The organism is Marinobacter sp. es.042, from assembly GCF_900188315.1.
Classification (GTDB): domain Bacteria; phylum Pseudomonadota; class Gammaproteobacteria; order Pseudomonadales; family Oleiphilaceae; genus Marinobacter.
The window spans coordinates 3,380,470-3,611,155 of the sequence record NZ_LT897781.1 but is presented as its reverse complement, the minus strand read 5'-3'; the positions used below and the strand labels follow the sequence as shown (position 1 = coordinate 3,611,155).

The following is a 230,686-nucleotide window of genomic DNA, read 5'->3' as shown; positions in this document are numbered from 1 at the left end:
GCAACCTACGATTCCCTTTTTTCATCGCTCGGCCTTGAGCAATGGTGCTCGGAAGGCAAAAGCAGCGGCCCCATGTCGATGGCCGATCTGCTGAATAAAACCAAGGGAGAGAGCGCCGAACCGGCCTCGATATGGGAACTCCCCTTCCCATCCATGGATGCACTCAACGAATCCTGCGCCGCTTTCCCCCAGTCCCGGGAGCTCACCAAAGGCCTGGAACAGGGATTTCTAGCAATAAAAGACAGCCTGAGTCTGGTTCTCGATCCATTAACCCAGCCTCTCAGCTGGTTCCTGGACGGGGCACTTTATGCCATGCTGAACACGCCCTGGTGGATCGTGATTCCATTGTTATTGGCGGTTGTTTACGTGGTCACCAAATCCTGGAAACTGATGCTGTTCGTAGGCGGCAGCATCGTGCTACTGGCCTTCATCGACCATTACGATTACGCCATGCAAACGCTGGCGATCATTTTTGTATGTGCCTTTATCTGTGTGTTGCTCGGTGTCCCCATAGGCATCGCCATGGCACGCAGCAATTCGTTGCAGCGCATGATCATACCGGTGCTGGACATGCTGCAGACGCTGCCACCTTTTGTGTACCTGATCCCGCTTATCTTCCTTTTCAGTGTTACCGAATCAAAGCTGTACGGTATCGCCATCATCCTCTACGCGATTGTTCCTGTGATCCGGCTGACGAACCTGGGCATCCGGCTGGTAGACAAGGACGTGATTGAGGCCGCAGACGCCTTTGGCATGACGCCCCGACAGAAACTCTACAAGGTGCAGATCCCGTTGGCGCTGCCCAACATCATGGCAGGGGTCAACCAGACCATCATGATGAGTCTTGCCATGGTTGTCATCGCATCCCTGGTTTCCGCGCCCGGGCTTGGCGTTCTGGTTCTGCGGGGCATCCGTAATCTGGAACTGGGTGTTGGCCTGGTATCCGGCCTTGGCATCGTGATCCTGGCGGTTATTCTCGACCGGGTAACCAAGGCGTCCCTGGCACGAATTAACGTCTCCCAGAAGCAGTGAGGAAAGCCCCCATGGCAAAAGACATCAAGATTTCGATCCGGAACCTTTACAAGATCTTCGGCCCGACCCCGGATGTTGCCCTGGAGTATGTTCGCAAGGGCATGGGCAAAGCCGATCTGCTGGAGCAGCAGCGACACGTCCTCGGTCTGCGTGATATCAACGTGGACATGCACGATGGCGAGATCACGGTCATCATGGGACTCTCCGGCTCCGGAAAATCCACACTCATCCGGCACCTGAACCGACTGATCGATCCCACGGCCGGCGAAATCCGTGTCGATGGCGAAGACATCATGAGCTACAACGAAGAGCAGCTGCGAAAGCTTCGCCGCGAGCGGATGTCGATGGTATTCCAGAAGTTTGCCCTGCTACCCCACAAAACCGTGCTCGAGAACGCCGGCATGGCCAAGGACATTCGCGGCTATACGACATCGGACTTTGAGGCCGATGCCCGAAAATGGCTCGCGCGGGTTGGTCTGGAAGGTAACGAATACCAGTATCCGCACCAGCTGTCCGGTGGCATGCAGCAGCGGGTGGGCATCGCCCGAGCCCTGGTGTCCGACGCCCCGATCATGTTGATGGACGAAGCCTTCTCGGCACTGGATCCGCTGATTCGGTCCGATATGCAGGACCTGTTGCTGGAGCTTCAGGAAGAACTGCAGAAAACCATCGTGTTCATCACCCATGATCTTGATGAGGCCCTGAAACTGGCCGACCACCTGGTCATCCTGAAAGACGGCGAAGTAGTGCAGCAGGGAGATCCCCAGGAAATCCTGCTCAATCCCGGCGATCCCTACATCGTCGACTTCATCAGCGATATCAATCGGGCACGGGTGCTGAGGGTACGATCGGTCATGAGTCCGCCTGATGACGGTGACACCGAATTTGCCGGCGATATTACAGAAAAGGACAACCTTGAGTCGGTACTGCTGAAATCCGATGGTGACATGTCCCTGAACTTCCGGGTGGTCCGGGACGGTCAGCATGTAGGCACTCTTCACATGAAAGACTTGGCGAAGGCATTGGTTCCTACCGCCGCATCGACCGAAAGGAACAAAAACGCGGCCTAGGCCCCTGTTGGCCATTACAAACCCCCGACTAGGGTCTATGCTTCAGGGAAAGCCGACGATTTCGGCATTCCGGTTCTATTACCATGGCAAAACCCCTGGTTCTTTCCATCGCGCTCTTTCTTGCCGCCTGCTCGCAGCCAGAGGATCCCCCACCGCTGGCTCCTGAAACAGCGGCAAAGGCAACGAAGACCGCTCCCGCTGCGCCGGCTCCCACAGAGCCGCGCCAGAGCGTCGTCATTGCCGCTGACCCCTGGTGTCCTCACAATTGTGAAGCCGGCTCCGAGTACGAAGGCTATATGATAGATATTGCCAGGGAGGCGTTCGGCCTCGCCGGTATCGATGTCGAGTACGTGAACATGAGCTGGGCACGGGCCCTGCAACAGGCCCGGGACGGGTATATTGATGCGGTTGTCGGAGCCCTTCCGGGGGATGCGCCGGACTTCGTGTTTCCGGACGCCGCTACTGGTTACTCGACGATCGCGCTTTATACCCACCCTGGCAACAACTGGCAGTACGCTGGCATCGACTCGCTCAGCCAATTCACGCTGCTGGCGATCAACGGCTACGCTTACTCACCGGAACTGGACTGCTATATCGAGAAGTACCAGGACGATCCGGAGCGGGTCTGGGTGCTGTCCGGGCCGGCACCACTGAGCCGGGCAATCGAACTCCTGCACCAGCAGCGCTCTGACGTATTCCCGGAAGACCGCTATGTGATGCAGTGGCAACTGGAGCGGGACGGCAACACGGAAAACCTGAGAATGGCAGCGGTGATCCATGAGTCGCCAATCTACGTTGCATTTTCACCGGTCGGCCGTGATTCCGCCCAGCTCGCAGCGCTCCTGTCAGAGGGAGCGAGAGCCCTGCAAAGCAGTGGGCGGGTGGCTGAGATCCTGACGCGCTATGGGCTGTCGTGGTCAGACTGAAACGCCCGGATCGACTCACCGCCCGGTGTCGACAGCAGCAGTTGGCCCTGCTGCCCAATCCGCACTGAATTCATCTGATCCAGCAGGCTCAGAAACCGCTCTTCCTGATTCATGAGCGCGGGCGCACAGGCCATCCGTGTTGATGCCAGTGGGCCGATAGCCATGCCCTCACCCCTGAGTTCATAGGCACCTGTGTATCGGTTGCAAGACGCCCTGCCCGCGATCCGATTGCCCTCAAGAAACTCGATCGTGATCCGGGACCGATCAATGATGCCTGCGCCCGCAAGATCCTCAACAACCCAGATTGCGCCCCGGAACAGACGTTGGCGATCACCACCACACCCCCTGAACTCATCATCACCGACCTGCAGGCGCACCTGCGCGGGATATTGAGCCCCGGACATGCTGTCGTCACAGAGCTGACGGGCGACTGTCAGGGTAATGGGGAGATCTGCCAGCGTCGCCACAAATGTCCGCCCATGCCGGTTGGCTGTTTTGACTTCAACCGGTACTCGACGGGTTCCCTGTTCCTCGAAAGGCCGTGTTATCAAGAGCTCACCTCCTTCGAGCGTCGCGTGCCAGAAAGGCTCATTCCCCCGCGCCTCAAACGGCATCTCCAGATCGCCTGGCTGCAAACACTCCGGATAGGTTTGCCCCTTCACTGTCAGGGTCGCTTTTTCACCCTTGCTCCAGAACCGCGTCTGGTCGTCGCCGGGGGCTACGTACAATGCGCCCGAGGCACTTACCTCCGGCTTGAGCAGAATACGTCGATCCAGATAGTCGATGCTGATCAGATCGCTGTCGTCGGTGCCGGAGACGGCAATATCGAGTTGCCCGCAAGCATAGCTCGCGGAAACCGGCTGACTGGTTTTGGATAGAGAGGAGCAGGCGGAGATGGCAAGGCTCGCCGCAGTGACGACGGACAACATCAAAACTCGTCGTGAGTGCATGGTCAGTTCCCTTGTGAGCGTCTTTTCGACCTACAGTTTAGAACCCAACGACCGATGAGGCCACCATGGGCATCTGATGGGACTTCTTATACCGCCCCACCGGCAGTATGCTAGAACGCTGAACCAAGGAGAGACCCCATGGCACTGAAACTTTACCAATTTGCCATTTCCCACTACTGCGAAAAAGTACGCTGGGCCCTGGACTACAAGGGGCTCAACTACGAAACGGTGAACCTGCTGCCGGGACAACATGTGAAAACCATCCGGAAACTGACCGGTGAAGCCTCCTCTGTACCGGTGCTGGACCATGACGGCCACGTGGTTCAGGGCTCAGCCGCCATTCTGGATTACCTGGACCAGACGTTTCCAGAGCACCCGCTGACACCGGCAGACCCGGACGTTCGTGAGCAGGCGCTGGCCTGGGAGCGCCGGCTTGACGAGGAAGCGGGGCCGGCTATCCGCTGCTATTCCTACCACCACTTCCTGCAGCGCCCCAAAATTGTGGTGCCCATGCTGGCCGCAGGAACACCTTTCTATAACCGGATACTGCTCAGCCTTGCTTTCAGCCGGGTTGATGAAGTCATGCGTCAGTGGATGAAGATCAACGAAAAAACCTCTGAAAAGTCCCGCCAGGTCATGGAGGAGTTGCTCACCGAGCTGGCTGCCATCTACGCCGAAAGGCCTTTCCTGGCTGGCGACCAGTTTTCGCGCGCAGACCTGACGGCAGCCGCCCTGTTTGCACCCATGTTCCAGCCAGCACAGTATCCGGTGCCATGGCCGAAAACTGCGCGAATTCCCAAAGACATCAAACATTGGCTGGACCAGTGGCAGCCACAGATCCGGGCTCTGGAAAAAGTGTACGAAGACAACCGTCGGCCAGGCTGAGTACCGGATTGTCGGAATCCGTTAGCCAATCTGGCGTGAACCGACATTCCGGTTTCCGGGTTACGTGCCAGAATAAACGGACTTGATGAGGAAACCGGCAGAAACCCGATGGCTTTGACCGATATGATACTGGCCGTACTGGAAGACAGTGGCCTGCTTTCTCTCTGGGCGATGGCTGCGCCGTGGCTGGCGCTGGATGAACGCCAACTGATCTTTGTGATTGCAACACCGGTTTTTGTGGGCGTTACCCTGTGGGAATACCTGAAGATTCGCCACGATCCGCAGCTGATGGATACCCGTGAGGCGGTCAGAAACTTTGCCCTTGGCGCCGGCTACCAGGTGACCGAACTGCTCTTCGCCGGCCTCATTGCCTTCCCTGTCTATGCCCTGTGCTACCACTACCGACTGTTTGATCTGGAATTGAACGGATTCACCGTGCTGCTGGCTTTTCTGGGCGTGGACTTCTGTTTCTACTGGATGCACAGGGCCAGTCACAGGGTGCGCTGGTTCTGGGCGGCCCATGTGGTTCACCATTCCTCAGAGCGGATGAACTTCTCCACTGCCATGCGCCAGAATGCCACCAACATTTTCAACGGCATGTGGGTGTTCTACCTGCCCCTGGCACTGCTGGGACTCAATCCTGTCTGGATCGGCGTAGCCTATGCCCTGTCGCTGGTCTACCAGTTCTTTATTCACACCACACTGGTCGGGAAGCTGCCCGGCTGGATCGAACTGGTTTTCAACACGCCCAGCCATCACCGCGTTCATCATGGCCGAAATCCCGGCTACATCGACCGTAATTACGGCGGCACGCTGATAGTGTGGGATCGGCTTTTCGGCACGTTTGTCGATGAAAATGCCCAGGATCCGCCCGAATACGGCATCACCCGGCCTGTTCGCTCCAATAACCTGATTGTGCTCTGGACCCACGAATACGTGGACCTGTTCCGCGACATGGCACAGCCCGGCGGATTATTGTCTCGCCTTACCCATCTATGGAAACCGCCGGAGTGGCAACGCCAGGCCACAGCAAAAAACAACAAGGAAGTGGGCCATGACACAGAACGAACATCCCCTGACGCTGAACGCTGGTGATGGCCACGAGATAACCGGGAGGGTCTTTATCCCGGCGGCACCGACCGCCAGTCTTATTATCAGCCATGGTATGGCCGAACACGGCGACCGTTACCAACCAATGGCGCGCTGGCTCGGCGAAAACGGCATAGCCGTTATCACCTACCACCACCGGGGGCATGGTCCCAGTTGCCCTTCCGAGAACCTCGGGCACTATTCCGACCGGGATGGCTGGGCCAGAGTGGTTGCCGACCTGCACCAGGTGGTTGAACACACCCGTTCACGACTCCCAGGGCTGCCAGTTAATCTGCTGGGCCACAGCATGGGTTCCTTTATCGCCCAGGCCTACGCCCAGATCCATGGCGACAACCTGGACACCCTGATCCTCAGCGCCACCAACCGCATTGACCGGGGCCAGCTCCTCGCATCCAGATCCCTGATCGGACTGATCCGTCTGGTGCGCGGCAAACGATACCGCAGCCAGCTGGTGGCAAAAATGACCTTTGGAAAGTTCAATCGAACGTTTCGCCCGAACCGCACGGACGCCGACTGGCTGAGCCGGGATCCGTTGCAAGTGGACCGTTATATTGCCGATCCGCTGTGCGGTTTCGAGTGCACCGTTGGCCTCTGGTGGGATTTTATTGGTGGTATGCTGCGGCTTTCGCCGGCTGCCTACCGAAAAGATCTGCCTGTGCACCTGTTTTCCGGAACCGCAGATGCGGTCGGTGAAATGGGACGCGGCGTGCGTCGGCATTTCCAGGCAATCCGCGAAGCAGGCGCAGAAAACGTTACCCTGCGATTGTTTGAAGGCGGACGTCATGAGATGCTCAACGAGACCAACCGGGAGGAGGTCTGGGATTACTTTCGGTCTCTGTGCCTGACCTCTGAATCACGGTTGGAGCGAGCGCATCCGGTGATGTCGCCACAGACTCTTGCCATCAATGAATGAACTGATAAGGACGTTGCATGGGTTATCCTCGAGGCCGCAGGATGTTCCGTACCCTGTTACTACTGCTGCTTTCTGGCTACGCAATCACCGGAGCTGTGGCGGGCGAGGTCAGTATCGGCGTCGCCGCCAACTTTACTGACACCACCCGGGAACTGGCCAAGCAGTTTGAAGCTGAAACCGGTCATACGGTCTCCGCCAGCTACGGTTCCACAGGCAAGCTGTACGCTCAAATCAGAAACGGCGCCCCCTTCGACGTCTTCATGGCGGCAGATGTTCAAAGACCAGCACTGATCGAGGAAGAACAGGCAGGCATTGCCGGCACCCGCTTCACCTACGCTCGTGGCAAACTCGCACTATGGAGCCCTGCGGCCGGGGCCTTTGAAAATGCCGAAAGCTATCTTGCCCAACAGCCGTTTTCGAGGCTGGCCATTGCCAACCCGAAGACCGCTCCCTATGGCCTTGCCGCGCAACAGGTTCTGCAGCACCTGAATCAATGGGAGGTCCTGCAGCCGAAACTGGTCCGCGGGGACTCCATCGCCCAGACCTTTCAGTTTGTAGTCAGCCGCAACGCCCAGGCCGGTTTTGTAGCCCTGTCCCAGGTCCAGGCCTGGAAAAAAGACGAAGGCACACTATGGAAGGTACCCCAGGCCTATTACCAGCCCATTGACCAACAGGCTATCCTGCTGAACAACGGTGCGGACAAAGCAGCGGCGACGGCCTGGATGGATTTCCTGAAGTCGGACACCGCCATCACCATTATCCAGAGCTACGGGTACGACACGGCCAACTGATGCTTGAAACCTACTGGGACCCGGTCTGGCTAACGCTCAAGCTGGCCACGACGACAACCCTGCTTCTCCTGCTTATCGGCACCCCTATTGCGTGGTGGCTGGCCCGAACACGCCACTGGCTTAGACAGCCAATCGCGGCCATTGTGGCGCTGCCCCTGGTTCTGCCCCCCACCGTGCTGGGCTTTTATCTGCTGCTGGTCATGGGGCCGGAGGGCTGGGTGGGTCAGATGACCCAGTCGCTGGGTATCGGCCTGCTGCCATTTACCTTCGAGGGTCTGGTGGTGGCCTCAATAATCTATTCCCTTCCCTTTACCGTGCAGCCACTGCAAAACGCATTCGAAGCAGTCGGCGAGGGCTTCATGGAAGTCGCTTCCACGCTGCGCGCAGCGCCCTGGGACCGGTTTTTGTTCGTCGCTGTTCCCCTGGCCAGGAATGGTTTCCTGACAGCCGCCGTGCTGACTTTTGCCCATACCATTGGCGAGTTCGGCGTGATCCTGATGATCGGTGGCAACATCCCGGGTGAAACCAAGGTGCTGTCTGTCGCCATCTACGACCATGTGGAATCGCTGGAGTATACCGAGGCCCACTGGCTGTCCGCCGGCATGGTGGTATTCTCCTTCGTGGTCCTGGTGACCCTCTACGCGCTGAACGGCAAAGCCCGCTCTGGAGCGCTCAGATGAACGCCTCCAACACCATTCGTGCCCGCTTCCAGTGCACATTCCCCGATTTTGGCCTCGACGTAGACCTCACCTTGCCAGGCACGGGCATCACTGGCCTGTTCGGCCATTCAGGCTGTGGCAAAACCACGTTGCTGAGGTGCATGGCTGGCCTGCAAAGTGCCCCCGGCACCATGACCGTTCTTGGCGAACCCTGGCAAACCGAGACGTTCATTCGACCCGTCCACAAGCGGTCTCTGGCCTATGTGTTCCAGGAGACCCACCTGTTCCCTCATCTGAACGTGCGCAAAAACCTGGAATTCGGGTACCGGCGCATACCGGCCGGCGATCGACAAATCGGATTCGACGATGCCGTGCGTTGGCTTGGTCTGGAGTCACACCTGAACCGCATGCCGGTAGGTCTCTCTGGCGGTGAACGCCAGCGGGTGGCCATCGCACGGGCCCTGCTGACCAGTCCACGGCTGTTACTGATGGATGAGCCGTTGTCCGCTCTCGACCTCAACAGCAAGCAGGAAATCCTTCCCTATCTCGAACGGCTGCACGATACACTGGCAATTCCGATTATCTATGTATCCCATTCAACCGAAGAAGTTGCCCGTTTGGCGGATCATATTGTGATGCTGGAGGCAGGTCGTGTGGTGGCACAGGGGCCACTTCGGGAAACACTGGCTGGCATCGATAACCCTTTCCGCATCCAGGACGACGCCGGCGCCTTGCTCGAAGGCCGGATTATCGATCTTGACGACGACTGGCACCTGGCACTGTTCCGGTTCGATGGCGGCCAGCTCTGGCTACGATGTGACCATCGGGTAAGGCCGGGAGACCGGGTTAGGGTAAGAGTACTGGCACGGGATGTCAGCCTGGCCCTGACCGAGCATTCCGATCAGAGTATCCAGAACCTGGTGCCTGCCGTTATCGACCAGATTGACCCCGATGTGGCGCCTGGCATCAGCCTGGTGCGGCTTCTGGCCGGACCGACGCCACTCCTGTCCAGACTGACCTCCCGTGCAATCGCCCAGCTCGGTCTTGAGCCGGGCATGAACGTCTGGATGCAGATCAAATCGGTTGATGTAATAGCGTAGCACCCTGGGTACCGCTACTGGCTGCGCAACGCAAAAGGCCGCTGTTGGAAGCGGCCTTATCGAAAAAAGCGTGATTGGTAAGACTCAGCGGGTGCCGTAGACCACCATGGTCTTGCCCTTGACTCTGACCAGTCCCTGATCTTCCAGAGTTTTCAGTACCCGGCCGACCATCTCCCGGGAACAGCCAACAATACGGCCAATTTCCTGTCGGGTGATCTTGATCTGCATGCCATCCGGGTGGGTCATGGCATCCGGTTCCTTGCAGAGATCCAGAAGGGTGCGGGCGACCCGACCGGTCACATCCAGGAACGCGAGATCACCCACCTTGCGCGTGGTCTGGCGGAGGCGGGAAGCCATCTGTTCGCCAATGAAATACAGAACCCTGGGATCCTGCTGGGCAATCTCACGGAATTTGGTGTAGCTGATCTCCGCCACTTCGCACTCGGTCTTGGCCTTTACCCAGGCGCTGCGGGAATCCATGTTGTCGAACAGTCCCATTTCACCGAAAAAGTCACCGGCGTTCAGGTAAGCCATGATCATCTCGCGACCGTCGTCGTCTTCAATGATAACCGTCACCGAGCCTTTGACGATGTAAAACAGGGAATCGCTCTTGTCCCCGGCATAGATAATCGTGCTCTTGGCTGGGTAACGGCGGCGATGGCACTGCGAAAGGAAATAGTCGAGATGCTTGGTTTTCTGCTCAACCGGCTTGACGATAGTGGCCATAATGCGAGTCGTGCCTCCTCAGATACTGGCGGGTCCCAATGTTTGTTATGCACCCGGCTTTCCTTGCGGGTTCGTTCTTTTTTACTGCAAAACTGCGCAACTTATAACAAGAAGGTCTGTTGCGGGCAACCGGAAAGAGTATACAACATGTATCCGGGATCGGCCTGCCTGGCGAAGCCGGTTGTGCTAGCATCCGGCCACAGGTCATCTTTATCGGGGCCATCACAACAGTTGGTCCCGCGTCATCACAACGGAGAGTCGTCCCATGAAAGCAACCGTAGACTGGACCGGCAACGCCAGTTTCAAAGCCACCAGCGGCAGTGGCCACAGCGTCCAGCTTGATGGCCCGCCAGACCACGGCGGTGAGAACCTGGGCCCGCGCCCCATGGAAATGCTGCTGATGGGGCTCGGAGGCTGTTCGGCGTTCGATGTCATGAGCATCCTGAAGAAAAGCCGCCAGGACGTGACCGCCTGCCACGCCGAGCTCGAAGCAGAGCGGGCCGACGCGGTTCCGGCGGTGTTTACACGCATTCACCTGCACTTCGTGGTAACCGGAAACAGCCTGAAAGACAATCTGGTCAAGCGGGCCGTGAGCCTGTCGGCAGAAAAGTACTGCTCCGCGTCTATCATGCTTGAGAAGGCCGGCGTCGAGATCAGTCACAGCTATGAGGTTCACCAGGCGTCATAACCCGAGTGAGAGATCTCGCCAGGGCCGCTCATGGACCGATTCCCCGGGCCGGATGCAGGGGAAATCACGAATGCTAAAATGTCATTGCGAATACTATTCAACGTCACTTGCGGTGTGCATAATACGCACCCTCTCCGCCGGTCTGCGCAAAAGGTGAACAACCCGGTCAGTAGTCGGTGGCGGCCTCGGCAGAGCTCAGCAATGCGGCTCTGCAGTCATTCATCTCCACGATCCGGAGGGGCTGAGCATGGAATCAAAACTCCAGCTGCATGGTTTCAACAACCTGACCAAATCCCTGAGCTTTAACATCTACGACATCTGTTATGCGCAGACCGAAGAACAACGCAAGGCCTATATTGACTACATCGACGAGATGTACAACGCCGAGCGCCTGACCCAGATTCTGACCGACGTCGTCAAGATTATCGGCGCGAATGTTCTTAACATCGCGCGTCAGGACTACGAGCCCCATGGCGCATCTGTCACCATGCTGATCGCCGAGCACGAGCTCACCGATGGCCTAGAGCCCGACAACGAAGAGTCTCCCGGACCGCTGCCGGATACTATCGTGGCCCACCTGGACAAGAGTCACGTCACGGTGCACACCTACCCGGAAAGCCATCCCCACGATGGCGTGAGCACCTTCCGGGCTGACATCGACGTATCCACCTGTGGCCTGATCTCACCGCTCAAAGTGCTGAACTACCTGATCCACAGCTTTGATTCTGATGTCGTTACCGTGGACTACCGGGTTCGCGGCTTTACCCGTGATGTGGACGGCACCAAGCACTACATTGATCACGACATCAATTCGATCCAGAACTACCTGACCGAAGATACCCAGAACGCGTATCAGATGATCGATGTGAACGTGTACCAAGAAAACCTGTTCCACACCAAGATGATGCTGAAGAACTTCAACCTCGATAACTATGTGTTCGGGGTGAACGCCGGTGATCTTGATCCCGCCGAAGCCCAGTCCATTGAGGACCGTCTGCGTCGGGAAATGCTGGAAATCTTCTATTCCCGCAACGTCGAATGATCACCTCCCGTGGCGCCTCGCCCGGGGCGTCACGGGTCCTTCAGTTTTTTTGATGTCACCCGCCAGATTTCTGCGTTTTATTCTCTCCTCCTATCCCGTTTAAATAGACTCAACAGCTATGAGAGGAGGACCCCATGACATTGCGCTCCCTGAAACAGATTATACCCGCCCTGGAAACGTCCGACGGCGCCGGCGTGCGCATCAAGCGTTCCATTGGCCAGCAACAGAACATTCGCCTGGATCCGTTCCTGATGCTGGACGAGTTCGGTTCCGCGGAGGCTGCCGACTATATCGCGGGCTTCCCCTCGCACCCCCATCGGGGGTTCGAAACCGTGACTTATATGATCGAGGGGCACATGCTGCATGAAGATCATCTCGGAAACCGGGGCGACCTTCGCAACGGCGGTGTGCAATGGATGACCGCCGGTCGCGGCATCATCCATTCGGAGATGCCCCAGCAGGAAGAAGGCGTGATGCGCGGTTTTCAGCTCTGGCTGAACCTGCCGGCGGCGGAAAAAATGACGAAGGCAGGCTACCGGGACATCCAGCCGGAAGATATTCCAGAGCTTGCTTTCAACGGTGGCAAACTGAAGCTCATTGCTGGCTCATTACAGATTGATGGCCAGGCCCAGGAAGGGGCGATGTCCGGTCGCACCACCCAGCCGATCTACGCTGACATTCACCTGGCATCCGACGGGAGTCTGAAACTGCCCCTTCCGGAAGGCCACAACGCCATGCTCTATCTTTACGAGGGTAGCGCGAGCCTGGGAGAAAGCTCGCTGCAGCGAAGCGCCGCTAACGTTCTTTCCGACGACGGTGACCAGATCGAACTCCATGCCGGGGAAGCCGGTGCGCGATTGCTGCTGATTGCCGGCAAACCGATTGGCGAGCCGGTTGTCCAGTACGGTCCGTTTGTGATGAATACCCGCGAGGAGATCGAGCAGACACTCCGGGATTACCGGGATGGACGCCTGACGGCCTGACGCCTCAGGCAAACGGCTTTCTTGCCATCAGCCGCTGCACCATCGGCCTGACAATCAGGTCCATGGCCAGCGGCATTTTTGTGCCCGGAACCACCAGGGTATCGTGTCGCGACAGGCTGCTGCCCGCAATCACCTGCAGCAGATAGGGAAAGTCCACCTCTGACTGGTCCCTGAACCGGATCACCAGCATGCTTTCGTCCTCAGTGGGGACTTCCCGGACGACAAAGGGGTTGGAAGTATCGACCAGGGGAATGCGCTGGAAATTGATGTGGGTGTGGGAGAACTGGGGCACGATGTCGTGCACATAGTCATCCATGCGGTTAATGATGGTTTCCACCACCGCCTCCTGGCTGTAGCCCCGCTTGTGCGTGTCCCGGTGGATCTTCTGGATCCATTCAAGATTGACAATCGGAACCACACCGATCAGCAGGTCCACATACTGGGCAATATTGCAGGTTTCGCTGACCACACCCCCATGAAGCCCCTCGTAGAACAGCAAATCGGTATCTGCGGGCAAAGGCCCCCAGGGCGTGAAGGTGCCGGGCTTATACCCGGCTTCAACCAGCCTGCGATCCTCATCGTGAACGTATTGACGATACCGGCCGTTGCCGGTGTGGCCGTAGTCGTAGAACAGCGCTTCCAGCTTGTCGATGTGATTGGCGGCCAGAGCAAAGTGGTTACGCTCACCGAACTGGCCCTTGGCCGCAAGCCTGGCCATCTGTTCACGGTTGTAGCGGTGGAAACTGTCACCACTGACCATTGCGGCGTTCAGCCCCTCACTGGCAAACATCCGGCTGAAAATCTGGCCGGTGGTCGTGGTGCCCGCTCCGGACGAACCGGTAACCGCGATGATGGGATGACGTTTTGACATAGAGGCAGGTTGCCGGAATCAGGTGAGGCTGTCGAGCAGACGGGGTTTTTCCACCACGAAGCCCTGAGCATAGTCGACACCCAGCTGTCGGAGCATGTCCAGAACGTCTCGGGATTCAACCTGCGAGGCAATCACTTCCCGGTTCATGTAGTGGGCCATGTCCACCATTGAGCGCACCATTGCCCGATCGGTCTCGCTGGTCGACAGCTGGCCGGTAAAGGAGCTGTCGATCTTGATCAGGTCTACCGGTAACGAACGCATGAACTCGAACGAACTGGGGCCACTGCCAAAGTTGCCGAGACAGAACCGGCAGCCAAGTTCTTTCATCTCAATGATGAAGTCTGCCACTGACTGGACGTCGTTGATCGCCGAGGCCTCGGTAATCTCGAACCACAGCCGCTCGATAGGCGCGTCTTTCTCACTCAGCTTTTCGTAGATGAACTCCAGCAGCGACTGGTCATTCATGGAATAGCCGGACAGGTTGATGCAGACGCCGCCGAAATGCCTCGGGTCTGGCGCCTGCTCCCTGAGCCAGTCCAGCATGTGACCAACAACCCAGCGATCCACGGCCTGCATACGGTCATAACGCTCGGCCATGCGCACGAAGTCCCGACCGGTAATGAGGTTGCCTTCGTCATCGTACATGCTGATCAGCACCTCATACTGCGCGGCCATGGAGGACTTGGCATGCAGAGGGATGATCTTCTGGCAGCGCAGCAGCATGCGCTCCTCGTTCAGGTCGCTGAGGCTGGCAACCTTGGCGGCAATCTGCTCCTGACGGGCATGGTCATCGGCATCCAGGGCGTACTCCGAAACCTTCCCGTGGCCCTGCTGGCGGGACGTAGCAAGCGCCTGTTCCGACGCCCGCAACCAGCGTTCAGCACTGACCAGGGCCGGCAACGTGGGGACTACACCGACGCTGGCAGAGAGCCGGTAGTCGCGACCACCAAAACTGAACTCGGCGGCCTCCACTGCCCGGATGAGATCTTTTGCCGCGTCGCCGGCACTCTCGGACGGCACCAGCATGGCAAACTCATTGCCTGCCAGCCTGGCCACGGGCATGCCATCACCGACGTGGCTGCGCAGGATATCGGCAACCCGTTTCAGGGTCTCATCACCGGCCTGGTAGCCGGCAGTGTCGTTCAGCAGGCGGAACCTGCGGAGATCCAGACGTACCAGGGAGCGCTCGTCCTCCCGACGGGCCAACTGCTGATCGAGCATGCGTTCGAATTCCCGACGCCCGAGAAGGCCGGTCAATTCGTCGTGAGTGGAGGCCCAGGACAACTGGTCATAGACCTTGCGGACCATGCGATCGATACTCTCGTCCACCAGGGGCCGTTCATACTGGCTATCAGGCACGATGATGCCTTTTCGCATCTGCCGGGCCAGGGCCTCCAGCTCCAATTCCACCACTCGCATGCCCTGGTGATTCACAAAGACAAAGCGGCTGAAACCGCGGGCCACCCAGACCAGACGAATGTACTGGGGTTCGTCCGGTTTTTCCTGGTCGCGAAGCCAGTCGCCGGTTCGCAATTTCTGCGCCCGGTTGATCCAGCGCTGAAGACTTCGTTGCTCCCGGTCGGACAGTTTTCTGGCATCCGGTTGCTCCGGCTTTGCCACTGGCACTTCAACCAGTTCGGGGCTCTTCTGCGGACTGCGAACCAGAAACTGTTTGAGCTCGTCCCGGATTTGCGAAGAAGGCATGTGGTTACTGGAAATAGAGGCCAGGCCATCCTGAATCACCCGCAGCAGCTCGGGCAGATTAATCGAGCTGTTCGGATCATCAGCGAAGGATAGGAGCGAATCGATAACGGCCTGGTAATCATGCCACAGCTGGCTGTCAGGCCCCTGCCGGATCCAGGTCAGCGAAAGCAGATCCCGCCAGCCACCATCCAACAGGCTTATCACCGCCTTTGGCACCTTGCGCCCACCCAGTTTGTTGTCCAGCACATCGGCCACAGCCTTTTTTGACTCGGCTACCTTCTGGGCTCCCTCCGCGGCCGCTGTCACTCGCTCGACATTCCTGCGATAGACAAGATTCTGGCGATCAATCAGGCTGTCCAGCTCCTGGAGCGTTTGCTCGAATACCCCGGTGTCCTGCTCGAAGTCCGTCGTAATGCGCTCTACCAGCTCATCCACGCGACGCTGAACCACCGGATTGATGCGCCCGCCCTTTACCCCTAGCTGGGCCAGACGGTTCATCACCCCGCGCACCGGGCTATCCTGATCGTCAAAGAACGCGGGGTCCCTCATGACAACTTTGAGAACGGGCACTTCCAGCTGCCGCATGCGCTGCTGGGCATACTCGCTGAGCTTCGGGCTTTCCACCACCGATTTGAAAAACCGGTCGACCACATCGACCGTTTCCTGCTGTTGTTCATCCAGCCGGTTATCACCGCTTGCCTTTACTTTCTCTACCACCCGCTCCTTCAGGGGTGCCAGCTCCTCGCCAGTATCCACGGGCTGAGATTGCAGCTGCTGGAGTTCTCGCTGGAATTCTCCGGACGACAGAGGCCTGGCGTTCGGCTGGAACGGCAAAGGTTCCGGATCGCCCCGGGCCACACGGCTCGCGCTCAGGGTATTCAACAGGTTACGCACCGTGGCGAACGCAGTCTGGGCCGCCTGGGCATAACCCCGAAACTCGCCCCCCAGCATGCCGGCTCTGCGACGAGACTGGGGCTGACCGGCGTCTTCGGCACCCGCCTTTGGCTTTGACTCTGCAGCAGCACTCTCCTCGGTAACCGGCTCGGGCTCCGCGGGCTCTTGTTGTGTCTCCGGCTTTGCCCCGGCCTGCTCACTCAGATACTTGCTGAGATCCAGGTCCGGCAGAACACCGTGACGAATCAGAATATCGTTGAGTTCTTTGTACAGGGGTCCCAGCTGCTGCAAAACGGTCTGTTCAAAGACCCGAAGACAGACTTTCTCCACCTCCCGGGTTGCCTTGAGCTGGCTGAGGCCATTATGGAAGGCTTCGCAGACCATGGAGGGCCCGAGGGGGTTGTGGTGTCCCGTGGCGTTGGCGATGCCAAGTTTGTCCAGGCGAAGCTTGAGCTGCAGCAGGTCTCCCCGATACTGGGTATCCGCCTTGGTCACCATCACCCGTATCGTCAACCAGTCCTCGAATTCACCCTTGTCGACCACGGACAGCTCGGACCCCGGAAACCCCTTGGGGGCGGGCTTCAGTGGCGATTCCAGGCTGCGCGCCATCTGATGCCAGACGACCCGTTGCCGGGCCTGAATCTGGCCCGAGGCATCCATGTATTCATTGGCCTGCTGATCATTTGCGGCTCTCCGAGCCGCCAGCTTGAGACCCTCCACCATTTGCACAAAACAGGCGTCCATCAATGGCTCGATAAACTGGATCACCGCCTTGGCGGTCTGGTGCAGGACAAACTGTACGCGGTCACTGGGCGCGCGGAGCGAGGAGCGATCCTGACTGCGTGAGCCCCCGCATTGCTGCAGCATGGCATCCACAGCTACCGGGTTGGGCCTGCTGAAATTGACCCCCATGGCACCATCGATGCGACGGACAATACTGACATGAAGCTCGTGGCGGCGCGCGCCATCCAGACCCCGAAAACGTATCACCAGTTCTGGGGGTATGCCGGAAGCAAACGCCCGATCCAGCTTCTTCGAGGTTTCACCCGAATAGCGGACGAACAGACCCTCCGCACAGAAATCGGCGATCTGACACGGCCAGGCTTCACCGGTTCCCAGATCAATCTGGGCGGCAAGCTTGATTGGTTGGCGGGGGCTGCTACGACGTTCTCTTGGATCCATGAACTACCTGATATCTCGCAAAGCCGGAACGATCACCGAACACAGCGCCCGGTACCGACTCACGTCCCTGAAACGATGGCGGATGCCACCGGCTGCTAATATAGAGACCATGATTGTACTATAGCGGCCTGGCCCCCACAGGCAAACCAATCCACTATAACATCCTGACCCATGAAACAGCTTAGTCAGATCTATCTACTTTTGCTACTGGTAACAATGCTTAACGGCTGTTCGACCATTGGCTACTATTCGCAAGCTGTCAGTGGCCATCTCTCCCTGATGATGTCGGCGGAACCGGTCGACGACATCCTCTCCGACACCACAACGCCGATGGATCTTCGGGGAAAACTCACGGTAGCGCAACAGGCCCGGGAGTTCGCCGGTCAACGACTGGCCCTGCCGGTGGGAGGAGCCTTCAGCGACTACGTGGATCTCGACAGACCCTGGGTAGTGGTGAACCTGGTGGCGGTGCCGGAGTTCTCCCTGGAACCGCACCGTTGGTGCTATCCGGTGCTCGGCTGTCAGGCCTACCGGGGATACTACAGCCTGGCGGATGCGCGTGCCGAGGAGTCGCAATTTCGCAACAAGGACTTCGACACGTTTATTGGCGGCGTAACAGCCTACTCCACCCTCGGCTGGTTCGATGACCCCCTGCACACCGGCTTTACCCGACTGACGGAGGATCGCATGGTCGCCCTGATGTTCCATGAACTGGCACACCGGGTGGTCTACATCGCCGATGACACGGCATTTAACGAAAGCTTTGCCACAGCGGTGGAGCTGGAAGGGCTCAGGCTCTGGCTATCGGAACAGGGCAAACCAGGCCAGTTCGAGGAGGCACTGGACCGCCTGGCTCGCCGAAACCAGACGCTCTCCCTGGTCGAAGACTTCAGTGCCCGGCTGGACGTTCTTTATGCTCAGCAGAGCAGCTTGCCAGACCAGCAACTGCGGAATCGCAAGGCGGCTATTTACCAAGAGCTGGCTCTTGCCTATCAGGAACTTTCCGCAGAGTGGTCCGAGCCGGGCCCGTTCGGACCGGTACCAGTCAGCCTGAACAATGCCAACCTGGCGCTGTTTCGTCAGTACAACCAGCACGTACCGGCGTTCCGCCAAATGCTTCGGAATGCAGACTACGACTTTGCGGACTTTTACATGGCCGTCGAGACGCTGTCAGAGCAACCGGAATCCCAGAGGTCTGAACATCTGGCCGCCCTTTCAGAGCGGTTTGAAGAACACCTTTGAGTTCCGCTGGGCGTTATAGGCAGCCAGCTTCGGCCCGGGCAGGGCCTGCACGGTCGAAGGCTGGAAGCCCCGCTCCCGGAACCAGTGCTCCGTCTGGGTGGTGAGCACAAACAGCTTCTGGATACCCTGCCCCCGGGCCAGCTTCTCCACCATTGCCAGAATCTCATCACCCCGCCCGGCCCGGCGATAGGTCGGGTCTACCGCGAAGCAGGACAACTCGCCGGCGCCTTCTTCAGGGTAGCTGTACAGAGCGGCACAGCCCACGATAGTGCCGTCGCGCTCCGCCACAACAAAGCGGTCAATCTCGGTTTCCAGCATCTCCCGGGAGCGGCGAACCAGAATGCCCTGCTCCTCCAGCGGCTGGATCAGCTCCAGAATCCCGCCGATGTCCTCGACCCGGGCCTGGCGAAACTGCTCGTAGTGATCGCCGCTGACCAACGTGCCGGCGCCATCCCGTGTGAAGAGCTCCTTCAGCAGGGCGCCGTCATCCACATAGCTGATAATGTGGGCGCGACGTACACCCTTCACACAGGCATCACAGGCAGCTCGCAGCAAGTCGGCATCGTGACCGGTCACCGCACCGGCCGCCAGACGCTCGGACGCCTGGCGCGCCGACAGCTCCCGGATCAAAGTGCCGTCCTCTTCCTGCAACCCGGGATCATCAATAAACACCATCAGCTTCTCGGCCTGAAGAGCCGCCGCTACCTGGCTGCCAACATCCTCGTAGGAGAGGTTAAAGGCGTCTCCCGTCGGCGAATAACCCATAGGCGGCAACAGGACAATGTGACCGAGCTCCAGCAGCTTCTCGATGCCGGCCACATCCACCCGGCGCACTTTTCCAGTGTGGCCAAAATCAACGCCGTCCAGCACGCCAACGGGCTTGGCAGCCACATAATTGCCGCCACTCACCCGGATACGGGCATTGTGCATCGGCGAATTCACCAAACCCATGGAAAGGTGGCTCTCCAGGTAGGCACGCAGGCCACCGACGGCTTCCATCACCATGCTCAGGTGCTCTTGCGGTGTAATCCGAAGACCTTTCGAAAACGACGATTCGATTCCGGCCGCATCCAGCCGCGTCTGGATTTGCGGGCGGGCACCAAAGGCAACGACCAGCCGCACACCAAGACTGCTCAGCAGCGCGATGTCATGGATGATGTTGATGAAATTCCCGTGTTCAATCGCATCCCCCGGAATGGTCAGCACCACCGTACGCCCGCGGTGGGCGTTGATGTAGGGGGATGAATGGCGGAATCCATGCAGCCAGTCGTTTGATTTCAAACCTTTCTCCTGGTTTCTCGTTACCTTCTAACGGCAGGTAGTTTATCTTGAGGAGTTTGCCGAGTCCTGTCGAGGAGGGTGAACCAAAACACGCCCGTAAATACGTCCCTGTAGGGCTCGGTCGCGCCATCCCTGGCGCTCCACGGTTTTGGCACACCCTCCCCGCCAGGACTCTCCGCAGGCGTTGGAAGTGCCTGCGCCACACTCAGAGACAAAACTGTCGGATCAGCCCTCGCAGTACCTTAACGGTTGGATCAAGCTGGGACAGCTCGATAAATTCATCGGGCTGGTGCGCCTGATCGATGGATCCGGGGCCCATGACCAGGGTTTCCAGGCCGAGCTTCTGCAACCAGGGCGCTTCCGTGGCGAAAGCAACAGCGTGGGCGGTATGGCCCGTCAGTTTCTCGCAGGCTTTGACCAGAGCGGCATCGGCCGGAGTTTCGAACGGTGGCACGCCATCAAAGAGCGGCTCGAATTCCAGGGACAGTTCCCGCCGTTCCGCGATCGGCTGCACCTTGCTCAAGATGATCTGGCGCAGGGTTTCCATATTCATGCCCGGCAAGGGGCGCAGATCAAAGTGCAGTTCGCACTGGGCACAGATACGGTTTGGATTGTCGCCGCCGTGGATGCAGCCAAGGTTCAGGGTCGGAAACTGCACTTCGAAGTTCGGGTTACGATACTTTTCCTGCCATCCTGAGCGGAGCGCCAGCAACTCGGTGAGCGCTTCGTGCATCCCCTCCATGGCGTTGCGACCGAGAGCCGGGTTGGAAGAGTGGCCGGACTGGCCCTCGAATTTCAGGCGCTCCATCATGATGCCCTTGTGCATGCGTACCGGTTTCAGGCTGGTTGGCTCGCCGATGACCGCGTAGCGGGCCTTGGGCTTGCCAGCTTCGGCCAGGGCCCGGGCGCCGTCCATGGAGCTCTCTTCGTCGGCGGTGGCCAGTATGATCAGGGGCTGCTTGAGATCTTCGTCCACAAAGGCCCTGGCTGCTTCAATGGCCAGCGGGAAAAAGCCTTTCATGTCGCAGGTACCCAGCCCGTACCAGCGATTGTCCCGCTCGGTCAGGGTAAAGGGGTCGCTCTGCCAGCGTTTGTCATCAAAGGGCACCGTATCGGTATGGCCGGACAACACAAGACCGCCCGGGCCGCTGCCAAGGGTTCCGATCAGGTTGAACTTTCCGGGCATGCCGGGCACTTCCAGAATTTCCACGGCAAACCCGAGGGCTTCGAGCCATTCTGCCAGGGTTCGCACCACGGGCTCGTTACTATGATCCCATTGTGCCGACGCGCTGCTGATTGAGGGCAGAGATATCAGGCGGGCAAGCATGTCACGAATACCCGGCACCACTGCGGATTTGCTATCGGACTGCGACATAGTTTCCTCTCAGATTCCCATTGGAATCATTGTGCACGGCCACGCCGCCAGACTTCAAAGTTGGTAATCGCCCGGATCAACATCGGGTAGGCGACTTCACCGCCAGCGATAACCCGGGCCACCTCCAGCTCGCGTTCGCTGACGCTCACCAGACGACCCTCTACAACATTGTCATTTGAGAGGGTTACACGAACCTGCCGGTCAATCCATTGTTCAGCGGTTTCAAGACTCGCCGGATACCAGGTTTCGATCTCAGGATCCTCACGTGGCACCACCGGCTCGACGGCCACGTCCGGTGTTTCCTGAACAACCGGCTCAGCCTCGGCCAGATAGACGTCCGGCACGCCTGCACCGTTGTAACGGACGGGCCAGCTCATGCCCGCAGCCTCGTTTTCAGCCGTTCTCACGGGCACCCCGAGCAGTGGCTGAGCCGGCTGCACATTTACCGTGAGCTCACCGCCCTCCAGCAGCCACTGCCGGTACAACGCTTTCAGCTGGTCACTGGCGGCCAGGCCCCGGGCCTCAAGCCCGGCAGACAGCGCCTGCACTGCGCGCCCGGCCCATTCTCCGGTTTCGATACCGGCTTCGCGGGCGCAATAGGCGGCGATGCGACGCATCAGGCCACCATCACGCAAGGTCAGCGTCATCGGCTCGGCGCCACCGGCAACGGTCAGCTCGGCATCCTGGATCCGGATTCGAGCATCACGCCAGTCCAGCTCCAGACTGCCGGTGCTGACGGTATTCAACTCGGCATGGAGATGGCCCGGAGTCTGTCGCACGAAGCCATCCCCGGCGAGCGCTGTGATGCCCATGCGGATCAGATCACCGCTACCCAGCTGTTGGCGCGGATCTGGCGCGCAGGAAAGCGCAAACAAGGCCGGATCGCCCTCGCTGTTGGCGCCTTCTGCGGTGACCCAGTTACGAAGCATGGTCGGGTCCAGGGTCAGGCCAAGGCCGTCGAGTCGCAAGGTCCATTGTTCCGGCATGCCAGCCGGGTCGAACAGGACAGACAGCAAACTGACGGGTGAGCCGGTATCAAGCTCCACCCTCGCCATGTCCAGAGGCTGGGTGAGCTCGAAATCCTGCCAGCTGGCGTCCTTGAGAACCAACCGGCCCTCGACACCGGAACTGATGCTGCCCCTATGCAGAACACCGTGGGGCTCCAGCGCCTGTCTCGCATCGGCCATGCGCTGATCCGCCAGCCACCAGACCCCCGCCTTGAATGCGGCAAAGCCGACCAGAACCAGTATTACCAGCGTCGCAAGCAGGCGCTTCATCCGGAGACTCCTTGTCGGGTGCCGTCAGTTACGGGAAATCAGGGTGCCGACACCCTCATCAGTGAAGATCTCCAACAGACACGCATGCGCGACCCTGCCGTCGATAATATGGGACGTGCGCACGCCGTTTTCGACGGCACTCAGTGCACACCGGATCTTGGGGAGCATGCCACCATGAATGGTGCCGTCCTCGATGAGATCATTGACCTGCTTGGCCGTGAGCCCGGTAAGCACCTTGTCTTCCTTGCTCTTCAGGCCGGAGACGTTGGTCAGCAGCATCAGCTTCTCGGCCTTCATGGCTTCGGCCACCTTGCCCGCCACCAGATCCGCATTGATGTTGTAGGAGGCGCCATCCGGTCCCACGCCAATCGGTGCAATCACGGGAATCAGGTTGCTGCGGGTAAGCATGTCAATCACATCCACATTGACACTGGCCACCTCGCCCACGTGGCCGATGTCAATAATCTCCGGGCGTTCCAGTTCGGGAGAGCGGTCGACGACCTCCAGCTTGCGAGCCCGGATCAGGTTGGCATCTTTCCCCGTGAGCCCAACGGCCATGCCACCGTGGGAATTAATCAGGGACACGATTTCCTTGTTCACCTGACCACCAAGCACCATCTCCACCACGTCCATGGTTTCGGAGTCGGTAACCCGCATACCATTGACGAAACGGGACTGTATATTGAGGCGTTCCAGCAGTTCGCCAATCTGGGGGCCGCCGCCGTGCACGACGATCGGATTGATACCCACCAGCTTCATCAGCACCACATCGCGGGCGAAACTGCTTTTCAGGTCTTCGTTCTCCATGGCGTTACCGCCATATTTGATGACCACTGTCTTGCCGGTAAATCTCTGAATATAAGGCAGACCCCGGCTCAGTACCGAGGCCACCTGCATTGCTGTTTCACGATCCAGCGCCATGTTTTTGCCTTGTTGATCCTGTATTGAAACTTGCCTGCGAAACTCGGTGACTGCGAATCAGAAATCCGCCACCAGATCCGGCGCAGCCTTCTGCAGCTGGTCGCGGAACACAGACTTGATACGCTCCAGTGCCTCGTCGGTCTCCGCTTCAAAGCGTAAGACCAGCATTGGTGTGGTGTTTGATGCCCGGCACAGCCCCCAGCCGTCGGCGTAGTCCACCCGGATGCCGTCGATGGTGCTGATACTGCCGTCACCGAAATCCCCGGACTCGCCGAGGCGTTTGATAATGTCGAACTTGGAACTTTCCGTCACTTCGACGTTCAGCTCTGGCGTACTGATGTCATCCGGGAAATCCTCGAAGACCTCATCGCTGTGACGATCCTCAATGCCCAGAATTTCCAGCAGGCGGGCCGCGGAATACAGACCGTCATCAAACCCGTACCAGCGCTCGCCAAAGAAGATATGACCACTCATTTCCCCAGCCAGCAAGGCGCCAGTCTCTTTCATTTTTGCCTTCATCAGGGAATGACCGGTTTTCCACATGATCGGTCGGCCACCGGCTTCTGAAATCACTCCGGCCAGCCTGCGGCTGCATTTCACATCGTAGAGGACATCGGCCCCCGGATTCCGTGAAACCACATCCCGGGCGAACAGCATCATCAACCGGTCCGGCCAGATAATCTTGCCAGAATTGGTCACCACGCCAAGACGGTCACCATCGCCGTCGAAGGCCAAACCGATGTCGGCCCCTTCCGATTCAACCCGGGCAATCAGATCCGCCAGATTCGCCGGCTTACCTGGGTCGGGATGGTGATTCGGGAAGTCACCGTCCACCTCGCAGTAGAGCGGAATCACTTCGCAGCCCAGTTCCTCGATCAGCATGGGCGCCAGCTCACCGGCAATGCCATTGCCGGCATCAACGACCACCTTGAGCGGTGCCGCTACCGCAATATCGCCAACAATCCGGTCCAGGTAGGCACGGCGCACATCCTCGGTGCTCTGGCTGCCCCGACCGCTGGCAAAATCTCCGGTCTGGATGCGCTGATACAGTTTCTGGATGGCCTCACCTGAAAGGGTTTCACCACCCAACATGATTTTCAGGCCGTTGTAGTTGGCCGGGTTGTGACTGCCGGTCACCATAACGCCAGAGCCAGTCTGGAGTTCGTGGGTGGCAAAATAGAGGACCGGTGTGGGCACCGCACCCACGTGAATCACGTTGCACCCGGCTGCCATGACACCGCGCGCCAGGGCATCGGCCAGATCCGGGCTGGAATGGCGGCCGTCATAACCAATGCAAAGGCTGTCGACACCGCGCTCCCGGGCCTCCGAACCGATGGCCCGACCGATGACTTCAACGCCCTCGGCGGTCAGGGTTTCGCCGACAATGCCTCGAATGTCATAGGCCCGGAAAATATCCTGAGAAAGCTCCACCTGAGGCAGGGTCACCTCTTCTACGTCCGGAGTGTCACCGGACCCGAACAGGGTATCATCGCCGCTGCCGAAGCCGAGAACGTCCTCATCGCCATCAAGCATGTCGATATCGGGCATGTCCTTGTCCTGGAACAGAGGCTCATCGCCGCCCTTGGCGGCACCACCGCCAGACTTTCCGGAACCGGCCGGCCTGGGTTTGGCGGTTGCGCCAGCCTTGGCAACCCGTTTATCAACCACCTGGGACAAGCGGTAGAGCACCTCACCGGTTGAAGCCACCATATCCCAACGGAAGGTCGGCAGTTTTACCCGCTCTCCGCCGAACACCTTGTGGGCCCACTGGATCAGGGCCGTCACGTCCTGACGCAAGCCCTTCTGAGCCCCGCCCAGCAGTACCCAGACGATGATCGCAGCGATCAACGCGGGCACGCCGACCAGAAGGGCGATCATCACCGTATCAACCGGCGCTGCAGACGATTTGGCAGGGGTATAGGCTACGGTCCAGTCCGGATTGGAAAGCCGGCGGGATTCGGCGTTTCCGGAGCCGCTACCGTTACTGACCACGGTGCGGGATGAACCGGACACGGTCTGCACCAGCGCAAGCTGACCACCGAGGCTGGAGTTGACCACTTGCAGCAACGGCTGGATCTGGCCGGAGTCGAAGATAATCAGCAGGCTGCCGATGACCGCATTGCTGGTCGGGTTTCGAACCGGGGTTGCCATCTGGACAAACCACCGGTTATCCCTTGGGAACGCATCCGGAAACAGCCGCTGGCCGGTTTCAGCGCGCCGGGCCAGCTCAAGCCCCGAGAAGCCCAGCAGGCCCTCACTGTTGGAGGTGCGTGGAATGTCACGGTAGGGAAACAGATGAACCGCCTCAATGCCGGGTAGTGAATCCGCCAGCTGCACCTCGGTTGCCGGAATCTCGTTCCGGCTGTTCAGGGCCTGAATGACATGGGGCTGCGTCGCCAGACCATTGACGCTTTTCTGGACCTGGTCAAAATATTGGTTCAGTCGCAGCGCAGCGGCATCCGCCTCCAGGACTTTCAATGACTCGAAGCGCTCCTTTGCCGACGGCTGAACTACCAGAAAATGAAGCAAGGCAACAGCAATCACCCCCGCAAGCACCACGACCAGCGATTGGTTCACCGCCACGGAATTGAGTCTCTTCAGTTTTGGTCCCGAAGAACTGGTTTTTTCCTTCTTCACCGCCTTCTTCGCCGGCTTTTCATCAACGGACGCGTCGGCATCTTTCTTTTTACCCAGCTTCATAGTCCATCCTGCAGTTGTAATTTTATCGTCCTGGACAAGCAGTTATCCGCAAAGTATAGACGCCGGCACAATGTTCTGCGTGGCCGGCTTCCCGGTCACCGGGTGCCGGTGGAGCCAAAGCCGCCGTCACCGCGGGCGCTGGCGTCGAATTCCGAAACCACCTCAAAATCAGCCTGAACAACGGGTACCAGCACCAATTGTGCCAGACGCTCCCCCACATCCACGGTAAAGCTGGTGCGCCCCCGGTTCCAGCAGGACACCATTAACTCGCCCTGGTAATCCGAATCGATCAAACCCACCAGGTTGCCAAGCACAATACCGTGCTTGTGGCCGAGCCCGCTTCGGGGCAGGATCATGGCCGCCAGCGATGGATCGGCAATGTGGATCGAAAATCCTGTCCTGATCAGTTGGGTATCGCCCGGCTCGAGGGTCAGCGGCTCGTCCAGGCAGGCCCGAAGGTCAAGGCCTGCAGAGCCCTCGGTGGCATACTCGGGAAAGGGAATCTGGCTGCCAATGCGATCATCCAGAATGCGTACCTGAAGATTTTTCCTGCTCATGAGGGGTCCTGTCGATTGTAGTGCAGGTGCGCTGCGCTGAGTCAGCGGGCGGCCTGACCAAGATGTTCACCTATCATCGCCACAAGCTGTCGGGCAATGTTCGTTTTGCTGTCGGGACCGATCGACGTCTGGCCGCCCGGCCAGAATACGGTCACCGCATTGTTGTCGCTGTTAAAGCCCAGCCCGGGCGCAGACACATCGTTGGCCACGATCATGTTCAGCTTCTTGCGTTGCATTTTTTCGGTGGCGTAGCTCGCCACATCGGTGGTTTCGGCCGCGAAACCTACGGTAAAAGGCGAATCGTCGCGGCCTGCTATGGTAGCCAGGGTGTCGGGATTGCGCACCAGCGAGAGCGCCATGGCGTCACTGGACTTCTTGATCTTGTCTCCGGCACAGGTTTCCGGCCGGTAATCCGCAACCGCAGCTGTCGCAATAAACAGGTCACAGCCCTCATCCACTGCGCTTGAAGCTTCCTGCAACATGTCCTCGGCCGTTAACACCGGACGAACCTCGACACCGATAGGCGCAGAAAGCGCTACCGGACCACTGACCAGAATCACCCGGGCACCTGCCTTCTGCGCCTCGCTGGCCAGGGCATAACCCATTTTCCCGGAGCTGTGATTGCTTATATAGCGCACCGGGTCGATAGGCTCTCGGGTCGGGCCTGCAGTAATCACGACCGTCTTGCCAGCGAGCACGCCTGTGCGACCGTGATCGACAAGCGCAACAATGTCCTCCGGCTCCAACATTCTCCCTGGCCCGGTATCACCACAGGCCTGCGCTCCCTGAGCCGGCCCCCATAATTCGATCTGGGGATCCTCTTCAAGAAGCCGGATATTTCTCTGGGTACGGCCATTGCTCCACATTGCCTGATTCATCGCAGGCACCACCGCAATGGACACCTCTGTTGCACAACAGACGGTGGTTAAAAGGTCGTCAGCCATACCCTGGGCAAGGCGGGCAATAAAATCGGCCGACGCCGGCGCAACGACTACCTGATCAGCCCACTTGGCCAGTTCAATATGCCCCATACCAGCTTCCGCCTCAGGGTCCAGCAAGGACGTCCTCACGGGCTCGCCACTGAGGGCCTGGAAGGTCAGTGGTGCCACGAACGCTTCCGCCCCGCGGGTCATGACCACCCGCACCTCATGGCCCGCTTTCTTGAGCTGGCGAACCAGTTCGGCGCTTTTATAGGCAGCGATACCACCGGTTACTCCCAGGAGGATTCGTCTGGCGGCCATAAGGGCTCCGTTTCCGCATAAAATGAAAGGCTTATAAGATAGCATGCTCAGGCCGCAGCGACAGCCTGCCAGAGCCGGCATACGTTTACCGATTGTTAGTTTTTAAAGTAACCTTTGTAACCCTGAGATGCCCGTCGCGGTGCAGGAAGCACGAGGGCAGGAGACAACCAATGCAAGGAAGCCACGATGTCAGACCCCGCCTGGCCCACGGACGAACGTCCAAGGGAACGCCTGCTCGCCCACGGCGCGCAAACCCTCTCCGACGCCGAACTGCTCGCGATTTTTCTACGCACCGGCACCACCGGCATGCCGGTCATGGCACTGGCACGCTACCTGATTGAGGAATTTTCCGGGCTGCGGGGGCTGCTGACCGCCTCCCAACGTCAGTTCTGTAATGTCAAAGGCCTGGGAACAGCAAAATATGCCCAGGTGCAGGCAGCCATGGAAATGGCCCGGCGGGTCATGGACGAACCATTGCGTCAGGGGGACCCCCTGCGGTCGCCCGAAGATACCCGCCGGTTCCTCACCAGTCGACTCGGCACGTACCCGCACGAGGTTTTCGCAGGCCTGTTTCTGGACAATCGCCATCGCGTCATCCAATACCGTGAGTTGTTCCGGGGCACCATCGATGGCGCGGCCGTCTATCCGCGGGAAGTGGTGCGACAGGCTCTGGAGGACAATGCAGCAGCGGTGATTTTCGCTCACAACCACCCGTCGGGCGTCGCTGAACCGAGCCAGGCCGACATTTCCCTGACCCGCCGTTTGAAAGAGGCCCTCGGACTGGTGGATATCAGGGTTCTTGACCATATGGTTGTTGGCCATGGTGAGGTAGTATCTCTCGCTGAACGGGGTCTGCTGTGAAGCCCGATGGTTAACCGTGCACGTCGATGCCGGAAAACTGGCCAAATTCCCAACAATTTTTTGCGTTGGGGGGCGAGTTCTGGTATAAAAGCGTCCCTTTCTGGCGGCGTCTGGCGAGCAGCGTTCAGTTTAGAGGCGCGAATGGGGGCGTAATGGCTCCTTAGCAACCAGAGACGCATTAAAAACGAATTCGTATTATTGAGACCATTGCTCAGGTCGGAGGCAAGTATGTCCAGAGTTTGTCAGGTTACCGGTAAGCGTCCGGTATCCGGTAACAACGTATCCCACGCGATGAACCACACTCGTCGTCGTTTTCTGCCGAATCTGCAGAACCATCGTTTCTGGGTTGAGTCCGAGAAGCGTTTCGTGAAGCTGCGCGTATCCACCAAGGGCATGCGCATCATCGACAAAAAAGGCATTGACGCTGTGCTGGCCGATCTTCGTGCCCGCGGCGAGAAATTTTAAGGAGCCGCATCATGCGCGAGAAAATCAAGCTGGTTTCATCAGCAGGTACCGGTCACTTCTACACGACCAAGAAGAACAAGCGTAACACTCCGGAAAAAATCGAGATCAAAAAGTACGATCCGGTTGTCCGCAAGCACGTTGCGTACAAGGAAGCCAAGATCAAGTAATTCCTGATCCGGCGTTTACAAAAAAGCCCGGCCAATGCGCCGGGCTTTTTTGTGGGTCTATGCCTCTCAAAACTTCTCCAGATAGCCCTCAGGTAACGCAACATCCATGGCAATAGGCAGGTGATCCGACATCGGGTAGCTCACCACTTCCGAACGCCGGATCTGCAGTGAAGGGCTCACGAGAATATGATCCAGGGCTTTCTCTGGCCGCCAGCTCGGAAAACTGTGGGCAGTGTCTGGCAATGGCACCAGATCGGTTTCCCTGAGGGGCGTCTGGGTAAGCAGCTGTTCGGCATGGGCGTTCATGTCCCCCATCAGAACCACATGCCGGTAGTCGGCAATCAGTTCCCGGATGTAGCCCAGCTGGCGTTGCTGAGCCGTCTTGCTAAGGGAAAGATGCATCAGCACCAGCACCAGTGGATCATGTTCGGTTCCGTACCGGGCGATGATAGCGCCCCGGCCCGGAATCAGGCCTGGCAACTTGTGTTCGGTAACGTCCAGAGGCCGGTACCGGCTCAGCAGGCCATTGCTGTGCTGGGCGATCTGACCGAGATTCCGGTTCAGTTGCTGGTACCAGTAGGGAATGCCGGCCGCTTCGGCAAGATATTGCACCTGGTTGATATAGCCGCTGCGCAGACTGCCCCCATCACACTCCTGAAGAGCCACCACGTCGTACCCGCGCAGCAGGGAAGCAATCCGGTCCAGATTTTCGATACGGTTACGGTGAGGCAGTATGTGCTGCCAGCTTCGCGTGAGGTAATGACGATAGGACGAGGTGTTGATTCCCACCTGGATGTTAAAGGTGAGCAGACGAATATGTCGTTGCGGCTCGAACTCGGGAACATGCTCGGTCCCGGAGCAGGCACCCCTCGGCCCGCCGGCCGGCTTCAGGATGCCATTCAACTGCTTTCTTATATGCTTGTACATAGTGGCGGTCTCAACCAGCCGGCTGCTTTTTGTACCTGCTTCAGGCTTCCTGGAGCGCTTTACTCCACCTCGCCGCGCTCCTTGGCGACAAGGTAGTCCACAACCTCCAGAACAGCCTCATGGCTACCGGCCATGGATGCACTGATAGTGTACTTGCCATTCACCAGCATAGTCGGCGTACCGGTAATCCGCGCACCGCGGATTTTCGACTGGGCCTTTTGCATGCGGGCGTTCACACCAAAGCTTTTATAGGTGCTCACAAACTCATCCGGATCAACTCCATATTCCGCGACGAAATCGGCAAGCGCTTCCGGTGTATTCAGCGGACGACGCTCGCCGGCAAGCGCATCAAACAGGGCATCGTGCACCTTGTCCAGATCCCCCATGGACTCAAGCGCATAAAAGGCGTAGGCGTGCGGCTCCCAATTCCTTCCCAGTGCCGCAGGAATTTTTACGTAATTGACGTAATCAGGAGCGCTTGCCGCCCACGCCTCAACAAGGGGTTTGAAGTTGTAACAGTGGGGGCAGCCATACCAAAAGACTTCCGCTACCTCGATACCGGAATCGCTGTCGGTTCTTACCGGGTTTTCCAACCGGTTGTAATGGACCCCTTCTTTCCAATCTGCGGCGTTGGCCAGGCCGGTAAAAGACAGCGCCAAAATAAGCAGGAAGGCCGTTCTGAAGGATCGAAACATGAAAAATCTCCGATTATCTCTAAGTCGTTTTGGGAGGATTATGACCCAGCGTACCCGAAAAGTTCCACCGGTCGGCAGTTACAGAAACGAAAGGCAACAAAAAAACCCCGCACAGGGCGGGGTTTTCGACACAGTCCGGCAGCTTCAGTTCAGGCCGGAAATGTAGCTGGAGACCGCTTCGATTTCGGCGTCGGTCAGCTTCGAAGCCACGTCCATCATGATCGATGCGTTCACACCGCTCTGACGCTCACCATCGCGATAGGCTTTCAACTGCTTGATCAGGTACTCCGCGTTCTGGCCGCCGAGAGCCGGGTAGCCGGCCGGCTCGTTGCCAACACCTTGTGGGTTATGACAGCCGGCACAGGAGGGGACGCCGGTTGCCATGTTACCGCCGCGGTACAGAGCAGCACCCTGATCCACCAGATCCGGGTCAGCCTGGCCAACGACCATTTCCTTACTGTTGAAATACGCCGCCAGATCCTGCAGATCCTGATCATCCATGTTATCCAGAATGCCGGTCATTTCCGCGATATTCCGCTCTTTGTCCTTGATCAACACCAGCTGGCGATACAGATATTTTTCACCAAGACCGGACAGCTTGGGATAAGAACCCATAATGGGCTTCGCACCATTCTGGCCGTGACAACCGGCACATACCGCTGCGTTCTGTTCGCCTGCTTGAGGATCTCCAGCCCCGTGCGCCATCGCTGTGAGGCCAACACCGAGAACTACTCCTGCGATCAGTTTTTTCATGCTCGCTCCGCTTCTCTCATCTTTTAAAGGTATTCTTCGCTACGCAGCCGGCAGGCACTGACCAGTCAGGCTCAAAACCGGGGCTGACAGCGGTCGCGCACAGCGCGCCGCCCGGAATTGGTGTAGCATTATACATTAATCCCTGATAACTGAAATCCAAAGGAAAGCCAACCGCTGTGGACCCTGATCTGACTCAAAAAAGCCTCTCATTTAACAGCGCCCGATTCCTCATCAGCGCTTCCCGTCTGGACGAGTGCCCGCCCGATTTCGGAGCGGAGGTTGCCTTCGCCGGCCGATCCAATGCCGGAAAGTCCAGCGCACTGAACGCGATCACCGCTAATGGCAAGCTGGCGCGAACCAGTAAAACTCCGGGGCGCACCCGACTGATCAACTTCTTCTCTCTGAACCGCGAGAATTGCCGAATGGTCGACCTGCCCGGATACGGCTATGCCAAAGTATCCAGGGACATGAAAGACGATTGGCAAAAGCACCTGGGCCACTACCTGAATGACCGGCGCTGTTTACGCGGCCTGGTTCTGGTGATGGACATTCGCCACCCACTGACCGATTTCGACCAAATGATGGTGGAATGGTGCGAACATAACAACCTGCCGCTGATGATTCTGGCCACCAAAGCAGACAAATTGAAATACGGCCAGGCCAAGACCGCCATGCTGGGCATTGCCAAGAACCTGAAATCGTATTCCTGCGTCGAACATCTGATCATGTTCTCTGCCACATCAAAACGGGGCGTGGACGAGTGCCGAGAGGCCTTGATCGAGTGGCTGGAGGGCGATGCTGGAGAAGCAGAGACAACGGCTTGAAGGCATAAAAAAACCGGCCTGCCAGAAAGCAGACCGGTGAAACGTCAGGGTTTGCGACGTGCTAAAACCTGAGATCGCACTCAGGAGACGCAAGGAATGTCCGAATTCCCGACGTCACTCCATATGACTGTAGTGTTCGACAAAAGTTCCAGAATAGATCGTTTTTTGACCACATTTTCGGGTTTCACTTACAAACCCCGGTGCCGGTGTCGCCCAGTTCATGAAGCGACGGCCGGTATTTTTCTCTCAGCGCCATAACACGCTCGCGATACGCCGAGGTGAGATAGGGAATTTCCAGGGTGAGCACCTGGTAGATGCCCTGCTTCAGCTCCGTGAGCGTCAGGCAGGCGGACGCCTCGGCCGCATGTGCTGTCTTCAGGAAAGCCATCCAGTTGGTTATCACCAGCCACACGTTCAGCGACATGGCCGATCGGAGATCCTCTTCCTGGGGTTCAATAATGCCCGCATCCGCCAGCTTCTCGAAGATACGACTGATGGACGCCAGACAGCGGTTGGTGAAATCCCGATAGTCCTGGCGCAACCTCTGATCACTATCGAGAAGGTATTCCAGATCCCGGTGGAAGAACCGATAACTCCAGAGACCGTCGAAGACCGACTCCAGGTAGAAGGTCATGTCGTCCAGGGTCATCGCCCGGTCTTCCGGAATATCCAGGTAGAAATCCACCAGTTTTTCGTATTCCAGAAAGATCTCGTAAATGATGTCCGACTTGTTGCGGAAGTGGTAATACAGGTTGCCCGGCGAGATGGCCAGGTGCGCCGCAATATGGTTGGTCGTGACGTTGCGCTCGCCACGTTCGTTGAAAAGCTCCAGGCTGGAGAGCAGAATTTTGTCTCTTGTCTTCATAGACCCGTCGGCGTTTGTTGTTGTGTCGCTCACAGATGGCCCGATTCGCCACCCGCCTCCGCTTGACTCACTAGAGTATATACTCTAATAATACCCCCAGACGCAAATTGAGTATTTTTTCGCCAGCCTTTCAATATCTGGAATAACAGGTCGCCGACGGACTCTGATCGGCACCAATGAGGAGAAAGCATCATGGGAGCCACTGTCGTCCAGCTCACCGAGAGCAAGAAACAGATCCAGCACACCCACCGCGTGTTTGAGGATCAGAAAAAGGCGTTCCGCAACAATCCGATGCCCTCCCTGGCCGAGCGGCAGGAGAACCTGAAACGCCTCAAGCGGGTTCTGCTCAACAACCAGGACCGGCTTCTGGATGCCATCGACCGGGATTTCAGCTGCCGCTCGAAGGACGAATCCCTGATTGCCGAGGTCATGCCGTCAATCCAGGGCATCAACTACACCCTGAAAAGCCTCAGCGGCTGGATGAAGCCGTCCAGGCGCCACGTCTCCGTGCTGTTCCAGCCCGCCAGCAACAAGGTCCACTTCCAGCCCAAGGGTGTGGTTGGCGTGATCGTGCCCTGGAACTACCCTCTGTACCTGGCGGTGGGCCCACTGGTCGCATCCCTGGCAGCGGGCAACCGCACCATGATCAAGATGTCGGAGTACACGCCACACACCTCGGCCCTGTTCAAGGAGCTGATCGAAGCCAGCTTCCCGGAGGACCTGGTCTCGGTAATTAATGGTGAGGCCGACGTAGCTGCGGACTTCTCGTCACGTCCGTTTGATCATCTGCTGTTCACAGGCTCCACGTCGGTGGGCAAGCTGGTCATGAAGGCCGCAGCGGAAAACCTGACACCGGTCACCCTGGAGCTGGGAGGCAAATCCCCGGCGGTGGTCTCTCCGGATGTGCCCATGGAAGACGCGGCCCAAAGAATCGCCTTTGGCAAGGCTTTCAATGCCGGCCAGACCTGCGTGGCGCCCGATTACGTCCTTTGCCCCGCTGACCGGGTGCAGTCGTTTGTCGACGAGTTTCGTGCCCGTTTTTCCGAGATGTATCCCAGCCTGCGGGACAATGACGATTTCACTGCCATCATCAATGAGCGGCAGTACGATCGACTGCAAGGCTACCTTGAGGACGCCCGGGAGAAAGGCGCCGAACTGGTGGAGATCAACCCTGCCCGTGAGAATCTGAAGGACGGCACCCGAAAGCTGCCCCTGACGCTGGTACTGAACACCACGCCGGATATGAAGGTAATGCAGGATGAGATCTTCGGTCCGATTCTGCCGATCGTCAGTTACGGCAGCCTGGATGAAGCCATTCATTACATCAATGATCGTCCGCGGCCTCTGGCGCTGTATTTCTTCGGATACGACAAGACCCAGCAGCAGCATGTGGTGGATAACACCCACTCTGGAGGCATGTGCATCAACGATTCCCTGATGCACGTAGCCCAGGATGATCTGCCGTTCGGTGGCATCGGCGATTCCGGCATGGGGCACTATCACGGCCGCGAGGGGTTCCTGACCTTTTCCCATCACCGGGCCATTTTCACCAAGCAGAAATTCAACAGCGGCAAGTTTGTCTATGCGCCCCACGGAACGACTGCGCACAAATTGGTTTACAAGTTCTTTATCCGCTGAGAACTCGGAGTCTGTCGCGGGCTGGTAGCCCCTTCCAAAACACGCCGTGAATACGTCCGTGTAGGCTTGAGCAAAACATCCCTGTTTTGCACAGTTTTGGAAGGGGCTACCAGCCCGCGACGATTCAGCATTTTCCCCGCTATCCAAAAACAATAACGAGAACACACCCATGCAGAAACAGATCCCTGATCCGTCAGGACACCCTCAATTTGCCGATCTGAACCGCCGAAGCTTTCTGAAAACCGGACTGGGCGGCGCCCTGTTTCTGAGCACCGTAACTGTCACCGCTGGGCTAAGCGGATGCGCCACGCAGCCGGCGGGTCGGCTGAGTGCCGTTGGCACCCGGATGGATGCCAGCTACCAGTTCCGGTTCTTGACCGCAGACGACATTGCATTATTTGAAGCCCTGCTGCCCGCCATGATTGGGCCGGGCTTGCCGGAGCAGCCTCAAGCCAGAAACGCAGCGATTGCCGGAACCATCGAACGAATTGATGCCGGTATCCACAAATTCGGTCCGGCCAACCAGAAGGAACTGCGGCAACTGTTTGATCTGCTGAACTTCGGGCTCACCCGGGTGACCGTTGCCCGGGTCTGGTCCAGCTGGCCGAATGTGACCACGGAGGAAGCGGACGCGTTTCTGGAGCGCTGGCGCACCAGCCGTATCGGACTTTTCAATAATGGCTACATTGCGCTGACCAAGATCAGCAACGTGGCATTTTATGGCTATCGCGATTTCTGGCATCTGTCCGGCTATCCCGGACCACCGCAATACGCGGTCGACGCATTGCCACAATTCCAAAACGCCTGATTGCCAGCTGATCTGACGGAGCACAAGCATGTCATTGACCGATCGTATTGCCCGGGGCCTGGAATCAGGCTGGAACGTCACCGATAGCGCCCTTCTGAGGCAAAACCTGACCGCAGAAGCGGATGTTGTTGTTATCGGAACCGGCGCCGGTGGCGGTACCACCGCCGAGATTCTGGCCCGCAGCGGGTTGTCCGTGATACTCGTGGAGGAGGGCCGGCTTTACTATCAGAAAGACTTCAAGATGGACGAGCAGACCTCCTATGCCAACCTTTACCAGGAAGGCATGAGCCGGGTAACCCGGGACGGGGCAATCGCCATTTTGCAGGGCCGCTGCGTGGGCGGTTCCACCACGGTAAACTGGACTTCCAGTTTCCGGACACCGCCGCCCACGCTCGATTACTGGGCCGAGCAGTTTGGCCTGGACGAACTCCGGCCGGACGCCATGGCGCCCTGGTTCGATGGCCGGGAAGAACGCCATTCCATGGCGCCGTGGCAGGTCGACCCGAACGTCAACAACGACATCTTGCGCCAGGGCTGCGAGAAACTGGGCTACAGCTGGCAGATCATTCCCCGCAATGTGAAAGGCTGCTGGAACCTGGGCTATTGCGGCGTCGGCTGCCCGACCAACGCCAAACAAGGCGCCCTGATGACCACCATTCCGGGGGCGCTCGATAACAACGCCCGGCTATTCCACAGCCTGCGCGCCGACCGCCTGGTCATGAACCAGGACCAGATCGACCATCTGGAAGCCTCTGCGTTTGCCGATGATGGCGTCACTCCAACCGGCATCAAGGTCAATCTCAAAGCCAGACACTTCGTGGTCGCCGCCAGCGCCATCGGCAGCCCCGGCCTGCTGCTGCGCTCAGATATCCCGGACCCGCACCAGCGGATCGGCAAGCGTTCGTTCATCCATCCTGTCAACGCCACCGTCGCCCAGATGCCTCAGCGCGTCGACCCATTCTATGGCGCGCCCCAGTCCATCTACTCTGACGAATTCAACTTCCGCAACGGCGTCGACGGCCCGGTTGGCTACAAACTCGAGGTGCCACCACTGCACCCGGGCATGTCCAGCGGCGTCATACCCGGCCACGGCGAAACCCAAATCAACAACATGGCCGGCCTGCCCCACATGCAGTCCGTCATCGCCCTGCTCCGGGACGGCTTCCACCCCGAAAGCCCCGGCGGCACCGTCTCCCTCCGCGACGACGGCAGCCCGGTACTGGACTACCCCGTCAGCGACTACCTCTGGAAGGGCATCCGCGAAGCCTTCCACACCATGGCCGAAATCCAGTTCGCCGCCGGTGCCGAAAAAGTCCGCCTGATGCACCTGGATTCCGACTGGTACACCAACTGGACCGACGCCAAAGCCGCCATCGACCAACTCCCCATGGCACCCCACCGCGTCCGCCTGTTCACCGCCCATCAGATGGGCGGCTGCGCCATGGGCAGCAATCCGCAAAACTCGGTCGTCAACGGCTTTGGTGAACACCACCACGTTGGTAACCTCAGCGTCCACGATGCTTCGATCTTCCCGACCAGCATCGGGGCAAATCCGCAGCTGTCGGTGTATGCCCTGGCGGCACGCAACAGTACTCGGTTAGCGCAAAAACTCTCGCAAACTGCCAGTTAGCAGTGCCCGCTGATAAAGGCCCGGTTCCCGTCGGGGATGCTTACGCGGGACTAGACAGGCTGGCTGGAAGGGCTTGTCCGGGAATGTGAGAAGCCATGGATGGCTTCGCTCAAGCGCACAGGGATGTGCTCGTAGCGTTTCCCGGACAAGCCCTTCCAGTCGGCCCCAGCACATAGCCGACATGCACTGCCTGAAGCCCCGGACGCCTACAGAGTCTCCGAAAATGCTGCTATCCTAGGCGCTTACAAAGAAAGGAGCTGCGCATGTCCAAAGTCATCTACCCGGGCACCTTCGATCCCATCACCAACGGCCACACCGACCTGATCGAACGGGCCGGCCGAATGTTTGATGAAATCGTTGTTGCCATTGCCTACAACCCCAAGAAACAGCCACTTCTCGACCTCGAAGAACGCTGCGAACTGGTCCGCCAGGCAACCGCGCACCTCCCCAATGTCACCGTCACCGGCTTCAGCAACCTGCTCGCCGACTTTGTCCGTGAACAGGGCGCCACCGTGATCCTTCGCGGCCTCCGGGCGGTGTCCGATTTCGAGTACGAATTCCAGCTGGCCGACATGAACCGCCGGCTCGCGCCGGAAGTCGAGAGCGTTTTCCTGACGCCGGCCAACCACCTGTCTTACATCTCCTCCACGCTGATCCGGGAAATTGCATCCCTGGGTGGCGATGTCTCGGAGTTTGTTGATCCGGCGGTAGAAGCTGCCCTGAAAAAGAAGTTCAGCTGACCCTGAAATTACGAAAAAAGCCCCGACCAGCGGGGCTTTTTTATGGCAATGAACCAGCGGCGTCAAAGCAACGGCGGCAAAGGAATTTCCACACCGTTCACGTCCAGCACAAGATCTTTCATACTGGCATCAAGCACCAGCAGGTCGCCTTGCTCTACCAGCAGCCCCTGCTTGATCAGCGGTGCCAGCTGTAACCGGAATTCCGGGTATTCCTCCGCGAGTGCGACGGGCAGACTGAGATCCATTTCGCCGGTCAACTGCTGCATCACCATCAGCATTTCGGCTTTCTGATCCGCCGTCAGCTCCGGATGGGCGATTCGGGCGCTGCCTTCAATCACACCCTCCGGGGTGGTCACGGTCAGCTCTGGAAAACCAACCGAGAACCCGGCTGCTGCCAAATCCCGAACGGCGGCATTCACCTGCTGCATGGCGGCCATCTGCTGCTCAAACTGCTGGGGACCGCCGGAGGCCTGAGTGATAGCCAGCGCCTGCATGGATGAAAGGCTCTCGGTCAGGTTGCTCCAGGCCGCCACATCCAGCCCCGACAATGCGAACACCAATCTCTGGGGACCATAACGCTCATCGGCCGTTGAAACGCCAGCGACCTCGAACGTCATTCGTGAATCCAGGCGTTCACCATCGTTGACCGGCTCGCTGCTGCTACGAACCGAAATCTCCTGAAGCGTGAACGGGGCTTCCGCTGCCGGCGTCACAGCAACCGATTCCACCGCAATCTCGCCGGAGCCGGTCCAGACCTCACCGGTCAGATGGCTCATGGTTTGCTCCAGGCGGAAGTCGCTGACCTGAATATCCAGGTCCGGACCGGACAGGGTTACTCCCGGCCAGACCATCAAGGCATCGGCCTGAGAACCGGCGTCACTGATCTCAATTCGTGCCAGACCGCCACTTGAGGCCAGGGTCTCCCCGGTATCCGGGTCCGTCAGGGTCATCTGGGGCGCTTCGAGTTCAAGAACAGCAGTACCCCAGAGACGGGTTTCCAGGGTCAGCCTCGGCTCCTCACCGGAGAACCAGTCGGTATCACCGGCGGCCCAGCCATCCTCAGGCTGGAAATCCATCAGGCTGCCGGTCACGCCATGGGTCACATTCGCCCGATAGGCAAGCCTTTGGGATTCACCGGTTTCCGGATTGATCAGGTTCACCGAACCGCTGAAACGGGCTCCGAGAATACCCCTCTCATAGTTATCCGTTTCCATGCGAAGGAAGGGTTGTGCATCGTTCACCTCCGCTGTTGCCTGGTGCCACTGCTGCTCAGTTACGTATCCCACGACCCAGGGCAGGCCGCCAGCTACAGCCAGCACACCAGCGCCGGCAATCATCCATTTGGCGTTCAAACACTTTCTCCAGTTCGGGAATCAGGTTTTTCCGGTCAGCCGTTCAAGCAACACCAATTGTGAGGCAAGGCGCTCTTCACCTTCTGCAGGCTGGTTTTGAATATAACTGCCGTCCGGTTGCAGTACCCAGGACTGGCAATTGTCGGCCAGGTAAGTATCCAGATCTTCTCTGACCCGGGCGGCGAGATCAGGATCGTCCAGAGGGAAAGCGGTTTCCACCCGGCTGAGCAGGTTCCGTTCCATACCATCGGCACTGGAGCAATACACATCCGGGCGGCCATTGTTGCCAAAATAGTAAACACGGGTGTGCTCCAGGAAACGGCCAATAATCGACCTCACCCGAATATTCTCCGAGAGGCCCGGCACTTCCGGGCGCAGACAACAGATGCCGCGGATGATCAGATCGATTTTCACACCGGCCTGTGAGGCCCGATAAAGCGCCTTGATCAGTTGGATCTCCGTCAATGCGTTGAACTTGAAGATGATTCGGCCCTTGTCCCCATAACCGGCTTCCCGATCAATCAGGCTCAGGAGTCGCTGATGCAGGGTGAAGGGCGAATGGAAAAGCTTCTTGATCTTCAGGGCCTTGCCCATTCCGGTAAGCTGCTGGAACAGCTTGTTGACGTCGTCGCTGATGGACTCATCGCAGGTCATGAAGCTGTAGTCGGTATACAGACGGGCGTTACCGGCATGGTAGTTTCCGGTGCCCAGGTGCACATAACGGCGCAGCCGTCCCTCCTCACGCCTCACAATCAGAATCATCTTGGCGTGAGTCTTATAGCCAACCACGCCGTATACCACGATCACGCCCGCTTCCTGCAGCCGACTGGCCAGCTCGAGGTTTTCGGCCTCACTGAACCGCGCCCGCAACTCGATAACCGCGGTAACCTCCTTTCCGCGACGGGCCGCATCCGCCAACGCCTCGACAATCTCCGAGTCTGCCCCCGTCCGGTATAGGGTCTGGCGAATCGCAAGAACCTGAGGGTCCTTGGCGGCCTGACGCAGCAGATCAACGACCGGGCTGAAATTTTCGTAAGGGTGCAACAGGAGAATCGGGCGCTTGCGAATGGCATCAAACATCGATTCCTTGCTGCGGATCTGCTTGGGAATCGACGGCGAAAAACCGGAATAGTTGAGGTCCGGCCTGTCCACCAGCCCACCGACAGCCATCAATCGGGTCAGGTTCACCGGGCCATGGACCTGATAAAGATCGCGCTCGGTCAGACCGAATTCCTTCAGCAGGAACTGAACCAGCTCTTCCGGGCAGTTATCGGCAACCTCAAGGCGCACGCCGTCGCCAAACCGCCGGCTGAGCAGCTCACCACGCAGGGCCGAAGCCAGATCTTCCAGGTCATCTTCGAGCTCAAGGTCGGCGTTGCGGGTCAGCCGGAACTGATAGCAGCCTTTCACCTCCATGCCGGGGAAGAGCTCGTCGGCATGGGCGTGGATCATGGACGACAGGAACACCAGATTCTCGCCACCGTTGCAGACGTCATCAGGCAACCGGACCAGACGCGGCAGCGAACGCGGAGCCGGAACAATCGCCATACCGGTTTCCCTGCCGAAGGCATCCTTGCCATCCAGTTCAACAATGAAATTCAGGCTTTTGTTGACCAGTCTCGGAAAGGGGTGTGACGGATCCAGCCCGATGGGGCTGACCACCGGCAGGATCTCCTCTTCAAAATAGGTGCGGACCCACTCCGCCTGCTCTGGCGTCCACTCCCGACGACGGACAAAATGAATGTTCTCCTGTTCCATCTCGGGAATCAGGACATTATTGAGTATGTCGTACTGCTCGCGAATATACTCGTGAGCAACACGGCTGATTTCCGCCAGTGCCTGGTCCGGCATCATGCCATCGGCACCAACGGTCTCACGGCCGTATTTCATCTGCTGCCGTAGACCGGCGACGCGGATCTCGAAGAATTCGTCCATGTTGCTGCTGAAGATGCAGCAGAAAATCAGACGGTTGATCAACGGGTGCGTCGTATCCAGAGCCTGCTTGAGCACGCGGTAATTAAACTGGAGCTGGCTCAGTTCCCGGTTGAAGTAGTTCTCATTGGCATCCAGATTGACCTCCTCACCAACCGGGGGCACGTCGACCGGCGCAGGCACACTCCGTTCATCCCCTGCTTTCTGTTTCTTCGCCGTATCCGTTGTCATGATTCCTTTATTCCATCGTGTTCGCCACTGCTGGCGATGACTTGTTTGGCTTATCTGTCCTGACGATCCCGCAATAGCCGGGCTGCACGCACGGCAAAATAGGTCAGGATTCCGTCAGCCCCGGCTCTGCGCATGGCCATCAGGCTCTCCATCATTACCGCATCGCCGTCCAGCCAGCCGTTCTGGGCCGCAGCCATATGCATGGCGTATTCGCCGCTGACCTGATAGACAAATGTCGGTACCCGAAATTCCGTCTTTACCCGGTGGACGATATCAAGATACGGCATGCCGGGCTTGATCATCACCATATCCGCGCCTTCGGCCAGGTCCATCGCGACCTCATGCAATGCCTCATTGCCATTGGCCGGATCCATCTGATAGGTCGCCTTGTTGCCCTTACCAAGATTGGCCGCCGAGCCCACCGCGTCCCGGAAAGGGCCGTAATAACTTGATGCGTACTTGGCAGAATAGGCCAGGATCCGCGTGTTCACATGGCCGCCGTTTTCCAGGGCTTCTCGAATGGCTCCAATCCGGCCATCCATCATGTCAGACGGTGCCACCACATCAGCACCGGCGTCGGCATGGGAGAGCGCCTGATTGACCAATGCCTCGACCGTCACGTCATTGAGAACATAACCGTCGTTATCGATGATCCCGTCCTGGCCATGGGTGGTGAACGGGTCCAGCGCCACGTCTGTAATCACTCCAAGTTCCGGGTGGGCCGACTTGAGGGCGCGAACCGCTCTCTGCGCCAGGCCATCGGAATCCCAGGCCCCGGAGCCGGAGAGATTTTTCTTCTCGGCCGGAACCACCGGAAACAGGGCTATTGCAGGGATGCCCAATTCCACCAGCTCCGCAGCCTGTTCAACCAGAAGATCAATGCTCAGGCGCTCCACTCCCGGCATTGAGGGCACCTGTTCCCGCTGGCCCTCACCCTCCAGAACGAAAACCGGATAGATCAGGTTGTCCGGCGTGAGCTGGTTTTCCCGAACCAGGCGACGCGAGAAATCGCTGGCCCGGTTACGGCGTAAGCGGGTGGCAGGAAAAGTACGGGGAGTCGGAATCGGCACTGACAACCTCCTGAATGGCTGAACAAAAAGTCTGATGGACCGTCTCGGCATCCGCCGGGCGCCCTTTGCTCCATCATACACGGCCGGCGCCACTGGTTGCAGACTCCCTCGGCAGGATAAGGTAATTACATGACAGGCGGATTACCGGATCGAATCCAGCGCCTCGGCACGAACCCGTTCAGTCTCATCGAAATGGCTGACCCTGAGGCGCTCCAGCGCCTGTTGACGTTCCGGCTCGGCAAGCCCGGAAGACAATAGCCGGTCCCGCTCCTGTGAATAGACTTGCCAGCGGCGGTCCCAGCTCTTTTGTTCCTCCTCAAGGCGGGCCAGCCTGTCCGCCGCGGCTTCCCCAAAGGCCTCCTGACGCCACGCATCGAGTGCACGGGGATCATCCGCCAGCTCCCGGCGCACCTGTTCATAGTCTGCAAACCGGCGGGTCTCCTCCCTGGCCTTGCGGAGCGGCTCCGGCAAGGCAGACTCGGCCTGGCGAAGAGCCTCTGCTTTCTGCTCATCGGTCAGGCTGTCATTGCTTGCGATCCTGAGTTTTTCGATCTGGAAGCGGTCGACTGCCTCGTCGTCAGCAAAGAAAGCGGCGGCGGTATCGGCATCAAGCCAGGTCCGCCGCAGTGCCTGGATCTCTGCCATCCTTCGCTGCATCTCACCCGCGCCAAGCCCGGACACCTCACCATAGCTTTGTTCCAGCTCAGAAACCGCAAGCTTGTATTCCAGGTAGTTTCCAAGGGTTACCAGGGCCTGGGATCTCGCCGGCTCTTCCAGGCCCGACAGAGCCGCTTCAATGCGCGCCACCAACGCTTGCAGCGATTCCTCTCCCAGGGCTGACAGGAAATACTCGAACAACTGTCGCAGATGCGGGGTCGGGACAAGATTGCCGAGCCTGTCCGTTTGGGCCCAACCATCCGGGACCGAGGTGCCTGCCAGCGAGGCCGGCAACTGCTCGGGAATACGGACCGTGGAAGCCTTGTTTATCAGATCGGAGGGCGCAGAAGCGGCCGCCTCCTTCTTGATTGGTTTCAGAGACTCACTTACCGGCGCCGATACGACCGGCTCACCCTCGGCAGCCGGATCTGCCGTCATCAGCCAGAAGCTGGCAACAGCTGCTATGATCATTAGCAAAACAAGGAAAAATTGGATTCGCGGCTTCATTACCACACAGGAGTCCGGGTTACGGGTGACTGGCGATTTGCCCGGGCTAACGGCGCAAAACGATAATAAACGAGGATAAACGACGCTGACAGGTCATACCGAGACAGGGATCAAAAACGGAGCCGGGGCGAAGCGCCCCGGACTGCCGTCTGAACGTTCAGAGGGAGCGGTTGTTAAAACCCACTTCCACCTTGCGAGGCGTATCAGAACGGAAAGAGGTATCTACTTCCTGGATCCTTCCGCCCTGGCTCAGGAACGCTTCGATGTCTGCCTGCAACTGTGCGCGAACGCGGGCACGGCCGGCGATGGAATGGTTGTCGTTACTGTCGCTGGTCCAGCTTCCGGACTGCTCCAGATTGCTTTCGTCGAATTCACTCATGATCTTTTCTCCATCAACGAAAACAGATGGTCGAGTGCTGCGACCCCGCAGGGAACCTCACTCCGTATCGACGAACGACCGCCTGCGGCTTCGTCTTGGCGTCTTTATAATCTGCTTTTCGTGACCACGCTATTTATTGGCAACGACTTTTTTGTAACTTTTTGTTACTTACAACAAACGATTGAATTACATGCGGAAATTTTATATTCGTCTGTAGATCGAAAAATTGACATAAAGAATGAATAGTGATTCACTACTTGTAGGGAGCCCGAATGGCCTATCGAGAAACGGAAAAAATGCGCCAGCGCAAGGCGGAGGCGCGCAAACGGATTGTGGACTGCACCTATCAGTGCGTGGCCGAAGGCGGTTTTCGAAGCGCGCGGGTTACCCGGATCGCCGGGCTGGCCGGCGTTGCCACAGGAACTATCTACCGGCATTTCGAATCCAGAGAGGACCTGTTCGCCGAGATTTTCCGGCTGGCAACCCAGCGGGAAGTCGACAAGGTCGCCGAAGCTCTGGCCTCCGATGGCAACGCCGCTGAGCGGCTTGAGCGGGCACTCAGACAATTTGCCGAGCGGGCACTGAAAGGCCCGCAAATGGCCTGGTCACTGATCGCCGAGCCGGTGGACCCGAAAGTAGAAGAAGAACGACTGGCATACCGCAAGGCGTACGCCAACCTGTTCGAAAAAGCGATCCGCGAAGGCATTGAAGAAGAATGCATCCCGGATCAGGACGCGCGCCAAAGCAGCACCTGCCTGGTGGGCGCCATAGCGGAAAGTCTGGTTGGCCCCCTGTCACCGACACAGACCAGCCAGGCCACCAGCACAACAGAAGACAACAATGACCCGCTGGTCAATTCCATCATCTGCTTTTGTATGCAGGGGTTGACCGGCACCAGGAGGTAGCTATGAACGCGCGGCAGCCCCGGCCAGAGACGCCATCAAACGACCAGGAAGATCGCTACCTGGCCAGCACCCACGAGGTCTTCAACCAGCCACCGGCGCTGGAGAACTACAACCTGTTCGAACAGGACATTGCCCTGCAGGAAGCCGCCCTCCGGGAGGGCGCCGGCAACGCTGCCGAGGACCTCAAGGCATTCGGAGCCCTGGCCGGGGCCGCGGAGACCATTGACCTGGGGTTCCGTGCCAACGCCAACAAGCCGGTGTTCAACACCCACGATCGGCATGGCCATCGCATTGATGAGGTGGACTTCCATCCGGCCTATCACGAGCTGATGCGCATCGCCTTCGACAATGGCCTGCACAGCAGCCCCTGGAGCCATCCAGGCCAGGGCGCAAATGTTGCCCGCGCTGCCAAGTACTACATGCACTCCCAGGTGGAAGCCGCCCACTGCTGCCCTGTAACCATGACCTTTGCCGCTATTCCGTCCATTCGCAAACAGCCGGAACTGGCGGCCGACTGGGAAGCCAGGATCCTGGCCGACAGCTACGATCCCCGCAACCTGCCGGACAGCCAGAAAAGCTCTGTGACCATCGGCATGGCCATGACTGAGAAACAGGGTGGCAGTGACGTTCGTGCCAACAGCACCAGGGCCTATCCGATCGGCGCTCAAGGTCCCGGCCAGGCCTATGAGCTGGTGGGTCACAAATGGTTTGTCTCTGCGCCCATGTGCGATGCCTTTCTGGTACTGGCTCAGACGCAGGCAGGACTGTCCTGCTTCCTGATGCCCCGCTGGCGCCCGGACGGCACCAAGAATCCCTGGCAGGTCCAGCGCCTCAAGAACAAAATGGGCAACGTTGCCAATGCCTCCAGCGAAGCCGAACTGCGTGGCGCCCTTGCCTGGATGGTTGGCGAGGAAGGCCGCGGCGTGCCCACCATCATTGAAATGGTGGCCATGACCCGCTTCGACTGCATGATCGGCAGCTCCGCCGGCATGCGTCAGGCCATCGCCCAGGCCAGCCACCACTGCCGTCACCGCAGCGCCTTCGGTGCCCGCCTGATCGATCAGCCTCTGATGCAGAATGTCCTGGCCGACCTGGCCCTGGAAAGCGAAGCGGCACTGGCCTATACCATGCGCATTGCCCGCGCCCTGGATAACCAGGACCAGGAACATGAACGGCTGCTGGCCCGCCTGGCGACACCAGTCGGCAAATACTGGATCTGCAAACGCACCCCGAACCATGCCTATGAGGCCATGGAATGCATCGGCGGCAGCGGCGTGATGGAAGACTGCATCATGCCCCGACTGTTCCGGGAATCGCCCGTCAACGCCATCTGGGAAGGCAGCGGCAACGTTCAGTGCCTGGACACCCTGCGCGCCCTGCAAAAAGAACCTGAAACCCTCGACGCCTTCTTCAAGGAAGCCGCTGAAGCCAAAGGCGCCGATCGCCGCTTCGACCAGTTCCTGGCGCAGCTGCAACACGACTTCGCCGACATCAGCGATTTCCAGTACCGCGCCCGCAACCTGGTCGATCGCATGGCCCTGGCCCTGCAGGGCTCCCTGCTGCTCCGTCACTCGGATGCCGCCGTCGCCGACGCCTTCTGCGCCTCGAGACTCGAGTCCAGTGGCGGCATGAACTACGGCAACCTGCCCTCGGGCACCGATCCGGCAGCCATTATCAAACGGGCAACGCCTGTAGTAGGCTAGACATAGCGTCTGCCGAGCCACGAAAACCTCGCCCCGCGGACGCAAACTGAACTGTTCGCGAACCGGCGGGGGGCATACTCTCCAAAACTGTGCGGAGCCATGGATGGCGGAGCCCAAGCGCCACATGGGTGACGCTGAGTGCTTATGAAGCGGAGCTTCATGCGAGAGCGGAACGACTGCAATCTGTGATTGCAGGCTGGACCCCGAAGGGGTGCCGCAAGGAGCGTGTTTTGGAGAGTCTGCCCTCGCCGGTTCCAGCACCAAAGCCGGAACACCCATGTCTGAAGCTCTAAGAAAACTCCTGCGGGAAGGCCAAAAGCCCCAGCAGCCGGTTATCACGCCCCACGTGGGCGTACTGACCCTGCACTTCCAGCTCTACGGCTGCGACGACCTCAAAGCCAAACGCAAAGTCTTCACCGCCCTGAAGGCCGTCTGGGGTAAAGAACCCGACCTCGCCGTCGCCGAAACCGCCGACCAGGAGGCTCTCGACTGCGCCACCTGGACCATCGCAGCCCTGGGCACCTCCTCACAGCAGATTACCCAGCGTCTGGACCAGATCGAAAAAGCCATCGAAGAACGCGTGGATGCTGCCATACTGGATGTACACCGGGAAATACTCTGACCGTATAACCCCGAGGGGCCGCGTGTGGCGTAACCTGTCGCCAGGCCGTATACTACGCCCCCTCAGGGATGCCAGTGCGCCTGCCAGCGGCAGGCGACCAGACATTAATGCCGGACAGCAATGCCGGCCGTATCCGCAGGGCATCCGGAACCGGCCCTTCGGATGACCACTGATTGTGAGTGGCGCCTATGACCGGAAAGAAAAAATCCGCCCAGGCCTCGGTAGAGGCCATGTATCGCGTATTCACGGTGCCCGAGGCGCCGGAATCGACGCTGAGCCGGATTGACCAGAACATCTCCCGCAATCTCGCAGGCTTTCTGCAGGAGCACATTGTTGCGGTAGAACGGGACCTCTCGGATGTGGAGAAAGACTTCTCCGACTACAGCATTCCCGAGAAGCCCGTCTTTGTGTCTGAACAGGCCCAGTTCCTGCTCGACAAACTGGTGGCCAACTCCGTTCACACCGCCTCTCCAGCCTTTATCGGGCACATGACCTCAGCGCTGCCGTATTTCATGCTGCCGCTGTCGAAAATCATGATTGCCCTGAACCAGAACCTGGTCAAAACCGAAACCTCCAAGGCGTTTACCCCCATGGAGCGCCAGGTGCTGGGCATGATTCACCGGCTGGTATACCAGGAAGACGGCGCCTTCTACCGCAAATGGATGCACGACCCACGTTACGCCCTGGGTGCCATGTGCTCTGGCGGCACAGTCGCCAACCTCACCGCCCTGTGGGTCGCCCGCAACCGGGCCTTCCCGGCCGAGGGCAGCTTCCGCGGACTGCACCAGGAAGGCCTGTTCCGGGCTCTGAAATACTACGGCTACGAAGGCGCTGCCATCGTCGTCTCGCGCCGCGGCCACTATTCCCTGCGCAAAGCCGCCGACGTACTCGGCCTGGGCCGGGAATCCCTGATCCCCGTGGATACCGACGACGAAAACCGCATCAACACCGATGCCCTTCGGGACAAGTGTCTGGAACTGCAGCGCCAGAAGATCAAGGTCATGGCCATCTGCGGCGTGGCCGGCACCACCGAAACCGGCAACATCGACCCCCTGGACGCCATGGCCGACATCGCCCGGGAATTCGGCGCCCACTTCCACGTGGACGCCGCCTGGGGTGGGCCGACCCTGTTCTCGCGCACCTACAAACACCTGTTGCGCGGTATCGAGAAGGCCGATTCCGTCACTTTCGACGCCCACAAACAGCTCTACGTACCCATGGGCGTGGGCCTGGTGGTATTCCGCGACCCGAGCCTCGCCAGCGCGGTGGAACACCACGCCCAGTACATCATCCGTAAAGGCTCCCGAGACCTCGGTAGCACAACCCTGGAAGGCTCACGGCCCGGCATGTCCATGCTGATCCACTCCGGCCTGAAAATCCTGGCCCGGGAAGGCTACGAGATCCTGATCGACCAGGGCATCGACAAGGCCAACACATTCGCAGACATGATCGAGGCTGAATCGGATTTCGAACTGGTTACGAGACCGGAACTGAACATCCTGACCTACCGCTACTGCCCGGAAAACGTCCAGGAAGCCCTGGCCTGCGCCGACCCGCTGCAGGCGGAAAAGCTCAACACCTGCCTGAACCGGATCACCAAGTTCATCCAGAAAACCCAACGGGAACGGGGCAAGGCATTCGTGTCACGTACCCGACTGGAGCCGGCCCGTTACTACAACTTCCCGTGCATCGTGTTCCGGGTGGTACTAGCCAACCCTCTGACCACCAAAGAAATCCTGGCGGATATCCTTTCGGAACAGAGAGAGTTATCACGGGATGAGGGTATAGAGGATGAGATCAGCATCCTGCACCAGATGGCGGATGCGGTATTGAAGCAGGCGACGCCGAACGCGAGACAGGCCTGAAGAGTCCAAAAGACTTAGCCATGGCGATTTTAGGCCACAACCATGGCTCAGGTGAGCTGGGCGGGGGATGGTTCAAAAACTGTGCGGAGCCAGGGATGGCGGAGCCAAGCGTACAGGGACGTATTCACAGCGTGTTTTTGAACTATCCCCCGCCCGGCTCGCTTCTCCCAAGCCTGCAGACAAGGCCTTAGTACAGGGCCTCTTCATCATCCAGAACATCATGGATGATATCCAGGAACATCTTATCCGCCTCACTCCAGTTCTCGGGAATCCGGATATTGGTGCTGGCACTGATTTCCTGCGCAATCAGCTCCTCGGCATTCGGCTGGCCCCGGTGCTTGCGAGCAATCTCCATGGACTTGACGGCAATGGTCGGGTCGCTCAAAACCTTCTTGATGAAGGTCCTCAGCTCATTAATCATCTTCGCCTGACGGCCTTCAACGGATGAACTCATACTTCACTCCACGGACAAATAGGCTTGAGGGGTGGAACACCCCTTTTTACAGATAGTATGACCAAACTCGGTTTATACAACCAGCCCGGTCAGATCAACAAGCCCCGCAGGGTGAAGAACAGAATCGCAGCCATAATGGCCGATGCCGGTACGGTGATGATCCAGGCCGCGGCAATACGCACCAGATGTGAACGCTTCACCAATTCTTCCCGGTAGATCTTTTTCAGGCGTTTGCGCTCGGACTTGGACAGAGGAACCTGCTTTTTCTTCTTGGCCCGCTTGAGCAGGTTCTCCATCTCCTCAACCGACGCATTGCGGAAATCATCCAGGAACGGCCTGAGACGCTCCTGCTCGGCAGGATCATGGTGCTCCATGATCTTGTGCAGCTGGGTTGCGTAGTTGGACTTCAGGTACTCCCGGAGAAAGCCAACGCCGAACACGCCACCAATCGCGATATGGGTGGAGCTGACAGGCAGGCCAAGCTGAGACGCAAGGATCACCGTGAGCGCTGCCGAAAGCGCGATGCAGAACGCCCGAGTCTTATCCAGCTCGGTGATTTCACTGCCAACGGTCTTGATCAGGCGTGGCCCAAACAACATCAGGCCAACGGCCAGACCCAGGGCACCCACCATCATCACCCACAGGGGAATGCTCGCTGACATGACCACCGAATCAGCCGAGAGGGCATCGTTAATCGCAGCCAGCGGACCAATGGCGTTAGCCACGTCGTTGGCGCCATGAGCGAAGCTCAGCAGCGCCGCGGCAAAGATCAGCGGCCAGGTGAACAGGGTGTTTACCCCGGCGGAGCTGTTTTCCATGGTCGAGGCCATGCGACCCACCAGGGTACGCATGACAAAGAACACCACGGCGGCGGCAGCGAGGCCGATCAGAGTCGCTTCCATAAAATCGACTTTGACGATTTTCTTGACGCCTTTGATCATCAGATAGGTGCCGAAAGCCCAGGCCATAATTGCGACCAACCAGGGCACGAACGTGCGGGCCGCCGGAATGACCTCCTTGCGATAAAGCACGGTCTTCTTGATCGCGAACAGGAACAGGGCCGCCAGCGCACCACCAAGAACCGGGGAAATCACCCAACTGGCAGCAATCTTGGCCATCACCGCCCAGTCAGCGATACCCCAGCCGCCGGCAGCGATACCCGCGCCGAGAACACCCCCAACGATGGAGTGCGTCGTGGAAACCGGGGCTCCCATCCAGGTGGCCAGGTTCAACCAGAGCGCACCCGCCAGCAAGGCTGCGGTCATCAACCAGACAAAAGCCCGGCCTTCTTCAAGGCTCGAGGGATCGATGATACCGCCCTTGATGGTGGAAACCACGTCACCGCCGGCAATGATTGCGCCGCTTGCTTCAAAAATGGCGGCAATCACCACGGCCGCACCCAGGGACAGGGCCCCGGAACCAACAGCAGGCCCAACGTTGTTGGCAACGTCATTCGCGCCGATATTGATCGCCATGTAACCGCCAATAACCGCAGCGGCCATCAGCAGCATATTGTTAGGCATTCCCTGACTGAAAGATCCGACAGTCAGCCACACGCCAAGCAGGAAAAGCAGGCTAATGCCGACCCTGTATCGTTCCGTGGTAGGACTGGTGAGAAGGGTATCCAGGAATCCGCTCGAACGGGCCATAACAGATCAGGTCTCGTTTAGTCTGTGAGGATTAGAGGCGAACGCTGTCGCGCGGCAACTATAATTTTTTTGACATGAAAATGAAATAAAACGGTCACAATTCACACAGACTAAACACATCACAGACGGGAGTGCAAAAACGCACTAAATTGACTCATAAATCCGAAAAGAAGCGTTAAAATTACAAAAACAGCAAAATAAGGTTCCCATGCCCCATTCACCTTCCTCCGGGCAGCTTGCTGCCGGCGAACGGGAAGACGCTCAGGTCTCGCGTCTGCTTACCTGGCTCTCGGTAACCGCCATCGCTTTTCTTGTGGGCATCGGTATCAAAGCCTGGTTCGCCGGGCACTCGACCCATGCCTGGGTACTCTGGTTCTTCATCGGTCTGATTGCGCTGAACATGCTGTACTTCGCCAGCACCGGAAACCGTGCCCGCCAGAAAGCGGGGATGATCGTGATTGTGGGGCTGCTTTTCACCTACCTGATCGCCTCAGGCGGCGAGAGCAACACCGGACCACTCTGGTTTTATGTCTTTCCACCGTTGCTGTTCTACCTGACCGATCTGAAAACCGGTACGGCGGTTCTGCTGTTCTGCTACCTCGTGGCCGTCGTGGTGTTCCAGTTTCCCGGCCTTCCTCTGGTCTCCGCGGAATACAGCATGGATTTCAAGATCCGTTTTTTCGCAGCCCTGACCTTCGAATCCATTTTCTGTTTCGTGCTTGAAGCCAGCCGCCTGAAGGCACGCAATGAACTTCTCACCCTCGCCGAAACCCATGAGCATGCAGCACGAACAGACGAACTCACCGGGCTGGCCAACCGGCGCGACATGCAGAATCGTCTGGCGATGGAGTTTTCCCGTTACCAGCGTTCCGGCCACCACTTCTCCATTGCCCTGATCGATCTGGACCTGTTTAAACAGATTAACGACCAGTTTGGCCACGATGCCGGTGATGACGTCCTGCGCGAGTTCGCCGGACTGATCAGAACGGTGATCCGGCAGGCGGATGTCGCTGCCCGCTGGGGTGGTGAGGAGTTTCTGGTGTTATTGCCGGACACCTCCCTGCTGCAGGCACTGACTCTGGCAGAGCGGTTGCGTTCGAATGTGTCCAGGCATCCATTCCAGTTCAGGGATCAGGCATTACCGGTCACCATCAGCGCCGGCGTCTGCTCCATTGCCAAGGCCCGTTCACTGGACGATCTGCTCAAGCAGGCCGACCTGCATCTCTACAATGCCAAGGAATCCGGCCGCAATCGGATAGCACCTCGGGTCCGAAGCCAGGAAACCGAATCTTCGCCTTCGCCGTCTCCTTGAGGCGGCAAAGCACTCCCGCTATTATCGTGCGGCACCGAGAGACCGTATGGTCATTCCTGAGCGACGAATGGATAAACTATGACATCAATCAGAATCCTGGTGGGCAGCGTCTATGGTGGCGCGCTCCTGACAGCCAGAACTCTCAAGAAAGAGCTTGAGGGGGAAGGCCACCACGTGACCGTGTTGGAAAACCCGGTACTGGATGACATCACGTCGAACAACGATGCGCTACTCGTATGCACATCGACAACCGGACAGGGCGAGCTTCCGGCCAATCTGCTGCCCTTCTACCTGGACCTGCGGGATCAGCTGCCCCAACAACCGGGTCGGCCGTTTGGCATTATCGTTCTCGGAGACAGCTCCTACGGAGATACTTTCTGTGGCGCCGGCGACCTCATGGAGGAAGCGCTCTACGAGACCTCCGCACGTAAGGTCGGAGACACGCTCAGGATTGATGCCCTGGAAACCATGGAGCCTGAAGCCGATGCACTGCCCTGGGTCCGATCATGGCTCGAGCAGGTGTGAGCCCCGGCTACAAAAATTTGCCAAACAGGGCCTGCCGGTGACTTGAGCCGCCAAAGGCGACACGCCATACTCCTTTGGAAAACGACAATCAAAACGGTACGACGTGGCATCCACTTTCTGGCTTCGTTTACTGATAACGCTGCTGCTGTTATCGGGTCTGTCCGCCCCATCCCTCGGGGCTGGAGTTTCCTATGTTCCGCAGATCGAGTATCTGCGCGCCGCCCCGGATAACAACCTGACGGCCGGTGAAGCCATGGCCTCAGACGCTTGGCAAACCCTCGAGGAAGAAAGTCCGAATTTTGGCTACATCCGTGATACCGTCTGGCTCCGGTTTCCGGTATCCGATCCGGCGAGCATCAACCTCCTCGAGGTTCGCTACTCACAGTTGGACAAACTCACTTTCCACCTGCTTGAAAACGACCGAATCGCGCGGCGCTTCGAGACCGGAGATCACCTACCGTTCGAGCAACGTCCGATATTGCACCGGCATTTCCTGTTCCCCTTCGAACAAAGCATCGCCAGCGAGTATGAAATTTTGCTGGAGGTCCGCACCGAGGGTGCAATGCAGATTCCGATCAGACTATGGAATGCCCAGGCGTTCTTCGAGCATTCCTCCACCGAAGACCAGATGCATTCGCTCTATTACGGCATTCTAATCACAGTCATTTTTTTCAATCTGTTTATCTTCGCCGCTCTGCGGGAGACGGTATACCTGCTCTACGTGCTCTCAACTCTGGGCTATCTGGTGTTGATCGCCAGTCTGAACGGCACCACGTTCCAGTTTCTTTGGCCGAACAGCCCGGATCTGCAGAATCAGATAATGTTGCTGGCGGTGCCTTTCTCTTTGCTTTTCACTCTGGTGTTCTCCCGTTCGTTTTTGAAACTCCAGTACACAGGCCCCTACCTGAACCGGCTCGTGCTGCTCATGATCTCAGTGAATGCAGTGGTGGCCTTGATGACCTTCTTCGTGGATTACAGCACGGGTAGTCGGCTCACGGTGGCCCTGGCAATACCCAGTTGCCTGCTGCTCACTGTTCTGGGGCCGGTTCAATGGTGGAAGGGCAACCCACAGGCCGGTTATTACACGGTGGCATGGGCAGCACTCACACTGGGCAGCGCAATAACGGCAGCCAACAAATATGGCCTGTTGCCCAACAACTTCGTGACCACATACGGCATGCAGATAGGATCGGCATTGGAAGCCATCTTGCTTACGCTGGCTCTCGCAGCCAGGCTTTACCAGGAACGGCAGGACAAGGTCGAAGCCAGAGAAGCGGAACTGAAGGCCCTGGCGGCAAGGCGGTCGGCGGAGCTGAAGCTGATGGATCATGCACTGCATAATCCCCTCACCGGTCTTCCGAACCGTGGCAGCCTGGAGATGATGCTGAATGACCTGATGCTGCGCAGCCCGGAGCGGCGTTATGGCGTTGCCATCATCCACCTGAACAACCTGCAGTCGGTCACCAAGACGCTCGGCCACCGGAACAGCGACCGGATTCTGGAGCTGGCATCCAAACACTACAATGCTGTTGCGCGGGAGCTTCCGGGAGCCATACCTGTCGAACAAAGTGACCACCGCAATTTCTACCTGGCGTCACTGGATCCGCAAACATTTGCATTTATTGTCGATGCTGATGCCACAGGCTCTGTGCCAAGGGCCATTCTCAAAGCCCTCGAAGGCATCCGCTACCCGGTCGACTATCTGGGCATGCAGATTCCCCTGGACCCCAGGCTTGGGGTGGCAATCTTCCCGGAGCACGGAACGGACGCCAACACCCTGATACGGCGGGCGGTAATCGCAGAAGGATCGGATTCTGCTCGGGAGCGGGGCATTGCCTATTACAAATCCAAGAAAGACTCTTACAGCGCTGACCGGCTGACCTTGGTCTCGGAACTCCGACACGCCCTCAATACCAATGAGTTGGCGCTGTTCATGCAACCCAAGCAGAGCCTGAAAACAGGGTGTATCGTTGGGATTGAAGTTCTCATACGCTGGCCTGGCCGGTCAAAACCGATCCGCGCCGATGAGATTGTCACCCTTGCAGAACAGAGCGGGCTGATCAAACCGCTGACCCGATGGGTACTTGAGCAATCACTGAACCTGCGCTCGCGATTGTTGGAGCGCGGCTGGCCCCTGAACATATCCATCAATATTTCGCCCAACAACCTGCGCGAACCGGATTTTCCCATTTTTGTGCAACGCCTGATGAACAGCTACCACAGCCACCAGGGCGCAATCATTTTTGAAGTAACGGAAACGTCCATGATGCAGGACCCGGCCAACTCCCTCCGGGCGCTGAACTCACTCAGTGCGACCGGAATCCCGGTGTCGATTGATGACTTCGGGTCCGGCTATTCCTCGCTCTCTTACATCAAGCAGCTACCTGCGAGCGAGGTCAAGATTGATCGTTCACTGGTCACCGAACTGACCACCGAGGCGGAAGACCGGGTGATTGTCCAGACCACCATCGAGATGTGTCACAGCCTTGGCTATCAGGTGGTGGCAGAAGGTGTCGAGGATGACGTCACAGCGAAGCTGCTCAGGGACATGGGGTGCGACATGATTCAGGGATACCTGCTGACACCGCCACTGCCCTTCGACGAAATGATGGAATGGCTGGATCAGAATCACCAGCAGCCGGACCAGCGCAAATTGGGATAACCCGCTAGGTCCTCTGCCGAATCAGCGCTTCCTGGGTAGTGGATGCCACCAACACACCGTCCCGGTTGAAGAAATTGCCCCGATTGAACCCACGTCCGGCCGAGGCGCTCGGGCTGTCCTTGTCATACAACAGCCATTCGTCCATGCGGAAATCCCGGTGGAACCAGATCGAGTGATCAAGGCTGGCCACCTGCAGCCCCTTGCTCATGAATGTCAGACCGTGCGGGTTCAGGGAAGTCCCGAGGAACTGGAAATCCGATGCGTAAGTGAGCAGGCAACGGTGAAGCACGGGATCGTCCGGCAGATGCCCCTGGGCCCGGAACCAGCTCTGCTTGTGGGGCGGTCGCTTCTCTGGTTTCAGGGGATTGACCGGGTTCACCGGGCGGATCTCGATCGGGCGGTCTCGGGTCAGAATTGGCCGCATTTTTTCCGGCACCTGGGGCGCCAGCAGCTCGCCCCATTCCTGTTCTGAGCGGAGCGTTTCCGGCTCCGGCGCATCCGGCATGGTCAACTGATGCTCGAATCCTTCCTCGGCTACCTGGAACGACATGGAACCGGTCAGGATTTCCTTGCCGTCCTGGCGGGCAATCACCCGACGTACCGAGAAACTGCCACCATCACGGACCCGCTGGACCTCGTAGTCGATAGGCATGTCCTGATTGCCGGGGCGCAAAAAGTAGGCATGGAGGGAGTGGCAAAGGCGACCTTCAACGGTTCGGCTGGCCGCCATCAGCGCCTGGCCAAGAACCTGCCCGCCAAACACGTTGGGAAAGCCCAGATCCTCGCTGTCCCCCTGGAAATGGTCGTCACCGATGGGCGAGAGATCCAGCAACTCCACCAGTTTCTTGGTTACCTCAAGCATGCCTGCTCCTGTGATTTCGTTAGCACACGAAGGAGTTTTCTACCGCAAGCGGCGAGATTTCGCAATCAAAAGCCGTCGCTGGCTGAAAGAAAACAGCCCCGGGATAACGGGGCTGTGGAATGGGAGCGGGTACATCACCCGTGTATCGGTGGCACTTCCTTAGACAGGGCCTGCTTCTCCATGGCAAAGCTTCCGGTTACCGCAAACCCCAGTACATCGCCCCCGGCGCTCTTGAACAGCGCCTTGACGCTGGTGCCATCCTGCTCAACTTCCCAGTTGCCCTCGGCTTCCGACGGTGGTGGACAGACGGCGGTCGGGCAGCAGGGCGTCTTGATCATCACCGGCATGGTGCCATAGCTCACTTCGGTGCGCTCACCGAGCAAGGTTTTTGCAAGCGCCCGGGAACAGGCCATCAGCGGCAGGACATAAAGCAGCACGTGGCCGTCAACTTCGGCGCAATCACCGAGTGCGTAGACATCCGGCGCGGAAGTCTCGAGCGCGCGATTCACTATGATGCCCCTGGCCGTCTCCAGCCCGGCAGCCCGGGCCAGATCGGTCCTCGGGCGCAGGCCCACAGCGGAAATTACCAGATCAGCGTCCAGAGTCTCACCATTGGCCAGGGTCAGACGGACCCCGTCACCCCTGCGGTCGATCCGATCAACCACGGTTCCGAGATGAAACCCGACCCCCAGATTCTCGAGCTCCTGCTGGACAGCATGGGCGGCCGCCTCCGGCAGCAGCCCCGGCATTACCTCCTCGGAGGGGGCAATCACGTCAACCTCGTAACCTCCGTTTCGAAGGTCGTTGGCGAATTCACAGCCAATCAGACCGGCGCCCATGATCGCCACCCGTTTGCCGTCACCCAGGGCTTCCCGGAAGGCGCGGTAATCCATCAGGTCATTGATCGAAAACACATGCTCCTGGCCATCACCGTCGAGGCTGAGCCGGATCACGTCGGCGCCCCAGGCCAGGACCAGCTTGCTGTAAGCAAGTCGCTCATCACCGAGAATCAGTTCGTGGGCGTCGGTATCGATGCCGGTGACCGTGGCGAATGTCCGGATCCGGACATTCAACTGCCCCGCCATGGCGTCGGTCCCGCCCTGGGCCAGCCCATCGGCGTCCTTGCCCTTGGTGAAGCCGGTGGACAACATTGGCTTGGAGTAGCTGATGCCATCGTCGGCGGTCAGCAGCAGGAGAGGTGTTTCCTTGTCCTGCTTCCGGATTTCCCGCGCCAGGGAATAGCCGGACAACCCGGTACCGACAATGATGATGGGGGCCTGTTCAGTCATAACCGCGTTCCTGTATTTAACTCACCCTTGCGGGTTTCACCTGCCGTACCGGGTAATATCAACCGATCTCGATCATTTCAAAATCTTCCTTGCCGACACCGCAATCCGGGCAGACCCAATCTTCCGGTACGTCTTCCCACTTGGTGCCTGGCTCAATGCCGTCCTCGGGCCAGCCTTCGGCTTCATCGTAAATCAGACCACAAACCACACACTGCCACTTCTTCATAAATTTTCTCCCAATATCATCCGGGCGCAATAATAATTGTCAGACAATATTACACGCAAGTGTTTTGTTCAGTTAACAGATACGAACGACTGTCGAATCAGGCCATCATACCCATCGTCCCGGCATTGACCAATGCCAATGCCGACGGTTCGCCCAGGGGTTTTCTGCCAATAGCCACAATTACAGATCTGACAACCGGGGCGGCCCCTCCCTTCTGTCTGCCCTCTCCGGTATAATCGCCCGTTTTACGACAGGACCGACCGATATGACCGATACCGTCGCCGAAATGAACCAGGTAATGGCCGAAGCCGACTGCCTGGTCGATGAACAGCAGGTACAGACTGCAATCGACAACCTGGCCGACGATATTACCGCGCGCCTGAAAGACCGTAACCCCCTGTTGCTCTGTGTGATGAACGGCGGGCTGATCCTTACCGGACAACTGCTACCCCGGCTCCGGTTTCCGGTCCAGGCCGAATACCTTCATGCCACCCGCTACCGTCAGGAAACCACCGGCGGTATTCTCGAGTGGAAACTGCAGCCCGAAGCCAATATGAACGGCCGCACCATCCTGATTGTCGATGACATCCTGGATGAGGGAACCACCCTGTGCGCCATCGCCGACTACTGCCGGGCTCACGGTGCCAGCGAGGTACTGACGGCCGTTCTGGTCGACAAGCAACATGACCGGAAAGCCCGTCCGGATCTGAAGGCGGACTTCACCGGCCTGGAAGTGGAAGACCGCTTCCTGTTCGGTTACGGCATGGACTACAAGGGCTACTGGCGCAATGCCCCCGGCATCTATGCAGTCAAGGGTCTCTGACATCGACAGTCCACTGACCATACCCCCGACGGACTGGTACCAATCGCTGACGGCCGCAGGCCTTCGCAACCCGGATGTTCACGGGCCTGCCCGATATTGGCTGCAGGTAGAGGGCTCGTTTACACGGGCCCTGCAGAAAGAGTGCGGCCATTCCTTTCACGTCGAGGTCCGCCGGGAGGGCTTTGCAGCGCCCACGCAGGAAGAAGCCCGGCGTCTGCGCATTCCCCACCGCCAATACGCCTGGATACGGGAGGTCAGCCTCTGTGGCGACAACCAGCCCTGGGTATTGGCCAGGACGGTCATTCCCCTGAACTGCCTGGAGGGTGAGGGGCGCCGGCTGCTTCATCTTGGCAACCGGCCTTTGGGCGCCTATCTGTTCACCAGCCCCCACTGGAAACGGGGCCCGCTGGAAACCGGCCTCTGCAAACCGGTCACCCAAGGCCAGCCGTCGTTGGCCCGGCGCTCCCTGTTCAGCGGCCATAACAGCTCCCTGCTCGTTGGTGAGTACCTGCTGCCCGCCCTGTTTCAGCGGAACACGCTTTAACCGGCCTCCTGCGACTGGCTATAATCCCAGCACTCATTAAACTCGAAGAACATCAGACGGACGCGCACCATGCTGCCTGACGCTGTGCCAGAACCTATCCAGCGCCGGTTGGCCGACTACGCCAGCCTGCTCAGAATCGACCGCCCGATCGGAACCCTGCTACTGCTGTGGCCGACCTACTGGGCCCTGTGGCTGGCCGGCGACGGCAGCCCCGCATTGGCGAATGTCATCGTTTTCACCCTGGGTGTGTTCTTCATGCGGGCGGCCGGCTGCGCCATCAACGATTTCGCTGACCGTGACTGGGACAAGCACGTCAAACGCACCAAGGACCGGCCACTGACCGCCGGCCGTGTCAAACCCTGGGAAGCGGTCGCGCTGTTCGCTGGTCTGTGCCTGGTTTCCTTCCTGATGGTGGTTCTATTCACCAATCCGCTGACCCTGTATCTGTCCTTCGGCGGTGCCCTGCTGGCGTTTATTTACCCGTTCATGAAGCGTTACACCCATTTGCCGCAGCTGTTTCTGGGCGCGGCCTTCTCCTGGGCCATTCCCATGGCGTGGGCGGCGGAGGCCGGCGAACTGAGCCAGCTCACCTGGCTGCTGTTCACCGCCAACGTGCTATGGACCGTTGCCTACGACACCCTGTATGCCATGGTGGATCGGGATGACGATCTGAAAGTAGGCATCAAGTCCACCGCCATCCTGTTCGGAGAAGCCGACAAGGCAATCATTGGCATGCTGCAGGCCATGGTGGTACTGATCCTGATCATGGTGGGCCATCGTGCTGAACTGGGCACGTTCTATTACCTGGGGGTTGTCGCCATGGCCTGCCTCTTCGTGTACCACCAATATCTGGCTCGGGAACGGGAACGAGATGGCTGTTTCAAGGCCTTTCTCAATAACAACTGGGCCGGTTTCGCAGTTTTCGCAGGTCTGGTGATCGATCTCATCATTGGCTGAACCTGTCATATACTTGTAACACTCGAGCGTTGTAATGAGGCAGCAACAAATCAAGGTCTGACACAGGTTAAAAGCTCATGACTGGAAAAACTGTCCTGATCGTCGATGACGAGGCCCCGATCCGCGAGATGATCGCGGTGGCCCTCGAAATGGCGGATTATGACTATCTGGAGGCAGCGGACGCCCGGGAAGCCCATGCCCTGATTGTCGACAAACACCCGGATCTCGTACTCCTCGACTGGATGCTGCCCGGCACCAGCGGCGTGGAACTGGCGCGCCGCCTCAAGAAAGAAGAAGCGACCGCCGATATTCCCATCATCATGCTCACCGCCAAGGTCGAGGAAGACAACAAGATCCAGGGCCTGGAAGTTGGTGCCGATGATTACATCACCAAACCGTTCAGCCCCCGGGAGCTGGTCGCCCGCCTGAAAGCCGTGCTTCGGCGTGCGACGCCGCCAGGCGTAGACAGCCCGATTGAAGTGGAGGGCCTGACGCTGGATCCGGTCGGGCATCGGGTCACCACCCAGGATGGCGCCCTTACCATGGGCCCGACAGAATACCGACTGCTTCAGTTCTTCATGACGCACCAGGAACGGGTATATACTCGCTCCCAGCTCCTGGACCAGGTCTGGGGTGGCAATGTCTATGTTGAGGAACGGACGGTGGATGTGCATATCCGCAGGCTCCGCAAGGCACTTGGCGACCAGTACGACCATCTGATCCAGACCGTGCGGGGAACCGGTTACCGCTTCTCGACCAGAGCCGCGTAAGTAACTCCGGCCAGCTGAGCATCAGCCCCGGAACGGATACAAGGCAGTTTTTGATGCAACACAGCTGGTCACGATACCTGCGCTACATTATCGGTGGCCTGATTGGCGCCACCCTGGTTGGCCTCTATTTCGGTGAGCCCGTCTACGGCCTTACCCTCGGGCTGATCGTCTATCTGTGGTGGACGCTGCTTCAGGCCCGGCGCCTCTACCGGTGGCTGTCCAACCCCAGCGCCACCGACGAAGCCCCCCAGAGCATCGGCCTGTGGGGCGATATTTTCGACAACCTTCACAAACTGCACCAGACCCACCTGAGAACCCAGGACCGATTGAGGGCCCAGATCAATCGGGTTCAGGAGTCCACCAACGCCATGCGCGATGGCGTGATCATGACCGACTCCCGCGGCGCCATGGAGTGGTGGAACGGCTCCGCCGAGTATCTGCTGGGTTTCCGGCGCAACACTGACCAGGGCCAGTACATCCATAATTTGATCCGCACGCCGGCCTTCAAGACCTATTTCGATTCACGGGATTACCGCGATCCCTTGGAGATACATTCGCCGGCCAGACCTCATATTCACCTTCAGATCCAGATCAGCCTGTTTGGTGACGACGACCGTCTGATTGTCGCCAAGGACGTAACACGGCTGTACCAGCTCGAACAGATGCGCCGTGACTTTGTCGGCAATGTATCCCACGAGATGCGCACGCCCCTCACGGTCATCAGTGGCTACCTCGAAACCCTGGTGGACAACGCTGCCGACCTGCCGCCGAAGTGGCGCAGGGCCATTAACACCATGGCTGCCCAGTCATCCCGGATGGAAGCCCTTATTACCGATCTGATCCTGCTCTCACGTATTGAAACCGGGGAGCAAACGGTCAACGACACCCTCACGGACGTGGACCAGTTGCTGACCCAGATCGGTCATGATGCCCGGGCGCTCAGTGGCGAAAAACAGCACGAGATTACCGTGCATATCGGCGACCATCGCCTGCTGAAAGGCGATGAAAGCCAGCTGCGCAGCGCTTTCTCGAACCTGATATTCAATGCGGTGAAGTACACCCCTGCACATGGCCAGATTATCGTCTCCTGGTCCACCAACCGGGAAGGCGCACACCTGTCAGTCAGGGATACCGGAATCGGCATCGACCCGGTCCATATCCCCCGTTTGACAGAACGCTTCTATCGCGCCGATCCCAGCCGTCACAAGGACACAGGCGGCACAGGTCTTGGCCTGGCAATCGTCAAACACGTGCTGCTCAACCACGATGGCAATCTGGAGATCCGCAGCCGGATTGGCGAGGGCAGTGAATTTATCTGTCACTTCCCCCGGGAGCGACTGGTCGAGCGGATCCCCGAGAAGGCAGAGAGCTAGCGCATACCCGCGCGGAAGCGGGCGACAAACCTCGACAGGTCCTCCAGCTTTTTCGGGTCTTCATCGACAAAACGAATGGTAACGCTGACAAAGTCCGTGTCCTGGCGTTTGTCCACCGCCTGCAACTGGTGCACGTAGCCGTTCAGCCTCGCCATCTGGCCCTCGGCAATCTCGATGTCCACCACCGCCTGGTCGAGAATCCCCGGGAATACCTGGTCCCGCTTCGCGATCACCCGCACCTCCGTCAGATTAATATCCTTGACCACCGATTTCAGGGTGCTCTCGGCGAAGCGTACCGAGGCCAGGCTCATGGGCGCCCGGGCCGAGGCCTGTCTTGACGGTGGCGAAGGCTCGGGCCGGGGGGAAGAGGGCGGTGACGCGGCGGGAACCTCCGCCGCGGCTTCGGGCTTGCGGGTCAGCAAGTTGGCCGACTCTTTGAAGGCATCGGCAGGGCTGGCCATGGATTTGCCGCTCCGATCCATCGCGTCTTTCAGTTTGCGTCCCATCACCTTGATGATTTTCTTGCTCAGCCCGTCAGGACTGAAGGGTTTGCCGAGGTATTCTGAAACGCCGCCTTTGACCGCTTCGATCACGTGATCCTTGTCGCCCCGGCTGGTGATCATGATAAAAGGCACGTTTTCGTACTGGGGCTGCTGGCGCATCCATTGCAGCAATTCCAGCCCGGACATCTCCGGCATCTCCCAGTCGCACAGAATCAGGTCAAACGCGGTCCTCGACATCAATGATTGCGCTCGACGGCCGTTCTGGGCGTCGGTAGTCTCGATGACCGGAAAACGCTGGCGCACGGTTCGCTTGACCAGATCACGTACAAAGCTGGCGTCATCCACCACCAGCGCTTTCAGCATTGCCATAGCTCAGACCTTCCCCTATCCACAACCCGGTTCTATGGTGCAACTATAGAACAAACACCCACGCCAGAAACCTGTCGGCAACAAAAAGACCACAATCGCCGTTTTCGGGAACCGTCAGGTTAAAGAATTGTCACTCCACGGGAGCCAGGACAGTGTTTCTCCGGCTGGAAAACGCGCTAACATGGGCTCAGGATACTCCACGATCATCAGCCTGAGAGAGGTTTTGTGTGCTGACCAAACCTGCAAGGATTCTTCGCCAGGGCGGCGTTACTCGCGGCTTATTGTTTTCCGGTTTTCTGTCATGTCTGTCAGTGCCCGCCATTGCCCAGGACAGCGCTGAAGTTGAGCCGGCGGGATTTGCCGAATGCAAGGCCCGACTCCAGGAACAGGCCATTGCCGCCGGGGTCAGCAGCAAGACTGCGAGCGAGGTGATGTCCGGTGTTCAGCATCTGGCACGGGTGATCGAGCTGGACCGCCGGCAACCGGAATTCACGACCACCTTCGCCGATTACCTCGACCGGCGGGTGAACGATGCCCGGATCAGCAAAGGCCGGGAACTGCTGCAGGAGCACCAGGCGCTGCTGGCCAGAGTAACCCGGGAAACCGGTGTGCCTGCGCCTTACCTGGTGGCCTTCTGGGGTCTGGAAACCAATTTTGGCAGCTATTTCGGCAAGATGCCCGTACCCAGCTCCCTGACAACACTGGCCTGCGATCCCCGTCGCAGCACCTTCTTTACCGAGCAGCTGATCGCGGCCCTGCGCATTATTGATGAGGGCGCCATACCGGCAGACCAGATGGAAGGTTCCTGGGCCGGCGCCATGGGCCACGTTCAGTTCATGCCAACGGTTTTCCTGAAACACGCGGTGGATGCCGATGGTGATGGCCGCAGGGATCTGTGGAACAGCCTGCCGGATGCCATGATGTCTGCGGGCCAGTTTCTCGAATCCATGAACTGGGACGGCGACTACCGTTGGGGCCGCGAGGTCCTGTTACCCGAGAATTTCGACTATTCCCTTGCGGACGGGCGTCGTCTGCCACTGGAGCAGTGGCGCGAAATGGGAATTACGGATGCCTTCGGCAAGCCTCTGGCCCGCGAACCGATTAATGCCGCCCTCGTGGTGCCGGCAGGACACAGCGGGCCGGCGTTTCTTGCCTATCACAACTTCCGCGTGATCATGGGCTGGAACCGTTCCGAGTTCTACGCCATTGCGGTTGGTCATCTGGCTGACCGGATTGCCGGCGTGGGTAAACTGCAAAATCCGCCGCCCGAAGACGCGCCTGCGCTGTCCCGCGCCAACATCATCAACCTCCAGAAAGCCCTGCAGCAACGGGGGTATGAGCCAGGTGCCCCCGATGGCATCATGGGCCCGGCAACGCGGTCTGCCATCCGTCAGTTCCAGGCTGCCAACAACCTGGTGGCAGATGGCTACCCCGGTGAATCGGTGCTGGCGGCGCTGGAAATACCTGCAGGACAGTGATCCGCCGAGGCGTCGGCGGCCTACTACTGCAGGACACCGTTTTGATGCGAGACTGATCTGACATGGATTCACTCACCCAGGCCGCCCTGGGCGCCTCCCTGGCCGGCGCCGTAGCCGGCAAGACTCTCGGCCGCTCGGTTTTGCTGACAGGCGCAGTTCTGGGCACCCTCCCGGATCTGGATGTCGTCATCGATTACGGCACCGCAGTGGCCAATTTCACCCAACACCGTGGATTCAGCCATTCGTTGTTCGTTCTGGCCCCTCTTGCGGTAGGCCTTGCCTGGCTGCTCTGGCGCTGGAAACCACAACTGAGTTTTCAGCGGTGGCTCGCCCTGACGGGGCTGATCCTGATTACCCATCCTTTGCTGGATGCCTTTACAACCTATGGCACCCAGCTGTTCTGGCCCATCGGGCCACCCATAGCCGTCAGCAGCATTTTTATCATCGACCCGCTATATACCCTGCCCCTGCTGGCCGGCTGCCTGTTTTTTCTCGCCCGGCCGCCCGCCAAAACAGCGATAGTTGCAGGACTGGCAGTGTCCACCCTGTACCTGGGCTGGAGTGTTCTGGCCCAGCAAGTGATGACACATCGAGTACAACCCGCGCTTGCGGCCGCCGGCCTGGAAAACCCTGACCTGCTGGTTCAGCCCATGCCATTCAGCACCCTGTTGTGGCGGGCGACGGCTATGCAGGGTGATCAGCGGGTAGAAATTGTCACCGGCTTTCTGGATGGCGACACGCCACTGAATCTTGAATACTTTCCACGCCGCCCGGAGCTGGCGAGCGAAGTCTCGGACCTGCCCGAGGCCCGGCGTCTTGAATGGTTCACCCGGGGCTTCCTGGATTACAACCAGGTCAGCGACCGCATCACGGCCACCGATATCCGGCTGGGCATTCCAGGCGCGCACCCGTTTACCTTTGTTCTGGCGACCCGCAATGGCAGCGGCATCGACCCCACGGCGAGCTTTCGGACTCCACGCCCACCAGTAAGCTCCGAAGCCCTGGGGCTGCTCTGGTCCCGGATGATTGCCGAAACGCCGGTGCTCTGCCTGGCCAGTCTGAGCTCCCCGGCACCAGGACAACGCTGCTGAATACCATGCGACTGGACCAGTTTATTGCCAACAGCACCGAGCTCTCCCGAAAAGAGGCCAAGCGGGCCATCGGCCGCGGAGAAGTAACGATCAATGAGCACGTCTGCAAGGGCGCCAACACCCGCCTGGCCGGGGATGAACGGGTGGCCTTGTCAGGCACCCCTCTGGCCCTCCCGGGCGAGCGCTATCTGATGATGAACAAGCCAGCAGGCGTGGTGAGCGCGACGACCGACAGCGACCATCCAACAGCGCTGGACCTGTTGCCAGCAGACATCACCCGACATCTTCATATTGCCGGGCGCCTGGATGCAGACACAACCGGCCTGCTGTTACTGACCACCGATGGCCAGTGGTCCCACCGGGTCACCTCACCGCGAACCGACTGCCCCAAGACTTACCGGGTAACCCTGAACGAACCCCTGAGCGACGCCTCGGCACAGCAACTGGAGCGTGGCGTAGACCTGCATAATGATCCCAGGCCCACGCGCCCGGCCCGGGTGCATTTTCTGGAAGACAGGATCATTGAGCTGACGATTTCGGAGGGGCGCTATCATCAGGTCAAGCGCATGGTGGCAGCCGTTGGCAACCACGTGGAAGCCCTTCATCGTGTTCGCGTTGGACAGGTCGAACTGGACGATGCGCTGATGCCCGGCGAATACCGGGAACTGACCGCCGAGGAAAGAGACAGCCTGGCGTGATATTCAGGTCCGCTCGAAACGTTGCGCCTTGAGATTCTTGCGCACTGCACCGGCCTCGAACACTTCACCATTCATCGCGATATACACACCCGGCGGCAGCAGCTGCACCGCAGCCCAGGCAAACCCGACATTGAATACCGCATCGGTTCGGCGCATCCGAGCCGGCTGCATCGCGCCGGTCAATACGATGGTCTTGTCTTTCAGGCCGGACAGCACCGCCGCAGTATCGGCCATGGTGTCTGTGCCGTGGGTGATAATGATTCGGCCACAATCGCATTCACGGGCCGCCGCCAGTACCTGCTGGCGGTCATCATCGGTCATCTCCAGGCTGTCCTTGCGCAGCAGTTCCCGCAGGCGATAGCCCTCGTGGATGTTGGATTCAGACAGCAGCTCCGGAAGCAGGCTGTGCCCTACCTCGAACTCGCTGTTGGCATCGAAGTAGACCTTGTCGATGGTGCCACCGGTCGTGAATATCTGGATCATAACGGGATTCCCTTCAGTGTCAGTTCACACTGACCGTACTGTTACCAGCGGTCGCGTATGACGCGTTCTTTTCCTGTTCGTAACGCCGGGCGGCAGCGGCCACCGAGCCCCTGGCCCCGGTATCAAGCCAGCGCTTTATTCGTCCGGCATCGCCCATCGGCGAGCGGGTGCCGAGCGAATCCAGTAGAACGGTCACTACCTCTTTGCCATTCATCTTGGAGATCATCACCAGACAGCGCCCTGCCTCGGACAGATAGCCGGTCTTGCTCAGGTCGACACCCCAGCTATCGCGGTGAACCAGAGCATTGGTGTTACCAAACGACAGGCTGTAACGAGGCTGGCGGAACTGCCCCCGGAAATAACCCGTCGTGGAATATTCCCGAATTTCCGGATAATCCGCCGCAGCGTTCACCAGCTTGACGAGATCTGCGGCGGTCGACAGGTTCTCGGATGACAGTCCGGTGGGATCGACAAACCGGGTGCCGGTCATCCCCAGGGCCACGGCCTTGGCATTCATCGCTTCAATAAAGGCATCGAACCCGCCCGGGTGACTGCGGGCGAGGGTGTAGGCGGCGAAATTTTCGGAGGACATCAGCGCAATGCGCAGTACATCTTTACGCCGCATCTCCGAGTCGATGCGAATCCGACTGTAGGCGTTGGCGGCGGCAGGCGTATGCCGCTCATGAAAAGTCAGCCAGTCATCCAGCGACTCGCCAGATTCCAACACGACCAGCGCGGTCATGACCTTGGTGACAGAGGCAATGGGTACGGACCGGTCGGCATTCTTGCCGAAAATCAGCTCATTATCACCAGCGACGGCAACCGCGGCATTCACCGAAGCGAGTCTGGGTCCGCTGTCTGTTTCTGCGTCCTGCTTTTGGGATTCACCCCCTGTTTGCTGGGCCACAAGCGATCCAGGCAGCCAGAGCAACATCAAGATCACGAAAGGGGAAAAGCCGGCGAGTCTCATTTGTACAGATCCTGTGGTTTGTTCATGCATCGCGCAACCAGTCCGGAAACAGGCTTTTACAGATAAGGTGGTCAGGTTCAACTATACCAGCGAATGGCCTGTTTAATCAGGTGAAAAGTTTCTTGCGCCAATTTCATACAGCAAATGCAAGTGAGCTGAAAAACCATTAAAATTCGGCCTGATTCATCGAGTCAGAAAACACCACTTACCGAGACCGTCGCTTTATATGGATGACAGCACCCATCAGACTGAAAAAGCCGTGCTGTCACAACTCCAAGCCCAGTCCGGGCTGACACCTTTTCGACGGTGGATGCCATTCCTGTTTCTTTTCGCTGCCATGGCATACGGTCTGCTCGCAAGCCTCCTTCACGCGCCTGAAAATCCGCCTGCCCCGCTGTCCCACGCCGACTCTCCCGAGTCAGCGTCCCAGTCCTCCCACATTGTGCAGATCGACTATCTGGTTGCCTCCCTGGAACAGGTTATAGACGACGAGAACTGGCGACAGAAAAACTGGCAAGCGGCCCCGTCAGAGAACTCCGGCATTGGCTATTACGACGGGCCTGTCACCTTCAAGGTGACCGTGGAAAACCCTGGAACCACGAACGTCGAACAGTGGGCGCTTGTATCCGCGCCTTACATCGACCGGCTCAGGCCCGCCATTCTCGATGAAAACGGCGTTTTCCAGCGTCTTCGCGAAATGGGAGACGTTCACCCGTTCGGTAACCGGCTGATTTCACTACCACCGTGGATCTGGCCGGTTTCATTACCAACGGGCACTTCCACACTGTTGTTCGAGATTCAAAATGCCGGCCCCACACTGCTGCCCATTACCATTCTGGAACCCAACAACGTTGTAAGCAGTATCGCAGGAACCATGACCTGGAAGGCGTTCATCACCGGCCTCCTAGTCTTTGCGCTGTTGCTGAACCTCAGCTTCATGATGAAATTCAGGCTCCCGGGGCTAGCCTGGTTGGGCGTTCTCACGCTATCCGTTATTCACGTGCAACTTGTCATGGAAGGCTTCGGGCTCTGGCTGATTTGGCCAGACTTCCCGGAAATAAACACAGTGCTGAACATCAGCCTCTGCCTTTGCCTCATCTCACTTTGCCAAATCACGCCAAACTTTATCGAGGCCTCCAGACTCTCGAGACTGCTACTGAATGCGGCGAGTGTGCTCGGCCTATTACATCTGCTGGCCATGCCACTGCGGCTACCGTTGCTCGGTCAGGACTCCTTTCTGATACTGGCCCTGAGCAGTGGTTCGATGATTCTGGCCCTGGCGCTCAAACAGGCCCGGCACGAGGTTTATGCCCGCTATTTTGCGTTATCACTGCTCTTCATTCTCCTAGGTACAATTATCTCAGCGGCACGGACTGTCGGCTGGGTCCCGGTAAACAGCTTTACCGATTCCGCATTCTTTATCGGCGCAGCGGCCGCATCTCTGATCCTGACCAGCGGCATTGGCCGTCAGATATTGGAAGAGCGCAAAAAAAGGCTGGCTTCCGATATTCGGGCCCGCCAGGAACAGACGCTGCGATCTCACGTTGAGCAAAATTACAAACGACTCCTCAAAACCCACAGTGTTACCGGCAAACCCAATCGGGCCATGCTTGAGGAGTCATTGGATCAGCTTGATGGCCACCAACAGCCCTACACCGTCGCCATGATTCAATTGACCCGGTTTAACGAAATCGAGCAGGCTCTCGGCTATCGGACGGCAGAGGATCTGCTCAGAAGTTATCTGTGGGAGCTCGACGGTTTCCTTAAACGGATCATGGGTGATCAGTTGATCATGATTGACGGCTATGCGCTCGCCAGCATTGACACCAGCAATCATGCCTTCGCCTTTTTCCACAGTGACGCCCCGGACGCTTACCCGGAAAAACTGAAAACGCTCATGAACTGGTTGGGAGAGAACTTCCGCGAGGGCCGGTTCTCGCTATCCTGGAGTTCATCGGTGGGTATCGCCCATGCTCCGGAGCATGGGGTCGACGCGTCAGATATCCTCTCATCCGCTGGCTTTGCGGCTCTGGATACGCATCAGCCCCTGACGGTTTACGACCCGGCTATCGCGGACTGGCAGTACCAGCAGCAAATGCTGATGCTGGATATCGAAGAGGCACTGGGTAACGGCTGCATATGGCTGGAATACCAACCCACTGTGCGAATACAGGACGCTCGTATCGCTTCCTTGGAAGCCCTGATCCGCTGGCAACACCCGGACTTCGGCACGGTTGCTCCGGATCGATGGATCCCGTTAGCCGAACAGGTCGGGATGATTCACCACGTTACGCTCTGGGTGGTCGACCGGGTCTGTGAAGATATGAGCGCGCTGAAGGCTCGTCACGGGGACCACATTGCCGTTGCGGTCAATATTTCTGCAAACGATCTTACCCACCCGGACTTTCTGGAAAAGGTGAAGGCGATTGTGCAGCACCATGGGACACAACCTTCCGATCTTATTCTGGAGATTACCGAAACAGCGATGATGGCTGACACAGCCTTGGCAAAAGACGTCATTCGGACCCTGAGCCAAAGTGGCTTCAGAATTGCCGTCGATGATTTTGGAACCGGGCACTCGTCGCTGGGAACTCTTGCCACATTCGAGCTAGACGAGTTGAAAATCGACCGGAGTTTTCTCAGCGACATACTCACCCAACCTGCCCGACAGCGAATATTCCGAGCGGCGCTTGACCTGGGTGAGGCTCTGGACCTGGATGTCGTGGTCGAAGGTGTGGAGGAGGAAGCTATCGCCACCTGGCTACAGCAGTTCCCCGGCCTGTATGGCCAGGGATACTACTGGGGCAAGCCAGAACAGCTGAAGACCTGAACTCCAATCAGATCAGGGCAGATCGGTCACTGCCCCTTTCGAGGCAGAACTTACGGTTCGCGAATACTTCGCCAGCGTGCCTCGGGTGAAACGGGGTGGTGGAGCCTGCCAGGCCTGCCGACGACGTTCCAGTTCCTGATCCGAGACATCCAGCTCAATCTGGTTACTGACGGCATCAATGGTAATGGTGTCGCCATCCTCGACCAGCGCAATCGGGCCGCCCTCGGCCGCTTCCGGTGTGATATGGCCAACCACGAAACCGTGGCTGCCCCCTGAGAACCTGCCATCGGTAATCAACGCGACATCGCTGCCCAGACCCTTGCCCATAATCGCTGAGGTGGGGCTCAGCATCTCCCGCATGCCCGGTCCGCCTTTGGGGCCTTCGTAGCGGATGACCAGCACATCGCCGGCCACCACCGTGCCGTCGAGAATCCGCTCCTGGGCTTCTTCTTCCGAATGGAATACCCGGGCACGGCCGGTAAAGTGAGTACCTTCCTTGCCGGTAATCTTCGCCACCGCACCCGTTGGCGCGAGATTGCCGAACAGGATCCGCAGATGGCTGTCAGCCTTGATCGGGTTGTCGAAGGCATGAATGATGTCCTGCCCTTCCGGATAGGGGGCCACATCAGCCAGGTTCTCCGCCAACGTCTGACCGGTTACGGTAAGACAGTCACCGTGCAGCAGCCCGCGGTCCAGCAACATTTTCATCAGTGGCTGGATACCGCCGATGGCCACCAGCTCCGACATCATGTAGTGGCCGCTCGGGCGCAGATCCGCCAGCACCGGCACCCGCTTGCCAATCTCGACAAAGTCTTCCAGCTCCAGATCGACACCGACGGTGCTGGCCATGGCCAGCAGGTGCAGTACCGCATTGGTGGAACCGCCCAGGGCGATGACGACCGTAATGGCGTTTTCGAAGGCTTTCCGGGTCATGATGTCGCTGGGCTTGATGTCTTTCTCCAGCAGGTTCAGCACCGCAGCCCCGGCACCACGACAATCCTCCGCCTTGGTCTCCGACACAGCGTTCTGGGCGGAGCTGCCCGGCAGGCTCATGCCCATGGCCTCGATGGCCGACGCCATGGTATTGGCGGTATACATGCCACCACAGGATCCTGGCCCCGGAATCGCGGTTTCCTCTATCTGCTTCACCTCAATCAGATCCAGATCACCACGGGCGTGGGCACCCACGGCTTCAAACACGGAAATAATATCGGTGTGGTTCTCGCCGGGCATGATCGTGCCACCATACACGAACACAGACGGCCGGTTCAGACGCGCCAGGCCCATCATGCAACCGGGCATGTTCTTGTCGCAGCCACCGATCGCCACGAGGCCATCGAACCCTTCACAACCGGCCACTGTCTCGATGGAATCGGCGATCACCTCCCGGGACACCAGGGAATACTTCATGCCCTCGGTACCATTGGCAATGCCGTCCGATATGGTAATGGTATTGAAAATCAGCGACTTGCCGCCGGCCTCATCGGCTCCGGCAGCCGACTCCTCGGCCAGTTGGTTGATGTGCATGTTGCACGGCGTGAGGTTACTCCATGTGGACGCAATGCCAATCTGGGGCTTTTTGAAATCCTCATCGGTAAACCCGACGGCCCGAAGCATGGCACGGCTGGCGGATTTGCCAATGCCATCAACAACGGGGGCCGAATATTTCCGGCGCTTGTCCTGATTCTTGTCTTGCGTCATGGGAGTCTCCTTATCAGATGGCTTATTAGAACAGATTCTCAGAAACCATGGCATTCGGCAACGTGCGCGAGAGCGTTTCCATCCACCCGCTGATCCCTGAACGGCCCGCGAAAAGATGCAGTTTCGACTGACCTGCATCAATGGCAGTTGACAGTGGTGGTTTTAAAATTCCCGGACACACTGACGCCCTGGAGGCATCTCATGCCATTACCCATTCAAACAGCCGCAGTGAATCACGCTGCTTCGGACTGCCCGGATTTCCGGCGCTGGTGCGATGGCTATGGCGTCATCCAGCACAGTGAAGCCACCCAACATCAGGTCAGCCTACTCGCAGAGCACCTGGTGGCTGCCGGACATCAGCCTGACGCCGCCACCGTCTATCGGAAACTCGCTGATCTGGACAGGCTGACCAGTGCCGGTCTCTGGCTGGTAGTCCATATGACCTACGCCCGCCGGATTGATGTCTCCGGCCAGCCCCTCGCGCCTCAGGACTTCAAGACCAATCCGGAAGGCCACACAGGCGGGGCACTGAACATGGTGCCGGCCTATGCCGGCTATCTGGCTCTGAACAATCTGACCGGACGCACACGAAGCTGGCTGATGGGCCAGGGGCACTGTGTAGCGGCAGTGGATGCCCTGAACGTTCTTACCGGCAACCTTCATCCGGAACAGGCCGAGCGTTATCGCGGGCCTGATGGGCTTTCCACTCTGGTTTCCGATTTCTACAGTTACCGCCAGAAGCCGGACGGTTCCATGGCCGCGCCCCTTGGCAGCCACGTCAATCCGCACACCGCCGGTGGCATTCTCGAAGGTGGTTATCTCGGGTTTGCCGAGCTGCAATACGCCCACATGCCCCTGCCGGGTGAGTCTCTGGTGGCCTTTCTGTCTGATGGGGCCGCCGAGGAGCAGCGCGGAAGCGACTGGATCCCCCGCTGGTGGCGCGCCGAGGACTGCGGCGCGGTGATGCCGGTTATGATCGCCAACGGACGGCGCATCGAACAGCGAACCGAGCTGGGCACCCGCGAGGGTCTCGAACGTTTTGAAGCGCACCTCGAACACAGGGGCTTTGTGCCCTTCCGTTTTGATGGCCGCGATCCTGCCGCTTTTGTCTGTGCTCTCTATGAAATGGAGCGGGCACTCGCCACCAATGGCGAGGCCGCGCTACGGGGAGAGAGCGGCTATCCCGTTCGGGTACCCTATGGCATTGCGGAGACCACCAAGGGGTATGGTTTTTATGGCGCCAGCAGCAATGCAGCCCACAACCTGCCACTGCCCGGAAACCCGCGGATGGATGCCCGGGCCAGGGAGCTGTTTAACGCGCATGCCGCCAGATTGTGGGTGGCTCCTGATCAGCTTCAAAACGCTATCGCTCATCTGAACCAGCACGCCGGGCAATCTCGCCCACTTGAGCGTGATCATGCCCTCGCGACCCGCAATCCCCCGGAGCCGATTATCCCCCGCCTTCCAGCCAATCGGGAATGCACCTCGCCGATGAGGGCCGTGGATGATTTTTTCCGGGCGCTGGTGGCCCAGAACCCGGGCCTCAGGGCCCGAGTGGGCAATCCGGACGAGCTGGCAAGCAATCGTCTTGGCGGAGTACTGAATGACCTGAAGCACCGGGTGAACGATCCCGAAAACGATCTGGAGTCGGTGCATGGCAAGATCATCACCGCGCTGAACGAAGAATCTGTGGTGTCAGCTTGCCTGGCCAACAAGGCGGGGCTGAATCTGGTCGCCAGCTATGAGGCTTTCTGCGTAAAAATGCTTGGCGCCATACGCCAGGAGCTGATTTTTGCCCGGCACCAGAAAGAAGTCGGGCGGCCTGCCCGCTGGCTCGGCTTGCCGGTTATTGCCACCTCACACACCTGGGAAAATGGCAAGAACGAGCAGTCCCATCAGGACACCACCTTCTGCGAAAGCATGCTTGCGGAGATGAACGACGTCTCCCGGGTGCTGTTTCCGGCCGACTACAACAGCACGCTGGCAACATTGCCATCGGTGTTCAGCGAAAGAGGCAAGATCAGCTGCATGGTGATCCCGAAACGGGACCGCCCATGTGTCTTCGACACCCGGGAAGCAGAACTGTTGGCCAAACATGGTGCCCTGGTGGTGGACGAAGACACCTCTGCTGGCGAGCCTTTGCTGCTCATGGCCAATGGCGCCTACCAGTTATCCGAGGCGATGAGAGCCTGTGAACGTCTCAGGGAGACCGGCACACCCTTCCGGCTGGTCTACATTCAGGAACCCGGCAGATTCCGCCAGCCCAGGGATACGATGGAGGCGCAGATATGCCTGTCGGAATTTGAGAGGGAACGTCTCTTCCCCCATCGAATTCACCGACGGGTTGCCCTCACGCACATGCGCCCGGAGGTCTTCCGGGGACATCTCCATCCGCTGTTCCCAGAGCCGTCCCAGGCCCGGGTTCTGGGCTACATCAACCGCGGCGGCACATTGAATGAGGCCGGCATGCTATTCGCCAACGGCTGTTCCTGGGGCCATGCCCTGGCCGCCTGTGCCAGCGTTATGGACAAGCCACCGGGAGAGTGGCTTTCCAGTGCCGAATTGGCTGCGGTAGAGGGCCGGGGCGATCCGGCGGTGATTACCCGGGGTCTGCCCTGAGCAGGCGCTTTCTCAACGCCGTTTCTATTTCCAGAATCACCAGAACAGCCGCCCCGGCTAGAGTGGCGAACCCCAGCATTTCAAGACTCAGCGCCTTTGTACCAAAAGTGTCGTTAAACCACGGCATATAGGTAAACAGCAGCTGCAACGCAATCACGACTGCAACCGCCAGAAGCACGATTGGTGTGCCCAGCACCCCACGCAGGGTAATTGATGCCGAATCCAGATAACGCACGGCAAACAGATAGAACATCTCCATGGCGACCAGCGTATTGACCGCCAGCGTTCTGGCCGTATTCTCATCCCCGTAGTGGTGGATGGCCCAGTACCAGGCCCCGAAGATTCCCGCCAGGAACAGCAAGGACACAAATACCACACGCCAGACCACAAACCCCTTCAAAAGCGACTCGTCACGGGCCCTGGGCATGCGTTTCATCACGTCTGGCTCGGCGGGTTCAAACGCCAGCGTCATCGCCAGAACCACCGAACTCACCATGTTGACCCAGAGAATCTGCAAGGCCGAAATGGGCAACGTCAGCCCCAACAGCAAGGCCGTGATCAGACTGATGGATTCGCCACCATTTATGGGCAGCATAAAGGCGATGCCTTTTTTGAGGTTGGTATAAACCGTTCGGCCCTCACGCACGGCCGCAGCAATACTGGCAAAGTTGTCATCCAGCAACACCACGGAAGACGCCTCGCGGGCCGCTTCCGAGCCCTTCACCCCCATGGCAATCCCGACATCCGCCCGCTTGAGTGCTGGCGCATCATTCACCCCATCCCCGGTCATGGCTACGACGCCATGCAGGTCCTGAAGAGCGGTGACCAGTCTCAACTTGTGTTCCGGGCTGGTCCGGGCAAAGACATCCACCTCGCCAACAAGATCGCGAAGCTGGCTATCATCCAGATGATCCAGCTCCTTGCCGGTCAGCACCCGCTCGGGATTTTTCAGCCCCAGCTTACGGGCAATAGCGCCCGCTGTTATCCCGTGATCACCGGTAATCATCTTGACCCGGATCCCGGCATCGTGACACTCGGCAATCGCCCGAACAGCCTCCTGCCGGGGCGGATCCAAAAGCCCGACCAGGCCGAGCAGCTCTGCCCCCTGCTCAAGATCCTCAGTGGCCAGTTCGCCGATACCCCGTTCTGCAGGCTTCCTGGCCAGTGCCAGCACTCTGAGACCATCCGATGCCATTTCTCTAATGACCTGTTCCCAGAAATCCCGGCGCAGCTCCCCGGCATCTCCGGATTCGGCAACCTCGCTGGAACACATATCCAGAATCCGTTCTGGTGCGCCCTTCAGGTAGATCACGCTGTGCCCGTGGTGATCATGGTTCAGCGTGGCCATGAAACGATTTTCGGTATCAAAAGGAATTTCATCTTTCCGAGGCCAGTCGGCGGCACTGTTCTCAACATCAAACCGGGCTTTGCGGGCGAACACTGAAAGCGCGGCCTCCATGGGATCGCCATGGATTCTGACCCTCCCGGAATCATGGTGAACATGGGCGTCGTTACATAAGGCCGCTGCACGGGCAAGTTCGCCCAGCAAGGCAGAGTCTGACGAATGACCCTGTTCTCCGTTCACGGCTCCATCAAAATCATAGCCTTCACCGGTCACCTCCAGCCTGACTCCAGCCAACACCAGCCGGGTTACCATCATTTCGTTCCGGGTGAGGGTTCCGGTTTTATCCGAACAAATGACTGAAACCGCCCCCAGGGTTTCGATAACCGGCATTCGACGGACCACGGCCTGGCGACGGGCCATCTGGCGCACACCGATGGCCAGGGTAATGGTGAGAATTGCTGGTAAGCCCTCGGGTATCGCGGCAACGGTGAGGCCAACCACTGCCATAAACAGTTCCCGGAATGGCAGACCGCTGAATGCAGCTCCGCCAACAAAAATCGCAATGCCAGCGGCAATCACGATGATGGAAAGGATTCGGGCGAACCTGTCCATTTGCTCCAATAGGGGGGTTTTCAGAGTTGTGGTCTGGGCGAGGAGTCCGGAAATGCGACCGATCTCAGTGCGCGCGCCGGTTCGAACCACAACGCCACGGCCGGTCCCGGTCGCAACCATGGTGCCGGAGAAGGCCATCCCGGACTGGTCCCCCAACGGAGCATCTGGAGCCACCGACCCTGTTGATTTATCAACAGCCTCGGACTCACCCGTGAGAATGGCCTCATCGATTTTCAGGTTGTGGGACTTTTCCAAACGCAGATCGGCGGGCACCCGGTCTCCGGGCTCCAACAGTACCGTATCGCCCGGAACCAGATTGGCAGCATCTATCTGATGCTGGCCATCAGAACGCATGACCCGTGCTTTGGGCGCAAGCATGTGGCGAATGGCCGACAGGGCCTGCTCGGCCTTGCCCTCCTGAACGAAGCCCACCAGCGTCTGGATAACAACAACAGCGAGAATGACGCCAGCATCCACCCAGTGACCCAGGCTCGCCGTGATTACGGCGGCCCCTGCCAGTACGTAAATCAGGAAATTCTTGAGTTGCCGTCCCAGTCTCGCCCACGGCCCCTTTGCACGAGCCTCCGGCAAAGCATTTGGGCCATGGCGAGCCAGGCGTTGGCCGATCTCATCATCAGACAGGGGCTCCTTTGCTTTGAGCTCCTGCCTTGCTTCCGCGGGCTGAAGCACATGCCACTCTGGCTCCCGCTGCTCGCACTCGCGGTTTTTCAAGACCACCGATTCAGACATATCCCCAAAGCTCCCTGACGTTGCAACATCCCCATTAAACCCCGGAAAGCACCCGGGGTGGTTTGCGCTGCATCAAGGACAGAATAGCCAGGGGACCGGCCGGGCGTCTTATCCTATGCTTGTGTCCTGCACCGTTCGATTTCCGGGACCGGGCAATACCCGCCGGGAGGCGGTGCGGCTCGCGTCGATCTGATAATCCTTTGACTTGATTGTGTCCACGAAATACCAGTCTGCCCGGGCTTCTTCCGGAGTAAAGGTCACCAGCATGTAGCCACGCTGATTCACATTCAGGTAATCCAGGTCGTCCACCAGCAGACCAATGGCCTGTTCCGCGCCCTGAATCATGTCATCCGGAATGCCCAGATACTCCTCCAGGCCAGGTGATGTAACCGACGCTGTGGCGAACTCCACGCCAATCTGGTCCCCCTGAATATCTTTCAAATTGTTGGCCCAGGCATTATGGGTATCCCCGGCCAGCACCACGAGGTTCTTGTTCAGAGCCTTGGCGGTGCCCAGTACCACTTCCCGTTCATACTGATAGCCATCCCAGGCGTCCAGATTGTAGGGGGCAACCGTGTTGATGCGCTCCAGTTCCGCGTCAGTCAGAGTCGGATCTCCCTGAAGAGCCCGACCCTTGAGTTGGGCGAGCTCCGCAAGGTTCTGCGGGAGGCCGTCAAACTGTTCCGTGGCGATAGCCACGAGCAGTTCCGCGGGCAGGTTCATGCGGCCCATCAATACCTGCTGTCCCAGAACCTGCCATGTGGCCGTGGAGAAGTTCAGGGAGGACTGAAGCCAGAGCAGTTGCTCCGCGCCCAGCAGGGTACGGTTCTCACTGCCAACATCCGCAGTAAAGCGGGCGGCATCAAGGCCTTCTCCCGTGAAGTAGTCCATGTAGTCCAGTTGCTGGTCGCGACCGATAATGCGGGTGTCGAGCATGTGCAGATCCACCAGGTCGCCGAACCGGAAGGTCCGGAAGATGGCTTCGTCGCTGCCCTCGATCACAGGGCGGATCGGCATCCATTCAAAATAGGCCTTCAGGGCATTGAGCTTACGCTGGGTGAAATCGCCCTCGCCCTCGTTGTGGTTTTCAGCTCCCTCTTCCCAGGCGTCGTTCGCCACCTCGTGGTCGTCCCACACCACAATGAACGGCACTCTCGCATGCAGGAACTGAAGATCCGGGTCTGCCCGATACGCAGCGTAACGTTTGCGATAGTCCACCAGTTCAATCAGCTCAAGATTGTTGTCCTCAGAAAAGGTCCTCCCCAGCGCCTGGGCATCCTGTGCCGCATAACTGCTGCTGTCGGAGCTGTATTCGTAGATGTAGTCACCCAGATGAACCACGGCATCCAGGTCATTCTGTTTACTGATTTCCCCGTAGACGTTGAAATAACCGGCCGGATAATTCGCGCAGGAGACCACGGCGAGGCGCACTGATTCGATACTGCCCTCCGGTAAGGTCCGGGTTACGCCCACCGGTGACTGTCGATCGGTCGTCTGAAAGCGGTAATAGTAGCTCTGCCCCGGTGCCAGGCCGCGGACATCCACCTTGACGGTGAAGTCATGGGCTTCAGTGGCCTCTGCAGTGCCGGAGTGCACAAGGTTCTCGAACCCCTCATCCGTCGACACCTCCCAGGCGACACCGACAGGTGCCGAACCGGTCGCCGGTGCAGCCCTGGTCCAGAGCATGACACCATCGGCAAGCGGGTCGCCGCTGGCCACTCCATGGGTAAAACTGATTGTTCGCTTGTCGGAGCTGTCCAGTACACAGCCTGCGAGGCCAGTCGAAATCACCACGGCCCCCATACCCATGGCCGATGCTTTCAGAAAATCCCGTCGTGTCAGTCGTTTCATTGTTATGTCTTCCCCTGTGTTCGTCCCTTGTAGTCTCGACGTTCTGCACCCTTCGCCGTTTCTACTCCAAATGAAGAAGCTAATCGGGCTCGGTTAAGAACGCATTGCCAATTTGCGACAGGGGGATGGCAAATCACGACAAGTGTTCGCGAGGACCAGAAACCACAAAAAAGGGGAACCAGTGGCTCCCCTATTTGCGGTCCGTTTAAGCCCGGTCTATCCGCTGATGAATACCGGCCCGACTCCCAGGTTCCAGATAATGACTGACCCGACCCGTGTGGATACAAGGATCACCAGGGCCACAGTCAGCAACGCCCCGGCATACATGACGGCACGTTCCTTTTCGATGCCCATGACAATCGGCAGTCCGTCATACATGAGATAGGCGCCATAGCAGGCGGCAGCCAGGAAGACGATGGCGTTGAACCAGGGCACTGGATACAACAGGGCAAATCCTGCCAGGAACAGAGGAGTGCAGGAGTAAGCTGCCAGGGCAATGCCGTTCGAGGGTACGTGTTCTTCCTTGGCGCCGTAGGTTCTTGCCATCCAGTTGATGGCATAACCCAGCGCAAAAACGCCGACCAGCATTGCCAGATAGGTCAACACGCTGAGCTGCATTGCACTGATCTCGGTTAACTTGATCAGCCGCTCATTGCCAACCGTCCAGCCGAAATACGCGGTCGATATGTAGGCACAAATGGGAGCTATCGCCGCCAGAATCAGAACATAGGCAACATAGACCCGGCGCGGGGTTTCATGTTCTTTTCGTATGGAAGCCCACTCTTCATCGGGGTGGGTAAAGAGTCCGAACGCATGTGACAGGAGCATGGATGACCCCCTCTCTCTTCTATTGTTGGTATTTATACGTACGGAACGCGGTAACCGGCAGATCAGACGCTGTTCCTTAACCCTAACTATAGTCAAGAACGGCGATTGCGAAAGTAAAATGACGCAGGATGACCGGGCAAGTTTTTTTCAGCCTTGGCTGGAGGCGGCGGCCGGCGATTGCCAGCCGCGCGAAGTCAGGAATTGCGCGGATCGGTCTCGGCAACCCAGGGGTAATCCCTGTGGCTGTCGCGGAAGGATAACAGGCTCTCCACACCGGAAAAGTCCACCAGGTCCCTGAAATCCAGCCAGTCTACCAGGCAATAAAGACAGATGGCCGGATAATTCCATTCCTCGAACTGGCCCTCTTCCGCCATTGCCGACAGCGTGCGCAAGGTTGTCATGATGCGTTCACGTTGAAGGTTGAAGAACATCAGGTCGCCGCTGGTATCGATTCCGGACTTCTCCGAGAGCAGCATGGTGACCGCGGAGTCATTGGCGCCATCGATCATGGTCAGCTGGTTTTCCTGGTCCCAGGTCAGCGGATCGCGGCCCTGTTTGGCACTGACGTAACGGGCGATAATCCGGGAATCATAGATTTCCTTGCCACCGTCTTCGAGTACCGGAATTTTCAGGGTCGGATTGTTTCGCCGCAGCTCGTCCCGGCCTTCACCATAGATATTGAGATTGAGGAATTCATAGGGCTCTTCGTCCAGCAGGATACGAATGCGCCGAACGTAAGGTGAAGTAGTGGATCCGATCAGTTTCATGGTTTCTCCGAGGATTTCACACTCAGGATCCCAACAGGGATTCAGGGTTGGTGTATGGGTGCCCGGTCGCTTCTGCCACTTCCCTGTAGGTCACCTTGCCCGCGGCCACGTTCAACCCGGCCCTGAGGTGCTGATCTTCCTTCATCGCCCGATCCGGACCCTTATTGGCCAGGGCCGCCACAAAAGGCAAGGTGACGTTATTCAGCGCCAGAGTCGATGTGCGCGCAACGGCGCCCGGCATATTCGCCACGCAGTAATGTACCACACCATCAACAATATACGTGGGATCGTCGTGCGTCGTGGCCCGGGAGGTTTCGGCACAGCCACCCTGATCAATGGCAACGTCCACGATAACGCTTCCCTCCGGCATCCGGCGAATCATGTCACGGGTAATCAGCTTGGGCGCAGAGGCCCCTGGAATGAGCACACTGCCGATGACAAGATCGGATTCCGTCACCGCCTGATCGAGAGTCTGGGCCGTTGAAAACAGGGTTGTGATGCGGTTGCCGTAGAGATGGTCCAGGTTTCTGAGTACGTCCATGTTGCGGTCCAGAACCGTGACGTGGGCACCCAACCCGACCGCCATGGCAATCGCATTCTGGCCGACAACGCCGCCACCAACGACCGCTACCCGCGCCGGACTGACACCGGGTACGCCGCCCAATAGCACGCCGCGACCGCCCATGGCTTTCTCCAGACAATGGGCACCGGCCTGGATCGACATGCGCCCGGCGACTTCCGACATCGGCGCCAGCAGGGGCAAATGCCCTCCATGGTCGGTCACTGTCTCATAGGCAATGCAGGTGGCGCCGGACTTCACCAGGTCGTCCGTCTGCGCTTTGTCCGGTGCCAGATGCAGATAAGTGAAGAGCGTGTGTTCCGGCTTCAGCATGGCACGCTCTTCGGCCTGAGGCTCCTTCACCTTGACGATCAACTTTGCCGTATCGAAAACCTCCCCGGCCGTCTCAAGAATTCGCGCTCCGGCCTGCCGATAATCCTCGTCGGAAAAGCCGATAGCGAGGCCAGCTCCGGTTTCCACAAACACGTCATGATTGTGGCCGCACAGCTCATGAACGGCAGCGGGTGTCATACCTACACGGTATTCGCGGTTCTTGATTTCCCTGGGTACACCGATCCTCATACACAACCTCCAGATCATTCGGGATTTGCGAGTGTCTGACTGTAGTGTAGTCAAAAGGTCCTATACTGGACTGGCAACTGATTGCATCGGTTTAACGGTTCCGGGCGTAGATTTCCGGACAAAAAGACCATCCGACCCAAAAGGAGCAGGACAGATCATGAAAACTCTGAAAACAGCGGCGACCGCCGCAGCCCTGTCACTAACTCTGGCAAGCACACAGGTACTGGCAGAAATGCAAACCAAGACCGTTGAATACAAGGTCGGTGAAACCACCTTTACCGGCTACATGGCCTGGGATGACGAATTCGAAGAGAAACGCCCGGGCGTTCTGGTGGTCCATGAGTGGTGGGGGCACAATGAATTCGCCCGGGATCAGGCAGAGCGGCTTGCCGCTGCCGGCTACACCGCGTTTGCCCTGGATATGTATGGCTCTGGCAAGCAGGCGGACCACCCTGATACCGCCCAGAAGTTCATGCAGGAAGCGACCAAGGACATGGATCAGGTGAAGGCGCGCTTCATGACGGCGATGGAGATCCTGCAAAACCATGAAAGCGTTGATGCTTCCCGCATCGCTGCACAAGGCTACTGTTTCGGCGGCGCGGTAGTCCTGAATATGGCACGTATGGGCTTGGATCTGGACGGCGTCGTCAGCTACCACGGTGCGCTTGGCAGCCCCATAACCGCCGAAGCCGGAACAGTGAAGGCCAGGGTTCAGGTGTACACCGGTGGTGCCGACAAGATGGTCCCCTCAGACCAGGTCGCCGGCCTGGTGAAGGAGATGCAGGACGCAGAAGTCGATCTCACCCTGGTGAGCTTTCCCGGCGTGCTGCACTCATTCACCAATCCTGGCGCTGACAAGGTCGCCGAGGAGTTCGGCATGCCGATAGGTTATGACGAAGAGGCCGCCACACGCTCCTGGGAGGGAACCATGCGTTTCTACGAGGCTATTTTCACCCGGTAACACCGTGCGCTGAACACCGGAACCCGGCCGGACGGCCGGGTTCTTCTGCTTCAGAGGGACGACGCAATACTGTTGCGAACGTCTGTCATCAGATCATCCAGCGGCAAAGCCCCGGACGCCATCGGGGGATGAATGGCGATTTCGATGTCACCGCTGCTGAACGCAACACTTCCCTTGGGCAATCGCTGGTGGGACCCACAGATGGTGACGGGAAGAATCGGAAGCTCGCCATCCTGTGCAATGACGAAACCACCCTTCTTGAAGGGTAGTAATTTGCCATCCCACGAACGGGTTCCTTCCGGGAAAATCAGAATGCCGGTGCCGTCCGGGAGCTGGCCGACACCTCGCTTGATGCTCTCCAGTGCATCACTACCTTTCGAACGATCGATAAACAAATTCCGCGAGGCTTCCAGTGCCAATCCGAACAGGGGCACCTTGCGCAACTCTTTCTTGATCACCCATCGATATTGCAGACCAAGGGCGAGCACCAGCGCCGGGGGATCAAGATAGGAGGCATGGTTGCTCAGAATGACATATCGCTGACCGGGCTCGATGTTTTCCCTGCCACGAACCTTGAGGCGGATACCGCAGACTTTCAGGATGATCCATGCATAGATCTGGGTGCCGTGGAACGCTGCATCCCCTCGCTTCCCCAACAGGGCTGCAATAACAATCGGGAAGAACAGAATCAGGGTGAGCAGTATGGCCCAGAACAGGATCCAGGCGGCCTTGAGCAGTCGGAGCATGTCATGATTCCTGGAGATCTCGACTTCCGGTTAAACGAGCAGCAGGTCGGTAAAGATTACACAATGATGGGAAAATGACAAAAGCGTGCCACCTTGCCAGGCGTTTTTCAGCCATTAAAAAAGGCAGCCGAAGCTGCCTTTTTGGCGGTTATTGCCGAATCCATCAGGGATTACAGGGCAACAACGTTCTCCGCCTGAGGACCTTTCTGGCCCTGGGTAACGGTGAACTCAACCTGCTGGCCTTCTGCCAGAGTTTTGAAACCGCTGCCCTGAATAGCGCTGTAGTGAACAAAAACGTCCGGGCCGCCTTCACGAGTGATAAAGCCAAAGCCTTTTGCTTCGTTGAAGAACTTAACAGTACCGGTAGTAGTAGACATACTTAAACTTCCTGAAATCAATCATATTATCTGCCGCCTCGCACCTTCATAGTGTCAGGTCGGCGTTTTGCGGAAATACAGAACTCGCTGAATCAAAAACAGGACGGTCACTACTAACTGCGGAGGTACGTCTTATTCATGAAATGCTTTGCTGAATCTTTCCTACGACCTTCACTCTACTCCTGAATCCGAAGCTTGCCAAGGGTATTTTCGAGAATTTGTGTAGGTAGTGGTACCCATCATCCCTTCACTAGGCCGAAGGTGTAAATTCCCAGTGCAGTCATGAGGATGGAGCCGACAACGTGGGCCAGAATACCGGTGATGGCCATGGCCCATTTGCCGTCCTGAATGGCAGCAAACATCTCGAGTGAAAACGTCGAAAAGGTGGTCAGGGCACCGCACAATCCGGTTATGGCAAAGAGCCGCCACTCTGGTGCCAGCGTGGTGCCATGGCTGAAGTAACCGATCAGCAGCCCGATCAGCCAACCACCACTGAGGTTGGCAACCAGCGTTCCGTAGGGAACGGCATGGTATGTCGTGTTCAACCACAACCCCAGAGCCCAACGAAGGTTGGCGCCGATAACGGCGCCAACACTCACAGCAACGAACGACAACCACATGTCAGGGCTGTCTCCTGTCAGGCAGGGTTGTGATCAATCACTGTTTCCTTGTTGCGCGCAAACTCATCAAACGGGAAGTCATCGACCGTCAGCATCTCAAGTACAACGGTCTCATACTGGCGCATGAAATCGGCCTCTTCCTTGGTATAGATACCAGCCTTCAGGGCCGCCTCAAACCGCTCTTCCGGATGCAAGGCGGTCATCGGCAATTCACCTTTGGCGTAGGCCTTGGTCGCTTTCCGGTATAGCTGTTCTGCCTTGTCGTAGTCCTTGAGCAGACCGTTGTAGCGAGCCACCGGATTCTCCACGGTGCCCTCGCCATTGGTATGCCAGATGCTGGCAATCAGCTTGTTGCGGATAGGCGTGTCTGTGGATATTGCACGAGCCAGTTTGCGCGCAAGGTCGTCCTGCGGACTGCCCCAGCGACGGCCGAGCGGCATCGTGACGCCGCGCAGAACCAGCGCCACGGCGCGATTCGGCAGGTTCTGGAGGAACTCATCCAGGGCGTTTTCAGTGCGATGCAGCAGCATGCCCAGACTGTACTCCATTACTTCCTTCTCACCCTCTACCGGCTGAGTCTCGTGCCAGTTCTTGAGGACCATGGAAGCCAGGTACAGGTTGGACAGCATATCCCCCAGCCGGGCAGAGATAAGCTCCCGCATTTTCAGTTCGCTGCCAAGCGTGGTCATCGCGGCATCCGAGCACAGACCAAAGGCCGCGCTGAAGCGGGCAACGGCCTGCGCGTACTTGCGACTGGCACTGTCAAACGGCACATCTGCCCGACCAAGACCCAGAGCCTGGGTGAAGGCGCGGGCGGCATTGCCGAAAATCAGCCCGGCGTGGCCGAAGAACGCATCGTCAAACGCGTTGATATCATCGTTGTCCTTGGCCGCCAGCTCCTTGAGCACATACGGATGGCAGCGAATGGCGCCCTGACCGAAGATCATCAGGCTGCGGGTCATGATGTTGGCACCCTCAACAGTGATCGAGACAGCGGCACCGCTGTAGCCTATGCCCAGGTAGTTACGCGGGCCAAGCGTGACGGTCTTGCCACCGTGAACGTCCATGGCATCGGTCAATACACCGCGCTGGAACTCGGTAAGGTGGTATTTAAGGATGGCAGACGGCACTGCCGGCTTCTCACCTTTATCAATCATGTTGGCCGTGTGGTTTACAGCTGCCTGAGAGATATAGGTCTTGGCGGCGATTCGGGCCAGAGGCTCCTGCACACCCTCCATATCAGCAACCGGCGTATTGAACTGACGGCGGATGCGGGTGAAACCACCAGCGGTGCCAACGGCCGACGCAGCCGCACCGGCCGCACCGGACGGCAAGGTGATACAGCGACCTACCGACAGGCACTCAACCAGCATACGCCAGCCCTGACCGGCCATATCCACGCCACCGATGATGTAGTCCAGCGGAATGAAGACGTCTTTACCCTTGATTGGGCCATTCAGGAACGGGCTGCCAATCGGGCAATGACGACGGCCGATTTCCATGCCTTTGGTGTCCCTGGGGATCAGTGCGCAGGTAATACCGTAGTCTTCGGTTTCGCCCAGGAGCCCGTCCGGGTCGAACATGCGGAAGGCAAGGCCAACAACCGTGGCGATGGGCGCCAGGGTGATCCAACGCTTCTCGAAATTGAGCCGGATACCGACAACTTCCTTGCCATCGACTTTCTGTTTGCAAACGATACCGGTATCCGGAAGCGACGTCGCATCCGAACCAGCCCTTGGGCCCGTCAGACCAAAGCACGGAATTTCACGACCGTCTGCAAGCCTTGGCAGGTAATGGTTTTTCTGTTCCTCGGTGCCGTACTTGACGAGCAGTTCGCCAGGACCGAGGGAATTGGGTACGCCCACAGACACCATGAGCGTCTCGTTGGATGCCAGTTTTTGCAGAACTGCAGACTGCGCCTTGGCAGAGAATTCAAGGCCACCGTATTCCTTGGGAATGATCATCCCCAAGAAACCTTCCTTCTTTAGGAAGTCCCACAGCTCTTTGGGCAGATCGGCCCGCTCGACCGCCACGTCCCAGGTGTTACACATGGAAATTGCCTGGACACACTGGTTGTCGACAAAGGCCTGCTCTTCCTCGCTCAGGCCCGTATTACGGTTTATCAGCAGGTTGTGCCAGTCGGGCCGACCAGTGAAGAGTTCACCGTCCCAGCCGACCGTACCGGCTTCGAGTGCCACTTTCTCAGTCTCGGACACCTTCGGTGCGACCTTTTTGAACATCGCGAAAATGCGGGGTGTCAGCCAGCTTTGGCGAAACCCCGGGAGGCCGGCGGCGGCTGTTACGGCGGCACCAATAAACAAAATCAGGGCCAGCAAACCAGAGGCAAAAATCAACGACAGCAAGCCGGTAACGGCCATTACACCAATCGCGGACTTTGCACCGGACTCGCGCCGCGTCACAATCAGCAGGCCAGCCAGTGCCACTACAAACAGTAGGAAAGTCATCATAGGTTCTCTCTGTCATCCATGGTTCGGGAATGTCGAAGACTATAAACCGTTACGTTTACGGTACCGCATCAGATGAGGGCTGACCAGCAATTGCCGCACAGTCAGCCAGTTACGGGGATCACACCTGCCGTTATGCGGTCACGATCACACGAATGCCTTCCAATGCCAGGCTGGCGTGCCCTATCGCCTCTTTTGCCGCCTCGAACTGATCGCGGAAAAAGTCGATTTCCTCCTCACGAATCGCCGGATTCACCTTTTGCAATGCTTCCAGCCGCCGGATTTCCGGTCCGAAACTGGCCTCCAACTGCTCAAGCGCCTGCGACTTCAGGGGCTCCAGATGAGGCTCCGACAACCGCTCCACGTGATCCACCATGGTTTCGACCTGGGGCCGGATCTGCGGAACGATGGCCTGGGCCGTGCGCCGCCGGATATTCGAGCACATCTCGTTGAGCCGGTCGTGGGGCAACGCGCCCGAGAGTTCCTTGCCATTCACGTCCACCAGCAGCCGAAGTGGCGAGACCGGCAGGTAGCGGGTCAGCTGAAGAGCCTCCGGTGCCGGGCAGTGCACAGTAAACAGGGCCTCCATCAACAGCGTTCCGGGCGGCAGGGCTTTCACCGAAAGGCTGGCGAGGGCGGCCTTGCCAAGGCCGGAACTGGTCACCGAGTCCATCACCCCCGTGACCATCGGGTGCTCCCAGCTCATGAAGGCCAGGTCTTCCCGCTCGAGCGCATTCTGTCGGTCCCAGGTCACGGTAATCCCGTCTTCCGGTAATTCGGCGACATGGCCGGCCTGATATTGCTCGCCGGGTCGCAGAATGTCGGAGTGATCGGCATGGTCTTCGACATCCACGCCGAGGATGTCAAAAGCCTCCATCATGTAATCCCGAACCCGGGCCTCGAATTCTTCGTCTTCGATGGCTGCGATCAGATCCTCTGCCACCTCAGGGCGACAGGAATTCAGCTCGATCAAGGCATCACGGCCAGCCTGCAAGAGCGTTTTCAGGCGCGTTGCTTCGTCCGCGGAGGCCTCGACGAGTCCATCAGCCACATCAAGGTCGCCATCAATAGCCTGCTGCCACTGGGCCTGCACCGCTTCCTGAACGGCAACGCCCACCGCGCAGCTTTCGGCAAAGGCGTTCAGGCCCTCGTGGAACCAGCGGAACTGCACCTCCTGACTGGTGCCACGCAGATAGGGCACGTGGATATCAATCGCTTCTGTCTGACCGATCCGGTCCAGTCGCCCGATGCGCTGCTCGAGCAAGTCCGGGTTTGCGGGCAGATCGAACAGCACGAGGTGATGGGCAAACTGGAAATTGCGGCCTTCGCTGCCGATTTCAGAGCAGATCAGCGCCTGGGCACCCTGCTCCGTGTCGGCGAAATAGGCGGCGGCGCGATCACGCTCGATCAGGCTCAGGTGCTCATGGAAGGCAGCACTGCGGATACCCGCCCGCAGCTGGAGATAATGCTCGAGGGCCATGGCGGTCTGGGCACTGGCACAGATAACCACTACTTTGGCCGGGCGCAGGCCGACCAGCTTTTTCTCAAGCCACTCAACCCGGGGATCGTCCTCCAGCCACTGCTCCTCAGGCACCAGTTGCTCCGGGGTCAACCCCTGAATACCTGAAGCCTGCCCTTCGTACATGGCCGGACAAGGCAACGGTTCAGGATCGGGTCGGCGCTCGGGAAATCCCTGGATGGCCGCCCGGGTGTTCCGGAACAGCACGCGACCGGTACCATGCCGGTCCAGCAGGGCATCGATCACCGATTGCCGCGGATTGTCACCGGCAAACAGCTGGTCCAGCTCTTCACCCAACCATTCCCGCAGCAGCTTCTGATCGCCCTCGCTGATATCGGAGTTTTCGTCCTGAAGCCGTCGGACAACACTGTTGATGGCTTCATACTGCTGCTCTTCTTTGCGGAAGGTTTCCAGATCATGGAAACGGGCCGGGTCGAGAAGCCGCAGGCGGGCAAAGTGACTGGCGATACCCACCTGCTCGGGCGTTGCTGTCAGCAAGAGCAGGCCGCGGCTGACCACCGACAGTTCCTCAACAATCCGGTATTCCGGGCTAACCTCTTCAGGGCTCCACGCAAGATGATGGGCTTCATCAACAATCATCAGGTCCCAATGAGCCTTGAGGGCATCGTCCTGCGCCTTCTGGCTTTTCTTCAGGAAGTCGAGACTGCAGAGCACCAGCTGTTCGCTCTCGAACGGATTCACCGCATCTTCATCGCCAAAAATATGGTTAACCAGCGCATCCACGTCGCTTTCCTGCTCTTTCAGAGCGTCGTAGCGACCCTGGTCCACTATGGAAAATCGCAGATTAAAGCGGCGGAGCATTTCCACCAGCCATTGATGGGTGAGGGAATCCGGCACCACGATCAGGGCACGTTTTGCCCGACCGGTGTGCAGCTGATAATGGAGGATCAGCCCTGCCTCGATGGTTTTGCCGAGGCCGACTTCATCTGCCAGAAGAACCCGCGGCGCATGGCGCCGGGCAACTTCATGGGCAATGTAGATCTGGTGTGGCAGATGCTGCGTGCGGGCGCCAATCAACCCCTGGGCTGACGATGCCCGCAAGCGGTTCATGTGCTGGAGCGTGGCAAACCTCAGGCGAAAGGCGCCGTTGCGATCGAACTGACCCGCGAACAGCCGCTGGTGCGGTGCTGAAAAATTCACGGATCCGGCGAGTTTCACCTCGGATATTTCGTGCAGATCGGTGCCGTCGTCCCCGTGATACAGGAGCACCCCGCCCCGGTCCTCAACTGCACGGACGGTGTACCGTTCGCCATCGAAGGTCTCAATCTCTTCCCCCAACTGATAGATGATGCGGGACAGCGGGGCGTTATCAATCGCGTAGGTGCGCTCCTCATCGGCGGCGGGAAACCCGAGGGTCACCCGGCGCCCGGAGATATCCGTGACGATCCCGAGCCCCAGGCCGGTATCACTGTGGCTGACCCAACGCTGACCAATAACAAATTCCGATGTATCCAAGAAACCTCCAGACCAATTAAGTTCTTGTGGCGCCGTTCTCACGCACCCAGTAAGCCGTCGCCCCACATACCGCCGCCGGCACAACAAACAGATTCAGCACCGGCACCATGGCGGCCAGCGCCACCGGCAGGCCAAAGCCGAAGGCAGACAGGCGGGTGTCACCGAGCAAACGACGCAGGGCAGGGAAACTGACCTTGTGGTTGTCTGCCGGGTAGTCCACGTATTGCAGCGCCATCATCCAGCTGTTGAACAGGAACCAGAGAACAGCAGCAACCAGATTAACAACCGGTATAAGACCGATGATCAGTAAACCGATAGCCCGCGGCAGGTAATACAGGATTTTCTGAACCTCGCGCCAGAGTGCGCGGGGAATATCCTTGATGATCGATGCCCAGCTGTCATCGGTATTCACCTCCTGACCAGTCAGGTGCTTTTCTGTCAGCTCGGCAAGATAGCCATAGAAAGGGGAACCAATCAGATTGGCAACGATCACAAAGCCGTAGGCGAGCATCAGTACGATGACCGCCCCATACAGAATCCAGAACAGCCAATCCAGTGCCTGAAGCCACGCCCAGTCCGGCAACCACGACATCGCGGTGGCAATCAGGCCTGCAAACAGCTCTCCCATGAAGAAGAACAGCAATCCGAAAAGCAGAATATTGATAACCAGTGGAATGATGACGAACAGCCGAAGACCGGGCTGACGAATCAGGCGGAAACCCTCACCCAGGTAGCCCAGTCCACGAAAAAAATTACCCTTGAGCATAGCTGGCAGGACCTCCGCTTCAATGACAATGACGGGGCGCAAAGCATACCATGTTGGCAACATTCCCACAGCCCGAGAACGCTCAGTGACTTCCCCGATGGATACATTGAAACAACAACTGACCAGCCTGCTGCAATACCGCCCCCTCTGGCAGGCAGCTTTTGTGGTTTCCGTTCTGGCCATCGTGTTTCTTGCGACAACCGACAGCCCTCATGCCATACCCTCATCGTCGAACGACAAGGTGAACCATTTTATCGCCTTCCTCGAGCTCACCATCCTCACCCGGCTGGCCTGGCCGGAGCTCCGGGCCATCTGGTTTGCGCCGGCCTTGCTCGGCTTTGGCCTTGGCATTGAGCTTATCCAGGCAACCCTCCCCTATCGGGAATTTTCCCTGGCCGATCTGGCCGCGGACGGCGCCGGCATTGCCATCGGACTTCTTCCCTGGCCCGGCATCCGAAACACCGGCAAACCGGATTTGCGAAATTCGCCAGATTCGCTGTGAGATATCTCTTACAAAGACGTGAGATCTTGCAGTGACGTTGTGTGCGCAGCAATGCAAGACATTCTTTAGGGAAAAGCTAACTCACTGATAATTTTATTTTATTGGATGCACCCACGCTGACATCTTCCGCGATGCGTGCACATTTCACACGTTTGTCAAAATCCAGTTGGTATATTGTTGTCGTCAAGGATGACAGGGAAATGGACGACGCACTGGATGCACCCCGGCAAGGACCGCGGGGAGAGGTAGGGACACAAGGACGCCTCGCTTAAGGGATAACTATTCGGATAGCCGGCTCGGATGCCGGCACCACGGAGTGGCTCAAGGATCTCGCAACACGGCTGTTGCCCAATGCGCAAGGATGCGCCGACCTGTTCCGAGAAAGGGTAACCGTTTGGTTGCCCTTTATTTTTTTATACCTTCTTTTTTCTCACCCCTGATCCATCACTGGTTGTTCTCGGCCAGGTAGATACGAACCTTATTGAACTCCTCGAATTCGTTAAGATCCGGCCAGGTCCGGGCCTCAAGCGTTGTCTGCTTGCGGTAGGCATCGTCACCCAACACTTTCATCCGCGAATCCGCCAGCAGCACCCGAGGAGCCGCCTCGCGTAAAACGCCGAGCAACGGCCGGTTTTCCGGATCGTAGAGCACATCCGCAGCGGTCACGACATCTATTTCGTCCGGTCGGGCTGCCCAGTCAGGGCAAAGGCCAACGGAAACACCATTGAGAGCCGCATTCGCATTGGCCGCGTCCAGCGCAGCCGGATCAATGTCACAGGCGATGGCTTCCTTCGCTCCGGCCATTGCCGCCGCGACAGCCACGATTCCGGATCCCGAGCCGAAATCCAGGACGCGCTTGCCCTCAACCCAATGGGGATTGTCCAGAATCCAGTTGGCGAGCACCTGGCCGCTGGCCCAGCTGAACGACCAGTAGGCGGGTTCGGCAACGACCGCCTGGGCCTCTTCGTGCGATAACGGCCCCTCAAGCACCCTCGGGTCAAAGAGGTACAGGGCAATGCGCTCACAGCCGGCAGGACGGGATACGGCCACCCGGCCTCGGGAGAGGGTTTTGCGCAGGTGCTGATTCAGACTGTCCACTGACATGGGGTACCCAACCTCAATTTTCCGGAAGGCGTTATTGTAGCCGTGACCAGTCCGGGAAACAGGCGGCGACAAGCAGAAAAACCCCATTTCCGCTATACTGCCGCCTCCATCTGACAACTGGTTTACCGCTGAAATGGCAAGCAGACCCGACACCGACGACTACCTTTCCCTGTTCCTGAACGATGTGCCGCTGATGGACGTCCGGGCACCGGTAGAGTTCAGCCGTGGCAGCTTTCCGAATACCGAAAACGCGCCCCTGATGAGCGATGAGGAGCGCCATCGGGTTGGTATCTGTTACAAGGAGAAAGGTCAGGACAAGGCGATTGAGCTAGGGCACCAGCTGGTGTCCGGTGACATCAAGGCCCAGCGCATTGAAGCCTGGAAACGTTTTGTCGCCCGCCACCCGGACGGCTACCTGTTCTGTTTTAGGGGAGGCCTCCGCTCCCGTCTCACCCAGCAGTGGATCCTGGAGGCCGGCATTGACTACCCGCTGGTCAAAGGCGGCTACAAGGCATTGCGCCGATTCCTGATCGACAGCCTGGAAGCGCAGATCGAATCCGGCGAGTTCCGCATTCTCAGCGGGCGCACCGGAACTGGCAAAACACGGGTTCTGCAACAGCTGCCGAATCCGGTGGATCTTGAAGGCCTTGCCAACCACCGGGGCTCCAGTTTCGGTCGACAGGTAACACCGCAACCTTCCCAGATTGATTTCGAGAACAGGCTGGCCGTGGCCATGCTCAAGGCTCATCATCACAACGGCGGCCCAATCTACCTCGAAGATGAGAGCCGTCTGGTGGGGCGTTGCGCCCTCCCCGAATCGCTCAAGGATCGCATGGCCGAGTCGCCTCTGCTGATTCTCGAGCAACCGCTGGAAGAACGCATTGCCATTATCCGGGAAGACTACGTTGACGGCATGTTCGCAGATTATGTAAACCGCGATGGGTCAGAGGCGGGCTGGCTGAATTTTCGGGACTACCTGTTGAGCGCCATTGACCGCATTCGTAAACGCCTGGGCGGGGAGCGACACAGGCAGCTTCGCAACCTGATGGAAGAGGCCCTCGCGCAGCAGGAAAGCAGCGGCCAGACCGAGGCCCACCATGCCTGGATTCAGGCACTGCTTCAGGACTACTACGACCCCATGTACGACTATCAACTCAGCCGAAAAGAGGGGCGGATACTTGTCCGCGGAGGCCCCCGAACCATTTTGGACTGGGCCAGTGAGAGTTCGGCTACTTAGGCTTCTGGCCGAAGATTCAACCAACGATATACCGCCGACAGATTTGTCTGCTATATAAAGAGCTAGACGAATCAGGTTGTTGCAGGAATTTGTCTGTTAACCTCACCCTTACGAAAAATACCAAGGAACAAGGAGTTCTTTATGGAAGACCTGTTTGGCGCCGAAGGCGACGCATCAGCACTCATGGATCAGGCCATCGCCCTGGTCATGACTTACGCACCAAAGGTGGTGCTAGCCATTGTCACACTGATTGTGGGCATGTGGCTGATAAACCGGTTTGTTAACGTACTCGACAACAAGCTTGGGAAAAAAGACCCCACCCTGAACAAGTTTCTCTGCGGCCTTCTCAGCGTCATCCTCAAGATCCTGCTGCTGATTTCAGTCGCCTCCATGATAGGCATTGCCACAACATCCTTCATCGCTATTGTTGGTGCTGCGGGTCTGGCCGTTGGCCTTGCGCTGCAGGGCAGTCTGTCCAACTTCGCCGGCGGCGTGCTGATCCTGATCTTCAAACCGTTCAAGGTTGGTGACACGATTGATGCCCAGGGCTACCTCGGCTCCGTCCGCGAAATCTCGATCCTGTACACCATTGTCGACACCTTCGACAACCGCAGGATTGTGATCCCGAATGGTCAACTGGCCAACGCCAGCCTGACCAACCTGAGCGCCTATGAAACCCGTCGCTGCGACATGAGCTTCGGCATCGGCTACGGGGATGACATCGACAAGGCCAAGGCCGTCTGCAAGCGCCTCATTGAGGAAGACGAGCGCGCACTGAAAGACCCCGAGCCGCTGATCGTTGTTGGTGCCCTGGGCGAAAGCTCCGTCGATCTGACCGTTCGGGCCTGGACCAAATCAGGTGATCTCTGGCCCTTCTACTGGGACATGCACGAGAAAGTGAAGAAAGCATTCGACGCCGAGGGCATCAGCATTCCGTTCCCCCAGCGCGATGTTCATATGATTAAAACCGACTGAGATTCGCGATCGGTTTCTCATTGATACATCCGGTTACTCGCAAACTGCGTAACCTCGACTAAGCTGACCATTAATGGCGGGGTTGACCAACCCCGCCAGGCCATCGGGGCCAGGCAATTAGATCAACACAGGCTCCGGAACGCTGTCATTGCTGGTAGGAGGTTGTCACTATGCCGGTACAGCAGTTGAAGGAATTCCTCGATGAGGCAGGTGTGGAATACATGTGCCTCTCCCACCCTCCTGCATTTACCGCCCAGGAACTCGCCCACCACGTCAAGATTGCCGGCGACCGTGTCGTCAAAACGGTGATCATCGAACTGGATGGCAAAATGGCAATGCTGGTGATGCCGGCCACCTGGCGAATCCGCTGGGACAGATTATCCCGCATCCTCGACACCGACTTTCTTGACCTCGCTGACGAACAGGAATTCCAGGACCGCTTCCCGGATTGCGAGGTAGGCGCCATGCCCCCCTTTGGCAACCTGTTCGGAATGACCGTCTATTGCGCCGAAGCGCTGACCGAGCAGCCCGAGCTGGCGTTCGCCGCAGGCAGCCACAGCGAATCGGTACATATGAAAACCTCGGATTTCCTGACCCTCGTGCAACCCATGGTCCTGAACCAGGGATTCAACAAACCGGGTGCACAGAAGCCCGCCTGGCTGATCAAGAACCGTCGCAGGCCTGACGACGCTGCCGAGCCGCGGGTGTCAGGTATGGCAGGCTATTGAGGGTTTTCATTCCGGCTTGATCCCGGTCTCTTGTCTGGCTGCCGTCATCGCGTAAACTGAGGGCATCAGACAGGAAACCGATATGACTCAAGTCTTTGATATTGTCGTAGTTGGTGCCGGCATGGTCGGCGCTGCTCTCGCCACTGGCCTCGGCCAGAATGGCTTCCGCGTTGCCCTCGTCGACCGGGCTCCGCCCCCCGACTTTGACCCGGAAAGCGCCCCGGACATCCGGGTTTCTGCCCTGAGCGCCGGCAGTGAGCGCTATCTTCAGAGCCTGGGCGCCTGGGACCACATCCTCGGAATGCGCGCGACGCCCTATAAGCGACTGGCCGTATGGGATGAAACCCGCTATCCACTGCAGAACCTGGTGCCCCGAAAACTGGCTGAGGTCCAATTCGACGCCACCGAGCTGGGCGCCCACCACTTGGGACACATCGTCGAAAACTCCGTGACCCAACAGGCGCTCTGGCAAACCGCCGAGGCCTGCCCCCAGGTATCCCTGTTCCACGGTCAAGGTGTCGCCTCACTGGCGCAGTCCGGTGAAACCGCCACGATCACCCTGGATGACGGCCGCGAGCTACTAGCAAGCCTGGTAGTCGGTTGCGATGGTGCCCAATCCCGAATCCGGGACCTGGCCGGCATCGGCATAACCCGTAACCAGTATGACCAGCAGGCAATGGTCATTTCGGTACGCTATCAGGGGCCGGTTGAGAACATTACCTGGCAGGGCTTTCACCCCTCGGGTCCCCGAGCCTTTCTGCCATTGCACAGTGCCGGTCCGGAACATCCCGGCGAAAGCTGGGGCTCCCTGGTCTGGTACGATTCGCCCGACGAACTCGCTCGCCTGAAAAGCCTGGACGACAGCACCCTGATGAACGAGATTCAGTCGTCGTTTCCCGCAAGCCTGCCTTTGCTGACGCACATCGACAGCAAGGCCTCGTTTCCCATCGCGCGCCAACACGCAAAACAGTACCACTCCGGACGGGTCGTCCTGGCTGGCGACTCGGCCCACACCATCAACCCGCTGGCCGGACAGGGCGTAAACCTGGGCTTCCAGGATGCGCAGGCGTTACAGTCGGCTCTGAAAGAAGCCAAGCGCGCTGGAGATGATCTGGCAAATCCGAAGTGGCTGAACCTCTACGAACAACAGCGCCGGCCGGCGAACCGCAGAATGATGCTGACCATGGATCTGTTCTACCATCTGTTCAGCAACCGGATTCCACCCGTCCACCTGCTACGCAACCTCGGCCTCGGCGCCGCCCACGCCCTGCCCTTCGCCCGCAACCGGGTTGCCCGCTACGCCATGGGCATCGACGAGGAACTGCCAGCCGTGGTCAGGCAGATAACGTCCCGGATTCCCGGCCTTAGTCAGCTTTGAAACCAAACAACAATCCCAAGGACACGCGAAAAGGAGCCACCATGTCAGAGACGATTTTCACCAAGATCATCAACCGGGAAATCCCCGCCGACATACTCTACGAAGACGACATCGCTCTCGCCTTCAGCGACATCAACCCTCAGGCGCCGGTTCATTTCCTGGTCATCCCGAAAAAGGCCATCGCCACCATTAACGACATCACCGAAGATGATCGGGAACTGGTAGGGCATCTGTATCTGGTGGCTGCGAAAATTGCCAAGGAGAAGGGCTTTTCCGACGACGGCTACCGGGTTGTCATGAACTGCGGGGAAAATTCAGGGCAGACGGTGTTCCACATCCACTTGCACGTTCTTGCCGGCAAGCCGCTGGGCTGGCCGCCTTATACCGACAAGATGAAGCAGGCCTGATTTTTTAGGCTTGGGTGCCGGCAAGCGGTCCGGTAATGCTGTTTGGGACACGCTCAAGGCATCCATGCGCGCTTAGCTTTCGCCATCCCTGGCGAAAGATAGTCCCAAACAGCATTACCGGCCCACTTGCTCAAACCTGGGAGCTATCGCTCGTAGGCGCCCAATTATCTGTTTTGTTGAGGGACCAGGCTGACTCCCAGCTCTGATCGGACGGCATGTGGTGCGGCTTTCCGGGACTGTCTTTCGCCATGGATGGCGAAAGCCAAGCGACCATGGACGGCTCGAGCGTGTCTCGGAAAGCCGCACCACACGGCGGCCCTCCTCCCAAGCCAAAGAATCAGCGGCCGACCACCTTCTCAGCCTCTTCCACCGGCGTATGACGAACGTCCTCGCCTTTGACCATGAAGATCACGTTCTCGGCAATGTTACATGCGTGGTCACCCACCCGCTCCAGGGCACGGAGCACCCACATCACCGACATGCACCGTGAAATGTTACGGGTATCTTCCATCATGAACGTCAGCAGGGTCCGAGCCGCTGCCTGATATTCCTCATCGACGCGCTTGTCTTCCTTCATGATCCGCAACGCCTGCTCGGAATCCAGCCGGGCAAAGGCATCCAGGGCATCGTGAAGCATGCTCAGCACGTGGGTGCCAATGTGGCGTACTTCCACATAGCCCCGCGGGGCCTGGCCTTCTTCCTGCAGCTTGATCGCAAGCTTGGCGATTTTCTTGGCCTCGTCGCCAACCCGCTCAAGGTCGGCCACCATCTTGATGACCGAGATCACCAGACGCAGATCCCGGGCCGTCGGCTGGCGACGGGCGATGATCAGGGTGGCCTCCTCGTCGATTTCCACTTCCATCCGGTCAACTTTCTTGTCGTTGGCACGGATTTCGTCCGCCAGATGACCATCGCCATCCACCAGTGCCTGAATGGCGTTCTCGACCTGGGATTCCACCATGCCACCCATTTTCAGGAACTCGGTCTTGAGTTCCATCAGTTCGTTATTGAACTTGTGGGAGATGTGATCCCCGTAAACTTCGTCCTTCTTCGTAGGCATACTGTTCTTCTCCAAAATTCCTCAGGTCCGGAATCAGCCGAAACGGCCGGTGATGTAGGACTCGGTCAGTTCATGTTCCGGCGAGGTGAATACCTTGTTGGTCTCGTTTACTTCCACCAGGTGTCCCAGGTGGAAGTAGGCCGTGCGGTGCGAAACCCGGGCCGCCTGCTGCATCGAGTGGGTCACGATAACGATCGTGTAGCTTTCGGACAGTTCGGCAATCAGCTCTTCCACTTTCGCGGTCGCAATAGGGTCCAGGGCCGAGCAGGGCTCGTCCATCAGCACCACTTCCGGGCTCACGGCAATTGCACGGGCAATACACAGGCGCTGTTGCTGGCCACCGGACATGCCGGTTGCGTTGGCGTCCAGGCGATCCTTTACCTCTTCCCAGAGGCCGGCCTTGCGCAGGCTGTTTTCCACAATCTCGTCCAGATCCGACTTGCGGTTGGCCAGGCCGTGAATCCGGGGGCCGTATGCCACGTTGTCATAGATGGACTTGGGAAAGGGGTTCGGCTTCTGGAATACCATACCGACCCTGGCCCGCAGTTCGACCACATCCCGCTTGGGGTCGTAAATATCGTGGTCGTCCAGTTGCAGAGAACCCTTCACACGACAGATATCGATGCTGTCGTTCATGCGATTCAGGCAGCGCAGGAAGGTGGATTTGCCGCAACCGGATGGGCCGATAAAGGCAATGACTTCGTTACGGCCAATATCGAGGCTGATCTTCTTGATCGCGGGGGCATCGCCGTAGAACACTTCGACATCACGAAGCTTGAACTTCGGGTCGTCCGAGAACGGCTTACCGACGGTTTTGCCCTCTTCAATGATGGTTTCAGCGGGCTTTGATTCCTGAACTGGCACGGCGACCTCATCCGGTTGGGTAACTTCACTGGCAATGGTTGTATTCACACTATTCATCTTGATTCTCCTTACCACCGGCGCTCGAGACGTTTGCGCATCCAGATGGCCAATGCGTTCATACTGATCAGGAAGGCCAGCAGCACCATAATGGCTGCCGACGCTCGCTCAATAAAGGCCAGCTCCGGGCTGCCCGCCCACAGGAAGACCTGCACTGGAAGCACCGTAGCCGAATCGAGGAAGCCTTCCGGAACATCCACAATGAATGCCACCATGCCGATCAACAGCAGCGGTGCGGTTTCGCCCAACGCCTGGGCCATACCGATGATCGAACCGGTGAGCATGCCCGGCATAGCCAACGGCAGCACATGATGCAGAACCACCTGCATCTTGGAGGCGCCGATACCTTCAGCAGCCTCCCGGATCGAGGGCGGTACGCTTTTGATCGCGGCGCGACTGGAAATGATGATGGTCGGCAGCGTCATCAATGTCAGAACCAGACCACCAACCACCGGAACCGAACGCGGCATTCCAAACAGGTTGATAAACACTGCGAGGCCAAGCAGACCAAAAATGATGGATGGCACCGCCGCCAGGTTGTTGATATTCACCTCGATGAAATCGGTGAACTTGTTCTGGGGCGCAAATTCTTCCAGATAGATGGCCGCAGCAACACCGATCGGGAACGACAGTATCAGGGTGACGAACATGGTCAGCAGCGAACCGACAATCGCCCCGAGAATACCCGCCTTGGACGGATCACGGGAATCGCCGCCACTGAAAAACACATCGTTGAAAGACGTCTCGATGACACCCCGCTCCTGCAGTTCGTCAACCCACGCTCTCTGCTGGTCATTCAACTTGATCGAGTAGGCGTCATCACCCGCGTGCTTTACATAGACATCAACGTTGGTGTGACTCAGGAACGTCATGGGCTGCGACGTGCCCAACCACTCGGGATTGGCTCTCAATGCATCACGAAGCGTGACCGACGCATAAGGGTTAATCAGTCCACGTACCTGATCTCGGTCATCCTCTGTCGCTCCGGGAATTTCCTTGATCAGCGCCTGAACCAGAGGCTCGACAAAATCGGCCATCTTGATCTGACGCTCGTCCGTGGGATCATCCAGGTACATCATTTCACCATCCAGCTGCACATCCATGGTGATGGTGGTCTTCACGAAGCCGGTATAACCCTTGCCGATGATATCGGTGAACAGGATTAACAGGGCACCGAGGGCGATGGCAATGGCCATGATCCCGTAAGCGCGGAAACGGCGTTCCTTACGGTAGCGGCGCTTGAGCGACTGGCGGACAATCTCCGCCTGTGAACGTTGATCAGTCATACTGTTCCCGATATTTGCGTACGATTTTCAGTGCAATGACGTTAAGCAACAGGGTTGCCAGGAAGAGCATGGCGCCCAATGCGAAGGCGGCCAGCGTCTTGGCGCTGTCGAATTCCTGGTCACCGGTGAGCAGGGTCACGATTTGCACGGTCACGGTGGTAACGGTTTCCAGCGGGTTGGCCGTCAGGTTGGCCGCCAGCCCTGCAGCCATGACCACGATCATGGTTTCACCAATGGCCCGGGAGACCGCCAGCAGAATACCGCCCATGATGCCGGGCAGTGCAGCCGGGAAAATCACCTTCTTCATGGTCTCGGACTGGGTGGCTCCGAGCGCCAGAGAACCATCGCGCATGGCCTGGGGTACGGCATTGATCACGTCATCCGACAAGGAAGACACAAACGGAATGATCATGATGCCCATAACGGCACCGGCAGCCAGGGCACTCTGGCTTGATGCCTCGATACCCATGGAGGCGGCCAGATCGCTGATGAACGGCGCCACCGTAAGCGCGGCGAAGAAGCCGTAAACCACGGTGGGAATACCCGCCAGCATTTCCAGCAACGGCTTGACTACACCGCGCACCTTTCTACCCGCGTATTCCGACAGGTAAATGGCCGACAGCAAGCCCACCGGCACAGCTACAACCATGGCAATGGCAGAAATCAGAAGGGTACCTGTAAACAGGGGAATCATCCCGAAGGCGCCCTGAGAAGCCACCTGATCGGCCCTCAGAGCGGTCTGGGGACTCCAATGACTACCAAAGATAAATTCGGTGAAGGGTACCTTGCCAAAGAAACGAAATGTCTCGAACGCCACCGAGAAAATGATTCCAACAGTGGTCAATATAGCCAGGGCCGCGCAAGCGAAAAATACCCATTTGAGAATGGACTCCACTTGGACACGGGCATTCAACCGCGGCCGGATTCTCAACCACCCGAGAAAACCGGCAAGCACGGCAACCGAGATAACCAGACCAGACATGAGGAACCGACTCTGCGCACGCAGCGATTGCAAACGCTCCGCAGCCTCGGCTATCGGGGCTTCAACGAAACCTGGAGGCAGGGCTCCACTGGCCACATTGCTGATTTTGCTCAACAGCAAGCTTGCTTCACCGTCGGTTGCCGGAATCATGCCGTCCGGCAGACCACCAATAACAATCAGCTGTATGACTTTGCCCTGAAACGCTGCCCATAGGCCAAGCACCAAGAGGGCTGGAATGCCACTCCAGAATGCCGCTCGGGCTCCGTAGTAGAAAGGAAGGGATTTGAGGTGACGGATCCCACCCAGCGGCATCGCCAACGACCGGGAACGAGCGTAACCAAGCCAATAGGCCACGATCGCCAGCACCAGAGTCAGTAATAAAAGATTAGCCGGTTGCATGAAAATTCCTGTATTCGACTTCAGATTGGCGCACAGTTTACAGGTTCAGCTCTGCACTGGCACCGGATCGTCCTAACGTGCAAAAGGTGCGGGCCTCCATTGAGACCCGCACCTCCATTCTTGACCAGACGACGGTGTTACTTGAGCTCGTCCAGGGTCAGGTTCGGCATGTTCTCTGCCTTGTCCATCAGATCCATCAGGGCAGCCCGGGGCGGCACGATCAGACCAACATCTTTCAGGTAGCCGTTCTGGCCCATGGCAGCGTTGCTGGTAAACTCGCTAACGTATTCCTGGATGCCGGGAACCACACCAACGTGTGCCTTCTTCACGTAGAAGAACAGCGAACGGGCAACCGGGTAGTCATCGGCGGCAATCGCTTCAGCGGTCGGTGTCTTGCCATTCAAAGTAGCGGCCTGCAGACGGTCGGAGTTCTCCTCCATAAAGCTGTAGCCGAATACGCCGTACATGCCTGCATCGCCGATCAGCTTCTGAACGATCAGGTTGTCGTTCTCACCGGCTTCGATGAAGACGCCGTCCTCACGAACGCTTTCGCAGATTGAGGCGTGCTCATCCTTGCCCAGGCTGGCGGCTTCGGGCAGCTGGTCGCACCCAGCGGCCAATGCCAACTCGTTGAAGGAATCACGGGTACCGGAAGTCGGGGGCGGACCCATTACACGAATCGGCTTGTTCGGCAGGCTGGAGTCAACGTCACTCCAGTTTTTGTTCGGGTTGGCTACCCACTCGCCGTTAACAGGGACTTTGGAACCCAGGGCGAGGAACAGCTGCTCCAGGGTGAGTTCGAGGTTCTCAGCTTCTTTGGAGCTGGCGATCACAATGCCGTCAGAACCGATACGGAATTCGGTGATATCTGTAACGCCGTTGCTCTGGCAGAGTTCGAACTCGGACGTCTTCATGCGACGTGACGCGTTGGTGATGTCCGGGTGCTGGGTGCCGATGCCCTGGCAGAAAAGCTTGAGACCGCCGCCTGAACCGGTGGATTCCAGCTTGGGGGTGCTGAAGTCGGTCTTGGTGCCGAAGCGCTCGGCAACAACCGTGGCGAACGGATAAACAGTGGAAGAACCCACGATGCTGATGGTGTCACGGGCCATGGCAGGTGCAGACATGGCGGCTACGGAGCCGGCCAGTGCTACAGTCGCGAGTGCTTTGTTCAGTTTCATCACGTCAAGTCTCCATTATTCGGTTTGGACGTTGTGTCGGATGTGCTTTACCGATGAATGCAGACTAAAGGCACTCTGTGACAACTTTGTTACAGTTTCTGAAATATAGTCTGGAATGTTCAAATTTGCTTGCAGCGGCGCTTCAGCCCGCTACCATGCGTGTTAAAACAATTCCAGGCTCGCAAGAAGGCAGTACTATGACCGCGTTAGATGATGACAAACCCACGCCCCGTGGCGAACTCACCCTGCAGATAATCCCGCTTCCTGCCGACACCAATGCCAATGGCGATGTCTTCGCCGGCTGGCTGGTAAAACAGATGGATCTCGCCGCCAACACCATGGCCGGACGGATTTCCCAGGGCCGCAACGCCACCGTGGCCATGGATCGGATGGAGTTCCTGTCACCGTTGCGAGTAGGATCTCAGGTAGGTTGCTACTGCGAACTCGTCGATATCGGCCGCAGTTCCATGAAAATCAGCGTGGAAGTGTGGACCCTTGACCGCACTGCCAAGAATCCACGTAAGGTCACCGAGGGTCTGTTCGTCTACGTCGCCATTGATGAGCACGGTCGGATTCGCGAGGTGCCGGAGCAGGTTCTCTGACCCTTCGCCGCTCTACTTCCAACCGTGCAGAAGGCGGGCGTAGTTAAGACGCTCCCAGGTTCGGGCATTGGGGGCGTTCGCCATTGACAGAACGCCCCGGGCTTCCGCCAGCGAGCGGTATCCCATTCCGGAGAGCCGAGCCGTCATTTCCCGGGTAATCCTCGACAGGGCGCCTGCACCCTCCGACAACACCGCCGAGACCACCTGCACAGCGGCAGCGCCCGAAAGAATGGCTTTTGCCGCATCGTCACCACTATGAACCCCACCCGAAACCGCCATCTCCAGTGTTGTCTGGCCATACAACATGGCGGCTGCGTGTAACCGCAACGGCAGCTCCGCACTGGTCGAAAGCACCACCTCCCGGCTTAACTCCAGCTCATCCAGATCCATATCCGGCTGATAGAACCGGTTGAACAACACCACGCCCCGGGCCCCTGACTCTTCGATACCGGCGACGAACGCAGGCAAGGCCGAGTAGAAAGGCGATAGCTTGACGCTGACCGGAATGCTCACCTGCTCAGCCACTGACCTCACAACCGAGAGTTGCCTCTGTTCCAGGGCCTCCGCAGTTTCCTCCGGATCCGAGGCCAGGTCGTAGAGATTCAGTTCGATGGCATGGGCGCCCGCCGCCTCCAGCTCACGTGCATGCCGGGTCCAACCACCCGCTGAAATACCGTTGAGCGAGGCAATCACCGGCACACCCAGTGAATGTCGCAACAGCTCCAACCGCTGCAGGTAGCTGTCCGATCCCATCTCGAAGAGTTCGGATTCGGGAAAAAACGATCGGGCCTCGGCGTCCATGTTGATCCGCGAATCAATAAACCGGTGAGCCGCCAGTTGCTCCTCCACCAGCTGCTCCTCGAAGAGGGAATGCATGACCACGGCACCGGCGCCAGCGTCAACACAGGCCTTCAGCGCGTCCAGGTCATCGGTCAGGGGGCTGGCGCCGACCACAAGGGGCGAGCGAAGTTCCAACCCCAGCCAACGGGTTGCCAATTCAGTCATGACGTTCACCCTTTTCGTTGTCAGCGTCAGAAGTTTCATGGGGCTCGAAGTGGATCCCCGCCAGCTGCTTGTAGAGCTCACGCTGCTCAGTTGCAGCCTCAGAAGCTGCCGCCACCAGCTGTTCGTAGCGTTGGGGATCCCGCAGCTCCAGCATCCGGAACCGGGCCTCTTCCTGCATGTAGGCTTTCATGGTGACTTTCTGGCGAAGGGAGTCCAGCTGCAGGGGCGGCAGCCCTTCGTGGATGCGCCGGGGATCAAACCGGTACAGCGGCCAGGCCCAGCTGTCTACCGCCCGCTTCTGCTGTGCGGGCGAGTGCACCAGGTCGTAACCGTGGGCAATGCAGGGGCTGTGGGCGATGATCAGTGCCGGGCCGTCGAAGCTCTCGGCTTCCTGCAGGGCCTTGGTGGTGTGGTTGCTGTGGGATTGCATGGCAATCTGGGCCACGTAGACGTGACCATAACTCATGGCCAGCAGGCCCAGATCCTTCTTCCGGGTGGCCTTGCCGGCAGCGGCGAACTTGGCAATCGCACCCATGGGTGTAGCCTTGGATTGCTGGCCACCGGTGTTGGAATAGACTTCGGTGTCGAGTACCAGCAGTTTCAGGTTCTGCCCCGAGGCCAGAGCGTGGTCGAGACCGCCATAACCAATATCGTAGGCCCAGCCGTCGCCCCCTATTACCCAGACACTCTTCGGGCAGAGTTCATCGGCCAGGCTGTCCAGCTCCCGGGCCTCTGGCGTCTGCTTGTCCGCCAGCCAGTTCCGCAGTTGCTCAATCGCTGTGCGCCTTGATGCCATTGCCGATTCATCAACGGTGGTGCAGGCGCTGGTCAGCTCCGAGTAGAGCGCGTCAGGCAGTTCTTCCCGGAACCCTTCCAGTAAATGCCCGGCCCGACCGACAAGCTTGTCCAGCCCCAGACGCATGCCCAGACCCAGTTCCGCCGCGTCTTCAAACAGCGAGTTATTCCAGGTAGGCCCACGGCCGTCGGCGTTCACTGTGTAAGGCGTGGTGGGTAGATTGCCGCCATAGATCGAGGAACAGCCGGTGGCGTTAGCGATCAGCAGCCGGTCCCCCACCAGCTGGGTCAGCAGCCGGATGTAGGGTGTTTCACCGCAGCCGGCACAGGCGCCGGAATATTCGAACAGGGGAATCAGAAGCGGCAGGGATTTGAAGTCCCGGGGGATACGATCCCGGGGCACATCCGGCAATTGCCGGAAGAACGCCAGGTTCTCTGCCTCTATCTCACGGTGCGCTTCGATCGGCTGCATATTGATGGCTTTGCGTTTGGGCTGGGTGCGGTCCTTTGCCGGGCAGACCTCGACACACAAACCACAACCGGTGCAGTCATCCGGCGCTACCTGAATCCGGTAATCCAGACCTTCCAGTTCAGACGTCTGGGTTTCCGGCACCACCTCGAACGCCTCCGGCGCCCCTTTGACCGACTCGGGCTCAAACACCTTGCTGGTGATCGCGGTGTGCGGGCAAATCATCGCGCAGAAGTTGCACTGCACGCAGAGGTCGGACTCCCAGATGGGAATTTCCAGGGCGATGGTTCGCTTCTCGTACTGGCTGGTTCCCGTTGGCCAGGTACCGTCCGGCGGGAACGCGCTGACCGGCAGTTTGTCCCCCTGCCCTTCCAATAACAGGCGAGTGACTTTCTGCACAAAGTCCGGTGCATTCGCGGGCACCCTCGGCGGTCGGGTGCGTGTGGCCGTTACCTTGTCCGGGACGGGCACCTCATGCAGGTTGTCCAGGGCCGAGTCCACCGCTTCCACGTTGCGGCGCACCACTTCCGGCCCGCGGCGGCCCCAGGTTTTGCGAATGGATTCCTTGATATGGGCAATGGCCTCTTCCCGGGGCAGGATATCTGCCAGGGCGAAGAAACAGACCTGCATCACGGTGTTGATCCGCCGCTCCAGACCCGCCTTTTCCGCCACCTCGGCGGCATCAATCACGAACAGCCGGGCCTTGCGCTCGACCAATACCCGCTGGACCTCGACCGACAGCCGATCCCAGACCTCGTCCTTTGACCAGGGCACATTGAGGAGCACCGAGGCACCCTCGGCAGCGTGTTCGAGCACATCAAACCGCTCCAGAAACTGGGGCGCGTGAATGGCGACGAACTGGGCCCTGTTGATCTGGTAACTGGAGCGGATGGGCAGCGGCCCGAACCTCAGATGGGAGACGGTGGTAGCGCCGGATTTCTTGGAGTCGTAGACGAAATGGCCCTGGGCAAGCAGGTCCGTGCCCTCCCCCAGAATCTTGATGCTGGCCTTGTTGCTGCTGACGGTGCCATCGGCGCCGAGACCGAAGAACAGCGCCCGGCGGGTTTTCGGGGATTCAATATCCAGTTCGCTATCCACCTCCAGCGAGAGGTGGCTGACATCGTCGCGCACGCCAACGGTAAAGCGGGTTTTCGGTGCTGCCGCTTTCAGTTCGTCAAAAATGGCGCAGACCATGGCCGGCGTAAACTCACGGGAAGACAGCCCATATCGGCCGCCGATCACCCGGGGCAGCACCTTCCGATCCCCTCGGCTATAGGCTTCCATCAGGGCACCGCTGACTTCCAGCAACAAGGGCTCACCCTGGGCTCCCGGTTCCTTGGTGCGGTCCAGCACCGCCAGATGCTCGACAGTATCCGGCAAAGCGTCCAGAAAACGGTCCGTGGCAAAGGGCCGGAACAGTCGCACCTTGAGAACCCCAACCTTTTCACCCTGCTCAAGCAGCCACTCCACCGTTTCATGGGCGCATTCGGCCCCGGAGCCCATCAGGATAACCACCCGGTCGGCCTCGGGGTGGCCGACATAGTCGAACAGCCGGTACTGGCGGCCGGTAATACCGGCGAAACGGTCCATCACGGCTTCAAGCTTTTCCGGGAACACCTGATAGAAAGGGTTGATGGCCTCCCTAGCCTGGAAGAAGGCGTCCGGGTTCTGGGAGGTGCCACGAACCACCGGCCGGTCCGGTGTCATCCGGCGACTACGATGTGCCTCCACCCATTCGTGAGATACCAGCGCCTGCAAATCCTCATCACTCAGCGCTGCGATCTTGGAAATCTCATGGGAGGTACGGAAACCATCGAAGAAATGCATCACCGGCACCCGGCTTTCCAGGGTGACGGCGTGGCCGATGGCCGCAAAATCCTGGGCCTCCTGTACCGATCCCGAAGCCAGCAGGGCAAATCCGGTACCGCGGGCACTCATTACATCGGAATGGTCGCAGAAGATCGACAAGGCATGGGTGGCGATGCTGCGCGCAGCAATATGCATGCAGAAGGGCGACAGCTCACCGGCAATCTTGTACAGATTGGGCAGCATCAGCAGCAGCCCCTGGGACGCGGTAAAGGTGGTCACCAGTGAACCGGCCTGCAATGCCCCGTGCATGGCACCGGCGGCACCAGCCTCGGACTGCATTTCCACCACACTGGGCACCTGCCCCCAGAGATTGGGTTTGCCCAGGGCCGCCCAGTCATCGGCATGCTCGCCCATGACCGATGCAGGGGTAATCGGATAGATGGCAATGGTCTCGCTCAGGCGATAAGCCACCGAAGACACCGCTTCATTGCCATCGAGGGTATGAAACTCCATGGCCACGACTCCTTGTGGTGAGGCCGAAAGACAGTTCTGAGTCTAGTATCGGGCGGGACAACCGCAAGTGGGAGGGCTTGATCTGAGACAGGTTTGGGGAAGAAACCGGATCAGGACCTGACTGGCCCGGCCTGGATCAGCTCGTCAAACACAGACCGGTAGTCTTCCGCCAGCTTCGATGCGCGCCAACCGTCCGGACGACAGACCAGAGGCTGCTGGTCGATCAGTCGCTCCAGGCAATCAGCGGCGGCTTCGGCCTCTCGGTCCGGGTCCGCTTCGTTGCTGTCATAGCGATGCAGCTCCGGTACGTATTCCGGATAGGCCAGCCGGTTCGGCGCCAGCGGTACACAACCTGATGCCATGGCTTCGAGCATCGACAGCCCCTGGAAATCGTGCAGTGCCGTGGAGATCACAATATCGGCCTGACGCAGCAACTGATCATAGTCTTCACGATTCTCGAGAAACCCCCAGTGTTCGATGCAGGGACCAAACTGTTCCCGGATCCGGTCAAATGCCTTCGGATAGCTGCGAAATCGCTCACCCACCACGCTCAACCTGAACGGCATCGAACGCTGGTCCAGCACCTGCAGGAACTTCAGCAGACGGTCAGGCCCCTTGTCGTATTCCCAACGATGGTTCCAGAGCAGATGGGGGCAGGCCCGGTTCATAAGTGGCCGGCGACCAGCAAACAACCGGTCCTCAATCGGCACCGGTATCACGCGGGACTTGTCACGCAGCGTTTCGATCAGTCCTTCGGGCACTTCATCGGGCAGCTTCTGGAGGAAAGAGGTGGCGCCGGCCAGAAAACTGTCCCGGTTCCAGCCACTGTTGAATACCACACAATCGGCCGACAGCGCGCTATAGAGGTTCACCATCTGCGGATCGGCGCTGCTGTTCTGGCCACTGGATACCGGAAAGGCGAACTGGTTTTCGTGCATGTAGAGCAGGCAGGGAGTGTGAGCAAGACGCGGGTGCACCCCTCGGAGGGTTGCCAGGTCCACCATGGAGGTGGCAATGATCAGATCCCAGTGTTCCTGCAGGAGCGGCTCATTCAGCCAGCTCAGTGGATTGCCACGGATACGCCAGCGGAAGAACCTGGGCGGCAGAACAAGACTCTGCCATTCATAACGCGGAAACATGGCGCCTAACTGCTCCCGCCAGCGCCTGTGACTGGCGGCATCGTAGCCAGACAGAAGGAGTATTCTCGGCGTGGTTCCAGAGGTCGTCATACGATGTCTCACTAACCAGCCTGAACCTCAGGCCGGGCCCGGGAGAGCGCCCAAAGCCCGAGCACCGGACCGGGGAACAGCAGGAGAACCACCCAGACATTCAACTGGCCCCAGAGCCCACTGGTCAGCCAGATGGCAGGCAGCGTCAGACCAAACCCGACCGCATTCATCACCGCCAAAGAGGAGCCTACCGACTCCCTCGGTGCCGTTGCCGAGGCCAGCGCCGAGAATTGAGGTGAGTCGGCAACCACAGCAATGCCCCAGACAATGAGCAAAACGATCAGCAAGGCCGGCGATAGTCCGTTCAGCCAGGGGTAAACCAGGCAGAAGGCCCCGGACACCATCAGGGCTCGCCGGGCCACCCATTCACTACCCCGTGTTCGGCTAAGCCGGCCACCACCGACGCAACCTGCCGCACCAATGCCAATGACAGCAAACGACAACCAGGGAATAAGTGCGTCACTTTGCCCCATCCGCTGCAGCTCCCGGCCGATGAGCAGGGGTGTTAATGTCCAGAACGCGTAGAGCTCCCACATATGGCCGAAGTAACCACCGGCCACTGCCCGGAATCTCGGGATGCGCAGAGCCGCCAACCCCTGGCTGAGGGGCAATCGCCCGCTGCTTTTAGGCAGGTGCGGGCCGTCACCCAGCAGAAACACCAGCAGCCCTCCGGCCACGGCAAGACAGGACGCCGCCATCAGCGGCCACTCCCAGGGCATCCCCAGGGTTGCTCCGCGCATCAGGTGTGGGAGCGCCGTTCCCAGTGTCAGCATGCCCACCAGCCAGGCAAGGGCGGCGCCGGCGTACTTTGGCGTCCAGGCAATGACCATTTTCATGCCCAGGGGATAGATCCCGGCCAGACACAGCCCGGTGGCAAAGCGCAGGAGGAAATCGAGCGGCGGCGCACCGGCAGCGAAAACAAATCCACCGTTAACCAGAGCCCCCAACAGGCTCGACAGCGCAAAGATCCGACTCGCGCCAAAGCGGTCGGCCAGGCCGGTCACAGCAATGGTCAGGGTGCCCGCGATAAACCCGGCCTGCACCGCCAATGTCAGCCGCCCGAGATCACTCTCGGTCAGGCCCAGCTCGCCGGCCAGCGACAACCATACACCGTTGATACTGAACCAGAGCGAGGTGCCGAAAAGCTGGGCCAGAACGATCACAGGGAGGGGGTAACGTCGTAGCATGTCGATCATTGTTTCACCAGTCGGTCCAGTCGCAGGCGCTCCCGGTCGTCGAACAGTCTTCGCCCGCCCCAGGAAACTGCCATCAGGGCACCGAATCCGGTGCCGACGGTGATGATCAGCATCACCAGAATCTGGTATTTCACCGCCACTGCCGGCGGGCTGCCTGCGAGAATCTGGCCGGTCATCATGCCAGGCAGGCTGACGATACCGGCGGCGGCCATGGCGTTAATGGAGGGCATCATACCACTGCGCATGGCGTCCCTCCGGATATCCTCCAGCGCCTGCTGCCAGGTCTGGCCCAGCATCAGGCGGTTCTCGATGACGGCCCGCTGCCGCCAGACCGATTCGTTCAAACGATCCAGCGCCAGGCTGACGCCTGTCATGGTGTTTCCGAGCATCATGCCCAGAAGGGGGATGGCGTACTGTGGGGTGTACCAGGGGTCTGGGCCGATCACTACCGAGAGCGCCAGTACCGTCACCGAGAAGGACGATACGAACATCGATCCGGTGCCGATACCGAACGCCCACCAGCCCTGGAGTCTTCGACCCTGACGTGCCACAACCTCCCGGCCGGCAACCAGAAGCATGACCAGGGCCATCAGGGCGATCCAGTAGAACCCGGACGACGCAAACAGTGCCTCCAGAACCAGCCCGATCAGCGCCAGCTGAATCACCGTTCGAAGTGCAGCGATCAACAGGTTCCGGGTAATGCCCAGTCGGGCCAGATACCCTGTCCCAGCCAGGGCGAGCACCAGCAGCGCCGCCAGCCCCAACTTCCACCAGGCCAGATCAATCACTTCCATCTGCGCGCTCCAGACTGGTGCCAAGAATCCGGTAATGGGCATCGGCCACCCGATGAATCTGGCCAACATCATGGGCGACCCAGAGCACTGCGATCTGCCGCCTCCGGATTTCCTCAAGCAACCAGGTTTCAATCGCTTCTGTGCTGTCGTTGTCGAGGTTGGCGGTGGGCTCGTCCAGCAAGAGAGCCTCAGGCTCAAGCACCAGGGCCCGCCAGAGCGCCAGCCGCTGCCGCTCACCGGACGACAACCGGCTTACCGACCACTCCATAACCTCGGGCGGGAAGCCCAGCGCTGACGGCAAATCTGCTTTTACATGATCCGGAAAGTGACCTCCAACCTCATCAAACCACCACTGGCTGTCTGCCGGCACCATCACCACCCGGCTACGCCATTGGTGGGCGGGCAAATCCTCCTGGCACGTATCAGCCACAGACACGGTGCCGCCATGGGGTTCCAGGTCCGCCACGGCCCTCAGCAGCCGACTCTTGCCACTGCCGGACGGACCGGACAGACAGACAACCTGTCCACCAGGTACCGTCAAAGACACGTTACTGAGAGTGCCAACACAGAGATTTTCCAGCACCAAATCTGTCAAGATAGCCTCATCAGGGCTCGCCAATGTTCATAACGGATATACCATTGCACAGTGTCCTGCCAACAACCAGCCACACAGGCCAGGAATGTATGAAGCTTCGATCTCTTATTATCTTCACACTGGCAGCTGCACTGATTGCCCCGCCGTTGGCAGCAGAGGTCAGTCTGGCACCGTTTGCCGGTTTTCGCATGAGCAGTTCGGTGGATATCGAGACCGCCGGCGCCAGCACCTCAGACCAGATCGACTTCAGGGATTCCGCCAGCCAGGGACTGGTGTTCAATTTTGATCTGGCAGAGCCCGGCAAACAGGGAGAGATTTATTTCGGCCGGCAGAGCACCTCGGCCCGACTGGACAATGGTCTGTTTGCACCGGGCCTGGATTCCATCGACCTGACCATCTACCAGCTCCAGTTCGGCGGGCTGTATTTTCCGGGTGGCCAGAATCATGGCGGGTTTGTCTCTGGTGTGTTCGGCGTTACCCGCCTAGAGCCGGACGATTCACGGTATGAAACCCACCACCGGGCCGCCCTGTCCATTGGCGGCGGGTACCAGTTTTTCCTGACTGAACAGCTGCGCCTGAGGCTTGATCTGCGTGGCGTTTACACAGCCCTGAACTCGGGCGGCTCCGCGTTTTGCTCCGGCGGATGTGAACTCAGATTCGACAGCAGCGGCTACCTGCAGGTGGAAGCCGCCGCAGGGCTGGCCATTCGGTTCTGAAGCCCGGTCAGGCCGTCACTGGCCGCCGCTCAGGCAACAAAACCGACAGCAACGCGGCCATGGCCACCAGACCCGACGATATCCACAAGCAGGCCTCCAGCCCCCAGGCCTGGTAGACCCACCCGGACAGAATCGTTCCCAGCAGCCGGCCGGCGGCATTGGACATGTAATAGAAACCCACATCCAGCGACACGCCGTCACCGCGGGCGTAGCTAACGATGAGATAGCTGTGCAGCGACGAGTTGACGGCAAACAGCACGCCAAACAACAGCAGGCCACCAACAATCACGAACTGGGGTGACCCGCCCGCTGTCAGGCCGATGGCGATCGCTGCCGGAATCAGCGCCAGCGCTGCTGCCCAGAGCACAGCAGGCTGCTTGCCTTCCATGTTGCCGGTGATGCGCGGGGCAATGGTCTGAATAAAGCCGTAGCCGATAATCCAGCTGGCCATAAAGCCGCCCACTTTCCAGAAGTCCCAGCCAAAGACCGTGTGCAGGTAAACCGGCAAGGCCACCACAAACCAGACATCCCGGGCGCCGAACAGAAACATCCGGGCCGCCGACAAGACATTGATGGCCCGGCTTTTGGAGAGGATCTCGCTAAACTTCGGCTTGGCCTTGCTCTTGCCCAGATCCTGTCCCAGCATGAACAGGCTGGCCAGCCAAACCAGCCCCAAAGCCACCGCCATGATAATCACGGCACCCTTGAAGCCGGCAGCCATCAGCAGGACCCCACCGAGGAAAAAGCCCACACCTTTGAGGGTATTCTTGGAGCCTGTCAGAATGGCCACCCACTTGTACAGGGTGCCCTGCTGCTCATCCGGCACCAGCAGCTTGATGCCGCTCTTGGCGGACATCTTGTTCAGATCCTTGGCAATGCCTGAGAGCGCCTGCGCCGCCATTACCCAGGGCGCCGTCAGCATCACCGCCGGGACTGCCAGCATGGCCAGCGCCACAATCTGCAGGAACAACCCGATGTTCATGGTGCGGTTCAGCCCCATACGGGCGCCCAGGTAACCACCCACCAGATTGGTGACCACCCCGAAGAACTCGTAAAAGACGAACAGCAGGGCGATTTCCAGGGGCGAGTAGCCCAACTGGTGAAAATGCAGTACCACCAGCATCCGCAGGGCGCCATCGGTAAGGGTGAAAGCCCAGTAGTTGCCGGTGATTACCAGGTACTGTCGGATGGCCGCCGTCATATCAGGCCAGACCCACCCTGCGCGCCAGTTCTGCGGTGCGGTTGGCGTAGCCCCATTCGTTGTCGTACCAGGCGTAGATTTTCACCTGGGTGCCATTCACCACCATGGTGGACAGTGCATCAACAATGGAGGAACGCGGGTCGGTCTTGTAATCAATCGACACCAGCGGTCGCTCTTCGTAACCCAGGATGCCTCTGAGCTCACCTTCAGCGGCTTCTTTCAACAGCTGGTTTACGGTATCCCTGTCCGTGGCTGTTTCAACTTCAAACACGCAATCGGTGAGCGACGCATTGGTCAGCGGCACACGCACGGCGTGGCCATCCAGGCGCCCTTTCAGTTCCGGGAATATCTCGATAATCGCCGTTGCCGAACCGGTGCTGGTAGGAATCAGTGAACTCCCGCAGGCCCGTGCCCGGCGCAGGTCCTTGTGGGGTGCATCAATAATGGTCTGGGTGTTGGTCAGGCTGTGAATGGTGGTGATGGAGCCGTGCTTGATACCCAGCTTCTCATGAATCACCTTTACCACCGGCGCCAGGCAGTTGGTGGTACAGGAGGCGGCAGTGACAATACGGTCGTTGGCCGGCTCGAAAATATCGTCGTTCACACCAACCACAATGTTCTTGGCGCCCGCCTCCTTCACCGGTGCGGTGACCACGACGCGTTTCACGCCCTGATCCAGATACGCCTGCAGGGCACTGACCTTCTTGTTGACGCCACTGGCCTCGATCACCAGATCGCAGCCGGACCAGTCAGTTTCGCCAATGGTGCGGTTATGGGTCACGCGGATGCGCTTCCCTTCGATCTCGATCTCCGTTCCATCCGCTGTTGCCTCATGGCTCCAACGACCATGGATGCTGTCAAAGTTAAGCAGATGCGCCAGCGTAGCTGCGTCGGCACCCGGATCGTTGATGGCTACAAACTCCATGTCTGGCCAGCCCCAAGCGGCCCGCAAGGCCAGACGACCGATACGGCCGAATCCATTAATGCCTACTTTGATTTTGCTCATAATCTGCTCCTGATGGACCTGTTCCCTGAATTTAACCGCGAGGGCACTACAGGCATTGGACAGACGGACGGTCTGCCATGGCCTGCAATCGCGCCAGCGGGCTCTCTATCAATCGTTCGTTATGGCTGGCGGTTTCATCGAGCACCCGGGCCAACCACTGCGGAATTCCCGGGCTTAGGGAATAGTAGATCCACTGGCCCCGACGCTCCGTGGCCAGCAGGCCGGCATCCCGCAACGTGGCCAGATGCCGGCTGACCTTTGGCTGGGGCGCCTCAAAGGCTTCCGTAAGCTCGCAGACACACAGTTGTTCCTGGCTTCGAATCAGCAGCAGGGCTGCCAGACGGAAGTCGTCAGCCATGGCCTTGAACACCGCGACCGGGTCATAGCTGGCGGGTTTCGGTCCGGTTTTTTTCTCATGCACCAGTGCGAACAGCGCAATGCGCTCTTTGATTTCCTTGAGAGTGAGGGCGAAGGTGGAGTGGCGGTTTGCCGGTACCGGATCGGCAAAATCCCAGGCAATCTGCTGGGCCGGCTGGCAGACCGAACCGCACTCGTTCGCGGCTTTCTCGCACAGGGTAATCACATAATCCCAGTACTGCCCCTGCACATCGGCCAGCTGCTTGCTGTGTAAGCCTTCGGTGGATATGTCGGCTTCCTCCAGCACCTCCAGTACCATGGGGTGGGGCCTGGTTGGCTCGGTACCGGCGCTGGCAACTTCAAACCGGTCCCCCGCCATGTCACGAAGCAAGGCTTCTGCCATCAGGGAACGGGCACTGTTGGCGGTACAAACAAATAGAACGCGGCGCTTCATATCTGGAGTTCCGTATATTCGGTTTTATGAATATCTAATTTTGTGCATAATAGATTCAGCCTCCCTACGAGTAAAGGAATCATCAAATACGATGAGCACCAACACAGAAATAACCCGGGCTGAAGACGCCGATGGCGGCATGGATTTGTTCGGCAAGTTCCTGTCGGTATGGGTAGCCCTGGCCATCATCGCCGGCGTGGCGCTCGGTCAGCTCGCACCAGTGGTACCCGAGACCCTGTCCCGTTTCGAATACGCGCAGGTCTCCATCCCCATCGCCATTCTGATCTGGGCAATGATTTTCCCGATGATGGCGCAGATTGATTTCAGTGCAGTGGTCGGCGTCAGAAAAGAACCGAAAGGCCTCGCGGTCACCACCATCGTCAACTGGCTGATCAAGCCTTTCACCATGTTTGCCATTGCCTGGTTCTTCCTGATGGTGGTGTTCGAGCCATGGATCGCTCCGGGACTGGCCAGCGAATACCTGGCTGGCGCAATCCTGCTAGGCGCGGCGCCCTGCACCGCCATGGTGTTCGTGTGGAGTTACCTGACCAAAGGCGATGCCGCCTACACCCTGGTTCAGGTATCCCTGAACGACATCATCATGCTGTTCGCCTTCGCGCCGATTGTTGTTTTCCTGCTCGGTATTTCCGACATACAGGTGCCCTGGGATACCGTGCTGCTGTCCGTCGTCCTGTACATCGTGATTCCGCTAACAGCCGGGTACCTGACCCGTCGCGCCCTGATCTCGCGGCACGGTCAGCAATGGTACGACGACGTTTTCATGAAGCGGCTCAGCCCGGTCACCCCGGCGGCGCTGATCGTCACTCTGGTGCTGCTATTCGCCTTCCAGGGCGAAGTGATCCTGAACAACCCCCTGCACATCGTGCTGATCGCCGTGCCGCTGATTGTTCAGACTTTCCTGATTTTCTTCCTGGCCTACGGCTGGGCGAGGCTGTGGAAGGTCCGCCATTGCATCGCGGCGCCAGGCGCCATGATTGGTGCCAGCAACTTCTTCGAACTGGCCGTGGCCGCGGCGATCGCTCTGTTCGGCCTGCAATCCGGCGCGGCGTTGGCAACCGTCGTCGGGGTTCTAGTGGAGGTACCTCTGATGCTGGTGCTTGTTCGTATCGCCAACAAGACCCGGGATCGGTTCCCGGCATAAATCGCGGCGGCCACCGCCGGGCTTTTGGTCACGGCGCTGGCCCCACTCGCATTACCTGTTCAGCTCACCGTCACCCTGCTAATATCGCGGCCACATTTCTGACGCACTGACTCTGACGGAATCCACGCAATGGACGTTTTCCAGGCCCTTTTCCTTGGCCTTCTCCAGGGACTGACCGAATTCCTGCCCATCTCCAGCTCCGCTCACCTGATCCTCACCCCGGCGCTGTTCGGCTGGACCGATCAGGGCGTAGGCTTCGACCTGTCGGTGCACGTCGGGACCTTGCTGGCGGTTGTGCTCTATTTCCGAAGGGATGTTTTTGGTATTGCCCGGGACGGTCTGATTTCCGTCAGCCGCCGCAAAATCGTTGGCCAGGGCGCCCTGGCCTGGTACCTCGTCATCGGCACCATCCCTGCCGGCCTGGCCGGCCTGGCGTTGCTGGATATGATCGACAACGAACTGCGGGCGGTGGAAGTCATCTTCTTCACCACCCTGTTCTTCGGCCTGCTCCTCGGCCTTGCAGACTGGTTGCCCAAACGTCAGCGCACCCTCGACAAACTGAACTGGAAAGACGCCGTCCTGGTAGGCATCGCCCAGGCCATGGCCCTCGTCCCCGGCACCTCCCGTTCCGGCGTAACCATCACCGCCGGCCTGTTCCTGGGCATGACCCGCGAAACCGCCTCCAGGTTCTCATTCCTCTTGGCAATCCCCATCATCGTGCTGGCATCGGCGGTGAAACTGCTGGAAGTAGCAACTTCGGATGTGATCGTCGACTGGAGTGGTTTTCTGATTGGCGGGGTGACTTCGTTCCTGATGGCCATTACCGCAATCCACTTCTTCCTGAAGTGGCTCAACAAGGTGGGGATGTGGCCGTACGTTATCTATCGGATTGTGCTTGCGGGTGTGATTTACGCAGTTCTTATGTAAACGCGGCGCCCAGCAAAGAGCCTGAAGCGCAGGGTTGGGGTGGCCTTTCCAAAACTGTGCGGAGCCATGGATGGCGGAGCCCAAGCGCCACATGGGTGAGGCCGAGCGCTTATGAAGCGAAGCTTCATGCGACAGCCGAACGACTGCAATCTGTGATTGCAGGCTGGACCCCGGAGGGGTGCCGCAAGGAGCGTGTTTTGGAAAGGCCACCCCAACCCTGTGCACGCACTCAAACTAGCAGGCCTCTAAAGGCGCATAAGCCAAAACCAGCCACTTGGCGCCCTCATCAAAGTTCACCTGAACCCGAGTATGGTGCCCGGTGCCCTCAGAATTCATCACGATGCCCTCGCCAAACTTTGGATGGCGTACGCGCTGACCCAGGCTGAAGCCTGACTGCTGCGCAGAATCCTGGCTGAACATGCTCTCATTCGGACGCTCGACCATGGCCGGACGGGTGACGGTATTTCGCAGCCGCACTTCCTGCAGACAGTCGCCCGGAATCTCCCGCACAAACCGGGACAACGCATTAAACTTTTCCTGACCGTACAAACGGCGGGATTCGGCGTAAGTGAGCACCAGCTTCTTCATCGCACGGGTAATGCCCACGTAGGCCAGTCGGCGCTCCTCTTCCATGCGACCCGGCTCTTCCAGGGACATGCCGTGGGGAAACAGCCCCTCTTCCACTCCGGCCAGAAACACCAGGGGAAACTCCAGGCCCTTGGCAGAGTGCAGAGTCATCAGTTGAACGCTGTCTTCATGATCCCCGGCCTGGGACTCACCCGCATCCAGGGCCGCCTGGGCGATGAATTCCGACAGCGCGTCCACGCCATCCTCCACTTCGTAATCAGACAGGGCATTCACCAGTTCCTCCAGGTTTTCCACCCGAGCCTGGCCTTTCTCGCCTTTCTCGCTGGCGTGATAATCCTTCAAGCCGCTGTTTTCGATGGTCTGTTTCATCAGGCCATGCAATGACGCATCGCCCACCATCTCTGAGAGGCCTTCGATGATCGCAATGAAAGACTGCAGGCCGGTTTTGGCCCGGCCTTTCACCTGCCCGGCTTCCAGCAGCCGCTCGGCGGATTCCCACAAGGAGATGCTTTGCTCGGTGGCGTATTCCCGAAGTTCAGCGAGACTTTTTGCGCCTATGCCACGGGGCGGCACGTTCACCACTCGCTCAAATGCCGCATCGTCGCGGCGATACTGGACCAGCCTCAGGTACGCCAGGGCGTTTCGGATTTCCTGGCGATCATAGAAACGCAGACCTCCATAGACCCGATATGGGATCCCCTGGCGCATCAGCGATTCTTCCAGCACCCGGGACTGGGCGTTGGAGCGATAGAGAATCGCGGATTCACTGCGCAGATTGCCGTCCTGCACCCAGGCGGAAATGCTGTCGGCAATGTAGTTGGCTTCGTCCTGCTCGTTGAACGCCGCGTACAGGCTGATCGGTTCGCCTTCCGGACCGTCGGTCCAGAGCTCCTTGCCCAGCCGGCCCTGGTTGTTGGCGATCACCGCGTTGGCCGCCTTCAGGATCATCTGGGTGGAGCGGTAGTTCTGCTCCAGACGCACCAACCGGGCGTTGGGGAAATCCCGCTGGTACTGCTGGATGTTTTCGACCTTGGCACCCCGCCAGCCGTAGATAGACTGATCGTCGTCTCCCACCACCGTCATTGGCACGCGATTGCTGGCCAGCACCTGCAGCCAGGCGTATTGAATGGTGTTGGTGTCCTGAAACTCGTCCACCAGGATATGCTGGAACCGGCTCTGGTAATGGGCCAGCAGCTCCGGACGATGCAGCCACAGTTCATGGGATCGCAGCAACAGCTCGCCAAAATCCACCAGACCACCCTGCTGGCAGAGTTTTTCGTACTGGCGATAGATCTTCAGCATGATCGACAGGAAATGGTCGCCCGGATTCTCCTGGATATGATCCGCCCGCAGCCCTTCGTCCTTCTGGCTACTGATAAACCACTGGGCCTGCTTCGGCGGCCACTTGCTCTCATCAATCTGGTTTTCCCGCATCACCCGCTTGATCAGCCGCAGCTGGTCGTCACTGTCCAGCACCTGGAAGTTCTCCGGCAGGCCAGCGTCTTTCCAGTGCGAGCGCAGCAGACGGTGCGCGATGCCATGAAAGGTGCCAAACCAGAGGCCGCGAGCCGGAATGTCCATCATCTGCTCAATGCGGTAACGCATCTCCTTGGCGGCCTTGTTGGTAAACGTAACCGCCAGGATGCCAGTGGGCGGCACCCGATCCACGGTCATCAACCAGGCGATCCGGTGCACCAGAACACGGGTTTTACCACTTCCTGCACCTGCCAGAACCAAAAGGTGATCGTTCTGAGCGGTAACAGCTTCACGCTGGGCATCGTTCAACGGATCGATGATGTGGGAGACGTCCATAAAGAATCGGTTCGCTACTGGTTAAATAAACAGGTTGTTGAGTATAACAGGAGAAAAGAGGGATTTCCGGGTGGGAATGTTTTGTAGTTGTTTGTCGAATTACGCTTCGCTGATCCGATCTACTCATGTCAGGCGAGAAGATTTGATAAGCGCTCATCTAATGCCAGAAAGAGCGCGGGGGAGGTTCCCCTTCAGGACTGTCTGTGGCCAAGGATGGCCACAGCCAAGCGCACATGGATGTGCTCGTAGCGTGTCCTGAAGGGGAACCTCCCCCGTGCGACACTCCCAAGGATGAGGGCTATTCTTTAGAAGCCTCTGGGTACCGTCTGAGCTTCCACGAACTCGAACAGACCTTCAAGGCCGCCTTCACGTCCAATACCCGAGGCTTTCATGCCACCAAACGGCGCTTCCGGGGTCGGACCGGTGCCGGTGTTCCAGCCGCAGTGGCCGAAACGAAGGCCAGCAGCCACGCGCTGGGCGCGTTCGGCATCGTTGGTGAACACGTAGGAGGCGAGACCGAACTCGGTGTCGTTACCGGCTTCGATGACTTCCTCTTCCGTGCGGAACAGGGCCATGGGCACCAGCGGGCCGAAGGTTTCTTCCTGGTAGCAGCACATATCCCGGTTTACGCCGTGCACGACGGTCGGCGGGAAGAACAGGTCGTTACCCAGATCTTCCGGTTTCTTGCCGGCAACCAGGGTAGCGCCTTTTTCGAGGGCATCCTGTACGTGACGCTTGACCTTGTCGTAGCCGGCCTGGTTGATCAGGGGGCCAAGGTCCACGTCGCCGTTGATGCCGTCGCCGACGGTCATCTTGTTGACCCGCTCGGCCAGTTTTTCACCGAAGGCATCGGCCACTTTCTCGTGCACAAAAATCCGGTTAGCACAGACACAAGTCTGACCGCCACCCCGGAATTTGTTGGCGATGAGGTTATCCGCCGCCGCATCCAGATCGGCATCATCAAAGACAATGAACGGCGCGTTGCCGCCCAGCTCCAGGGCCAGTTTCTTGACCTGATCCGCCGTATCGACAATGAGCTTGCGGCCCACTTCGGTGGAACCGGTAAAGCTGAGCATGGGCACGTCGGGGCTCTCGCAGAGAACCTTGCCGATCACGCTGGCTTTACCCATCACCAAGTTCACCATGCCGTCAGGTATGTCGGTGTGCTTATCCATCAGGCTGAACAGGGCGATCATGGTCAGCGGGGTTTCGCTGGCCGGTTTGATCACCGAGGGGCAGCCTGCCGCCAGCGCAGCGGAGAGCTTCTTCGCGATCATGCCAATGGGGAAGTTCCAGGGCGTGATCAGGCCGGTGACACCAATGGGCCGGTAGTGGACCGTCCAGGTGCAGTCTTTCGGTTTTTCCGGAATGGTATGGGCATCCAGGGCCTGGATGTGCTTGGAGCAGTAATCGAAGAACCCGGCGGCGTAATCCACTTCACCCTGGGCCTCCTGCAGCGGCTTGCCATGCTCCATGCACAGGATCCGACCGACTTCCTCCTTGTTGGCCTTGAGCGCGTCCCGGATGTCTTCCAGCCACTTGCGGCGGGTCTCGATGCTGTAGGGACTGGTCAGTCGCAGTGCCGACTTGCCGGAGGCAACGGCGGCGTTCACTTCGTCTTCCGACATGGATGCGACCTGGGCGATCACCTTGCCCGTTGCCGGGTTATAGACATCGAAGGTGTTGCCATGTTCATTGTCAGTCCAGCGACCACCGATATAGCCGGTCAGCTTTTCCAGCAGGGGTGACTCGATCATCTCGGCTCCTCTTCTGTGATTGGCTCCGCCCCGAGTGGGGCGCAGTGAAGGTAATCTGGTTGCGTCAGTGTTTTATGTCTTTCATAGTGGATGTTGTATCCCGACCTGTAAAGTCAAGGGCAGGCTTTTGATCATCGCCTGAGTGTGCCTATACTCGGGGAATCAGACACTCAGGAGACCGGACAATGAAGGCATTTTTCCATCCTGCACAGGATGAGCATGTTCCACAGACCTACTTTACCCGGGGACAGATGCGCCAGCCCCAGGAAATTCCTGCCCGCACTGGTGAAATGCTGGGCGGACTCAGGGAACTGGGCATCTCCGTGCTGCAGCCCGCAGACCAGGGCGCGGGGCCGATCTCAAAAGTTCACGATCTGGGCTACCTGCGCTTTCTGGAATCTGCGCATCGGCGCTGGAAGCAGATGGATGACTGGGGCGATGAGGTTATTTCGAATATCTTCGTCCGCTCCCCGAATCACCTGACGGGCATTCTCGCCGAGGCGGCCCGCTATCAGGCCGATGGCAGCTGTCCGATCGGCGAACACACCTGGCATGCCGCTTACTGGTCTGCGCAGAGCGCGCTGGGTGCGGCCGATGCTCTGATCGCTGGCGACAGAACGTCGTACGCCGTGTGCCGACCGCCGGGGCACCATGCCCGCCGGGATGCCGCCGGTGGTTTCTGCTACCTGAACAACGCCGCAATTGCTGCCGAGCATATGAAGGCCCGGTTCCCGAAAATCGTTATCCTGGATACCGACATGCACCACGGCCAGGGTATTCAGGAGATTTTCTACGATCGCAGCGATGTGCTGTACATTTCTATCCACGGCGACACCACCAACTTCTACCCGGTAGTCAGCGGCTTTGAGAACGAACGTGGCGAAGGGGAAGGCTTTGGCTACAACATCAACATGCCAATGCCACACGGCTCAACGGAAGACGATTTCTTCGCGAAACTGGATGAAGCCCTGGCGGCCATAAAGCTGTTCCAGCCGGATGCCATAATTCTGGCCCTGGGTTTCGATATCTACAAGAACGACCCACAGGCCAAGGTGTCGGTCTCCTCCGAGGGCTTCTGCAAACTGAGCACCCATGTACGCAAACTGGGACTACCAACGCTGGTGGTGCAGGAAGGCGGGTATGATCTGGACGCCCTGAGCGAGAACGTCCAGCAGTTTTTCAAGGGGTTGGAGGGTTAGGACAGATTCCAGAGCGCAGGGTGCCAGCTCTCCGTTAACTATTTGGGCTCATGGCAGAAGCGGTTGTCCTCGGTATTCCGAGCCTCATCGCTTCCGCCAGATTCAGGGGCTCTTGGTACTACTCTTGCCAGCCACTGCACCGTTTACCGGCGTTAACCCGCCCAAGGTAGCCATCCTGCGTTGACTAGATTCCATACACTGATCGCGGCAAGTAGCAGGCTCGGAGAAAGAAACGATTTCAAAAATACCGGAATCGACACGCTGCTTTTGGCCAACAAGACTATTCCAGTTAATAAAACAGCCACCGATAACAGGCCACAAACGCTACCCAGGATGCCGATCAGGGTATCCTTTGAACTATCCGAAGTACTAATGCCAACCGGCAAGAGAATAGCCAGTAAAAGCCCGGCCACACCATACTTCACTCCGCTAACGATGGAAGTTTTCATTTTAAATTACAACTCGAGGCGTGGCATATATACTTACCTACTCAACACTGAAAATCTCTATGACACTTTCCAAGCGATAATCTAAAGAATTGAGCTCACCAAATTCATTCACACCATTTCTTACAAGATAATCGGACAGCGAATCTATCACCTCATTTACCTGCCCTTTACTTAGATCAACGATATATCGCTATTTTAGGCTATCGCCACTCAACATTGTCTCTTCGGCACTTTTAAACACAGATGCTAAATCAGAGTTCGATAATATCGAGACAATCAGACTTACATTTCTTCGATTGATTTTAAATTCCATTGTCTTCATGCCATGTCTGACGGATCTCAGCATTATCGTATAAAAATCAAAACCCGTGACATCAGGGCCGAGCCCTCATCAAAGGAGTGCTACCGCAATCTACTTCCTTCGCTTCCGTTTACGATTTCCCTCAATCGAAGCAAATACAATAACTCCAATAATTATTATTAAAATAGCAAAACCCAAAAGATCGGGAAAGAAATCTCTGCCCAACAAAATAACGACAATATACAATAGGGAAAGCCCGCCAACCCTGCAAATAAATAGCTCATGTTTGGTTTTTCGGCAACGACGATCTAGCGGCCCGCGCTAAGGTCGTTGTCCCGATACCCGAACCGGATCAAGGCAGAACCTGCATGTTTCAGGCCTCCTGAAGCCCAAAGGGAACACTGTTGTCATCACCATCATAGGTCGCCAGCAGCGTGGTCTTGTCCTGCCACAGGTAGCGTTCCACTACGCTGCCGTCTTTGATCCTGGCTGCCCGGTTCCCAAGTGCGTTGTGGCGGTATTCGATGGCGTGGCCCGGGGTCTGCACCTGTTTGAGCCGGCCCTGGCTGTCGTAGTCGTAGGTGGTGACGTCGGTGCCCGTGGTTTTCTGGCTCAGGCGTCCGTTGCCATCGTAGGTGTAGCTGGTATTGCCGAAGCTCTGTAACTGGTCGCCCAGGTTGTAGCTGGCGGAAATACCCGAGACGCCGCGTTCGGTGCTGGTTGCCAGGGTACGATTGCCGTTGGCGTCGTACTGGTACTGCTCCACCAACTGGCTGTTTTTGGTTACCCCGGTCAGGCGGTAGCGGTCATCGTACTCATACCCGTACTGGTTGACGGTGCCATCCGGCAGGGTTTCGGTTTTACCAACAATCTGGCCGACGCTGTTCTAGGTCAGTTCGTAGTCGAAGGTGGCTAAGTGCACAATTAGGCTTGCATAGGCGGTTCAGGATATTTCTCTACCAAATAACAACCTTTCTAATTCCTCAAATCCTGAAGTCTTTCCTGAAAGGTACAATTTTCCAAATTCACACTTCAGCATTAAATTTATATTGTCCTCGTGAAAAAGGAATTTCATATTTTTACTAGAAGAAAAAAATTCACCTTGAGAAATCATCGTTGACTTATCAAACTCAAAGGCCATTCCACTGAATGTTTTCCCTGAAAATCGCCTTCCATTATAGGTTATTTCTTGGACAGTCGAGCGTACGATGAGAATCGCCTCGACTGATTCTTTAAATTTCATCAAAAAAAATATGCTAAACCCAATAATTATCAACCTTTCCCATAATAAAAAATAATTTAGCACCGAGAAGCTAAACAGATATATCGAAGCTCCTATTATTGGTAATGGTATTAGATACAGAAGCGGGTAATACCTACCCGCGCCCCCAAGACATTGATTTTCCCATTTAGTCAAAACAATTCCTTATCTTCCCAATGCTGTTCCTATTGCGCCCGAGGCTGTTGATGGGCCCCACCCAATCACAGCGCCGGACACAGCGCCAGCACCGCGAGTAATAGCTGAGGCCCAACCACCACCTACCGCTGACCCAGCGGCCGATCCCCAGTTGATATTTGAATTATTGCAGGGGTCACCATCGATATTGTTTCCGATCGCTTGACCAAGCAAGTTGCTTCCCCCGCCAATTGCCGCAGATGCACCTATGCCTACACCACCGAAGAACCCTGTCGCAGCACCTGTTGCAGCCCCGATTGCTCCTGCTAATGCCGCGTCTGGAATGCTTGCTCCTGTTGCCAATGCACCGGTGAACGCAGAGACAGCGCCAATGGCTCCACCAATAGCCGCGCCTACAACCCCAAACTGTCCCGTTGGATCCACAAAGTTTACGGGATCGTTGGACACATACCCATAAAGATTCGTATCCCCACCCGCAAAACCAATCGGGTCCCGGGCCGTCCAGCGACCGGTTGTTGGATCGTAATCCCGATAGCCAAACCGGATCAGACCAGTATCCGGATCGTTCAGACCACCGGCAAACGCAAACGGAATCTCAAAGCCGGGATTGCTATCACTGATCACATTGCCATAGACATCGTACTCAACAGCCTTGACCACTTGCCCAGCGCTGTCCGTGATTATCCTCGGGCTGCCCAGGTGGTCCGTTAGCAGGTAATAGGTCTGGCCATTCTCGGTAAAGCTCGTCGGAGCATGGCCCAGCGTGTAGTTGAAACGCTGTTTGAGGTTGCCGTCCCCATCGTAGGTGGCCAGAAGCGTGGTCTTGTCCTGCCACAGGTAACGCTCCACCACTTGCCCATCTTTGACCTTGGCGACCCGGTTACCCAGGGCATTGTGGCGGTATTCGATGGCGTGGTCCGGAGTCTGCACCTGTTTGAGCCGGCCCTGGCTGTCGTAATCGTAGGTGGTGACGTCGGTGCCCGTGGTTTTCTGGCTCAGGCGTCCGTTGCCATCGTAGGTGTAGCTGGTATTGCCGAAGCTCTGTAACTGGTCGCCCAGGTTGTAGCTGGCGGAAACACCCGAGACGTCGCGTTCGATACTGGTGGCTAGAGTACGGTTGCCGTTGGCGTCGTACTGGTACTGCTCCACCAACTGGCTGTTTTTGGTCACCTCGGTCAGGCGGTAGCGATCATCGTACTCATACCCGTACTGGTTGACGGTGCCATCCGGTAGGGTTTCGGTTTTACCAACGATCTGGCCAACCTTGTTGTAGGTTAGTTCGTAGTCGAAGGTGGCCGCCTGATTCAGCTCGGTGCTGACAACGGTGACTTCCCCGTGGCCGTTGTAGGCAAACGTCCGGTTCAGGGTGCCATCGTCCAGACTGACCGGTAGGCCGTGATCGGCGTGGCGACCGATGGCGAAGCCGTGAATGCCGGTTAACAGGCCGTCCCGGTCATAGGTCAGGCTGGCACTGTCACCGGCGTAGGTGATCTGGCTGACCTGATAATCCGGGTTGTGCTGGTACTGGATCCCTTCGTTGAGTTCGCCCTGGTAATTCACGGCCGTCAACAGGGTGCCGTCCCAGTTGTAGCTCAGGCTTTCTCCACCTTCCGTAATCTGGCTCAGCTGATCGCCATGGTGGTAGTCGTAGAGGATTGCCCCTTCCGGCGTATCGGTCCGGGTCAGGCGGTTCTGACTGTAGGTATGTTCCAGCCGTTGCCCGGATGGCAGCTCAATGGCCGTCAGGCGGCGATCCCGATCGTACTCGTATTGAGTCGTCTCACCCAGCGGGGTCGCTTCGGAGGTAACCCGATTGATGCCATTGTACGCGCTGTCGTGGTCAGCCGGCGTTGGCACCACCAGGGTGGTTCGGTTGCCGTTCTCGTCGTACTCGCTGAGCGTGGTATGGCCGTCCGGGTAAGTGACTTTGGTGACCCGCCCGAGCAGATCGTACTCATAAAACGTCTGCTTACCGTCGGCGGCCGTTATCGCAGTCACCTGGCCCCGGCCTTCGCTGCCGAAGGTGTAGCTGGTGCTACGGTCGCCCACGGTTTCCTGAATCAAGCGGCCACGGGCGTCGTAAGCAAACTCGGAGTCCAACAGGCCGGTCACGGATATGCTTTGAGTGAGCAGGGTTTCCGGGTCAACCTGTTCACGGACAACACGGCCCTCCGCCGAGGTTTGCACCAGGGTGCCGGCACGTGCGTCTACCTCGGTGGTGCTGGTGTCGCCGTTCACATTCGCGGTCACCGTGTATCGGCTGGTATCCGCGCCATTCTGGCCGTAGACCGTACTGAGCGTGGTGCTCTGGGTCAGGCCGCTGGGCTGAGAAACGGTTATGGCGCTGGGGATTTCTTGCAGGGTTTTGGGGTCCAGCACCTTGTCCACCACAGTGGTAACACCGCCATAGAGAGTGGTTTGCTGGAGCTGGTCAGCCCTCAGGATATCGACCAGGGTGGTCCCGTTCTTATAGGTGATTTCCTTGCGGACATCACCATTCTCCAGCACTCGGCGAACGGTCTGGTACTGATTACCCTCCGCAGTGGTATAACCATAGCGGTTGTGGCCGATACCTACCCGGGTATCGAAGAAGTCCCACTGGCCGCCTTCGGGGTCTCGGGTTTGGTAGACACGACCATTCTGGTCAAATTCATGAGGGTAGCGGTAGCCGTTCGGGTCGGTTTTCTCGGTGAGCAACCCGCCATCCTGATACAGGAACTGATACTCGCTGCCATCTTCATAGGCCAGGGCTGTCAGGTTGTTGTGTTCATCAACCGTGAGTTCGGTTATCTGGCCATCCGCTGCCACAATTCGCTGTGGTTCACCGTCGGCATTTCGCTCAATGGCAATAACGTTTCCAAAACGGTCCGTAATTTGATTGAGCTTGCCGGCCTCGTTGTAACCGAATTCAACCAGGGTGGTACCACTATCCAGATCGAAGGTGGCAATGTGTCGGCCCTCGCTATCAAAGCGGTATGGCATTCTTGAGGCTGAAGCGGCATCTCTTACACAGCGCACGTGATACTGGTCCGTCTTGCTGAACCGCTCGCTATTGAAGCTGGCGCTTTCAATCGCCCAGGCCTGTTCATCGTCCCGAAAATTGGTGGTTGAACTCCAGTACGGCTGCCGGAAGCTGGCTTCATGATCCCAGTATTCCCCGGGAGGGAAAACCAACTCTGTTTGATGGGCAAACACGCTGTTTGGCAGAACGTAAAGCAGCTCGTTGATGTTCGGCAGTCTCCAATCGCTGAAGCCAGCAAACGTAGAGGCCTCACAATGCTGGATACTGGAAGCCCAATCCAACTTGGTACTGGCGTTCTCGGGCGCATCCTGCCACATAAGGCCGTTGTCATTATCGACAACTACCTGTTTGGCCGCGTCACGTTTCAGGTTCTGGGTGTATCGCTCATCAATAGACTCTCCCCGAACACACATGACGGGCTTCAGGGCACTCTCTGGATTCGCCGCCGACGTGTGCCAAAGACCTCGGGCACGGGATACGCTGTAAATGGCCGGCCCGATGTTCCCGCCCGACTTATCAAGGGTGTAGCCAATCTCTTTGGCCGTTGGCAAACGCCAACCTGTTCCCTTCGGCATAGCATCGTTGGCGCAATACGCCTGAGCCCCTGCCTTGGTGCGAGCCTCGAACGGCTGATCGGTAAACTGCCATTCCAGCCCGGTCACCTTGTCAACAAGCACACCTTCATCGTTCACGGTGTAATCGATGCTGCTGCCCCCGCTCTGATAATAGCCGTCATCGCCATCAACCAGGCTGTAGGTGAGGCCGGTTTTAAGGATCAGTGACTGAGTTTCCACATCCACGACGCTGCCACTGCCCAGATACACTCGGCCTGCGGGATCGTATTCATGGACGTTGGACAAAGACCAGCCATTGGCCAGCTGGCGTTCAAAACTGTTCTTGAAGGAGACGCCGCGGGTTTGCCAACTGATGTAGTTCTGGCGGCCTGGTACTTCCGTCACGTTATTGCCCACCGTAGCCCAAGCCACCGGGAACTCCGAAAGTTCCCGCTGTTCCTCAGCAGCATTGCCTGCACTGATGTACTGGGTTTTGTACTCATACCCGATGCTCACCCGGCCACTTACCATCCCTACAGGGCGAACACCATCCACCCGGGTACCATCCCAGATGAACTCCACTTCGGTATTCGTTGCCGGCGCCAGTTCTCTCTGGAACACCCGGCCGGCAACTTCCAGCTTCACGATCATTTTCTCAAGCGTTGAGGGAATCTCGGCACCGCTGACTCTAATACGCGCCTTGTGCTTATATCCCTCGGTCCTCTGGCTGGAGTAGTGAAGCGTCAGGTTCGTGCCCGAGATGGCAATGTCTTCGTGGAAGGTTTGCTGATACGGCTTAACGTATGAACCCGTGCATTCAAGCTCTTCGTTCTGTTCATCTTCCTGCTCCGGATCAAGCGCCAGCTCCGTAGGCGCTTCGTCTTCACTGGAGCCCCAGTTGTAGTCCTTGGCCGAGAAGTGGTTAAAGCTACCCCACCAGAGCGTGTCTCCGGCATCGTAACCTGCCAGACCAATAACCTCATCTTCGGTGTTGCCATTGCCGTTGAGGTCGTCCGGCGTGGAATCGCCGGTGTAGTCGAGGCCGTCGACCACACCATCGCCATCAACATCCAACAACTGAACAACTACGCCGTTGGAGGACGCCACCCACTGATTTCCAAGCCGATCATAGGTTCCGATCGGGACAATCTCGCCAACGTCAAAGCCCAGGAAGTTATCAACGAACATCACAACGTCACTATCAAAAACAACGCTGTCGCTGTAATAAACGCCCGCTACGTGAAGGTCATTGGCGAACGTGAAGGCCGTCTCGCGGGGTAGTTCTCCTGGCATCGATTCCGGAGTTTCAAATTCCGTCGCGCTGAACTGAAACTCGTCAAGCTCGCGAGTACTGCCGTCTGCAGAGACCACGGTTGCAGTGGTTATACCATTGAAGACAACGGTTGCCTGACGCTCGCCAAATTCGTCAATAACCGTCGTGGACTGATGAACCTGAGGTTCGCCGGACGTCAAATCGATCCGTGTCTGTTTGCTGTCACGGGGCAGCAACATGACATTCTCGAGACTTGCCCAAGCGTTAGAGGAGCCGATGGTGGTTCGCTGTACAACAAGGTGCCCGGTTTTTTCGTAAACGATGGTCTGCTGACCGGCAGGTCCAGCGATGATAAACCGACCATCACTTCCGGTTTTTGTTGAGCCAAGCTCGGGCTTATTCAGGAATGAAGCCTGTACTCCGGCCATGGGCTGTCCGTCACGATCCAGCACCAGCCCGGTGTACACCGCCATGGCCATGGGGTCGTAACTGCTAATGGTCGCGTTGTCTGGCACGTATTCCGAGTATGCAGACGCCTCGGCGCCCTGAAGATTGCTGAGATCAGTTGCTTCACGAACCCGGACAAAGAGTCGGTTAGACTCCAAACCATCAACGCGGGCAAGCACCTGAGCGTTCCCTTCCCGCTCTGCCGTCAATACGCCACCTTCAACAGAAATGATAGACCGGCTGTCCGCTACGAAGCTGGCGTAGGCGGTGATATCCACTTCATTTCCGTTGTCGTAATAAGCGCCTACCTGAAGAGAATGCGAATCACCCGGAACCATCATCAGGGTGCTGGGTGCTACGCGGATCTCTCGCAGCCCATTGGTATCCACCCGCGATTCATCAATTTCGAGAATGTGAGCGGTATTGCAGCCTTGGGCTGCTGACACATCCACCGTAGTGACGCCAGACATGTCCCACTCGCTGTTCTGGTCAACGGTCTGGAAAACTGTCACATAGCCATGTGAGGAAGGTGACGCTTGTCCCGGGCGATAAAGCCCCCGGGCAACCCCAAACCCGATCACCCCTTCTTCGGATTCGATGCCGCTGTTTTCATCAAGGCCCGCCTGCAAAACGTGGTCCCGGTGCCCCCACGCGGGGCCGGTTGCCCACTCAAAGTCCTCAAACCAGCTTTTATCCTGGTAGAGCCAACCATAAATGGCCAGTACCAATGCCTGATCCGCCGTTGGAACCTCGGCGTAACCGTTGCCGGAAGCAACAGACTCCGTCTTTACATGGGCATCGCGATGACTTGCCAGATAAGCGTTTGAATCAAGACGATCGCTTGGGCTAAGGCCATCGTTGTAGTGACCAATGACCTGATTACGATCATGAATGTAATCAGCATAGTCTTGAGCAATCGTCACGATTTCCTGAGCAACCCCCTGATAGGGCTTGAGACCTCGTGCCGTGCGCTCGGCATTCACAAGATAGAGCCCTTTTTCCTGAAGACTCATAGCGTCCCAGGTCGCCTGATCCGGCATGATCAGGAACTGGAAAACCGATGGGTCCTGAGAGCGCGCATAGTTGAAGCCCCGGGCAATATCGTCGACTGTTTCGACCTGATTTCCTCGCCACTCTATATCGTTTTCCGGGTACTGGAGCTCCACGTACTTATCATTGGCGACGGGTTGAAAGGGACAGGACATCAGCTCCCTTGTTGGCTCAACAATGAGACTCAGTTCCGCCGTGTCGGTAAGACCAAGCCCTGTCGTTACGGTCAATAGAACCGGATATTCGCCAGCAGGCATCCCTTGAAGATTCGCGATCGCACTGGTGGACACGACTTCATCTTGCAATCGCCATTCGTACTCAAGCAAACCTTCCTGGACAGAACTGCCAGATCCATCAAGAGTAATCGGGACGTTTTCGTAAACGTAGTGTGCAGCGGGCAGAGTCGCTTGTGGTGCGTACCCAACCTCCACCAACAGTGTCTTAGTGGCAACCTGGCCCGCATCGGACTCAACTTCAACCCGGTATGGCCAACTGCCAGCTTCAAGCCCGGTTAAGGTAACCGACGCGGAGTTACTGAACGGTGTCTGGGTATCGCCCTCATACCAGCGGAAGGCGGCAATCTCTCCCAGGGGTACATGGCTGGCCTGGGCACTGATGGAAACGCTATCACCCACTGCTGCCAGGAAATCGCCCTCCAGGCTAATCACTGGGCTGTGCCCGCTCACCGATACGTCGATCGACTGTTGGTGAGTCAATCCATTAGCGTAAGTAAGTGACAAAACGATCTGATGCTGACCAAGTGCCAACCCTTCTAACATCAGGGTCGAACCTTCGCCAAGTACTTCACCGGTTTCTTGAGACAACCACTGGATGGATTCAACTGACGGGTCCGACGCCTGGGGCCCAGCCTCAAGCGTTACGGTGTCGCCAAGGTTAACGTCCGGGTTACCCTCTACTTCGATATCGGGGCGAGGAATCACCACAACAGTGACATCCTGTGCTGCCTCAAGTCCTCGCGCGTTTGTAACCGTCAGCCGGTAGGAGTTCTCACCGGCAGTAAGGTTTGCCATTTCCAGAAGCGGTCCCGTAGCAACCACACTCTCGTCTGTAGCATTTGTCCATTCATAAGTTGAAATTCCGGCTACATCCTCGGTACCGCTACCATCCAGAACAAGTGTGTCACCTTCCCACAATGAGGTCTGGCCCGAAATCTGGATGACTGGCGGCCCATACACCACCAGCGAGATGGGCTCCTCCAAAGACTGACTCAACCCAAGCTGGTCGGTAACGGTGAGTTGAATCTCGTACGTTCCAGCATTACTGAACTGAGTTTCAAGAACGGCGCTGTCGCCAAGCACCTCTTCTGTAGTCAGGTTGCTCCATTCGTAGGCCGTAATATTTCCATCCGAGTGGTAGCTGGCAGAGCCGTCGAACACAATGGGTTGTTCAACATCTACCTCTTGCGGCGGCATGTTGGCGAGGACCGCCACGGGCTCCGCATAGCTTCGGATGCATCGCGGCGCATAGTTATCATAAGTGAGCCCCACGACCGAATGGTTGGCATTCGCAGCCCAGCTCCCCGCATAGTTGGATTCGGGGTCATACTGATACCTGAATCGGTATCCTCGGGCTGGATCATCATTTACTAGAGTAGAAGATAGCCAATGCCTGTTCTCCGGTACGTTTATAAAAAAGTCCGGGCTCCATCGAGAACCATCGAACACAAAATATTCAAACTCTCGCACCAATAATTGGGACTCATTGAAGTTAGGCAATCTCCAGTCAGAAAAGCCCCCAAGATCCAAAGCCCCACAATAAGCCAGGTTTGCTTCAACATTGCCCCTGATTTGCAGAGATTCAGGGGTGTCTTGCCACATCAAACGGTTGGCACGGTCAACCACAAGATTGTGGTCATCCAATCGATGAAGCGACGGCAGGAATCGCTGCGGACCGCTGACGCAGCGGACACTGGCTTCCTTATTGTAATCAGCGGGCAGAATCCTGGTGTCTTTGAAATCCACCATGGTTTTCCAGCTGCTATACGCAGGTTCTCGAGAGCGGCCTTGAAACTGGGGGGATGCAAAAAACCATCGCTGATCGTAACCGGTCCCGACTTGATACTTGAAAACCTGTTCGATCAGCGTCTTGCTATGATCAAAGAGATAGACCAGCTCAAGGCGATTGGGAAGGCGCCATTCAGTCTCTCCACCCAACTCCAAATCACGACAATACGATGCGGCGTTGTGGAACGTTGTTGCTTCATTCAGGACAACATCACTGTTATCTTGCCAAACAAGACCGTTCACCTGGTCAACAACAACGTCCCGTTCATCGTCACGAACAAAGAAGCGATCCGTACCAACCCTGGCATCCCCGTCATCTTCGGAATAACGACTTACTCTTGCCCCCGTTCTGGGAATTCTGGAGTGCCCTTCCTCTACTTCTTCCAAAGTCACCAGCGGCGAGACACTGATTACAAAGCTCTGGGTATCACTCAATCCATAGGGATCTGTTACCCGAACGGATATTTCGTGGTCACCTATCTGACTATCGCTTGGCGTCCATCGAAGCTCATCTTCCTCAAGCAACATCCCTTCTGGCCCAGAAACGAGAGAGAAAGCCAGACGACTGTCTGCAACGAAGGGATCTGATGCCATCAAAGAGTAGACGTAATTCTGACCGACGACCGTGTTCTGCAAAGGCCAGGAGGTAAAGGCAGGCTCTTTGTTGGGATCCTGGACGGTCAAATGGAACATCTGAAGGGTTTCGCCCCCCCGCTCGTCAACAACCCGAACCTCAAAATAATTGTCGCCAAGCTGGTGCCGCTGGGGCTCCCAAGACAGCAGGCCCGCGTACTGATCGATCTCAACGCCTTCAGGGCCAGTAACGTGAAAGCAAAGATCATCATTCTGATTATCGGTGGCTCTTACCTGGTACACATATTCGCTGGCGTACCAGGCTTCTGAACTTGGCGCAGAGGTTACCTGGGGAGGCTGATTGGTTTCAGATAATTGCTCAGGTGTCAGACCAAAGCCTTCGGAGCTATCCACCTCTCCTGCGTCGCAGCTATCGGTGGAGCCTCCTTTAATAAGGATGTTCAGACGGGATTCGGCATCTGGTGAGACACCAAAGCTGCCCAATATGTCCTGACTACTAAGAGTGCTCTGAGAGCCCCCATCCCCGCCACCAAAAAAGATATTCCCTATGACATCTCGCCGTGAGAAAAAGTTTACAACCCGCACTCCGACATTATGGCTCTCACTTTGAAGAACCAGGTCATTTCCCCACCGGATCATATTTGAGGCAATATCCTGACGCTCAATGCCTCCGACGAAATGCACGTTGTTCAAGGCACTGTCAGCAACAATTACCTTGTTACCATCGCCAGGACGCAGTTCAAACGTAATGCCATTATCGCCATATTGGAGGACTTCACCACCGGGCAAGCGGCCTACGAGATAATCACTACCTTCACCTGGCTCAACGACGCGCACGCCCATTCTGGGCACCAGGAACTCGCTTACGCCCGACCCAGACATGGTGTCCGAATCTCCGGCACCCAGTACCAGTGAACGAGAGGATTGAACCTGAGAGGGCACCTCCTCCCCAAAAACCTGGAAGAGGCTTGAGCGAGTCAGTGAGGCACCGTCATGGAACCTTAACTCGCCCAACGTGTTGGCTACAGAAAAGAAGTCTCTTACTGTAATTCGGACCTGTTTAGAGTCAATCCGTAGTAAAAGATCATTCCCAGACTTTACGAAAGACTGAGAAACATCGGAGTACGTTATCGATTCATCAAACTCGATAACATTGAAGCCTTCTGTCTCGACAATGACATTGTTTCCAAAGCCTGCCTCAAAATAGTAAAGGTTGTTACCTGGCCCGCCCAATACATAATCATCACCGGCCTCCGGGATAATCAAGTTGTCCCCGCTTCCGGCATAGATCAGATCATCATCAACCGTACCAATAAGCCAATGGAATTCTTCCGGTAGTTCCGGATCGGTGTCGCCGGGATCTCCATTGCCCGGGTCGGTTCCTCCGCCCGAGCAATCATTGCCACAATCACCGCCGCCGTTACCACTTCCTCCCGCGTCCAGCAGAACACCTTCCACGTTGAGTGCGTATTCAGTTTCCGCTTCAGGAGCAGCTACGCCAAAGAGCTCAAACAATTGAGCTGACTGAAGCTGCCCTCCGGATTCAAAACGTATATCTACAACCGTATTGGCAAGCGTAAAGAACTTGTAGATGCGTACTTCGCCATCACTATTGCGATTGCCGAGTACCAAATCATCGCCACGTTTTTGCAACTGGGACGCCACATCGTTAAACGTAATGCCGCCCCTGAAGAAAATCTCGTGATGCCCCGACGAGGCCACAACTACATCCTGGCCGTCCCCCGGATAAATCTCGAAGGTGACAGGGGACGTGCGTCCAATCAGGTAGTCGTTGCCTGCAAGCCCCTTTAAGACTTGAGTATCATCTGATGGAACCAGAACATCTCTTTGACTTGACCCTGAAATTACACTGTCACCACTCCCCGCCTGAACCAGTTGGAGAGGCACTCCATCAGCGGTTGGTTCCGATGCACCAAATACCTGGAATAGTTGGGTAGATGAAAGCTGCTGACCGTTCTGAAAGGTAAAAGACGCGATAGTGTCTTTAACGGTAAAGAACCCACTCACAGTAAGGGTTCGATTCTCATTACCCAATACTAGCTGTAGATCGTCGCCTGAACGCCATAGGCCACTGGCAACATCAGAAAAAGAAATATTAGGCCCGAATTCCACCGTGTTCTGCCCGGCCACCTCGACAACGGTAATGTGACCCACACCAGCGTCGATCAGGTATTCGTTGTTGCCGGCACCACCAATGATCAAATCCTCTGCGGTTCCGACGAGGATTCGCGAATCTTCCGGCCCAACTACGATCAAGTCGTTGTTTTCCGTGCCAACAATCTCGGGGGTCATCGGCGTGGATAACGCAGCAGGTATGGGAGGTAATATCAGTGCGAGAGAGGCGAACGCGAGAGCAGAAAAGGCGACATACAGGCGTGACTGTGCCATGAGGGCTTCCTTTCAGGTTTCATTGTGCAATCCATGCACCCCCCCAAAACAAAGCGTTTCTATTCAGAGATCTTCGAACTGCAGACTCTGCTAAATGTTGAGGGGGGCCAAGGCCATAAAACTATTACACGCAACTAACACAGACTGAGCAAGTGTCAGCCTCCGAATTGTGACTTGCATCACACTGAAAGATGCGCAATCGAACACCGCCCCTCACAGATCAAATCGCCGGGACATAGACCTTTATGTTCATGTGCCCCTCGGCCTTCAGATGCCCCGCGTGCATCCGGCTCATGGTGCCGCGATCGCAATACAGCAGGTATTGCCGGTTCGCCGGCAACTCCGGTAGCTGCTGATTCAGCTCGTAGAAAGGGATCTGCAGGATCTCATTGTTGGTCAGTGTCAGCGGTGACTGTTCGCCCTCCGAGGGGTGACGCACGTCGATGATCACGTCATCCACCGATGGTGTCTGCACCAGCTCCACTTCCTCCGGCGTCACGGTCGTTTCCAGCAACCGGTTTATCGGCGTTTCTTCCCGGGCCTCAATCGCGTTGGCAAGCACTGACGTGTCCATTTGGGCTTCGTCTTCCTCCACGCGATGGAGCTTGGCGCGGGTAGCCGGTTTCTGGGAGATGACGCCACAGTATTCGGGCATGTTGCGGGCATAGACTTCGGTGCCAATTTCCCGGGCGATGCGGATGATGGATTCCTTGTCCATCGCCACCAGGGGCCGCAGGACCGCCTCGTCACTGGCCCGGTCCACCACGTTCAGGTTGCTCAGGGTCTGGCTGGACACCTGGGCCACCGCATCCCCTGTCACCACGCCAGAGGCGTTGTTCTTTTTTGCAATGTCGGCAGCCGCCATAAGCATCTGGCGTTTCAACACCACACCCCAGTGACGGTGGCTCACCGAACGCATGATTTCTGCAACCACGCCTTCGAACGGAACCGAAATAAACTTGGCACTGTGGGAGGCACCATAGCGATCCCACAGGTAGTGCACTACCTGGCGCACACCAACCTCGTGAGCCGTGCCACCGAGGTTGAAAAACAGGAAGTGGCTGCGCAAACCCCGACGCATCATCAGGTAAGCCGCCACGGACGAATCATAGCCCCCGGAAATCAGGGTCAGCACATTTTCGACACTGCCCAGCGGATAGCCGCCCAAACCCCGGTGCTTGCGATGGGCAATATGGAACTGGTCGTCCTGGACTTCAATCCGCACCTCAACCTGTGGAGATTTCAGATCAACCCCACTGGCACCCGATGCCTGCATAAGCGCGGCACCCACGGTACGCTCCAGATCAATAGAGCGGAAACTGTGTTCACCGTGACGTCGGGCCCTGACGGCAAAGGTTTTGCCAGTCAACCGGTCCGCAAAGGCCTCAACAGCCTTCTCGGCAACATCTTCCAGACTGACAAATGGAAACGCTCCGATTTCCTGGATCGTGGAAATGCCCGGTATGCGCAAAAGCAGCTCAAGGGCCGGCCCGGACAACCCACGACCGTCTGGCACCTCCACGTCTACCCTGTCCCAACTGCCTTCAACCCGAATCTCCGGATCAAGCCGCGCCAGCAGCTTTCGGATGTTCTGGCGCAGATGACGCATCTGCTGGCGACGGACGGGTTTACTCTTGATAGCAACTTCCGGAGCGGGACGAATAAGCAGTTTCATAAATCGGAATTTTGTCGGGTGGCGTATTGTACTGAAAGGCCTTAGTCTACCCTTTTGACTGCGTGCCTCAAAATCGGGCATTTCCGCAACATCCAGGAGTTTCACCGTTAATGCAGGAAACCACCATCAATGCCCTCGTCTCACCAGAGGGCAGCCTTGAAATTCTCTCCAATCATGAGGTCAACCGCCTCAAGGACCGCAGCGAAGGCGGCCTTTACCGGCTGTTTCGCCAATGCGCGCTGGCGGTTCTCAATACCGGCATCGAGACTGACGACTGCAAGGCATTGATGGAATCCCATGCCGACTTTGATGTCCGCCTGGTACCGCAGCCCCGGGGCCTCAAACTGGAACTGATCAATGCGCCCGGCCATGCCTTTGTTGATGGCGAAATGCTCAGGGCGATCCGCGAGCACCTGTTCTCGGTTCTACGAGACATTATCTACTCGCATTCAATCCCTCAGACAGCCGCCGGTTTTCGCCGGGATGATCCGGAGGACCTGACCAATTACGTGTTCCACATTCTCCGCAACGCCCGGGTGCTGCAGGCAGGACGACAACCAGACCTCGTGGTCTGCTGGGGTGGTCACTCAATCGGCCATGATGAATACCAGTACAGCAAGGATGTCGGTCATCAGTTGGGGCTCAGGGCCCTGAGCATCTGCACCGGATGTGGCCCGGGTGCCATGAAAGGTCCCATGAAAGGTGCCACCATTGGCCACGCCAAGCAGCGGGTAAAGAACGGTCGCTACATCGGTATTACAGAACCCGGCATCATTGGCGCCGAAGCCCCAAACCCTATCGTCAATGAACTGGTCATCATGCCGGACATTGAAAAGCGCCTGGAAGCGTTCGTTCGATGTGGTCACGGCGTGATTGTATTCCCGGGCGGTGTCGGCACCGCCGAGGAAATTCTCTACCTGCTCGGGATCCTGCTGCATCCGGACAACGCGGATTTGCCCTTCCCGGTGGTATTTACCGGCCGGCAGGAAAACGCGGAATACTTCGAGATGATCGACAAGTTCATCAGGAACGCCCTCGGGGATGGGGCTGCGAGCAAATACGAGATCATCATCGACGATCCGGTGCGCGTGGCCCAGACCATGAAAAAAGGGATGAAGGAGGTCGAGACGTTCCGGCGCGCCATGCAGGATGCCTATTATTTCAACTGGATGCTGAAGATCGACCCGGTGTTCCAGCTGCCGTTCGAGCCCAATCACGACAACATGCGGGCGCTGGAGCTGCATCGGGACCAGCCTGTGCACCTGATCGCTGCGAATTTGCGCAAGGCATTCAGTGGCATTGTTGCCGGTAACGTCAAGGAGGGTGGTATACGGCAGGTTCAGGAGAAGGGGCCGTTCGAAATCGCAGGCGACCCGACTCTGATAAAACCGCTCGAAGCCATGCTCGAGCAGTTTGTGACCCAGAACCGGATGAAACTACCGGGTTCTTCGGCCTACAGACCGAGCTATCGCATCGTCAGCGGAGCGGCCTAAGCCGCTTCGCTGACAGCGTAAGGCTTACTTGCCGCCGTCTGCCGGCAGGCTCGCGAAGTAGGCCGCCAGATTGGCAATGTCGGCGTCACTCAGGGCAGCAGCCTGCCCCTGCATAATCGCGGCCTGGCCGCCAGAGCGTTGCTTGTTCTTGTACGCCTTCAGGGCCGATACCAGGTACTGCTCGTTCTGGCCCGCCAGGTTCGGGTATGTCGGGATTTGCGCAAGACCATTCTGGCCATGGCACGCGGCACAGACAGCCGCCTTGGCCTTGCCGGCTTCGGCATCTGCGGCAGAAACTACTGCAGGCACAGCAGCGCCAAGCGCAAAAATTCCCGCAACAGCGTAGTGTTTCAGATTCATTGTTATTACCCTCTCATCGTCATTTTCCAGATTTTAAGGCCGGTTCGGAGGCCGGGCACTAAACTGACTTGCACTTATAGCACAGAGCGGGGCAACCTCAAATGCGATAGGTCAAGGACATCTTTTCGACGTTAGTCCTCTTTCCTGTTCTGGCTATTAGGGTGAAAGTACGTTCGATTCCGTATCCAAGATTGATTTAATTCTCCGGAGAAAACGCCAATGTCTGTAGAGGCCGAGGAACTTGCATGCCGCGAAGGGCACATGGGTGTTCTTACACTGAACTCCCCGGGCACTCTCAACGCGCTTTCCGAACACATGATCGAGCAGATCCAGGACATCCTGGACCGCTGGGCCAATGATGACCGAATCTGCATCGTGGTCATTCAGGGCGCCGGTGAGAGAGCCTTTTGCGCCGGCGGTGATATCCGCGAACTCTATGATGCAATTCTCGACGGGCAAGAGCCGGAGAAACCGGTACGGTTTTTCAGCCGGGAATACCGGATGGATTACAAAATCCATCGCTTCCCAAAGCCCGTGCTGGGTATAGCCCACGGCGTGGTGATGGGCGGCGGTCTTGGTGTGTTCTCAGGCTGCCGGTATCGGCTGGTTACGCCGGATGTCACGCTGGCAATGCCCGAGATCACGATCGGGCTGTTTCCGGATGTGGGTGCCAGCTGGTTTTTGAAACGGCTGCCTGGAAGGCTGGGGCTGTTCATGGGGTTGACCGGCGCCCGTTTGAACGTCAGCGATACGCTGCGGGTTGGTCTCGCCGACATGGCCATCCTGCCGGAGGACCGGGATCGCCTGCTTGACCGACTGGCCTCGGAACGCTGGACCGGCCAAACCGCCGCCGATGACAATCGACTGTTCAGGTTACTCAACCAGATCCAGACACCGGATTACCGGACACTGCCACCCAGTCACCTCGCCCGGCACGAACAGCGGATTGCCAGGCTGAGCGCCGGCGATGAACTTCCGGACATCGTTGATCAACTGCTGGCAGCGGAGGTTGACTGCGACTGGTGGCATGCCTGTATGAACACGCTCAGAAACGGATGCCCGGTCTCTGCATGGCTGGTCTGGACCCAGTTACAGAAAGCGCAGCAAATGTCCCTGAAGGACGCCTTCCGCATGGAACTGGCGATGGTTTCCGAATGCATCCGCCGGCCTGACCTGGCAGAGGGAATCCGGGCTCTGGCTATCGACAAGGACCGCCAGCCAAAATGGAGTTACTCGAGCGTGGCCGATGTGCCGGAAGACGTGGTTGCGGCTCATTTCACCCCGGACTGGGATGACGAGACGGATCCGATGGGCCTGGAGTAAGCCAGTCGGCGCTAGAACTCGGCGCCCGCCTGCACCAGCAACATTTCCAGATCCCGATTGTTGGTGGCGCGGGCAACGTCCAGTGCCGTTTGGCCGTCGCTCGCCTCGTAATTGACGTCGGCTCCGGCCGCCACCAACCGCTCCGCCGTCAGCAAATCCCCGTTGGCCACGATTTTCATTAGCAGGGATTCGCCCCCCTGACTCACGTTGACGTTGGCACCGGCTGCCACCAATACCTTCACCACCGACAGATGGCCGTTTTCCGCCGCCCGCATCACGGGGGTATACCCGTACTGGTCACTGGTGTTCACATCGGCGCCGGCCGACAACAACAGCTGCACGCGCCGCTTTTCACCATTCCCGGCGGCTGAAACCAGCAGTGCATCCGCCTCGGCCAGGGCCTCGGGGGTCAGGGCAACCGGTTGGTTCGGGGAGGCGCAGGCGGACAGGAAAACAACAAGCGGAAGCAAAATCAGCAAAACACGGAAGGCGCCGGTTCCCTTGGCCATAACAAACAGTCTCTGTGGATCTCGTTGAAAGGATACGAGGGCCCATTCTGGGCAGACACCGGCGGAAATTAAATCGAGCGAGTCACAAACCCGGGCCATCCTTCAAAAGATCACGCACCACCTGTCGCAGACGATCTTCGCCTTCTCTCTGGCCCAGGCAAAGCCTGTCCGCCTGCAGCGCGGACCAGGGCCGCCCCTGAAGAACACCCTGGCACCAGACCGCAAGCGCCTCATGGCTTTTCAGCCACGCCATGATCCCCGGCACCTGACTCAGCTTCCGCAATACCGGGACAGTAACCTGAAAGCCACGATGCCCATTGGCGAAATTGCGGAGATCCCGCAAATCATCCTTGTCCAGCGTCGGCCCGGTGGGCAGATCGGCGGTTATCCCGGCCAGCAATGTTGGCTCCAGCCCCTGCCAGTTGCCGGGCAAGAGAGTAAGCCAATGATCGGCCAGGCGGTTGCGGATGCGTTCTTCCAGGTCGCGACCAGCCTGCGAAAAGCCGGCCACCATCTGCAGTGGGTATTCGCCACTGGATGCTTCCTGCTGCAAGCCAACCCTGACCACATGCAGACCGCAGGTCTGCCAAAACGCGAGCAGGTCAGCGCTGCCACCGAAGCTGGTTCCGAGGTAATCAACATCCTGCTCGGCGGCATACGCCCTGGCAGCCTGCACCATGCTTTGGCCAATGCCCGCGCGTCTGACCTCGTCTGATACTGCAATGCGGACAACCCTCAGACTCCGCAAGACCGCGGCCTCGGGATAGCCGCTGTGGCTGGCCAACGATTGCGGCAGCAGGTGGCCCCGTATTCGCCGGGTACCCAGACTGACCTGCTCTGCCAGCTCAGCCGGAAGGCCACCTTCGAGCGCGCACCAGAGCACACCAACCGTCTGATCGCCAATTCGCGCGCGCCAGCTACGGGCGGCCGGGTCATCCAGCCACTGCCTCAGATCAGCGGGGCTGGTCCGGTAATGGGCATCCACCAGCAACCCAAAGGCACGGGACAGGGCTCCGTCACTTGCCGCTGCCGGCTCCCAGGGTTCAATGACCAGCTCCCCGGCGCTGTGTTCAGTTTTCCCGGGCAAGCGACCACCGTCGGCAGCCAGCAGAAAGAGTCGGGTGATCAGGGCTTCCAGCGGATCGTTCAGGGCCCAGCGTACCGGCTCGCTCAACGTTACCGACTGCCACTGGGGCGTTGATTGATCAAGGACCTGTCGAAAACGAATGGCAAAGCCCCGGCCAGCCCCTTCGTAACCATGGACCGTGGTGGCGAACGCCACTCTCGGCCAGCCGAGCAGAACCGATTTCAGCAGCGGCGCCGGAATCGCTGCTGCCTCATCCACCAGGACCACTTCGGCTTCCGGCCGCAAAGCCAGCAAGTCACGCACCGGAATAAACCTCAGGCGGCCACCGGTTCGGGAGGCGAGTATCCCCGGGCTGGCTTCGGCCAATTCGTCCCCGAGAGACTCACGGGCGTGGCGAAAGAGGGTCTCCACATTCTGCTCCGAGGGCGCGGTAACCACGATGTCCTGCCTGCCTTGGCGCAACAATTCGGCTGCAGCCATACCCATCGCTGCAGATTTGCCACGGCCCCGGTCCGCCGTCACTATCAGCGGCCGGCGCCGTCGGCCCAGGCCAAAACGGACGAGGCGCTGAACCAATTGTTCCTGATCCCGGGTGGCGGCGATTCGAAAGCGTTTCTCAGGCAGGGGCGGAACCGGCGGCCGTGATTCCGGACGGTCGGGTGACACCCGGATGACCGCATCATCGTCGGCAAGCAGGTCGGCCATGCGGGCAGCAAACGGATGGTTCGGACCATGCTCCAGACCGGTTCTCGAGTAATCGGGATCCGCAAAGCGGGACCACTCTGCCAGCGGCGGCATCAGCCAGAACAGCAGGCCACCAGCGGTGAGCGCACCGGAGAGCGCGGCAAAGGCATCCGGAGGATTGCCTTGCCAGCCATCCCAGACAATAAGCGAGACTTCACGCCCGAGCCACTTTCGAGCCCCGGGGGGCGTCACCCGGGTCAACCGGTTATCGGGGCTGTGATCCGCCGGTCCGGTCCAGAGGCCGCTCTGTATTTCCAACCCGGGTAACAGACCGGAAAGCCACCTGAGGTTCTGTTCCCGATCACCCTCAAGCAGAACCAGCCGGCGTTCACCGTTGGCGGCGAGGCTGTCCTGCAGGGCACGCCAGGCGGATAGATCCGCTTTGGCATCGGGTCCGGAATGGCTCATCAGCTAAGGTCGGCACCATGAGACTTGAGGTCGTCCAGGGCGCATTTTTCAAGGGCAGCCCGATGGGTGGCCCGCAGTCGGACCCTGGGGGCACAGCCAGCTTCAAAGGCTTCCTGCCACCGGCCGGCACACAGGCACCAGCTATCACCCGCTTTCAGGCCTTCGAAGCCGAATTCAGGCCTGGGGGTGCTGAGGTCGTTGCCCTGGGCTTTGGAGAATGCCAGGAAGTCGTCGGTTACCACGGCGCAGACGGCGTGCAGGCCAAAATCATCCGGGCCGACGTTGCAGCAGCCATCGCGGTAAAAGCCGGTGATGGGGTCTTTGCCGCAGGTTTCCAGTTTCTCGCCAAGTACGTTTACCGATTCGGACATTTCCATGTTTAAGACCCTTTCGCTCTCATGTTTTGATCGCAATTATGCGGGAGCGGTATCCGCTCTACCAGCAGGCCGTTACAATACCGGCCATGCCGACCGAACCCCAAATTCCTGAGACCACCAACCTTCCGGCTTTCCTCACTGATGAGCAGCGGGCGATTATCACCGCGGGCTATGAGCATTCGGTGATTACCGCCGTAGCCGGCAGTGGCAAGACCTCGACGCTGGCCTGGCGAATCCGGTATCTGCTGGGCCAGGGCCACGATCCGGACCGGATGTTGGTATTGATGTTCAACCGGAGCGCCCGGGTCGATTTCGAGCGCAAGCTGCAGGAGGTTTGCGCCCAGAGCGGGCTGGCGCTGCCGGAGATTCGGACGTATCACGCCATGGGCCTTCGGCTGTACAAACGATTTGTGCGGGAGGGTTATCTGCCGGGATTCTCAGAGAAGATTCTGACCGAGCAGGAGATCAGTTTTCAGGCCTGGCAGTTGACACGGCGGCTGGCTCCGGAGGATCTGGCGGATGAGATCCGGCGCAACAAGAAGGATTTTGTCGAGACGGCGACGGGGTTTATCGATCTGGTGAAAACAACGCTGTCGCCGGCGGAGATCGTGTTTGAGGAACTGGGGTATTCCGACAAACACAAATACCTGGTCGATCTGTTCCACAGTTTTGAGCAGTGGCGGAAAAGCCAGGGGCGGATCAGCTACGCCGACATGCTGTACGAGCCGGTGATGGCGATTCACCAGAATCCGCCTTTGCAGCGGCTGGTAGGCAACAAGATGGATCTGATTCTGGTGGATGAGTACCAGGACACCAATGAGATCCAGCACCTGCTGCTGCGCTACGTGGCTGGAGACCGGGCCCGGGTGACGGTTGTTGGCGACCCGGACCAGACGATCTACGAGTTCCGGGGCGCAAAGCCCGAGTTTATTCTCAAGCGGTTCAGCGATGAGTTCGAAAGCCCGCTGGAGCAGACGCTCAGCTATACCTTCCGGTACGGCCATCGCGTCGCTTTGCTCGCCAACCATCTGATCTGTCACAACACCGGTCGCAAGGATGTGCTTTGCCATTCCCACGCTTCCACTCCCGGCACGGAGATCACCCTGCATCGGTCGGAAAGCGATGCCGATACCGTGCTTCAGATTTTTCAGGGCCAATCGGAACCGGCTCTGGCAGGCACGGCCATTCTGTTCCGGGTCTGGAGTCAGAGTGTCCCTATCGAGCTGAAGTTGCTGGCTCGTCAGATTCCCTACCGGATTGATGCCGGCAAGGGCGCGCTGTTCAGCCGGGAAGTTCAGGCGATCACTGCCCTTCTGATGGTGGTGACCGGGAAACTGGAAAACCTGCCGGACGAGGATCGTCTGGAGCTGGCACGGCAGTTGTTGCGCTTTCCTCATGTGGGTCTGAAAGAGCCGGAGCTGGAGCAGTTGGCGCGTTTCCTGGCAGGATTTTCCAGTGGCTGGCACGAGCGTCTGCTGGCGATGGACTTCGACGCGCTGGCGCCCATGGCCGCCCGCAAGCTCAGAAAACTCGGCGAAGTGCTTGCCCAACTGCGCAGCTACGGAGGTCCGGTTGCAGGACTGATCAGCGTCTATGCCGAACATACGGATCTTTACGAGGGCATCCGCAGCCTGGCGCTGACGCATGAGAGTGCCGAGGAAAGGATCGATACGATACAAGGATTCCGGCAGTACCTTAAAAGCCTTGATGTCACAGCTGAAGGCGCCCTGGAGCACCTGAAAACCCTCAAGCAGCAGGCGGGTGAAAAACAGCAGGGTGGGGTGCTGCTCTCAACGATTCACCGCACCAAGGGTCTGGAATGGCCAACGGTTATCATTCCCGGACTGCAGGAGAAATACCTGCCGTACAGCCCCCGCCCCCAGGACAATGCCAGAGCATTTCTGGAAAGCGAGCGACGACTGCTGTACGTGGCTATGACACGTACACGCCAGCAGCTACACCTGATCACCCGACCGGCCAGCAAGCAACCGCACCTGGACGGCGATCTGGGCCCAAGCCGTTTCGTGGAAGAGTGCTGCTTTGAACTTTCCGAGGAATTCGGTCGCTGGCTGGATGATCGATCTCCGGCAGAAACATCAACCATTCGGTTAACTGCCCCCCTGACACCGGTCAGCCAGCGTTACGCCGACCGGGAGAGCGTCAACCTTGAGGGCCAGACGGCAACACTCGAAAACTCAACGGAACCACTCTGGCATCAAAAACGTCTTGGCCACGCGATCTTTGGCCCCGGCTCGGTGGTCGCCGAAGATGAGAATTCTTTCGAAGTGCATTTCGACAACGGCGAGGTGCTCAACTTCAGTAAAAAAAGCGCGCATCTGTATTTTTCCGCTCTGGCCTGAAACGACCTCGGGTCCGTAGAGATCAACTGTGTACAATTGCGGACGTAACAATTCGTATCATTTTTTTGTTTTTTTTGGCCTACTGGCCTAAATTCCGGGTATACAAGCACTTTTCATGAGGAAGTGCGGTACCACAACGACAATGAACAGGAGGTTCTGCATGAACGTCATGCGTCCGATTTCCGCGGCTGTACTGGCCGCTACCCTGGCAACCCCGGCCATGGCCGATCGTCAGGAAACCGTTTACATCAACCCGTTTGCAGGTTTTCAGCTGTTTGACGACAAGCGCGATCTGAGCGAAACCGGCACCTTCGGCGTTGGTGTGGAATACCGCTTCCGTCCCCACTGGTCGGTAGAGGCGCTGTACTCACGTGCCGATGCAGACCGCAAATACGTGCCCGGAGAATCGGAATTTGATGAAATCCGGGTTGACGGTACCTACTACTTTGCAGGGCCGGACGAAGCCTGGAACCCATACGTGTCTCTGGGCGCAGGCCATGCAGACTTTGGTTCGGACAACAGTGGCGTTCGCACTGCGGGCAGCAACCATGACGAAACCCGAGTGAACGTGGGTACCGGCTTCCGCTACAACATCAGCGACGCCGTATCACTGCGTGGCGATCTACGTGAGTTCCACGGTATTGACGAGAGCACCTTCGATACACAGGTTTCTTTGGGTATCAGTTTTGCGTTTACCCGCACCGTGGCGCAAGCCTCTCCGGCGCCTGCGCGTCCGGCAGATGCAGATGGTGATGGCGTGCCGGATTCACGGGACCAGTGCCCCGGCACCCCGGCTGGCGCAACCGTTGACGGCAATGGCTGCGAGCCGGATTCGGATCGCGACGGCGTGGCCGACGGTCGTGACCAGTGCCCCGACACACCGCGCGGCGCGGAAGTTAACAGCCGTGGTTGTGAACTGGACAGCGATAACGACGGCGTGGTCAATAGCAAAGACCAGTGCCCGGACACCACCGCTGGCGCAGACGTGGATTCATCCGGCTGTGAAGGTGTCGTTGAGACCATCCAGACTTTCACCATCGAAGTGAATTTCCCGACCAACAGCTCTGTGATTGGGAACGCCTACGACAGTGAAATCAGTCGTGTCGCTGATTTCATGAAAGAAAATCCGGAAACCATCGTGGAGATTGCCGGTCACTCTGACAGCCGCGGCGACGCGGACTACAACCAGTTCCTGTCGCAGCGTCGCGCTGAAGCAGTTGCCGGCCGTCTGACCGGGCCTCTAGGTGTTGATCCGGCACGAGTGGAAGCCGTAGGTTATGGTGAGGAGCAGCCGATCGCGTCCAACAACACAGCGGACGGTCGAGCTGCCAACCGCCGTGTAGAAGCGCGCATTCAGGTCCGCCGTTAATTGAAGGTTTTTACCTGAGTGGTTTGAAAAAGGCGCCTTCGGGCGCCTTTTTTGTTTCTGCAAGAATGCGAGGAACCGATGCTCAGAGCCATGGCACTGATCTTCACGCTCTCTGTTCTGGCATTGCCGGCGCAGGCGCAGGCTCAGGTTTTTCGCTGCGAAAAAGACGGCAATACGGTGTTCTCGGACCAGCCCTGCGGCGAAGATGCCCAATCCGTCGAACTGCGGGATAACCGAATTGGCGGCAGTTTCAATCAGAACCTCCCGGCTCAGGAACCCCCTGATCCAGAAGAGCAGGCCGAAGAGTCAGAGCAAGAAGAAGAGGCCGGCACATGCCGTTTTATCAACTCCACCGATTTGCGTCGTTATCTGGTTCGGGAGCAGGTGGTGCGGGGCATGACCCGGGATAACGTGCGCCGTGCTTTCGGCAACCCTCCGGAAACCTACACCAGCCCCCAGGAAGTCTGGATCTACCAGACCCGCTATTACGGCGCACTCTATGAGCTGACCTATGTGTATTTCAGGAATGGCTGTGTTGAACGGGTTGAGTACCGGAAACCCTGACCGCATCAAGCAGCAGGTTGCGGGGTGTCAGTGAACGGTCGCAGAAATGTCCCAGCCTGACCCTGTACCCCTGCTCCTCCAGAAAGAGCGCGTAATCCAACACCATCCAGAGCTCCAGAGGACGCCGGAACAGATGCCTGACCAGCTCATGGCGGCGAACCTCAGCCAGCCGTTGCTCGCCAAACGCCTGCCAGTGATCAAAGTCCACCGTATCGGATAATCGGAGCTGTTTTTTTGCCGCCGCCCACCGGCAAAAAGCGGGAAAGCCTTCGTTCAAAAGGCGGGGCGGATTCGAAGGTACCGGCAGATACTCATCACGCCCACGAAGTTGCCGCTGCAGACCATCAAATCCCAGGCGCCACTGGCTGACAAGGCGGGTCTGTTCCCTCACCCGGGCCGGTGCCGTCACGGTTTCCTGAACCGCAAGCCGAAGATCGTTCCGGCTCGGCTGCAGCGCTTTTTGGTAATTTGCCGCTCGCTGGGAAAGCGGCCGGTATTGTTCCATCTCGGTGAGGTGGTAGCAGCAGGGCGAGATGCTCAATCTTGGCAACCCGGCTTTACTGCCTCGCTTAAGCAACTGCCGGTGCAGATCGCCACAAGCATGCAGTGCAACACCGTGGTGACGGCTGGGAAGCGACAAATCCGCCGCCATGACATCCTGGCAGCCGATCGACACGGGATCTCCGAACTGTTGAGCCAGTCGGTTGCCATCGCGCACCAGCTCAGGATTCCACTCGAAACCCTGTATCTCACCGGGGCAAAACGGCGCCAGCGTCCGGGACAGATGGCCCTTACCACAACACCAGTCCAGGGCGGGGTGTTCCAGCGGTGTCAGTGCCGCCGTAAAGGCGCCCGACTGCAGGCGTTTCCGACCGGGCATATCCGTGGCCCGGATTTCCGGGAGAGTCGCCTCCGATGCCTTTTCGGGTGCCGATAACAGCTCCGGCAGTTGAACCATGTCGGCGTAACGGTCGAGGGACGGCAACCATGAGGCTACCCGAGACGCCAACTCAATCGGGCTGCCATCCAGTTGCTGGCACTCCCCATCGGTAAGTTCCGCAAGCATGGCGGCCAGTTCCGGATAACGACGCGCCCAGGCAGGCTCCGGCGTCATGAATGGCGCCGGTTGCCAGAACTCGGAATGCTGCACCAGCCAGTCGTTCAGCTGCTGCCAATGCTGGTAAAAAGATTCCGCGCCGTGGTGTAAACTCGCCGCCGGAGGTAACGTCATGCAACTGGCCTTTGTACTTGTTGAACCCAAGGTTCCGGAAAACGTCGGTGCAGCCGCCCGTGCGTTGTGCACCATGGGCTTCGGCGAACTGTGGTTGGTCAATTCCGATCTGCACACCCGCCCGGAAGCCCACTGGCTGGCCCATGGCAGCGACCATATCCTGGACAATGCGCGCATTTTCCCCGATCTGGCTGCGGTAAGAAACTCCGTAGACCTGCTGATGGGCACCTCCGCCAAGACCCGGCATCAGCGCCAGGATTGGCACGGCCCCTCAGATCTGCGGAAGGTTCTGGCCACGAAGGGTGCGTCCGTGGCAACCGCAGCATTGGTGTTTGGCCGGGAAGATCGCGGGCTGTCCAATGAAGAGCTGGCTCTCTGCGATCTGTTAACCGGCATCCCCATGAAGGTCACCTACCCCTCCCTGAACCTCGCCCAGTCCGTAATGCTCTATGCCTGGGAAATGTCCGGGCTTTCGGAAGCTATGGATAACGAGCCTGAGCCTGCCGATAAAAACCGTCTTGGGGCTCTCCGCAATCGGCTCGAAACCATGCTACCGGAACTGGATACACCGCCTGAAGGAAAGCTGTCCCAGTGGGTTTTCGAACGGTTGCCGTTGCTGTCTGATCGGGATATCGGATTTGTTCATACGCTGTGCTCGAACATTGAGCGCGCTGTGGATTGCAGATCTCAGTCGCGCTCGGATTCCGAGGCGGAGCAAGACGGTTAGCCCCTCCCGGGATACGCTGTGAATACGTCCATGTACGCTCGACGAAAACATCCATGTTTTCGACGATCCCGGGAGGGGCTATCCGTCCTGCTCTCGGGCTTTTTGCGCGCATCGAATTGTTGAAACTACTCTTGGAATCTTGCTGGGCGGAAGGCATCCAGACAGATGGCGGGTTCCTCGCCTTCAATTACCTGGGCGATGACATCGGCACTGCCGGCAGATAGAGTCCAGCCGAATGTACCGTGGCCTGTGTTGAGGTAGAGATTTTCTCTGGGACCGCGGCCGATAATCGCCGGGCCGTCCGGGGTCATGGGGCGAAAGCCGGTCCAGGTTTCGGCGGCATCGAGATCGGCGCAGCCGGGGAACCGGGATTCGACCGACTTCTTGATAGTTGCCAGTCGGGCTTCGGGAATATCCCGGTTGAAATCCGCCAGCTCGACGAAACCCGTAGCCCGTAGCCGGTTCCCCAGACGGGTAGAAACGACTTTATAATTGTCGTCATGAATGGTCGATGCCGGACCTCGCTCAGGGTCTTTCATAGGAACCGTCAGGCTGTACCCCTTTACCGGATAGATGGGCAGTTCCAGGCCGAGGGGCTGAACCAGGTGGTTGGACCAGCAGCCAGCGCTGATCACTACGGCATCCACTTCCAGGGCTTCCATGACTCCATCGCTGTTTCTGACTGAAATTGCGCTGACCCTCTGGTCATCGGCAATCAGTTTTTCCGCTTCCACGTTGTAACGAACCACTATCCCTTTCGCCTCGCAGGCTTTAGCGAGTTCCCGGGAAAATTTGTGGCAATCGCCGGTTCCGTCGGTGTCATAGCTCAGGGCGCCATAAAGCGGACCATTGCCAACCATGCCGGGCTCGGCGTCGCGCACCTGTTCGGGTGTGAGCAAACGGGAAGGGATGCCCAGTTCCTTCAGCAGTTCATGGGTCGTTCGGTAGCCTTCCAGCGCTTCCGGTGTGCTCGCCAGGTGCAGCAGGCCTCGGTGGTCGCCATCGAAGGACAGATCAAGCTCCTTCTCAAGCGCCAGAAATCGTTCCCGGCTGTGGATACCGAGGCGCAACATGGCGCGGCGATTAAACCCGAACAGCCCTGGCGACCAGGCATAACGGAGCGTGGCGAACATGAACTTGAGTGTTTCCACAGACGGCGGGAAGCGAAGCTTCAGGGGGCCATCCTGCTTGAGGATCCAGGGGATGGCCTTGAACACAATCGCGGGATCGGCCCAGGGATACACCACACCATAGGATCGCTGGGCCGCGTTGGCCTTGCTGGTCTCGTTGCCGGCCATTGAATGACGTTCCAGCACAGTCACCTGGTGGCCCCGGCGATTCAGTTCATAGGCGGTGGTCATTCCCACCACGCCGCCACCAACAACAGCAATGTGCATGCACTCCTCCCCTCTGTTTATTTCACGCCGCTTTTCGCCAGCAGACGCCGGTACTCTTTTAAAACGCTTTCATCTTCTTTCGGATATTCCGGCGCCAGTTTCTGCAATTGCTCAGCCAGTATGGCTGCGACAATCGGGCGCGCCTGGGGCTTCCGATCTCCCGGCACGATAAACCAGGGTGCCTGCTCTGTATGGGTCGCGGCAATGGCTTCCTCGGCAAACGCTTCGTACTCTCTGCGTTTTTCCCAGCCATCGATATCGGACCGATCAAACTTCCAGCGCTTGCGCGGCTTGTCCAGACGCTTGAGAAGCCGCTGGCGATGCTCGTCCTCAGAGAGGTTGAGCCAGACCTTGATCACCGTGGTGCCCTCTTCCACCAGATGATTCTCGAAGTTCCGGATGGAGCGGTAACGGTTCTGCCAGTTGTAGCTTTCAGGCGCGTGGACCGGCCAAACCCGCTCGGCGATCACCGCTTCATGATGGCTGCGGTTGAAAGCGACCATCTGGCCAAAGCCGGGCAGAAACGGCGTTACCCGCCAGAGAAAGTCATGGCGGGTTTCGGCGCCCCTGGGCCGGCTGAAGGACCAGGCATGGAAACCAGCGGGGTCGGCGTAGGTTGCCAGAGTACGGATCAGGCTGTCTTTTCCGCTGGTGTCCGGGCCGTGGGCAACCAATAGAACCGCTCTGGACTGGTTGGCCCAGAGCCGGCGCTGGTATTCACCGATCTGATCCAGACTGGCCTCCAACCCTGGCAGGGTGGTGTCATCGCCATCCAGAAAAGTCGGGTAATCCCGGAATCTGGGTTTTCCAGGGTCGTAGAGAAAAGAACTGGCAAACGCCGATAATTTCATCCGATGCTCCGTGCAAGTCCCTATGAATGTAATACAGGTCAACAATCGTACAAACTGGTAGACTTCTAAGATTGAATTCACAGAATAGCAGCCCGGATACAGGTTGCGATGGAGTGTAGTACCCGGCAATGAGTAAAAAACGTCGCGAGATTCCCGTATTCGATCACCCGATCATCGAAACCCACTGTCACCTGGATTACCTCAAGGACCGCCCGCTTGAGGAAACCCTGGAGCAGGCACGAGGGGTCAATATCGAGAAAGTGATCACCATCGCGGTCTCCCCGGACAACCTCGCCAGGGTGCGGGAGCTCAGCCAGGTGGCGCCCTGGGTTTATGGCACCCAGGGCATTCACCCCCACGATGCTGAAAGCTATTCCGATGACGTAGAAGCCGAAATCCGCGCCCACGCCCGGGACGAGAAGATCGTTGCGGTGGGCGAAATCGGGCTGGACTACTTTTACGACAACGCTGACCGAGATGTTCAGCGCGAGGTGTTCCGGCGTCAGCTGCAGATCGCCTGCGACACGGATCGGCCCGTGGTTATCCATAGCCGGGAAGCCGACGAGGATACCATCGAGATCCTTGCCGAATTTGAGGACACGCTGAAACGCCGCGGTGTCATTCACAGCTTTACGTCCGGCCCGGGACTTGCCCGGTATGCCCTGGATCAGGGCTGGTGCCTGGGCTTTAACGGCATCACAACATTCAACAAGGCCGAGAATGTACGCGACATCGTGCGTATGGCTCCGATTGACCAGATCCTGTTGGAAACCGACTCCCCCTTCCTTACCCCGGTACCCTACCGCGGCAAGGAAAACGCACCGTTCTACCTGCCGTTTGTGGCCGAGAAAATCGCTGAGGTGAAAGAACTGCCTTTGGACGAGGTGATTGGCACGACGTATCACAACAGCCTAAGGACGTTTTTCTCCAGCGAATGATCAAGCGCATCCCTATTTCCGCACTCAGGGTCGGCATGTACATCAGCGACCTGAACAACGACTGGATTCCCCACAACACCCAGCGCAAGCGAGGTGTGATCAAAAAAGAGGAAACCATCGAGAAAATCCGCCGGATGGGCGTGGAGTTCGTTTATATCGACGCTTCAAAAGGCCTCGATTCCCAAGACTCGGAAACGGCCGCCGAAGTGGATCGTCGGAACGAGTCGGCCCTGCAAAAGGCGGGTGAACTGACGCCGGGCTTGCGGCCGCATGTTCCGCTTGCGGAAGAAATCGTGATTGCCCAGCAGATCCACAGTCAGGCCCAGGGGCTGGTGGGCGAGTTCATGAACCATGCCAAGGTGGGCAGCGCTATCGATGTGGCACCCATCCACCAGTTGGCGGACGAACTGCAACACTCCGTGCTCAGGAATGCCAACGCACTAAGCTGCCTGGGGCGCATCCGGGAAAAAGACAATTATCTTCTGGAACACTCGGTAAATCTGAGTGTGTTGATGTCCCTGTTCGGAAACCATCGTGGCCTGTCCTCCGATGTCCTGCATCAGACCATTGTGGGTGCACTTCTCCACGATCTGGGCAAAATCCTCACACCCGACGAAATACTGCACAAACCCGGCCGCCTGACCCCGGAGGAGTTTGAAGTGATGAAACTCCACGCCCGCCATTCACGGGACATTCTGGCTACCACCGAGGGCATTGGCGAGCTCACCGTCATCACGGCGGCCCAGCACCACGAACGCATAGACGGCACAGGCTATCCGGAGGGCCTGAAGGGTGATGAGATCTCAGAATACGGTCGCATGGTGGCGATCAGCGATGTATACGATGCCATCACGGCAGACCGCGTCTATCACAAGGGCATGACACCAACACAGGGTCTGAAGAAGCTTCTGGAGTGGAGCGGCACTCACCTCGATCCCAGTCTGGTCAAACAGTTTATCCGGTGCCTGGGCCTTTACCCTGTGGGTTCGCTGGTGCTTCTCGAAAGTGGTCGTCTTGGCGTCGTGGTTGAAGCCAATGAAAGTGACCAGAGGCTGCCGACTGTGCGCGTTATGTACCACACCAAATTCCGCATGCCGATCACCGTAGAAACCCTCGATCTCGCGAAACCGGGAACACAGGACCGGATTCTGCGAGCCGTTGATCCGGAAACCTACAAGATTGATGTCCGGAAATTCCTCGCCTGAGAAGGCTGACAGCCGCGGACAGCTCGGAATGGAGTGATTCAACGACCGCTATCAGGAAGATGGATCGGAGAACCGGACATAGCGGTTACGGCCCCGGTGCTTGGCCTGATACATGGCCTGGTCGGCCTGGCGCAGGAGCTGGTCGCCGTCCAGATCCTCTGCTTGCGGGAACAGTGTGTAGCCGATACTGGCTGAGACTTCCACACTGTGGTCAGCGACCCAGACGGGTTCAGACACCCGGGCCAGCAAACGCATCAACAGGTTTTCCAGGGCCGGGTCGTCCTGAACATTCATGACAATGGCCGCGAACTCATCACCACCGAGCCGCGCCAGGGTGTCCTCTTCCCGGAGTTCCGAACGCATTCGATGTGCGATCTCGATCAGCAACTGGTCACCCGCCTCATGGCCGAAGGCATCATTTACCGGCTTGAACTCGTCCAGATCAATATAAACCACAGCCAGTTTGCCGCTCTGTCGCCGGGTCAGGGCCATGGCCTGCTGCAACCGGTCGGCAAACAGAACCCGGTTAGGCATTCCGGTGAGGGCGTCGTAATGAGCCATGATCCGGAGCTTTCTTTCCTGCTCTTTAAGCCGGCTGATGTCACTGAAAATACCGACAAAATGCGAGACTTCGCCATGATCGCCACGGACACTGCTGAGTGTTACCGACAAGGTAATCGCCTCGCCATCATTGCGTCTGCTGGCAAACTCTCCGGACCAGAAGCCCTGAGACCGGGCACTGGCGAAAACACCGCTTCCTTCCTCTACCGGTAAGGGTGGTAGTCTTCCCATTGCCCGATTGCGGGGCCGGCCAGTTATCGCCAGGTACGCATCGTTGGCATCAATCACGATGCCGTGATTATCAGTAATGAAAATAGCCTCGCGGGCGTACTCGAAGACGCTCGCCGCCAGCCGCTGCCGCTGTTCCGCGTGTTTCCGGAGAGTGATTTCATACAGGGAGCAAAGAATCAGGGCTTCCGGTTCGTCCTCGGTGTGGACGGGCGCCATGGTAAGCTCCACCCAGATCTCCGTGCCGTCAGAGCGATTCAGAACCCATTCGCACTGTTCCACCTGACCCGCCGAAACCCGGGCCAGCATGGGCACCATTTTCTGTCGGGAGATCTGCCCGTCTGGCTGGAATTCCGGCGAAAAGACCGCCATGTCCTTGCCGACCAGTGATTCACTGGAGGTGTACCTGAGCAGGTCGACAGAAGCCCGGTTGGTGTCGATGAAAAGTCCTCCCCGGATCAGCAGTGCAGCTTGTGGCCAACCCCGGATAAGCTGGCGCAGACGCCTCTGTTCCGCGGCCAGCTGCCGCTTGCTCTTGCCCAGCCAGAGCGACGATGCCACCAGCAACATGAGCAACACCAGAATGGTAAAGACCCAGATCCGATACTGGTGCAACGCATCCACCCAGGTAAGTTGGGGCGCCTGGTCGTAGGGCGGCACCCGCAGAGTGCGCGCCAGGTACTCAACCGACTGGTAGTCTGCGGGCGGCGAAAAACCCGAAATGCCAACTGACAGCGCAACCTCGTCTTCCGGCTCAATGGCAAAAAGCGCCGACGCGATACGACGGACGGCCCGCTCGTTTACATGGGGCAGCGCCACCACGGGCCATTCCGGATATAGACGGGTTGAGACAACGTAGGGGAAACCCGCCAGCCGCTGACGGTTCAGAACCTTCACCCGGGTAAACAGATCAGGGTCTTCCTGCGCCATCTGCTCCAGTATGCTGGTTCGGATAAAGCCAACATCGGCATCTCCGGATAGAACCGAACGAACCACTCGGTCGTGGGTGCCCATAAACCGAATTAGATTCACTCTCCGGATATCAATACCGGCATCCATCAGCTCGAGAACCTGCGTCTGATAGCCTCCGAGGAAATGAACGCCGGGCGAGGCAATGGTCTTATCACGAATATCGGCGAGCTGCTCAATGTCGTCGCGCTCGGCCCTGGTAAAGATCACGCCACCAAGACTGCCGGTCGCAGACTGGCCGGAGCGCCTGACCAGAGTCGCCAGAACGCCGGTCAGACTGCGTTCGCTTCGGATCAGCAGAAAATGGCTGGGATTGGTAAGAAAAAAATCCAGCCGGTTGGCGGCGATCGCCCGACTCATATTCTCCTGGTTGAGAATCTCGAGCTCTATCTGGATGCCGGTTTCTAGGGTCAGGTAGTCGGTCAAAGGCTGGTAGCGTTCCCGGAGCACGTCATCCGGGCGGTAGGCGAATACGCCCAGAGTCAGTGTTTCATCAGCATTGGCTGATGCTATCGCCACAAATTCCGTGGCAAACAGAAAACAAAGACAGACAGCAAACCGGCGAATGTTCAAGAGACCCTCGCCGGCAAAAACGAAGAATCTGACAAGCGCTGGATGACCGGATTCTGATCAATCATCCCCTCTGCCAGCATCAGGCGAGACAGGGATCCGGCCCTGGTTTCGATGGGTCCGGCTGCCCTGAGGTAACGCTGGTTTGCGGCCAGATCCGGCAGCATAACGCTTCCCAGCGCCGTTCGGACCGCATCCGGACTGATCCCCTGACGGGTGGCAATCCGGTATACCGAGTCGTGCATGCTCCGCACCAGATGTTGCAGGCCGGTAAAATGTCCGGTCACCAAGTCGCGAACCGCACTGGAGTTTTTCTCTACTGTTTTCCGGGTCACCACCAGCAAATCGAAAATGGTTTCCGGAACGTCGCTGCTATCGAAGAGCCTGACGCCTCCGGCGTTCTCTATCAGTGACGCTATTGGCTCATAACACACCGAAGCATCCACTTCACCGCGGGACCAGGCTTGTGCATGCTGGCTTACCGGCAAATCCACTTTTATAACGTCGCTGCGACCAAGCCCCGCTACCTCAAGGATTTTAAACAGCATAACTCCCGAGACACCGTTCAGCTCCACCGCAATCCGCTGTCCTTTTAGGGCTGCCAATTCTGTGATTGATCGCTTCACCATCAGTACATCGGCGCCGGCGGACACATCAGCGACAGCAACCACAACCAGTTCCAGCCCTTTCGACCAGACGCGTATGGTTTCATCCAGAGTTAGCGCCGCCCCATCAAGCACCCCTGAAAGAAGGCCCTCCATAGAGTCTTTGGCAGACGTGCCCGGCACCAGCGCAACCGTATCCGGCAACCAGTTGAAATCACGGGCAAGGTACAGTGGCTCGTAGCCGATCCAGGGATGGATACCGAACCTCAGCGGGCCGGAATCGCTGCAGCCCGGCAATCCCGCCGCGGACAGTCCGGCTGCTATCGATAAACCAAGGAATTCACGGCGTTGCATCAGGCTCCGGACCGGGTAAAGACATTAACATTTGTCAATAAACGATAGTTTACTGTTTCACATACTACCCGTAAAACCGCAACTTGCATTGCACCGCGTCAATTTATCCCAAAGACAGGAACACCCCCATCAACACCGGCGAGAGAAAAGACAGCAAGAAACCGGAGGCAATCGCCACCGGAACACAGGTCAGCCCGCCACTGCTTCGGATAACCGGCAGGGTGAAGTCCATGGCGGTAGCGCCACCATAACCAATGGCCATCGCCGGCCTGTTGGCAATTAGCAGGGGGATGATGGCCAACGCGACGATTTCCCGAAGCACATCGTTAAGGAAGGCCACGCCGCCCCAGGCTGGCCCCAGGGCTTCGCCTATGACAATGCCGGACAGCGAGTACCAGCCAAACCCGGACGCAACCGCCAGGGCGTCATGCCAGGGCAGCCCAAGCCAGGGTATCAACAGGCCACCGGCCACCAGGGAACTGAGCGTCAGAGCCAGCGCGATACCGAGCCCCTGACGATTCATCAAAAGTTTGCGCAGCGACAGCCCGGCATTGCGCAACTGCAGGCCGATCAGAAACAGCAGCAACATCAGGGACCAGGTCGCCAGCTGTTCCGCCATAGGCATATCCGGCAACAGGTAATAGCCGGCCAGCAGGCCGACAATAACCGCCACCAGGGGTTTCAGGCCGGCCAGAAAAAGCCGGCGGTATCCGGGGCTGACATTGCCCTCGACCCGCTCGACGGACATTGGCTGCCAGCGGTGGAACATCCAGAGCCCAAACATGTTGGCGACGAAAAGCACCAACACCAGTGCCAGTACCTGAGTCGCCATGCCACCCAGTTGCGCCGCCAAGCCCTCCATCTGGCCAAGCCCAAGGCCCAGAAGCAACAGGATGAAGTAAACCAGTCCCTCCACCGTGTAATGGATCACCGTCATGGCCCGGCGGTTTTCCAGGGCGATGGCAAAACCCAGAAACAGGGGAGCGAGAATGAGCAGGGCTCCAGTCAGCATGGCGTCCTCGAAACGAAAAGGGGGTTATCAGGTCAGGGGTTTGAACTGGTCGGGGTCGGCATCCGGGCTGGCCTGTTCACCCTGCAGAACTCCGATGGTGCGGGCAAGACGTTGGGCGGTAACGGACCAGACCGCATAATCTCTGGGCTTTGGCTCATAGCCTTTTCCCATCATGGTGCCGGCAACGCTCCTGAGAACCGATTCAGCCCGGGCCTGAGTCGGCCAGGGCCCACGGCAGAACTGCCCATCCGGGCGCCCCTGATCAGGGCCAGCGAGAGCTACCAGGCCCCAATGGCCACCGCCTGCCGGGCGGATGTGTAGCTCGATGCGTTGGCCGCCTTTCACCATGACAAGATCCCGAAGCGAGCTACGGCCGTGGAAATAGTGGAGCTTCATGGTGCCAAGCTGTCAGTGCAGAACATGCCCTGACCTGTCCTGAACGAGCACCCAGGGTGCGATGACGACCGCCCAGAGTTCCGCATTGCGATCATACCAATCCTGCGCGGTGTCCGGCGCAACCTCACCAACGCGTCCTTCCTCCATCCACTGGGCAAACCGCTGTTTATTATCGGCCGCAAGCTCTGCTGCCACATCCAGAAGATCGAGATCCGGTGACACGCGAACCACCTGGCCACGGGCAAAGTAGGTCTGCAATTCATGCCAACGGATACGGGAGGTTTCAAGATTGAGCTTCGCTTTCAGCTCATCCAGGGAAGGAGAAGACGACATTAAGGGGCCTCAAATACAAACCAGAACAGCGACAGGTTAACCGAATCGGGCGCAGCAAAACCACCGGCCTCCTCAAATCCGCAAGGTCAGACACATATTTCAGTCGAGATTGTCCCAGATTTCCCGAATCCGATCCGAGAGTGTCATCGGATCGAAGGGCTTGGGGATCACGGCGACGGCGCCCAGAGCAAGGTATCCCTTCACTTCGTCGGGCTGAACCTTGGCTGTCATGAAAACCGCGGGAGTATTCGCAAATCCGGGCTTTTCGCGGATGGCTCGCAGTGTGCTGGGTCCGTCCATTGATGGCATCATGACATCCAGCAGGATCAATTGCGGCCTGAAAACATCAAGGCTCTCAAGTGCGTTGGCACCGGAGTGACAGGTTTTCAGGGTGAATCCGCCAACCGCTTCCAGAGCCAACTCGGCCACCGCTCTGATGTCTTCCTCATCCTCGACCAACATGATCTTTTCCAAAGGCGCCACAGACTCCCCCATCTACACACTCCCCGTATCTAATGTCTGTTTCCGGGATTCCAGCCAGTTTTCCAGGCCGAGGTGCCTGAGCAGCCTGGCGCACTCCGGATTATCTGTCTGTCCCCCCGCAATCAGACCAGCAACCCGCATGACAAGAAGATTCTGCCTGACATCCTCACGTGCGAGATAATGCACCGCACCAGTCATTTGCCGGATAGCCAGTGGCAGGCGCCACTGTACTTTTAACGTGTTTCCATACTTTTGAGACCAGTCACGAAGCCCATTTTCAATCTCCGCATCGGTCAGCTCCCCACCTTGCTGAATAAACTGATCCATCACATTCAGCACAGCGAGCTCACCCATTCGGCTCAATAATCCGGCTGTCTGGAACTCAAGGGCCTTCTTGTCAAGGAGGAGGGCAACTTTCTGCGCTTCGGCACCTGCAGCCTCGGCCTCGGCCTGGTGCTGTCTGGCTCTGTCTGCCAGCGCAGCCGAACGGAAGGCGGAACCTGTGTCAAGTGCAAGAGCCAGCGCCTGGCTCAAAGCCATGGGCACACCCATGACGGAAATGGCATCACGAACCGTAGCAACCGGCTCTCCGGTTCGCCGGAACGAAGATCGGTTGGCCACTTCCAGCAATCTGGCACACAACGACGCCTCTTTCTGCCAACGTTCGGCCAGCTGGGCGCCAGAAAGATCATGGGCGCGCTCCATGAGGCCAAGAATACCGGAAACATCCATTCGGGTGGGTATCTGCAAGCCCGATTCCAGTTTCCGGGATAGCATCTCATCCAGGCTCTCGGAGCCATTGTCTTCCGGAAGTACGCCCTTCAGCATTCTCGAAAGACGCTCATGGAGCAATTCCACACTGAACGGCTTGCTCATGTAACCACTGATTCCATAATGGGCAGCTTTTAAAATCGAATCTCGATCAGCCCGGCCGGTTACCATGACAACCGGCATATTCTCGTCCTTGCCACGTATTTCTCGCAACACATCCAGGCCGGATCCATCCGGCAGCGACCAGTCGACAATGAACAGGCCTGGATCTTTGCCCCGCCAGAGATCCAATGCCTCTCTCTTGGTGAACGCCTTGAAGACGTTTATAGCCGGATGAAGCCCGACAACCACTGTCTCGAGGAGGTCTGCCATCAACTCGTCGTCTTCGACAATAATGACGTTCATGCCGGCTACGCTCCCTGCTTCATGCTGTCCAGGTCATTGACGATGGTAACGCCGTTTCGACCAGCGGATTTACGGGCATAAAGTGCCCTGTCTGCGGCTTCTATCGCGTCCTCCGGCTTTTCATAAGCATCAAGAGGCGCGATACCAATACTCACTGTCACTGAAAAGGTGCCGCCGGCCCCGCTGAAAGCAATCTTCGACATCTGTTCACACACCGCCTGCATCGATTGCCTTGCGTCCTCAATCGAGCAGTCGGGTAATGCCACGATGAACTCTTCACCGCCGTAGCGCCCAATCACGTCGGTTTTTCTCAGTCGGTGCCGAAGCAGGTTGGCCAGGCCTTTGATAACCAGGTCGCCAACCCGATGGCCATGCCGGTCGTTTACCTGCTTGAAATGGTCAAGATCGAGCATTGCCACAACAGAGTGATGCGCCAGTCTTTGACAGCGAGCATGCTCTTTGGCGACTTCCGAATTGGCCAACGAATGTTTCAACAGCCCGGTCAGGCTGTCCCGCGACGCCAGCTTGTCCAGTTGTTTGGCCCGATAACAGCGAACTTTGGCCGCCTGTACAAGGAGCCTGTCGAAAACCGGTTTGGTGAGAAAATCATCGCCGCCCTGGAACAAGGCATCAAACTGGAACTCACGATCCTGTTCCGAAGACAGGAAAATAATGTGTAAACCCACCCATTCGGGATCAAAACGAAGCATCTTTGCCAGTGTAGGCCCATTAAACCGCCCCATCTGGACATCCATTAAAATGATGTCCGGCCGGAACTCGGAAAGAGCAGCCAGAATCTCTGAAGGAGAGCTCACTCCGCGAACCTCCAGCCCGCCGCCTTCGAGAATCAGACTGTACCGCTCCAGCAACTCGGGATCGTCATCGATAACCATCACTCGCCCCGAGCCAGACTCCATCTTTTCATTAGCGAGACGCTCCATGTAATCCGCCAGTGCTGGCACGTCGATAGGCTCACTGACGAAACCGTCTACACCCAACGCCGCGAGTCGATATCTGTCTTCGAAGGTATCGCTGGAACCAATGCAGATAACAGGAGGCCGGTCGCCTGAAGACAATGGGATCTGTTCCTGCGCGATCAGAACATTGTCCCTTATCAAAACCATGGATATCCGGGACAGATTTTCCGAGACAAGTTTTTTCGGATTTACGGAATAAGCAGTAAATCCATGGGGAGCCAGCGCATTTGAGAGCCGCTCTGCTGCTGTTTGATCTGGTTCTACGATAAGGACGACAGGTTGGCCAGCCGCATCAACCTTACTGCCTTCCGACATTTCGGCCTTATCCGGACTGCCCTCCTCTACAGTGAGCAGACGCTCCAGACCTTTGACTCTTTCGATAAAGCGGGCGCGGTGAAGATCTTCTTTAACCTTCCCGACACTCTCACCAGTATCCCCATCATTCTCCGAGAAGGGCTTGAGTATCAGCTCAAGCGTTCGGGCTTCGTCACCAAGCGCCCGAAAACCGAAAGTGCCCGCAGACCCGGCGAGCCGATGAAGAACCTGATAGGCACGTCGAAGCTCGTCTGAGCTCCCCTTGCCGGCAATGGCATCCTGAGCCATCAACGTAACCAGATTGATATCGCCCGACGCCTTCTCCCTGAAGCGTGTTTTCAGGACATCAAGTTTGCGTAAAACGTCAGCCGTTTTCTCGTCAGACATACATCACTCAATCAGATCCGCAATAAAGCTGTTTTATGCCATAATTCGGCTAGAATATTTGCATCATTTTTTTCAGAGTACCACCGAGGAAATCGTTTTGCCGTCACTTTCACTCGGGACCCGCCTTGCCGTCATTGTTATCCTTGGTTCCATCTTGACCGTCGGGGCAGTTCTGGCTGTCGCGTACAACGCCCTGGTGGACGATTTCGAGGCAATACTGACTGAGCAACAGCTCGTGGAAACACGGAGAATCGCCTCCGAGGTAGAGCAGCGCCTTGACCTGAAGCTGGACGTACTCAGTGAATCTGCCGCCATGATGACCGATGGCAACGCCCTTCACGCAATCACCGAAATTAATTACCAGCTCAACCGACAGAACCTTCTGCGTTCACTCTTTCCAGATGGTCTTGTGGTGTTTGATGCCGAAGCAACCGCCATTGCAGAGGACTTTTACGTTCCGGGCCGTATCGGCACGAATTATTCCGACCGAAACCATTTCCGGCGCGCTATCCGGACCCGATCCCCCATAATCAGCCGACCCATCATTGGCCGTACAACGGGCGTGCCCTTGCTGTCCTTTCTTGCACCCATTGAGTCCGATGAAGGAGATCTGCTCGGATTCTTGGGTGGCACCGTAAATATTGGTCAGACCAGCCTGATACCCAAAGAGATGCTCAGGCGCCTGAGGGAAGAAGAGGATCTGTTCAAGGTTGTTGATATTGAAAACTTTCTTTACATCGAAGGCGGCCCGTCCCCGGGCAAACGTATCCAGCCTCTTCCAAAACCTGGCGCCGACCCCCTGGTTGACGCGGCCTTATCAGGGATCACGTTTGGAACCGTAAGGGATAACAGTGGCAAGGAACTGATTTATGCGGCCAGTCATCTGGAAGATCTCGGCTGGATGTTCGTTCGCTCTGTTCCTTACGAACGTGCTACCGCTCCCGCGAAGGATTCATTCCTACAGTTCTTTATCATCAGCGCGGCTATTGGTTTAGTTATTGCACTGCTGGGTTTTGTTGCAAGTCGAACGGCCATAAAGCCTCTGGACAGAATGACCGAAAAGATCGAAGAGATGGCAAAAACCCCCTCCACTGGTCAACGACTGACTGCCAATGGCGCCAAGGAGACCCGGAAACTGGCCACCGCGTTCAATCAGCTCATGTCCGAGCGCGATGCAATCAGCGCCATGAAAGAAAACTTCGTCTCGAATGTCAGCCACGAGTTACGAACCCCCCTGACCTCACTCAATGGGGCACTTCGCTTACTGGCTTCCGGGGCTGCCGGTCAACTGCCCGGGAAAGCAGAGGAAATGGCGAGTCTGGCTCTGCGAAACGGCGATCGCCTGCATCTTCTGATCTCGGACCTGCTGGACTTCAGCAAGCTGACTGCCGGCCAAATGAACGTCACTCTGTCTGCTCAGCCCCTGGCGCCTGTCATCAATACTGCAATTGCCGGCAATATCGCACTGGCCGAGGAACACGATTTGTCGTTGGCTACCGAAGGCCTTGAGGATCAGATGGTTGTGGCTGACGAGCACCGCCTAAGACAGGTTCTCGATAACTTTATCAGCAACGCCATAAAGTTCTCGCCGCCTGATGAGTCCATCACTGTCAGAGTTGAACAGACCGCCCGGGGCTTTACCCGCATCACAGTCAGCGATTGCGGTGATGGCGTGCCAAAGCAGTTCGAGAGCGAACTCTTCGAGCGTTTCTCCCAGGCGGAGGTCGGTACATCAAAGTCCATCAAGGGCACAGGCCTCGGCCTCGCGATCTGCCGCGAATTGGCAAAGCTCATGAATGGAGAAGTTGGCTATTTCTACGATCGCGGCGCCAACTTCTGGATTGAACTTCCCAATAATATGACCAGGAAGAATCACGTCAATGAAAGCGCCGGAAACACCTCCCGAGGAGTCTGAGCGCCAGGCGGCGCTCGAACGTACAGGCCTGCTGGATACAGCGCCTGAAGAACGTTTTGATCGCTACACCCGCATGGCATGCAAAACATTTCGGGTGCCGACTGCTCTGGTTAGCCTCGTGGACGAAAACCGGCAGTGGTTCAAGTCCTGCCAGGGCTTGTCAGCGTCGGAAACACCCCGGGATATATCCTTCTGCGGTCACGCTATTCTTAGCTCGAGTCTTCTGGTCATCGAGGATACGTTGCAGGACTCAAGGTTTGCGGACAACCCGCTCGTTTCCGACGAACCACACATACGCTTTTACGCAGGCGCCCCTCTCCACGATCGAGAGGGTTTCAGATTAGGCACCCTCTGCCTGATTGATCGGGTACCGCGCACCTTTGACGAGGAAGACCAATCCCTGTTGCGCGAAATCGCCGATTGCGTGGAGAGGGAGATTAACCTTCAGGCGGCAAGCGAATTCTACCGGGACCTGAAACGCAGCGAGCGCAGGGCCCGCGCAATTATCGAAGGCACCAGAATTGGCACCTGGGAGTGGAATGTACAAACCGGTGAGACCGCTTTTAACGAGCGTTGGGCCAATATCTGCGGCTACACGCTGGACGAACTGGAACCGATCAGTATTGAGACTTGGTTGGGCCTGGCGCACCCGGAGGATCTGCCTGAATCAGAACGTTTGCTTAAAGCTCATTTTGCCGGCGAATTGTCCGAGTACGACTACCGATGCCGAATGAAGCACAAGGATGGCCACTGGGTTTGGGTACACGATCGCGGCCGGGTCTTAGAATGGACCCAGAACAACGAACCACTGGTGATGTACGGTACCCATGCCGACATCACAGAGGAAATGAACAATCTGAATAAAATCCAACTTCAGAATGAGGCGCTGGCCATCCTTAATGATCTGGCCCTGGACACCGAAACAAATGACGACATTCGCATCGAAAGAGCCCTTCGCCTCGGCTCTGACTACCTGAAGCTGCCGCTTGGGATAGTCAGCGAGATCCACAGTAACGTTTATTCCATCCGGTGGTTTATTGCCCCCAAAGACGCTGGGCTAGAACAGAATGCCAGTTTTCCACTGAGAGACACCTACTGTTCGATGCTTCTCGGTTCCCGTGAAAGCCTGGCCATTGCACACATGGCCAAGTCGACCCATCACGGTCACCGGTGCTACGACAAGTTTGGGCTTGAGAGCTACCTGGCCGCGCCCATTTTCATCAAAGACCGTTTGTACGGAACTCTGAATTTTTCTTCGCCGGAACCGCGGGACCGAGACTTCTCGGATACTGAAATCAAGTTTGTGACTCTCCTGGCACGCTGGGTTGGAGCCCTCATTGAAAGGCAGCTCAGTGTGCAGATGCTCACCAAACTCGTGGAACAGACACCGGGCATGCTCTATCAGTATCAACAGTGGCCGGATGGCCGTGTTTCGTTTCCCTACGCCAGCCCCGGAATCAGGGAGATATACGGTGTTAGAGCAGAGGAGGCACATGAAGATGCCTCGATCTGCTTCACCAAGATCCATCCCGACGATTTGCCCAAAGTAGCAGCCAGTATTGAGAGATCTGCGGAGTCCTTGACGCTCTGGCACAGCCACTATCGGGTAACAGACGGCAAATCCGGCTGGCGCTGGGTAGAGGGCAAGTCATCACCGGAACGGATGCCAGACGGCAGTACCATGTGGCACGGTTACATTGCTGACATTGATGAGGCAAAACAAACCGAACTGGCCCTTCAGGAAAGCGAAGTTCAGCTCCGGAGACTCTACGAACTGTCACCCATTGGCATAGCGCTGAATGATTATGTATCAGGAGCGTTTCTTGACGTGAACGAGGCCCTGCTAGGTCCTACCCGATACAGCCGTGACCAATTGATGGCAATGGACTACTCGCAGCTTCTGCCTCCGGACTTCGAAAACCATCGACAGCAAATCATCGCCGAACTTCAGAGCGAAAGACGTTTCGGGCCTTATGAAGTCGAGATCGTGCGCGCGGATGGTTCAACCTATCCTGCCATCGTCCGCGGTATGAGAATCAGCAACCCCTCTGGCCAACCGCTGATCTGGTCCCTCATAGAAGATATTTCCGAGCGCAAAAAAGTAGACAGGATGAAGAGCGAGTTCATCTCAACGGTAAGCCATGAACTCCGTACGCCGCTGACCTCCATCTCGGGCTCTCTTAGCCTGGTCGAAAGCGGAACTCTGGGCGCGCTTCCCTCACAGGCTGAGCGTATGGTGTCTATCGCCCATCGCAATGCCGAGCAGCTGAAACAACTGGTTGACGACCTGTTAGACATGGAGAAACTTGTTTCCGGCAAGATGACCATGAACTTACGTATACAGGAACTTGGCCCCGTCATTGAGGAGTCGGCAGAACGTCTAAAAACCTACGCCCTGGAGAGCGGCGTTTCTGTGCAGATCGAAGACAGCAGCGCAAACTGCATGGCGAAAATCGATCGATCGCGTCTGGGCCAGGCATTTCTCAACTTGCTGTCCAATGCCATCAAGTTCTCGCCCCCTGAAGGTGAAGTTTTGGTATGCACCAGGGTCGAACATGGTCTTGTCCGTATCCTCGTTACTGATCAGGGAGCGGGCATTCCTGATGACTTCCGCGGCAGAATTTTCCAAAAATTCGCTCAGGCAGACAGTTCCGACACACGTGGCAAACGGGGAACAGGCCTCGGTCTGGCCATCACCAAAGAAATCATGACACAGATGGAAGGGGATGTCGGATTCGAGTCACGGGAAGGAAAGGGCTCAACTTTCTGGCTGGAACTGCCGTTGGAGCAAGTGAAGGCATAAACGATGATAAAAACTCAAGACCGGGCCTTCTTTTACCTCGTCTGGTTGGCCCGAGCCGCTGTTCTTGTCCTCTTGCTCGGGGTAGCCTTTGTACTCGATAACGCAGCTACCCAGACTCATCGAAACGACGTGCGTCAGGAATGGCAAGCCCGCCTCAACGATATGAACCTCAAGCTGCAGGGTGCCATCTTGCAAAACGTTCAGACGGTTTGGGGTCTGGCTGCCAATGTCTCTGTTCAGCCAGACATCACGGAGGCCGAGTTTCAACAGCTTGCCTCCGTAATTTTCTCATTGGCACCACAGCTGCGGAACATCGGTTTGGCCCCGGACCTGACCATTCGCAACATCTACCCGCTGGAAGGAAACGAGGCGGCTCTTGGGCTTGACCTGACCAGCCAAAGCCTCTCCCCAGAGCAGGTAAAGACACTAACGGAGTCCCGGAAAGCGCTGTTCAGCGGTCCGATCAATCTTGTTCAGGGTGGCCAGGGCATGGCGGCCAGGATTCCGATTTTCGAGAACGGGTCAGGTCAGTTCTGGGGTGTCATTTCCGTGATTCTCGATCTTAATCGTCTCTATAACGCGGTGGACATGGCGTCGTTTTCAGAAAACGGTTATCTGGCACTTTTCAAAACGTCGTCCCCTGGCCTCGAAGAAGACCCATTTTTCGGCGCCGCCACAACTCAATGGCAAGATCCGATAACCACCGAACTCAATCTGCCGGGCATTACATGGACGCTGTTCGCCCAACCCAGCGACGGTTGGCCAAGCCATCCGGAATCACCGGTGCTCGTGCGATCCGTTTTAGGCCTGATGGTTTTATTGCTTTTCGCAGGTGCCTTCTGGTTAACCAGCCTTCTGCTGCGCGACCACCAGATGCAGCGCCGCTTTTCGGGCCTGTTTGAACTGGCGCCTTTCGGTATCGGGCTGTACGCCGCCCAGAATGGAAAGCTCTTGCGTGCCAACAACAGCTTCGAAAAGCTGTTTGGAAACAAAGCAAATTCTCTAAATTTTTTCCGTTACATTTATGACCACAGGAGCCGGATTCTCTCCGAAGAACTGGACATTCCCGGCCTCTTGGAGAAAAAACCCCGTTTCAGCGGCCTGGAGGGCTATTTTCCTGACGCAAAAAACGAACTGAACCCGGTGCTGCTCCATGGCCTCACGCTGGACACGCTAAACGGCGACCCGGCTATCTGGTTGATTGCCGAGGATATTTCAGAGCAAAAGAAGGCGGACAGAGTAAAGAGCGAATTCATTTCCATCGTCAGCCATGAGTTACGGACGCCTCTGACGTCGATTGCGGGATCACTGGGGCTACTCTCGAATAATGCAGCCGGTGAACTCCCTCAAAAAGCGTCGAGATTGGCCGAGATTGCTTACAGAAATACCCAGCAACTGACACTTCTGATCAACGACTTGCTTGATATTGAAAAACTCGTTGCTGGCAAAATGGCCTTCAACATGGCCGACTGTCCGGTCGCAGAGATAGTGCGGGAATGCCTGGAAGGCATCGAAAGCTTTTCAGTGGACAAGAAAGTAACACTAAAAGCTGAGCATCTGGACGAAGTAAACATAAAGGCGGATCGCGGCCGCTTATGTCAGGCACTCAATAATCTTCTATCCAATGCAATCAAGTTTTCTCCCGAAGACTCAGTCGTCACTGTCTACACTTCAAAATCCGACCACGAGATCCGCATCTCAGTGTCCGATCAGGGCCAGGGAATTCCGAGTGAATTCAGGGACAGGATCTTCCAGAAATTCTCACAGGCAGACTCGTCGGATCGCAGAGCAAAGGGTGGCACCGGGCTTGGACTGGCGATCACCCGAGAGCTTTTGCATGCGATGGGAGGAGAGGTGGGGTTCGACTCTGAGGAAGGAAAAGGCGCCTGTTTCTGGCTGAGCCTACCCTTCGCCGAAGCGGAAGGAAAAGGCGCCACCTGACAGGCAGCGCCATTGTCGAGATTCAGGCAGTGCGCAACATCTCCCGCACCACGTAATGGAGGATACCGCCATGCTTGAAGTACACGGCCTCGTTGGCGGTGTCGATGCGAGATTTCAGCTCGCAGGTCTCCGTGGATCCGTCCTTGTACTTCACCGTCATCTTGAGGGTCTGTCCCGGCTTGATCTCGCCAGACAGGCCTTCAATGCTGATGGTTTCCTCACCGGTGAGCTTGAGGCTCTTGCGGTCCGTGCCTTCCGGAAACTGGAGTGGCATGACGCCCATCCCGATCAGGTTGGAGCGGTGGATGCGCTCGTAGGATTCGGCCACCACGGCTTTTACACCCAGCAGACGGGTACCCTTGGCCGCCCAGTCACGGCTTGAGCCGGTACCGTATTCCTTGCCGGCAACGACCACCAGCGGCGTGCCCTGCTCCTGATACTTCATGGCGGCATCGTAAATCGCCATCTGATCGCCGGTGGGCACGAATTTGGTGTAACCGCCTTCCACGCCGTCGAGCATTTCGTTCCTGATGCGAACGTTGGCGAAGGTACCGCGCATCATCACTTCATGGTTACCCCGGCGGGAGCCATAGGAGTTGAAGTCTTTCGGATCAACACCGTGCTCCTGCAGGTATTTACCGGCAGGGGTGTCCGGCTTGAAGGAACCGGCCGGTGAGATGTGGTCGGTAGTCACCGAATCGCCCAGCAGTGCCAGTATGTTGGCATCCTTGATATCGTCGATCGTGTCCGGTTCTTCCTTGAGCCCTTCGAAGAACGGCGGATGCTGGATGTAGGTGGATTTATCGGACCACTCGTACACCTTGCTTTCCGGCACCTGGATGGACTTCCAGGTAGCGTCGCCATCGAAGACTTCCGCGTACTCCTTGCGGAACATATCGGTCTTCACTTTCTCCACCGCTTCAGCGATCTCCTGCTGGCTCGGCCAGAGGTCCTTCAGATACACTGGATTTCCATCCTTGTCGTTGCCCAACGGATCTTTTGAGAGATCCAGGCGAACGTTGCCCGCCAGTGCATAGGCAACCACCAGGGGCGGCGATGCCAGCCAGTTGGTTTTCACCAGCGGATGCACCCGGCCTTCGAAGTTCCGGTTACCGGAAAGCACTGAGGCGACAGTCAGATCCCCATCGGTGATGGCCTGCTCTACCTCTTCCGGTAAAGGACCGGAGTTCCCGATACAGGTCGTGCAGCCGTAACCCACCAGGTTGAAGCCAAGTTTGTCGAGATCATCCTGGAAACCACCAACCCGGAGATAATCGGTGACCACCTTTGAACCCGGTGCCAGGGACGTCTTGACCCAGGGCTTGGTGCTCAGCCCCTTCTCGACGGCTTTCTGGGCAATCAGTCCAGCGGCCATCATCACGCTCGGGTTGGACGTGTTGGTGCAGGAGGTAATAGCAGCAATCACCACCGCGCCCGGATCCAGGCGACACTCCTCTCCATTCATTTGCATCGACTGGCTCGATGGATGTTCGAAGTAGGCACTCTGGGCACCGACGGCGGTACCGCCACCCTCGGATTCAAGTTTGCTTTCACGAACTTGCGCCGGGCCCTCGGCAGTTTCCATCAACAGCTCAAAGGAGGACTTCATGTTTTTCAGGGCAACACGATCCTGCGGGCGTTTGGGGCCGGCAAGGCTGGCCTCGACTTCGCCCATGTCGAGTTCCAGGTTGTCTGTGTACACCGGCTCATGGCCGGGCTCACGCCACAAGCCCTGGGCCTTGGCGTAGGCTTCCACCAGCTCCAGCTGTTCTTCCTCACGGCCGGTCAGGCGCATGTACTTGATGGTCTGCTCATCTACCGGGAAGAAACCACAGGTGGCGCCGTATTCCGGGGCCATGTTGGCGATGGTCGCCCGGTCTGCCACTGGCATGTCCTTAAGGCCGTCGCCGTAGAATTCCACGAACTTGCCGACAACGCCTTTCTTGCGCAGCATTTCGGTGACGGTCAGCACCAGATCTGTGGCCGTAATGCCTTCACGGAGCTTGCCGGTAATCTTGAAGCCCACTACTTCGGGGATCAGCATGGAAACCGGCTGGCCCAGCATGGCGGCTTCCGCTTCAATGCCGCCAACGCCCCAGCCAAGAATGCCCAGGCCGTTGATCATGGTCGTGTGGGAGTCTGTGCCCACGAGGGTGTCCGGGTAGGCGATGGTCTTGCCGTCCTGGTCCTTCTGCCAGACGGTCTTGCCGAGGTATTCCAGGTTCACCTGGTGACAGATACCCGTGCCCGGCGGCACCACACGGAAATTGTCGAACGCCTGCTGGCCCCAGCGCAGGAATTCATAGCGTTCCTGGTTGCGTTCCATTTCGATGGCTACGTTGTCCTTGAACGAGGACGCGTCGCCGAATTTGTCCACCATTACCGAGTGGTCGATCACCAGGTCCACCGGCGACAGCGGGTTGATCATCGCCGGATCCTTACCGGCTGCCTTGACCGCCTCACGCATGGCAGCCAGGTCGACGACGCCGGGCACGCCGGTGAAATCCTGCATTAACACACGGGCAGGCCGGAACTGAATTTCAGTGTCGGAATGACGATCCTTCATCCACTGCACCATGGCATCAATGTGGCTTCTGTCCACGGTGGTGCCATCCTCATTGCGCAGAAGGTTTTCCATCAGCACTTTGAGCGAAAACGGCAGGCGATTCAGGTCGCCGAGAGTGTCCGCAGCCTTGGGCAGGCTGTAGTAATGAAAGGTTTTACCGCCAGCATCCAGGCTGGAAAGGGTATATAGACTGTCTTTACTGAGACTTTCGTTCGACATGTGGTGCCTCCTTTTTCGTCGTTATCCGCGTATTCCGGAAGGCTCTTTCGAAGCCCTTTCAGCAACGCATCGACCGGGCAAGCAATCCCATACCGGGCAATAGCCTGATGAAAGGACTCCACAGCGTGAAGTCACCTTTAACTATTGCAGCAATTAACGAGAGTTCAACCGCGGGCCGGTGAATGTTCGGCATCAGCGCGGTGAATATCAGACCAACGTCGGAGAGCCGGACGACTCTCCGACATCAGTTCCTGGAAGGCTTAGATACGATACAGCTTCACCAGTTCATTCAGTTTTTCGGTGACCGCCTCAAGGTCTGAAGCCATGGTTCTGACCCGCTCCGCCTCGGATACCACATCGTTGTTCCGGCTGGCGATGGAATGGATATTCTCATTGATCTGAAGCGACGTGGCCGCCTGCTCTTCCGAGGCCGATGCGATCTGGTAATTCATTTGCGAAACCTCGCCGATGGCTGCTTCAACCTCGCGGATGGCTTCTCCGGTTTCTCGCATGGCCCGCGTTGATTCCGCAGAACGGGTCCGGCCCATCTCCATGGAAGTCTTGGTTGCTTCGGAGATTTGACTCAATTCGCCCACTGTCGCACGAATTTGGTCGGTAAATTCCTGAGTTCTCAAGGAAAGCGCCCTTACCTCATCCGCGACCACGGAGAATCCACGGCCATGCTCACCTGCTCTGGCCGCCTCGATGGCGGCATTAAGGGCCAGCAGATTGGTTTGCTCTGAAATGGCATTGATAGAACCGACAACAGAAGCAATGGATTCAATCTTTTCGCTCAGCTCATCAACCCGATTAGCACTACTTTCAAGAGCTTCATCGGTAGACTCCGTGAGTTTCGATGCGTTAGCCATTGCCTTACCGCCTCTGGTAGCGGCTTCGGAAGCATTACTGGCGGCGTCGGACGCCAATTGCGCGTTGCTCGCCACTTCCTGGATGCTGGCTGACATCTCGTTGGTGGCTGTTGCCGCCTGATCGGTCTGTGCCTGCTGCTCACTCGTGATCTGTGTCGTGGTGTCACTAACGCTGGTCATATCATCAGCATTCGAACGCAATTGACCAGAGAGCTCCTTCAGTCTGGCGATGAGCTCTACAAACCTGTCAAGCATGTTATTGAAGGAGCTGGCCGTGACGTTCTTATCTGCGCCATCGAGACGCGCGGTAAGATCATTATCCGCATCGAACGTCCGTATAATTTCAATAATCTGAAACGACTGCCTTTGCTCTGCCCCCATTTGGATCGCAAAAAAGACGAGAATCGCAGACTCAAAAACCACAAATGCCGCGTGTAAAAAGGTAATAGACCAGTTGCAGTCATAGTTGAAGATCATGATCGGCATCTCGCCCAATGAGGCACCCGCCAGTTCAAGAGCCGTAAATGCAACATGATGAAGCGCTATCGTTACAGCAGCGACCACCACCGGCAGCCAGTCCCGATAGATGATCACCAGGGCCAGCGCAGCAAAAATGTGGAAATGCATTTCGATTCTGCCCAGCTGCGCCTGGATCATGATGGCAGAGAAGAGCATCAGGCAGACCGCGAACAGTGACGACAAGGCCCTCGTTCCACGCATCGTAAAGAAGCCGGCAGTTGCAAGGCCTCCTACCAACAAAGACGCAACCAGAGCGAATGTGGTTGTCCCGTACCCCATCGGCACCAGCAAACCGACCACCGGAATATGGGCCAGAAGGATAAACAACATCTGGCGATCGGTGCGCTCCCGGATTTCAACTTCATAAGACTGACTGTTTACCGCTGTCGTCATGCAGAACTCTCACTCTTCTTGTCTTTTAGTAAGCGGCGAAGATCCTGTTCAACCAGTTCAAGATTCAGGTCTGGCGTTGTGTAAACCAGCCTTCGGCGGAAATCCCGCGTCACTACGTGCAGATTTGCGCTGTGAGCAATGAGATCATCCGCGGTACTACCCTGTTTAACGGCAAAATCGTTGTAAGCTGAAGCCAGTTTTTGAGCGGCCCGGTGATTTTTCGGTCGGTAGGCTCTGAACGCCTTGCCAAGACTCCGTGTCGTCTGTTGCAGCAATTCCGGCGTGTCGTTTTCGGGGTCGAGTGTGACAAACAGGAACTCTATGTCCGCCCCTTCAAGGCGCTGGCTAAGTTCCATCAGATTGACCAGCTGCACCGGACATACGGTTCCACACTGCTGATAACCGAAAAAGATAATCGCGAGCCCTTCTTCGGGAGGCCGGTAATCACCGACCGCTGCACCGGGTTCATTGATGGCCATGCCGTAGAATCCATCGTTATTAAGCAGTGAGGGCATGACAGGAAGTGCAGCCGCCACAACAAATGCCGAAACGAAAAGCAGAATGGCTGTGTATTTCTTGTTCACGTAGATTGCCCGTCGGAAATCGGCCCGGGTTTCATTTGAAACCTTCGCCCCGAATGTAGTTGCATCATGCAGATATATACCAGAAAAAAGCTTGCAATGGCGAACAAACACGGTCGTTGAATGCGACAAATCAATTTTTGTTGCAATAGAAAGTAACTTTGACAGAAGTCAGCTACATCTGGCGTTCGCCATAGAGCTGAGCATACAACCCCTCCTTGGCAATCAGTTCATCGTGATGGCCTTCTTCGATGATTCGGCCATCCTCGAAAACACAGGCTCGATCTGCCTGTTTAACGGCGCTGAGGCGATGGGCAATGATCAGGGTGGTGCGCTGCTTCAGGAAGGCTTCGAGATCCCGATGGAGCTGGAACTCGGTTTCCGCATCCAGCGCCGAGGTGGCCTCATCCAGGATCACCACTGAAGGCTCTGACAGGATCATCCGGGCAATGGCCAGCCGTTGACGCTGTCCGCCAGAAAGGCGCACGCCCTGCCGGCCGATAACGGTATCAAGCTGGTCGTGCATTGCGGCAACCGTGCCGTCCAATTGGGCGATTCGCAGGGCATCCCAGAGCGCGGCATCGGGCTTGTCCCGACCAAGGGTCAGGTTCTGTCGAACGGTATCGTTGAACAGCGCCGGGTGCTGAAGCACGGTCGCGACATGTTCACGAAGGCAGGGCAAGCCAATGCGCTCAACAGGCACCCCATCAATCAGCACCTCGCCCTGCTGCGGAGTGTACATACCGAGGATCACCTGAATCAGAGTCGACTTGCCGCCACCGCTGGCGCCCACCAGTGCCACTTTTTCGCCGGGCGCCAACTGCAGGTTGATGCCCCGGAGCACCTGCTCCTCGCCATAAGCGAAGTGGATATTGCGCAGGGTAAGCCCCACGGTATGACGGTCGCGAAACGGGTTCTCCAGCGCCGGATAGCGGGGCTCTTCCTTCAGATCCAGCAACCGGTTAATACGTCCGAGCGCCGCATTGGCAGCGAACCAAGCGTATTGCATGTTGAGCATTTCCTGAACCGGCGTCAACATGAACCAGAGGTAGCCGAAAATGGCGAACATCATGCCGATGCTCAGGTCGCTGAACAGCACGGTTACCATCGCGGCGGCCCGGAATGCGTCGACGCCGAACTGGAACAGCGCAAAGCTGGCCCGGCTGGCTGCATCGCTGCGCCATTCGAACTGGATCGCGTGGTCCCGCACGTTGCGGGCTCGGTCGATCAGCTGGCGCAGGTAATGCTTTTCCCGATTGGCCGCCCGCAGCTGGTGAATCGCATCCAGGGTTTCCGTCAGATCCCCCTGAAATTCCTCGTAAGCACTGTTCTCCCGTCGCTTGAGCTCCTTGACCCGCTTGCCGATCAGAATCGTGGCGAAGATGACCAGCGGATTGAACAGCAGAATGAGTAGGCCCAGCTCCCAGTGCACCCAGAGCAGGACCCCAGCGGTACCCAGCACTGTCAGGCTCGCCACCAGAAAACGGCTGATGGTGGTACCCAGAAACTGGTCTACGGTATCCAGATCGGTAATAAAGTGACTGCTGATTCCGCCAGAGCCGCGAGTCTCGTACTCGGACATGGCCACCCGCTGCAAACGCCCCAGCAGGCGGGACCGGATGCGGAACACCACATCCTTGGAAACCTTGGAAAATTCCCGGGACTGCAAAACGTTGAACAACAGTGCCGCCACACGAAGCAGAAATGCCACCACAACCATCAGGCCGATATAGACCACCGGTGTTTCCCAGCTCCCCGGCAGGAAGGAATCCATTACCGGTAACACCGGGCCAGGCTCGTCCAGTAGCACTTCATCCACCAGAACCGGCAGCAGCAGTGGCACCGGCACACTCATCACGGTTGCCATGATAGCCAGCAGATTGGCACGCACCAGTCTTGGCTTGTGCTTGAGCGCAAGCCCAAAAATATCCCGCCAGGTGTACTGCTGTCGGGTTTCGCGAGTATCGATACCGGTTACGCTGTTTTGCGGGTGTTCCAAGCAACCTCCGGATAATCAAATGTGCCCGGTTGGATACGCCCGGGAACTGACAATAGTCTACCTGTTAACTGGTTTGCTGCGATCAAAACCGACATCTGTCATCATGAGCCAACGATTTTCTGATGGACCAGGACAAAAGCACCTGTGAAACACGATTGCCACTATCACCCCGGCGACCCTGCCAAATGGCACTGTGGGGAGTGCCAGATTCACTACTGCAGCCGCTGCATGCCCGATGCCGATACCCGACAGCGTCGGGCCCTGTGTCCCCACTGCAGCAAGGCCATGCGATACCTGGGCGCCGCCACCGAAGTGGTCCCTTTCTGGCAGCGACTCGGCGCGTTCTTTCGTTACCCGTTCCATACCGATCCGCTGATCGTTATCGCCATCTGCACCCTGGTGCCGGTGGTAGCCCCCGCCAACCTGATTGGCATCCTGATCTGGCTGGTGCTTGCCCTGGCCCTGTTCAAGTATACCTATGCGGTGATCAACCACACCGCTGAAGGCCACCTGAAACCGCCCGCCGTGTCCGTCGCCTTCACCGGCAGTGGCTTTGATATTGTCATCCTGCAGTTGCTGGTCTTCGTGCTGATGGGCGGGCTGGTTGGCGCGGCTGCCATGCTCGGCGGCCCCATCCTGATGCTGCTGGCGCTGGCGTTTGTCATTCTGGCATTACCGGCCAGCATCATGGTTCTGGCCATGGAGCGTTCTGTGGGTGCTGCGGTGAATCCGATGAATCTGGCGGTGCTGATCTCGCGAATTGGCACCCCTTATTTCCTGCTCTACGGCTACCTGATCCTGCTGACCCTCGCCTCGGGCGCGGCCCAGGACTTTGCGGTGAATCACTTTCCGTTCTGGGTGGCCCAGCCCCTGGCCGGCTTCCTGAACAGTACCTTCACCCTGATTCTGTTCCACATGCTTGGCTACCTGCTGTTCCAGTACCAGGAAGAGCTGGGTTTTGCCTCGGACATTCAGGACGAAACCTCTGGGCAGGACACCCACCAGCGTGACCGAAGTGCCCGTTTCGATGCCGATATCGACATGAACCTGAAAGACGGCAACTACGATCGCGTGCAGAGCATGTTGAAGGAAGCACTGAAGCGCGATCGGGACAACGCCCTGAGAATCGGCCAGTTGTACCAGCTACTGACGGCCCGCCAGGACACCGACGAACTCTACCGCTACCACCCACGCATTCTGGGCTGGCTGGCCGATCGCAACGACGGCGAAGGCATCGCCGATGTGCTGAATACGATCCAGAAAGCAGAACCCGGCTTCAAGCTGGAGGATCCGGACCTGTCCGTGCGCTGCGCCCGGGCCCTGTACCACCGGGGCCAATTCAAGCCGGCGTTACGGGTACTGCAGGATTTCCACAAGCGCTTCCCGGACAGCGAGCAGTTGGCCCCGGCCTACCTGCTGGTCGCCCAGACCCTGGCCAACGGCTTGTCCCAGTGGGAAAAAGCGACGGCCTTCCTGACGTTTATCCAGAAAAAGTGCGTGAATCATCCGCTGCATGAACAGATTAAGGTTTATCTTGAGCAGGCGCAGAATAAAGAGCCGCTGAAGGGGCCAAAAGCGACGTTTTCCGTACAGGACTGACGCAGGGTATGGGAGGGGCTTCCCAAAACCGTGCGGAGCCATGGATGGCGGAGCCGAGCGTACAGGGACGTATTCACAGCGTGTTTTGGGAAGCCCCTCCCATACCCTGCTGCCCCGAGGCTAGCGGGCCTGAAGAAGTTGACGATAATGACGGGCTTTCGGTGCCATCTGGCGCTTTTCAAACTCTTCCACAAGCAACCGACAGGCCTCGGTAGTCAGCATGTCATCGCCCGTGCTTCTGAGCCGCTCGAAGGCTTTCTCTGCAGCCTTTAGATCATGTTGCTTGAGGCTGGTGAAAAGGACCCGGTTATGGTCTTCTGCCGCTAGTGGCTGATAGCTCTCCCCCTTGCCCAGGTATTCCTGCCAGATCGAAATCATCTGCTCTGGCTGGCGCCGGCTGAGGGCATCGTTCATCAGTTCTTTGGCGCGATCACGATATTCGGGCAAGTCCGGGCGGAGTTTGGCCAGCTGGTAAAGGTGTTCCAGCAGAATATGGCGTTCCGGATAGTGCTCACGAAGAGCCTCGAATTGCCGCCGGGCCAAATCGAACTCCATCCGGCCCAGGCTGGCCATGGCCTGGGCGTAACCGGTGGTAAACCGGGCATCCTGCTCTTCTTCTTCCGGCTCGAAAAATTCCTCTCGCACCTGCAGCCAGCTTTTGCCAAGCAGCCAGACCAGGCCGGCACCTGCGATCAGACCACCAGCGTGGGCCATGTAGGCGATACCGGTGGCACCAGCATACCAGTAATCGTAGATTTCCTTGCCCACCCAAACCGGTAACAGGGCAATAGCCGGAGCACGGAAATAGTTGAAGTAAACGCCGAGAAAGTAGAAGAAACGGATCTTCTGCAGGCCATAGATGGCTACGTACATGCCCATCAGGCCGGAGATCGAGCCCGAGGCACCCACCAGGGGTACATAGCTACCCGCCGAAACCGCGGTAAACATCAGGCCGGACAAGGCACCGCAAACCAGATAGGCAATCAGGTACCGACCCGGCCCCAGGGCTTTCTCAACGGTGAATCCCAGCAGGAACAGGAAGATCAGGTTACCGATGATATGGCCCCAGCCGCCGTGCAGAAACTGGTAGGTGATCAGGGTATACAGTGACAGATCGGCAGGAACCAGGCCCAACTGGTTGGCACTCAGCTTCTGGATGTACTGCTGCTCTATCGCAGTGCGCTGCTCCTGCCAACGGGCCCTTTCTGCCGGCGCCCAGATCACATCACGGTTCTGCAGCAGATACTGATAGAACTCCCGGTCCATCATCAGGTTGATGGCCAGCCAGAAGGTTTCGTTCTCTTCCCGGAGTTGCTGAAACTGCTGTAGTTCGTATACCCGGCCTTCTTCACCATGGAACTGGATTTGTCGTTGCAGGTAATCCTCGTAGGCCGGCGCCTCCAGCTCATGAAGGTCGGCGGCCAGGTACTGTTCAACGGCCTGCTCGAGTTTCCGGCTGTCGTCCCCCTGATAAAACAGAAAAACCAGCAGGCAGGTCATGATCAGGCCCAGGGTGACCCAGGGCGGGCGTTTCCAGTTGATGGCGTTTTCAGCCGGGATAATCAGCATGGGCGGTCACAATTCATCATAATCTGTCCCTGAAATTCTGCTTTTTTACCACAGCCTCGCCTTCTTTTCGCGCTCAAATGAAATCCAGCGCAAAGGTCGCTATGGGTCAATCCCGGAAATGTGGCACACCCCACAGAGTCGGAAAAGCCCGGACAACCGGTGAGACTGTCATTGGCGCGTCACACAAATGACATTAAATCATTTCCAGCGACGGACTGTGCCGGGACATGTATCGACTTTTCGCCAATTGCCGTTATTCCTGCTCCGGCCAATAGTGAACAGGAATAACAAGAAAAACCGGATACCGAACCAAGGATTTTCAGATGACCGTACTTGTATTGGATAACCCGGGCCTGATCGCCAATGCTGCGATGGCCGCAGGCTTCACCGCTGCCGCATACGATGCCGGGACCAGGCGCCCGCACCGCATGAAGTTCCACTACGGCTTTAACAAGCACTCACTGGACAAGGATGACATTGCCTTCCTGCAACAGCACGCCGCCTACCTGAAGGAGCACCCTTCCGTGAGCGTGCGGATTCATGGCCATTCCGACAACTTCGGTTCGGAGGATTACAACCAGTTTCTGTCACGATTGCGGGCCAGCGCAGTGGCTCGAAGTCTCATTCAGGAAGGCTTGGAGGAATCCCGGATTCTAATGCGGCACTGGGGCTCAGCGCGTCCTCTGGCAACACCGGAAGACAGGGCTGCCAACCGCCGAGTAGAACTGGAATACATGGACATGGGTGTCGCCCAGGCACTCTGAGCGGCAACACCAACCCCATAGGCCGCCCCCGGACTTACCGCATAGCGGGGGCTGGATGCACCCTACACAGGCGTGATGGAACACCCTGCAACCGCTGTCGGCGGCTTTTATGAAATCTTAATTGTTCCGATTTCCGAAGCGGTAAACGAATCAATTTCATTAAAGCTGAAAATTATTATTCAATAAAAACAATATTTTATTTACAAACTAGAAAGCAAACTTACATTTATTTAACGAACCTTTTGCCCGAATTCCTCGTCTTAGTCATGTATCCAGGGTTTAAAACTGTTACCTGACTAGAGAGGTCACTATGAACGCAAAAACCTTCACCACTGCCGCACTCATTGGTTCGATGTTCCTTGCCAGCGCCACATTCGCTGCAGGCGGTCCGCGCAACAGCGACGGCGGGGGTCGATCGGCAGAAACTGCCGATTCGGAAGATCTGACCACCATTGAGGTGAGCGATCTGCAGTTCATGCGCGAAGAGGAAAAGCTGGCCCGAGACGTTTATCTCACAATGGACCAGTACTGGGGCGACAGAACGCAGGTATTCGCAAGAATCGCGCTGTCCGAAGAATCTCATACCAGCACCGTAGACTACCTGTTGAAAAAGTTTGATGTTGAAGACCCGGTAGTGAATGACACGATCGGCGTATTCACCAACCAGGAACTTCAGGCTCTATACGACGAATTGGTTGCCAAGGGAAAAAACTCGTTTGTTGATGGCTTGTTCGTAGGAGGCCTGATCGAAGAGAAGGATATGAGAGATATTCTGGCCGCAATTAATCAAACCGATGAGCGCGCCATCATTCTCGCTTATTCCAATCTTTTGGATGGCTCGAAAAGCCACCTGAAAGCCTTTGTGAGCGTGATCGAGGCACAGGGACTGACTTATGAGGCTCAAGTGCTGGATGCGGAAGAAGTGGAGCTTATCCTCGAAGATGAGAGCCAAGTTGAAGACTGACCGGTTATAAAACCGGGTTGCTGAAAGCAGAACGGGCGGCCATTGGCCGCCCGTTCTTTTCTGCTCTAGCCATAAACCTGCCAGACGTTCCACAACAGCAATAAGGCTGTCACCAGAATCGCCAGCCAGGTCAGCAGAATGCCGATCATACGGGCCCAATGGGTGCCACCGCGACCGTTGATCATGCCGAAGGCATGAAGAATGCGACCAACCACCAGCGCCATACCGTTCCAGTAAATCAGAGTACTGGAAACGCCGTTTAGCTCAGCGATAGCCAGCATGAGCAGACCAAGGGGGGCATACTCCACCAGGTTGGCGTGGGCCCGGACCGCGGCCTCGAAATCCCGATCATCGGTGATGCCCAGGCCCTTCTTATACTTCAGACGAAATTTGACGACCTGAGCCGACAACACCAGCAAAAGAATGCCGATAACTGCGGCAAACACTCCGGTTACGGGTACGATCATGCTCAGGCCTTCTTGATTGCACTAACAATAGCGAGAAGCAACACAGCGCCTACCGTTGCAGTTACCAGCTCACCAACAGCGCCCTGGGCCGCCAGACCCAGAAGGCGGAACACAAAACCGCCGAGAAACGAGCCGACAATACCAATACCGATGTTGGCCAGAATGCCAAAGCCACGGCCCTTCATGATCAAACCAGCCAGCCAACCGGCCACACCGCCTATAATCAAAAACAGAATCAGATTCATCTCTTGCCTCTCCCTGAGGGTCGTTGAACATAACGATCAGTCTCGCAAGACTGCCCTGTTTACCGAAGTGCTTCAAGCACTTCCAGACGAGGCGATTACAATGTGGCAATCGTCTCCGACATTTTCTTGTGGCAACGCTCGATCAGCTCCGGAATATCATCAGCCGTGAGACCCTCGGTTTCGATGGGCGGCAAAACCCGAATGGCCACAGACTCACGCCGGCCGGTCCAGCCGAGGGCCTCATCGGCGTACTCCTGAACACAGACCATGGTGATGGGCGCGCCCGATGCTACCGCTGCGTGAAACGCGCCTTTCTTGAATTTCTGCAGTCCCCGGCCTCTGCTGCGAGTGCCTTCGGGGAACACCCAGAGGCTTTTCCGATCCCGTGCGATGGCACTGCTTGTGGCCCTCATAACCGCGATAGCCTTGTGGGAGCGTCCGCGATTAAGGATAACGTTTCCGCCCAGCCAGAAGACCTGTCCAAAGAAAGGCACCCAGACCAGTGACGATTTACCAACCGTCACGGTGCGCGGCGGCAACAGATCACCCATAACAAACAGATCGTCATTGTGCTGGTGGTTGGCAAGGACAACCGTGGGCCGGTCCTGGGGCATGTTTTCCCAGCCTTCCAGTGGTCGCTCCATTCCCAGGATTGCCCGCCCGAAACGGGCCACAGCACGCGCCAGGAAACGGTTGTTATCCGGATTGAACGGCCTCGCCGCGTAGAACACGAGCGCGAACAGGCAAATGATCGGCACGCTCAGCCACGCCAGCAGTTTTCTGATAATACCCATGCAACCAAACTCTGCAGCCAAATTTTGGCGCACAAGTGTACGCCAACTTTATATTCCGGCAACAGTGTCAATTTGTTCCCTTTGTTTACCCTTTGCCGAAGCTCTGACCACGTATCGCAGTGGCCCACCGGCGTCGACACTGTCGAACGGGTAACAGGTCACCAGCAGAAGCGTCCCCTCTGGCAGGCGCTGGGTATCGATCAGCTCTGAACGGCTGTCCACCACCCGGGCACCCTCCACCAGGTAACTCTGCCAACGGCCGTCCCGACCCTGCAGGCGCACCTCATTGCCGGTCTCCAGCGCTTTCAGGCTCCGGAAATGTGTATCCCGGTGCCCGGCAATGATCACGGCTCCCCCGACATCTGCGCCTCCGGTTAATCGGCCCGGCCCAAAGGCCAGGCTCTCACCATGGGTATCGGCCAGAACAATCATCGAGTCGTTCAGTTCCGGAATAGCCAGCCGGGCTACCGGCCAGGTGTCCGCCCACGGCCAGGGGCGCGATTCCGTCTGCCGGGCCTGGCTTTCAGCCCAGGCGATCGCCAGTAATTCCTGGGCGATAATCGCCTTGAGCGGAATCCATAACCCGAATACCAACAAGGTAGCAGAGCTGGTCAACAACAGAAGCAGAAGCCGGGTCATCAGAACGCCCTCCTCTGCAGCAGCACAATCGCCAGTGAAAACATCAACCCCACCAAACCGAGCGCGATGAGCAAGGGTGCCGGGGTCGCAGTCTGCGGGTATCGCAGCATGCCCGCCTGGCTCCCTGCCGGCAGCAGTGTGGGCAGGTTGTCCGATGTCATTGGCGTGTCCGTGTTCCGGGCGGGCGTTGAATCCACGGCCACAAAACTGGTGTAGGCAGACATCAGGCCGTGCTTAACCGCCAGCCCGGTCAGTCCGGCCTTATCCGGCTCCCGGCCAGCAACCTTGGCCTCATCCTCCAAACTGTCGATTTTCTCCCTCGCCCAATGCCGATGCAGCCCCGTTGCGGGAGCGGCCTGCTGCAGATCCAGCGTTCTGGTCCAGTCCCTGCCTCCCGGCAGGCGCCCCGACACCTCTAGCTGCCCCATGGCCGGGACGCCACGGACCACATGAATCAGCGGCTCGCCCTGGAACAAATCGCCCGGGCGTCTCGGAAACGACTCCTGACCGGCTTTCTGGCCGGGCCAGTTGACCCCGATATCGGTCAGAACCGGTGACTCCATGGCTGAGAACAGGGCCTGCAGAGGTCCATTCACATCGGAAGGCGAGTGAATCGCCGTGTAGGTACCCCGCCCCCAGCGGGCGGCTTCGCGCATGAAGTGCCGGTTCGGCGCAGAGCCAATAGCCACCGTAAACAGCCTCTGGTTTCCAAGCTGCTGGCGGATCTGCCGGAACAGCGCAGCTTCATTTCCCACCGCGCCATCGGTAATGAAAATGACCTGGCGCACCCGTGCGCCGCCTTCAGTCTCGCCTCCGCCGTCCAGGGCTCTGGACAGGGCCGGTGCCATCTCGGTGCCACCGTCAGCACGAAGGCGATCCACATACTGGCGCGCCCGGGCAAGGTTGTTACCGGTGGCCACTTCCGGCTGCATGAACAGGGAATGCGTCTGGCTGTTGAACTGGATGATATTGAACCGGTCCCTCGGTGTCAGTGTGTCCAGACCTGCCTGAAGAGCATCTCGGGCCTGGCGGATCGATTCGCCAGCCATGGAACCGGAGGTGTCGATCACAAACACCAGATCCCGGGGCAACGACATGGTGCCGCTTTCTCCAGGCACCAGCATGGCCATGAGGTAATCCTCTCCTTCCCAGGACTGATGGAACACCGCTGCCGAGGGCTCCAGCCCGGCAACCGGGCGCCAGCGCACCACAAAGTCCCGGTCCATCAGGATCTCGCCGCCATCGGGACGAACTCTGAACGTCTGACCGTCCTGACTCGTCGCAAGGCGATGCGACGGGCTGGAGACGCTCTCAAGGGGGAGCCCGGAATCAATCACCAGATTGATCACCGCCCGATGGCTATCGTCCGCCACATCACCCGGATTGACCGTAAAGGGACTGATGGCACCGGCATCTGGCACTTCGGTCGTCGGCACTGCCCAACCACCCTGCCACTGATCCGGCGCTGCACCGAGCGCCTTTCCCGGCATGTAACGGGGCGTCAGCGTGGTTGGCACAGTGAGTTCGAACACGCCGGCCTGATACTGCACCGGTTGTTGATACTTCAGCTCCACCGATACCGTCTCCCCCGGGGGAATGTTGGCCACCCGTGCGGTAAACAGATTCGGCCGCTGCTGCTCGACATTCGCCGCGTGCTGCCCGGCCTGTTTTGCTTTCTCATAAGTCCGGCGCGCCGTCTCCTTCGGCTGCACCTTGCCTTCGATCGTCCGCTCGCCCACTTTCATGGTCAGTCCATACACACTGGCCTTTTGCGGCAACGGGAACACAAACACGCCCTCCCGCCACCGGTCGCTGGTGTTTCGAAAACGCCTCAGCAGCCGGGAGTCGGCAATCAAACCGCTGATGCGCACATCGAAATCGCTCTCCAGCACCAGGGCCGGCTCCTGCCACTGACCCTGGCCGTCAACGAAGTGGAACTGGCCAACGTTGTCGGTCTCATTCGCCTCGGCATAGAGTGGGTGGACAAACAGCATCAACATCACGGCGAGCCAAAGGCTGATGCCCTCCACGCAGCGCTTTAACCGGATTCGCTGGCCGCTGTTAACGGAGGGACGTGAATGAAGCCTTAGAAGGGAACTGGAAATAATCATGAGGGAATCCTTGTGACTGCATGACTGTGCGAAACACCGCCATTTCAGCAATCCGGAAAGGAACTCCCATGGCAGATTGCGACAAACCGCCCTCGAAAAATGATGAATTGTGGCAACAACGCCCTTCGAACTTGTTATCAACACCTGCCGTGGTTAAATAGACACACACCGGCAAGGGGAAGCAGCCGCCACCATGAAGAAACACGTTGTACTGATCGAAGACGAACCCGCCATCCGCGACAACTACCGGGCCGCGTTCGAGCGCCGTGGCTATCGTGTGAGCGCCCACGGCGACCGGGCTTCCGCCTGGCAGGTGCTACGTCAGTCGTTACCCGACCTGGCCATTATCGACGTCGGGCTGGGCGATGAACCGGAAGGCGGTTTTGCCCTGTGTCAGGACCTGAGATCGCTGTCTCAAACCCTGCCGATTATCTTCCTCACCGCCCGCGACAGCGACATCGATTCCGTTCACGGTTTGCGCCTCGGCGCCGACGATTACGTAACCAAGGACATGAGCCTGGACCACCTGCTGGCCCGGGTTACCGCCCTGCTCAGGCGGGCCGACGCCTGGGCCGAAGCCCTGCAGAAACCGGACGAGGTGCTCGAGCGTGGCAAACTCTCTCTCAATGTGGATCGCATGACAGTGGCCTGGGATGAAACGCCCATCGACCTGACCGTCACTGAATTCTGGATGCTGCACTCGCTGGTTCAGCACCCCGGCCATGTCCGCAGCCGGGAACAATTGATGGAAGCCGCAAGCACGGTGCTGGATGACAATACGGTCACCTCCCACATCAAGCGTATCCGCCGCAAGTTCCAGCAGATTGACGCAACCTTTGACGGCATACAGACCGCCTACGGCATGGGCTACCGGTGGAACGCCCGTGAGGTCTGAGCCTTGAATCTCAAGCGCCAGCTGTTCGTTGCCAGCCTTCTGATGCTGCTGATCCCCTGGGCGGGCCTTCAGTTTGTTCTGGAGCTGGATGATGCCCTCCGCCAACAGGCCCGGCAGCAACTCCAGGCCCAGGCCGGGAGACTGGCCGAAACTGCCGGCGACCAGATCATCGGCACTGAGGTCATCAAACCCGAGGAACCGGCCATCTACGTGGAACCGCTCGCCGGCGACCTGAACCTGAATGGTTATGGTGACGACTGGCCGGGTTATGACGATGAAAATCAGGACATGAACTGGCAAGGCGACAGCTCCGTGACCGGAAAGCCCAGCCTTCAATGGCAGGCTGTGACAGATCAACGAAACCTGTATCTTCTGATTCGAGTTAACCAACGGAAGCCTGTTTTCTTCAACCCCGGCGATCCGAGTCAGCCACATGATCGCCTCAGGATCTGGCTGGAGCCAGCCCCCGGCAACCTTGCCACCGACGCTATCCGGAAATCCTGGCTGCTGCGCACGCCAGCCCCGGGCCAGCTGTATGGCCTGGAAGAGGTCGGAGGACAGCCGGACTATAGAATTTCCGGCTTCCTACAGGACGCCGGCCAGGGCTGGCAGCTGGAACTGAAACTGCCCATGCCTGTGGACCGAAGCCGCCTGGGTTTTGCGGCCTTATGGGGCAGTGATCAGGTAACCGGCGTCTCCACGTCGGTTGACCCATTGCCGGTGCTGGTCAGTCGAAATCTCGCCCTGGAGCGACAACTGGAACCCCAACTTAACCCCGGCCAGCAGGCCCGACTGGTTGAACCGGCTGGATGGGTCATCGCGAGACAACAGCCTGACTCGGCCGTCACAGCGCCGGAGTTCGACAGTCTCAGCCCGGTGCAGGTGCTCGAAAAGATCAGTCTCAATGCACTCAGGGGCCTGGTACGCCTCTACCAGCCAGAACCCATAGCCCTTGAAACCGACACCAACCGTGTGGACGTTGAGGCGCTACCGGAGACAGGTCTGGTCCGCCATGAGGATGACAGCGTCTGGCTGCTGACCACCCGGGAGGTTTTCGGTGGCCGCACGCTGATTCTCGAACAGTCCCTGGACCAGCTTCTGACCCTGTCCGGCTCTGCCCTGGGCTCGGTCATTGCCCGCAGCACCCTGATTATTGTCGCCCTGACCCTGGTTCTGCTTGGCTATGCCAGCTGGCTGTCCTGGCGGATTACCCGGCTGCAGCGCGCAGTCAGCGCCAGTATCGACGAAGACGGGCGGATCACCGGCAGAGTGCCGGATGCCCGAAGCAAGGACGAACTGGGCCAGTTGCAGCGACACTTCAGCCTGATGGTGGATCGTCTCCACGGGTACAACCGCTACCTGGAAAGCTTCTCCCGGCGACTCTCTCACGAGCTTAAAACACCTGTCGCCGTGGTTCGTTCCTCGCTGGAAAACCTCAACCACAGCGATTCGGAGGAAGAGCGCAGGCAATACATCGAAAGGGCCGCTTCCGCCACCGAACGCCTCCGGCAGATACTCCATGGCATGAGCGAAGCGGCGCGTCTGGAACAGAGCCTGGACCATGCGGATAAAGAACAGTTTGATCTGGCGGAGGTGGCCGCAGAAGCAACCGCTGCGTATCAGGCCCTCGACAGCAGCCATCAGATCCGCTACTCGGGGCCGCAGGCAGGCTGCAAGATCACGGGTTCGCCAGAACTGATGGTGCAACTGCTCGATAAGCTGGTCGATAACGCCCGGGATTTCACACCACAGAATGGCCTGATTGAGGTGGGCCTGGAAACAGTTTCGGAAGGGCTATGTCTGTCGGTCTTCAACGAGGGTTCAACGCTGCCCGAAGACACAACAACTGACATCTTCAGCCCCTTCGTTTCAATGCGGGACGGCCAGGAACAGGGCCACTTGGGACAGGGGCTACTCATTGTCAACCTGATTGCCGACTACCATGGTGCCCATGTGGAAGCCCGGAACCGCGCCCAAGGTGGCATTGACGGTGTGTGCTTCCGGGTTATGATCCCAGTTATCCACTCTTGACCACAGGACTACCCTGCCGTGAGCGCACGCCTGGAATCCCTCGACATACACCCGCTTCGGAACGATCTCTACAACGAGCTGCACTCAAGGCCGTTCCAGGTGCTACCGACACCGGCGCGGGTTACCCAGATGGCGGTTCTGACAACACCTGAGCAACGGCAGGAACAATTCCGGCACTTGCAGGAACTCCATCGGCTGATGGGGCATCCGGTACCGGAGAACGAGGTGGGCTGCTTTGAACATACCTTCGGTGCCCTGAGGGTGCGGCGCGAGATGCACATGGAATTCGCGTCGTACACCTTTATCAACCTGGCTGCGGGTGAGGAAACACCCTTTAGCGAGACCGGCATTACAACGTTGCCCGAGGGGTGGCTGGAACAGCTGACCGGTACAGTGATTGCGGCATTCCACCTGGAAGTACGGCCCGCTGCTGACGGAACCGAAGGCGACCTGGACTATGTACGCAAGCACTTCGAAGGCATGCGACTGGTCGGGAGCAGTCCCCAGGAGGGTGCCGCCAGGGTGTGGGGCACCTTCCGGCTACACAGTGACGGCTTTGGCCGGTTCATGGTGATGAACCACCACATGTCGGACAGCCAGCTGGGCCGTCTGACCCAGCGCCTGATGGAAATTGAAACCTACCGTCTGATGTCACTGCTAGCACTCCCCGTTGCCCGGGAAATCACGCCGTCGCTGAACGATATGGATGAAAAACTGGCCGTGATCACCCGGTCACTGGCGGAAAACGAGGATGTCGACGAAGAAAAACTGCTGGCCCAACTGACCAACATTGCGGCCCGTATCGAGGCCTTCCGGGCCCACTCCACGTTCCGTTTCTCTGCCACCCGCGCCTATCACCGGCTGGTACTGACCCGCCTGGAGGAACTACGGGAAGATGAACTCTCCGGCCACCTGACCCTGACCGAATTCATGACCCGCCGGCTGACTCCGGCAGTGAAAACCTGCGAAGCGGTGAGCGAACGGCTGGAAGACCTTTCCCGACGGGTCGACCGGGCCTCGGACATGATGCGCACCCGGGTGGAGCTGGCAATCCAGAGCCAGAACCAGCAACTGCTCAGTTCCATGGACCGGCGCTCCAAGATCCAGTTGATGATGCAGCATACGGTGGAAGGCTTCTCGGTGGTGGCCATCACCTATTACCTGATTGGCCTGCTCAAATTCGGGCTGGATTCGGTTTACGAAGCCGGTGTCGTCTTCAACAAGACCCTGGTGCTGGGCATCGCCATTCCGGTGGTAATGACCCTGGTGTTTCTTGGGGTTCGGGTGGTCCACCATCACTTCATCAAGATGGCAAAACGGCAGTAGCTACTTCAGCCTGCCGAGATCCTGCTCGCCGGCAAACTGCCGGTAAAACTGCTGGGCCGTGCGACCATTGCGTACGCCCTTGGCAGTGGCGAATCGGATCGCCTCCCGATGCAGGCCTTCCCGGTCATCAAAGTCGGGGAACAGCGCGTCCACCGCCTGCAGGTACACAGCCTGCGAAAACGCATAAAACGAAAGCTGAAGACCGAACCGGTCCGCCAGGGACACCTGCTCTTCGATGGCTTCGGCCGGGTGCAGCTCACCGTCGCGCATCTCGCTCTTGAGGTTATCGGACATGAACTCCGGCATCAGATGACGGCGGTTGGAGGTGGCATACACCCTCACATTCTCCGGGGGCAGTTCCAGGGAACCTTCCAGTACACTTTTCAGGGCCTTGTAGCTGGACTCACCAACGTCAAACGACAGGTCATCGCAGAAGATCACAAACCGGAACGGCAGCTCGCAGATGTCGTCAACGATTTCCGGCAGGTTGACCAGATCATCCTTGTCCACCTCGATCATCCGCAGCCCGCGCTCCTGGTAGCGGTTCAACAGCGCCTTGATCAGCGACGACTTGCCGGTGCCGCGGGAGCCCCAGAGCAACGCGTTGTTGGAGGGCTCACCGGCCAGAAACCGCTCGGTATTTCGGGCCAGAGCCTGCTGCTGTCGGTCGATGCCCTTCAGATCCTGCCATTGCACCGGATCGAGCCTGCGGATGGCGCGCAGCCCCGAGCGATGCCGACGCCAGACAGCCGCCGGTGTGGAGTGCCAGTCAAAAGATGTTGTCGCGGACATAAACCTCTTTCCTATTCCGAACCGGGCCAGCCTGTGAAACACTGGCACCGTAAAAACCGTGATAACAGGAGACTTTACCCCAAATGGCCGTAAAATCCGTCGCTTTGGTGGCACACGACAACAAGAAAAAGGAACTGGTGGACTGGGTTGCCGAAAACCGCACCCGCTTCGCCCCGCTGAAACTCTACGCCACCGGCACCACCGGCCGGCTGCTCCGGGATAACCTGGAGCGGGACGATATCCATTGCCTGCTTAGCGGTCCGCTGGGCGGCGACCAGCAAATCGGCGCCAAGATCGCCGAGGGCGAAATCGACCTGCTGGTGTTCTTCTGGGACCCCCTGGAACCTCAACCCCATGACCCGGACATCAAGGCCCTGCTGCGCATTGCCGCGCTCTGGAACATTCCAGTGGCCTGCAACCGCGCAACTGCCGAATTCATTCTTACCTCGGCGTACATGACAGACGACCAGCATCATCCGAAAAAGCCGGACTTCTCCGATTACACCGGCCGCCCAGTGAGCACCTGAGTAATGTTCAATCGAGTCGGTTAAGGCTACACTTAAGTCGAAGCTGTGAAGCTGTAAAGGATCGCCGGCTCGCCGATGAAGACTCCCGATACTTACAAAGAAACTCGATACCGGAGCGTGGCCGCGACAGTCCTCTGGGCCCTTTACCTTTTGCTCGCATCCTCACTGGCGATGTCCGAACAGGCGGACGACACCGTGACTGTCGGCATCGTGGGCGACAACAAACCCTTCTCGTTCGACGATGGTCCCGGCGCCTCCGGTTTTTCTGTTGATGTGCTTCGCGAGGTCGCCCGAAATGCCGATCTGACCTTCCAGTTTCGCGCTGGCAGTTGGCCCGAGATCTACGATGCATTTGTTCGGGGTGATCTGGATGTCATTGACGGCATCTCGTTCAGTGACGAGCGGGCAGGAAACATCCTGTTCACCAAGCCCTACCACCTCCGCCAGACCTATCTGATGCAAAACACCCAGAGGCCACTGGGAGACATCAATACTCTCTCAGATCTCAAGGGACTTCGGGTAGGCATTGTGCGCGACGTGTACTATCGCGACGCCCTCCAGGCAGAAGGTGTCTCCCTCACAAGCCATGATTCCGTTCACAGCCTCATTCGGGCCCTCGCGTTCGGCTGGGTTGATGTGATTGTAGGCCCCAGGCTCATACTTCAATACTATGCGAACCAGGCCGGATTCGGCTTTCTCGAAATTGCCGGCGCCGCGCCACTCGGGGAACTGGCGACCGAGGATTTTCGCATTGGCGTGCTCAAAACCAATGAAGACCTTTTCCAGAAGATCGCCTTCGGTCTGGAACAGATCCCGAAAGAGCGAATCAGCGAACTGCTCAAGCGTTGGCAGGATCTTGGAGGTAACAGCCTCGTAGGCGGAACCAGTTTTTCCCTGTCGCCAGAACAGCGCCGGTTCATTGCTGAAACGGGCCCTGTTCGCGTTGGCCTGATGCGGGATTACGCACCCTACAGCTTCGAAAGCGGCACACGAATTCACGGCTTGACCGTTGATATTCTGAATCGGATATCGGACCTGACGGGATTACAGGTGATACCGGTTGAGGGGCAATGGGTAGAACTGTTGCCATTATTCCGGGATGGCGAGATCGATGTTTTGGCCAACATGTCTTTCAGACCAGAACGGGAGGCTTTCACTCGTTTTACCGAGCCCTATCACACCATCCCGAACGTCGCTTTTACCCGGGACCCGACCCTGAGAACCGCGACCCTCGCTGATCTCAAAGATCAGCGTGTTGCTCTCGGTTCCGGTATTTACTACGAAGTGCCTGTCAGAGATGCCCTGGGCGAAAATGCCCGAATATTCACGACCCAGGAGGCCATGTTCCAGGCGCTATCCCGAGACGAGGTGGATGTTGTTCTGGCCGCCCTGCCCAATGGCAACTTCTGGATTCGAGAGTTGGGCATTCCGGGTGTCCGGATCGCCGGCGAGCTGGTTCTGGACGAACAGACGGGAGAAGACCTGCGGTTCGGTGTGAGGCCAGGGCTTGCGCCGCTCGCGGACATTCTGGACGAAGCATTGGCAGCAATAACGCCGGAAGAAATGCACACCATCGAGAGCCGGTGGTTGGGCGCCAGTGTTGATATGGAAGCCCAGGAAACTGGCGAGGTTTCTCTGAACGCCGTTGAGCTCGCCTGGCTTGGGACGCATAACAATCAACTCAGCTACTGTATTGATCCGGACTGGTTCCCGTTGGAAGGCCTGGACGAGGAAGGCAGGCATGCCGGATTATCCGCAGAGGTTGCGCGACTATTCTCCAAACGATCGCCCGTGGACTTCGAACTGGTTGCCACGGACAGCTGGGCCGAATCCATTGCCTCGATCAAACAGGGTAAATGTCAGATTTTCACCATGGCGATGCAAACGCCGGAGCGGTCAGAGTTCCTCAACTTTACTGAACCCTATCTTGAAGTGCCCACCGTTGTGCTGGGCCGGATCGAAGCTCCCTTTATAGAGCGCGTGGGCGATCTTCGTGGTCAGAAAATCGGGGTTGTCGAGGACTATGCGTTCGCAGAGCTGCTCCAAAGCCGCTATCCCTCCCTGGACCTGGTCGAAGTTCCCAATGAGCAAGCTGGCCTGAGGCAACTGCAGAACAACGAACTGGATGGCTACATCACCACTCTGGCAACCGCCAGTTACTATATGCAGGAACTCGGCCTCGCTGATTTGAAGGTCATCGGGCGCATTCCGGCAGACTGGTCGCTGTCTATTGCAGTCAGGAAAGACGAGCCTGTTGTTCTGGGCATCATGCAGAAACTGGTATCCAGTCTTACCACCCAGGAACGCAAAGACCTCGAACGGCAGTGGCGCAACATCCGCCTCAAAGAGCCTGTGGATTACACGTTGATCTGGCAACTGTCGATCGCCGCCATCGTGATCGCTTTCCTGCTGGTTTACTGGAATAGAAAGCTGAATCGCCTCAACCATGATCTGACCGAGGCCAACGAGAGGCTCGCGAAACTCAGCGTTACCGACGACCTGACAAAGTTGGGCAACCGGAGCTACTTTGACCAGGAATTCCGAAAGAGCTTCCAGTGGTGCCAGCGCCACCATTCTGGCTTCGCAGTGGCCATGGTGGATGCCGACCACTTCAAAAGGATCAACGACAATTACGGCCATGAAGCGGGCGACATCTGTCTGCAAACACTGGCAGAGCTTATGCGCAAACATTTCCGGCGGGAAACCGACCGGCTCTCGCGCTTCGGTGGCGAAGAGTTCGTCATTTTCGCCAGCTATGAAGACAACAGCGAAATTCGTAACCGGCTGGAGTCTTTCCGCAAACACGTCGAACAAAGCTGCTCGGTATGCGGAGAACACGACGTTCACCTCACCATCAGTATTGGCCTTGCCACTGGCATACCGGGCCCCGACGACTCGCCAGCAGAGTTTCTCAGACAGGCAGACCAGGCGCTCTACCAGGCCAAGCAGAACGGTCGCAACCGGCTGGAAGCGCGTTCAGTGGGTTCCTGAGTGGTGCTAGACTGAATAAAAACAAAGTAACAAGGAGAACGCCATGGCTCGCATCTACGAGGACAATTCCCTTTCCATCGGCAACACCCCGCTGGTCAGACTGAACCGCGTGAACGACGGCGCCACGATCTGGGCCAAGATTGAGGGCCGAAACCCGGCCTATTCCGTTAAATGCCGGATCGGCTCTGCCATGATCTGGGATGCCGAGAAGCGCGGCACCCTGAAGGCGGGCATGACCATTGTAGAACCCACCAGCGGCAATACCGGTATCGCCCTGGCCTACGTGGCAGCCGCCCGGGGCTACAAACTGATCCTGACCATGCCCGCCTCCATGAGCCTTGAGCGTCGCAAGGTCTTGAAGGCACTGGGAGCAGAACTGGTGCTGACCGAACCTGCCAAAGGCATGCCGGGCGCCATCGCCAAGGCCGAAGAGATCTTCACGTCAGACCCCGATAACTATTTCCTGCCCCAGCAGTTCCAGAACCCGGCCAACCCCCGAATCCACGAGGACACCACCGGCCCGGAAATCTGGGAAGACACTGATGGCGAAATCGATATCTTCGTGGCGGGCGTGGGCACCGGTGGCACGCTGACCGGCGTTTCCCGCTACATCAAAGGCACCAAGGGCAAACAGGTCGCCACCATTGCCGTCGAGCCTACCGACTCACCGGTGATCACACAGATGATGAACGGCGAAGACATCAAGCCGGCGCCCCACAAGATCCAGGGCATCGGTGCAGGCTTCGTGCCCAAGAATCTGGATCTGGAAATGGTCGATCAGGTGGAGACGGTCACCAACGAAGAGGCCATGGACATGGCCCATCGACTAATGCAGGAAGAGGGCATTCTCTGCGGCATTTCCTGCGGCGCAGCGGTGGCGGCTGCGGTACGCATCAGCAAACAGCCGGAGTACCAGGGCAAGAACATTGTGGTGGTGCTGCCGGATACCGCCGAGCGTTATCTTTCCACCGCGTTATTCGCCGGCCAGTTTGGCGAGCAGGAAAACGTTCAGTAAAAGAGAAAGGCGCAGCCTCGCGCTGCGCCCTGCACTCATCAGAACTGATATTTCAGGCCGACCCGACCGGTATCAAACTCCGGACCGCTGTTGGTTACCTGGCCGTTAAAGTCCTCTTTATCAATGTCGACGTTGTAGCGATTGTATTCCGCGAATGCCGTCAGAGAGGGCGTTACCCGGAAATCCACACCGGCACCGACAAAGGGCGATACTTCATCGTAGGTTTCACTTTCGTTGAATGCATCAACATCGAACGCAGACGCAAACGCGCCGGCCTTACCATAGACGCCGAAGCTGTCGGTCAGAGGCAGACGGCCAACAGCGCTCAGGCCAAAGCCTTTCAGCTTGCCTTCAACGTCGTCCTCGCCAAAGTTGCCGAAATCAATGTATTCGGCCTCCAGGGCAAAAAACGGATTGAACTGGTAGCCGACAGCGGCGCCAAGCAGATCGTTTTCGTCCTCGAACTCGCCGCCGTGTGATTTGTAGCCACCGTAGCTGCCGCTGACATACGGGCCTGACTGGTCCCTCTCCACGTTGCTCTGAGCAAAAGCGACGGGCGCAGTAACAAACGAGGCTGTGAACAGTGCGGCGCTGGTAAAACGGATTGCGGATTTCATAGGGCGTTCCTCCTAATGAGTTCGAATATTCTTTCATTCCATGGAAATCGAAAGTTGCTTTTCAATTACCTGAACTCACCCTACTAGGAATTCCTGCCCTACCGGGTTAAACCCGGACTAAGATCTGGTAATCCGGAATTAACTTTGTAAAAACAAAAACTTGATTTATCGAGGAGTATTAGAATCTGGCTGGGTTTCACTCTCGTTCTCGGGAGTCTTTTCTTCATCGACCCGGTCGGGGTCAGACGATTCGGCCCCTTTCATCAGCACCATGCCACCTTCCAGCAGCAATAATTTGAGACTGGGATCCTTCTGCTCTGCGATACCCACTGCGAACGCCATCAACGCCGCCTCCAGGGGATTGGGTTTGATCAGATTGCGAATGGCATCGATACTTGAGCCTGATTGCGCCTCTGATCCTTGTTGACGTTTGCTGGCAGAAACCGGCCGTGTCAGGCGGTAGAAGACAAGCGCAAGGAAGAGAATGCAAACAGAGCCGGCTGAGCCATAACACCACATTGGTGACTTCTTTGCGGAATTTAGCCGCCACGAATATCAGGCGCTAGGAACTGCTCAGATTCGCGGAGTAGCCGCCGTACTTGAGCGCCTGCCAGACCACATCCCGACCGGATGTCATCCAGCTTATTTTCGATAATGACCAGGTTGCCGTCTTTTTTTCGAGAACAAGTAAATCCAGGCGTCCACGGGTATCGTCGAAACCGCCGAATTCCTTCTTGATAATCAAAAGCTCTTCGCCGAAGGCTTCGGGAGCGTTTTCGAGCCATTCCTGACAGTGATTTCGCTCGAAAATTTTGCGTTCTGAGAAGTTACCACCAGTGGTGTTATGCGGTTGGCTTCTGAGTCAATTTTGTACATTTGTTACTTCTGAGCCAAAAAGTCCACCAATAAACGTTGACACAATTTCTTCGGTGAAATCGCCGCACGTGTTGCCCGAATCACTTGTCAGGTTGGCAATCAGATCCTTACTGAGCAAGCGTCGCAGGAATTTCATCGTTGATTCGCTGGCAATCTGTGCCGTTTCCTTGCCGAGCAACTGAGCGCCCGCAAGTCTCGTGTCCCAGCCGTAGGCTTCGAGGATGCTTTCATGCTGTTCGAAAAGCCGGTCCATCTGGCCAGGAATATTTTCATAGTTGGATGCCAGATAAGCGATATCGGCTGCGTCTTTGCGTCTTGTTTGCGCATCTCTTTCGGACCAGGCCACCAGTTTCAGAAGGGCCAATCCCTGAGGACTGGCAACAGGCAACTCCAGCTCTGGCTCTGGCTCTGGCTCTGGCTCTGGCTCTGTTGCTATCGTCAACCAGTCCGCGTTATCCAGGGCATCCTGAAAACCGACCACGCTCATTTGCACTTCGCCAGAAGGCGGCCATTGAATAACTGAATTGTCACTTTCAACAGCTCCAAAAGGAAGAATGTCGATGGGTGCCCCGTTCAGGCCGTGCAAACGATGAGGGAGATCGGTTTTGGTATAACCTTTGCCAATCAAACTATCGCGGATGCGTTCAAAATCAGTCCAATTCGGGACCTGAACGGCAAGATCGATATCCATTGTTGCCCGTTGAATGGGTGCTCCATAGGCGTGATGCATTACCAGATCACGGGCGGAGGCGCCGACAATGATGAACGGCACATCCTAATCCACGGCGACACACTTTATGGCTCCGTAGGTCTCCAATTGAATCGGATCAATATTCTTGGAATCGATCTTTAATCTGGGCATAAAGCCGCTCCGCTGCTTCCAGGTTACGCGAGTCGCCGGTCATCAGGAGGTCAGCATAGACAAGAATATCTGGGGCAATCCCAGAAGTTTGGTTTACGTTGAGTGAATCATCGAGCCAGAATTTCTCGTTGATCTGCAATGTCTCGGACGTATTGGGTGAGTTGCCCGGGCTTTTACGAAGCCTATATTCCATCACCAAGCTTTTCAGCTTTTCTCGGGGCAGATAAATAGTCCCCTGGGCAGGCGACAGATAGTTGCCCAGCCGGGAGACGGCAACTTCCCCGCCCCAACACCCATCCAGAAGCTCCGGCCGGATTTTCTTCCACGGCATCGCAGAGGTTGCCTGAAATAGTCCCATGTCCAACTCGGGTAGCAGTTTTTCCGGGTAGGACTCGGCCCAGCGATCAAGCAACCCCATAGGGTTCTCAAGTGACCTTGCGCCCTTCTTTCCATGTTCTCGGACATAGCCCTTGTCTTTCAGGTCATTCAGAACCCAGCCGATGGCTCCGAGGGAAACACCGCTGACTTCTGCCATTTTTCGATAAGTTTCACCGACCAGATGAGGGTCTATTAGAAATCTGAAAATCAGCTTTAAACCAGATGAATTAAAGGCTCGGGAGGTTTTCCTTGCTGATGCATGAACCGGCGTTTTGCGATTACCTTTTACGAAGATGAAGAATGTCTTTTCGTTCAGATAAGCATTGCCGGCGGCGTCAATGAACTGTGCGCCGGCTTCTCGAAGGCGGTCTGCCATATTCGGGTTTACGTAATCAGCGACCAGCAATGCGGGCGGCGGCATTCGCCGTAGCTGAGCGACAATAGTGCCTATATTCGCCTGCTGCGCCCAGCGCTTCAGCTCAACGCTGTACTGGATGCCCGTATCGCCCAGTTCAAGAATGAAGCCATCAGAGTAGGGCATCACTTCACTCTCGACAGTAGGGTGTAAGTCTAAACCTGTCTCTTGATGGAACGCGCGGATTGCCTGGCTTAGAAATTCGCGCTCGTTGATTGATGGTTTCATAGCCTCTCCAACATTATGTTCACAAAATAGCACCGTTCATTATTAATGAACAAGACTTTTAAATGAACAAGAGCTCAGGAGTGCTATTGTCTGTCCTACGGAGAAACAGGCCATAGATTCACATTCTCTCCGGGGGCCAACTTGGCGCTGCGCCGTCCCTACCTCAATGCTTAGACCATCCCATACAATTGGCATAGAAGGTCGTTGTCGCCGGCCAATCCGAGAAAACCCCAATCACACCTACCTCACGGGCCAGAACATCAATCACGGTGAGCACGTCGCCGTCGTTGTTAATGGCATCGGTCACCGTCTGGTAGTACCAGCCGCCGCCCTTTTCCAGCGGACCGCTGCGCTCAACGGTCCAGGCAATCAGGTCCAGGCCGGCTTCGCGCGCATTCTCCGCGTACCGGGACGGAACGATTTGCTTCTGGCTGTCCAGAGTCAGCAGCTTCCAGAGCGCCGGCGCCAGAATGTTCACACCCCTGCTTTTAAGGTAAGTCATATAGGTTGCGGACGCGTTCACAAGGGTCGACTCAGACTGGTCGAGGAAGACTGCTTGCCGACCAAATTCCGGCATCTCATCTACCCAGAAAAGAACGTCCTTCAAATTGAAGGACTGGGGCCAGACGTCTTCCGGCTGCACACCGGCATCGATGTAATCTTGGATCATCTGGCGGGCATAGTCTTGCTGGCTGTAATCCCCCTCAAAGGGCATAGCAACCACCGGTGATTTCAATTCCGGAGTGAACTTCGCGCCCAGAGCCCTGAACAACTCGATGCTCTCCTGATGAGTCATCAAGGTGCCCCGGCTGGAGTAGAGATCAGTGCGCCAGTCTGCGGTACCAGCCAGGTATTCCTCCGGCGTGGTCGCCATGGGGTTGTGGGCATCCATCTTGCCCTCCAGTGACTTGAACTCGGCCAGAGTGATATCGCTGGTGCGACATTCGGCCTGTGCCGGCGTGCCCGTGGCAGGATCGGCGGGTACAAATGGCTGGGTACACTTGGCGTTCAGGGCCGGAACGGCAACGATATTGGTGGTGGTATGAAGGTCGTCCTGGGCATGTCGGCAAACCAGTTCCCGATCCCTGGTGAAGGCGACATCACACTCCAGAATACCCGCGCCCATGCGCGCTGCCGCAATATAGGATTCACGGGTATGTTCGGGAAACTGCAGGGGCGCGCCACGATGGCCGATGGAGAAATCCGTTTTTTCGACAGTGGTGGTATTGCAGGCTTGCAGACTCTCTTTGAGCGGACTGTCGTCCATTGCACCAACCAGCCAGAAAGGCCGTGGTCCCAGATGGACCGAGGGCTCCGACTGTTCAGGCGCCAGCGCAATTGATTGCCGGGAGAGCTCTTCAACGGTCGCCGCTTGTGCCAGGGAAAGCACCGAGCACAGCACCAGCCCCGAAAGGATCCGTAACGTCATAACTTCCTCCTTGTGAGACCAATGATACCTTATCAACAGTCTCCCCAAGGAGGATTACGGCCAATTGACAGCCGATGCTGGATTATCTGGCAGGTTGCCCTCAGCTTGCCGCCGAAGCCTCATACTCGCGAATCATGGCAAACAACTGGTCCTTCAGATTCAGCCGTTTCTTCTTGAGGTTTTCCAGATATTCGTCAGATGTGTTTTCAGCGCCGGTTTCAACGCGATGAACAGCGTGGTCCACTTCATGATATTCATCAAACAGCTTCGCGAAGTGAGTGCTGTTGGTCTTCAGCAGGTGAATAGCTTCTTTGGATTCCGGCAGTTCGTGAATCAGATCGTGTTTTTCCAGTGACATTCGCGCAGTCTCCATGACTGTGGGGGATGAGACAAAGTTGACTCATCCCAGTGTATGGCTCGCTGCACTTGTCAGTCTTGATCCCCGTCAAGCCAGGGTGCTGAACAGCAACCAAAGGACTCTACAAGTTGCCGCAGGTTTTGCGCACTTTCGCCCGGAAATCCTCTCGAATCTGGGCGTTCTCGGCCTCATTCACATAAACCCGCTCGCCCTGATCGTTGATGTTGTAAAAGGTCGAAACGCTGGCCAGGAACTTGAGACGCGCCCGAAGCTTTCTGCACAGCTCGGCTCGCTTCTCTGCCTTCTCTTCAGCCTTGGCATTGGCTGCCTGCCGGGCCTCCCGTTCTTCCTGCTGCTGATCCAGAAACTCGGTCATCTTCTGATGCCGTTCCCTGGCACCCGCATCCACGCTGGCCGGAGCGGCCTTCAACCCGACTTCACTTGATGCCGCTTTAGCCGGTGGACGGTCTCCGAAGTGGGTCTGGCCATTGGCATCTACCCATTTGTAGACGCCGGCGTTTGCGGAGAGGGGGATAAGGCAGAGAGAGACCAAAACTACGAATGCTTTCACGCGAGCTTCCTTTTCAACCGATTACTTCCTTGATGCCTTTCCTAACGGAGGGCTTTCAATACAGCAAAAACCTTATCACCGTAATCCCCAGAGACACCATGAACTACTCAACAAAAGGCATCACTTTTGTGCGTAATTCAGTGGTTTGGGCTACCCTGCCGGTATTGGTGACAACGGAGTTATACGAATGCGTTCGCAAAACTCCGAAAGGCAACCGGAGAAATGCTGGCAACCCTCTGATACGGCACAGAAAATGTATGGGAGGTCTGGGAGTTATACGCCCCTCCACGGAAGTGAATCGGGAAAAGTGGACGTTTTACTCCGGCATCAACTGTTGGAAACGGCACATAGGTTTATGATTCTAAAAGCCAAAATATTATCTAAAAGATCAACGCTAGGATTTTCCCAAATGCGTGATAGGCGAACACGTTCGTATAATTAGCTGTTAAGGTGCAGTAAATATCGACGCCCTCATGGAAATACTGAGCTCATGGATCGAGAGAGGGAAAGCCAGATATCACTCGTGAAAAAATTAAAATGGCTATATTTACAGTATATTTTTCATCATCATAGATAGTCCATTATTTTAATTGATTAAAGCGTTTAGTCGGTGTTTTAGATGAAGAAGTTACTAACATTTGTTTACGTTACTTTAATGGTTATCTTATATATTTTTCATGGAGGACCAAAGCATGAAATCTCCTACTCCGAGTGGAAAAAAATAGTTGTGAAAGGGAAGAGCAGATCACCTCAAGGATTGTTTTCTATCAGTGATGGAGTCGGTTACTTGAATATTGCTGTGCCAAATAAGGCTGCAAGAGGATTTTGGTATCGGGTAAGGGACTTTCAAGAGGTATCGGTTCGTTTAGTAGGCGAAAATAGTATAGCGGCACTAAAGTATAGAGGCGAGGTTGTTTATGGCACTGATGAATATGAGGCTGCAGTAATACGAACGAAGTCTACAATAGAAGAAAACATGGTTATAGTCTCATCAGTGTATATTCTGTTGTTGTCATTTTTTGCTCTTAAGGAAAAGAGGTGAGAAAGTGGTTATCAGTCTTGGCTCTCAGGTCTATGTTTGTGGCCAGTCAGCCATTAACAATTCGCATCAGTACGCGGCCGATGGCCGCCGGACGCCCTTTACGTGGCTCCTTCGTCGCCACTCCAAGGCCGCCGCTGTGCTTGGCGTTAAGCACAAAAGGAGAACGTCATTAAGTGGGAAATTCTTGAATCGCTCGATGTGCCGTGCGCAGATATATCCTACTGTTGGTTCTCCGAGCGCAACCCAAGGCTTGTCATCACGATGCACTTCTCAAGGGTCATTGGTGGCTTTGATAAGGACCTTGAGCTGACGTTTACTTCTCCTATGGCAGTCCAGTGGGAAGATGAAACATTCGGTTTGATAGATCTTCCGGAGTTGCCGGCGTGCGCAGCTACCGAATTCAAGTCATACACATACCCAACTTTGATTGTCCCTGACTCAAAGTGGGCAGATTTGTATGCTGCGCGAACTCACGCGGCAGAAGAGTACAAAAGCCATAAAGTTACTCATTATGCATTCGTGTCTATGAATGACCTTCTCCATGTCCTCTCCCAGGAAAATCCAAGTGTGAGGGTCGTCGAGGCTCGGGATGCTTAACCAGTGGGTCAAGCCGACCGGTACTCCGCTGCGCTCCGTCCCGGCGGCTTACCCAAGGCGTTATGCATTAGATGTTACCCAAGCATTTTGCAGATATTAACTCGAAGGAATGATCTTGAATTTTCCAATAAGCATTAAAGCAGATGTAAATAGCCACAATGGCAACTTTACTAGAGATATAGAGCTTCAAGGAGGACTAACCGTTCTCATTGGCCCAAATGGTGGTGGTAAAACTCACCTTCTGAGAGGTTTAAAACAGCCGCTTGGTTCCGCAGTAAATGGGAAAAAGGTTCGCTTTCTGTCTGCTGGAAGAATGGGGCTACTTGAGCAATATCGCTCAGATTACAATGGTCATCACGGAAGTAACCCGGATTATGAAAGCGCGAATTTTGGGTCAAAACACGACACAACCCGAAGGCATCAAACGGAAACGCTAAATGGTGATTTCCAAACTCTTTCTGAGCGCGCAGATATATTAATTAAGGTGCAAGAGCGATTAAGAAAGCTGTTCAAACGGGATTTGATCATTGAATGGGATGCCGGAATTCTAAAGGTGGTATTTGCAAGATTAGATACCACAGCTAAACCATACTCGTCAGGTCGAGAAGCATCAGGATTACTTCATCTTGTCGGCATTCTGGCAGCCTTGTATGACGATGAAGTAGGAGCCTTATTAATTGATGAGCCTGAAGTGTCGCTCCACCCACAACTGCAGTCATTTTTATTGAATGAAATGATCACTGCAGCTGGACACCCATCTGAAGGTGGGTATAAAAAGATAGTGATTATGGCTACGCATTCGACAGAAATGCTCCGAATCACCAAGCCTAGTGACCTAGCGTCGCTAATATTTTGTCATGATTTAGATAAGCCTCCTGTCCAGCTAAATCCCAACAATGAACAATTGAAAAACAGAAAGCTCCAAGCTTTGATCGCCCGGCTAGGCCAAGAGCATAAGCTTTCACTGTTTTGCCGAAGGCCGCTCTTAGTAGAAGGGCCAAGTGATGTAATGATTGCGTCGTTCATTTCCAACAAACTTGAGCTTCATCTCGAAGCTGCAGGCTCTCAATTGCTACCGGTAATTGGCAAAGGTCAAATGCCAGTTGTAGCAAAGTTCATGAGGCTAATTGGGAAAAATCCAGTAGTTCTCGCAGACGCTGACGCATTTACAGATGACATGGAACTGGTCCAATGCTTTTTAGCCAATTCCCCTGCTGCAGATGCAAGTGCCTCGAAACTTGGAGCGCCCTCAGCTATAAAACTCGCATCTTCAACATATAGCGATTTTTGTTCATTAGTAGGTCCTAATTGGGGGGATATATCTAAACTGGCTGAAATGCATCCTTACTACGTTAACGCCGAAGAGCCAGTTGATGAGAAAGTCAAAAGAAGATCTGCTTTCTGCACACTAATGGGTTTGGCTGGCTCGGATTTAAATGGTTTAAACAACGCCGATAAATGGTCTTCCATGCAAGACCGGCTAGAGGTTGTATTGCGATTACTAGAAGAATCTGGGTGTTTTATTTTAAGGAAGGGGGCGATTGAATCATATTATCAAGCTTCTGATATTTATACGTCAGAAGGAAAGCCCACTGCTGCCGTTGATGAAATTGAGCACTTAGATCAGAGTTCAATTACAGAAATCAGAGAAAACCTAGGTGATGTAGTCCGTTGTATTGAACACGCATCTGACGGAAAACGGATTGATGAGGCGGAATCACTAAGTGATATACTTCTTTCCATTGCAGCACCAGCAACTGCCAGATTAAGCGCAAATGAAAAGACAACTACGCAAGACATCAATATATTAGCTAAAACTATTCTTGGGGAACGCGCCAACATATTTAAATGTTCTGTTGATGGTAGAAAATTAACGATAGATATAGAAAGTAAGATTCTTAATGTTAAAGGCTTTCCTGTGACAATAGATAAAGACGATGACGTAGTTAAAATCATTGAGCGTGTCTTGCGTAGCAATGCATAACAAGTTGCTGCACACGGAAAAATTACTCGCTGCGCTCCCAATTTTCCGGTGAGCAAGGCGTTAGGAATTGTGGTTTGAACAAATCTCTCTCGATTTCAATTTTGATCTTAGTTCTCTTGGCAGGGTGTTCTAGGCAGGATCCAGCAGTTGAGACTTGCAGAAATCACATCTCCGTGATGATTGGGCAGATGAAGCAGCTTGAGTCCGAGATCACAGCGGAGAATGTATGCTTCGAATGTATCGAACGTACGGTCAAAGAAACGGGTGGAGTTGAAGATTTATCGCGAAAGATGAACAGATGCAGTATTGATGGGCATTACAACTACGACATTGATTTGCTCGTGGCTTCAGCCGATAAAAGACTTGATAACATTATTTTTGAAGTCGATTGGCTTCAAACGGAAAAGCCTTCTGCACGGTACCATAGGGTGATACAGGATAGTGCTCGTGAATTGCAGCCAATTCTGCGCGAAATCTCTTCGCAATTGGCTCAGTGAGCCGGGAGTCAGCATATTCAAATTCCTAACAAGGCGCTTAAGTTTGTTTCGGCCTACGGCCTACACCGGACGCCCTTGTCAGGGCGCCGCTTAGCTTCGCGTTGATCGTCCAAAGATAGACCATTAATGCCCGATGGCATCCTATTCGCCTTCTTTAAAGCCCCTTAGCCAAAATCAGCCAATGACGCTCGAACAGCGGCTAGCTATACTCGCCCAACGAGCAGGATCAACACGAAACCATAAGGAGATCAACATGAGTGACCTGAAAACCCGCTTCGAAGAAGCTGTCAACTACATCCAGACTGCCGAGGGCGACTTCAAACCGTCCAACGAGATGAAACTGGAGTTCTATGCGCTCTATAAGCAGGCCACCGAGGGCGATGTGTCCGGCAAGCGCCCGGGCATGATGGATTTTGTCGGCCGCGCCAAGTTTGATGCCTGGGAAAAGGCCAAGGGCATGTCCAGCGATGAGGCCATGCAGAAGTACATCGACAAGCTTGAAGCCCTGAAATAACTGATGTTCCAGCCCAGACTCTGGTCGAAAAATGACCAGAGTCAATCTTCCTGAATAAAGCTTTGCGCTCGTAAATGAGCTGTCATAAGATGCGCGCAAAATAACAACACCAATTCACCAGGAAGAGTTATTTATGGACATCACGGAAGCGCTGGAACAGTCCCAGCCAGGCTTGGTGGCACGGGTCAAGGACGCCATACACAAGCACAAGCTCACTCAACGCTCAGAGCAAACCTACCTGCACTGGATCACCCGGTTCGTGCTGTTTAACGACATGAAAGATCCGGATGCGCTGGCCAATGAAGACCGCCGGCTGTTTCTGGAGTACCTGAGCGATCGTCTGCGGGTATCCCGGGCGCGTTTCAATCAGGCAAGCCAGGCCCTGGCATTTTTCTATGAAGATGTACTTGGTAAGACGCCCGCCGGAGACAACGGCTGCGCCGCAGCCTGATAGCCTTTCTCAACGCTCATTCATATTGATGTTAAGCGCATCGTAAGTGCGATTCTCGGGTGGGCGGATCACGTAGTTGTTGCTGTGGGTCTGCCCGGGAATGGATTTCGGATTGCTGAACCGGAACTCCACCGGAATCTGTGATCGGCCGAGGTCCGTGCGGTTATCTCCGGGTCGAAGCCCGAGGGGATCCAGGTAGAAGTCGTCTTCAACCCGGGGTTTGAGCGGTACACCCGCAGCCGGTGCCGCAAGGCCACCCTCGATAACGGTATTGGCCAGCGTCTCTTCCTCCATGGAATTCAGCTGGATGGTGTGGATGGTTGAGCGTTCTTCGTACTTGAAAGCACTGTCCTGCGCGTCGCCCTGCGCAACCGCCGCACCGGCAGAAAATGCCGCAGCCAAGACAAGCACCGTGATTACCCTGCTCTGAACGTTCCCCGCTTCTCCATGCATACCCATGGCATTTACCCCGGCAGACGATCCTGTCTGCGACCAGTTGTGACAAATTTTGATCAGTTTATCGACAAATTACACAACCTGCCCGGGCACTCGCCAATTTTGTGACATCATTCACTTGTCGTCGGATGGCGCCTCGTAGCGAATACCTACCACAAAGACCGACTTCCACCCTTCCGGGGTGCGAACGCTCACTTCGTCATCCAGCCGTTTGCCAATCAGGGCCCGGGCCAGGGGGGAGTTAATGCTGAGATAGCCTTTGTTCAGATCGAACTCATCCGCGCCAACCAAACGATAGGTCTGTTCGTCGCCGTCCTCGTCTTCCACCGTTACCCAGGCGCCGAAAAACACCTTGTCCCGGTCATCCGGCAATCGGTCTACAACGGTTAGTTCTTCCAGGCGTTTGCTCAGGAAGCGCACCCGACGGTCGATTTCCCGTAGCTGTTTCTTGCCGTAGATATACTCGGCGTTCTCGGACCGATCACCAAGGGCGGCGGCTTCACGCACGGCCTGAGTCACTTCCGGGCGTTTTACCTTCCAGAGGTACTGCAGTTCATCACGCAGGGTCCGTTCGCCTTCGGGCGTGATGTATCTTGGGCGCGGTCCGCCATTTCCGGGAGCCTGGGTCATTGGTCGCGAAACGTCCTTTTCCAAATGGGAATCAGAAAGTGGCAGGGCATAAAAAAACCCCGTAAAAACGGGGTAAGGCTAGCGCTGTGCTGGAGGGAGAAGCAAGCAACAAATCTGCAGGCTTCCAAAGCTACAGTTTCAATTATGCACAGCGTGGATTACACCGGCGTGGCCGAGGAATTACGTTTTCGTCAGGGAAACTACGAACGCCGGCCCCGGGAATTAGGTTGCAGACTCTAGGTTCGGAGCATAGCGTAGCGCTTATAGTCTTTTTGAACGTTTCCATTCTCGGAGAAAACAACATGAATACTCAGAAGCTGCTGAACCTGGCACTTAATGGCGTGGATGCCATCGGCTACCGGCTGGACCAGTACGGAATCACTGGCAAGGTCAATCGGCACAACATTGCGGCTTTTCTCGCGGCCGAGCAGAAGCATCTGGAAGGTGAGTGGGACAGCATTCAGGTGCGGGTAAACCGTCGCCGTTCCCAGGTTGAAAAGATTACCCACGAGATCGAGTCCCGCAGGGACGCCCTGATTGGCCCCGTGATGTCACGCATCAATCGTTTCCGCGCCAGTCAGTAAGTATTTACGCCGGCGGATCAAGAGGCGGTTCGGGTTTCCCCGGCTGCTGAATCCGTCGGCTGCTCGGCCTGGGCCGCGCGGATGCGTTTGCGGGCTTCGCTGTAGGCGGGAATCTTCACGGCCACGGTAAGCCCCGGCGATTCCTCCCCGGGATGCGTATCACTGAGGACAATCCGGCCTTGGTGAATCTCAGCAACAGCGCTCACAAGGCTCAGCCCCAAACCATTCCCCGGTAACGAACGGCTCTTGCCTACCCGGTAAAACCGCTGGAAGACCTGGTCTTTCTCGGCATCGGGAATACCGATTCCACTATCCCGAACTTCAAACACCGCATCGGCACCCTCGCGCCGAACAGATACGCCTATAACGCCATGCTCCGGCGTATATTTGATAGCGTTATCAATCAGGTTGCTGACCATCTGAAACAGCAGGTCGCGGTCGCCCTCGATCATCACTCCGCTTTCCAGGCCCTGCTCGAACGACTGGTCCTTGTCCTCAGCCAAGGCCTCATAGAGCTCACAGGCATCGGTGACCAACTCATCCAGCGGCACAGGTTTCATGTCGGCGGTATTACCCCGGGTTTCCAGCCGGGCGATGCGCAACAACGCGTTGAAGGTGGCCAACAGCTGATCGGCCTCCGCCACGGCGCGGCCGGCCTGCTCTCTCGCCTCGTCGTTATCCACCGACATCAGGGTATTTTCAAGCTGGTTGCGCAGTCGGGTCAGGGGCGTGCGCAAATCGTGGGCAATACTGTCTGAAACGTGCCGGATGCCCTCCATCAGATACACAATCCGGTCCAGCATCTGGTTCAGGTTTTCCGCCAGCTGGTCGAAATCATCGTCGGTGCCACGGGTTGGTATGCGCAGGGAAAGGTGGCCGTTCATGATCCGACGAGAAGTGTTGTTGATAACCTCGATACGCCGGGTCGTGCTGCGGCTCATCAGGAAGCCACCAAGCAGCGCAAGGGCAAGGGTGATCCCCATACCCCAATTGATGGCGGTTTCGATCACCCGCTTGAGGTTGGTGAGTTCGTCCACATCCCGCCCGACCAGCAGGCGCAAACCACCCTGAACCTCAAAAATCCGCGCACGGGCCAAGCGCTCAACCCCGGTCCAGCCGACGGATTCGTTCAGGGTGAAGTTGATCCATCCGCTCTCTGAACGGCTGCCTTCCGGCCAGGTCTCTATATTGCCGGCCAGCTTCAGGAAGTCGTCGGTAGTCAGCAGATAGATGGATTTGGCGTTGGGGTCGCGGGCAACACGTTCACGGATGATGGTGATGAGGCCATTTACGCCACGGCCACGATACTGCTCCGCCAGACCGGCGATTTCCGCTTCAATGGTTTCGTCGGTCTGGGCGGTCATGAAGCCCGCCGTACGCCAGTAGATAAAGGCCAGTAACAGAAATACCGAGGTGGCAAACACCACCATGTACAGCAGGGCTAGCTGGAAGGACGAGGTCCTGAGCTGGCTAAGCAGTTTCACGTAACATGTACCCTGCACCCCGGATGGTCTGCAGTAAGGGTGTATCGAATTCCTTATCGATCTTGGCTCGCAGCCGGCTGATGTGCACGTCAATGACGTTGGTCTGGGGATCAAAATGATAATCCCAGACTTTCTCCAGCAACATGGTCCGGGTGACCACCTGGCCGGCATTGCGCATCAGGTACTCCAGCAGACGGAACTCCCGGGGCTGGACATCAATATTCTGGCCGGCCCGCTTTACCGTGCGCGCGAGCAGATCCATTTCGAGATCGGCGACCCGCAGTACGGTCTCGGTTTCCGCCGACTGCCGATTTCTGCGCACCAGGGATTCGATACGGGCCAGCAATTCGGTAAACGAGAACGGCTTGGTGAGGTAGTCATCGCCGCCGCCACGCAAACCTTCCACGCGGTCGTCCACATCACCCAGGGCGCTGAGAATCAGAACCGGCACCTGGTTTCCGGTCGCACGCACGGTTTTGATAATGGACAGACCGTCCATCCCCGGCAGCATGCGATCTACAATCATGATGTCGTAATCCTCGCTGGCCGCCATCATCATGCCTTCCTTGCCATCGGCTGCATGGTCGACCACGAAGTCGGATTCCTTCAGCCCTTTGACAAGATAATTTGCAACGTCCTGATCGTCTTCGATTACCAGCGCTTTCACCGGCTCTCCTCCCGATAGCGGATTACAGTAACGACAAGGGTACGAAGAAGTTGGCAACCCGGCCAGTTACGATCTTGTAAGAGGGTGTCGCCAATGGCGACGGTCAGGCCTTCCCCGGAAACCAGCCCAGACTGTCACTGGTTGCCGCTGTAGGCCGGTATTCCGCGCTTACCCAGCCGTCATATCCCATGGCATCGATGGCTGCAAAAACATTCGAAAAGTTAATCTCCCCCGTGCCGGGTTCGTGTCGCCCCGGGTTGTCCGCAAACTGAATGTGGCCGATCCAGGGCAAAAGACACTCCATGGAGCGCACCAGATCCCCTTCCATGATTTGCATATGGTAAAGGTCGTACTGCAGGCGCACGTTGTCGGCGTCGATTTCCTCGATCAGTGCGAGCACCTTGCCGGAGGTATCCAGTACGAAGCCCGGCATATCCACGCGCGAGTTAATGGCTTCCAGGCACAGGGTGATACCCTCGTCAGCCAGCTTGCCCGCTGCCCAGGCGACATTACTCACCAGCGTCTGCCAGGCAATGTCATCGGCAACGTTCGCCGGCTTCAGCCCCGCAAGGCAGTTCAGCTGCCGGCAGCCAAGGGCCTTGGCATAGTCGATCGCCTGATCCACGCCGGCCTGGAACTCCTCAACCCGGTCCGGCAGGCAGGCGATGCCCCGTTCACCGGCGTCCCAGTTACCGGGCGGCAGATTGAACAGCACCTGAGTCAGCTGGTTATCGCTCAGCATCTGGCCGAGTCGCTCTTTGGGGTAGGCATAGGGGAACAGGTATTCCACGCCCTCAAAACCCGCGGCCCGGGCCATGGCAAAGCGCTCGGGAAAGTCCACTTCCGTGAACAGCATGGACAGATTGGCAGCAAAACGGGGCATGGCGTGTTTACTCCTTCGGGCCGCGGCCAAGGGAGCCAAGCAGGGCACCGTTCAGATGCTCCAGCTCCAGCAACAGGCCACTGTGGTCGACATCACTGTGGCCATTGGCCACCAGTGACAGGTATTCGTTATGGGTCTGCTGAGCCAGGGGCAGAGTCAGCCCTTCCGCGCGAGCCTCATCCAGAATCATCCGCATGTCCTTGAGCTGGATCCGCGCCGGCGCGCCAGGTGCAAATTCCCGGTCGATCATCCGCTGGCCATGGAGCTCCAGAATCCGGCTCCCGGCAAACCCACCCAGCAATGCCTCCCGCACGGCCGCAGGATCGGCACCACCTTTCGCCGCAAGCAACAGCGCCTCGGACACGGCACCAATGGTGATCCCAACAATAGCCTGATTGGCCAGCTTCGCCAATTGCCCCGAGCCTACGGGCCCGATGCGCGTGCACTTGCCGAGCGCCTCAAACACTGGCCGGGCACGATCGACATCCGCTTCCGAACCACCCGCCATGATACTCAGGCGAGCTTCCGCCGCACCCACCGTACCCCCGGACACAGGCGCGTCCACATAGCCCGCGCCCCTCTCTGCGGCCAACTCAGCATGGCGACGGGCTACAGAAGGCTGGATGGAGCTCATATCAATAACCAGCGCCGCCGGTTTCAGGGCATCAATCACGCCCTGAGCGACCAGCACCTGCTCCACCACATCGCTGTTCTCCAGCATGGTGATCACCACATCCGCATTGGCCACGGCCTCCACTGGCGATTCGGCAATGGTTGCCTGGGAGGAAAACGGCTCGCACTTACTGGGCGTGCGGTTCCACAGAGTCATTGGAAAACCCGCGTTCAGGAGGTTACGGGTCATGGGCGTACCCATCAGGCCGATGCCGAGAAATGCAATATGGGGTTTAGTCGAGGTCATGGTTAGCTGGCCTTACTCAAAGGTTCGGGGCGTGGTTGGGTGGCGTCTTCCACAAAAGTTAGATGGCCGATTATACAAACAAAAACGCCACCAACCGGAACCGGTGGTGGCGTTTTTTACGACTCAAGTATTCAGTGGCTAGCCAATAACTCAGGCCACCTCTGACATCTGCATGCGAATCTTCTTCATCGCATTCTTCTCTAGCTGCCGGATACGCTCGGCCGAGACGCCGTACCTGTCGGCCAGCTCGTGCAGGGTCGACTTGCTTTCAGACAACCAGCGCTCCCGGAGAATATCCTGGCTGCGCTCATCCAGTTGCCCCAGAGCCAGCATCAGCCGGCCATTGGAATCGTCCGACCAATCCGCGTTCTCAAGCTGGGTCGCCGGGTTGCTGCGAGCGTCTTCCAGGTAGTACGCAGGCGCCTGATAGGCGTTGTCGTCATCGTCGTCCTGAGGACCGTCAAAGGCGGTATCCTGAGACGCCAGCCGGCCTTCCATTTCGCGGACAACCCTGGGCTCGACACCCAGATCCTCGGCAACAGCGTTCAGCTCATCATGGCTGAGCCACGCAAGCTTCTTCTTCTGGCTGCGAAGGTTAAAGAACAGCTTACGCTGGGCCTTGGTGGTGGCCACTTTAACAATCCGCCAGTTACGCAGGATAAACTCGTGAATCTCTGCCTTGATCCAGTGCACCGCAAAAGACACCAGCCGCACACCGTATTCCGGATTGAAGCGCTTGACCGCCTTCATCAGGCCAACGTTGCCTTCCTGAATCAAATCCGCCTGAGCGAGGCCATAGCCGGAATAGCTCCGGGCAATGTGAATCACAAAGCGCAGGTGGGACATAACCAGCTGACGGGCGGCTTCCACATCGCCCTCGTAATGGAGCCGTTCAGCCAGCTCCCGCTCTTCGTCAACTGTGAGTACCGGGATGCGGCTCGCAGCCTGAATATAAGACTCGAGATTCTGACCCGGAACCAGTCTGTCAACCAGTTGTAAACTCGTACCCATGCTCTAACCTCCGAACCCAACGGCCCTAAATATATCAATTACCCTTTAGACCGCCAAGAACCCTGAAAGTTCCCGAAATTCCCAGTAAAACGTTATAAAACAACTATCTGGAAAATTCACCGTGGCTTTACTATTTATCAACCTACGCTAATAGAAGCTGTCTCTTCAATACGGTTTTCCCGTTATTCGGATCATGCTCCTCCGGCAATATCACCCGGCTCCATGTCATCCAGATGACGCTTCACGGCCACCCAAGCGCCTAGCCAGCCTAGCAGCATCGAAACAATTATCAACGCCAGGGCGCCATCAATGTGCAGCCCATCCAGGGAAAAGTCGCTCCTGTACAGGCCTGCCAGCCGCTCTATGGGCCCGCTGAGCCACCAAAGTGACAATTGCAGTAATATCAGGGCAACAATCCCACCACCGAGCCCGAACCAGGCGCCGGTGTACAGAAAGGGCCTGCGAACAAAGCTGTCTGTTCCGCCCACCAGCTTCGCAACCAGGATCTCGTCGCGACGGCTCTCGATTGAAAGCCGTACGGTATTGCCGATCACCAGCACAACCGCCGCCGCAAGCAGGATCGCCAACGCCCAGACAGCACGGGCAAGCAGATCCGTCATGGCGTTCAGCCTCTGCAACCAGCCCAGGTCTACCTGAACCCGCTCTATGCCTTCCATGCCCTCGATAAACCGCACCAACCCCTCAACACCCTCAGTGGACCGGGCGCCCTCTTCCGGGGTAATCAGCAGGGTATGTGGCAGCGGGTTATCCTCGAGATAGTCCAGAGCATCTTCCAGGCCCGATGAAGCGCGGAACTCCGCAAGCGCCTGGTCGCGATCCACCAGCTCAACACCTGCCACCCGGCCGTCTCCGGAAATTTCGTTACCCAGCACTCGGGCTCGTTCGAGAGGCACATCCAACTGGATATAGGCCGTCACCCGGGCGCTGCTCTCCCAGCCTGCGCTGACTCCCTGAAGACTGGTCAGCAGCAACAGCAATGCCACTGGCAGCGCCAGGGCAACCCCCATGACCGTCCACGTCATCAGACTCGCCACCGGTGTATGCAAAAGGCGGTTGGCACTGTCCCTGGCGACCTTGCGGTGATGGATGAAATAACTTTCTGCCTGCTCACGCCAGGGCGCGCGAGCCTGGTTGGCGCCGCGGGTAGGCTGTGCTTTCTTGCGGGGATCAGCGGCCATGGACACCTCCCCCGAGAACTGGCGTGCCGCCGGCCACCAGACGGCCATGATCCAGTTTCAGCGTTCGACGCCCCATCTCGTTGATCAGGGCGATGTCGTGGGTTGCGATCAACACGGTCACACCCACCTGGCTGAACTGCCCGAACAGATTCATGATGTCCGCAGACAGAGCCGGGTCCAGGTTACCCGTGGGCTCATCCGCCAGCAGCACCGGGGGTTTGTTCACCACCGCCCGGGCAATACCCACGCGCTGCTGCTCCCCGCCAGAGAGCTGCATCGGGTTCATTTTTTCCTTCTGCAGCAAACCCACCTTGTCCAGGGCCGCGCGCACGCGGCGACCCGTATCTCTGGGGGAGGCGCCCATGACTTCCAGTGGCATGGCGACGTTGTCGAACACCGTGCGGTCAAACAACAGTTGGTGGTTCTGGAAGACCACGCCAATGTGGCGACGAATGTAGGGAATCTGGCGTCGGGGCAAACGGTTGAGAACCTGCCCCCCAACCACCACTTCACCGGCACTGGGGCGCTCCATCACCATGATCAGCTTCAGCAAGGTACTTTTGCCGGCGCCGGAATGACCGGTCAGGAACGCCAGTTCGCCACGCTCCAGGCCAAAGTTGACCTGTCGCAGAGCGGTGTGATCACTGTCGTAACGCTTGGTGACCTGGCGAAACTCAATCATGGGCGGCTTCCGCGCGGCTGGATTCCGGGCTATTCGTCAAACAGGGCGTCCACAAAGGTTTCGGCATCAAAACTGCGCAGGTCGTCCACCTGCTCACCAACACCAATAAACCGGATGGGCAACTGCAACTGACGGGCGATGGCAAACACGATACCGCCTTTGGCCGTGCCGTCCAGTTTCGTTAACGTAATGCCACTGACGCCGACGGCCTGCTGGAACACCTGCGCCTGGCTCAGGGCGTTCTGGCCGGTGCCTGCATCCAGCACCAGCATGACCTCGTGGGGTGCGGATTCGTCCAGCTTCTTCATAACCCGGACCACCTTTTCCAGCTCCTGCATCAGGTTGTCCTTGTTCTGCAGGCGGCCGGCAGTATCGGCAATCACAACATCAACACCACGGGACTTGGCCGACTGGATGGCATCGAAAATCACCGACGCACTGTCAGCACCGGTGTGTTGCGCCACCACCGGAACCTTGTTGCGCTCGCCCCAGACCTGCAGCTGCTCAACGGCAGCGGCACGGAAGGTATCGCCGGCGGCCAGCATGACCGATTTTCCTTCGTTCTGGAATTTCTTGGTGAGCTTGCCGATGGTGGTGGTCTTGCCCACCCCATTTACGCCCACCATGAGAATCACATAAGGCGTCTTGCCGGAGTCGATCTGCAGTGGCTTGGTGACATCCTTCAGCAGACCGTGCAGTTCATCCCTCAGAGCCTTACGCAGGGCCTCGCCGTCTTTGAGCTGATTGCGCTCAAGCTTGTCGGTGAGTGAGTCGATGATTTCAGAAGTGGCGGTTACGCCAACGTCTGCCATCAGCAGCGTCGTCTCGATTTCCTCCAGCAGCTCCTCATCAATTTTCTTGCCAAGCGAGAACATGTCGGACAAGCCACCGGTCAGGCTTGCCCGGGTTTTGCCCAACCCCTTTTTGATGCGCTCGAAAACGCTGACCTGAGGCTCCGGTTCCGGTGCTTTCTGCGGTTCTTCCGCGGGCTCTGGGGTCGGTTCCGGCTCAGCCACCGGCTCTGGTTGTGGCTCTGCGGCGGCAGGCGCTTCAATCTCGCCCTCTTCCGGCTCTGGTGCCGGCCCTTTGGAAACCTCGGGCTTGCGCTGCGGCACCGGCTTGGGGCGTGGTGCCCGGCTACGGTTGCCGGCGATATCCAGGACAAATACGAGCACAAGAAGGGCCAGGAGGCCGATTGAAATCCACTCTGCCGTCATAAAAATCAATCCATCAGTCTGAATGGGCGGGACAAAGAAAGCCGGTATTCTAGCAGACTGTCCCGGTGAAGTGAGGGTCGCTCCGATTATCGCGACCGTAAACGTTTCCGGTAAGATGCAGGCACATATCCTGAACCGAATATTTCCGTGGAGCGGCGGCTATGACGCGCAGACAATCCGCAAGCAGGTCTCACCAGACGAGATCCCCAGCTGGTCGCGAGGCGGCTCCGGCTGGCAAAGGCAGCGGCACCGGTGAGCTGCGAATCATTGGCGGCAACTGGCGCAGCCGCAAACTGCGCTTCCCGGACGCCGGTGGCGTTCGACCCACCCCCGCGCGCACCCGCGAAACCCTGTTCAACTGGCTTGCCTTCCACCTTGCCGGCAGTGACTGCCTCGATTTGTTCGCCGGCTCCGGCGCCCTCGGGCTAGAGGCTCTTTCCCGCGGTGCCGGGCAGGCCACCCTCGTGGACCACACGCCAGCCTTGGCCAGAGCACTGCGGGACAACCTCCGGTTGTTGAAATCCGACAACGGCGAAGTGGTGTGTTCGGACGTCGAAAGCTATCTGGCCCAGAGAAACCGGCCGCCATTCGATATCGTGTTCATGGATCCGCCGTTTCGCCAGGGCTGGCTCGAAAAGCTGTTTCCGTTGCTGGAACAACAGGCGTGGATCAAACCCGGCGGCTGGGTTTACGTGGAACACGAGAGCGAGCTGCCAACGCCTTCTGTGCCCGTTTCCTGGCAGCTGCACCGGCAAAAAAGTGCGGGACAGGTCACCTACTCCCTGTTCCGGGTTGTTTCCGGGCCAGAATAAAAAAGGGCCAGATGAACACTTTCATCTGGCCCCGGATTCCCCGCCGAAGCAGGTTTACGTCGATTCTCTACCCCGTATCAGGCCGAGGGGCGCAGCGAGTAGGCCCGGAGGTGCTCGGCGAACTCTTCCAGATAGCGGATACCGCTGGCTTCCGCCTCACGGCACCACTCCATCAGCGCGTTCAGCTTGTCCTGGGGTTTGAGCCCACGCTGGCGCCAGAGCGCCTGCAGCTCGTGGCTCTTCTCATAGATCTGGCGCAGCACCGCATTGCGCTCCAGCACAGACTCGAGGGTTTCCTTCTCCTTCGGCTGAATCAGCGTGATCTCACGGGAGAGCAGTTGCTTGAGCTTCCGGTAACGGGGACGGATCTCATCGTCCATCAGCGACTTCTGCTGGCGCAGGACCGGCTCCATGACACGTTTACGATACTGGCGCATGATATCAAACCGGTTGTTGGCGATGGCCTGAACCGTTTCCACATCCACCTCCAGTTTACCTGGCACATGGTGGGCAATCGGTCGATAACCCTTGGGCTTGGCCAGCCCGAACAACTGGAACAGGCGGATGTAGCCCCAGCCGATATCCACTTCGAACCAGCGGCGGGACAGCTTGGAGGAATTCGGATAGGTGTGGTGATTGTTGTGCAACTCTTCGCCGCCAATCAGAAAACCAATAGGCGAAATATTGCGGGCGTTATCAGCACATTCGTAGTTCCGGTAACCCATCCAGTGGCCGATACCGTTGACCACACCGGCAGCCCAGACCGGAATCCACATCATCTGCACCGCCCAGATCCAGATACCGTGAACGCCAAACAGGGCCAGATTGATTACCGCCATCAACGCGATGCCCAACATCCGGTAGCGGCTGTAAACATTGCGCTCCACCCAGTCTTCCGGTGTCCGCTGGCCATAGCGCTCGAGCGTTTCGGGCGTCGCCGATTCCGCATAGAGTTCGGCTCCCTGGAACAGGACCTTGCGAATACCCAACACTACCGGACTGTGGGGATCTTCCTCGGTTTCGCACTTGGCGTGGTGTTTACGATGGATGGCGGTCCATTCCTTGGTGTTCTGCGCAGTGGTTAACCAGAGCCAGAACCGGAAGAAGTGTTTCAGGGCCGGATGCAGGTCCAGCGAGTTATGCGCCGAATGGCGATGCAGGTAGAGCGTTACACTGACAATCGTGACGTGTGTCATTCCGAGGGTGACCAGAATGAGCTGCATCACCGACAGGTCAAGAAGACCATTAAACCACATAGCAAATCCTCAAAATCAATATCTTTGGCGCGAAGCCAACCTTCACACTTTAGCGTACAGCTGTAAGCCACAACAACAGCATTTGGATGCAAAATTGTTACTGATTACACTTAGCCGTTTTCCACCGGAGATTCCCGCCCGTGCCTGAACTGCCCGAAGTAGAAACGACGCGACGGGGTATTGCACCCCACTGCGAAGGCCAGACAATTACCCGAGTGACAGTCCGCAACGGCAGTCTGCGCTGGCCTGTTCCGGCCGATCTGGGCGTGAAACTGGAAGGTCAGGTGATTAAAAGTGTAGACCGCCGGGCCAAGTATTTGTTCCTGAATATGGACCAGGGCACGGTGATTGTTCACCTTGGCATGTCCGGCAGCCTGCGCATCATTACTGACAATACCCCTCCCCTGACCCATGATCATATCGATGTGGCATTACAGTCCGGCGTCATCCTTCGATTCAACGACCCACGCCGGTTCGGCTGCTGGCTTTGGGCTGATTCCGCCGAAGAGCACCCGCTGATCACCCACCTGGGCCCGGAACCCCTGGCCCCGGAATTCAATGGCGCGCACCTGTTCCGGCTCTCCCGCGGCAAAAACACACCGGTGAAATCGTTCATCATGGACAATCAGGTGGTCGTGGGTGCCGGTAACATCTATGCCAATGAAGCGCTGTTCAAATCGGGCATTCATCCCCGGCGCAAGGCCGGAAGAATCAGCCTCGACCGCTATCACAGGCTGGCCGAAGCCATCCGGGAAACGCTCAGCGCCGCCATTCTGATGGGCGGAACCACCCTTCGGGACTTCGTGAACAGCGATGGCAAGCCCGGCTATTTTGCCCAGTCCCTGCTGGTGTATGGCCGGGGCGGCCAGCCCTGCAAGGAGTGCGGGGCACCTCTGAAGGAAATCCGGATGAACAATCGCTCAACGGTTTACTGTCCCCGTTGCCAGCGCTGAACGCTGACCAGATCGCACATTCTGCAACGAAAAATCGTTTGAAAATGCGCAAATATGATTCATAGTTAACAGAGGATTAACGCCCACGGTTTACAATAGGATGGTATCCGGTTGATACGATCCGGGTTTGCTTTTCTTTAAAGCAGTACCCTTTCAGGGCCACTAAAGCTCAGGAGACAGTAAGATGACCCGCAAGATTTCCCGCACCCTGGTAGCCACTGTGGCGGCCTGCCTGTTGGCATTCTCATCCCTCGGGCACGCCCAGGCCGTGGACGAAACCCCGTCGGCACTGGCAATGACCGGTGATGCGATTTTTGTTCGCCCGGCCTTGCTGGCTACCACCATCGTGGGCAGCGCTGTCTACCTGGTCTCCCTGCCCTTCTCCCTGCTGGGCGGCAACGCCGATGAAGCAGGGGAAGTTCTGGTAATGGGCCCGGCCAAGGCGACCTTCGTGCGCTGCCTGGGCTGCACCCGTACCGGCAAGAAACCCGAGACGGTCCAGACCAGCAACTGATCCGGCTCTATCGGGCACGCCTCCGTACTATCACGGCTTGCCCCGACGAGCGAACTCCGGCAGCCTGAAGCAAATTCTTCAGGCTGTTTTTCTCTATGGTTGACTGGTCCTCGCTTAACACGGTGTTCCTGGATATGGACGGGACACTGCTGGATCTGCATTTCGATAACCACTTCTGGCTAGAGCATCTGCCGGCAAGGTACGCCGAGCACTACGACCTCCACCCCCAGGAAGCGAAAGACCGCCTGATTCCGATGATCATGGCCGAGCGCGGCTCATTGAACTGGTACTGCACCGATTACTGGAGCGAGCGGCTGTCCCTCGACATCACGGGACTGAAAGCAGAGGTGGGCGACCGGATCGGTTATCGCCCCCACGTAACGGATTTTCTCGATGCCCTCCGACAAGCCGGGCTTCACTCGGTGATTGTCACCAACTGTCACCCCGACCCCTTGGCCCTGAAGCTGAAACGAACCGGCCTCGATACAAGGGTGGATGCCATTGTATCCAGCCACCAGTTGGGCAAGCCCAAGGAAGATCCCTCGTTCTGGCAGGACCTCCAGCGGGTAACGCCTTACCAGGCCGACAGCACCCTGATGGTCGACGACAGTTTTCCGGTGCTGGAAAGTGCGCTGGCAGCCGGCATTGCCCAATGTCTGGCCGTATTGGCGCCGGACAGCCAGCAGGAAGCCCGGGAACAGCACCCGGAAATACCCTGCATTCATCACTTCGATGAAATTCTCCCCGCGCTTCGCCAGCGGTCGCCCCTGCCATCCGGCCGATGACAGGGTTATAATTGGCCTACTAGCCCATCAGGTGAGGAGACATGACGGCATCAACCGCTGACGACCAACGTGTAAGACTTGATAAATGGCTCTGGGCCGCCCGATTCTACAAGACCCGCTCCCTGGCCAAGGAAGCGATCGAGGGTGGCAAGGTCCACTACAACAGCCAGAGATGCAAACCCGGCAGGCTGGTGGAAGCCGGCGCCAAGCTGACGCTGCGCCTGGGCTGGCAGGAAAAAATCATTATTGTTGATGACATCAGCGACCGGCGCCGTGGTGCACCCGAAGCCCAGAAGCTATACCACGAAACCGAAGACAGCGTTAAGAAACGCGAGGAAATGGCCTGGCAGCGTAAAACCATGCAGGCAGCGCAGCTTCCTCCGGCCAGAAGGCCCTCAAAGAAAGACCGCAGGGACATTCAGCGCTTTCGCGAACAGAACGGCCTCTGAACCCTTTTTCACATCCCCGCCCTCGGTCAAACGTGCAACGACCGGCATTCAGCATTCAGGAGATACAACATGGCAGCCCGCGACCAGTTCCAGCGCTTTATTTTTGAACACAGCCAGGTGCGCGGAGCCTGGGTGCAGCTAGCGGACAGCTATCAGGAAATAGGCAGCCAGGCGCCCTACCCGGACACGGTCCGGGAACTCCTCGGAGAAGCACTGGTGGCAAGCATCCTGATGAGCAGCACCCTGAAGTTTGAAGGTACATTGTCGGTACAGGCCCAGGGGGAAGGGCCTCTGCGCACATTGATGGCCGAGTGCAGCCACGACAGACACATCCGCGGCCTGGCCCGCTTTGATGAGCACGCGGTCAGCGAAGACAGCTTCCACGATCTGCTCGGCGAGGGTCGGATGGCTATTACCATCACGCCCAACCGCGGCAACCGTTATCAGGGCGTTGTACCCCGGGATCAGGAGACACTCTCCGGCTGCCTTGAGGAATACTTTGATCGCTCGGAGCAGATTCCCACCAGCCTGTTCCTGTTTGCCGACGAAAACGGCGCCGCCGGCCTGATGCTCCAGCGCCTGCCGGGCGCTACAGAGGAGGATGAAGACCTCTGGGACCGGGTCAACCACCTGGCCCGAACCGTGGAAGCCTCCGAATTACTGGAGCTGGACAGCGAAACCCTGCTTCACCGCCTGTTCCACGAGGAGACCGTACGCCTGTTTGACGCCGAACCGGTCGCCTTCCAGTGCAGCTGCTCCCGGGAGCGCACCCTCGGTGCCCTGGAAGCCATTGGCCGCGAGGAGTGTTACAGCATCGTGGAGGAAGAGGGCTCTATCGAAATGGACTGCCAGTTCTGTCATGCTCACTATCGCTTCGATAGAAATGATATTGATCATCTTTTCACCGGTCATACGCTACACTAGAAACACGTTCGATTAGCCGGGAACCCGCTGATAGCAAGGCTTCCCGGGCAGTCGTTTTTTACCGGCGTCTCTGGCATAATAGCGCGCCTGAATTGACCCGATTGCTCAGATTTCCGTCAATTTTAGGGGGGCGGCCTGAGCAATCACTAAGACATCCCGAGGGCGAGGTCGAAGTGAGCAACACTTATAATGATCTGAGTACAGCACGACTGGTTGAGGTAGCACTGGCGCGTGAAGAAGGCCAGCTGGCAGCCAACGGTTCCCTGGTCGTAAAAACCGGTGAGCGCACGGGCCGGTCTCCCAAGGACCGTTATATTGTCGAGGAGCCCAGCACCTCGGACGATATCCACTGGGGTCCGATCAACCGTCCCTTCGACGCTGAAAAATTCGACGCCCTCTGGGATCGTGTTGAAGCCTACATCGCCGAGAAAGACCAGTTCCTGTCTCACGTTCATGTTGGTTCCGACCCGGAACATTACCTGCCGGTCAAAATGACGACCGAGACCGCCTGGCAGAATCTGTTCGGCCGCAACCTGTTTATCCGTCCGGACAGCTACAACCAGGCCGACAAGCAGGAATGGCAGATCCTGAACGCCGCCAACTTCGAGTGCGATCCCGAGCGCGATGGCACCAACAGCGACGGCTGCGTGATGATCAACTTTGCCAAGCGCAAGGTTCTGCTGGCTGGCATGCACTACGCCGGCGAGATGAAAAAGGCCATGTTCTCCGTGCAGAACTTCCTGCTGCCGGAAAAAGACGTGCTGCCGATGCACTGCTCCGCCAACGTTGGTGAAGACGGCGAGACCTGCCTGTTCTTCGGTCTGTCCGGCACCGGCAAGACCACCCTCTCCGCCGATCCGCACCGCTTCCTCATCGGTGACGACGAGCACGGCTGGGGCCCGGGCACCGTATTCAACGTCGAAGGCGGTTGCTATGCGAAGTGCATCGACCTGTCTCGCAAAAATGAACCGATCATCTGGGACGCCATCCGTTTCGGTGCCATTGTCGAGAACGTGACCATCGACCCCGAGACCCGTGAGCCGGATTACACCGACGTATCCCTCACCGAAAACTCCCGCTGCGCCTACCCGCTTGAGCACGTTGAAAAGCGCGTGATCGAGAACCGCGCCGGTGAGCCATCTCATATCGTGTTCCTGACCTGCGACATGACCGGCGTTCTGCCGCCCGTGTCCATCCTGAGCCGCGAAGGCGCCGCTTACCACTTCCTGAGTGGCTATACCGCTCTGGTTGGCTCCACCGAGATGGGTTCCTCCTCGAAACTGAAGTCTACCTTCTCAACCTGCTTCGGTGCGCCCTTCTTCCCCCGTCCCGCCGGCGTTTACGCCGAACTTCTGATGAAGCGGATGGACGAGTTTGGCAGCAAGGTCTTCCTGGTCAACACCGGCTGGACCGGCGGCCCTTACGGTGAAGGCCAGCGATTCAGCATTCCGACCACCCGTGCCATCATCGCCTCAATCCAGAATGGCGACCTGGACGACGTTGAAACCGAACACCTGCCGACCCTGAACCTGGACGTGCCCAAACATGTTCCGGGCGTGGACACCAAGCTGCTGAACCCGCGCAACACATGGGTAAGCCCGGACTACTACGATGGCAAGGCCCAGGAACTGATCGCCCAGTTCGTCGAGAACTTCAAGAAGTTCGACGTGGCAGATTCGATCGTCGAAGCCGGTCCGAAGCTGAGCTGAGTCGATTACGGCAAGTAAGGAAAGCGCCCTGCGAAAGCACGGCGCTTTTTTTGTATGATAGCCCAACACACTCTAGGAAACGGCTTCATGAAACAGCGTCTACGCCAGCTCTTTTCGTTTATTCTCAAACCACTGGAATCCGGAAAGGTTGGGCCCAGCTACAAAGATTCGCACCGCACCGTGCTGAATGTGGTGGGCGTCCTGTTCCTCGTTCTGGCGACGGTGTCAACGGCTATGCTCGTTTACACCGGTAAGGCAGGCGCCTTGATTCCCGTGCTTGTTTTCTTCGGTATTGGTGGCGTGTCGTTGGTTGTCGGGACGTTGGGCTCAGATGCTGCGGTGTCGAAGATGTGGGGCAACCGCTAGCGGTCGCCCCACATCCTGTAATCAGGCGTAGAATATAAGCGGCACAAAGGCCACCAGCACCAGCGAAATGCCCATGGCGATCAACGGCATGATGATGCGTTCATGGCGCTGGTAAAAAGTACCTCCCTCCTGCTGGGCTGCCAGCACTTCCGCCTCACCAACCACCTGCCGGGTCAGCAGATGGTTCAGTGCTACCGGCGGGCTCAGGTAGCCAAGTTCAAATGCCACCAGGGTCACCATCCAGAAATGGATAGGATGAATCCCGCTGGAATAGGCAATCGTGGCAACCGTGGCGGTCACCAGGATCACGGCACCGAATGCGTCCATGATCATGCCCAGGATCACCAGGATCACCACCATCAGCAGCATGGCCGACCAGGCACTGTCGAACGACTGCGGGAAAGCCTCCATCAGGTGGGCCCGCTCGATCACACCACCGATGCTGACCGACAGCCCCAGCAACAGCAGCAGCGCGCCAATTTCCGCCGTCGTATCGTTTGTGGCGCCGCGGAGACTTCGCTCCAGGCCCTGATGGTTGATCTCTCCCGAGGCTTTTCCTGACCGGTTTTTCAGGCTGACATGCTCGTACACAAGGATTGCCAGCATGATCACCGGCAGCAGCCTTGGCGCCGAGAATTCATCCATGCTCACGTCCAGCGCCAGACGGTAGAACAGGACCACGGCAGCGATGACCAGAACGTAGGGAATCAGGGGTTTGAGCGCCTGCGTCATGGCCGGGAAGGCTTCAGCAGAGGGCGCCAGGTTGAATTCACTCTGTCGGTTCACACTGAGGGCCACAATCGCGAACATGGTGGCGGTCAGCACGAACACCCAGATGCCCCAGCCAAACAGCTCATCAGTGGTAACTTCCCGGTTCAGGTAAGCAATCACAACCACGAGCAGACAGGGACGCAAAACCACACCCAGGGAACCGGACATGGCGGTCGCCGCCAGGGCCAGATGCCGCCGGGCACCGGCGGCACGCAGCTCACTGTAGATGACGGCACCGGCCGCGATGACGAAGATGCCCGAGGCACCGGTGTAGGCCGTGGGCACGGCAGCCACCAGAACCGCTACAACCGCCAGCATTTCCGGCGGCATGCGCCAGGGCCGGAAGACATTGAACACCAGGGTGGCCAGGCGGGTCTGCTTGAGCATCATGCCCACCCACACATACAGACCGACGTTCAGGAACATGTCGGACAGCTCCATCATCTTGCCGAGATAGATACCAATCCCCGACGCGTGTCCGATCAGGGCAAAATAGGTGCCGGAGATCAGACACATCACGGTATAGAGCGGAACGGCCAGGAAGGCCTTGTTCAGGCTGCCGCCCTCCTCAAGATCATCAGGCACCCGGAACAGCCGGTAGAGGCTGGCCAGCGTGAGGCAGGCGAAGCCGATAATCCAGAAATTGTGCAGCAACAACTCTTCGGACGAGACCGCCGTGTCTGAACCCAGGCTGGACTGGCGAAAGATTGCGCTCGAGCCCAGCAGCATGGCATTGGCAATGGTTTGAAGAGTATGGGAGACGGTGTAATCCAGCCGCGTTTCCATCGCACGCATGGCGATATGATGACGAGTGAGGGTCGCGGTAACCGCACACAGCATGACAAGGATCACGAGAATGAAACGCTGTGACTCCAGGCCAAAGGCGATCAGGTCAGCAATAAACAGCTCGATGTCCCGGTAGGCTTTCACCCCTGGTGTCAGTTGGTCACTGAGATTCTCGAAATTCTGGTGGGCCTCGCGGCAGTCAGCAACCGCTCGTTCGATGGCAAGCCGGACGTCAGCCGGGTCTTTTTCCTCGGCCCCCAGCAACGCGGCCATCGGGTCATCCGTCTCGGCATCCGCCGCCATTTCTTCAGCAACCGCCGCGTCGATATCCCGGTTCGGGTCACAGGTGGGCTGAACCGGATCCATCCGCAACTTGTAATAGCCACTCCAGAGCTGTTCACCGCCCCGAAGCATCTGATTGTGGATGTCGCTGCTCGTGGAGAAAATGACCACCGCCAGCAATAACAGACAGGCGGGCAGCGATGAAAACCACTCCAGCCCGCTACGATGAAAACCGCCCTTCGACATAACTGATTACTCTGGGTAGGAAGTGGTTAGAGCAGATCGTCCAGATCCATGGTTTCAACGGCTTCCGCCTGGTCATCCCAGAAGCTGCCCAGCTGCCCCACGGGTGTACGGTGCCCAGTATTCTCAACCCAGAGACGGTCAGAAACCGCGACGATCATATCGGTGGCCATGGCGTCCACGAACCGCCACTGCTCATTGGCCGGCGTAGTCTCGATCGATTCGGCATGATCCCGGATCACCGAACGAACCATGGCTTCGTCTCCCTTGTTCAGGGCCGCGATAGCGTGGAACACGTGGGGCAAACGCACCCCCGCAACCTCGCCCTGATCGTCGGCGATGGCCAGCCGTTCAAACGCGTTCTCACCCTCGGGCTGGGCACCCGGAATCATCGCCCACACCGTTGCCCGCAATGCCATGGGCGCACCCCACCATTTTTCATTATCGAGGCAGCTCGTGGCCCGGGCGGCAATGGAGCCAACGTTCGCCGGTACGCCAATGGACGAGGTGGACTGAATCTGGGCATTAAGCGCCTGGAGGCCGGAAAGAAGACCCGCCATATAGATGAACTCGTCCATGTCGTCATCAAAATCCGGGCATTCGCCATCGGCAGGATTGCCGTAATGGGCATTGTGGTGCTGCCAGGCCTTGTAATAGCGCCGGGCAGCAACGCTATGTGCGCGCTTCTGCCGGATCATGGCATCCTCGGCCGCATTGCCGTTCATGGCATTCAGGGCGGCAAGTGCGGCCAGCTCGTGCTCCCTCGCCTCTTCTTCGGCGCAGCCGCCGGCACTGAGGTAGAGCATCACCGCCAACTGGTCCGGCTCATTGGTAACGCGGCCGAAGGACATCAGCAGTGGCGCAGTCGCCTCGCTCATGGCGCACCCCATGGCCAGATCGTTGCTCTCCATCAGAAAAGGCACCGTGTGATCCCTTGAGAAGCCCTGCATCACATCTCCGGTGGTCTTGTACATCACGTGATTCACCGCGCTGCAGCCGCCAAGGACCAAACTGGCCGTGAAAGCCGCCACAAGGTTACGTACTCGACGCGCGGAAAATGGCGACTTGCGGGAGGGATTCCGGAAATGGGTCATACCTTCTTCACCTTTTGCGTTTTTTGTTCCGATGCAGCCCTGCTGCAATCGCACAGCCCGGACTCTGGCGGAGAAACCGGTTTGTTACAGTCTGTAACAAGGCACGCATTATGGCGCAGGGGGCCCCGTTTTTATGCGACCGATGCCGCAAATGACGCCAATTTACACACACCTATGCCCCCCCTTGGTTTGCACAATGGGCCGCGAGCCACTATAGATTGGAGCAACCGAGAGTCGTTGTGATTCCGGCCAGTACAGACCGAACCCGCAGAAATACAATAAAAGGAGTATCCGATGCGCAAACCTGAACTCGCCGCGGCCATTGCCGACCGCACCGGGCTGACCCGGGAAAAGGCCAGCGAAGTGATTACCGCATTTACCGACCAGGTATCGGCCGCCGCCTCCCGTGGCGAGGATGTCACCCTGATCGGCTTTGGCACTTTCAACATCCGCAGCCGCGAAGCGCGTGATGGACGAAACCCGCAAACCGGCGAGACCATTCGCATCCCTGCCAGCAAAACCGTAGGCTTCAAAGCCGGCAAGGCTCTCAAAGACGAAATCCGCTAGTCAGGCACAGGCCCGTAGCTGCGGGCCTGCTCTACCCCTGTATCAGGTTCCGGCGACGGAAGCACACTCGGAGCGAGTGGCATCTACCCGGCAGCGAATCGCTTTCATCAACTTGATAGCCCGCTCATCGTATACACCGTCCTCCAGCAACGAGAGACGCACCTTGCGCAGCATCTTGTCGTATTCAGCGGTGTCTTCCTGGGGCAGCTGCATCCAGACGTCTTCCGGAATTTCAGCCTCTGCCTGGGCAATAATCTCGTAGGCCTCGTCTATGCGTTTGATGGCCTGGTCACGCACCATCTGGCCGGCGGAATCCGGGAACCGGTCACGGTGAATGATTACCTGGAAATTCATATACCCGAGGGCATATTTGACCACCGCACCGTTGGGCTGAACGCCCTTGTAAAGTTCCAGTGGTGTGTAGGCGACGGCCGGAGCATAGGCCAGGTCCACGCTACCGTTGTTGAACTTGCCGGCAAAGTTGGCGGAATTGGACCCCACCACAGATGCCCCCACATGGCGAACCATCCGCACGGACGCCTGATCGTAATCGAGGGTTGCAATCCGTTTGCCCTGCAGTTTCTCAACAGAATCGATGTTGCGGTCCCGGGTGTGTAGGTAAATGGCGCCCCCGGGGAATACACCGGCAACCTCGTAGGGACCATCAATCAGGAAAGGCCGGGCTTTTGGCTGGCTGAGGGTGTTGTACAACAGCCGCATTTCCTCTTCGCCGGGCACTGCGCCCATGGCTTCAAGGCTGCCCGTGAACTTGTTGAATTCCCGGGCCCGGGTGCCGGTGAGCAGCACGGCGTCGCACTGGCCCGCCTTGAAATCCTCGGCGGCCACCTTCTCATCGGTGTAGGCGCGAAGGTCAAGCTTGATGCCGTTTTTCAGCGCAACCGGCTGGAAGGTTTTGGTGATGGCAAACAGGGGACCATTGGCACCAACCGGGTCAAAAACGCAAAAGCTGCGTTCCAGAGGCTCGTTCTGCGCCTGTGCCTGCCCCATCGAGGGGAATACCAGACTGGCACAGAGGGCAGCTGCCAAAGCTACCCGCTGGGGGAGGTTTGCTGATTTCACGGGATGACTCCTGGT

General features: G+C 57.7%; 194 protein-coding genes and 1 pseudogene (1 of these 195 cut by a window edge). 85 read left to right on the top strand and 110 right to left on the bottom strand.

The window, feature by feature from the left end; translation table 11 throughout:
• From CFB02_RS16595 to CFB02_RS16585, 3 genes are all read left to right on the top strand, one after another.
• Positions 1–1,032: the 3' portion of an ABC transporter permease gene (locus CFB02_RS16595; protein WP_088558890.1), read on the top strand. 3 nt of this gene lie to the left of the window's left edge; the window shows 1,032 of its 1,035 coding nt (coding positions 4–1,035); its start codon lies beyond the left edge, outside the window; the stop codon is at positions 1,030–1,032.
• Positions 1,033–1,043: 11 nt separating this feature from the next.
• Positions 1,044–2,102: a quaternary amine ABC transporter ATP-binding protein gene (locus CFB02_RS16590; RefSeq protein WP_088558889.1), complete on the top strand. Its 1,059-nt coding sequence runs from the start codon at positions 1,044–1,046 to the stop codon at positions 2,100–2,102.
• 83 nt (positions 2,103–2,185) lie between these two features.
• The gene (locus CFB02_RS16585; protein ID WP_088558888.1) at positions 2,186–3,028 is read left to right on the top strand and encodes a substrate-binding periplasmic protein; all 843 of its coding nucleotides are present in this window, start codon (positions 2,186–2,188) and stop codon (positions 3,026–3,028) included.
• Here the strand turns inward: CFB02_RS16585 and CFB02_RS16580 are convergent.
• Entirely contained in the window at positions 3,004–3,978 is a 975-nt protein-coding gene (locus CFB02_RS16580) for an META domain-containing protein (RefSeq protein ID WP_227519262.1), read from the bottom strand. The two genes, CFB02_RS16585 and CFB02_RS16580, sit on opposite strands and share 25 nt — an antisense overlap.
• Before the next feature lie 138 nt (positions 3,979–4,116).
• Between CFB02_RS16580 and CFB02_RS16575 the strand changes: the two genes are divergently transcribed.
• From CFB02_RS16575 to modC, 6 genes are all read left to right on the top strand, one after another.
• Positions 4,117–4,863 (top strand): glutathione S-transferase family protein, encoded by a 747-nt coding sequence (locus tag CFB02_RS16575; RefSeq protein WP_088558886.1) that lies wholly within the window; start codon positions 4,117–4,119, stop codon positions 4,861–4,863.
• 108 nt (positions 4,864–4,971) lie between these two features.
• On the top strand, positions 4,972–5,958 hold the full coding sequence (locus tag CFB02_RS16570; RefSeq protein ID WP_088558885.1) for a sterol desaturase family protein: 987 nt from the start codon (positions 4,972–4,974) through the stop codon (positions 5,956–5,958).
• Entirely contained in the window at positions 5,918–6,886 is a 969-nt protein-coding gene (locus tag CFB02_RS16565) for an alpha/beta hydrolase (protein WP_088558884.1), read from the top strand. Before CFB02_RS16570 ends, CFB02_RS16565 begins: the two co-directional genes overlap by 41 nt.
• 41 nt (positions 6,887–6,927) lie before the next feature.
• Positions 6,928–7,677, top strand: coding sequence for a molybdate ABC transporter substrate-binding protein (gene modA / locus CFB02_RS16560; RefSeq protein ID WP_172835874.1), 750 nt, complete (start codon positions 6,928–6,930; stop codon positions 7,675–7,677).
• Complete coding sequence (modB, locus tag CFB02_RS16555; protein ID WP_088558882.1) at positions 7,677–8,357, top strand: molybdate ABC transporter permease subunit; 681 nt, start codon at positions 7,677–7,679, stop codon at positions 8,355–8,357. Before modA ends, modB begins: the two co-directional genes overlap by 1 nt.
• Positions 8,354–9,436, top strand: a complete 1,083-nt coding sequence (gene modC, locus CFB02_RS16550; protein ID WP_088558881.1) for a molybdenum ABC transporter ATP-binding protein — start codon at positions 8,354–8,356, stop codon at positions 9,434–9,436. Before modB ends, modC begins: the two co-directional genes overlap by 4 nt.
• Positions 9,437–9,520: 84 nt before the next feature.
• Here the strand turns inward: modC and crp are convergent, their stop codons facing one another.
• Positions 9,521–10,162 carry a cAMP-activated global transcriptional regulator CRP gene (crp, locus tag CFB02_RS16545; protein ID WP_007153756.1) on the bottom strand — a complete coding sequence of 214 codons (642 nt, stop codon included), beginning with the start codon at positions 10,160–10,162 and terminating at the stop codon, positions 9,521–9,523.
• A gap of 265 nt (positions 10,163–10,427) precedes the next feature.
• Between crp and CFB02_RS16540 the strand changes: the two genes are divergently transcribed.
• The 3 genes from CFB02_RS16540 (at position 10,428) to CFB02_RS16530 (ending at position 12,875) form a co-directional block, all read left to right on the top strand.
• Positions 10,428–10,850 (top strand): OsmC family protein, encoded by a 423-nt coding sequence (locus CFB02_RS16540; protein WP_014578500.1) that lies wholly within the window; start codon positions 10,428–10,430, stop codon positions 10,848–10,850.
• A gap of 247 nt (positions 10,851–11,097) precedes the next feature.
• The gene (speD, locus tag CFB02_RS16535; RefSeq protein WP_088558880.1) at positions 11,098–11,892 is read left to right on the top strand and encodes an adenosylmethionine decarboxylase; all 795 of its coding nucleotides are present in this window, start codon (positions 11,098–11,100) and stop codon (positions 11,890–11,892) included.
• Between the two features lie 134 nt (positions 11,893–12,026).
• Complete coding sequence (locus CFB02_RS16530; RefSeq protein ID WP_088558879.1) at positions 12,027–12,875, top strand: pirin family protein; 849 nt, start codon at positions 12,027–12,029, stop codon at positions 12,873–12,875.
• 4 nt (positions 12,876–12,879) lie between these two features.
• On the opposite strand, the gene CFB02_RS16525 is transcribed toward CFB02_RS16530, so the two are convergent.
• Both CFB02_RS16525 and CFB02_RS16520 read right to left on the bottom strand, forming a co-directional pair.
• A complete protein-coding gene (locus CFB02_RS16525; protein ID WP_088558878.1) occupies positions 12,880–13,746 on the bottom strand; it encodes a phosphoribulokinase in 867 nt (288 codons plus the stop codon).
• A gap of 18 nt (positions 13,747–13,764) precedes the next feature.
• Positions 13,765–17,526, bottom strand: a complete 3,762-nt coding sequence (locus tag CFB02_RS16520) for a DUF1631 family protein (RefSeq protein ID WP_088558877.1) — start codon at positions 17,524–17,526, stop codon at positions 13,765–13,767.
• 171 nt (positions 17,527–17,697) lie between these two features.
• On the opposite strand from CFB02_RS16520, the gene CFB02_RS16515 reads away from it, so the two are divergent.
• The gene (locus tag CFB02_RS16515) at positions 17,698–18,768 is read left to right on the top strand and encodes an aminopeptidase (protein ID WP_088558876.1); all 1,071 of its coding nucleotides are present in this window, start codon (positions 17,698–17,700) and stop codon (positions 18,766–18,768) included.
• On the opposite strand, the gene argA is transcribed toward CFB02_RS16515, so the two are convergent.
• The 7 genes from argA to coaBC all read right to left on the bottom strand — a co-directional run bounded on the left by argA (position 18,742) and on the right by coaBC (position 28,120).
• A complete protein-coding gene (gene argA, locus CFB02_RS16510) occupies positions 18,742–20,049 on the bottom strand; it encodes an amino-acid N-acetyltransferase (RefSeq protein WP_088558875.1) in 1,308 nt (435 codons plus the stop codon). The genes CFB02_RS16515 and argA overlap by 27 nt on opposite strands.
• Positions 20,050–20,254: 205 nt before the next feature.
• Positions 20,255–21,424, bottom strand: coding sequence for an acetylornithine deacetylase (argE, locus tag CFB02_RS16505; protein ID WP_088558874.1), 1,170 nt, complete (start codon positions 21,422–21,424; stop codon positions 20,255–20,257).
• Positions 21,425–21,450: 26 nt separating this feature from the next.
• A complete protein-coding gene (locus tag CFB02_RS16500; RefSeq protein WP_088558873.1) occupies positions 21,451–22,701 on the bottom strand; it encodes an acetylornithine deacetylase in 1,251 nt (416 codons plus the stop codon).
• A gap of 24 nt (positions 22,702–22,725) precedes the next feature.
• Positions 22,726–23,622, bottom strand: coding sequence for an acetylglutamate kinase (gene argB, locus CFB02_RS16495; protein ID WP_088558872.1), 897 nt, complete (start codon positions 23,620–23,622; stop codon positions 22,726–22,728).
• A 57-nt stretch (positions 23,623–23,679) separates the two neighbouring features.
• Entirely contained in the window at positions 23,680–26,322 is a 2,643-nt protein-coding gene (locus CFB02_RS18515) for a phosphomannomutase/phosphoglucomutase (RefSeq protein WP_088558871.1), read from the bottom strand.
• 95 nt (positions 26,323–26,417) lie between these two features.
• Positions 26,418–26,879: a dUTP diphosphatase gene (gene dut, locus CFB02_RS16485; protein ID WP_088558870.1), complete on the bottom strand. Its 462-nt coding sequence runs from the start codon at positions 26,877–26,879 to the stop codon at positions 26,418–26,420.
• 41 nt (positions 26,880–26,920) lie between these two features.
• Positions 26,921–28,120 carry a bifunctional phosphopantothenoylcysteine decarboxylase/phosphopantothenate--cysteine ligase CoaBC gene (coaBC, locus tag CFB02_RS16480; RefSeq protein WP_088558869.1) on the bottom strand — a complete coding sequence of 400 codons (1,200 nt, stop codon included), beginning with the start codon at positions 28,118–28,120 and terminating at the stop codon, positions 26,921–26,923.
• A 186-nt stretch (positions 28,121–28,306) separates the two neighbouring features.
• On the opposite strand from coaBC, the gene radC reads away from it, so the two are divergent.
• The 3 genes from radC to rpmG all read left to right on the top strand — a co-directional run bounded on the left by radC (position 28,307) and on the right by rpmG (position 29,613).
• Complete coding sequence (radC, locus tag CFB02_RS16475) at positions 28,307–28,981, top strand: RadC family protein (RefSeq protein ID WP_088558868.1); 675 nt, start codon at positions 28,307–28,309, stop codon at positions 28,979–28,981.
• A gap of 228 nt (positions 28,982–29,209) precedes the next feature.
• Complete coding sequence (gene rpmB, locus CFB02_RS16470; protein WP_008173462.1) at positions 29,210–29,446, top strand: 50S ribosomal protein L28; 237 nt, start codon at positions 29,210–29,212, stop codon at positions 29,444–29,446.
• An 11-nt stretch (positions 29,447–29,457) separates the two neighbouring features.
• Positions 29,458–29,613, top strand: coding sequence for a 50S ribosomal protein L33 (gene rpmG, locus CFB02_RS16465; RefSeq protein ID WP_008173465.1), 156 nt, complete (start codon positions 29,458–29,460; stop codon positions 29,611–29,613).
• 66 nt (positions 29,614–29,679) lie between these two features.
• On the opposite strand, the gene CFB02_RS16460 is transcribed toward rpmG, so the two are convergent.
• The 3 genes from CFB02_RS16460 to CFB02_RS16450 form a co-directional block, all read right to left on the bottom strand.
• Complete coding sequence (locus CFB02_RS16460) at positions 29,680–30,540, bottom strand: endonuclease/exonuclease/phosphatase family protein (protein ID WP_088558867.1); 861 nt, start codon at positions 30,538–30,540, stop codon at positions 29,680–29,682.
• A gap of 59 nt (positions 30,541–30,599) precedes the next feature.
• Positions 30,600–31,235: a thiol:disulfide interchange protein DsbA/DsbL gene (locus tag CFB02_RS16455; RefSeq protein WP_088558866.1), complete on the bottom strand. Its 636-nt coding sequence runs from the start codon at positions 31,233–31,235 to the stop codon at positions 30,600–30,602.
• A 144-nt stretch (positions 31,236–31,379) separates the two neighbouring features.
• Positions 31,380–31,988 (bottom strand): c-type cytochrome, encoded by a 609-nt coding sequence (locus CFB02_RS16450; RefSeq protein WP_088558865.1) that lies wholly within the window; start codon positions 31,986–31,988, stop codon positions 31,380–31,382.
• Positions 31,989–32,164: 176 nt separating this feature from the next.
• Here CFB02_RS16450 and yihA point away from each other — a divergent pair, with 176 nt between their 5' ends.
• On the top strand, positions 32,165–32,812 hold the full coding sequence (gene yihA / locus CFB02_RS16445) for a ribosome biogenesis GTP-binding protein YihA/YsxC (protein ID WP_014578513.1): 648 nt from the start codon (positions 32,165–32,167) through the stop codon (positions 32,810–32,812).
• 184 nt (positions 32,813–32,996) lie between these two features.
• Here yihA and CFB02_RS16440 read toward each other — a convergent pair whose 3' ends face one another.
• Positions 32,997–33,677, bottom strand: coding sequence for a TetR/AcrR family transcriptional regulator (locus tag CFB02_RS16440; RefSeq protein WP_088558864.1), 681 nt, complete (start codon positions 33,675–33,677; stop codon positions 32,997–32,999).
• Positions 33,678–33,869: 192 nt separating this feature from the next.
• Here CFB02_RS16440 and CFB02_RS16435 point away from each other — a divergent pair, with 192 nt between their 5' ends.
• The 4 genes from CFB02_RS16435 to coaD all read left to right on the top strand — a co-directional run bounded on the left by CFB02_RS16435 (position 33,870) and on the right by coaD (position 38,493).
• On the top strand, positions 33,870–35,315 hold the full coding sequence (locus CFB02_RS16435) for a coniferyl aldehyde dehydrogenase (protein WP_088558863.1): 1,446 nt from the start codon (positions 33,870–33,872) through the stop codon (positions 35,313–35,315).
• Positions 35,316–35,484: 169 nt separating this feature from the next.
• Entirely contained in the window at positions 35,485–36,123 is a 639-nt protein-coding gene (locus tag CFB02_RS16430) for a hypothetical protein (RefSeq protein ID WP_088558862.1), read from the top strand.
• Between the two features lie 28 nt (positions 36,124–36,151).
• On the top strand, positions 36,152–37,753 hold the full coding sequence (locus CFB02_RS16425) for a GMC family oxidoreductase (RefSeq protein ID WP_088558861.1): 1,602 nt from the start codon (positions 36,152–36,154) through the stop codon (positions 37,751–37,753).
• Between the two features lie 263 nt (positions 37,754–38,016).
• On the top strand, positions 38,017–38,493 hold the full coding sequence (gene coaD, locus CFB02_RS16420; RefSeq protein WP_062786015.1) for a pantetheine-phosphate adenylyltransferase: 477 nt from the start codon (positions 38,017–38,019) through the stop codon (positions 38,491–38,493).
• A gap of 62 nt (positions 38,494–38,555) precedes the next feature.
• On the opposite strand, the gene CFB02_RS16415 is transcribed toward coaD, so the two are convergent.
• From CFB02_RS16415 to CFB02_RS16395, 5 genes are all read right to left on the bottom strand, one after another.
• On the bottom strand, positions 38,556–39,845 hold the full coding sequence (locus CFB02_RS16415; protein ID WP_088558860.1) for a DUF945 family protein: 1,290 nt from the start codon (positions 39,843–39,845) through the stop codon (positions 38,556–38,558).
• A gap of 21 nt (positions 39,846–39,866) precedes the next feature.
• Entirely contained in the window at positions 39,867–42,008 is a 2,142-nt protein-coding gene (ppk1, locus tag CFB02_RS16410) for a polyphosphate kinase 1 (RefSeq protein ID WP_088558859.1), read from the bottom strand.
• Positions 42,009–42,058: 50 nt separating this feature from the next.
• Positions 42,059–43,078, bottom strand: coding sequence for a porphobilinogen synthase (gene hemB / locus CFB02_RS16405; RefSeq protein WP_088558858.1), 1,020 nt, complete (start codon positions 43,076–43,078; stop codon positions 42,059–42,061).
• A gap of 141 nt (positions 43,079–43,219) precedes the next feature.
• Complete coding sequence (locus CFB02_RS16400) at positions 43,220–44,206, bottom strand: lipase secretion chaperone (protein WP_227519260.1); 987 nt, start codon at positions 44,204–44,206, stop codon at positions 43,220–43,222.
• Between the two features lie 193 nt (positions 44,207–44,399).
• Positions 44,400–44,621 (bottom strand): hypothetical protein, encoded by a 222-nt coding sequence (locus CFB02_RS16395; RefSeq protein WP_088558856.1) that lies wholly within the window; start codon positions 44,619–44,621, stop codon positions 44,400–44,402.
• Positions 44,622–44,893: 272 nt separating this feature from the next.
• On the opposite strand from CFB02_RS16395, the gene CFB02_RS16390 reads away from it, so the two are divergent.
• The 4 genes from CFB02_RS16390 to panP all read left to right on the top strand — a co-directional run bounded on the left by CFB02_RS16390 (position 44,894) and on the right by panP (position 49,716).
• On the top strand, positions 44,894–45,526 hold the full coding sequence (locus CFB02_RS16390) for a TetR/AcrR family transcriptional regulator (RefSeq protein WP_088558855.1): 633 nt from the start codon (positions 44,894–44,896) through the stop codon (positions 45,524–45,526).
• Positions 45,527–45,528: 2 nt separating this feature from the next.
• The gene (locus CFB02_RS16385) at positions 45,529–47,229 is read left to right on the top strand and encodes an isovaleryl-CoA dehydrogenase (RefSeq protein WP_088558854.1); all 1,701 of its coding nucleotides are present in this window, start codon (positions 45,529–45,531) and stop codon (positions 47,227–47,229) included.
• Between the two features lie 277 nt (positions 47,230–47,506).
• Positions 47,507–47,851 carry a DUF503 domain-containing protein gene (locus CFB02_RS16380; RefSeq protein ID WP_088558853.1) on the top strand — a complete coding sequence of 115 codons (345 nt, stop codon included), beginning with the start codon at positions 47,507–47,509 and terminating at the stop codon, positions 47,849–47,851.
• Between the two features lie 188 nt (positions 47,852–48,039).
• Positions 48,040–49,716 (top strand): pyridoxal-dependent aspartate 1-decarboxylase PanP, encoded by a 1,677-nt coding sequence (gene panP, locus CFB02_RS16375; protein WP_088558852.1) that lies wholly within the window; start codon positions 48,040–48,042, stop codon positions 49,714–49,716.
• A gap of 187 nt (positions 49,717–49,903) precedes the next feature.
• On the opposite strand, the gene CFB02_RS16370 is transcribed toward panP, so the two are convergent.
• Both CFB02_RS16370 and CFB02_RS16365 read right to left on the bottom strand, forming a co-directional pair.
• Positions 49,904–50,170: a hypothetical protein gene (locus CFB02_RS16370; protein WP_008173512.1), complete on the bottom strand. Its 267-nt coding sequence runs from the start codon at positions 50,168–50,170 to the stop codon at positions 49,904–49,906.
• A gap of 89 nt (positions 50,171–50,259) precedes the next feature.
• Positions 50,260–51,819, bottom strand: a complete 1,560-nt coding sequence (locus tag CFB02_RS16365) for an inorganic phosphate transporter (protein WP_088558851.1) — start codon at positions 51,817–51,819, stop codon at positions 50,260–50,262.
• A 208-nt stretch (positions 51,820–52,027) separates the two neighbouring features.
• On the opposite strand from CFB02_RS16365, the gene CFB02_RS16360 reads away from it, so the two are divergent.
• The 3 genes from CFB02_RS16360 (at position 52,028) to CFB02_RS16350 (ending at position 56,318) form a co-directional block, all read left to right on the top strand.
• The gene (locus tag CFB02_RS16360) at positions 52,028–53,131 is read left to right on the top strand and encodes a GGDEF domain-containing protein (protein WP_088558850.1); all 1,104 of its coding nucleotides are present in this window, start codon (positions 52,028–52,030) and stop codon (positions 53,129–53,131) included.
• Between the two features lie 78 nt (positions 53,132–53,209).
• Positions 53,210–53,656, top strand: a complete 447-nt coding sequence (locus CFB02_RS16355) for a flavodoxin (RefSeq protein WP_088558849.1) — start codon at positions 53,210–53,212, stop codon at positions 53,654–53,656.
• Between the two features lie 103 nt (positions 53,657–53,759).
• Complete coding sequence (locus CFB02_RS16350; protein ID WP_088558848.1) at positions 53,760–56,318, top strand: EAL domain-containing protein; 2,559 nt, start codon at positions 53,760–53,762, stop codon at positions 56,316–56,318.
• 4 nt (positions 56,319–56,322) lie between these two features.
• Here CFB02_RS16350 and tesB read toward each other — a convergent pair whose 3' ends face one another.
• From tesB to CFB02_RS16335, 3 genes are all read right to left on the bottom strand, one after another.
• The gene (tesB, locus tag CFB02_RS16345; protein ID WP_088558847.1) at positions 56,323–57,180 is read right to left on the bottom strand and encodes an acyl-CoA thioesterase II; all 858 of its coding nucleotides are present in this window, start codon (positions 57,178–57,180) and stop codon (positions 56,323–56,325) included.
• 134 nt (positions 57,181–57,314) lie between these two features.
• On the bottom strand, positions 57,315–58,469 hold the full coding sequence (locus CFB02_RS16340) for an NAD(P)/FAD-dependent oxidoreductase (protein ID WP_088558846.1): 1,155 nt from the start codon (positions 58,467–58,469) through the stop codon (positions 57,315–57,317).
• A 58-nt stretch (positions 58,470–58,527) separates the two neighbouring features.
• Positions 58,528–58,695, bottom strand: coding sequence for a rubredoxin (locus CFB02_RS16335; protein ID WP_008173532.1), 168 nt, complete (start codon positions 58,693–58,695; stop codon positions 58,528–58,530).
• 265 nt (positions 58,696–58,960) lie between these two features.
• On the opposite strand from CFB02_RS16335, the gene CFB02_RS16330 reads away from it, so the two are divergent.
• The 5 genes from CFB02_RS16330 (at position 58,961) to phoR (ending at position 63,162) form a co-directional block, all read left to right on the top strand.
• Positions 58,961–59,518: a hypoxanthine-guanine phosphoribosyltransferase gene (locus CFB02_RS16330; RefSeq protein WP_088558845.1), complete on the top strand. Its 558-nt coding sequence runs from the start codon at positions 58,961–58,963 to the stop codon at positions 59,516–59,518.
• Complete coding sequence (locus CFB02_RS16325; RefSeq protein ID WP_088558844.1) at positions 59,499–60,062, top strand: chorismate lyase; 564 nt, start codon at positions 59,499–59,501, stop codon at positions 60,060–60,062. Before CFB02_RS16330 ends, CFB02_RS16325 begins: the two co-directional genes overlap by 20 nt.
• Positions 60,063–60,131: 69 nt before the next feature.
• Entirely contained in the window at positions 60,132–61,019 is an 888-nt protein-coding gene (gene ubiA / locus CFB02_RS16320) for a 4-hydroxybenzoate octaprenyltransferase (protein WP_088558843.1), read from the top strand.
• 77 nt (positions 61,020–61,096) lie between these two features.
• Positions 61,097–61,789, top strand: coding sequence for a phosphate regulon transcriptional regulator PhoB (gene phoB / locus CFB02_RS16315; RefSeq protein WP_008173539.1), 693 nt, complete (start codon positions 61,097–61,099; stop codon positions 61,787–61,789).
• A 53-nt stretch (positions 61,790–61,842) separates the two neighbouring features.
• Positions 61,843–63,162 carry a phosphate regulon sensor histidine kinase PhoR gene (gene phoR, locus CFB02_RS16310; RefSeq protein ID WP_088558842.1) on the top strand — a complete coding sequence of 440 codons (1,320 nt, stop codon included), beginning with the start codon at positions 61,843–61,845 and terminating at the stop codon, positions 63,160–63,162.
• Here phoR and CFB02_RS16305 read toward each other — a convergent pair.
• On the bottom strand, positions 63,159–64,034 hold the full coding sequence (locus tag CFB02_RS16305) for a response regulator (RefSeq protein ID WP_088558841.1): 876 nt from the start codon (positions 64,032–64,034) through the stop codon (positions 63,159–63,161). The two genes, phoR and CFB02_RS16305, sit on opposite strands and share 4 nt — an antisense overlap.
• A gap of 227 nt (positions 64,035–64,261) precedes the next feature.
• On the opposite strand from CFB02_RS16305, the gene CFB02_RS16300 reads away from it, so the two are divergent.
• From CFB02_RS16300 to rsuA, 3 genes are all read left to right on the top strand, one after another.
• A complete protein-coding gene (locus tag CFB02_RS16300) occupies positions 64,262–65,512 on the top strand; it encodes a lytic murein transglycosylase (protein ID WP_088558840.1) in 1,251 nt (416 codons plus the stop codon).
• Between the two features lie 62 nt (positions 65,513–65,574).
• Positions 65,575–66,603 carry a metal-dependent hydrolase gene (locus tag CFB02_RS16295; protein ID WP_088558839.1) on the top strand — a complete coding sequence of 343 codons (1,029 nt, stop codon included), beginning with the start codon at positions 65,575–65,577 and terminating at the stop codon, positions 66,601–66,603.
• Between the two features lie 5 nt (positions 66,604–66,608).
• Positions 66,609–67,301 carry a 16S rRNA pseudouridine(516) synthase RsuA gene (gene rsuA, locus CFB02_RS16290; protein WP_088558838.1) on the top strand — a complete coding sequence of 231 codons (693 nt, stop codon included), beginning with the start codon at positions 66,609–66,611 and terminating at the stop codon, positions 67,299–67,301.
• A 3-nt stretch (positions 67,302–67,304) separates the two neighbouring features.
• On the opposite strand, the gene CFB02_RS16285 is transcribed toward rsuA, so the two are convergent.
• Together CFB02_RS16285 and pbpG are read right to left on the bottom strand one after the other, a co-directional pair.
• Positions 67,305–67,784, bottom strand: a complete 480-nt coding sequence (locus CFB02_RS16285) for an asparaginase domain-containing protein (RefSeq protein ID WP_088558837.1) — start codon at positions 67,782–67,784, stop codon at positions 67,305–67,307.
• A 19-nt stretch (positions 67,785–67,803) separates the two neighbouring features.
• Positions 67,804–68,754, bottom strand: coding sequence for a D-alanyl-D-alanine endopeptidase (gene pbpG / locus CFB02_RS16280; RefSeq protein ID WP_088558836.1), 951 nt, complete (start codon positions 68,752–68,754; stop codon positions 67,804–67,806).
• A gap of 226 nt (positions 68,755–68,980) precedes the next feature.
• Between pbpG and CFB02_RS16275 the strand changes: the two genes are divergently transcribed.
• Entirely contained in the window at positions 68,981–71,584 is a 2,604-nt protein-coding gene (locus tag CFB02_RS16275; protein ID WP_088558835.1) for an EAL domain-containing protein, read from the top strand.
• Positions 71,585–71,596: 12 nt separating this feature from the next.
• On the opposite strand, the gene ilvD is transcribed toward CFB02_RS16275, so the two are convergent.
• The gene (ilvD, locus tag CFB02_RS16270; protein WP_088558834.1) at positions 71,597–73,285 is read right to left on the bottom strand and encodes a dihydroxy-acid dehydratase; all 1,689 of its coding nucleotides are present in this window, start codon (positions 73,283–73,285) and stop codon (positions 71,597–71,599) included.
• Between the two features lie 201 nt (positions 73,286–73,486).
• Between ilvD and CFB02_RS16265 the strand changes: the two genes are divergently transcribed.
• Positions 73,487–75,904 carry a xylulose 5-phosphate 3-epimerase gene (locus CFB02_RS16265; RefSeq protein WP_088558833.1) on the top strand — a complete coding sequence of 806 codons (2,418 nt, stop codon included), beginning with the start codon at positions 73,487–73,489 and terminating at the stop codon, positions 75,902–75,904.
• Here CFB02_RS16265 and CFB02_RS16260 read toward each other — a convergent pair.
• The 5 genes from CFB02_RS16260 to ald form a co-directional block, all read right to left on the bottom strand.
• Positions 75,885–78,611 carry a cation-translocating P-type ATPase gene (locus tag CFB02_RS16260; RefSeq protein WP_088558832.1) on the bottom strand — a complete coding sequence of 909 codons (2,727 nt, stop codon included), beginning with the start codon at positions 78,609–78,611 and terminating at the stop codon, positions 75,885–75,887. The genes CFB02_RS16265 and CFB02_RS16260 overlap by 20 nt on opposite strands.
• 108 nt (positions 78,612–78,719) lie before the next feature.
• Positions 78,720–80,462: an alkaline phosphatase D family protein gene (locus tag CFB02_RS16255; RefSeq protein ID WP_088558831.1), complete on the bottom strand. Its 1,743-nt coding sequence runs from the start codon at positions 80,460–80,462 to the stop codon at positions 78,720–78,722.
• Between the two features lie 216 nt (positions 80,463–80,678).
• A complete protein-coding gene (locus tag CFB02_RS16250; protein WP_088558830.1) occupies positions 80,679–81,290 on the bottom strand; it encodes a Yip1 family protein in 612 nt (203 codons plus the stop codon).
• Positions 81,291–81,484: 194 nt separating this feature from the next.
• Positions 81,485–82,057, bottom strand: a complete 573-nt coding sequence (locus tag CFB02_RS16245) for a glutathione S-transferase family protein (RefSeq protein ID WP_088558829.1) — start codon at positions 82,055–82,057, stop codon at positions 81,485–81,487.
• 22 nt (positions 82,058–82,079) lie between these two features.
• Complete coding sequence (ald, locus tag CFB02_RS16240) at positions 82,080–83,198, bottom strand: alanine dehydrogenase (protein ID WP_088558828.1); 1,119 nt, start codon at positions 83,196–83,198, stop codon at positions 82,080–82,082.
• A 157-nt stretch (positions 83,199–83,355) separates the two neighbouring features.
• Here ald and CFB02_RS16235 point away from each other — a divergent pair, with 157 nt between their 5' ends.
• On the top strand, positions 83,356–84,159 hold the full coding sequence (locus CFB02_RS16235) for a dienelactone hydrolase family protein (protein WP_172835839.1): 804 nt from the start codon (positions 83,356–83,358) through the stop codon (positions 84,157–84,159).
• 50 nt (positions 84,160–84,209) lie between these two features.
• On the opposite strand, the gene CFB02_RS16230 is transcribed toward CFB02_RS16235, so the two are convergent.
• From CFB02_RS16230 to cysZ, 6 genes are all read right to left on the bottom strand, one after another.
• Positions 84,210–84,905 carry a lysophospholipid acyltransferase family protein gene (locus CFB02_RS16230; protein WP_088558827.1) on the bottom strand — a complete coding sequence of 232 codons (696 nt, stop codon included), beginning with the start codon at positions 84,903–84,905 and terminating at the stop codon, positions 84,210–84,212.
• A 170-nt stretch (positions 84,906–85,075) separates the two neighbouring features.
• Entirely contained in the window at positions 85,076–85,282 is a 207-nt protein-coding gene (locus CFB02_RS16225) for a cold-shock protein (protein ID WP_008172950.1), read from the bottom strand.
• Between the two features lie 239 nt (positions 85,283–85,521).
• The gene (gene crcB, locus CFB02_RS16220; protein WP_008172952.1) at positions 85,522–85,902 is read right to left on the bottom strand and encodes a fluoride efflux transporter CrcB; all 381 of its coding nucleotides are present in this window, start codon (positions 85,900–85,902) and stop codon (positions 85,522–85,524) included.
• A gap of 17 nt (positions 85,903–85,919) precedes the next feature.
• Positions 85,920–88,370 (bottom strand): acyl-CoA dehydrogenase, encoded by a 2,451-nt coding sequence (locus CFB02_RS16215; RefSeq protein ID WP_088558826.1) that lies wholly within the window; start codon positions 88,368–88,370, stop codon positions 85,920–85,922.
• Positions 88,371–88,500: 130 nt separating this feature from the next.
• Positions 88,501–91,362: an RNA polymerase-associated protein RapA gene (gene rapA / locus CFB02_RS16210; RefSeq protein ID WP_088558825.1), complete on the bottom strand. Its 2,862-nt coding sequence runs from the start codon at positions 91,360–91,362 to the stop codon at positions 88,501–88,503.
• Positions 91,363–91,378: 16 nt separating this feature from the next.
• Positions 91,379–92,128: a sulfate transporter CysZ gene (cysZ, locus tag CFB02_RS16205; RefSeq protein WP_008172957.1), complete on the bottom strand. Its 750-nt coding sequence runs from the start codon at positions 92,126–92,128 to the stop codon at positions 91,379–91,381.
• A 97-nt stretch (positions 92,129–92,225) separates the two neighbouring features.
• Between cysZ and CFB02_RS16200 the strand changes: the two genes are divergently transcribed.
• Positions 92,226–92,630, top strand: a complete 405-nt coding sequence (locus tag CFB02_RS16200) for a VanZ family protein (RefSeq protein WP_088559280.1) — start codon at positions 92,226–92,228, stop codon at positions 92,628–92,630.
• A 444-nt stretch (positions 92,631–93,074) separates the two neighbouring features.
• On the opposite strand, the gene CFB02_RS16195 is transcribed toward CFB02_RS16200, so the two are convergent.
• Positions 93,075–93,734: a class I SAM-dependent methyltransferase gene (locus CFB02_RS16195; RefSeq protein WP_088558824.1), complete on the bottom strand. Its 660-nt coding sequence runs from the start codon at positions 93,732–93,734 to the stop codon at positions 93,075–93,077.
• A 133-nt stretch (positions 93,735–93,867) separates the two neighbouring features.
• Here CFB02_RS16195 and mnmH point away from each other — a divergent pair, with 133 nt between their 5' ends.
• The 5 genes from mnmH (at position 93,868) to CFB02_RS16170 (ending at position 98,459) form a co-directional block, all read left to right on the top strand.
• Positions 93,868–94,971, top strand: coding sequence for a tRNA 2-selenouridine(34) synthase MnmH (gene mnmH / locus CFB02_RS16190; RefSeq protein WP_088558823.1), 1,104 nt, complete (start codon positions 93,868–93,870; stop codon positions 94,969–94,971).
• A 141-nt stretch (positions 94,972–95,112) separates the two neighbouring features.
• Positions 95,113–95,946, top strand: a complete 834-nt coding sequence (locus CFB02_RS16185) for a mechanosensitive ion channel family protein (protein WP_088558822.1) — start codon at positions 95,113–95,115, stop codon at positions 95,944–95,946.
• A gap of 170 nt (positions 95,947–96,116) precedes the next feature.
• Positions 96,117–96,674 carry an aminoacyl-tRNA deacylase gene (locus CFB02_RS16180; RefSeq protein ID WP_062785948.1) on the top strand — a complete coding sequence of 186 codons (558 nt, stop codon included), beginning with the start codon at positions 96,117–96,119 and terminating at the stop codon, positions 96,672–96,674.
• A gap of 82 nt (positions 96,675–96,756) precedes the next feature.
• Positions 96,757–98,052 carry an FAD-dependent monooxygenase gene (locus CFB02_RS16175; RefSeq protein WP_088558821.1) on the top strand — a complete coding sequence of 432 codons (1,296 nt, stop codon included), beginning with the start codon at positions 96,757–96,759 and terminating at the stop codon, positions 98,050–98,052.
• Positions 98,053–98,093: 41 nt separating this feature from the next.
• On the top strand, positions 98,094–98,459 hold the full coding sequence (locus CFB02_RS16170; RefSeq protein WP_088558820.1) for a histidine triad nucleotide-binding protein: 366 nt from the start codon (positions 98,094–98,096) through the stop codon (positions 98,457–98,459).
• Positions 98,460–98,796: 337 nt separating this feature from the next.
• Here the strand turns inward: CFB02_RS16170 and phoU are convergent, their stop codons facing one another.
• The 5 genes from phoU to CFB02_RS16145 all read right to left on the bottom strand — a co-directional run bounded on the left by phoU (position 98,797) and on the right by CFB02_RS16145 (position 104,285).
• Positions 98,797–99,519: a phosphate signaling complex protein PhoU gene (phoU, locus tag CFB02_RS16165; RefSeq protein ID WP_088558819.1), complete on the bottom strand. Its 723-nt coding sequence runs from the start codon at positions 99,517–99,519 to the stop codon at positions 98,797–98,799.
• A gap of 33 nt (positions 99,520–99,552) precedes the next feature.
• On the bottom strand, positions 99,553–100,440 hold the full coding sequence (pstB, locus tag CFB02_RS16160) for a phosphate ABC transporter ATP-binding protein PstB (protein ID WP_088558818.1): 888 nt from the start codon (positions 100,438–100,440) through the stop codon (positions 99,553–99,555).
• An 11-nt stretch (positions 100,441–100,451) separates the two neighbouring features.
• Positions 100,452–101,726: a phosphate ABC transporter permease PstA gene (pstA, locus tag CFB02_RS16155; RefSeq protein WP_088558817.1), complete on the bottom strand. Its 1,275-nt coding sequence runs from the start codon at positions 101,724–101,726 to the stop codon at positions 100,452–100,454.
• Positions 101,719–103,107, bottom strand: a complete 1,389-nt coding sequence (gene pstC, locus CFB02_RS16150) for a phosphate ABC transporter permease subunit PstC (protein WP_088558816.1) — start codon at positions 103,105–103,107, stop codon at positions 101,719–101,721. The genes pstA and pstC overlap by 8 nt, the downstream gene beginning before the upstream one ends.
• Before the next feature lie 137 nt (positions 103,108–103,244).
• Positions 103,245–104,285 carry a substrate-binding domain-containing protein gene (locus tag CFB02_RS16145; RefSeq protein WP_227519258.1) on the bottom strand — a complete coding sequence of 347 codons (1,041 nt, stop codon included), beginning with the start codon at positions 104,283–104,285 and terminating at the stop codon, positions 103,245–103,247.
• Between the two features lie 197 nt (positions 104,286–104,482).
• On the opposite strand from CFB02_RS16145, the gene CFB02_RS16140 reads away from it, so the two are divergent.
• Complete coding sequence (locus CFB02_RS16140; protein ID WP_088558814.1) at positions 104,483–104,887, top strand: acyl-CoA thioesterase; 405 nt, start codon at positions 104,483–104,485, stop codon at positions 104,885–104,887.
• Between the two features lie 12 nt (positions 104,888–104,899).
• On the opposite strand, the gene CFB02_RS16135 is transcribed toward CFB02_RS16140, so the two are convergent.
• From CFB02_RS16135 to CFB02_RS16110, 6 genes are all read right to left on the bottom strand, one after another.
• Positions 104,900–105,892: a dihydroorotate dehydrogenase-like protein gene (locus CFB02_RS16135; protein ID WP_088558813.1), complete on the bottom strand. Its 993-nt coding sequence runs from the start codon at positions 105,890–105,892 to the stop codon at positions 104,900–104,902.
• Positions 105,885–109,478: a pyruvate:ferredoxin (flavodoxin) oxidoreductase gene (gene nifJ / locus CFB02_RS16130; protein ID WP_088558812.1), complete on the bottom strand. Its 3,594-nt coding sequence runs from the start codon at positions 109,476–109,478 to the stop codon at positions 105,885–105,887. The genes CFB02_RS16135 and nifJ overlap by 8 nt, the downstream gene beginning before the upstream one ends.
• 110 nt (positions 109,479–109,588) lie before the next feature.
• Complete coding sequence (locus tag CFB02_RS16125; RefSeq protein WP_088558811.1) at positions 109,589–110,707, bottom strand: DUF3524 domain-containing protein; 1,119 nt, start codon at positions 110,705–110,707, stop codon at positions 109,589–109,591.
• Between the two features lie 11 nt (positions 110,708–110,718).
• Positions 110,719–111,903, bottom strand: a complete 1,185-nt coding sequence (locus tag CFB02_RS16120) for an MFS transporter (RefSeq protein WP_088558810.1) — start codon at positions 111,901–111,903, stop codon at positions 110,719–110,721.
• Positions 111,900–112,697, bottom strand: coding sequence for an ABC transporter permease (locus CFB02_RS16115; protein ID WP_088558809.1), 798 nt, complete (start codon positions 112,695–112,697; stop codon positions 111,900–111,902). The genes CFB02_RS16120 and CFB02_RS16115 overlap by 4 nt, the downstream gene beginning before the upstream one ends.
• Positions 112,684–113,292, bottom strand: a complete 609-nt coding sequence (locus tag CFB02_RS16110; RefSeq protein ID WP_088559279.1) for an ATP-binding cassette domain-containing protein — start codon at positions 113,290–113,292, stop codon at positions 112,684–112,686. The genes CFB02_RS16115 and CFB02_RS16110 overlap by 14 nt, the downstream gene beginning before the upstream one ends.
• An 89-nt stretch (positions 113,293–113,381) precedes the next feature.
• Between CFB02_RS16110 and CFB02_RS16105 the strand changes: the two genes are divergently transcribed.
• Positions 113,382–114,008, top strand: coding sequence for a hypothetical protein (locus CFB02_RS16105; protein WP_088558808.1), 627 nt, complete (start codon positions 113,382–113,384; stop codon positions 114,006–114,008).
• Positions 114,009–114,015: 7 nt separating this feature from the next.
• Here the strand turns inward: CFB02_RS16105 and arsJ are convergent, their stop codons facing one another.
• The 3 genes from arsJ to CFB02_RS16090 are packed head-to-tail and all read right to left on the bottom strand — an operon-like array spanning position 114,016 to position 117,026.
• Positions 114,016–115,209, bottom strand: a complete 1,194-nt coding sequence (arsJ, locus tag CFB02_RS16100) for an organoarsenical effux MFS transporter ArsJ (RefSeq protein WP_088558807.1) — start codon at positions 115,207–115,209, stop codon at positions 114,016–114,018.
• A gap of 1 nt (position 115,210) precedes the next feature.
• Positions 115,211–116,215 (bottom strand): ArsJ-associated glyceraldehyde-3-phosphate dehydrogenase, encoded by a 1,005-nt coding sequence (locus CFB02_RS16095; protein ID WP_088558806.1) that lies wholly within the window; start codon positions 116,213–116,215, stop codon positions 115,211–115,213.
• 46 nt (positions 116,216–116,261) lie between these two features.
• Complete coding sequence (locus tag CFB02_RS16090; protein ID WP_088558805.1) at positions 116,262–117,026, bottom strand: metalloregulator ArsR/SmtB family transcription factor; 765 nt, start codon at positions 117,024–117,026, stop codon at positions 116,262–116,264.
• 91 nt (positions 117,027–117,117) lie between these two features.
• On the opposite strand from CFB02_RS16090, the gene arsB reads away from it, so the two are divergent.
• On the top strand, positions 117,118–118,188 hold the full coding sequence (gene arsB, locus CFB02_RS16085) for an ACR3 family arsenite efflux transporter (RefSeq protein WP_088558804.1): 1,071 nt from the start codon (positions 117,118–117,120) through the stop codon (positions 118,186–118,188).
• Between the two features lie 129 nt (positions 118,189–118,317).
• On the top strand, positions 118,318–119,115 hold the full coding sequence (locus tag CFB02_RS16080) for an undecaprenyl-diphosphate phosphatase (protein ID WP_008172985.1): 798 nt from the start codon (positions 118,318–118,320) through the stop codon (positions 119,113–119,115).
• Positions 119,116–119,349: 234 nt separating this feature from the next.
• Here CFB02_RS16080 and uvrD read toward each other — a convergent pair whose 3' ends face one another.
• On the bottom strand, positions 119,350–121,515 hold the full coding sequence (gene uvrD, locus CFB02_RS16075) for a DNA helicase II (protein WP_062785908.1): 2,166 nt from the start codon (positions 121,513–121,515) through the stop codon (positions 119,350–119,352).
• A gap of 305 nt (positions 121,516–121,820) precedes the next feature.
• A complete protein-coding gene (locus CFB02_RS16070) occupies positions 121,821–123,272 on the bottom strand; it encodes an NAD-dependent succinate-semialdehyde dehydrogenase (RefSeq protein WP_014578583.1) in 1,452 nt (483 codons plus the stop codon).
• 185 nt (positions 123,273–123,457) lie between these two features.
• Between CFB02_RS16070 and CFB02_RS16065 the strand changes: the two genes are divergently transcribed.
• Complete coding sequence (locus CFB02_RS16065) at positions 123,458–124,471, top strand: histone deacetylase family protein (protein WP_088558803.1); 1,014 nt, start codon at positions 123,458–123,460, stop codon at positions 124,469–124,471.
• Between the two features lie 152 nt (positions 124,472–124,623).
• Here CFB02_RS16065 and CFB02_RS18110 read toward each other — a convergent pair whose 3' ends face one another.
• The 5 genes from CFB02_RS18110 to thiI all read right to left on the bottom strand — a co-directional run bounded on the left by CFB02_RS18110 (position 124,624) and on the right by thiI (position 139,686).
• Positions 124,624–124,920, bottom strand: coding sequence for a hypothetical protein (locus CFB02_RS18110; RefSeq protein ID WP_157677818.1), 297 nt, complete (start codon positions 124,918–124,920; stop codon positions 124,624–124,626).
• A gap of 674 nt (positions 124,921–125,594) precedes the next feature.
• The gene (locus CFB02_RS16055; RefSeq protein WP_157677817.1) at positions 125,595–125,987 is read right to left on the bottom strand and encodes an RHS repeat domain-containing protein; all 393 of its coding nucleotides are present in this window, start codon (positions 125,985–125,987) and stop codon (positions 125,595–125,597) included.
• Positions 125,988–126,164: 177 nt separating this feature from the next.
• Positions 126,165–126,464 carry a hypothetical protein gene (locus CFB02_RS18105; protein WP_157677816.1) on the bottom strand — a complete coding sequence of 100 codons (300 nt, stop codon included), beginning with the start codon at positions 126,462–126,464 and terminating at the stop codon, positions 126,165–126,167.
• A gap of 183 nt (positions 126,465–126,647) precedes the next feature.
• Entirely contained in the window at positions 126,648–138,011 is an 11,364-nt protein-coding gene (locus CFB02_RS16045) for a DUF1566 domain-containing protein (RefSeq protein WP_088558799.1), read from the bottom strand.
• Between the two features lie 220 nt (positions 138,012–138,231).
• Positions 138,232–139,686: a tRNA uracil 4-sulfurtransferase ThiI gene (gene thiI, locus CFB02_RS16040; RefSeq protein WP_088558798.1), complete on the bottom strand. Its 1,455-nt coding sequence runs from the start codon at positions 139,684–139,686 to the stop codon at positions 138,232–138,234.
• 110 nt (positions 139,687–139,796) lie between these two features.
• On the opposite strand from thiI, the gene ppnN reads away from it, so the two are divergent.
• Positions 139,797–141,179, top strand: a complete 1,383-nt coding sequence (gene ppnN, locus CFB02_RS16035; RefSeq protein ID WP_088558797.1) for a nucleotide 5'-monophosphate nucleosidase PpnN — start codon at positions 139,797–139,799, stop codon at positions 141,177–141,179.
• 24 nt (positions 141,180–141,203) lie between these two features.
• On the opposite strand, the gene CFB02_RS16030 is transcribed toward ppnN, so the two are convergent.
• Positions 141,204–141,539: a c-type cytochrome gene (locus CFB02_RS16030; RefSeq protein WP_014578588.1), complete on the bottom strand. Its 336-nt coding sequence runs from the start codon at positions 141,537–141,539 to the stop codon at positions 141,204–141,206.
• A gap of 219 nt (positions 141,540–141,758) precedes the next feature.
• Here CFB02_RS16030 and CFB02_RS16025 point away from each other — a divergent pair, with 219 nt between their 5' ends.
• Positions 141,759–142,862, top strand: a complete 1,104-nt coding sequence (locus CFB02_RS16025) for an enoyl-CoA hydratase/isomerase family protein (RefSeq protein ID WP_088558796.1) — start codon at positions 141,759–141,761, stop codon at positions 142,860–142,862.
• Positions 142,863–142,873: 11 nt separating this feature from the next.
• On the opposite strand, the gene CFB02_RS16020 is transcribed toward CFB02_RS16025, so the two are convergent.
• The 3 genes from CFB02_RS16020 to CFB02_RS16010 form a co-directional block, all read right to left on the bottom strand.
• Positions 142,874–143,371 (bottom strand): ankyrin repeat domain-containing protein, encoded by a 498-nt coding sequence (locus tag CFB02_RS16020; protein ID WP_088558795.1) that lies wholly within the window; start codon positions 143,369–143,371, stop codon positions 142,874–142,876.
• 82 nt (positions 143,372–143,453) lie between these two features.
• On the bottom strand, positions 143,454–145,610 hold the full coding sequence (locus tag CFB02_RS16015) for a tRNA(Met) cytidine acetyltransferase TmcA (protein ID WP_088558794.1): 2,157 nt from the start codon (positions 145,608–145,610) through the stop codon (positions 143,454–143,456).
• Complete coding sequence (locus tag CFB02_RS16010) at positions 145,610–145,987, bottom strand: DUF2237 family protein (RefSeq protein ID WP_088558793.1); 378 nt, start codon at positions 145,985–145,987, stop codon at positions 145,610–145,612. Before CFB02_RS16010 ends, CFB02_RS16015 begins: the two co-directional genes overlap by 1 nt.
• 38 nt (positions 145,988–146,025) lie before the next feature.
• Between CFB02_RS16010 and CFB02_RS16005 the strand changes: the two genes are divergently transcribed.
• The 3 genes from CFB02_RS16005 (at position 146,026) to CFB02_RS15995 (ending at position 150,280) form a co-directional block, all read left to right on the top strand.
• Positions 146,026–148,347 (top strand): ATP-dependent helicase, encoded by a 2,322-nt coding sequence (locus CFB02_RS16005; RefSeq protein ID WP_088558792.1) that lies wholly within the window; start codon positions 146,026–146,028, stop codon positions 148,345–148,347.
• 160 nt (positions 148,348–148,507) lie between these two features.
• Positions 148,508–149,716 (top strand): OmpA family protein, encoded by a 1,209-nt coding sequence (locus CFB02_RS16000; RefSeq protein WP_088558791.1) that lies wholly within the window; start codon positions 148,508–148,510, stop codon positions 149,714–149,716.
• Between the two features lie 51 nt (positions 149,717–149,767).
• Positions 149,768–150,280: a DUF4124 domain-containing protein gene (locus CFB02_RS15995; protein WP_227519256.1), complete on the top strand. Its 513-nt coding sequence runs from the start codon at positions 149,768–149,770 to the stop codon at positions 150,278–150,280.
• Here CFB02_RS15995 and CFB02_RS15990 read toward each other — a convergent pair.
• Positions 150,237–151,511, bottom strand: a complete 1,275-nt coding sequence (locus CFB02_RS15990; RefSeq protein ID WP_088558789.1) for a methyltransferase — start codon at positions 151,509–151,511, stop codon at positions 150,237–150,239. The genes CFB02_RS15995 and CFB02_RS15990 overlap by 44 nt on opposite strands.
• Between CFB02_RS15990 and CFB02_RS15985 the strand changes: the two genes are divergently transcribed.
• Positions 151,510–152,238 carry a tRNA/rRNA methyltransferase gene (locus CFB02_RS15985; protein WP_088558788.1) on the top strand — a complete coding sequence of 243 codons (729 nt, stop codon included), beginning with the start codon at positions 151,510–151,512 and terminating at the stop codon, positions 152,236–152,238. The two genes, CFB02_RS15990 and CFB02_RS15985, sit on opposite strands and share 2 nt — an antisense overlap.
• A gap of 125 nt (positions 152,239–152,363) precedes the next feature.
• Here the strand turns inward: CFB02_RS15985 and CFB02_RS15980 are convergent, their stop codons facing one another.
• Positions 152,364–153,635 carry a D-amino acid dehydrogenase gene (locus tag CFB02_RS15980; protein ID WP_088558787.1) on the bottom strand — a complete coding sequence of 424 codons (1,272 nt, stop codon included), beginning with the start codon at positions 153,633–153,635 and terminating at the stop codon, positions 152,364–152,366.
• 17 nt (positions 153,636–153,652) lie between these two features.
• The gene (locus tag CFB02_RS15975) at positions 153,653–154,486 is read right to left on the bottom strand and encodes a polyphosphate kinase (protein WP_088558786.1); all 834 of its coding nucleotides are present in this window, start codon (positions 154,484–154,486) and stop codon (positions 153,653–153,655) included.
• A 128-nt stretch (positions 154,487–154,614) separates the two neighbouring features.
• Between CFB02_RS15975 and CFB02_RS15970 the strand changes: the two genes are divergently transcribed.
• Both CFB02_RS15970 and CFB02_RS15965 read left to right on the top strand, forming a co-directional pair.
• Positions 154,615–155,424: a TatD family hydrolase gene (locus tag CFB02_RS15970; protein WP_088558785.1), complete on the top strand. Its 810-nt coding sequence runs from the start codon at positions 154,615–154,617 to the stop codon at positions 155,422–155,424.
• Complete coding sequence (locus tag CFB02_RS15965; protein ID WP_088558784.1) at positions 155,421–156,629, top strand: HD-GYP domain-containing protein; 1,209 nt, start codon at positions 155,421–155,423, stop codon at positions 156,627–156,629. The genes CFB02_RS15970 and CFB02_RS15965 overlap by 4 nt, the downstream gene beginning before the upstream one ends.
• A 51-nt stretch (positions 156,630–156,680) precedes the next feature.
• On the opposite strand, the gene CFB02_RS15960 is transcribed toward CFB02_RS15965, so the two are convergent.
• From CFB02_RS15960 to CFB02_RS15925, 8 genes are all read right to left on the bottom strand, one after another.
• A complete protein-coding gene (locus CFB02_RS15960) occupies positions 156,681–158,906 on the bottom strand; it encodes a diguanylate cyclase domain-containing protein (protein ID WP_227519255.1) in 2,226 nt (741 codons plus the stop codon).
• A 50-nt stretch (positions 158,907–158,956) separates the two neighbouring features.
• Complete coding sequence (locus CFB02_RS15955) at positions 158,957–159,916, bottom strand: ABC transporter substrate-binding protein (RefSeq protein ID WP_088558782.1); 960 nt, start codon at positions 159,914–159,916, stop codon at positions 158,957–158,959.
• A gap of 103 nt (positions 159,917–160,019) precedes the next feature.
• Entirely contained in the window at positions 160,020–160,928 is a 909-nt protein-coding gene (locus tag CFB02_RS15950) for a lysine exporter LysO family protein (RefSeq protein WP_088558781.1), read from the bottom strand.
• 27 nt (positions 160,929–160,955) lie between these two features.
• The gene (locus CFB02_RS15945) at positions 160,956–161,324 is read right to left on the bottom strand and encodes a hypothetical protein (protein WP_088558780.1); all 369 of its coding nucleotides are present in this window, start codon (positions 161,322–161,324) and stop codon (positions 160,956–160,958) included.
• A 12-nt stretch (positions 161,325–161,336) separates the two neighbouring features.
• Positions 161,337–161,657: a DUF2288 domain-containing protein gene (locus tag CFB02_RS15940; RefSeq protein WP_088558779.1), complete on the bottom strand. Its 321-nt coding sequence runs from the start codon at positions 161,655–161,657 to the stop codon at positions 161,337–161,339.
• Between the two features lie 99 nt (positions 161,658–161,756).
• On the bottom strand, positions 161,757–162,152 hold the full coding sequence (locus tag CFB02_RS15935; protein ID WP_197694027.1) for a response regulator: 396 nt from the start codon (positions 162,150–162,152) through the stop codon (positions 161,757–161,759).
• Positions 162,153–163,316 carry a response regulator gene (locus tag CFB02_RS15930; RefSeq protein ID WP_088558778.1) on the bottom strand — a complete coding sequence of 388 codons (1,164 nt, stop codon included), beginning with the start codon at positions 163,314–163,316 and terminating at the stop codon, positions 162,153–162,155.
• A gap of 5 nt (positions 163,317–163,321) precedes the next feature.
• Positions 163,322–164,995 (bottom strand): diguanylate cyclase, encoded by a 1,674-nt coding sequence (locus CFB02_RS15925; protein WP_088558777.1) that lies wholly within the window; start codon positions 164,993–164,995, stop codon positions 163,322–163,324.
• A gap of 97 nt (positions 164,996–165,092) precedes the next feature.
• Here CFB02_RS15925 and CFB02_RS15920 point away from each other — a divergent pair, with 97 nt between their 5' ends.
• The 3 genes from CFB02_RS15920 to CFB02_RS15910 all read left to right on the top strand — a co-directional run bounded on the left by CFB02_RS15920 (position 165,093) and on the right by CFB02_RS15910 (position 171,654).
• Positions 165,093–166,910, top strand: a complete 1,818-nt coding sequence (locus CFB02_RS15920) for an ATP-binding protein (protein ID WP_088559277.1) — start codon at positions 165,093–165,095, stop codon at positions 166,908–166,910.
• Complete coding sequence (locus tag CFB02_RS15915) at positions 166,876–169,713, top strand: PAS domain S-box protein (protein ID WP_088558776.1); 2,838 nt, start codon at positions 166,876–166,878, stop codon at positions 169,711–169,713. The genes CFB02_RS15920 and CFB02_RS15915 overlap by 35 nt, the downstream gene beginning before the upstream one ends.
• Before the next feature lie 129 nt (positions 169,714–169,842).
• The gene (locus CFB02_RS15910; RefSeq protein WP_227519254.1) at positions 169,843–171,654 is read left to right on the top strand and encodes an ATP-binding protein; all 1,812 of its coding nucleotides are present in this window, start codon (positions 169,843–169,845) and stop codon (positions 171,652–171,654) included.
• A 22-nt stretch (positions 171,655–171,676) separates the two neighbouring features.
• On the opposite strand, the gene acnA is transcribed toward CFB02_RS15910, so the two are convergent.
• The 4 genes from acnA to CFB02_RS15890 form a co-directional block, all read right to left on the bottom strand.
• On the bottom strand, positions 171,677–174,439 hold the full coding sequence (gene acnA / locus CFB02_RS15905) for an aconitate hydratase AcnA (RefSeq protein WP_088558774.1): 2,763 nt from the start codon (positions 174,437–174,439) through the stop codon (positions 171,677–171,679).
• A 260-nt stretch (positions 174,440–174,699) separates the two neighbouring features.
• A complete protein-coding gene (locus tag CFB02_RS15900) occupies positions 174,700–176,220 on the bottom strand; it encodes a methyl-accepting chemotaxis protein (protein ID WP_088558773.1) in 1,521 nt (506 codons plus the stop codon).
• Positions 176,217–176,804, bottom strand: coding sequence for an SCO family protein (locus CFB02_RS15895; RefSeq protein ID WP_088558772.1), 588 nt, complete (start codon positions 176,802–176,804; stop codon positions 176,217–176,219). The genes CFB02_RS15900 and CFB02_RS15895 overlap by 4 nt, the downstream gene beginning before the upstream one ends.
• A 172-nt stretch (positions 176,805–176,976) precedes the next feature.
• On the bottom strand, positions 176,977–178,800 hold the full coding sequence (locus tag CFB02_RS15890; RefSeq protein ID WP_088558771.1) for an ABC transporter ATP-binding protein: 1,824 nt from the start codon (positions 178,798–178,800) through the stop codon (positions 176,977–176,979).
• Between the two features lie 144 nt (positions 178,801–178,944).
• Between CFB02_RS15890 and CFB02_RS15885 the strand changes: the two genes are divergently transcribed.
• Positions 178,945–180,399 (top strand): hypothetical protein, encoded by a 1,455-nt coding sequence (locus tag CFB02_RS15885; RefSeq protein ID WP_088558770.1) that lies wholly within the window; start codon positions 178,945–178,947, stop codon positions 180,397–180,399.
• Between the two features lie 120 nt (positions 180,400–180,519).
• Here CFB02_RS15885 and CFB02_RS15880 read toward each other — a convergent pair whose 3' ends face one another.
• Positions 180,520–181,968 (bottom strand): rhomboid family intramembrane serine protease, encoded by a 1,449-nt coding sequence (locus tag CFB02_RS15880; protein ID WP_088558769.1) that lies wholly within the window; start codon positions 181,966–181,968, stop codon positions 180,520–180,522.
• 323 nt (positions 181,969–182,291) lie between these two features.
• On the opposite strand from CFB02_RS15880, the gene CFB02_RS15875 reads away from it, so the two are divergent.
• Both CFB02_RS15875 and CFB02_RS15870 read left to right on the top strand, forming a co-directional pair.
• Complete coding sequence (locus CFB02_RS15875; protein ID WP_088558768.1) at positions 182,292–182,732, top strand: OmpA family protein; 441 nt, start codon at positions 182,292–182,294, stop codon at positions 182,730–182,732.
• A gap of 310 nt (positions 182,733–183,042) precedes the next feature.
• Positions 183,043–183,696 (top strand): DUF2202 domain-containing protein, encoded by a 654-nt coding sequence (locus tag CFB02_RS15870; protein WP_088558767.1) that lies wholly within the window; start codon positions 183,043–183,045, stop codon positions 183,694–183,696.
• A gap of 65 nt (positions 183,697–183,761) precedes the next feature.
• Here the strand turns inward: CFB02_RS15870 and CFB02_RS15865 are convergent, their stop codons facing one another.
• The 5 genes from CFB02_RS15865 to CFB02_RS15845 form a co-directional block, all read right to left on the bottom strand.
• Positions 183,762–184,163: an MAPEG family protein gene (locus CFB02_RS15865; RefSeq protein ID WP_088558766.1), complete on the bottom strand. Its 402-nt coding sequence runs from the start codon at positions 184,161–184,163 to the stop codon at positions 183,762–183,764.
• Positions 184,164–184,165: 2 nt separating this feature from the next.
• Complete coding sequence (locus tag CFB02_RS15860; protein ID WP_008175780.1) at positions 184,166–184,408, bottom strand: GlsB/YeaQ/YmgE family stress response membrane protein; 243 nt, start codon at positions 184,406–184,408, stop codon at positions 184,166–184,168.
• Between the two features lie 95 nt (positions 184,409–184,503).
• Positions 184,504–185,202, bottom strand: coding sequence for a lysophospholipid acyltransferase family protein (locus CFB02_RS15855; RefSeq protein WP_088558765.1), 699 nt, complete (start codon positions 185,200–185,202; stop codon positions 184,504–184,506).
• A gap of 48 nt (positions 185,203–185,250) precedes the next feature.
• Positions 185,251–185,841 carry a class GN sortase gene (locus tag CFB02_RS15850; RefSeq protein WP_088558764.1) on the bottom strand — a complete coding sequence of 197 codons (591 nt, stop codon included), beginning with the start codon at positions 185,839–185,841 and terminating at the stop codon, positions 185,251–185,253.
• The gene (locus CFB02_RS15845; protein ID WP_088558763.1) at positions 185,841–187,952 is read right to left on the bottom strand and encodes a marine proteobacterial sortase target protein; all 2,112 of its coding nucleotides are present in this window, start codon (positions 187,950–187,952) and stop codon (positions 185,841–185,843) included. The genes CFB02_RS15850 and CFB02_RS15845 overlap by 1 nt, the downstream gene beginning before the upstream one ends.
• Before the next feature lie 193 nt (positions 187,953–188,145).
• On the opposite strand from CFB02_RS15845, the gene pdsR reads away from it, so the two are divergent.
• From pdsR to CFB02_RS15830, 3 genes are read left to right on the top strand one after another with little or no spacing between them, the layout of a single operon-like run.
• Positions 188,146–188,847: a proteobacterial dedicated sortase system response regulator gene (gene pdsR / locus CFB02_RS15840; RefSeq protein WP_014578623.1), complete on the top strand. Its 702-nt coding sequence runs from the start codon at positions 188,146–188,148 to the stop codon at positions 188,845–188,847.
• Positions 188,848–188,850: 3 nt separating this feature from the next.
• Positions 188,851–190,878, top strand: a complete 2,028-nt coding sequence (locus CFB02_RS15835) for an ATP-binding protein (protein ID WP_088558762.1) — start codon at positions 188,851–188,853, stop codon at positions 190,876–190,878.
• A gap of 18 nt (positions 190,879–190,896) precedes the next feature.
• The gene (locus CFB02_RS15830; protein ID WP_088558761.1) at positions 190,897–192,204 is read left to right on the top strand and encodes a DUF3422 family protein; all 1,308 of its coding nucleotides are present in this window, start codon (positions 190,897–190,899) and stop codon (positions 192,202–192,204) included.
• Here CFB02_RS15830 and CFB02_RS15825 read toward each other — a convergent pair whose 3' ends face one another.
• Positions 192,205–192,996 carry an ATP-binding protein gene (locus CFB02_RS15825; protein ID WP_088558760.1) on the bottom strand — a complete coding sequence of 264 codons (792 nt, stop codon included), beginning with the start codon at positions 192,994–192,996 and terminating at the stop codon, positions 192,205–192,207. It lies immediately after the preceding gene.
• 83 nt (positions 192,997–193,079) lie between these two features.
• On the opposite strand from CFB02_RS15825, the gene CFB02_RS15820 reads away from it, so the two are divergent.
• The 3 genes from CFB02_RS15820 to cysK all read left to right on the top strand — a co-directional run bounded on the left by CFB02_RS15820 (position 193,080) and on the right by cysK (position 197,529).
• Positions 193,080–193,523 carry a methylglyoxal synthase gene (locus tag CFB02_RS15820; protein ID WP_008175765.1) on the top strand — a complete coding sequence of 148 codons (444 nt, stop codon included), beginning with the start codon at positions 193,080–193,082 and terminating at the stop codon, positions 193,521–193,523.
• Positions 193,524–193,640: 117 nt separating this feature from the next.
• Complete coding sequence (locus CFB02_RS15815; protein WP_227519253.1) at positions 193,641–196,514, top strand: transporter substrate-binding domain-containing protein; 2,874 nt, start codon at positions 193,641–193,643, stop codon at positions 196,512–196,514.
• Between the two features lie 43 nt (positions 196,515–196,557).
• The gene (cysK, locus tag CFB02_RS15810) at positions 196,558–197,529 is read left to right on the top strand and encodes a cysteine synthase A (RefSeq protein ID WP_088558759.1); all 972 of its coding nucleotides are present in this window, start codon (positions 196,558–196,560) and stop codon (positions 197,527–197,529) included.
• 38 nt (positions 197,530–197,567) lie between these two features.
• On the opposite strand, the gene CFB02_RS15805 is transcribed toward cysK, so the two are convergent.
• The 8 genes and pseudogenes from CFB02_RS15805 to CFB02_RS15775 form a co-directional block, all read right to left on the bottom strand.
• Entirely contained in the window at positions 197,568–198,146 is a 579-nt protein-coding gene (locus tag CFB02_RS15805; protein WP_088558758.1) for an outer membrane beta-barrel protein, read from the bottom strand.
• A gap of 165 nt (positions 198,147–198,311) precedes the next feature.
• On the bottom strand, positions 198,312–198,665 hold the full coding sequence (locus CFB02_RS18200) for a hypothetical protein (RefSeq protein WP_172835785.1): 354 nt from the start codon (positions 198,663–198,665) through the stop codon (positions 198,312–198,314).
• Positions 198,666–198,711: 46 nt separating this feature from the next.
• A pseudogene (locus CFB02_RS18510) lies at positions 198,712–199,022 on the bottom strand (hypothetical protein); the annotation flags it as partial.
• A complete protein-coding gene (locus tag CFB02_RS15795) occupies positions 199,009–199,794 on the bottom strand; it encodes a nucleotidyl transferase AbiEii/AbiGii toxin family protein (protein WP_088558757.1) in 786 nt (261 codons plus the stop codon). The pseudogene CFB02_RS18510 and the gene CFB02_RS15795, both read right to left, overlap by 14 nt.
• Before the next feature lie 55 nt (positions 199,795–199,849).
• Positions 199,850–200,905, bottom strand: coding sequence for a type IV toxin-antitoxin system AbiEi family antitoxin (locus CFB02_RS15790; RefSeq protein ID WP_227519251.1), 1,056 nt, complete (start codon positions 200,903–200,905; stop codon positions 199,850–199,852).
• A gap of 163 nt (positions 200,906–201,068) precedes the next feature.
• Entirely contained in the window at positions 201,069–202,334 is a 1,266-nt protein-coding gene (locus CFB02_RS15785) for a glycerophosphodiester phosphodiesterase family protein (RefSeq protein ID WP_088558755.1), read from the bottom strand.
• Positions 202,335–202,434: 100 nt separating this feature from the next.
• A complete protein-coding gene (locus CFB02_RS15780; RefSeq protein WP_008175748.1) occupies positions 202,435–202,692 on the bottom strand; it encodes a YdcH family protein in 258 nt (85 codons plus the stop codon).
• Between the two features lie 121 nt (positions 202,693–202,813).
• Positions 202,814–203,263: a DUF4124 domain-containing protein gene (locus CFB02_RS15775; RefSeq protein ID WP_172835838.1), complete on the bottom strand. Its 450-nt coding sequence runs from the start codon at positions 203,261–203,263 to the stop codon at positions 202,814–202,816.
• 619 nt (positions 203,264–203,882) lie between these two features.
• On the opposite strand from CFB02_RS15775, the gene CFB02_RS15770 reads away from it, so the two are divergent.
• From CFB02_RS15770 to CFB02_RS15745, 5 genes are all read left to right on the top strand, one after another.
• Positions 203,883–204,305 (top strand): hypothetical protein, encoded by a 423-nt coding sequence (locus tag CFB02_RS15770; protein WP_088558754.1) that lies wholly within the window; start codon positions 203,883–203,885, stop codon positions 204,303–204,305.
• Between the two features lie 712 nt (positions 204,306–205,017).
• Positions 205,018–206,886: an ATP-dependent nuclease gene (locus CFB02_RS15760; RefSeq protein ID WP_088558752.1), complete on the top strand. Its 1,869-nt coding sequence runs from the start codon at positions 205,018–205,020 to the stop codon at positions 206,884–206,886.
• Between the two features lie 74 nt (positions 206,887–206,960).
• Positions 206,961–207,383 (top strand): hypothetical protein, encoded by a 423-nt coding sequence (locus tag CFB02_RS15755; RefSeq protein WP_157677815.1) that lies wholly within the window; start codon positions 206,961–206,963, stop codon positions 207,381–207,383.
• A gap of 253 nt (positions 207,384–207,636) precedes the next feature.
• Positions 207,637–207,897: an acyl-CoA-binding protein gene (locus CFB02_RS15750; protein ID WP_088558750.1), complete on the top strand. Its 261-nt coding sequence runs from the start codon at positions 207,637–207,639 to the stop codon at positions 207,895–207,897.
• Between the two features lie 133 nt (positions 207,898–208,030).
• Positions 208,031–208,348, top strand: a complete 318-nt coding sequence (locus CFB02_RS15745) for a site-specific integrase (RefSeq protein WP_088558749.1) — start codon at positions 208,031–208,033, stop codon at positions 208,346–208,348.
• A gap of 9 nt (positions 208,349–208,357) precedes the next feature.
• Here the strand turns inward: CFB02_RS15745 and CFB02_RS15740 are convergent, their stop codons facing one another.
• Complete coding sequence (locus tag CFB02_RS15740; RefSeq protein WP_413772098.1) at positions 208,358–208,759, bottom strand: hypothetical protein; 402 nt, start codon at positions 208,757–208,759, stop codon at positions 208,358–208,360.
• A gap of 159 nt (positions 208,760–208,918) precedes the next feature.
• Complete coding sequence (greB, locus tag CFB02_RS15735) at positions 208,919–209,434, bottom strand: transcription elongation factor GreB (protein ID WP_088558747.1); 516 nt, start codon at positions 209,432–209,434, stop codon at positions 208,919–208,921.
• A 302-nt stretch (positions 209,435–209,736) separates the two neighbouring features.
• Here greB and CFB02_RS15730 point away from each other — a divergent pair, with 302 nt between their 5' ends.
• Positions 209,737–210,018 (top strand): hypothetical protein, encoded by a 282-nt coding sequence (locus CFB02_RS15730; RefSeq protein WP_088558746.1) that lies wholly within the window; start codon positions 209,737–209,739, stop codon positions 210,016–210,018.
• 17 nt (positions 210,019–210,035) lie between these two features.
• On the opposite strand, the gene CFB02_RS15725 is transcribed toward CFB02_RS15730, so the two are convergent.
• From CFB02_RS15725 to ftsY, 8 genes are all read right to left on the bottom strand, one after another.
• Positions 210,036–211,502, bottom strand: coding sequence for a sensor histidine kinase (locus CFB02_RS15725; RefSeq protein ID WP_088558745.1), 1,467 nt, complete (start codon positions 211,500–211,502; stop codon positions 210,036–210,038).
• On the bottom strand, positions 211,489–212,169 hold the full coding sequence (locus CFB02_RS15720; protein WP_008175694.1) for a response regulator transcription factor: 681 nt from the start codon (positions 212,167–212,169) through the stop codon (positions 211,489–211,491). Before CFB02_RS15720 ends, CFB02_RS15725 begins: the two co-directional genes overlap by 14 nt.
• Positions 212,170–212,272: 103 nt before the next feature.
• Positions 212,273–213,052 (bottom strand): hydroxypyruvate isomerase, encoded by a 780-nt coding sequence (hyi, locus tag CFB02_RS15715; RefSeq protein ID WP_088558744.1) that lies wholly within the window; start codon positions 213,050–213,052, stop codon positions 212,273–212,275.
• Between the two features lie 7 nt (positions 213,053–213,059).
• On the bottom strand, positions 213,060–213,971 hold the full coding sequence (locus tag CFB02_RS15710; protein ID WP_088558743.1) for an NAD(P)-dependent oxidoreductase: 912 nt from the start codon (positions 213,969–213,971) through the stop codon (positions 213,060–213,062).
• A 150-nt stretch (positions 213,972–214,121) separates the two neighbouring features.
• On the bottom strand, positions 214,122–214,982 hold the full coding sequence (rpoH, locus tag CFB02_RS15705; RefSeq protein ID WP_088558742.1) for an RNA polymerase sigma factor RpoH: 861 nt from the start codon (positions 214,980–214,982) through the stop codon (positions 214,122–214,124).
• Positions 214,983–215,173: 191 nt separating this feature from the next.
• Entirely contained in the window at positions 215,174–216,181 is a 1,008-nt protein-coding gene (ftsX, locus tag CFB02_RS15700) for a permease-like cell division protein FtsX (protein WP_014578657.1), read from the bottom strand.
• Positions 216,171–216,863: a cell division ATP-binding protein FtsE gene (gene ftsE, locus CFB02_RS15695; RefSeq protein WP_008175683.1), complete on the bottom strand. Its 693-nt coding sequence runs from the start codon at positions 216,861–216,863 to the stop codon at positions 216,171–216,173. The genes ftsX and ftsE overlap by 11 nt, the downstream gene beginning before the upstream one ends.
• Before the next feature lie 29 nt (positions 216,864–216,892).
• Positions 216,893–218,080 (bottom strand): signal recognition particle-docking protein FtsY, encoded by a 1,188-nt coding sequence (gene ftsY / locus CFB02_RS15690; RefSeq protein WP_088558741.1) that lies wholly within the window; start codon positions 218,078–218,080, stop codon positions 216,893–216,895.
• 161 nt (positions 218,081–218,241) lie between these two features.
• Between ftsY and rsmD the strand changes: the two genes are divergently transcribed.
• Complete coding sequence (gene rsmD / locus CFB02_RS15685; protein WP_088558740.1) at positions 218,242–218,892, top strand: 16S rRNA (guanine(966)-N(2))-methyltransferase RsmD; 651 nt, start codon at positions 218,242–218,244, stop codon at positions 218,890–218,892.
• A gap of 77 nt (positions 218,893–218,969) precedes the next feature.
• Here the strand turns inward: rsmD and CFB02_RS15680 are convergent, their stop codons facing one another.
• The gene (locus tag CFB02_RS15680) at positions 218,970–220,148 is read right to left on the bottom strand and encodes a fatty acid desaturase (protein ID WP_088558739.1); all 1,179 of its coding nucleotides are present in this window, start codon (positions 220,146–220,148) and stop codon (positions 218,970–218,972) included.
• Positions 220,149–220,288: 140 nt separating this feature from the next.
• Here CFB02_RS15680 and mutM point away from each other — a divergent pair, with 140 nt between their 5' ends.
• The 7 genes from mutM (at position 220,289) to CFB02_RS15645 (ending at position 225,848) form a co-directional block, all read left to right on the top strand.
• Complete coding sequence (gene mutM, locus CFB02_RS15675) at positions 220,289–221,101, top strand: bifunctional DNA-formamidopyrimidine glycosylase/DNA-(apurinic or apyrimidinic site) lyase (RefSeq protein WP_088558738.1); 813 nt, start codon at positions 220,289–220,291, stop codon at positions 221,099–221,101.
• 184 nt (positions 221,102–221,285) lie between these two features.
• Entirely contained in the window at positions 221,286–221,615 is a 330-nt protein-coding gene (locus tag CFB02_RS15670; RefSeq protein ID WP_008175672.1) for a hypothetical protein, read from the top strand.
• 95 nt (positions 221,616–221,710) lie between these two features.
• The gene (yrfG, locus tag CFB02_RS15665; protein WP_088558737.1) at positions 221,711–222,400 is read left to right on the top strand and encodes a GMP/IMP nucleotidase; all 690 of its coding nucleotides are present in this window, start codon (positions 221,711–221,713) and stop codon (positions 222,398–222,400) included.
• 41 nt (positions 222,401–222,441) lie between these two features.
• Positions 222,442–222,849, top strand: a complete 408-nt coding sequence (gene hslR, locus CFB02_RS15660) for a ribosome-associated heat shock protein Hsp15 (RefSeq protein ID WP_008175667.1) — start codon at positions 222,442–222,444, stop codon at positions 222,847–222,849.
• A gap of 69 nt (positions 222,850–222,918) precedes the next feature.
• Positions 222,919–223,773, top strand: coding sequence for an Hsp33 family molecular chaperone HslO (gene hslO, locus CFB02_RS15655; RefSeq protein ID WP_088558736.1), 855 nt, complete (start codon positions 222,919–222,921; stop codon positions 223,771–223,773).
• A gap of 173 nt (positions 223,774–223,946) precedes the next feature.
• Entirely contained in the window at positions 223,947–225,482 is a 1,536-nt protein-coding gene (locus CFB02_RS15650) for a phosphoenolpyruvate carboxykinase (protein ID WP_088558735.1), read from the top strand.
• A gap of 87 nt (positions 225,483–225,569) precedes the next feature.
• On the top strand, positions 225,570–225,848 hold the full coding sequence (locus CFB02_RS15645; RefSeq protein WP_088558734.1) for a hypothetical protein: 279 nt from the start codon (positions 225,570–225,572) through the stop codon (positions 225,846–225,848).
• Positions 225,849–225,869: 21 nt separating this feature from the next.
• Here the strand turns inward: CFB02_RS15645 and CFB02_RS15640 are convergent, their stop codons facing one another.
• Both CFB02_RS15640 and CFB02_RS15635 read right to left on the bottom strand, forming a co-directional pair.
• Positions 225,870–227,933: a TRAP transporter large permease subunit gene (locus CFB02_RS15640; protein WP_088558733.1), complete on the bottom strand. Its 2,064-nt coding sequence runs from the start codon at positions 227,931–227,933 to the stop codon at positions 225,870–225,872.
• A 26-nt stretch (positions 227,934–227,959) separates the two neighbouring features.
• Positions 227,960–229,024: a hypothetical protein gene (locus CFB02_RS15635; protein ID WP_088559274.1), complete on the bottom strand. Its 1,065-nt coding sequence runs from the start codon at positions 229,022–229,024 to the stop codon at positions 227,960–227,962.
• A 294-nt stretch (positions 229,025–229,318) separates the two neighbouring features.
• Here CFB02_RS15635 and CFB02_RS15630 point away from each other — a divergent pair, with 294 nt between their 5' ends.
• Complete coding sequence (locus CFB02_RS15630) at positions 229,319–229,591, top strand: HU family DNA-binding protein (protein ID WP_008175654.1); 273 nt, start codon at positions 229,319–229,321, stop codon at positions 229,589–229,591.
• 42 nt (positions 229,592–229,633) lie between these two features.
• On the opposite strand, the gene CFB02_RS15625 is transcribed toward CFB02_RS15630, so the two are convergent.
• The gene (locus CFB02_RS15625; protein WP_228743866.1) at positions 229,634–230,599 is read right to left on the bottom strand and encodes a putative solute-binding protein; all 966 of its coding nucleotides are present in this window, start codon (positions 230,597–230,599) and stop codon (positions 229,634–229,636) included.
• Positions 230,600–230,686: the final 87 nt, after the last annotated feature.

Excerpts from the sequence above, each read along its gene's own strand:
- CFB02_RS16340 (WP_088558846.1), bottom strand. The coding sequence starts at position 58,469 with ATGACTGAACAGGCCCCCATCATCATTGTCGGTACCGGGTTGTCCGGC.
- CFB02_RS16200 (WP_088559280.1), top strand. The coding sequence starts at position 92,226 with ATGGATACATTGAAACAACAACTGACCAGCCTGCTGCAATACCGCCCC.
- CFB02_RS16195 (WP_088558824.1), bottom strand. The coding sequence starts at position 93,734 with ATGTCAGTGGACAGTCTGAATCAGCACCTGCGCAAAACCCTCTCCCGA.
- CFB02_RS16395 (WP_088558856.1), bottom strand. The coding sequence starts at position 44,621 with ATGAGTGAATTCGACGAAAGCAATCTGGAGCAGTCCGGAAGCTGGACC.
- acnA (WP_088558774.1), bottom strand. The coding sequence starts at position 174,439 with ATGTCGAACGAAAGTCTCAGTAAAGACAGTCTATATACCCTTTCCAGC.
- argB (WP_088558872.1), bottom strand. The coding sequence starts at position 23,622 with ATGGCGCTGGATCGTGAAACAGCAATGCAGGTGGCCTCGGTACTGAGC.
- greB (WP_088558747.1), bottom strand. The coding sequence starts at position 209,434 with ATGACCCAGGCTCCCGGAAATGGCGGACCGCGCCCAAGATACATCACG.
- CFB02_RS16175 (WP_088558821.1), top strand. The coding sequence starts at position 96,757 with ATGACTCAAGTCTTTGATATTGTCGTAGTTGGTGCCGGCATGGTCGGC.
- CFB02_RS16095 (WP_088558806.1), bottom strand. The coding sequence starts at position 116,215 with ATGAGCAAAATCAAAGTAGGCATTAATGGATTCGGCCGTATCGGTCGT.
- CFB02_RS15930 (WP_088558778.1), bottom strand. The coding sequence starts at position 163,316 with ATGAACGTCATTATTGTCGAAGACGACGAGTTGATGGCAGACCTCCTC.
- CFB02_RS16440 (WP_088558864.1), bottom strand. The coding sequence starts at position 33,677 with ATGAAGACAAGAGACAAAATTCTGCTCTCCAGCCTGGAGCTTTTCAAC.
- CFB02_RS16385 (WP_088558854.1), top strand. The coding sequence starts at position 45,529 with ATGAACGCGCGGCAGCCCCGGCCAGAGACGCCATCAAACGACCAGGAA.
- CFB02_RS15820 (WP_008175765.1), top strand. The coding sequence starts at position 193,080 with ATGGCCGTAAAATCCGTCGCTTTGGTGGCACACGACAACAAGAAAAAG.
- CFB02_RS15625 (WP_228743866.1), bottom strand. The coding sequence starts at position 230,599 with ATGGGGCAGGCACAGGCGCAGAACGAGCCTCTGGAACGCAGCTTTTGC.
- phoB (WP_008173539.1), top strand. The coding sequence starts at position 61,097 with ATGACTGGAAAAACTGTCCTGATCGTCGATGACGAGGCCCCGATCCGC.
- CFB02_RS16455 (WP_088558866.1), bottom strand. The coding sequence starts at position 31,235 with ATGTTTCGATCCTTCAGAACGGCCTTCCTGCTTATTTTGGCGCTGTCT.
- CFB02_RS16370 (WP_008173512.1), bottom strand. The coding sequence starts at position 50,170 with ATGAGTTCATCCGTTGAAGGCCGTCAGGCGAAGATGATTAATGAGCTG.
- CFB02_RS16045 (WP_088558799.1), bottom strand. The coding sequence starts at position 138,011 with ATGGCACAGTCACGCCTGTATGTCGCCTTTTCTGCTCTCGCGTTCGCC.
- CFB02_RS16430 (WP_088558862.1), top strand. The coding sequence starts at position 35,485 with ATGCAGAAACAGATCCCTGATCCGTCAGGACACCCTCAATTTGCCGAT.
- CFB02_RS16105 (WP_088558808.1), top strand. The coding sequence starts at position 113,382 with ATGAAGCTTCGATCTCTTATTATCTTCACACTGGCAGCTGCACTGATT.
- CFB02_RS15865 (WP_088558766.1), bottom strand. The coding sequence starts at position 184,163 with ATGATCGTACCCGTAACCGGAGTGTTTGCCGCAGTTATCGGCATTCTT.
- CFB02_RS16120 (WP_088558810.1), bottom strand. The coding sequence starts at position 111,903 with ATGATCGACATGCTACGACGTTACCCCCTCCCTGTGATCGTTCTGGCC.
- CFB02_RS16335 (WP_008173532.1), bottom strand. The coding sequence starts at position 58,695 with ATGAAGAAGTGGCAGTGTGTGGTTTGTGGTCTGATTTACGATGAAGCC.
- CFB02_RS16180 (WP_062785948.1), top strand. The coding sequence starts at position 96,117 with ATGCCGGTACAGCAGTTGAAGGAATTCCTCGATGAGGCAGGTGTGGAA.
- CFB02_RS16365 (WP_088558851.1), bottom strand. The coding sequence starts at position 51,819 with ATGGCCCGTTCGAGCGGATTCCTGGATACCCTTCTCACCAGTCCTACC.
- CFB02_RS16460 (WP_088558867.1), bottom strand. The coding sequence starts at position 30,540 with ATGTACAAGCATATAAGAAAGCAGTTGAATGGCATCCTGAAGCCGGCC.
- CFB02_RS16520 (WP_088558877.1), bottom strand. The coding sequence starts at position 17,526 with ATGGATCCAAGAGAACGTCGTAGCAGCCCCCGCCAACCAATCAAGCTT.
- CFB02_RS15680 (WP_088558739.1), bottom strand. The coding sequence starts at position 220,148 with ATGTGGTTTAATGGTCTTCTTGACCTGTCGGTGATGCAGCTCATTCTG.
- CFB02_RS16020 (WP_088558795.1), bottom strand. The coding sequence starts at position 143,371 with ATGGCCAAGGGAACCGGCGCCTTCCGTGTTTTGCTGATTTTGCTTCCG.
- ald (WP_088558828.1), bottom strand. The coding sequence starts at position 83,198 with ATGAGGATCGGTGTACCCAGGGAAATCAAGAACCGCGAATACCGTGTA.
- CFB02_RS15790 (WP_227519251.1), bottom strand. The coding sequence starts at position 200,905 with ATGAAACCATCAATCAACGAGCGCGAATTTCTAAGCCAGGCAATCCGC.
- ppnN (WP_088558797.1), top strand. The coding sequence starts at position 139,797 with ATGCAGGAAACCACCATCAATGCCCTCGTCTCACCAGAGGGCAGCCTT.
- pbpG (WP_088558836.1), bottom strand. The coding sequence starts at position 68,754 with ATGAGACTCGCCGGCTTTTCCCCTTTCGTGATCTTGATGTTGCTCTGG.
- CFB02_RS16515 (WP_088558876.1), top strand. The coding sequence starts at position 17,698 with ATGAAACAGCTTAGTCAGATCTATCTACTTTTGCTACTGGTAACAATG.
- ilvD (WP_088558834.1), bottom strand. The coding sequence starts at position 73,285 with ATGACGCAAGACAAGAATCAGGACAAGCGCCGGAAATATTCGGCCCCC.
- panP (WP_088558852.1), top strand. The coding sequence starts at position 48,040 with ATGACCGGAAAGAAAAAATCCGCCCAGGCCTCGGTAGAGGCCATGTAT.
- rpoH (WP_088558742.1), bottom strand. The coding sequence starts at position 214,982 with ATGGGTACGAGTTTACAACTGGTTGACAGACTGGTTCCGGGTCAGAAT.
- CFB02_RS15635 (WP_088559274.1), bottom strand. The coding sequence starts at position 229,024 with ATGACCCATTTCCGGAATCCCTCCCGCAAGTCGCCATTTTCCGCGCGT.
- CFB02_RS16235 (WP_172835839.1), top strand. The coding sequence starts at position 83,356 with ATGAAAACTCTGAAAACAGCGGCGACCGCCGCAGCCCTGTCACTAACT.
- CFB02_RS15870 (WP_088558767.1), top strand. The coding sequence starts at position 183,043 with ATGAACGCAAAAACCTTCACCACTGCCGCACTCATTGGTTCGATGTTC.
- tesB (WP_088558847.1), bottom strand. The coding sequence starts at position 57,180 with ATGCTTGAGGTAACCAAGAAACTGGTGGAGTTGCTGGATCTCTCGCCC.
- CFB02_RS15970 (WP_088558785.1), top strand. The coding sequence starts at position 154,615 with ATGAGTAAAAAACGTCGCGAGATTCCCGTATTCGATCACCCGATCATC.
- pstA (WP_088558817.1), bottom strand. The coding sequence starts at position 101,726 with ATGACTGATCAACGTTCACAGGCGGAGATTGTCCGCCAGTCGCTCAAG.
- hslR (WP_008175667.1), top strand. The coding sequence starts at position 222,442 with ATGACGGCATCAACCGCTGACGACCAACGTGTAAGACTTGATAAATGG.
- ftsE (WP_008175683.1), bottom strand. The coding sequence starts at position 216,863 with ATGATTGAGTTTCGCCAGGTCACCAAGCGTTACGACAGTGATCACACC.
- CFB02_RS16145 (WP_227519258.1), bottom strand. The coding sequence starts at position 104,285 with ATGAAACTGAACAAAGCACTCGCGACTGTAGCACTGGCCGGCTCCGTA.
- yrfG (WP_088558737.1), top strand. The coding sequence starts at position 221,711 with ATGGTTGACTGGTCCTCGCTTAACACGGTGTTCCTGGATATGGACGGG.
- CFB02_RS15985 (WP_088558788.1), top strand. The coding sequence starts at position 151,510 with ATGCAACTGGCCTTTGTACTTGTTGAACCCAAGGTTCCGGAAAACGTC.
- CFB02_RS16585 (WP_088558888.1), top strand. The coding sequence starts at position 2,186 with ATGGCAAAACCCCTGGTTCTTTCCATCGCGCTCTTTCTTGCCGCCTGC.
- CFB02_RS18110 (WP_157677818.1), bottom strand. The coding sequence starts at position 124,920 with ATGAAAACTTCCATCGTTAGCGGAGTGAAGTATGGTGTGGCCGGGCTT.
- modA (WP_172835874.1), top strand. The coding sequence starts at position 6,928 with ATGTTCCGTACCCTGTTACTACTGCTGCTTTCTGGCTACGCAATCACC.
- CFB02_RS16330 (WP_088558845.1), top strand. The coding sequence starts at position 58,961 with ATGACCGATACCGTCGCCGAAATGAACCAGGTAATGGCCGAAGCCGAC.
- dut (WP_088558870.1), bottom strand. The coding sequence starts at position 26,879 with ATGAGCAGGAAAAATCTTCAGGTACGCATTCTGGATGATCGCATTGGC.
- CFB02_RS18515 (WP_088558871.1), bottom strand. The coding sequence starts at position 26,322 with ATGAAGCTGGGTAAAAAGAAAGATGCCGACGCGTCCGTTGATGAAAAG.
- ftsX (WP_014578657.1), bottom strand. The coding sequence starts at position 216,181 with ATGGCCGCTGATCCCCGCAAGAAAGCACAGCCTACCCGCGGCGCCAAC.
- phoR (WP_088558842.1), top strand. The coding sequence starts at position 61,843 with ATGCAACACAGCTGGTCACGATACCTGCGCTACATTATCGGTGGCCTG.
- CFB02_RS16025 (WP_088558796.1), top strand. The coding sequence starts at position 141,759 with ATGTCTGTAGAGGCCGAGGAACTTGCATGCCGCGAAGGGCACATGGGT.
- uvrD (WP_062785908.1), bottom strand. The coding sequence starts at position 121,515 with ATGGACGTCTCCCACATCATCGATCCGTTGAACGATGCCCAGCGTGAA.
- CFB02_RS16425 (WP_088558861.1), top strand. The coding sequence starts at position 36,152 with ATGTCATTGACCGATCGTATTGCCCGGGGCCTGGAATCAGGCTGGAAC.
- CFB02_RS15925 (WP_088558777.1), bottom strand. The coding sequence starts at position 164,995 with ATGTCTGACGAGAAAACGGCTGACGTTTTACGCAAACTTGATGTCCTG.
- CFB02_RS16570 (WP_088558885.1), top strand. The coding sequence starts at position 4,972 with ATGGCTTTGACCGATATGATACTGGCCGTACTGGAAGACAGTGGCCTG.
- CFB02_RS15975 (WP_088558786.1), bottom strand. The coding sequence starts at position 154,486 with ATGAAATTATCGGCGTTTGCCAGTTCTTTTCTCTACGACCCTGGAAAA.
- CFB02_RS15645 (WP_088558734.1), top strand. The coding sequence starts at position 225,570 with ATGAAACAGCGTCTACGCCAGCTCTTTTCGTTTATTCTCAAACCACTG.
- CFB02_RS15845 (WP_088558763.1), bottom strand. The coding sequence starts at position 187,952 with ATGATTATTTCCAGTTCCCTTCTAAGGCTTCATTCACGTCCCTCCGTT.
- nifJ (WP_088558812.1), bottom strand. The coding sequence starts at position 109,478 with ATGGAGTTTCATACCCTCGATGGCAATGAAGCGGTGTCTTCGGTGGCT.
- speD (WP_088558880.1), top strand. The coding sequence starts at position 11,098 with ATGGAATCAAAACTCCAGCTGCATGGTTTCAACAACCTGACCAAATCC.
- CFB02_RS16305 (WP_088558841.1), bottom strand. The coding sequence starts at position 64,034 with ATGGCAATGCTGAAAGCGCTGGTGGTGGATGACGCCAGCTTTGTACGT.
- CFB02_RS15770 (WP_088558754.1), top strand. The coding sequence starts at position 203,883 with ATGAAGAAGTTACTAACATTTGTTTACGTTACTTTAATGGTTATCTTA.
- CFB02_RS15780 (WP_008175748.1), bottom strand. The coding sequence starts at position 202,692 with ATGTCACTGGAAAAACACGATCTGATTCACGAACTGCCGGAATCCAAA.
- CFB02_RS16030 (WP_014578588.1), bottom strand. The coding sequence starts at position 141,539 with ATGAATCTGAAACACTACGCTGTTGCGGGAATTTTTGCGCTTGGCGCT.
- CFB02_RS16125 (WP_088558811.1), bottom strand. The coding sequence starts at position 110,707 with ATGACGACCTCTGGAACCACGCCGAGAATACTCCTTCTGTCTGGCTAC.
- thiI (WP_088558798.1), bottom strand. The coding sequence starts at position 139,686 with ATGAAACTGCTTATTCGTCCCGCTCCGGAAGTTGCTATCAAGAGTAAA.
- CFB02_RS15785 (WP_088558755.1), bottom strand. The coding sequence starts at position 202,334 with ATGACGTTACGGATCCTTTCGGGGCTGGTGCTGTGCTCGGTGCTTTCC.
- CFB02_RS16265 (WP_088558833.1), top strand. The coding sequence starts at position 73,487 with ATGCCATTACCCATTCAAACAGCCGCAGTGAATCACGCTGCTTCGGAC.
- CFB02_RS16295 (WP_088558839.1), top strand. The coding sequence starts at position 65,575 with ATGGATTCACTCACCCAGGCCGCCCTGGGCGCCTCCCTGGCCGGCGCC.
- CFB02_RS16170 (WP_088558820.1), top strand. The coding sequence starts at position 98,094 with ATGTCAGAGACGATTTTCACCAAGATCATCAACCGGGAAATCCCCGCC.
- CFB02_RS15940 (WP_088558779.1), bottom strand. The coding sequence starts at position 161,657 with ATGTCGTCTTCTCCTTCCCTGGATGAGCTGAAAGCGAAGCTCAATCTT.
- radC (WP_088558868.1), top strand. The coding sequence starts at position 28,307 with ATGTCAGACCCCGCCTGGCCCACGGACGAACGTCCAAGGGAACGCCTG.
- CFB02_RS16575 (WP_088558886.1), top strand. The coding sequence starts at position 4,117 with ATGGCACTGAAACTTTACCAATTTGCCATTTCCCACTACTGCGAAAAA.
- CFB02_RS16435 (WP_088558863.1), top strand. The coding sequence starts at position 33,870 with ATGGGAGCCACTGTCGTCCAGCTCACCGAGAGCAAGAAACAGATCCAG.
- rpmB (WP_008173462.1), top strand. The coding sequence starts at position 29,210 with ATGTCCAGAGTTTGTCAGGTTACCGGTAAGCGTCCGGTATCCGGTAAC.
- phoU (WP_088558819.1), bottom strand. The coding sequence starts at position 99,519 with ATGCCTACGAAGAAGGACGAAGTTTACGGGGATCACATCTCCCACAAG.
- CFB02_RS16260 (WP_088558832.1), bottom strand. The coding sequence starts at position 78,611 with ATGTCTGAATCGGTGGTCTTGAAAAACCGCGAGTGCGAGCAGCGGGAG.
- CFB02_RS15990 (WP_088558789.1), bottom strand. The coding sequence starts at position 151,511 with ATGACGTTACCTCCGGCGGCGAGTTTACACCACGGCGCGGAATCTTTT.
- CFB02_RS16230 (WP_088558827.1), bottom strand. The coding sequence starts at position 84,905 with ATGCTCCGACTGCTCAAGGCCGCCTGGATCCTGTTCTGGGCCATACTG.
- rsmD (WP_088558740.1), top strand. The coding sequence starts at position 218,242 with ATGACGCGCAGACAATCCGCAAGCAGGTCTCACCAGACGAGATCCCCA.
- CFB02_RS16005 (WP_088558792.1), top strand. The coding sequence starts at position 146,026 with ATGCGGGAGCGGTATCCGCTCTACCAGCAGGCCGTTACAATACCGGCC.
- ppk1 (WP_088558859.1), bottom strand. The coding sequence starts at position 42,008 with ATGACAACGGATACGGCGAAGAAACAGAAAGCAGGGGATGAACGGAGT.
- coaD (WP_062786015.1), top strand. The coding sequence starts at position 38,017 with ATGTCCAAAGTCATCTACCCGGGCACCTTCGATCCCATCACCAACGGC.
- CFB02_RS15900 (WP_088558773.1), bottom strand. The coding sequence starts at position 176,220 with ATGACGACAGCGGTAAACAGTCAGTCTTATGAAGTTGAAATCCGGGAG.
- CFB02_RS15955 (WP_088558782.1), bottom strand. The coding sequence starts at position 159,916 with ATGCAACGCCGTGAATTCCTTGGTTTATCGATAGCAGCCGGACTGTCC.
- CFB02_RS15850 (WP_088558764.1), bottom strand. The coding sequence starts at position 185,841 with ATGACCCGGCTTCTGCTTCTGTTGTTGACCAGCTCTGCTACCTTGTTG.
- pstC (WP_088558816.1), bottom strand. The coding sequence starts at position 103,107 with ATGCAACCGGCTAATCTTTTATTACTGACTCTGGTGCTGGCGATCGTG.
- pdsR (WP_014578623.1), top strand. The coding sequence starts at position 188,146 with ATGAAGAAACACGTTGTACTGATCGAAGACGAACCCGCCATCCGCGAC.
- CFB02_RS16250 (WP_088558830.1), bottom strand. The coding sequence starts at position 81,290 with ATGCTCCTGTCACATGCGTTCGGACTCTTTACCCACCCCGATGAAGAG.
- CFB02_RS15630 (WP_008175654.1), top strand. The coding sequence starts at position 229,319 with ATGCGCAAACCTGAACTCGCCGCGGCCATTGCCGACCGCACCGGGCTG.
- CFB02_RS16380 (WP_088558853.1), top strand. The coding sequence starts at position 47,507 with ATGTCTGAAGCTCTAAGAAAACTCCTGCGGGAAGGCCAAAAGCCCCAG.
- rsuA (WP_088558838.1), top strand. The coding sequence starts at position 66,609 with ATGCGACTGGACCAGTTTATTGCCAACAGCACCGAGCTCTCCCGAAAA.
- ubiA (WP_088558843.1), top strand. The coding sequence starts at position 60,132 with ATGCTGCCTGACGCTGTGCCAGAACCTATCCAGCGCCGGTTGGCCGAC.
- CFB02_RS16135 (WP_088558813.1), bottom strand. The coding sequence starts at position 105,892 with ATGACTGAATTGGCAACCCGTTGGCTGGGGTTGGAACTTCGCTCGCCC.
- hslO (WP_088558736.1), top strand. The coding sequence starts at position 222,919 with ATGGCAGCCCGCGACCAGTTCCAGCGCTTTATTTTTGAACACAGCCAG.
- modB (WP_088558882.1), top strand. The coding sequence starts at position 7,677 with ATGCTTGAAACCTACTGGGACCCGGTCTGGCTAACGCTCAAGCTGGCC.
- argE (WP_088558874.1), bottom strand. The coding sequence starts at position 21,424 with ATGTCGCAGTCCGATAGCAAATCCGCAGTGGTGCCGGGTATTCGTGAC.
- CFB02_RS16070 (WP_014578583.1), bottom strand. The coding sequence starts at position 123,272 with ATGATCGAGTCACCCCTGCTGGAAAAGCTGACCGGCTATATCGGTGGT.
- CFB02_RS16285 (WP_088558837.1), bottom strand. The coding sequence starts at position 67,784 with ATGATCCAGATATTCACGACCGGTGGCACCATCGACAAGGTCTACTTC.
- CFB02_RS18200 (WP_172835785.1), bottom strand. The coding sequence starts at position 198,665 with ATGTGGTGTTATGGCTCAGCCGGCTCTGTTTGCATTCTCTTCCTTGCG.
- CFB02_RS16185 (WP_088558822.1), top strand. The coding sequence starts at position 95,113 with ATGGAAGACCTGTTTGGCGCCGAAGGCGACGCATCAGCACTCATGGAT.
- coaBC (WP_088558869.1), bottom strand. The coding sequence starts at position 28,120 with ATGGCCGCCAGACGAATCCTCCTGGGAGTAACCGGTGGTATCGCTGCC.
- CFB02_RS16255 (WP_088558831.1), bottom strand. The coding sequence starts at position 80,462 with ATGAAACGACTGACACGACGGGATTTTCTGAAAGCATCGGCCATGGGT.
- CFB02_RS16565 (WP_088558884.1), top strand. The coding sequence starts at position 5,918 with ATGACACAGAACGAACATCCCCTGACGCTGAACGCTGGTGATGGCCAC.
- CFB02_RS16500 (WP_088558873.1), bottom strand. The coding sequence starts at position 22,701 with ATGAAGCGCCTGCTTGCGACGCTGGTAATACTGGTTCTGGTCGGCTTT.
- CFB02_RS15880 (WP_088558769.1), bottom strand. The coding sequence starts at position 181,968 with ATGCTGATTATCCCGGCTGAAAACGCCATCAACTGGAAACGCCCGCCC.
- CFB02_RS15860 (WP_008175780.1), bottom strand. The coding sequence starts at position 184,408 with ATGAATCTGATTCTGTTTTTGATTATAGGCGGTGTGGCCGGTTGGCTG.
- rpmG (WP_008173465.1), top strand. The coding sequence starts at position 29,458 with ATGCGCGAGAAAATCAAGCTGGTTTCATCAGCAGGTACCGGTCACTTC.
- CFB02_RS15805 (WP_088558758.1), bottom strand. The coding sequence starts at position 198,146 with ATGAAATCCGCAATCCGTTTTACCAGCGCCGCACTGTTCACAGCCTCG.
- crcB (WP_008172952.1), bottom strand. The coding sequence starts at position 85,902 with ATGTGGTTGTCGTTCGTTGCTGTGAGTGTTGGCGCCGTTATCGGCGCC.
- CFB02_RS16080 (WP_008172985.1), top strand. The coding sequence starts at position 118,318 with ATGGACGTTTTCCAGGCCCTTTTCCTTGGCCTTCTCCAGGGACTGACC.
- CFB02_RS15945 (WP_088558780.1), bottom strand. The coding sequence starts at position 161,324 with ATGAAGCTCCACTATTTCCACGGCCGTAGCTCGCTTCGGGATCTTGTC.
- pstB (WP_088558818.1), bottom strand. The coding sequence starts at position 100,440 with ATGAATAGTGTGAATACAACCATTGCCAGTGAAGTTACCCAACCGGAT.
- cysZ (WP_008172957.1), bottom strand. The coding sequence starts at position 92,128 with ATGCTCAAGGGTAATTTTTTTCGTGGACTGGGCTACCTGGGTGAGGGT.
- CFB02_RS15750 (WP_088558750.1), top strand. The coding sequence starts at position 207,637 with ATGAGTGACCTGAAAACCCGCTTCGAAGAAGCTGTCAACTACATCCAG.
- CFB02_RS16450 (WP_088558865.1), bottom strand. The coding sequence starts at position 31,988 with ATGAAAAAACTGATCGCAGGAGTAGTTCTCGGTGTTGGCCTCACAGCG.
- CFB02_RS15915 (WP_088558776.1), top strand. The coding sequence starts at position 166,876 with ATGAAAGCGCCGGAAACACCTCCCGAGGAGTCTGAGCGCCAGGCGGCG.
- CFB02_RS15710 (WP_088558743.1), bottom strand. The coding sequence starts at position 213,971 with ATGACCTCGACTAAACCCCATATTGCATTTCTCGGCATCGGCCTGATG.
- crp (WP_007153756.1), bottom strand. The coding sequence starts at position 10,162 with ATGGCCACTATCGTCAAGCCGGTTGAGCAGAAAACCAAGCATCTCGAC.
- mnmH (WP_088558823.1), top strand. The coding sequence starts at position 93,868 with ATGGCAAGCAGACCCGACACCGACGACTACCTTTCCCTGTTCCTGAAC.
- CFB02_RS16580 (WP_227519262.1), bottom strand. The coding sequence starts at position 3,978 with ATGCACTCACGACGAGTTTTGATGTTGTCCGTCGTCACTGCGGCGAGC.
- modC (WP_088558881.1), top strand. The coding sequence starts at position 8,354 with ATGAACGCCTCCAACACCATTCGTGCCCGCTTCCAGTGCACATTCCCC.
- CFB02_RS15670 (WP_008175672.1), top strand. The coding sequence starts at position 221,286 with ATGACCCGCAAGATTTCCCGCACCCTGGTAGCCACTGTGGCGGCCTGC.
- CFB02_RS16360 (WP_088558850.1), top strand. The coding sequence starts at position 52,028 with ATGCCCCATTCACCTTCCTCCGGGCAGCTTGCTGCCGGCGAACGGGAA.
- CFB02_RS15875 (WP_088558768.1), top strand. The coding sequence starts at position 182,292 with ATGACCGTACTTGTATTGGATAACCCGGGCCTGATCGCCAATGCTGCG.
- CFB02_RS16525 (WP_088558878.1), bottom strand. The coding sequence starts at position 13,746 with ATGTCAAAACGTCATCCCATCATCGCGGTTACCGGTTCGTCCGGAGCG.
- CFB02_RS15855 (WP_088558765.1), bottom strand. The coding sequence starts at position 185,202 with ATGGGTATTATCAGAAAACTGCTGGCGTGGCTGAGCGTGCCGATCATT.
- CFB02_RS16225 (WP_008172950.1), bottom strand. The coding sequence starts at position 85,282 with ATGTCTACTACTACCGGTACTGTTAAGTTCTTCAACGAAGCAAAAGGC.
- CFB02_RS16530 (WP_088558879.1), top strand. The coding sequence starts at position 12,027 with ATGACATTGCGCTCCCTGAAACAGATTATACCCGCCCTGGAAACGTCC.
- CFB02_RS16540 (WP_014578500.1), top strand. The coding sequence starts at position 10,428 with ATGAAAGCAACCGTAGACTGGACCGGCAACGCCAGTTTCAAAGCCACC.
- CFB02_RS16390 (WP_088558855.1), top strand. The coding sequence starts at position 44,894 with ATGGCCTATCGAGAAACGGAAAAAATGCGCCAGCGCAAGGCGGAGGCG.
- CFB02_RS18105 (WP_157677816.1), bottom strand. The coding sequence starts at position 126,464 with ATGAAATTTAAAGAATCAGTCGAGGCGATTCTCATCGTACGCTCGACT.
- cysK (WP_088558759.1), top strand. The coding sequence starts at position 196,558 with ATGGCTCGCATCTACGAGGACAATTCCCTTTCCATCGGCAACACCCCG.
- CFB02_RS16590 (WP_088558889.1), top strand. The coding sequence starts at position 1,044 with ATGGCAAAAGACATCAAGATTTCGATCCGGAACCTTTACAAGATCTTC.
- CFB02_RS16355 (WP_088558849.1), top strand. The coding sequence starts at position 53,210 with ATGACATCAATCAGAATCCTGGTGGGCAGCGTCTATGGTGGCGCGCTC.
- CFB02_RS15950 (WP_088558781.1), bottom strand. The coding sequence starts at position 160,928 with ATGCTGACTGGAGCCCTGCTCATTCTCGCTCCCCTGTTTCTGGGTTTT.
- CFB02_RS15825 (WP_088558760.1), bottom strand. The coding sequence starts at position 192,996 with ATGTCCGCGACAACATCTTTTGACTGGCACTCCACACCGGCGGCTGTC.
- CFB02_RS16215 (WP_088558826.1), bottom strand. The coding sequence starts at position 88,370 with ATGATGACTTTCCTACTGTTTGTAGTGGCACTGGCTGGCCTGCTGATT.
- CFB02_RS16400 (WP_227519260.1), bottom strand. The coding sequence starts at position 44,206 with ATGATCATAGCAGCTGTTGCCAGCTTCTGGCTGATGACGGCAGATCCG.
- CFB02_RS16245 (WP_088558829.1), bottom strand. The coding sequence starts at position 82,057 with ATGAAACTGATCGGATCCACTACTTCACCTTACGTTCGGCGCATTCGT.
- hyi (WP_088558744.1), bottom strand. The coding sequence starts at position 213,052 with ATGCCCCGTTTTGCTGCCAATCTGTCCATGCTGTTCACGGAAGTGGAC.
- CFB02_RS16140 (WP_088558814.1), top strand. The coding sequence starts at position 104,483 with ATGACCGCGTTAGATGATGACAAACCCACGCCCCGTGGCGAACTCACC.
- CFB02_RS16000 (WP_088558791.1), top strand. The coding sequence starts at position 148,508 with ATGAACGTCATGCGTCCGATTTCCGCGGCTGTACTGGCCGCTACCCTG.
- CFB02_RS15730 (WP_088558746.1), top strand. The coding sequence starts at position 209,737 with ATGAATACTCAGAAGCTGCTGAACCTGGCACTTAATGGCGTGGATGCC.
- CFB02_RS16325 (WP_088558844.1), top strand. The coding sequence starts at position 59,499 with ATGCAGTCAAGGGTCTCTGACATCGACAGTCCACTGACCATACCCCCG.
- CFB02_RS15640 (WP_088558733.1), bottom strand. The coding sequence starts at position 227,933 with ATGTCGAAGGGCGGTTTTCATCGTAGCGGGCTGGAGTGGTTTTCATCG.
- CFB02_RS15980 (WP_088558787.1), bottom strand. The coding sequence starts at position 153,635 with ATGCACATTGCTGTTGTTGGTGGCGGCGTGGTGGGAATGACCACCGCC.
- arsJ (WP_088558807.1), bottom strand. The coding sequence starts at position 115,209 with ATGACGGCGGCCATCCGACAGTACCTGGTAATCACCGGCAACTACTGG.
- CFB02_RS16090 (WP_088558805.1), bottom strand. The coding sequence starts at position 117,026 with ATGAAGCGCCGCGTTCTATTTGTTTGTACCGCCAACAGTGCCCGTTCC.
- CFB02_RS16015 (WP_088558794.1), bottom strand. The coding sequence starts at position 145,610 with ATGAGCCATTCCGGACCCGATGCCAAAGCGGATCTATCCGCCTGGCGT.
- CFB02_RS16275 (WP_088558835.1), top strand. The coding sequence starts at position 68,981 with ATGGATGACAGCACCCATCAGACTGAAAAAGCCGTGCTGTCACAACTC.
- CFB02_RS16115 (WP_088558809.1), bottom strand. The coding sequence starts at position 112,697 with ATGGAAGTGATTGATCTGGCCTGGTGGAAGTTGGGGCTGGCGGCGCTG.
- CFB02_RS15745 (WP_088558749.1), top strand. The coding sequence starts at position 208,031 with ATGGACATCACGGAAGCGCTGGAACAGTCCCAGCCAGGCTTGGTGGCA.
- ftsY (WP_088558741.1), bottom strand. The coding sequence starts at position 218,080 with ATGACGGCAGAGTGGATTTCAATCGGCCTCCTGGCCCTTCTTGTGCTC.
- CFB02_RS16010 (WP_088558793.1), bottom strand. The coding sequence starts at position 145,987 with ATGGAAATGTCCGAATCGGTAAACGTACTTGGCGAGAAACTGGAAACC.
- arsB (WP_088558804.1), top strand. The coding sequence starts at position 117,118 with ATGAGCACCAACACAGAAATAACCCGGGCTGAAGACGCCGATGGCGGC.
- CFB02_RS15965 (WP_088558784.1), top strand. The coding sequence starts at position 155,421 with ATGATCAAGCGCATCCCTATTTCCGCACTCAGGGTCGGCATGTACATC.
- CFB02_RS16065 (WP_088558803.1), top strand. The coding sequence starts at position 123,458 with ATGAAGGCATTTTTCCATCCTGCACAGGATGAGCATGTTCCACAGACC.
- CFB02_RS15935 (WP_197694027.1), bottom strand. The coding sequence starts at position 162,152 with ATGGGGGAGTCTGTGGCGCCTTTGGAAAAGATCATGTTGGTCGAGGAT.